Here is a 167,479-nt window from a genome sequence, read left to right as displayed (position 1 = left end):
CACAGAACATTCTGTGAGCCGGGGTATCAACATATCTGGCGTTGATTTTTGGCACGCTGTTGAGTTCTCAAGGAACGGACGCTTCCTTCGTACTCACCCTCTCGGGCTTTCCTCCGGGCAGTTTCCCTTCGGTTCTTGCTGTCTTACGTTTCCGACTCTATCAGACCGTTTCCCGATCCGATTTCCTCGGTGCTTTCCAGGTTTCCGCTTTCGCGTTTCCCTTTCCGGCGAGTCCGACTCTATCAGATCCTTTCGGGCCTGATTCCCAGTCAGTGGGGCTTGTCTTCCCGGCTGTTGGGCCGTTCCGACGAGTGAACTTTAGCGGATTCCCTGTCCCCGAGCTAATCGGGGTCACGTCCTTTCGAACGAGGAATCCTCATTTCGCAAATACGCATGCCAATGACATGCCACCGGCGCGACGACAGGTCGTCGACCGTTGCTGGGTACCTGCGGAATGGCTGTCCGGGGACCGACCGGAGTCGGCGCTCACGTCGGACAACTCGGAGAACACTACGTACGGCCCTGGGGTGTGTCAACTCGGCGGCGGAGGGCCCCAGGAGGCACTGCCGGAGGTCGCGGCTTCAGCTGTTGTTGCCCGAGGCCAGGGCTCGGCTGCGGTCGCGGGCGGCTTCGAGGGCGGCGATGAGGGCCGCTCGTACGCCGTGGTTCTCGAGTTCGCGGATGGCGCTGATCGTCGTGCCCGCGGGGGACGTGACGTTCTCGCGGAGCTTCACAGGGTGTTCCCCGCTGTCGCGGAGCATCACGGCTGCGCCGATCGCCGACTGGACGATCAGGTCGTGGGCCTTGTCGCGGGGCAGGCCGAGGAGGATGCCGGCGTCCGTCATGGCCTCGACGAGGTAGAAGAAGTACGCCGGGCCGGAGCCGGAGAGTGCGGTGCACGCGTCCTGCTGGGACTCGGGGACGCGGAGCGTCTTGCCGACGGCGCCGAAGATCTCCTCGGCGTGGGCGAGGTGCTCCGCGGTGGCGTGGCTGCCGGCGGAGATGACCGACATCGCCTCGTCGACGAGGGCCGGGGTGTTCGTCATGACGCGGACGACCGGGGTGCCGGTGCTGAGGCGGGCCTCGATGGAGGCGGTGGTGATGCCTGCGGCTCCGCTGACTACCAGGCGGTCGGCGGGGACGTGAGGGGCGAGTTCGTCGAGGAGGGTGCCCATGTCCTGTGGTTTGACCGTGAGGATCAGGGTGTCTGCGGTCTTCGCCGCCTCCGGGTTGGTGACCGGGGTCACTCCGTAGCGGGTGCGGAGTTCTTCGGCTCGTTCCGGGCGGCGGGCGGTGACCAGGAGGTCGGCGGGGGCCCAGCCGGCTCGGATCATTCCGCTGAGTAGGGCTTCGCCGATTTTGCCGGTGCCGAGGACTGCGACTTTCTGGGTCATGGTGCGGTGCCCTCCGGGGGGTGCGTTGTTCGGGGTCATCCTCGCATTTGGGGTGGGGGGTGGGGGCTGGTGTCCGGTGGGCGGGATTTTTTCGCCCCCGCCGCCCCTGCCCGTCCCATCCCGTTCTTGGTGGCTGTGCCCCCAGGCCCCCCTACGGCCCTGGACGGGCCTTGTCCTCAAACGCCGGACGGGCTGATGGTGCGGGCCGGGGCTGAACAGGTGCACTGGGTGGGCTGGAATGGGGCGGTGGTCGGGGTCATTGGGTTCGGCGGCGGAGGGTTGCTGCGCCCAGGGTCAGGACCAGTAGGGCACAGATGGCGACGATCAGGGTGTCCCGTACGAAGGTGGCTGTGATGTCCGTGTGGGTGAGGACCTCGTTCATACCGTCCACCGCGTAGGACATGGGGAGGACGTCGGAGATCGCCTCCAGGACCGGGTGCATGTTGGAGCGGGGGGTGAAGAGGCCGCACAGGAGCAGCTGGGGGAAGATCACCGCCGGCATGAACTGGACCGCCTGGAACTCCGACGACGCGAAGGCCGATACGAAGAGGCCGAGGGCGGTGCCCAGGAGTGCGTCGAGCAGGGCCACCAGGAGAAGGAGCCAGGGGGAGCCCGTCACGTCCAGGCCCAGGAGCCAGACCGCCAGTGCTGTGGCCAGGGCCGACTGGATGATCGCGAGGATTCCGAAGGCCAGGGCGTAGCCGGCGATCAGGTCTCCCTTGCCCAAGGGCATGGCCAGGAGGCGTTCCAGGGTGCCCGAGGTGCGTTCGCGGAGAGTGGCGATCGAGGTCACGAGGAACATCGTGATGAGAGGGAAGATCCCGAGGAGGGACGCCCCGATTCCGTCGAAGGTGCGTGCGCTGCCGTCGAAGACGTAGCGCAGGAGGAGCAGGAGCAGGCTCGGGAGCACGATCAGCATCGCGATGGTGCGGGGGTCGTGGCGGAGTTGGGCCAGGACTCGGATCGCGGTGGCTGTGGTTCGGGAGGCGTTCAGGGCGGTTGTGGGGGCCGAAGAAGTAGAAGAAGCGGTGGGTGTAGGGGCGGTTGTGGTCATTGGGTCTGCTCCTTCTTCTCCTTCTTGTCCTTCTTGTTCTTCAGTTCGTTCTCTTCCTTCTTTTTCTTGTTCTCCTCGTCCACCAGGTGGAGGAACGCCTCTTCGACTGTTTCCGTCGCCGTGCGGGTGCGGAGCGTCTCGGGGGTGTCGTCGGCGAGTAGTTCGCCGTCTCGCATGAGGAGGAGGCGGTGGCAGCGCTCGGCCTCGTCCATGACGTGGGAGGAGATCAGGAGCGTCGCTCCGCGGGTGGCCGCGATGGTGTGGAAGAGGGACCACAGGTCTCGGCGGAGGACGGGGTCGAGGCCCACCGTCGGTTCGTCCAGGACCAGGAGGTCGGGGGCGCCGAGGAGGGCCACCGCCAGGGAGACGCGGTTGCGCTGGCCGCCGGAGAGGTTGCCGGCGAGGGCGTCGGCGCGGGTGGTGAGGTCGACGTCGGCGATGGCGCGGGTGACGTTCTCGTGGCGGCGGTCTGCCGCTGCGCGGCCCGGGTCGAGGATCGCGGCGAAGTAGGCCAGGTTCTGGCGGACCGTCAGGTCGTCGTAGACCGAGGGTGCCTGGGTCACGTAGCCGATACGGGTGCGGAGCTCGGCGTGGCCGGCGGGGTGGCCGAGGACCTCCAGGGTGCCGGTGGCCTTGGCCTGGGTGCCGACGATCGCCCGCATGAGGGTCGACTTTCCGCAGCCCGAAGGGCCTAGCAGGCCGGTGATCTGGCCGCGCGGGACCGTGAAGTCGAGGCCGCGCAGGACCTTTCGGGTGCCTCGTACGACGGTGAGGGCTTCGGCTTGTACGGCCCTTCCGGAGGGAGGATCGCTGAAATTCATCACATGATGAATAGTGCTCGCGGTCCGGCCCGGCGTCAAGTGAGTTGGAGGGGGGCGATCGGCGGCGGGGGCGCAGGCGCGTGGTGGAGGCGTCGGAGGGGGACGGTCCGGTTCGAGTGACCCTCAGGGCTTCCTGTGACTCCGGATCGTGGTGGCGAGGGCGCGGAAGTGGGTGCCCTGCCTGCCCTCCTTGCCGACAATGGGTTTCATTCGCCGTGCACTGCTTCCTTCGTTGTCGGAGGTGCTTTCGTCATGCGGTTTGGCGTGCGCAAGGCCGATCTGCTGTCTTCTTTCTTCGTCTTTCTCGTGGCGTTGCCTCTGTGCGTGGGCATCGCCGTCGCCTCCGGTGTGCCCGCCGAGCTGGGGGTGGTCACGGCGGTCGTCGGCGGGCTCGTCGGCGGGGTGGTACCCGGGAGCAGCGTTCAGGTGAGCGGGCCTGCGGCGGGGCTCACCGTGTTCGTGTACGGGGCTGTGCAGGCGTACGGGGTCGCCGTGCTCGGGGTGCTCGTGTTCACGGCCGGGTTGGTGCAGCTCGGGCTCGGAGCGTTGCGGCTCGGGCGGTGGTTCCGGGCCGTGCCCGTGTCGGTCGTCCAGGGGATGCTCGCCGGGATCGGGATCGTGCTGGTCGCCGGGCAGTTGTACGCCCTGGGCGATGTGCGCGTGCCCGCGACTGCGCTCGGGGCGGTGGGCGGGCTGGGCTCGCTTCCCGGGGACGTCGATCCCGTGGCGTCGGGCGTCGGCGGCGCCACCATCGCCGTACTCCTGCTGTGGCGGTGTTGGGGACGGGCGGCACGGCTGGTGCCCGGGCCGCTGGTGGCGGTGGCGTTGGCCTCGGGGGCGACCTGGGTGTGTGACCTGGACGTGCGGCGGGTGGAGGTTCGGGGGCTGGTGGCCGCCGTACGGGCGCCGGAGTCGGCGGATTTCGGGCGGCTCGGGGAGGTGGGGGTGGTCGGGACGGTCGTCGGGCTTGCTCTGCTCGCGTCCGCGCAGTCGTTGTTCGGGGCGGTTGCTGTCGAGCGGTTGCCTCGGGGGCGCAAGGGGCAACGGGTTGATTTTGATCGGGAGTTGATGGCTCAGGGGGTTGGGAACGCTGTGTGCGGGGTGCTGGGGGCGTTGCCTTTGGCTGCGGGGGGCGTGGGTGAGCGTTCCGGGGGTGGGTCGGGCGGGGCGCGGGGGACGGTGGCGCGGGGGCTGTACGGGGGGTGGCTGCTCGCCTTCGTGGGGGTGTTGTTCGTGGTGCCTGAGGTGCTTGGGGTGGTTCCGGTGGCTGCGTTGGCCGGGCTGCTGGTGTGGGCCGGGTGCGGGCTTGTGCCGGTGCGGGAGGTGGGGGTGCTGTGGCGGGAGCATCGGGGGGAGGTGTGCGTGTTTGGGGTGACCGCCGGTGCCATCGTCGTGGCGGGGTTGTTCCAGGGGGTGGTGGTCGGGCTTGCGCTTTCCGTGGGGAAGACCGCCTGGGACGTCAGCCGGGTTCGGGTGGAGATCGGTGAGCGGGGTGACGGCGTGGTTGTCGTACGGGTCGTCGGGCATGCCACGTTTCTGCGGTTGCCCAAGTTGCTCGACGAGTTGGAGGCGCTCGAGTCGCTGGAGGCGCCGGGTGGGTTGAGGAATCTGCCCTCGGGGCGGGAAGTGCGGCTGGAGTTGGATGGGCTCCGGCACGTTGATCACGCTTGTGCGGCGGCCCTGGAGGGGTGGGCCGCCGCACGGGGTCAGGTGGTGGGTGTGGTGACGGGCTCTGCGGTGAGTGCGGTGGTCGCCACCAACAGGTCCACCTCGTAGGTCTCCTCGACCGTTTCCGACGGGAAGAGCTTGAGCAGGAGGTTGCGTTCCTCGGCCAGGAACGCCTCGGTCTCCGCCTTGTCGTGGACCAGGAACAGTGAGTGGCTGCCGATGTTCGCCAGGTGCGTGTCGATCGGGACGCGGCGGCTCCAGCGGAGTTGGCGGCTGGCGAAGTCGAGGCGGCCCGAGGGGTCCGCCGCGCGCTGGGAGGCGCCGTTGTTCTCCACGATCGGGTCGACGCCGAAGAAGTACCGGATGCGGTTGGCCTGAGCGGTGATCCAGGGGACGTCCAGGGCGTACGTGTTCCACCACAGGGCGAGTGCGCCGCCCGGGCGCAGGACGCGCAGGGCCTCCGGGATGGCCTGGTCCGGGTCTGTCCAGTGCCAGGACTGGGCGTAGGTGAGGAAGTCGACGGAGGCGTCGGCCAGGGGGAGGGCGTTGCCGTTGCCTCGGACGATCGGGACGTCGGGGAGGGTGCGGCGGAACTGGGCTGCCATGCCGTCGCCGGGTTCCACGGCGATCACGTGGGCGCCGCGGGCATGGAGGAGGGCGGTGGATATGCCGGTGCCGGCGCCGATGTCTGCGACGCGGGAGCCGGTGAGGGGGTGGGCGGCCAGGTGTTCTATGGCGTCGAGGAGGGTGGGTGGGTAGGAGGGGCGGTTTTTGGCGTATTGGGCTGCGGCTGCGTTGAAGGAGGTGGCTCGGGTGGGGGTGGGGGGTTCGGTGGGAGTGGGGGGCTGGGTTGAGGCCGTCATGTGGACATGGTGACCGGGGTGTTGGGGAGGGGGGTGGGGTTTGGGGAAGTGTTTTCTCGCCCCCGCCGCCCCTACCCGTCCCATCCCGTTCCTGGGGGCTGCGCCCCCAGACCCCCCTACGGCCCTGAACGGGCCTTGTCCTCAAACGCCGGACGGGCTGAAAAAATCAGGCCCGCCTTTGCCTCTTGGCCGGGTTGCCTGTTCTGCGGGTGGTTGTGCGGGTGTGTTGGGTTCGGGCCGCTTCGTATTCCTGGCGGTGCAGGGATTCGCCGGGGGCCTCTTTGAGGGAGCGGAGGAAGTAGGCGGTCAGGGCGCCTACGAAGCCGACCGCCAGGAGGCCCCGGAGTGAGGCCTGGCGGGCCGGGTCCGGGCGCGTTGTGAAGGCGCCCCAGGTGTGGCCGAACGTCAGGGCGCTGCACACCGCGAACATCACCACCATCAGCAGGGACACCAGGCCCCCTACCTCCGCGATCCGCAGGCCTTCGTAGGCGAAGCGCAGGATCAGGCAGGAGGCGATCGTCGCCGTCAGCGCGCCCGCGGCCACCCCTACCCGGCGGGCCGTGTAGCCGGCGTCGTGCTCCACCCAGGTCGTGCCGAAGAAGCGGAGGGGTTCGGGGCGGGGTTCCGGGCGGGTGCCGCCCATCTTGTCCGCTGCGTCCGTCTTGCCTTGTTCTGCGCTCTTGTCGCTCACCGTTTGATTATGGGCAGCCCGGGCACCGGCACCGGTGCCCGGGTGCGGTGTGCGGGTCAGGAGCAGTGCGCTGCCACGTAGCCGTCGCTGCCTGTCAGGACGTACGCGTCCGAGACGTACTCGCCGTTGTCGATGTTGTCCCAGATGTTCGACGTACCGTACGGACCGGCGATGGCCTCGCCGGGGCGCTGGCAGTAGATCGGGACCCTGGCGCCCTCGGACAGTACGCGGATGATCGTGTAGCTGGTGCCCGGGCCGCTGCGGACGTTGAGGCGGTAGCCGGGGGCGACCGCGTAGGTGCGGACGGACGTCGTCGTGATCTTCAGTTCCGTACGGCTTGTGGCGACCTCTCGCTCTGTCGCCTCGTCGGCCGTTCTTTCCCCGATGTGCTCTGTGGACATGGAAAACCCTCCCCCGTCGTACGCCCATGGCTGTCATGGGATCGGGGTGATACCCCTAAATCAGGCCATGAAACACATGTACGAAACTCGTACACCAACATCAGCAAGCCGCCTCTGTCCGCCACCCCTCATCGACTAGGCTCCGTGCGTCGCGCGCGCGGCCGAACAGCACGGGGGTGAGTCCATGACGCCACAGCGGAACTCCGGAACCGGCGCGGAAGCGGAATTTCCGGAGTACGCCGGTCAGTACCGTCTGGAGTCACGGCTGGGCTCCGGCGGCATGGGCGTGGTGCACCTGGCCCGGAGCACCTCCGGGATGAAGCTCGCGGTCAAGGTCGTGCACGGCGAGTTCGCCAAGGACCCCGAGTTCAGAGGGCGTTTCCGGCAGGAGATCGCGGCTGCCCGGCGCGTCAGCGGTGCCTTCACCGCGCCCGTCGTCGACGCCGATCCCGATGCCGAACGGCCCTGGATGGCCACCCTGTTCATTCCCGGGCCGACCCTCGCCGACGAGGTGAAGCGGAACGGGTCCATGAGTGCCGGCCAGTTGCGGCGGCTGATGGCCGGGCTCGCCGAGGCACTGCGGGACATCCACCGGGTCGGAGTCGTCCACCGGGACCTGAAACCCAGCAATGTGCTGCTCGCCGAGGACGGTCCGAAGGTCATCGACTTCGGCATTTCTCGGCCGAAGGACAGCGAACTGCGCACCGAGACAGGCAAGTTGATCGGCACGCCGCCGTTCATGGCGCCCGAGCAGTTCCGGCGGCCACGTGAGGTGGGATCCGCCGCCGACATCTTCGCCCTCGGGTCGGTGATGGTGCACGCGTCGACCGGGCGCGGGCCCTTCGACTCCGACAGCCCTTATGTCGTCGCCTACCAAGTCGTGCACGACGAGCCCGACTTGACCGGCGTACCGGCCAACCTCGCCCCGCTGGTGCTGCGTTGCCTCGCCAAGGAACCCGAGGACCGGCCGACTCCCGATGAACTGATGCGGGAGCTGCGGTCTGTTGCCGCCTCTTACGACACCCAGACGTTCGAGGCCGGGGAGCGACGCGGCAGTCGCTCCTCCCATTCGTCTGGCAGTGCTTCGCCTGCGGCTGTTTCTCCTGCGTCGCCTGCTTCCCCTGCGTCTGCTTCTGCCGACTCCCCTTCCTCCTCCGGGAGTTCGGGTCCTCGGCGGCTGCGCAAGCGCGTGTTTCTTGCGTCGGGGGCGCTCGCCCTCGCCGCCGGGTGTGTGTTCGCCTCGGTGCGGGTGTTCGGCGGTGATCCGGTCGCCCAGCCCAAGGGCCCTGCCGCCGGGGCCGGTTCGACGACAGCGGCGGCCGGTTTCCGGGCGTGGGCGGTGCGGCCGGACAACGATGGCAACGCCGACATGCCCCAATGCACGTACGGCACCGGCAAGTTGTTCTGCGCCCAGCAGGGTCTCGTCTCCGCCATCGACCCCGACGACGGCACCGTCCTGTGGCGGCACCCGATCGACGCCTCCATCATTCCGAGCCGCCCGCCCGTCCTGTCGGGCGGCCTCGTGCACCCCCCGCTGGACTCGGGACCCCGTATCGAGGCGCTCGACCCCGCTACGGGCGCCACCCGCTGGCAGGAGACCTTTGCGGGCCGCGTCGGCCTCCGGTACGCCGGCGGTACAGCCCTCCTGACCGGCCCCGACGGGAAGGTCACCGGCGTCGACAGCGCGTCCGGCGACAGCAAGTGGAAGCGGCGCATCGCCGGTCTGAGCGGCCCGGAGCTGTTCTCCTTCGCCGGTGACCGGCTCGCGTACGCCACCGCCAAGATCGCGGACGGGGCGGCCACCCGGGTCGTCGCGCTGGACCCGGGCACGGGTGACGTGCGCTGGCAGGACAGCTTGACCGGGCGGCTGAAGCCCATCGGCACCACCGACGCGGGCACCTCCGTCTTCTTCGCCGCCCTCGACACCGTGGCCGGGGGCACGGTCGCCGTCCTCGACTACGACCCGGCGACCGGCGCCTCCCGCAAGGTCGAGGTGGAGGTTGCGCTCCAGCGGGCCCAAGCCGTCGTACGGGGGAACACGGTCTATCTGCTGGCCGCCGGGGGCTCGATGTTCGCCCTGGACCTGAAGGGGGGGAAGCAGCTGTGGCGGCTGGAGACGTCCGTGACCCTCGGCTCCGCGCCGGCCGTGGACGGGCGGTATGTGTACTTCACCTCCGCCGACGGACGCCTCCTCGCGGTGAACGCCCGTACGGGGAAGCTCGCGGGGCAGACCTCGCCCCGCCTCGGCGCGGCCTCGGACACGATCGCCGCCTCGCTGCCCGCCCCCGTCGTCGCCGGCGGACGCGTCTACGCGAGCGCGCCGGACGGTTCCGTCTTCGCCGTGGACGCGGCGGACCCGGCCGCCTGGTGACGCGCGTACCGGAAGCGCATGGAAAAGGGCCGCTCCTCGGGGAGCGGCCCTTCTCATGCGGATGTGCGCGGATGTACGACCGGCCTCAGCCCAGCTTGGACACGTCCCGCACCGCGCCGCGGTCGGCGCTCGTCGCCATCGCCGCGTACGCGCGCAGGGCCGCGGAGACCTTGCGCTCGCGGGAGACGGGGGCGTAGACGCCGTTCAGGGCCTGCTCGCGGCGGGCCAGCTCGGTGTCGTCGACCAGCAGCTCGATCGTGCGGTTCGGGATGTCGATGCGGATGCGGTCGCCGTCCTTGACCAGGGCGATGGTGCCGCCGGAGGCCGCCTCGGGGGAGGCATGGCCGATGGAGAGGCCCGAGGTGCCGCCGGAGAAGCGGCCGTCCGTGATCAGGGCGCAGGTCTTGCCGAGGCCGCGGCCCTTGAGGAACGAGGTCGGGTAGAGCATCTCCTGCATACCGGGGCCGCCCTTGGGGCCCTCGTAGCGGATGACGACGACGTCGCCGTGCGTGATCTTCTTGTTGAGGATCTTCTCGACGGCCTCTTCCTGCGACTCGCAGACGACCGCGGGGCCCTCGAAGGTCCAGATCGACTCGTCGACGCCGGCCGTCTTCACGACGCAGCCGTCGACGGCGAGGTTGCCCTTGAGGACCGCCAGGCCGCCGTCCTTCGAGTACGCGTGCTCGGCGCTGCGGATGCAGCCGCCCTCGGCGTCGACGTCCAGGGCCTCCCAGCGCTCCGACTGGGAGAAGGCCTGGGCGGAGCGGACGCAGCCAGGCGCCGCGTGCCACAGCTCCACGGCCTCCGGCGACGGCGAGCCGCCGCGCACGTCCCACGTCTTCAGCCAGTCGGCGAGGGACGCGCTGTGAACCGAGTTCACGTCCTCGTTGAGGAGTCCGGCGCGGTGCAGCTCGCCGAGGAGGGCGGGGATACCGCCGGCGCGGTGCACGTCCTCCATGTAGTACGTGCGGTCCTTGGCGACGTTCGGCGCGACCTTCGCCAGGCACGGGACGCGGCGCGAGACCTCGTTGATGTCGTCCAGTCCGAACGGGACGCCCGCCTCCTGGGCGGCGGCCAGCAGGTGCAGGATCGTGTTGGTCGAGCCGCCCATCGCGATGTCGAGCGCCATGGCGTTCTGGAAGGCCGCGAAGGTGGCGATGCTGCGGGGCAGGACCGTCTCGTCGTCCTGCTCGTAGTAGCGGCGGGTGATGTCCATCACCGTGCGGGCCGCGTTCTCGTACAGGGCCTTGCGGGCCGTGTGCGTAGCCAGGACCGAGCCGTTGCCGGGGAGGGCGAGGCCGATGGCCTCCGCGAGGCAGTTCATCGAGTTGGCCGTGAACATGCCGGAACAGGATCCGCAGGTCGGACAGGCGTTCTCCTCGATACGGAGGATGTCCTCGTCCGAGATCTTCTCGTTCACGGCGTCGGAGATCGCGTCGACCAGGTCGAGCGTACGGACCGTGCCGTCGACGAGGGTCGCGCGGCCGGACTCCATCGGGCCGCCGGAGACGAAGACCGTGGGGATGTTGAGCCGCAGGGCGGCGTTCAGCATGCCCGGGGTGATCTTGTCGCAGTTGGAGATGCAGATCAGGGCGTCGGCGCAGTGGGCTTCCACCATGTACTCGACGCTGTCCGCGATGAGGTCGCGGGAGGGCAGGGAGTACAGCATGCCGCCGTGGCCCATCGCGATGCCGTCGTCGACGGCGATCGTGTTGAACTCGCGGGCGATGCCTCCGGCGGCGGTGATGGCCTCGCTGACGATGCGGCCGACCGGCTGGAGGTGGGTGTGGCCGGGCACGAACTCCGTGAAGCTGTTCGCGACCGCGATGATCGGCTTGCGCCCGATGTCGGCGCCCGGTACACCGGAGGCGCGCATAAGGGCGCGGGCGCCCGCCATGTTGCGGCCGTGGGTGACTGTGCGGGACCTCAGCTCGGGCATCTTCGCTCGCCTCGCTACTTCGAAGAGTGTGACTCCGTCGAGGGTACGCCGGTTATCCACGGGTTGGACGGTGAGTCCGTCATGCGGGATGGGTGTCTCGTTTTCGGGTGCGGGTCGGTGGGGGCTTGTCGCGCAGTTCCCCGCGCCTCTGAAAGGCCCCTCCTCGCGTCCCGCCGCTGAACTCAGGCGTTGGTCAGGTGGGACTGGATCACCGGGGCCACCCTGGCGATGATCTCGTCCGGGTTTGCCGAGGCCAGGGGTTCGACCTTGATGACGTAACGGAGCATCGCGATTCCGACGAGTTGGGCGGCGGCCAGTTCGGCTCGGAGTTCGGCGTCCGGGAGGTTCAGCTGGACGGCGACGCGGCGCAGGAGCTGGGCGGAGATCAGGCGGCGGAAGACTCCGGCGGCGGCCTCGTTGTTCATGGCGGAGCGGACAATCGCGAGCAGTGCCTTGCGGGTGGCCGGGTTCTCCCAGACGCCGAAGAAGAAGCGGGCCAGCCGCTCGCCGACGCCGTCGAGGGGGCCTTCGGCGATCGAGCCGGGTGCGCTCAGCAGGGGACCGACGGCGACCTCGATGGACGCCTCGAAGACCTGCTCCTTGGTGCCGAAGTAGTGGTGCACGAGCGCCGAGTCGACGCCCGCGGACTTGGCGATGCCGCGTACGGACGTCTTCTCGTAGCCGCGTTCGGCGAACTCCTCGCGGGCCGCCGCCAGGATGCGGTCGCGCGCCGCGGGTGCGTCGGCGGAGTCCGTACGGGAGGGGCGTCCCCGGCGGCGGGGGGCGGCGCTGGTCATGGGCGCGGGCCCCCGCCGGGGACGGCCCTGACGGCCGACGCCAGATGGAGGCGGGTGAAGGCGAGCGCCTCGGCGAGGTCGGCCTCGCGCTCGACGCCGGACATCGCGCGCCGGGTGTTCACCTCTATGACCACATGGCCGTCGAAACCGGTCAGCGCGAGCCGTTCGAGCAGCTCGGCGCAGGGTTGCGTGCCGCGGCCGGGGACCAGGTGCTCGTCCTTGTTGGAGCCGTTGCCGTCGGCGAGGTGGACGTGGCCGAGCCTGTCGCCCATGAGGTCGACCATCTCCAGGGCGTCGCTGCGGGCGGTCGCGGTGTGGCTCAGGTCGATCGTGAAGTGCCGGTAGTCGTCCTTCGTGACGTCCCAGTCGGGGGCGTACGCGAGCATCTCGCGGTCGCGGTAGCGCCAGGGGTACATGTTCTCGACGCCGAACCGGACGTCCGTCTCGTCGGCCATGCGCCAGATGCCGGTGACGAAGTCACGCGCGTACTGGCGCTGCCAGCGGAAGGGGGGGTGTACGACGACGGTCGACGCGCCGAGCTTCTCGGCGGCCGCCTGCGCGCGCTGGAGCTTGGTCCAGGGGTCCGTGGACCAGACGCGCTGGGTGATGAGGAGGCAGGGCGCGTGGATGGCGAGGATGGGGATCTGGTGGTAGTCGCTCAGTCTGCGCAGGGCTTCGATGTCCTGGCTGACGGGGTCCGTCCAGACCATGACCTCGACGCCGTCGTATCCGAGACGCGCGGCGATCTCGAAGGCCGTTGCCGTCGACTCCGGGTACACGGAGGCTGTGGACAGCGCGACCTTCGCATCTGGGATGCGTACGACTGGCTCCGCCATGGGGACAGGTTACGGGGTGTGTATGTGCGGGTGGGTCGGGGGCGCCCGGTCGCCGTAGAGGGATCGGTTGTCGGGCGGGTGCGGGTCGTGTGGCTTGTCGCGCAGTTCCTCGCGCCCCTGGGGGGTGCTTCTCAGGTCCGTCGAGAAGTACCGGGATTGGTTTACTCCGTGCCCATGTGGGTGCCCATGTGGTCCAGGCGACGGAGGATTACGCCCTCTCGTAGGGCCCAGGGGCAGACCTCCAGGGTTTTGACGGCGAAGAGGTCCATCGCCGCCTCGGCGACCAGGGCGCCCGCGAGGAGCTGGCCGGCCCGGCCTTCCGAGACTCCGGGGAGGGCTGCTCGTTCCGCTGTCGTCATGGAGGCGAGTTCGGGGACCAGGGTCGCCAGGGACTCGCTCTTCAGCTCGCGCTGGACGTACAGGCCCTCAGTGGAGCGGGCCGCGCCGGCCAGGCGGGCGAGCTGTTTGAACGTCTTCGACGTGGCGACGACGTGGTCCGGGGCGCCGAAACGGCTGAACTCGCCCACCGTACGGGCGATCTGGGCGCGTACATGCCGGCGCAGAGACCTGATGTCGTCGGGGTCGGGCGGGTCGCCGGGGAGCCAGCCCGCGGTCAGGCGGCCGGCACCGAGGGGGAGGGAGACGGCGGTGTCGGGCTCCTCGTCGATGCCGTAGGCGATCTCCAGGGAGCCGCCGCCGATGTCGAGGACGAGGAGCTTGCCCGCCGACCAGCCGAACCAGCGGCGGGCGGCGAGGAAGGTGAGGCGGGCCTCCTCGGAGCCGGTCAGGACCTGGAGCTCGACGCCTGTCTCGGCCTGCACGCGCGCGAGGACGTCGTCGGCGTTGCTGGCCTCGCGCACGGCGGAGGTGGCGAACGGCAGCAGGTCCTCGACGCCCTTGTCCTCGGCCGCCTGGAGCGCGTCCTGGATCACGGCGACGAGTTTGTCGACCCCTTTGGGGCCGATGGCTCCGGCGTCGTCGAGGAGTTGGGCGAGCCGCAGCTCGACCTTGTGCGAATGCGCGGGCAGGGGGCGTGCGCCGGGGTGCGCGTCCACCACCAGCAGATGCACCGTGTTCGATCCCACGTCGAGGACACCGAGTCTCATGGACGGAACGCTACTGCCAGCCGCGCCCGCGTCGGCCCCCGGAGCGGTGCCGGAAGGGGCCCCGAGCGACTTACCCTGGTCTCGTGCCCAAGACGAAAAAGACAAAGGCCGACAAGTCGGCGGTGGTGAGCGACGAGAAGGGGCTCGACTTCGCGCGCGCGTGGGTGGAGTTCCCTGATCCGGCGGACGAGGAGCAGGTCTTCCGCTGTGATCTGACCTGGCTGACCTCCCGCTGGAACTGCGTCTTCGGAAGCGGCTGCCAGGGCATCCAGGCCGGCCGCGCGGACGACGGCTGCTGCACGCTGGGTGCCCATTTCTCCGACGAGGACGACGAGAAGCGCGTCGCCGGATTTGTGGCGCGTCTCACGCCCGACATCTGGCAGCACCACGACGTCGGCACGGCGTCCGGCTGGACGTCGGAGGACGAGGAGGGCTCGCGACAGACCCGGCCGTACCAGGGGTCCTGCATCTTCCAGAACCGGCCCGGGTTCGCGGGCGGTGCCGGCTGCTCGCTGCACATCCTGGCGCTGCGGGAGGGCCGGGAGCCGCTGGAGACCAAGCCGGACGTGTGCTGGCAGCTTCCGGTGCGGCGGACGTACGACTGGATCGACCGGCCCGACGACACGCGCGTGCTCCAGGTGTCGATCGGTGAGTACGACCGGCGCGGCTGGGGGCCGGGCGGCCACGACCTGCACTGGTGGTGCACATCGGCGACCTCGGCGCACGGCGCGGGCGAACCGGTGTACGTGTCGTACCGGCCGGAGCTGGTCGAGCTGATGGGCAAGGCGGGGTACGACCGGCTGGTGGAGCTCTGTGAGGAGCGGCTGGCCTCGCAGCTGCCGCTGCTGGCTCCGCATCCCGCCGATCCCGTTCGCTGAGGCGGGGCGGGGCTCAGGACGCCATCGAGGGGCTCGGGCTGTCACTGTCGACGGGCGGTGAGGAGCCTCCGGGGTCGGCCGGGGTCGAGGTCACCGAGGCCGTCGGCGTGGGGGTCGGGGTGGGCTCCGGGTCGGGTGACGAGGACGGTGGCGGGTCGCTGGGGGGCGGGGTCGCGGGCGCCGAGGTCGTGGGGGCGGGGGTCGTGGGAGCCGGGAGCGTGGGGCGGGGCGGACCGGGGGCCGGTGGGTTCGCGGGCGTCGGTTCTGGCGGTGTGGGCGCGGTGCCGTACCCCTCGATGGAGACGACGGCGGACGCCGGTGCGATCGACACCCGCGCGCCCCAGTGACCGGCCGGCTCGCGCAGAGGGTCGACGTACACCTTGATCGTGAACGACTCGCCGGGCCGCAGCGTTCCCGCCGACCGGCTCGGGTACAGCCAGGACGCCCCGGTGTACGCCGTCCAGCGCACCGGCGTGTGCCCGGACGCGGTCAGGGTGATGAGCGTCGTGTCGCCGTCGCTCGAGGCCTCCACGGTGAGCACGCCCGGGCTCTCCTTGGCGCCGGGGACCGCGCTGATCACCTCCACGGAGACGTCCGGAGTGCCGTGGTCCTTCCTGACAAGGCCGTTGCCGGGGGCGGTGCCGGCGCTGCCCGCGTTCCCGGCGTTCTCGTAGCCGCCCGACTCGCCGTCGAGGGTGTCGGGGCGCTGCGCCTCGCTCGCGGTGGCCGACCGGTTCCCCGGGACGCCCTCTCCGGTCACCGGCGCCCCGCGGTAGGCCGCCCACAGGGCGAACACGGGGGCGGCGACCACGGTGGCGACGACCGTGGTCGTGACGGCACGCGCGCGGAGGCGGTCCCTTCGGGCGGCGCGGTCCTTGGGGTCCATCGGGAAGCCGCGCCGGTCGAAGCGCGGGGCGGCGGCGCCCCGCGCGCGCGGGAGGTGCGCCATCGCGACGTGGAGGGCCGCGCGGGGTGCCTCCAGGACGGGCAGTTCGGCGGGCGGCGCGACCTCGGCGCCGGGCCAGGTGGCCGGAGCGGCCCGCTCGGCGGTGCGGCGGCAGCGAGGGCAGTCGTCGACATGCCGGACCAGTTCGCGGCGCAATGCGCTGCTGAGCACCAGCTGCTGGTCGCCGGTGAGGCGGGAGACGCTCGGACAGGTGCCGGTCTCGACGACGGCGAGGGCCGCGCGGGTGCGTTCGACCTCGCAGGCGGCGGAGGCCAGCAGTTCGCGGGCCGCGGTGGCGTCGAGGCCCAGGACGGCGGCGACCTCGGGAGCGGCGAGCTTGTGGCGTACGGCGAGTTCGAGGGCCTCGCGCTGTTCGGGGGTGGTGCCGGCGGCCTCCGGCCAGGCTAGCTGGGCCAGTTCACGGCGGTGCGTCTCCTGGACCTCCTCGGAGACGGGAACGGCGGCGGAGTCGGGGGCGGCCTGGGACGTCGGGGCGGCGGGCGTCTGCCGCTTGCCGCGCCGGCCGGCCGCGTGCGTGCTCTGACGTTTCTGCTTGGCCTCGGCCAGCTTGCGCAGACAGGCCCAGCGGGCCAGGGCGTACAGCCAGGCCCTGCGGTCACCGGCGGACTCCGGACCGCGCGGGCCGCGGCGTTCGGCGACCGCGAGGACGTCACCGAGGGCGGCGGTGGCCGCGTCGTGGTCGCACAGGACGGACAGGCAGTAGGTGAACAGGCCGTCCAGATACGGCTCGTAGCGCGCGGGCGGGCGCTGGACCAGCGTGCGCCCCGCCGACCGGTCGCGCGCCTCACGGTGCGCCCGGTGTGCACCGGTGCTGCGGGTCGGGGTGTCCGGACTGCTGCTCGTCATCCGTGCGACCGTAGGCGTCTTACGCCGACCCCTTCGCCCGCCTTGAGCACTTTTAATCCGTACGGGTGAAACGATCCCTCAATAGGGGACAGGAACTCCGGATTCCGTGGCCTGTTCCTGACCTGACGTGGCCGGTTGCCGCCGGGAGCTCGGCTTTCGGCACCCGTCGGCGGCGGCGTTGTCAGTGGTCCCGGATACGGTTCGTCTCATGGCTGCCCGTACGAAGACCGCGAAGGACCGACCGTCCTACCGCTGCACCGAGTGCGGCTGGCAGACGGTCAAATGGCTCGGCCGCTGCGGCGAATGCCAGGCGTGGGGCACGGTGGAGGAGTACGGCGCGCCCGCGGTCCGTACGACGGCGCCGGGCCGCGTCACCACCTCCGCGGTCCCCATCGGCCAGGTCGACGGCCGGCAGGCCACCGCCCGCAGCACCGGCGTGCCCGAACTGGACCGCGTCCTCGGCGGTGGGCTCGTCCCGGGTGCCGTGGTCCTGGTGGCCGGGGAACCGGGCGTGGGCAAGTCGACGCTCCTCCTCGACGTGGCGGCGAAGTCGGCGAGCGACGAGCACCGCACGCTCTACATCACGGGTGAGGAGTCCGCGAGCCAGGTCCGGCTGCGCGCCGACCGCATCAAGGCGATCGACGACCACCTGTACCTGGCCGCGGAGACGGACCTGGCGGCGGTACTGGGCCACCTGGACGCGGTGAAGCCGTCCCTCCTGGTCCTCGACTCCGTCCAGACCGTGGCCTCGCCCGAGATCGACGGCGCCCCGGGCGGCATGGCCCAGGTCCGCGAGGTCGCCGGGGCACTGATCCGCGCGTCCAAGGAGCGCGGGATGTCGACGCTCCTTGTGGGCCATGTCACCAAGGACGGCGCCATCGCCGGGCCGCGCCTCCTGGAGCACCTGGTGGACGTGGTCCTGTCCTTCGAGGGCGACCGGCACGCGCGCCTGCGTCTCGTCCGGGGTGTCAAGAACCGCTACGGCACGACGGACGAGGTCGGCTGCTTCGAACTGCACGACGAGGGCATCACGGGCCTCGCCGATCCGAGCGGCCTGTTCCTGACCCGGCGGGCCGAGCCGGTGCCGGGCACCTGTCTGACCGTCACCCTGGAGGGGCGACGCCCGCTCGTCGCCGAGGTGCAGGCGCTCACCGTGGACTCGCAGATCCCCTCCCCCAGGCGTACGACGTCGGGGCTTGAGACGTCCCGGGTGTCGATGATGCTCGCGGTTCTCGAACAACGGGGCAGGATCAGCGCGCTCGGAAAGCGGGACATCTATTCGGCGACGGTCGGCGGGGTGAAGCTCTCCGAGCCGGCCGCGGACCTCGCGATCGCCCTCGCGCTGGCCTCCGCCGCGAGTGACACCCCGCTGCCCAAGAACCTGGTGGCGATCGGCGAAGTCGGCCTCGCGGGCGAGGTCAGACGGGTGACGGGGGTCCAACGCCGACTGGCCGAGGCCCACCGTCTGGGCTTCACCCACGCCCTCGTTCCGTCGGACCCCGGCAAGATCCCCGCCGGTATGAAAGTCCTCGAAGTCGCCGACATGGGGGACGCTCTGCGGGTGCTCCCGAGGTCGCGTAGGCGAGAGGCCCCACGGGACGAGGAGGACCGCCGGTAGACTTTGCGCAGGTCTCGCCCGTCCGTACGAACAACGTGTGCGGAACGGCAGCGCCTCAGAACCTGCGACCGGAGGAGTGCAGTGGCAGCCAACGACCGGGCAGCAGCTCCCGGAAAGTACGGTGGGAGCTCCGGTGCCGATGGCCTGATGCGCGCCTCACTGAGCGCCGTGGCACCCGGCACGGCTCTGCGCGACGGGCTTGAACGGATTCTCCGCGGCAACACCGGCGGACTCATCGTGCTGGGCTCCGACAAGACCGTCGAGGCGATGTGCACGGGCGGTTTCGTCCTGGACGTCGAGTTCTCGGCGACCCGGCTGCGCGAGCTGTGCAAGCTCGACGGCGGCATCGTGATCTCCTCGGACCTGTCCAAGATCCTGCGGGCCGGCGTCCAGCTGGTCCCCGACCCGACGATCCCCACCGAGGAGACCGGCACCCGGCACCGCACCGCCGACCGTGTGTCGAAGCAGGTGGGCTTCTCGGTCGTCTCGGTCTCCCAGTCGATGCGGCTCATCGCGCTGTACGTGGACGGCCAGCGCCGTGTCCTGGAGGACTCGGCCGCGATCCTCTCCCGCGCGAACCAGGCCCTGGCGACCCTGGAGCGTTACAAGCTCCGCCTCGACGAGGTCGCGGGCACGCTCTCCGCTCTGGAGATCGAGGACCTGGTGACGGTCCGGGACGTCTCCGCGGTGGTGCAGCGCCTGGAGATGGTCCGCCTCATCGCGACGGAGATCGCCGGGTACGTGCTCGAGTTGGGCACCGACGGACGGCTTCTGGCCCTCCAGCTCGAGGAGTTGATCGCGGGCGTGGAGCCGGAGCGCGAACTGGTGGTCCGGGACTACGTGCCCGAGCCGACCGCGAAGCGCTCCCGCACGGTCGACGAGGCGCTCGCCGAACTCGACGCGCTCAGCCACGCCGAACTGCTCGAACTCTCCACGGTGGCCAAGGCCCTGGGCTACACCGGCTCACCCGAGACGCTCGACTCGGCGGTCTCCCCCCGCGGCTTCCGCCTGCTGGCGAAGGTGCCGCGTCTGCCCGGCGCGATCATCGACCGCCTGGTGGAGCACTTCGGTGGCCTGCAGAAGCTGCTGGCGGCGAGCGTCGACGACCTCCAGACGGTGGACGGGGTCGGCGAGGCGAGGGCACGCAGCGTCCGGGAGGGCCTGTCGCGGCTGGCGGAGTCGTCGATCCTCGAGCGGTACGTGTAACTCGCGCCGGCTCCCGCTGACTCCTCCTGCTACCTACCGCTCAGTCCTTGTCCAGTACGAAGGACGTCTGGGCCTTCGGGAATCCCGGGGCCTGTGCCTCCACGAGGTAGGTGTCGGCAGTCGCCGGCCCCGCCTTCGGGGTGGCGCACTCGGGGGCGCTCGCCCTGCGGTCCCACTCGAAGGTGTATGTGATGCTGTCGCCGGCCGAGACCCGGAACAGCAGGCCGGCGGCGTCCTTGGGGCAGTCGTCCGAGGACCAGATGTCGTCGTCGCTGCTGGTCTGCGTGATCGTCACCACGGCCGACTTCGGGCCGAGGTCGATCTTGCAGTCGTTGGCGGAGGAGTTCTTGGCGACGAGCTGGAAGGTGGGCGTCTCGTCGGGTGCGTAGGCGTTCTGCACACTGCGCAGGCTCAACTGGACGACGCCTGCTGTGCAGTTGGGCAGGGTGGAACCGGCCGGAAGGGTGTCGCCGCTGCCGACGCTGCCGTTGACGCCGTCGTCCGTACCCGCGCCGCCGGCACCGGTCCCGGCGGAACCGCCGCCGGAGCCACCGCTGTCGGATCCGCCGGCACCGCCGGAGTCCCCGGGCCCGGCGGACCCCCCTGACCCGGAACCCGAGCCGGATCCCGATCCCCCGCTGTCCGAACCGCCCGAACCGCCCGAACCGCTCGACTCGTCGCGTCCGCCCGGGGCTTGGCTGATCGCGGGCCCCGAACCGGACGGTCCCGGGGTGATCGTCTGCACGGGAGCCTTGCCGTTGGCGCCGTCCGTGCGGTGGTCACCGCCTCCGCCACCGGAGGCGACGAGCCAGATGCCCAGCAACGTCAACAGGGCGAGCGCAGACAGCAGAACGGCCCTCCGACGCCAGTAGATGGAGGAGGGAAGCGGCCCGACCGGATTGCGCATAGATCCCACGGCGCAAACTGTACGAGAGATCAGCCACTCCACTCGCCCCACCCGCCGCCGGGACCTCAACTTTTCCGGATCATCATCCCGGCAAACTCCATCCGGAGGGGCGGCAGTTCGCCCCCACGTGTCTCGCCCCCGCCGCCCCTACCCGTCCCATCCCTGGGGGCTGCGCCCCCAGACCCCCCTTTCGCGCTGAACGCGCTCGTCCTCAAACGCCGGACGGGCTGAAAGATCAAGCCCCGGCCGGCACCATCCAGCCCCTGCGGCGTTTGAGGAGCGGGGTCTGGGGCGGAGCCCCAGAAGGATGGGACGGGTAGGGGCGGCGGGGGCGAAAACAACCACCCCACATGGCAGGATCGGAACCGCCATGACTGCGCCCACGAAGCCCCCGCACCGAATCGCCGACGGCACCCCCCTCCACTCCCCCGTCATCCACTGGTTCGACGACCACGCCCGCGACCTCCCCTGGCGCCACCCCGACGCCGGCCCCTGGGGCGTGATGGTCAGCGAGTTCATGCTCCAGCAGACCCCCGTCACCCGCGTACTCCCCGTCTACGAGCAGTGGCTCACCCGCTGGCCCCGCCCCGCCGACCTCGCCGCCGCCCCCTCCGGCGAAGCCGTCCGCGCCTGGGGCCGCCTCGGCTACCCGCGCCGCGCCCTGCGCCTGCACGGCGCCGCCGTCGCCATAACGGAACGCCACGGTGGCGACGTACCCACCGACCACGCGCAGCTCCTCGCCCTGCCCGGCATCGGCGAGTACACCGCCGCGGCCGTCGCCTCCTTCGCGTACGGCCAGCGGCACGCCGTACTGGACACGAACGTCCGCCGTGTCTTCGCCCGTGCCGTCACCGGCGTCCAGTACCCCCCGAACGCCACGACCGCCGCCGAACGCAGTCTCGCCCGCGCCCTGTTGCCCGACGACGAGCACACGGCCGCCCGCTGGGCAGCCGCCTCCATGGAACTCGGCGCGCTCGTCTGCACGGCCAGGAACGAGACCTGCCACCGCTGTCCGATCGCCGCCCAGTGCGCCTGGCTGCTCGCCGGGAAGCCCGAGCACGAGGGGCCGGCCCGACGCGGCCAGACGTACGCGGGCACGGATCGTCAGGTACGCGGCAAGCTGCTCGCCGTACTCCGCGACGCCCACACCCCCGTACCGCAGGCCGCGCTCGACAGTGTGTGGCACGAGCCGGTGCAGCGGGCCCGGGCTCTCGACGGCCTGGTCTCCGACGGTCTGGTCGAACCCCTGCCGGGCGGGTTGTATCGCCTGCCGCACAGCTGAACCACACGCTCGGGGTTCTGTAACGGCCCCCAAATCGCCCCATACAGCTACCAATTACCCTCCCCGCCTACCCCTTCCCTATTTCCGTTACACAACCGACGGACAGCCGCGCGCTCCCCGCAGGCTGGCTCGGACAACCCCGTGACAACCCCTCCGTAGCTTCATCCCTGTACGGACCACAAGGCAGAAAGCCGGCCGGCAGACGGGTCGGAAACGGGGAGCGGGAGGCGGTCGACATGGCGCAGCAGGGCGAGGTGCTCGAGTTCGAGGAGTACGTCCGCACACGGCAGGACGCGCTGTTGCGCAGCGCCCGTCGACTGGTCCCGGACCCCGTCGACGCACAGGACCTGCTGCAGACGGCGCTCGTACGTACGTACGGCCGCTGGGAGGGCATAGCGGACAAGCGGCTGGCGGACGCCTACCTCCGCCGGGTGATGATCAACACCCGGACCGAGTGGTGGCGGGCGCGGAAGCTGGAGGAGGTGCCCACCGAGCAGCTCCCGGACGCGTGTGTGGACGACTCCACCGAGCAGCACGCGGACCGTGCGCTTCTGATGGATGTCATGAAGGTGCTCGCACCCAAGCAACGGAGTGTCGTCGTGCTGCGACACTGGGAGCAGATGTCCACGGAGGAGACGGCCGCCGCCCTCGGCATGTCGGCCGGAACGGTCAAGAGCACGCTGCACCGGGCGCTCGCCCGGCTCCGGGAGGAGCTGGAGGCCCGCGATCTGGACGCACGCGCGCTGGAGCATGAGGAGCGGGAGCGTTGCGCGGCCTAGGCACAGGGGCGACCGATCCCGGGATCCCACGGACACGGACACGGACACGGACGGGACGGACGGGGACGGACGCGAACAACGAGGGCGCCGACGCGGGCTCGCGTGCGGGCACGGGCACCAGCTCGCTCCCGTCGGCGAGCCAGGGGCCACCCGGTGCTGGTATGCGTACGGACCCCGGTGCGAGTCCGGGTGCACGGGGATGGCCGGGGCACGCCCCGGGGCTGCCCATGGGGCCGGCCCTGTCCGCCCCTCTCCGGCGGGCTTTTCAAGCGGTGATCGCGGCGACGGCCGTGCTCGCCGCTTTCGCCCTGTTCCTCTCCGCCTGCGCCACCGGCGGCACGGGCGCCCGTGACGAGGGCCCGGCGGGCGCGGACGCCGTCACGGGCAAGCTGAACCCGACGCCGATGGCCTCGGCGTACGCCACTCCGGACGAGGTGAACGCGGTCAGACTGGTGCTGGCCGATCCGGGGGTCGCGCCCGCGGTCAAGCGCGCGCTGAAGCCGTGCGTCGGGAACGAGTACCCGGTCGACGTGTCGTACGGCAACCTGACCGGCGGAATCGCCGACGACGTCGTCGTCAATGTCATGACCTGCAGCGATGTCGTCGGCGTCGGTTCCTATGTGTACCGCCGGGACGATGACGGCGGTGATACGGACGACGGGTACCGCAACGTCTTCCGGGCCGAGGAGCCTCCGGTGTACGCGGAGATCGACCGGGGCGATCTGGTGGTCACCAAACAGGTGTACAAGAAGGACGACCCCGTGACGAGTCCGTCCGGTGAGAATGTGATCACCTATCGCTGGACGGCGGGCCGCTTCACACTGGAGTACCGCACCCACAACGAGTACAGCAGCGCGGTCGACGGCGACACACCGACGACGCCCCCGAACTGACGAGAACTGAGAGCACCCGGGATGGCAGACCAGACCCACGTCCTGTTCGTCGAGGACGACGACGTCATCCGCGAGGCCACCCAACTCGCCCTGGAGCGGGACGGCTTCGCGGTCACGGCCATGCCCGACGGGCTGTCCGGCCTGGAGGCGTTCCGCGCGGACCGGCCCGACATCGCCCTCCTGGACGTCATGGTCCCCGGTCTCGACGGGGTCAGCCTGTGCCGTCGTATCCGCGACGAGTCCACCGTGCCGGTGATCATGCTGTCGGCGCGCGCCGACTCCATCGACGTGGTCCTGGGCCTGGAGGCGGGCGCCGACGACTATGTGACGAAGCCCTTCGACGGCGCCGTCCTGGTCGCCCGGATCCGCGCGGTCCTGCGCCGCTTCGGGCACGCGAGCGGCCCGAACGCGGCGGCTTCGGAGGGCAGCGCGCCCGTGACCGGCGGGGTGCTGGTCTTCGGCGACCTGGAGATCGACACCGAGGGCATGGAGGTCCGCAAGGAAGGCCGGACGGTGGCCCTGACCCCCACCGAGATGCGGCTGCTGCTGGAGTTCTCGTCCGCGCCGGGCACGGTCCTCTCCCGCGACAAACTCCTCGAACGCGTGTGGGACTACGGCTGGGGCGGTGACACCCGCGTCGTCGACGTCCATGTGCAGCGACTGCGGACGAAGATCGGCCAGGACCGGATCGAGACGGTCCGCGGCTTCGGCTACAAGTTGAAGGCCTGAGCGGACCGCCCATGCACTCCAGGAACACGCAGCTCATGGACACACAGCTCAGGGACAGGCAGTCCAGGGCCAGGCGACTCAGCCGGTTGACTTCGTTCGCGGGCCTGCACACCGGGCTGAGGTGGAAGCTGAGCGCCGCCATCGCGCTGGTCGGCGCGCTGATCGCGGTCACGCTCAGCCTGGTCGTGCACAACGCCGCCCGGGTCTCGATGCTGGACGGCGCCCGCGATCTCGCCGACGAACGCGTCCTGATCGGGCAGAGCAACTACAACCTGTCGGGCCGGCCCAATTTCCCCGGCATCAAGGTCGACGACCCGAACCTGCCGGAGGAACTGCGGGAGAAGGCGGCGCAGGGCCGCCGGGCGACCTATGTGACCGACCGGCCGGACGGGGTGCCCGACATCTGGGCGGCTGTACCGCTCAAGGACGGGCACATCATGTCGCTGCACACCGGGTTCACCGACCGCAGTACGGACATCATGGCCGACCTCGACCAGGCGCTGATCATCGGCTCGATCGCCGTCGTCCTCGGGGGAAGCGCGCTCGGTGTGCTCATCGGCGCCCAGTTGTCGCGCCGGCTGCGCAAGGCGGCGGCCGCCGCGAACCGGGTCGCCAGGGGCGAGACGGACGTACGGGTGCGGGACGCCATCGGCGGTGTCGTACAGGACGAGACCGACGACCTCGCCCGGGCGGTGGACGCGATGGCGGACACCCTCCAGCAGCGGCTGGAGGCGGAACGGCGGGTCACGGCCGACATCGCGCACGAGTTGCGTACACCGGTGACGGGTCTGCTGACGGCCGCCGAACTCCTGCCGCCCGGGCGCCCGACCGAGCTGGTCCTGGACCGGGCGAAGGCCATGCGCACGCTGGTCGAGGACGTCCTGGAGGTGGCCCGTCTCGACGGCGCGTCGGAGCGGGCGGAGCTGCAGGACATCATGCTGGGCGAGTTCGTGGTCCGGCGAGTACTCGCGAAGGACCCGGAGATCGCCGTGCACGTGGTGCACGAGTCGGAGGTCACGACCGATCCCCGGCGGCTGGAGCGCGTGCTGTTCAACCTGCTGGCCAACGCGGCACGACACGGCAAGGCGCCCATAGAGGTCTCCGTAGAGGGCCGGGTCATCCGCGTACGCGACCACGGCACCGGTTTCCCCGAGGACCTCCTGGCGGACGGCCCCAGCCGCTTCCGTACGGGAAGCAGCGACCGTTCGGGCCACGGCCACGGCCTCGGCCTCACCATCGCAGCGGGCCAGGCCCGAGTCCTGGGCGCCCGCCTGACGTTCCGCAACATACGCCCACCCGGCGCCCCGGAAGACGTCCCCGCAGAGGGCGCGGTAGCGGTCCTGTGGCTCCCGGAACACGCCCCGACCAACACAGGCAGCTACCAGATGCTGCCCCGTGCGAGCAGGTGACCCGGTACCCCCCAGCCCGTCCGGCGTTTGAGGACGAGGCCCCTTCAGGGCCGAAAGGGGGGTCTGGGGGCACAGCCCCCAGGAAGGGATGGGACGGGTAGGGGCGGCGGGGGCGAACCCCAGACGGTCAGACCGCCTCAGCCGCAACCCCGCCCCCGGGGGCATCCTTCTCCGGCCCCGCCCCCTTCAACGGAACCTCCTTGACGAACACCGCAGCCACCAGCACAGCAACCGCCACCACAGCCCCCAGCAAGAACGCCGAGTGCGTCCCCGAAGACACCGCGTACTGATACGCCTCCCGCGCCGCCGCAGGCAACTTCGCCAGACTCGCCGCATCCAACTGCGCCGACTGCTCGGTCACCTTGGACCCCAGCGCCCCGGCCCGCTCATGCATCACGTCCTGCACCCGGCTGTTGAACAACGCCCCCATGATCGCGACCCCGAAAGAGGACCCGAGCGTACGGAACAGCGTGGTCGTGGAGGACGCGACACCCATGTCCTTCATCTCGACGCTGTTCTGCGCGACCAGCATGGTGATCTGCATCAGACAGCCCATGCCCGCCCCCGCCACGGCCATGTACAGACCGGACGTCAGCCGAGAGGTGTCCGTGTCCATCTGTGCGAGCAGATACAGCCCGACGCTCAGCAGCACACCGCCGGCCACCGGGAACACCTTGTACTTGCCGGTGCTCGTCGTCACCCGCCCCGCGATCATGGACACGACCATCATCGCCGCGAGCATCGGAAGCAGCAGCAGCCCGGAGTTGGTAGCGGACGCGCCCTGCACGGACTGCTGGTACAGCGGCAGGAACAGCACCGCGCCGAACATCACGAACCCGGTGACGAAGCCGATGAACGACATCAGCGTGAAGTTGCGGCTGCGGAAGATGTGCAGCGGAATGATCGGCTCGGCGGCCTTGGTCTGCCAGAACACGAACCCGACGAGGGAGGCGACGCCGATCCCGATGAGCTCCATGATCACGGCGGAGCCCCACGCGTACTCCGTACCGCCCCAGGTCGTGACGAGCACGATGGAAGTGATGCCGATGGTCAGCAGCGCGACGCCCGGATAGTCGATCCGCGTCTTCGAACGCTTCTTCGGCAGGTGCAGCACGGCGCTGATGGCGGCGAGCGCCACCACACCCAGCGGCAGGTTGATGTAGAACGACCAGCGCCAGCCCAGGTGGTCCGTGAGCGCTCCGCCGACCAGCGGTCCGCCGATCATGGCGAGCGCCATCACACCGGCCATCAGGCCCTGGTACTTGCCCCGCTCGCGCGGCGGTATCAGGTCACCGATGATCGCCATGACCCCGACCATCAGGCCGCCGGCACCGAGTCCCTGCACAGCGCGGAAGCCGATCAGCTGTCCCATGTCCTGGGCCATACCGCTGAGCGCCGACCCGATCAGGAAGAGCACGATCGAGCTCATGAAGACGCCCTTGCGCCCGTACATGTCGCCGAGCTTGCCCCAGATCGGTGTGGAGGCGGCGGTGGCGAGCGTATAGGCGGTCACGACCCAGGCCAGGTGTTCGAGCCCGCCCAGTTCACCGACGATCGTCGGCATCGCCGTACCGATGATCATGTTGTCCAGCATGGCGAGCATCATCGCGATCATGAGCGCGAGCAGCACCACCCGCACACTCCGCGGCTGCTTGCCCTGCTCATCCTGCTTGCCCTGCTCGCTCTGGCCGCCCTGCCCGCCCCGCTCGTCAAGCCCGGCCTTCTCGTCCTGCTCGTCCTCAACCGCTTGCGCGTCCGCCATCGTCTCCGCCCACTCCCCCACATACTCCTACTTACTTGCCGCCCGGCAAGTTGACTACACTGGGGAAGCTAGACCCCTAACTAGCCGGGCGTCAAGTAAGTTTTTTACCAAGGGCGCGCCCGCAGCAGAAGCCGGAGTACGAGCATGGACCGCACCAAGCAGCGCCGCCGTGGGGACACCCGCCAGCGCATCCAGGACGTGGCGCTCGAACTCTTCGCCGAACAGGGTTACGAGAAGACCTCGTTGCGGGAGATCGCCGAGCGCCTCGATGTCACGAAGGCGGCGCTCTACTACCACTTCAAGACCAAGGAAGAGATCATCGTCAGCCTGTTCGAGGACCTGACGAAACCGATCGAGGACCTCATCGAGTGGGGCCGGCAGCAGCCGCACACCCTCGCCATGAAGCAGGAGATCGTCCGCCGCTACGGCGAGGCGCTCACCCAGGCCGCCCCGCTCTTCCGCTTCATGCAGGAGAACCAGGCGACGGTCCGGGATCTGAGCATCGGCGACATGTTCAAGACGCGCATGCTCGGTATGCGGGAGATCATCATCGACCCGGACGCCCCACTGGTCGACCAGGTCCGCTGCATCAGCGCGATGTTCACCCTGCACGCCGGGATGTTCGTCCTCCAGGACCTCGCGGGTGACGAGGAGGAGAAGCGCAAGGCGGTCCTGGAGGTCGCGATCGGCCTGGTCACCCAGGCACACGAGGGCACGGCCCAGCCCTCGTAGCCGACCTCCGCCGATCGCCACCGATCGCCACCGATCGCCACCGGCTAGACGGTCACGCCCTTGGCCCGCAGAAACGCGACCGGATCGACCGCGGAGCCGTAGTTCGCGGTCGTACGGATCTCGAAGTGCAGGTGCGGCCCGCTGGAGTTGCCGGTGTTGCCGGACAGGGCGATGCGCTGCCCGGTCGCCACGACCTGGCCGATCCTCACGCCGATCCGCGAGAGGTGGGCGTACTGCGAGTACGTCCCGTTGCCGTGCCGGATGACGATGGCGTTGCCGTACGCCGGCCCGTCACCGGCGCCGTTGCCGCCGGCCTTGACGACGGTGCCGCCGTGCGCGGCGACGACCTTGGTACCGCTCGGGACGGCGAAGTCCTGGCCGGAGTGGGTGGACGACCACATGTTCCCGGCCTGGTTGAAGCTCGCGCTCAGCCGGTACTTCCGGACCGGGTCCACCCAGGTGGCGGCCTTCTTGGCGGCGGCCTGAACCTGTACGGCACCCGTCGCACCGGTCTCGGCGGCGGCCGCGACGCCGGCCACCCCCATCACGACCGATGCTCCGAGGCCGACGGCCAGAACGGAGACGCGGGAGACACGGGAAACGCGGGAGACACGGGACGGGCTGGTGGCGCGCTGGAACATCGGGACCTCATGGGGACGGGGACAGAAAAGCCACCCGGCACGAGCGTTCCCGCCGGATGGGCAAACCCTTGGTACCCCCACCCCCCACTTCGCCTCAAACTCCCCAACTACGACTCAAAATAGTACTGAGCCGCCAATTACCTGCACTTATTGACAAAACAACACCCTTCCACCCCACATCAGCCCCCCGCAAACCAGAATCCACCCACCCGACAACCCACTAATCACCCTAGTAACGGACATTTCACCTGTGCGTCATGTCACCGGCCCGCAAGATCCGAAAACCCATGACTGTGACGCGCCTAACGCGCGAATAAACCCCCTCCGGCTACTGGCACCTCGCCGCTACCCGTGAGTAATGTGCCCTTCCCATCAGCGCCACTCACTCCAGCAAGCATGCCCCTGACATCTCCATGCCCCGGCACCGCCCAGCCCTACGTGAGAGGACCCCATCCCGATGACAAGAGGCTCCTGGACGCCCTGGACGCGCCGCATCGGCCTGACCGCCGCCGCTGCGATCGCCGCGGTGACACTGACCGGCCCGGGCACCGCCCAGGCCGCGACCACCGCGTCCACCGCGTCCACCGCGTCCGTGTCGGCGGCCGCCGCCGAGGACGTCGACTACGCCACCTGGCAGCAGGACTGCCAGGCCGTGATGGACCAGGCGCTGCCCTATCTGAAGCAGCGCATAGCCGCCGCCTCCGCGGGTGAGAAGCCGGCGATCGTCTTCGACATCGACAACACCACCCTGGAGACCGACTTCGGCTTCAGCTACCCCTCGCCGGCCAACGCGCCCGTGCTGAAGGTCGCCCAGTACGCCCAGGACCACGGCGTCGCCCTCTTCTTCGTCACCGCGCGCCCGGACATCATCAAGCCGGCCACGCAGTACAACCTCACGAACGTCGGCTACAAGGTGACCGGCCTGTACGCCCGCAATCTGATCGACCTCTTCAAGAACGTGGCCGACTACAAGACCGCGCAGCGCGTCGACGTCGAGTCGAAGGGCTACACGATCATCGCCAACATCGGCAACAGCGCCACCGACCTGTCGGGCGGCCACGCGGAGAAGACGTACAAGCTGCCGGACTACGACGGTCAGCTGTCGTAAGCCGCAAGCCGCAGCCGCAGCCGCAGCCGTCAGGGCATGCGAGAGGGGCCGGTGCTGGAAAGCACCGGCCCCTCTCGTTCAGGCAAGACCCACAGGCGAACCCCGGAGGGTTACGCCTCCTTGCTCAGGTTCGGCCCGGCACCGCCGGCCGCCTGCTCGATCGGCGGGACGTCGGGCAGCGCCGACTTCTCCTCACCCCGGAAGGTGAAGGTCGCGTTCTCGCCCTCGCCCTCCGTGTCGACGACCACGATGTGACCGGGGCGCAGCTCGCCGAAGAGGATCTTCTCGGAGAGCGAGTCCTCGATCTCGCGCTGGATCGTGCGCCGCAGCGGGCGCGCGCCCAGAACGGGGTCGTAACCCTTCTTGGACAGCAGCTCCTTGGCGGCCTGGGAGAGCTCGATGCCCATGTCCCGGTCCTTGAGGCGCTCGTCCACCTTGCCGACCATCAGGTCGACGATCTGGAGGATGTCGTCCTGGGTGAGCTGCGGGAAGACGACGACGTCGTCGACGCGGTTGAGGAACTCGGGGCGGAAGTGCTGCTTGAGCTCGTCCGAGACCTTGTTCTTCATGCGCTCGTAGTTGGACTTCTTGTCACCGGAGGCCGCGAAGCCCAGGTTGAAGCCCTTCGAGATGTCCCGCGTGCCGAGGTTGGTCGTCATGATGATGACGGTGTTCTTGAAGTCCACGACCCGGCCCTGGGAGTCGGTCAGACGACCGTCCTCCAGGATCTGCAGCAGCGAGTTGAAGATGTCCGGGTGGGCCTTCTCGACCTCGTCGAACAGGACGACGGAGAACGGCTTGCGGCGGACCTTCTCGGTCAGCTGGCCGCCCTCTTCGTAACCCACGTATCCGGGCGGGGAACCGAAGAGACGCGACACCGTGTGCTTCTCGCTGAACTCCGACATGTCGAGGGAGATCAGCGCGTCCTCGTCACCGAAGAGGAACTCGGCCAGGGCCTTGCTCAGCTCGGTCTTACCGACACCGGACGGGCCCGCGAAGATGAACGAACCACCGGGACGCTTCGGGTCCTTCAGACCGGCACGCGTACGACGGATCGCCTTCGAGAGCGCCTTGACGGCGTCCTTCTGGCCGATGACCCGCTTGTGGAGCTCGTCCTCCATGCGCAGCAGGCGGCTCGACTCCTCCTCGGTCAGCTTGAAGACCGGGATGCCGGTGGCGGTCGCGAGGACCTCGGCGATCAGCTCGCCGTCGACCTCGGCGACGACGTCCATGTCGCCGGCCTTCCACTCCTTCTCCCGCTTGGCCTTCGCGGCGAGGAGCTGCTTCTCCTTGTCACGCAGGGAAGCGGCCTTCTCGAAGTCCTGCGAGTCGATCGCGGACTCCTTGTCGCGGCGCACGCCCGCGATCTTCTCGTCGAACTCGCGCAGGTCCGGCGGAGCGGTCATCCGGCGGATGCGCATCCGGGAACCGGCCTCGTCGATGAGGTCGATCGCCTTGTCGGGCAGGAACCGGTCCGAGATGTACCGGTCGGCGAGCGTCGCCGCCTGCACCAGGGCCTCGTCGGTGATCGAGACACGGTGGTGCGCCTCGTACCGGTCGCGCAGGCCCTTGAGGATCTCGATCGTGTGGGGGAGGGAAGGCTCCGCCACCTGGATCGGCTGGAAGCGGCGCTCGAGGGCCGCGTCCTTCTCGAGGTGCTTGCGGTACTCGTCGAGCGTGGTCGCACCGATGGTCTGGAGCTCACCACGGGCCAGCATCGGCTTGAGGATGGAGGCCGCGTCGATGGCGCCCTCGGCTGCACCCGCGCCGACGAGCGTGTGCAGCTCGTCGATGAACAGGATGATGTCGCCGCGGGTGCGGATCTCCTTGAGGACCTTCTTCAGGCGCTCCTCGAAGTCACCGCGGTAGCGGGAGCCGGCGACCAGCGCGCCGAGGTCCAGGGTGTAGAGGTGCTTGTCCTTGAGGGTCTCGGGCACCTCGCCCTTGACGATGGCCTGGGCGAGACCCTCGACGACGGCGGTCTTGCCGACGCCGGGCTCACCGATGAGGACCGGGTTGTTCTTCGTACGGCGGGACAGCACCTGCATGACCCGCTCGATCTCCTTCTCGCGCCCGATGACCGGGTCGAGCTTGGACTCACGAGCGGCCTGGGTGAGGTTCCGGCCGAACTGGTCGAGGACCAGGGACGTCGAGGGGGTGCCCTCGGCGGGGCCGCCACTGGCGCCGGCGGTCTCCTTGCCCTGGTAGCCGGAGAGCAGCTGGATGACCTGCTGCCGCACCCGGTTGAGATCTGCGCCCAGCTTGACGAGGACCTGGGCGGCGACGCCCTCGCCCTCGCGGATCAGGCCGAGCAGGATGTGTTCCGTGCCGATGTAGTTGTGGCCCAGCTGAAGGGCCTCGCGGAGCGACAGCTCCAGGACCTTCTTGGCACGGGGGGTGAAGGGGATGTGCCCGGACGGGGCCTGCTGCCCCTGCCCGATGATCTCCTCCACCTGCTGGCGGACCGCCTCGAGCGAAATCCCGAGGCTCTCCAGGGCCTTAGCGGCGACACCCTCACCCTCGTGGATCAGGCCCAGGAGGATGTGCTCGGTGCCGATGTAGTTGTGGTTGAGCATCCGGGCTTCTTCCTGAGCCAGGACGACAACCCGCCGCGCGCGGTCGGTGAACCTCTCGAACATCGTTAATCGCTCCTCAGAGCGGTCAGGCAGTAAGGGGACGCTCCCCTCCCTGTCCTTCCGCAGCTTAGTCCCGCAAGCGGGGACCGCTCATTCCAACTGCCGACACCGGACCGAGAACCAACACAGCCTCCTGACCCCGTACGCCGACATATGCTCCAACCCGATCGTGCGAGACGATGTTCCCGCAGGCCAGGCAGTTACCCTCACTATCAGTACGCCGATGGCGAACGTGAGACGGCCTTTTCTGCGTGTCGCCCCCTCCCACTAGGGATGTCTTACCCGTACGGACTGACACTCCATGCCGGATGCACGGGTTCCCTCCGCTACGGGCGAACAACCTTGCGCCGCCGACCGGCTTCGCACGCGGCCGAAATCGGCACTCTGCGCATCCGTCGGGACACCCAGCGTAACTCGCGGCCTCTCGAGGCGGTTGGCTTGGGCATGGTCTCCGCTGTCCCCCTTCCCTTTCCGCGTCGTCCTCTTGATACGGGTGACACCACGAGTGGTCTCACCGGTGCCGCCGGTGGCATTGTCCCGAGCGACGGCCCGAGTGGCATCCCTGGGGATGTCCGGCGTTGGTACGAGAACGAACTGGGGTGGGCGACAGTGCCCGGTTCGGGTGTCGGGGGACTTTCGCTGCGACTGATCACGGGCCTGCGCTTCGACGTACTGGACGTGCCCGCGGAAGCGGGCTTCGCGGCGCTGCGGCACCGGGGGCGGGCGCTGGAGCCGCGTTCTCCGGTGGCGCTGAGCGGGGACCGGATGCTGCTGATGGTGGCCGCGGGCAGCGCGGACGAGTTGCCGGGGCTGCTGGACTGGCTGGAGTGGGGGCGGCTCGCGGTGGACCTGAGGGCGATCGGCGCCGACGGTGACATCGAGGCGCCCCGGCCGCCCGGCGCGGCGGGCGGCCTTCGGGGGCGGACAAATCCGCAGGGGGCCGCTGTCTGGCTGCGGCCCCCTGATTCAGGGTGCGGGACGGAAATCCCGCTGCCGACGATGTCGGCCCTGGGGGGCGTCGGAGGCGCCCCCGATCTCGTACGGCTGGTGGACACGCTGGCGACGCAATGCCATCGCGTCCGACTGCGGCGCGCGTGCGCTCAGCCGTTGGCCTTCTCGTAAGCCTCGCGGATGGACGCGGGAACACGGCCACGGTCGTTGACCTCGTATCCGTTCTCCTTCGCCCAAGCACGGATCTGCGCGGTGTCCTGGCTGCCGCCGGAAGCCACACGCGCCTTTCCGCGACCACCCGAAGCACGGCCACCGGTACGTCGGCCGCTCTTGGCGTAGGGGTCGAGAAGACCGCGGAGCTTGTCAGCATTGGCGGTCGTGAGGTCGATCTCGTACGTCTTGCCGTCCAACGCGAACGTCACGGTCTCGTCGGCCTCGCCGCCGTCGAGGTCGTCGACAAGAAGGACCTGAACCTTCTGTGCCACCGGATTTCCTTTCATCGATAACTTGGGAGCCGAGGCCCGCGGCGTGCGCCGCTGTTTCGCGTCCCCTGTTATATGCAGTACTGCAGTACATCGGAAAGCAAACCGCTTTTGCCGGAAAAACACAAACCCCCGGGAGAGACCGACCTCCCTTCCCGCGACCGGAAACGTACGCGTTTCGGACATAGGGAACCTGGGCAGGGCGGCTGACAGAAATTGCTCATGCCCGATCACAGATGCAGAAGCATCCGGCTGTTGCCCAAGGTGTTCGGTTTCACTCGTTCGAGACCGAGGAACTCCGCTACGCCCTCGTCATAGGAACGCAGCAGCTCGGCGTAGACATCGGTGTCGACGGGTGTCTCGCCGATCTCCACGAAGCCGTGCTTGCCGAAGAAGTCCACTTCAAAGGTCAGACAGAAAACGCGACGAACACCCAGCCAGCGGGCGGTCTGCAGCAACTTCTCCAGCAACTGATGCCCCACACCGGAACCCCTGAGGTCCGGGTTCACGGCAAGAGTGCGGACTTCGGCAAGGTCCTCCCACATGACATGGAGTGCACCGCACCCCACGACCTCGCCGTTGTCGTCGCGTTCAGCGACCCAGAACTCCTGGATGTCCTCGTAAAGCGTCACCGTCGCTTTGTCGAGCAGGATACGGCCACGGACGAACGAGTCAAGGAGTCCGCGTACGGCCTGGACATCGCTGGTCCTGGCCCGCCGGACGGTGATGGCTTTCGCTGGGACTTCGGGACGCGTCGCTGACATGAGCGGACGCTATCGCCCGGTGGGGCCTTGGACCGAGGCGGGGTTCTGGTAGTGGGTTTGTTCCACGGGTTCCGCAGGTTGTGCGGCTTCCGCCTCTTCGGGGCCTTGGACGATGCGAACGGCATCCCTGAGGGCGAGCCGCTGTTCTTCGCTCATCATGCCGAAGAACGCGACGAGAGCGGCGGCGGGGTTGTCACTCTGCGACCACGCGTCGTTCATCAGCGCGGCCGCGTAGGCGGCCCGCGTGGAGACCGCCTCATATCGATAGGCCCGGCCTTCCGCCTCGCGACGGACCCAGCCCTTCTGATGGAGATTGTCCAAAACGGTCATCACCGTGGTGTACGCGATGGACCGTTCCTGCCGAAGGTCTTCCAGGACTTCTCGAACGGTGACCGGGCGGTTCCACTTCCACACCCGCGTCATCACCGCGTCTTCGAGTTCTCCCAATGGGCGAGGCACAACTCAGCACACTAGTGGGAGAAACGATGAATAGCGCGACGGACGTGCGTCTTCGCCGCCAAATACCTACGAAACGGTGCGATCCGGGCCGGCCTGCCGGGTCTGCTCGACCTGGGCGAGGGCCGCGTCGACGACGGCGTCCTCCTTGGCCTTGTTGGCACCGCCCTGACTCTTCACCATCGTCACGATCACAGCGATGAAGAGCACGGCCATCACTACGGGGGGCACGAGCGCGGAGACGTAGTCCATGGGGTCCAGAGTAGCCAGGACCGCAGAAAGGCCCGGGGCGGGGGCCCGGGCCTTCGTGGTTCCAGCTTCGCGCGAGCGGTCCGCTCAGCCCGCGGCGAGCTGCTGCGGGGGATTCGCCGGCGGGGTCGGCTTGCGGCGGGGGAAGACCTCGCCCGGAGTGGGGACGGGACGGCCGGGCTTGGGGGCGGCGGGCCGGGGCGCCGGGGTCGGCCGCTCCTGGGGCTGCTTCTCCGCGGGCTTTCCGCCGGGCCGCTCGCCGGGTCTCCTGGCGGGCTCCCCGGCGGCGAGACCGCCGGGGAGGGCCAGCAGACGGGTACGGGAGGCGGGCACCGTCGGCGCGACCGGCGTACGGCCGGCCACCCGGGCGCCCAGCCGGGTCCGTACGTCCCGCTCGGCGTGGCGCAGACAGCGCTCCAGGAGGAGGGCCGCGACCGGGTTCCCCCGCAGGGCCCGGAGGGCGGCGAGGTCGTCCGGGTGGGGACGGTATCCGGCGCCCAGGGCCTCCTCCAGGAGCGTGAGGAAGCCGGCGGCGGTTCCGGGCAGGGCGGCGCGGTAGCGGGCGAGGTCGGCCACGAGGAAGGCCCGCAGCCTGACCCCCTCACGCGCCGCCTCGTCGACGGACTCGGCGAGCCGGAGGCAGTCCTGAACGTCCTTGGCGGAGGCGGGGGCGGGGCCGGGGTGGAGGGCGAGGGCGAGAGCGCGACGGAGCACACGCAGCTCCTCCGCACCGAACGCCATGCCGCCGCGAGATCCGAATGGCGTGGGCATGCGGCGACGATACGCGCTAATCAGACAAATTCGACATAAAAGAGGGGCGTGGCGTGCGTTTTCAGCCCGTCCGGCGCTCGGGGACCCTCACATACGGGACACGTTCCGCTCGTACACCAGTCGCAGCCCGATCAGGGTCAGCCACGGCTCGTGCTCGTCGATCACCGACGCCTCGCCGAGCACCATCGGCGCCAGCCCGCCCGTGGCGATCACCGTCACGTCGTCCGGATCCTCCGCCAGCTCCTTGGCCATCCTGGTCACCACACCGTCGACCTGACCGGCGAAGCCGTAGATGATGCCCGCCTGCATCGCCTCGACCGTGTTCTTGCCGATCACCGCGCGGGGCCGCGCCACCTCGATCTTCCTGAGCTGCGCACCCCGCACCCCGAGCGCCTCGACGGAGATCTCGATGCCGGGCGCGATGACCCCGCCGACGTACTCCCCGCGCGCGGACACCGCGTCGAACGTGGTCGCCGTACCGAAGTCGACGACGATCGCGGGGCCGCCGTAGAGCTCGACGGCGGCGACCGCGTTGATGATGCGGTCCGCGCCGACCTCCTTCGGGTTGTCGGTGAGGATCGGCACGCCGGTCTTCACGCCTGGTTCGACCAGCACCGCCGGCACATCGCCGTAGTACCGCCGGGTCACCTCGCGCAGCTCGTGCAGCACCGACGGCACGGTGGCGCAGATGGCGATGCCGTCGATGCCGTCGCCCAGCTCGTCGCCGAGGAGGGGGTGCATGCCCATGAGGCCCTGGAGGAGGACCGCCAGTTCGTCGGCCGTGCGGCGCGCGTCCGTGGAGATGCGCCAGTGCTCGACGATCTCGTCGCCGTCGAAGAGGCCGAGGACGGTGTGCGTGTTTCCCACGTCGATGGTCAGCAGCATGGCCGTGTACCTACTCCGCCGCTCGCAGGTCGAGACCGATGTCGAGGATCGGCGCGGAGTGGGTGAGGGCGCCGACCGCCAGGAAGTCGACGCCGGTGTCGGCGTACTCCTTGGCGTTGTGCAGGACGAGCCGGCCCGAGACCTCGAGGAGGGCGCGGCCGTCGACGAGCGCCACGGCCTCGTCGCACTCCCCGGGGGTGAAGTTGTCCAGGAGGATCAGATCGGCGCCCGCGTCGAGCACTTCGCGCAGCTGGTGCAGGGTGTCGACCTCGACCTCGATCGGTACGTCCGGGAAGGCCTCCCGTACGGCCTCGAAGGCCTGGGCGACGCCGCCCGCGGCGACCACGTGGTTGTCCTTGACGAGTGCCGCGTCCGACAGGGACATGCGGTGGTTGACGCCGCCGCCGCAGCGGACCGCGTACTTCTCCAGGGAGCGCAGACCAGGAGTCGTCTTGCGGGTGTCGCGGACGCGGGCCTTGGTGCCCTCCAGGACGTCCGCCCACGCGCGCGTGGCGGTCGCGATGCCCGACAGGCGGCACAGGAGGTTGAGGGCGCTGCGTTCGGCCGTCAGAAGGTCACGGGTGCGGGTGGTGACGCTGAGCAGCTTCTGGCCGGCCTCGACGCGGTCGCCGTCCTCGACGTGCCGCTCGACCTCGAACTCGTCGGTGCAGACCACGGAGACGACCGCCTCGGCGATCCGCAGACCGGCGACGACACCTCCTTCGCGGGCGGTGAAGTCGGCGGTGGCGCGGGCGTCCTCGGAGATGGTCGCGACGGTCGTCACGTCCACCCCGTTGTCCAGGTCCTCCTGGATGGCGACGTTGGCGATGTCCTCGACCTCGAGAGGGTCGAGGCCGGCGTCGGCGAGGAGGGTGGCGAGCGCGGGGTCGAGGCCGCACTCCAGGTACACGTCGTCCGATTCGGCGCCGCAGGCGCAGCCGTCGCCGCAGCCGCCGCTCTGGGCGAGGGGAAGGTCGGGGGTGCTCACTTCTGTCACTGCTCCTGGGGACGGTGCTCCGGCTGATGATGCCGGGTCGGGGGGAAGTCTGCGGTGTCGGTGGTGTGTACGGCCAGCGTCCGGTCGGGATTCAGCCGTACGACGATGTGGCGGTGCCAGGTCGTGTCGTCGCGCTCGGCGTGGTCCTCGCGCCAGTGGCAGCCTCGGGTCTCCTCGCGCAGCCGGGCGGCGGCGACCAGGACGCGGGCCACGCACAAGAGGTTGGTGGCCTCCCAGGTGTCGACGCCGGGCTCGGCGGTCTTGCCGTTCTCGTCGAGGGCGTCGCGGGCGTCGGTGTGCAGTTTCTGGATGGCCGCGGCGGCGGTGTCCAGGGAGGCCGCCGAGCGAAGTACGCCGGCGCCCTCGGTCATGATCCGCTGGATCGCGAAGCGGGCCTCCGGCGCGAGGAGCGGGTGCGCGGGCTTCTCGGGGTGCGGTACGGGAGCCGGTACACGCGCGTGGAGGCCGTTTCCGGCGTGGGCCTCGGTGATGTCGGCGACGATGCGCTCGGCGTACACCAGGCCCTCGAGGAGGGAGTTGGAGGCGAGCCGGTTGGCGCCGTGGACGCCGGTGCAGGCGACCTCTCCGCACGCGTACAGGCCGGGGACGGTCGTACGGCCCCGGGAGTCGGTGCGAACGCCGCCGGAGGCGTAGTGGGCGGCCGGGGCGACCGGGACGGGCTCGGTGACCGGGTCGATGCCGTGGGCGCGGCAGGCGGCGAGGATCGTCGGGAAGCGGTGCTCCCACATGTGGGCGCCGAAGTGCCGGGCGTCCAGGAACATGTGTTCGGCGCCCTGTTCCTGCATGCGGCGCATGATGCCCTTGGCGACGATGTCCCGGGGCGCGAGCTCGCCGAGTTCGTGCTGGCCGGTCATGAAGCGCACGCCGTCGCCGTCGACGAGATGGGCGCCCTCACCGCGTACCGCCTCGGAGACGAGCGGCTGCTGGCCCTCCGCGTCGGCGCCCAGGAAGAGCACCGTGGGGTGGAACTGGACGAACTCGAGGTCGCTGACCTCGGCGCCCGCGCGCAGGGCGAGGGCGACGCCGTCGCCGGTCGACACGGACGGGTTGGTGGTCGCCGAGAAGACCTGGCCCATGCCGCCGGTGGCGAGGACCACGGCGGGGGCGTGGACGGCCCCCACGCCGTCGTGCTGGCCCTCTCCCATGACGTGCAGGGTCACACCCGCCGTACGGCCGTCGGCGTCCGTCAGGAGGTCCAGGACGAGCGCGTTCTCGACCGTGCGCAGACCCCGCGCGCGTACGGCCTCGACGAGCGCGCGGGAGATCTCCGCGCCGGTCGCGTCGCCGCCCGCGTGCGCTATCCGGCGGCGGTGGTGGCCGCCCTCGCGGGTCAGTTCGAGTCCGCCTTCGGAGGACTCGTCGAAGTGGGCGCCGGTCTCGATGAGCCGTCGTACGGCGTCCGGGCCCTCCGTGACGAGGATCCGTACGGCCTCCTCGTCGCACAGGCCCGCGCCGGCCACCAGGGTGTCGTCCAGGTGCTGTTCCGGGGTGTCGCCCTCGCCCAGGGCCGCCGCGATGCCGCCCTGGGCCCAGCGGGTGGAGCCGTCGTCGAGGCGGGCCTTGGTGACGACGACGGCCTTCAGGCCGGCCGCGTCGCAACGCAGGGCGGCGGTGAGGCCGGCGACCCCGGAGCCGACGACCACGACGTCCGCGGAGATGGCCCAGCCGGGGGCGGGGGCGTGCAGCCGTATACCGGTGGAGGTACCGGCGGTGGGGCCTGTGGTGCTCACGAGGCGGCTCCGGGGGTTCCGAAATGGAGAGGGATGTTGTCGATCAGCCGGGTCGTCCCGACCTTGGCTGCGACGGCGAGGACGGCTTCGCCCGTGAAGTCGTCCGGGATCTCGGTGAAGTCGGCGGGGTCGACCAGGGCGAGGTAGTCGAGGACCAGTGGGGGTCGCAGCCTGGCCGCCTCGTCCAGCAGGACGCGGGCGGCGGCCCGGACGGCGGTGGGACCGCCGCCGGGGACCTTCGCGACGGCGTGCGCGTCGGCGGCGGCCCGGGATTCGCCGATCGCGCTGAGCGCCTGGGCACGCGCGTGCGTGGCGGGCACTTCACGGGCCCGCGCGCGCAGCGCCTCCTGGGCGGCGTGCCGGTCGGCGCCGGCGAACAGGGCCTGGGAGAGCGCGAGCGCCGTACGCCGTTCCTCCGGGGACAGATAGCGGTTGCGGCTGGACAGGGCCAGGCCGTCGGCCTCGCGGACGGTCGGTACGCCGACGATCTCCACGCCGAAGTTCAGGTCGCGGACCATCCGGCGGATCATGGCGAGCTGCTGGGCGTCCTTCTGCCCGAAGAAGGCCACGTCGGGCCGGGTGAGGTGGAGCAGCTTGCCGACGACGGTGAGCACACCGTCGAAGTGCCCGGGGCGCGTGGCCCCTTCCAGGCGCTCCCCCATGGGGCCCGCGCTGATGCGGACCTGGGGTTCGCCGCCGGGGTAGACCTCCTCCACGGAGGGGGCGAACACGACGTCCGCACCGGCCTGTTCGGCGAGGGCCAGATCGGCGTCGAGGGTGCGCGGGTAGCGGTCGAGGTCCTCGCCCTTGCCGAACTGGAGGGGGTTCACGAAGACGGTGACGACGACTTCACCGTCGGGGCCGGCGATGTCGCGCGCGGTGCGGACGAGGGTGGCGTGACCCTCGTGCAGGGCACCCATGGTCATGACGACGGCACGCGTGCGTGCGTGCTGTGCGGCCTCATCCTTGTCGGGGATGCGCTCTGACGCGCGGAGATCGAGTTCGGCTGCCGTGTGCAGCAAGCGGGTCATCGGGCGCCTCCCTCGGTGCCGTGGCCGAGTACGCCGAGGAGGTCCTCGGCGAGCTCCGGCTTGAGCAGGCCGTGCGCGAGGGCGCGGTCGGCGGTCGCTCGGGCCATCGCCAGATAGGCCGGGACGCTCTGCGGGGAGTGCTTGCGCAGCTCCGCGACATGCGCGGCGACGGTACCCGCGTCCCCGCGCGCGACGGGCCCGGTGAGGGCCGCGTCCCCGGAGCGCAGCGCGTTGTCCAGGGCGGCGCCCAGAAGGGGGCCGAGCATCTTGTCGGGGGCGTCGACGCCGGCCGCGCGGAGCAGCTCCATGGACTCGGCGACGAGGGTGACCAGGTGGTTGGCGCCCAGGGCGAGGGCCGCGTGGTAGAGCGGGCGGCTCTCCTCCTCGATCCATTCGGGCTCGCCGCCCATCTCGATGACGAGGGCCTCGGCGGCCAGCCGCAGTTCGGGGCGGGCGGTGACCCCGAAGGAGCACCCGGCGAGCCGCTGGACGTCCACGGGAGTGCCGGTGAACGTCATGGCGGGGTGCAGGGCCAGGGGCAGCGCGCCGGCCCGCAGGGCGGGGTCCAGGACCTTCGCGCCGTACCGCCCCGAGGTGTGCACGAGCAGTTGGCCGGGCCGGACGGCGCCGGTCTCGGCGAGCCCCTCCACGAGGCCGGGCAGGGCGTCGTCCGGGACGGTCAGCAGGACCAGCTCGGCGCGCTCCATGACCTGGGCCGGCGATACGACGGGCACGTCCGGGAGCAGTTGGGCGGCCCGGCGGACGGAGGCGTCGGACACCGCGGACACGGCCACCGGACGATGTCCGGCGAGTTGCAGGGACGCGGCCAGGGCGGGGCCCACGCGTCCGGCGCCGACCACGCCGACGGTGAGTCGTGCGGGACGGTCCCTGGGATCTGGCTGTTGGAATGTACTCACTCGACGGCGGCCTTCCCGTTCCAGTCCGCTCGGGGTACCGGACGATGTACCGGACGATTTCTCGTCATGTTAACGCGATTGGTCCGAGGGACGTCCGGTTGTCCACAGGCTGTGGGCGAACGCACGCCCTCCGTGCACACGGTCGACGGAAATCCGGATGCCCGCCCGATCCCGCGCGCGGGATGATCCGGAACATGAGCGATACGGCGGACGAGGGCGAGAAGCACGTCAGGGACGAACAGCGGCTGCGGCGCCGAGCCGCGCTGCGGGGCGCCGAACGGGTCCTGGCGCGCCCGGGGTTCCTGGGGACGATCGGGCAGCGGCTGGCGGTGCTCGACGAGGCGAGGGAGTCGTACGACCTGGACGAACTGTCCGACACCTATGGCGGGGGGATCGTCGAGACCCTGGAGGAGCGGGTCGCCGGGCTGCTCGGCAAGGAGGCCGCCGCCTACTTCCCGACCGGCACGATGGCCCAGCAGGTCGCCCTGCGCTGCTGGGCGGGCCGCACCGGCAACCCCGCGGTGGCCCTGCACGCGCTCGCCCACCCCGAGGTGCACGAGCGGAACGCGTTCAGCACCGTCAGCGGACTGCGCCCGCTCCGGGTGACGAGCGAGCCCCGGCCGCCGACGGCCGACGAGGTGCGCGACTTCGGCGAGCCCTTCGGGACGCTGATGCTGGAACTGCCCCTGAGGGACGCCGGTTTCCTGCTGCCCACCTGGGAGGAGCTGTCCGAGGTGGTGGCCGCGGCGCGGGAACGCGACGCGGTGGTGCACTTCGACGGGGCCCGGCTGTGGGAGTCCACCACCCACTTCGGGCGCCCCCTGGACGAGATCGCGGGCCTCGCGGACAGCGTCTACGTGTCGCTCTACAAGTCCCTCGACGGTTACGGCGGCGCCGTCCTGGCGGGCCCGCGGACCCTCGTCGACGAGGCGAAGGCCTGGCGCCACCGGTACGGCGGCGACATCTTCCAGCAGTTCCCGACCGTCCTGTCCGCCCTCGTCGGCCTGGACCGGGAGCTGCCCCGCCTGCCCGAGTACGTGGCCCACGCGCGCGTGGTCGCCGCCGCGCTGCGCGAGGGCCTCGCGGCGGCCGGGGTGCCATGGGCGCGCGTCCATCCGGAGGTGCCGCACACGAACGAGTTCCAGGTCTGGCTGCCGTACGACCAGGAGGCCGCCGCGGAGGCCGCGGTCCGGCAGGGCGAGGAGACGAAGACCTTCCTGTTCTCCAACGGATGGGACCGGGGCGGCCCGGGCCTCGCGGTCACCGAGGTGTTCGTCCGTGCCGCCGGCCTGGAGTGGACGGCGGACGACGTGAAGGCGGCGGTGACGGAGTTCGTGGAGCGGCTGTAGGGGCCCGCCGCAGGGGCCCGCGCCCGCGTTCCCGGGGGCGTTGTCAGTGGTGGGGTGCACCATGGCGGGATGAGCGTGAGCATCGACCTGTGCGGCCTGGGGCGGGAGCGGATCACCGTCGTGCCCTCACCGCTGGCCGAGCTCGGCATGGCGCTGCACGCGCTGACCGAGCCGGGGCACCACCCCCGGCTGCAGGGCTGGGCGACGGGAGTGACCGCCGGGCTCGACCCGCATCTGGCCGACCGGTTGTGCGAGGCCGACTTCCTGTGGCGCTCCACGTTCCCGGACATCTTCCTGCCGTACGCGGGGCTGGGCGCGGGCACGCTCCCCGCCGGCACGCTCGAGGCGGAACTCGACCAGCTGGACCGGCTGACGGACGAACAGTTCGTGGACGCGTGCCTGGAGTTCACCTGCGGACTGCCCTACGACGAGCAGGGCGCCGGCGCGCTCACCGACCCCGGGGCGCGGCGACGGGCCCTGGATCTGGCCGTCTCGCGCGGTCCCCAACAGGTCCGGTTCACCCGGCGCCTGCTGGACGATCCGCCCCGGATCCGCACCTGGCTGCGACAGCTGTTCGCGGACTGCGAGGAGGCCTTCTTCGCCGAGACCTGGTCCCGGCTGCGGCCACAGCTCACGGCGGACGCCCGCCACAAGACGGACCTCCTGCGCCACAAGGGGCTGCCGGAGGCACTCGCGTCGGTGTCGTCCGCGGTCACGCTCGACGAGGAGGCGGGCCGGATCACCGTCGACAAGCTGGGCGACGGCCACACGACGGCGGCGGGCAGCCTCCTGTTCGTCCCGACGAGCCTGGGGTGGCCCCATCTGATGGTCCTGCACCGGTACGGCTGGCAGCCGGTCCTGCACTACCCGGCGGGCTCCCCCGAACTGGCCGCGCCGCCCTCGGTGGAGCAGCTCGGCCTGCGGCTGACCGCGCTGTCCCACCCGGTGCGGATGCGGCTCTGCCGCCAGCTGGCCCGCAGCTCGTTCACCACGACCGAGCTGGCGCGCACGCACAACATGACGGCCCCCGAGATATCCCGGCACCTCGCCGTCCTCAGAAAGGCCGGCCTGACCACCACCCGCCGCCGCGGCCGCTTCGTCCTGCATCAGCTGGACGTGACGATGGTGGCCCGGCTGGGCAGCGACTTCCTCGAGGGCATCCTCAGATAGCCGCCGGCGGACTCCCCGGGCGCGCGGGCCGGGGTCAGCCGGCCCCGCCCGCCCGCACGAGCCCCGTTTCGTACGCGAGGACGACCACCTGCACCCGGTCCCGCAGGCCCAGCTTGGTCAGGATGCGGCCCACGTGGGTCTTCACGGTCGCCTCCGACAGCACCAGCCGGGCCGCGATCTCGCCGTTCGACAGGCCCTGGGCGACGAGGATCATGACCTCGCGCTCACGGCTGGTGAGCCGTTCCAGCTCCTTGTGCTGGTGCTGCTCGCCGCTGCTCGGCAGCATGGGTGCGAAGCGGTCGAGGAGCCGCCGGGTCGTCGAGGGGGCCACGACCGCGTCGCCGCTGTGCACGGAGCGGATGGCGGTGAGCAGTTCACCGGGCGGCACGTCCTTCAGCATGAAGCCGGACGCGCCGGCCTTCAGCCCGGAGAAGGCGTACTCGTCGAGGTCGAACGTGGTCAGGATCAGCACCTTGGGCGGGTTCTCGCCCTGGCAGATGCGCCGGGTGGTCTCCACGCCGTCGAGCTTCGGCATGCGCACGTCCATCAGCACCACGTCGACCTCGGTCTCGCGCAGCACCTGGAGAGCCTCGACGCCGTCGCCCGCCTCCGCCACGACCTCCATGTCCGGCTGGGCGTCGAGCACCATCCGGAACCCGGTGCGCAGCAGCACCTGGTCGTCGACGAGCATCACACGGATGTGCATGGCGGGGTCCTCCGGTCGATACCTGTCGAACGCGGACGCGTCCGTCGAACGTGCACGTGTCAGTGGGCGGGTTTGAGCGGCAGCAGGGCGCTGATGCGGAATCCGCCGCCCGGGCGCGGGCCCGCGTCCAGGGTGCCGCCCACCATGCCGACGCGCTCGCGCATGCCGATCAGGCCGTGTCCCTGTCCGTCGACGCCGCCCTCCTCGTAGTGCTCGTGCGGGGCGCCCTTGCCGTCGTCCTCGACGAGCAGGCCGAGTCCGTCGTCGAAGTAGACCAGGCGCACGCTCGCTCCGGTGTTCGGACCGCCGTGCTTGCGGGTGTTGGTGAGCGCCTCCTGCACGATGCGGTACGCCGTCAGCTCGACCCCGCTGGGCAGCGGGCGCGGGTTGCCCTCGACCTTGTAGTCGACGGGCAGGCCCGATGTACGGCACTGCTCGATCAGGTCGTCGAGCTGCTCGACGTCGGGCTGCGGAACGTACTCGCCGCCCTCCTGGTGCTCGCCGGTGCGCAGCACGCCCAGCAGCCGGCGCATCTCGGCGAGGGCCTGGCGGCCGGTGCCCGAGATGGTCTCGAGGGCCTTCTTCGCCTGGTCGGGGGCGGTGTCGAGGACGTAGGCGGCGCCGTCGGCCTGGACCACCATCACGGAGACGTTGTGCGCGACGACGTCGTGCAGTTCGCGGGCGATCCGGGCGCGCTCGGCGGCGACCGCGACCTTGGCCTGTGCCTCGCGCTCCTTCTCCAGGCGGGCGGCGCGCTCCTCCAGCTGGGCGAAGTAGGCGCGGCGGGTGCGCAGCGAGTCGCCGAGCACCCAGGCGAGGGCGAAGGGCACCGCCAGGAAGACCACCAGGGCGAGGTTGCCCGCGGTGCTCGACTTCTCCTCCGGCCAGCGCAGCTGGGCCAGCGGGGCCGCGCACAGACCGCCGATCAGCGCGAACCGTGAGGCCCAGCGGGGCCCGCTGGCCGCCACGGTGTAGGCGATCACCAGCAGAGCGAAATCGGCGAGCAGCGGCTCGACGTCCAGGGCCAGTTGCGCCACCCCGACCACGGCGGCCAGCACGAGCATCCGCTCGGGCATCCGCCGGCGCAGGGCGATCACCAGGCACAGCAGGACCGTCACGACGGCGTACCACGCCATGGGCGCGGCGTGCGGAGAGTCCTTGACGGCTCCGCTCAGCACGGAGAGCCCGAGCAGGAAGACGGCCCAGAAGCCGTCGACCCAGGTCGGGTGTCTGCGGAGGAAGTCATAGACGCTTTGCACGTAACCCAGCGTAGGGAAGCGATGTGTGTGCATGGGTCAACCGGAGGGTCGATCCGCAAGGCCGCCGCGTACTCCGCAAGGTGGAGACCCCGTCCCCTGGGTGGCGGGGTCCGGAGGCCCTAGCCTGACGCCGTGGCAGGAGAGACGGCGGGCGAGTGGCGTGGCTGGCGGGCGGCGGCACAGGAGGCGCTCTACGGCGAACACGGGTTCTACCGCCGGCCCGAGGGACCCGCCGGGCACTTCCGTACGTCGGTCCACGCCTCGCCGCTCTTCGCCGGTGCCGTGGCACGGCTGCTGTGCCGGGTCGACGAGGCGCTGGGCCGCCCGGCCTCGCTCGGCTTCGTCGACATGGGCGCGGGCCGGGGCGAACTCGTCACCGGTGTCCTCGCGGCCCTGCCCGCGGAGGTGGCCGCCCGCGCGCGCGGGTACGCCGTCGAGCTGGCCGACCGCCCGGCCGGCCTCGATCACCGCGTGGAGTGGCTGGCCGAGCCGCCCGGCGGCGTCACCGGTCTGCTGTTCGCCAACGAGTGGCTGGACAACGTCCCCGTGGAGGTGGCGGAGGTCGACGCGGCGGGCACCGCGCGCGTGGTCCTCGTACGCCGGGACGGGACCGAGCGGCTCGGGGAGCCGGTCACCGGTGCGGACGCGCGGTGGCTGGAGCGGTGGTGGCCTCTGCCGCCGGAGCCGGGGCCGCGGGCCGAGATCGGGCTTCCCAGGGACACCGCCTGGGCCGCCGCCCGGGAAACGGTCGAGCGGGGGCTCGCCGTCGCCGTCGACTACGCGCACACCGCCGGCGCCCGGCCGCCCTTCGGGACGCTCACCGGCTTCCGGGGCGGACGCGAGAGCGCGCCCGTGCCGGACGGCTCGTGCGACCTGACCGCCCATGTGGCGCTGGACGCCTGCGCGGGCCCGGGAGCCCGCCTGCTGACCCAGCGGGAGGCACTGCACGCCCTCGGGGTGACCGGCGGGCGCCCCCCGCTGTCCCTGGCCTCCACGGACCCCGCCGCGTACGTACGGGCCCTGGCGGGCGCCGGAGAGGCCGCCGAGCTGACGGCGCCGGGCGGACTCGGGGACTTCGGGTGGCTGGTGGAGCCGCGAGGGATCCCCGACCCGCTCCTCTGAGTCTCTTACGTGGCGACGTCTCTTATGTGGCGATGTCTCTTATTTGTCGATGTCGCCGACCACGAAGAACAGCGACCCCAGGATCGCCACCATGTCCGCGACGAGCGTCCCGGGCAGCAGGACCGCCAGCGCCTGGATGTTGTTGTAGGAGGCCGACCGCAGCTTCAGCCGGTACGGGGTCTTCTCGCCCTTGCTGACGAGGTAGTAGCCGTTGATGCCGAGAGGATTCTCGGTCCACGCGTACGTGTGCCCCTCGGGCGCCTTCAGGACCTTCGGCAGGCGCTGGTTGATCGGGCCGGGCTCCAGTTCCGCGAGCCGGTCCAGGCAGGCGTCGGCCAGGTCGAGGGCGTTGTGCGTCTGCTCCAGGAGGCATTCGAAGCGGGCGAGACAGTCGCCTTCCTGCCGGGTCACCACCTTCAGGGTGTCCTGGAGCTCCCCGTACGCCAGATACGGCTCGTCGCGGCGCAGGTCGAAGTCCACGCCCGAGGCGCGCGCGATCGGCCCGCTCACCCCGTACGCGTGCACGGCCTGAGGCGAGAGCACGCCCACGCCGCGCGTGCGCGCCCGGAAGATCTCGTTGCCGAGCACCAGGTCGTCGAACCGGTCCATGCGGGAGCGCACGGACGAGACGACGGCACGCGCGCGTGTGGTCCAGCCCGCCGGGAGGTCCTCCTTGAGGCCTCCGACGCGGTTGAACATGTAGTGCATACGCCCGCCGGAGAGCTCCTCCATGACGTGCTGGAGTTCCTCGCGCTCCGTGAAGGCGTAGAAGATCGGCGTGATCCCGCCCAGTTCCAGTGGGTACGAGCCCAGGAACATCAGGTGGTTGAGCACCCGGTTGAGCTCCGCGAGCAGCGTGCGTGTCCACACCGCGCGCGTGGGCACCTCCATGCCGAGCATCCGCTCCACGGCGAGGACCACGCCCAGCTCGTTGGAGAACGCCGACAGCCAGTCGTGCCGATTGGCCAGCATGATGATCTGACGGTAGTCACGCGCCTCGAAGAGCTTCTCCGCCCCGCGGTGCATATAGCCGATCACCGGCTCCGCGTGCTGGATCCGCTCGCCGTCCAGCACGAGCCGCAGCCGCAGCACGCCGTGCGTGGACGGGTGCTGGGGCCCGATGTTGAGCACCATGTCGGTGCTCTCCGCGGCGCCGCCGATACCGACAATGCGCTCCGTGTACTCCGTCGAGGGACTCGTGACTCCTCCTCCTCGTGAACGAGGCGGCTTCTCCTTTGGTGTAGAAGCCCCGCAGGACGGCCAAGCCCTGACCGCTGCCGAAGCAGAGGTGCAGGGTACTACGTCGCTTCGCGGCACCGATACCAATGATGCGTTTCCCTCCCCGACTGAAGCCGTGGATATCCAGGCAAGGCCGGGGATGGACACAGTCCGTCGTACGTACGCTTGCGGCATGGAGACGGGGAGCCCGGAAACCACGGGCGAAACGCACGGCGAGGGGCACGGCGAGCCGCTGTGGACGGGGCTGCCGAGGGACCTGCTGCGGATGCGCCGACTGCTGCTGGCGGTCTGGCTGACGCCGCTGACCCTCGCGGCGGGGCTGCTGCCCGGCCTGCTAGCCGGGCCCGGCTGGGCGGCCTTCGCACTGCTGCCGCTCGGCCTGCTGCTGTGGGGCTGGGGGATGCTGGGCCGCAACTGGGCCTCCTGGCGGTACGCCGAGCGTGCCGACGACCTGCTGATCAGCAGGGGTGTGCTGTGGCGCGAGGAGACGATCGTGCCGTACGGGCGGATGCAGCTGGTCGAGGTGACCTCGGGGCCCGTCGCACGGCACTTCGGGCTGGCGAGCGTGCAGCTGCACACGGCGGCGGCCGCGAGCGACGCGCTGATCCCCGGCCTCGAACCGGCGGAGGCGGAACGGCTGCGGGACCGGCTCACCGAGCTCGGCCAGGCCCGATCGGCGGGGCTGTGACCACCCCCGGCACCGAGACGGACGTACCCATCGAGGGCGGGAAACAGCCGGTCGCCGAGCAGCGGCTGCACCCGGTCACCCCGCTCAGGCGGGCATGGGCGCCGGTCGCCGTGCTGATCGGGTGGGCCGCGCACGACCCCAACCAGGCCCAGCGGCAGCTGACCCGGCTGACGACCACGACCCTGCTGCTCGGCCTCGCCGCGTGCCTCATCGGGGGCGCCCTGTACGGCTTTCTGACCTGGTGGTTCACCCACTTCGCGGTGACCGACACCGAACTGCGCATCCGGACCGGCCTGTTGTTCCGGCGCACCGCGCACATCCGGCTGGAGCGCATCCAGGCCGTCGACATCACCCAGCCGCTGCTGGCCCGGGTCGCGGGCGTCGCCAAGCTCAAGCTGGACGTCGTGGGGACGGACAAGAAGGACGAGCTGGCCTATCTGGGCGAGGGGCACGCGCGTGCCCTGCGGGCCGAACTCCTGGCCCGCGCGGCCGGGTTCGCGCCCGAGACCGCGCACGAGGTGGGCGAGGCACCGGCCCGGCAACTGCTGCACATCCCCGGGCGCGTGCTCGCCGTCTCCCTGGTGCTGACCGGCGCGACCTGGATATCCCTGGCCGCCGCACTGGTCGTACCGCCGTTCCTCTGGTTCCTCACCCACAGCCTGTGGACAGTGCTCGCGACCGGCGTCCCGCTGCTCGGCGCGGCGGGCGCGAGCAGCGTGGGGCGGTTCATCAGCGAGTACGACTGGACCGTCGGGGAGTCCCCGGACGGACTGCGCATCGACCACGGCCTCCTCGACCGCACGCACGAGACGGTGCCGCCGGGGCGTGTGCAGACCGTACGGATCGTGGAGCCGCTGCTGTGGCGGCGGCGGGGCTGGGTCCGGGTGGAGCTGGACGTGGCGGGCTCGTCCAACTCGGTGCTGGTACCGGTCGCTCCGCGCGAGATCGCGGAGGCGGTCATAGGGCGGGTGCTGCCCGGCGTGACCGTGCCCGCCGCCCTGTCGCGTCCGCCGCGCCGGGCCGGCTGGTGCCTGCCGTTCTGGTGGCGCGGCTACGGCATCGCCGTCACCGACGGCGTCTTCGTCTCCCGGCACGGACTGCTGCGCCGCAGCCTCGCCCTGGTCCCGCACGCCAAGGTCCAGAGCGTACGGCTGCGACAGGGGCCCTGGGCGCGCTTCAAGGGCCTCGCGGACGTCCATGTGGACACGGGAGCCAACAAGACCGTCACAGCCGGTCTACGGGACGCACAGGAGGCCGCGGAGCTGCTCCGGGGCCAGGCGGAGCGCTCCCGGACGGGACGGCGGGACGCGCGACCCGACCGGTGGATGGCGGAACAGGCGTGACAGGTACGGCGAGCAGGGCCTGACCGACAGTCAGGAAACCCTGCTCCGCAGCCCCTGCAGGTCGATCTGCTCGGTCTCGTCGTGCGCCGTCAGGTCGATCACCTGGCCGATTCCGACGCCGCGCGACTCCTCGTCCGCCGGCTTGAACTGCGCCTCGGACTCCGCCTTGTGCAGCGCGAGCGCCTCCTGCCCGACGACGTCGGCGAGGTCCTCGTTCTGCACGGCGTCCAGCGCGGCCGACGCCGTCTCCTTCTGCGTACCGAAGAAGTCGAACCCGCCCTCGGCGGCGGGCCTGCGCACGGGCGCGGTCGCCGGTACGACGGCCACCGCGGTCGGCACGGTGTAGTGCCCGTCCCCGCGCGCGGGCTTGGCGGGCTTCGCCTCGGCGGGGGTGGAGGCGGCGCGCGTGTGCCCACGGGCCGCCTCGGGCTTCCCCTTCGCCTCGTCCTCCGGCGCGGCCTCCGTCTTGCCGACGGCGGGGCCGTCGAGGGCCTTGCGGGCCGCCGGGACGGCCGCGGCCATCTCCGGGGCCTCACCGTCGAGCCTGGCGAGCGCCGCCCGGGCCCGCAGGAAGAGCGAGGAACCCTCCGGGGAGAAGATCGCCGGCGCCACCGGGGTCTCCTCCGAGTCCACGGACGACGCGGCCTGCGCACCGTCTGCAACCTTGACCTCGTCCGAAGCCTTGTCGTCGTCCGAAGTCTTCGCGCCGACCGCGCCCAGCGCCGCCGACACGCCTGCCGCCGCCGCGTCCAGCGCCGCCGCGTCCGAGTCGGCCTCATCGGCCTCATCGGCCTTGCCTGCCTCGTCCGCCGCCCCGCCGGTCCCGGCGGGAAGCGCACGCGCCGAACCCTTGGCGGCAGCCGCCTTCACGCCGGCATCGGCGCCGGCACCCGCACCCGCGTCCTGAGCCGGTTCCGGTTCCGGTTCCGTCTCCGGTTCCAAAACCTCCAGTTCCAGCAGTCGCCGGCCCTCCAGCGCGCTGGCCCGCTCGGTCTCCGCCGTGGCGTACCGCCGCAGCAGCGCCGCGTGCTCGTTGCGCAGGCCCTGGAGCTCGGTCCGCTTCGCGCGCAGCTTCTGCTCCAGCTTGACGCGCAGTTCGCGGGACTCCTCGAGGTCGGTCTCCAGTTCCGCGACGCGCTCCTCGTGCCGCCAGTCGTCGCCCGCACGCGCGCGCGTGAGGTCGGCGACCTGCTTGCCCGCCTCGGCGTCCCAGCGACGCATCACGGCCGCGCCCACGACCGTGATCGCCGCGGCGAACGCGGCGAGCACCCGGAGGACGCCGGTATCCGTGAACACCCATGGCCCCAGGGAACAGACGAGCGAGACGCCCGCGATCGCCGCGGGAGGCAGCAACCTGTGCAGAGGGGGTGAATGGCGGTGACGTCCACGTGGCATGGCCAGAAACTTACCGCGAGTAGGCGAATCTTGGTGCCCCGCCCGGTAAAAACACAGCCGCCCCAAACCCTTCACAGGGCTTGGGGCGTCTACGTCGACGTCCTCACGGGGCGCTGCGGACGCCGGCGATCCGTCAGCGCTCCGTCAGCCGCTGACTCAGCCACTCCAGCGAGGCGGGGATCTCACGCCGCCAGGTGTTGAAGTTGTGGCCGCCGCTCTCCAGCACGATCGTCGAGATCCGGGTCGGCGCCCTCACCTTGACGAGGTCCACGAACCGCATCGTGGCCGCGTAGTTGGTCTCCCCGTGCCGGCTGGTGGTGACCAGCAGGGAGACGTCGGGCGCCGGCATGTTCTTGGCGTACCACTCCAGGTCCGCCTCGCGCTCGAGCCTCTTGTCGCCCTGGAAGAGGTCCCCGGTCGTGGCGTCGACCGGCGCCCTGTAGTACGGCGACAGGCCCACCGCGGCGGTGTACGCGCGCGGGTGGTGCATCGCGATCTTCAGCGCGCAGTAGCCGCCCGTCGAGTCACCGATGATGCCCCAGCCGCCGGGCCCCGGGCCCACCCGGTAGTGGGATGCGAGGGCCGCGGGCAGGTCCCGGGCGAAGAACGTCTCCGTCTGCGGCCCGCCCGGCACGTCCACGCACTCGGTGTCCCGGGGCGGCGCCACGGTCGGCCGCAGCATCACCAGGATCATCGGCTGTGCCCGGCCGTCCCTCGCCAACTTGTGCGCGGTGTCCGGGAAGTTGAGCTTGCTGACCAGGGCCTGGGCGGTGCCCGGATAGCCGGTGAGGACGACGACCACCGGGAAGTTGCGCTTCGCGTACTGCCGCTGGAAGTACTCCGGCGGCAGATAGACGTACGCCGGCGAGGTGATGCCCGTCTTCTTGCCGACGACACCGATCTTCTGGATCTGGCCGCCGACCCTGGGCAGGTGACCGCCCGGCACGTCCACCGACTGGGTGGACAGCACCTGGAAGCCGCGGTGGGCCCCCGTGCTCTGGTCGACGACCACGCCCTGGTCGGTCTCCTTGCCCAGGAGGTCGTCCCAGGACGCGTAGAAACCGAAACTCTGGTTGACGGCGAGCCCGACCGACACGAACACCGCGACCTGGGTGGCCAGCAACAGCGCCGTACGGCCGCCGACGGCCCGCCAGTTGGGGCGGGCCAGCCGTGGCCAGAACACGATCGTGCCCAGGAACAGCAGGGTGGCCGCCAGGATCGCCAGCGCCAGCACCGTCTTGCTCGTAAGACCCATGACTGCGGTTGCCCACTCTCTCCGCCGGCGGCGGCCGCTTCTTCCGGGTTCCTTCACTGCGGCTTGCCCCGGACTTTGGGTGTCCTTTGGTATGGCTTTCCGTGGGTGAGTGAACCTCGTCCCCCGAGACACCGTCCTAGAGGGCGCAATGTCACCGGAAGCCGGATCGGCTCCGGACTCCAGGTCTCTCGCAGAACCAGTGGGATGCGATGTCTGTCAGGATAGATGGGGAAATGTCGGGCCAGGTTCCGGAACGATCGCGTCGAGTGCCGCGCGTACTGCGTGGTCCGCGTCCCGAGGCCGTCCCCGCCTGGGTCGCCCGGGCCTGTGCGCTCGTGGGGCTGGTCGACATCGCAGCGGGCGTTTTCCCGCGCTTCAGGCACAGCCGGATGCACGCGCTCGTGGAGGTGCTGCCCGGCGCGCTCGGTCCGTTCGCCGCCGCGCTCTCGCTCAGCACCGGTGTGCTCCTGCTGCTCCTCGCGCACGGCCTAAGGCGCCGCAAGCGCCGGGCCTGGCGCGCTGCTGTGGCCCTGCTGCCGGCCGGCGCCGTGGCCCAGTTCGCCTACCGGCACTCGTTCGTCGGGCTCCTCATCTCCGTACTCCTGCTGGTCATGCTGCTGCGTCACCGTACCGAGTTCGAGGCGCTGCCCGACCCGCGCAGCCGCTGGCGCGCGCTCACCAACTTCGTGCTGATGAGCGCCGGTTCACTCGGGCTCGGGCTGGTCATCGTGAGCGCCCACAGCGACCGCATGTACGGCGACCCGAGCCTCGCCGAGCGCATCACCCACGTCCTGTACGGCCTGTTCGGCTTCGAGGGCCCCGTCGACTACGACGGGCCGACCTCCTGGACCGTCGGCTACTCGCTCGGCGCCCTGGGCCTGCTGACCGCCATCACCACGATCTACTTCGCGTTCCGGCCCGAGCACCCGGCCGCCCGTCTGACCCCGGAGGACGAGGACCGGCTGCGCGTCCTGCTCGACAAGCACGGCCGCCGCGACTCCCTGGGCCACTTCGCGCTGCGCCGCGACAAGGCGGTGGTCTTCTCCCCCAGCGGCAAGGCCGCCGTCACCTACCGCGTCGTCTCCGGCGTCATGCTCGCCAGCGGCGACCCCATCGGGGACGTCGAGGCCTGGCCCGGCGCCATCGAACGCTTCATGGACGAGGCCAAGGCCCACTCCTGGACCCCCGCCGTCATGGGCTGCTCCGAGACCGGCGGCGAGGTCTGGACCCGCGAGACCGGCCTCGACGCCCTCGAACTCGGCGACGAGGCGGTGGTGGACGTCGCGGATTTCTCCCTGGCCGGACGCGCGATGCGCAACGTGCGCCAAATGGTCAAGCGCATCGAACGCGCAGGCTACGAAACCCGGGTACGGCGCATCCGTGACCTCGGCGACAGCGAACTCGAACGCATCCGCCTCGCCGCCGAGCACTGGCGCGGCACCGACACCGAGCGCGGCTTCTCCATGGCCCTGGGCCGCATCGGCGACCCCGGCGACGGCGACTGCCTGATCGCCACCGCCCACAAGGCCGACGACCAGCCCGGGCCGTACGGCGACCTCAAGGCCATCCTCCACTTCGTCCCCTGGGGCCCGGACGGCGTCTCCCTCGACCTGATGCGCCGCGACCGCGCGGCCGACCCCGGCATGAACGAACTCCTCATCGTGGCCGCCCTGGAAGCCGCCCCCCGCCTGGGCGTCACCCGCGTCTCCCTCAACTTCGCCATGTTCCGCTCGGCCCTGGCCCGCGGCGAGAAGATCGGCGCCGGCCCGGTACTGCGGGCCTGGCGCGGCCTGCTGGTGTTCCTCTCCCGCTGGTTCCAGATCGAGTCCCTGTACAAGTTCAACGCGAAGTTCCGCCCCCGCTGGGAACCCCGCTTCGTCGTCTACCGCACCTCCGGCGACCTCCCCCGCATCGGCCTGGCCGCGATGCAGGCAGAGGGCTTCGTCACCCTGGCCCTCCCCAGCCTCCTGCGCCGCCGCACGACAACCCCGACTCCGTGCGCCCACGCGGTGGCGGACAGAGTGTTTGTCGACCGAACTGTTTGACGGAGCGAGACGGGTGGGCGGGTGGGAAACAAACCGCCCAACCGCCGGGGGCCTACGCTGAACGCATGAACAACCACAGCGGACGCGGCCACGTCGCCGGCCTCCCGGCCTGGGACCGCTGCGCGGTCATGGGCGTCGTGAACGTGACCCCGGACTCGTTCTCCGACGGGGGCCGCTGGTTCGACACGACCACCGCCGTCAAGCACGGCCTCAACCTGGTCACCGAGGGCGCCGACCTGGTGGACGTCGGCGGCGAGTCCACCCGCCCCGGCGCCACCCGTGTCGACGAGGACGAGGAACTCAGGCGCGTCGTCCCCGTGGTCCGCGGCCTCGCCGCCGAGGGCGTGGCCGTCTCCGTCGACACCATGCGTGCCTCGGTCGCCGAACAGGCGCTCGCGGCGGGCGCGGTCCTCGTCAACGACGTCAGCGGCGGCCTCGCGGACCCCGCGATGATTCCGGTCGTCGCGGCCACGGGAGCCCCCTTCGTCGTCATGCACTGGCGGGGCTTCCTGGAGGGCGGCAACGTCAAGGGCGTGTACGCGGACGTCGTCTCCGAGGTCCTCGACGAACTGCACGCGCGCGTGGACGCCGTACTGGCCGGCGGTGTCGCCCCCGACCGGATCGTCGTCGACCCGGGTCTCGGCTTCTCCAAGGGCGCCGATCACGACCTGGCCCTCCTTGCCCACCTCGACCGGCTGCACGGCCTGGGCCACCCCCTGCTGGTCGCCGCGTCCCGGAAACGGTTCCTGGGTCGCGTACTGGCCGGCCCCGAGGGCGCCCCGCCGCCCGCGCGGGAGCGGGACGCCGCCACCGCCGCCGTCTCCGCGCTCGCCGCCCACCAGGGCGCCTGGGCGGTCCGCGTCCACGAGGTCCGCGCCACCGCCGACGCCGTACGGGTCGCCCGCGCGGTCGAGGAGGCCCGCGGCGCGGAAGCGGTCCGCGGCGCCGAGGGAGCCCGGTGAGCGCGCCGCACATCGACGTCGAGCAGGTCGAACTCGCCAACACCGCCTTCTACGAGGCGCTGGAGCAGGGCGACTTCGACGAGTTGTCCTCGCTCTGGCTCGCCCCGGCCGATCTGGGCGTCGACGAGGAGTACCACGACCCGGCGGAGACCGGCGTGATCTCGTGCGTGCACCCGGGCTGGCCGGTACTGACCGGACGCGGCGAGGTGCTGCGCTCGTACGCGCTGATCATGGCCCACACCGAGTACATCCAGTTCTTCCTGACCGACGTGCATGTCTCCGTCACCGGCGACACCGCCCTGGTGACCTGCACCGAGAACATCCTCAGCGGTGGCGCGCCGCCCGAGGACGGCGCCGAGCTGGGGCCGCTGGTCGGCCAGCTGGTCGTCGCCACCAATCTGTTCCAGCGCACCCCCGACGGCTGGAAACTCTGGTCCCACCACGCCTCCCCGGTCCTCGCCGAGAACGACGAGGACGACGCCGAGCCCGACGACACCCCTTCCTGAGCCACACGTGAGCCGAACGCGAGCCGAAAGCCGTCGAACACCGCCGAACGTGGTTGGAATCACGAACACGGGGTAAGTGCGGCTACCAGCCCGTGAGCAGCCCTGTTCCCACGGGGAAACACCCGATGAACCTTCCTGGTCCTCCCGTGGACGGGCCCCGCGAGGGGAGGGCACTGTCAGTGCTCGCAGGTAGATTCGGACATGGCTGCCCGGCCGACCGCACCCGGTCCGAAGCGGCCGCCAACGACGATTGCAGGAGTGATTCGCGTGGATCGTGTCGCGCTGCGCGGCCTGAGGGCCCGTGGACACCACGGTGTGTTCCCGCACGAGCGGGAAGAGGGCCAGACCTTCGTCGTGGACCTCTCCCTCGGCCTGGACACCCGCCCGGCCGCAGCCGACGACGACCTGGCGAAGACCGTGCACTACGGCATCGTGGCGGAGGAGGTCGTGGCCGTCGTCGAGGGCGAGCCCGTCGACCTCATCGAGACGCTCGCCGAACGCATCGCGCAGGTCTGTCTGAAGCACGAGGGGGTCCAGGAGGTCCAGGTGTGCGTCCACAAACCGGGCGCGCCGATCACGGTCCCCTTCGACGACGTGACCATCACCATCACCCGGAGCCGAGTATGACCGCCTCGTTCACCGAGAGTCACAGCGACCCGACCGTCCAGCCGGTGCCCGCCTCCGTCGTGCAGCAGGTGGACGCCGCCGACACCACCCTGCACAACCCGAAACGCGCCGTCATCTCCCTCGGCTCGAACCTCGGCAACCGCCTGGAGACCCTCCAGGGGGCCATCGACGCCCTGGAGGACACCCCGGGCGTCCGCATCAAGGCCGTCTCCCCCGTGTACGAGACGGAGCCGTGGGGCGTCCCGGCGGGCAGCCAGCCGTCGTACTTCAACGCGGTGGTCGTCCTGAAGACGACGCTGCCCCCGTCCTCGCTCCTGGAGCGTGCCCACGCGGTCGAGGAGGCCTTCCACCGCGTCCGCGAGGAGCGCTGGGGCGCGCGCACGATCGACGTCGACATCGTCGCGTACGCCGACGAGGTGTCCGACGACCCTGTCCTCACCCTCCCCCACCCGCGCGCCCACGAACGGGCCTTCGTGCTCGTCCCCTGGCACGACGTGGACCCCGAGGCCCAGCTGCCCGGCCGCGGCCCGGTGGCGGCGCTCCTGGAGGGCGTCGCCCTGGAAGGTGTCGCGCCCCGCGCCGACCTGGAACTCCAGCTGCCGGAATAGCCGTTAAGGTCATGACGACCACAGCTCGGTGGTCCGGTCCAGGGAGCTGAAGGGGCACCGTGAGAGAGCTGCGCATCAAGATGCTGGCCGGCGTGTTCGTCGTGGCCGGAGTGCTCTCCTGGGCGGGTGCCCGGCTGTGGAACTCGGTGGGGACCCTCCCCAGCGTCCCGCTGGCCGCCCCCGTCGTCCTCGCCCTGATCGCCGTGGTCCTGCTGGCCACGGCCCTCTCCCTGCGCGCCCGCCTCAAGGCCCAGCGCGACCGCCGCCCCGGCGCCAAGGGCGTCGACCCCCTGATGGCCGCCCGCGCGGTCGTCTTCGGCCAGGCCAGCGCCCTGGTCGCCGCCCTGGTCGCCGGAATGTACGGCGGCACGGGCGTCTTCCTGCTGGAGTCCCTGGACATCCCGGCCCGCCGCGACCAGGCCATCTACGCCGGCTTCTCGGTCCTGGCGGGCATCGCCGTCATAGCGGCGGCCTTCTTCCTGGAACGGGTCTGCAAACTCCCGGAAGACGACGACAACAACGCGGGCACGGCGCCTGCGGCGTAGCGCCCCAAGGGGGCGCGGGGCTGTGCCATTCTGCGGCTCCGCCGCGCGGGCGCGACCAGCCACGACGCACCCGCGGACAAAAATTCAGCGCGCCATGATCAAACTCATCGCCTCATTGCGGGTGGCCGGGTCCCTCAACTGTCCCCGCACAGCCGAAGTGATCGTCTTCGCCCCGGGCTTCCGTACGCCCCGCATCGACATGCACATGTGCTCGCACTCGACGACGACGATGACCCCTCGCGGCTCCAGTATCTGCATCAGGGAGTCGGCGATCTGCGTAGTGAGTCGTTCCTGCACCTGCGGCCGGCGGGCATACACATCCACCAACCGGGCCAGCTTCGACAGCCCGGTGATCTTCCCGTCGACCGACGGGATGTAGCCGACGTGCGCGACCCCGACGAAGGGCACCAGATGATGCTCACAGGAGCTGAGCACCTCGATGTCCTTCACCAGCACCATCTCGTCGTGCCCGAGGTCGAACGTCGTCGTCAGCACGTCCTCCGGCTTCTGCCACAGCCCCGCGAATATCTCCCGGTAGGCCCGCGCCACCCGCGCCGGCGTCTCCCGCAGACCCTCGCGGTCGGGGTCCTCGCCGACCGCGATCAGCAGTTCACGTACGGCGTGCTCCGCCCGCTTCTCGTCGAACTCGCCGATGGTGCCCTCGCCGTCCAGCGTCACGGGGTCGGTCATCTGGTGCCTCGTTCCTGTCCCTGTCACGCGTATCGGCCACGCGTCCACGTGCGGACATACCGAAATGCCGCGCCCCCCAGGCTAGAACCTGGGGGGCGCGGCATCCATTCCGGGCCCGCTGGGCGGGACGGGGCAGGAGAGGCGGGATCAGCTCTCGCCGCGGTCCTCCGGTACCGGCTCCGTCGAGGGGACGGACTCGGTGGCCCCGGCCTTGGCGGTGATCGCCGGCGCCGAGCCGTTGGCCCCGTTCGTCAGCGACAGCTCCTTGGGGGAGAGCACCGGCGGGCGGGTGGACGGCGTACGCCGGGAGGAGCCGGTCCACGCGGGGCGGGCCGGGCGCTTCACGATGGGAGCGAAGATCTCGGCGATCTGCTCCTTGCTCAGCGTCTCCTTCTCCAGCAGCTGGAGCACCAGCGCGTCGAGGACGTCACGGTTCTCGACCAGGATCTCCCAGGCCTCGTTGTGCGCGTTCTCGATGAGCTTCTTGACCTCTTCGTCGACGAGCGCGGCGACCTCTTCCGAGTAGTCGCGCGGGTGCGACATCTCCCGGCCCAGGAAGGGCTCGGTGTTGTCGCCGCCGAACTTGATCGCGCCGAGGCGCTCGGTCATGCCGTACTGCGTGACCATCGCGCGGGCCGTCGCCGTGGCCTTCTCGATGTCGTTCGCGGCGCCCGTGGTCGGGTCGTGGAAGACCAGTTCCTCCGCCGCCCGGCCGCCCAGCATGTAGGCCAGCTGGTCGAGCATCTCGTTGCGAGTGGTGGAGTACTTGTCCTCGTCCGGGAGCACCATCGTGTAACCGAGGGCCCGGCCGCGGGACAGGATCGTGATCTTGTGGACCGGGTCGGAGTTCGGGGAGGCCGCCGCGACCAGGGCGTGGCCGCCCTCGTGGTACGCGGTGATCTTCTTTTCCTTGTCCGACATGATCCGGGTCCGCTTCTGCGGTCCCGCCACGACGCGGTCGATGGCCTCGTCGAGCGACGCGTTGTCGATCAGCTTCTTGTCGCTGCGGGCGGTGAGCAGCGCGGCCTCGTTGAGGACGTTGCTCAGGTCCGCGCCGGTGAAGCCCGGCGTACGACGGGCGACCGCCGACAGGTCGACGTCCGGAGCGACCGGCTTGCCCTTCTGGTGAACCTTGAGGATCTCCAGTCGGCCCAGCATGTCCGGGCGGTCGACCGCGATCTGGCGGTCGAAGCGGCCGGGGCGCAGCAGCGCCGGGTCGAGGATGTCGGGACGGTTCGTGGCAGCGATGAGAATCACACCGCCCTTGACGTCGAACCCGTCCATCTCGACGAGCAGCTGGTTGAGCGTCTGCTCGCGCTCGTCGTGACCGCCGCCGAGGCCGGCGCCGCGGTGGCGGCCGACCGCGTCGATCTCGTCGACGAAGACGATCGCCGGAGCGTTCGCCTTGGCCTGCTCGAAGAGGTCACGGACCCGGGAGGCACCGACACCGACGAACATCTCGACGAAGTCGGAACCCGAGATCGAGTAGAACGGAACGCCCGCCTCGCCCGCGACAGCGCGCGCGAGCAGCGTCTTGCCCGTACCGGGAGGCCCGTAGAGGAGCACACCCTTGGGGATCTTGGCGCCGACGGCCTGGAACTTGGCCGGCTCCTGGAGGAACTCCTTGATCTCGTGGAGCTCCTCGACGGCCTCGTCCGAACCCGCGACGTCCGCGAACGTCGTCTTCGGGGTGTCCTTGGTGATGAGCTTGGCCTTGGACTTCCCGAAGTTCATGACCCGGGAGCCGCCGCCCTGCATCTGGTTCATCAGGAACAGGAACACGACGACGATGAGGACGAAGGGGAGCAGCGACAGCAGAATGCCGACGAAAGCGTTCTGCTTGGTCGGAGAGACCGTGTAGCCGTCCGGAATCTGCTTGTTCTGGAATTTGTCCTGGAGAGTGTTCGCCAGGTTGACGCCCTGATCGCCGATGTAGCTCGCCTGGATCTTCGAGCTGCCCTCGACCTTCTGGCCGTCCTTGAGCTGGACCTTGATGACCTGCTCGTCACCGGTGGTGATCTTGGCCTGCTCGACCTTGTTGTCGTTGATCGCCTGGACGACCTGGCCTGTGTCCACCGTCTTGTAGCCGCCGGACGAGCCGACGACCTGCATCAACACGACCACGGCAAGGACGGCCAGCACGATCCACATGACCGGCCCACGGAAGTATCGCTTCACGTCCATCCATACGGAGCGGTGCCGCCCCGTCCCTCCTGCCATAGTGAGTTTGACAAAGACTGTTCTAAGTACTGCTCTTCGGACGGTACCCCAGCATTGTCACCCGAAGGCGCACGGGCGAGTTTCCAACACCGTCCACGCATGCTCCAACGGCGAGAGGGCCGCCCGGGTTCCCGGGCGTCCCACAGGACTCGCCCATTGGCTCAGCGGCCTCGGGACTCAGCCGCCGTAGACGTGGGGCGCGAGCGTACCGACGAAGGGGAGGTTGCGGTACTTCTCCGCGTAGTCGAGGCCGTAGCCGATCACGAACTCGTTCGGGATGTCGAAGCCGACCCACTCCACGTCGATGGCGACCTTCGCGGCCTCCGGCTTGCGCAGCAGGGTGCAGATCTTCAGCGACTCGGGCTCGCGGGAGCCGAGGTTGGAGATCAGCCAGGACAGGGTCAGTCCGGAGTCGATGATGTCCTCGACGATGAGGACGTGCTTGCCCTTGATGTCGGTGTCGAGGTCCTTGAGGATCCGCACCACACCGGAGGACTGGGTGCCCGCGCCGTACGACGACACGGCCATCCAGTCCATGGTGAGGGGGGTGGACAGCGCCCGGGCCAGGTCGGCCATGACCATCACCGCGCCCTTGAGGACGCCGACGATCAGCAGGTCCTTGCCCGCGTACTCCGCGTCGATCTTCGCCGCCAGCTCAACGAGCTTCGCGTCGATCTCTTCCTTGGTGATGAGTACCGACTTGAGGTCGGCACCCATGTCTTTCGCGTCCACCCGCATCACTTTCGGTCGTCGCCACTTATCTGGCTCGTTCGCCCGACCCCTCCCCGAAGGGGGTGAGATTCAGCCTTGCCGAATCACCAGTCTGCCACCCTGCCGCTGGGCGACGACCCGGCCGGGGAGATTGATGGCTTTCTGACCGCGCCAGCCGGTGATCAGCCGGTCGACTTCCTCGATGTGGCGGGCGAACAGCGAACCGGCCGGAGCGCCCGCCTCGATGGCGGCGCTGCGCAGGATGCGACGGCGTACGGCGGGCGGCAGGGCGTAGAGCTTGGCGCACTCCAGGAGGCCTGCGGCGTCCCGTACGGAGGCCTCGGCCTGGCGGGCCCAGGTGTCGAGGGCGTCGGCGTCGTCGCGGGACAGCTGGGCCGTGCGGGCGAGGGCCTCGACGACGCCCTTGCCGAGGGCCTTCTCCAGGGCGGGCAGGCCCTCGTGGCGCAGCCGGGACCGGGTGTACGCCGGGTCGGCGTTGTGAGGGTCGTCCCAGACCGGGAGGGACTGGACCATGCACGCCTTGCGGGCGGTCTGCCGGTCGAGCTGGAGGAAGGGCCTGCGGTAGCGGCCGGGGGCCCCGGGTCCGCCGGAGACGGCGGCCATCCCGGACAGCGAGCGGATGCCGGAGCCGCGGGCGAGGCCCAGCAGAACGGTCTCGGCCTGGTCGTCGCGGGTGTGGCCGAGGAGGACCGCGCTGGCGCCGTGGCGCTCGGCGGCGTCGTCCAGGGCGCCGTACCGGGCGTCACGCGCGGCGGCCTCGGGTCCGCCCTCGCGGCCGACTGTGACGGAGATCGCCTCGACGGGGGCGAGACCGAGCTCGGTCAGGCGCAAAACGACCTCGTCGGCGCGGAGGTCGGAGCCGGGCTGCAGACCGTGGTCGACGGTGACGCCGCCGGCGCGCAGCCCGAGTTTGGGCGCTTCGAACGCCAGGGCGGAGGCGAGCGCCATGGAGTCGGCACCGCCGGAGCACGCCACGAGGACCAGCGGGGAGGACTCGCCGGGGGTGGTGGAGGCCGAGGTGGTGGAAGCGAGGGTGGTGGAGGCGGGGGTGGGGGAGGCGGGGGTGGTGGAGGCGGGGAAGAGGCTGTGGGGCGAGGGGTGGGCTGTGAGGATGTCGTGGAGTGCGCGGCGGACCGCCAGGCGTATCGCCGCGACCGCAGGATGGGGACCCATGTCCGGTTCCCTTCATGAAGTTTTCGAGGGGGGGTGAGCCGAGTCCGGTCACTCAGAGTGTGTAGATGGTGACAGAAACGGGGCGTTCCCCGAGCATTGCACGCCTACCCATGCCTCACGGTCCCTCGGACGGGTGATTGGAGTGGCGTTCACCTGCCGTCGGCCGGATTCTTCACCACGTACCCCCCGGGCTCACGATTCCGCCTTGCGGTGCACCCGCGCGACCCAGTCCGCCGGTTTGGCGATCTCGGTCTTCGTGGGGAGGGTGTTCGGGGAGGTCCACACGCGGTTGAAGCCGTCCATGCCCACCTGGTCGACGACGGCCCGGACGAATCGTTCGCCGTCGCGGTACTGCTTGAGTTTGGCGTCCAGCCCGAGCAGCTTGCGCAGCGCGAGGTCGAGGCGGGAGGCGCCCTTGGCCCGGCGCTGCTGGAACTTCTCGCGGATCTCGGCCACGGAGGGCACCACCGCGGGGCCCACGCCGTCCATCACGAAGTCGGCGTGTCCCTCCAGGAGGGACATGACCGCGGTGAGCCGGCCGAGGATCTCCCGCTGGGCGGGCGTCTGCACCAGCTCCACGAGCGAACGGCCGCCGTCGTCCTCCTCGCCCTCCGGTCGGCCGCCCGCGAGGGACTGCGCGGCCTCCCTGATGCGCTCCAGGAAGGTCATGGGGTCGACGTCGGTCTCCCCCAGGAACGACTGGATCTCGCCCTCCAGGTGGTCGCGCAGCCAGGGCACGCCGGTGAACTGGGTGCGGTGCGTCTCCTCGTGCAGACACACCCAGAGCCTGAAGTCGTGGGGCTGTACGTCGAGTTCGCGCTCCACATGGACGATGTTCGGGGCGACGAGGAGCAGTCGGCCGCCGCCGTTCGCGCCGGCCGGCAGGTCGCGGGTGGCCGGGGCGAAGGTCTCGTACTGGCCGAGGACCCGCGACGACAGGAACGACAGCAGCATGCCCAGTTCGACGCCGGTCACCTTGCCGCCGACCGCGCCGAGCACGGCCCCGCCCGGTGAACTCCCGCGCCGCTCCTGCATCTTGTCCAGCAGCGGCCTCAGCACCTCGCGGAACCCGGCGACGTTGGCCCGTACCCAGCCGGGGCGGTCCACGACGAGTACGGGGGTGTCGTGGGCGGCGTCGGTTCCCATCCGGGTGAAGCCCCGGACGTGTTCCTCGGAGGCCTTCGCGTGCCGACGCAGCTCGGCGACGATGGTCCGGGCCTCGTCACGGCTCACCTCGGGCCCCGGCCGTACCAGCCGGGTCGCGGTCGCCACCGCGAGATTCCAGTCGACCATCCCAGCAGATGCGGCACCACCGATGCTCGTCATGCGTCAACCGTACGGGAGCGACTCCGCTGGGGGCAGGTTGCGAGGTTGGCGGGGGCCGAGGTCCATTGGGTGGGCACAGCGGTGCGGGCCGGAGGCGCGCCCCAAAGGGGCGCGGGGAACTGCGCGGCCGGCCCCCACCGGCCCGCGGACGAAGAACCGCGTATCCGGCGGAGCTACCCGCAGCCGCAGGACGCCAAGGCTGTTGCTGTGCGGTCCAGGGCTGTCTGGGCCTGGGTTGTGTTGGGGGTGTTCGCCGTCAGGAAGGCGAAGGCCAAGAGGCGGCCGTTGCGGTCGACGACCGTGCCCGCCAGGGCGTTCACGCCTGTCAGGGTGCCTGTCTTGGCGCGTACGAGGCCTGCCGCGCCGTTCGCGTAGCGGGTGCTCAGCGTGCCTGTGAAGCCTGCCACCGGAAGGCCCGTGAGGGCCGCGCGGAGGTCGGGGTGGGTCGGGTCGCCGGCCTTGGCCAGAAGGGCCGTGAGGAGGTTCGTGGTGAGGCGGTCGGCGCGGTTCAGGCCGCTGCCGTCCGCGAAACGGGCCCCGGACATGGGCAGCCCCAGTTTCGCCAGCTCGGTGCGGATGGCCCGGGCGCCGCCCGCGAAGTCGGGCCGGACGTGGGTGGCGAGCGCGGTCTGGCGGGCCAGGGCCTCCGCGAGGTCGTTGTCGCTGTTGGTCAGCATGCGCTCGACGAGGGCCGAGAGCGGCGGCGAGGTGACCTTCGCGAGGGTGGTCGCGCGGCCCGTGGCCTTGGACGGGCCGGGGGCCGTGGTCTTGATGCGGTGCCTCTCCAGCAGGCCCGCGAAGGCGCGGGCCGCATCCCCCGCCGGGTCGGTGGAACGCACCGCGGTGCCGCTGGTCGAGTCGTCGGTGCGGGCCTCGTCGACCATGAGGGCGCTGACCGGGGCGAGATTCTCGTTGACCCCGATCGGGTGGAGTTCACGGCCGGCGTAGAGCGTCGTGTCGTACGACAGAGTCACCTCGCGTACACCGCGCTTCTTCAGGGCGGCGGCCGTCGAGTCGGCCAGGGTGCGCAGGCTCGCCCAGCCCTCCGGGTCCTCGCGGGCCGTCAGGGTGGGGTCGCCGCCGCCTACCAGGACGAGCTCGTTGGTGTCGGGCTCCAGGGCGGCCCGGGTGGTGAGCCGGTGGTCGGCGCCCATCGCGGAGAGCGCGGCGACGGCCGTGGCGATCTTCGTCGTCGAGGCGGGGACGAGCGCCTCCCCCGCCTCCATGCCGTACAGCCGCTTTCCGGTGGTCACGTCGACGACGGCGGCCGACCGGCGGGTGCCGAGCGCCGGGTCCCCGAGAAGCGGCTTCAGAACGGCCGCGAGGGCCTTTGCCGTGGGTGCCGCCCGCAGGGTGCCGGGGGCGCTGTCGAGGCCGGCCAGCACGATGGGGGCGCTCGGCGCGGGCGCGGGCGCCCCGGCCGACGTACCGGAGATGGCGGACGTGTCCGACGTACCAGAATTACGACCGTGATCTGCACCACCGGAACGTTCCTGGGCGGCGGCCCAGTCCCGCTCGGCCGTACGCTGGCCGGTGGAGTCCCAGGGGCCGACGGCGGTCACCACGCCCGCGGTCAACGCCAGTCCGGCGGTGGCGGCGCCCGCGGTGTACTGCCAGGTCCGCAGGGTCTTCGGCATCGACCCCGGCAGTGTCCTCAGCGTCCGCAGGGCGTTCGGCAGCGCGTTCGAGGTGCCGAGACCGGCCGGCTTCGAGGCCATCGACCGTGTGATCCGCGCGACCCGCGGTTTCACGCCGGCCGTGGCCCGCTTGGCTCGTTCGAGTCGCGGTCTCACCGTCGCCGTCGCTCGTTCGAGTGGCGGTCCCACAGCTGCCTTCGCTCGGCCGACCCCCCTTCCGAGCTGCGGTTTCACCGCTTTCGTGGCCCGAGTGAGACGAGGTCGTACGGTTCGCGCGAGCCGCGCCACTTTCGGCCTCGCGGCCCGCCAAGGCCTCAGCTCTGGCACGACCACCAGCCCCTTTCGCGATCACACACCTGCGTGAGGGACACTTAACCACCAGAACTATGTGTTGATCATGGAGGAGCCACCGGTGGAGTTCGACGTCACGATCGAGATTCCGAAGGGTTCACGGAACAAGTACGAGGTGGACCACGAGACCGGTCGGATCCGCCTGGACCGTCGCCTCTTCACCTCGACCAGCTACCCGGCCGACTACGGCTTCGTCGAGAACACCCTCGGCGAGGACGGCGACCCGCTGGACGCGCTGGTCATCCTGGACGAGCCGACCTTCCCCGGCTGTCTCATCCAGTGCCGCGCGATCGGCATGTTCCGGATGACGGACGAGGCCGGCGGCGACGACAAGCTGCTGTGCGTGCCCGCGCACGACCCGCGCGTGGAGCACCTGCGCGACATCCACCACGTGTCGGAGTTCGACCGCCTGGAGATCCAGCACTTCTTCGAGGTCTACAAGGACCTGGAGCCCGGCAAGTCCGTCGAGGGCGCCAACTGGGTCGGCCGTGCCGACGCCGAGGCCGAGATCGAGCGGTCGTACAAGCGCCTCAAGGAGCAGGGCGGCCACTGAGGCTCCCCGACCCCGCTGTGACGAACGGGCCGCACACACACGCGTGCGGCCCGTTCGTGTGCCTGTGCGCATACTGAGGCGTACCGGAGGGGCGCGCGCAGGGAGCGATACGGAGTGACGGACGAGGCTCGCAAGCCGGCATCGGACGAGGCCAGGGGCGTCTACGCGATCCCCCTCGCCACAGGCGGAACTCCGGGTGGTGGGGACGGGGACTCGTCCACCACCTCCGAGTTCGCCCTGCCCGAGGGACTGACGCCGCCCAGATCGGTCACCGACGAGTCCGAGACGACCTCCGAGTTCGCCCTGCCGGACGGACTGGACGTTCCGCAGCCGCCCGGCGGCGACTTCGAGGGCTCGGCCTTCAGCACCCCGCTGACGTACCGCGCGCCCGCGTTCACGCCGCCCGCCGGCATCCCTGTGGTGAGGCTCACCAAGGACGTGCCGTGGCAGGACCGGATGCGCACGATGCTGCGGATGCCGGTGGCCGAGCGGCCCGCGCCGGAACGCCTGCACAAGGTGGCCGAGGAGGGCGGTCCCGCCGTCCCGCGCGTGCTCGACCTGACCCTGCGCATCGGCGAACTGCTGCTCGCGGGCGGCGAGGGCGCCGAGGACGTGGAGGCGGCCATGTTCGCCGTCTGCCGGTCCTACGCCCTCGACCGCTGCGAGCCGAACGTCACCTTCACCCTGCTGTCGATCTCGTACCAGCCCTCGCTCGTCGAGGACCCCGTGACGGCCTCACGGACGGTCCGGCGCCGGGGCACCGACTACACGCGCCTGGCGGCCGTCTACCGGCTTGTGGACGACCTGAGCGACGTGGACACCGCCACGTCGCTGGAAGAGGCCTACAGGCGCCTCGCTGAGATCCGGCGGAACCGGCACCCGTACCCCGGCTGGGGGCTCACCGTGTCCGCGGGGCTGCTCGCGGGCGCGGCCTCCGTGCTCGTCGGCGGTGACCTGGTGGTGTTCGTGGCGGCGGCGCTCGGCGCGATGCTCGGCGACCGGCTGGCGTGGCTGTGCGCGGGGCGCGGGCTGCCGGAGTTCTACCAGTTCACGGTGGCCGCGATGCCGCCGGCCGCGATCGGGGTCGCGCTGACGATCACGCACGTCGACGTGAAGGCGTCCGCCGTGATCACCGGCGGGCTGTTCGCGCTGCTGCCCGGGCGGGCGCTGGTGGCCGGGGTGCAGGACGGGCTGACCGGGTTCTACATCACCGCGTCCGCGCGTCTGCTGGAGGTCATGTACTTCTTCGTGGGCATCGTGGTCGGGGTGCTGCTGATCCTGTACTTCGGCGTGAAACTGGGCGCCGAGCTCAACCCGGACGCGGCGCTGGGGAGTACGCAGCGGCCGCTGTGGCAGATCAGCGCGTCCATGCTGCTGTCGCTGACCTTCGCGGTCATGCTCCAGCAGGAACGTTCCACTGTGCTCATCGTGACGCTCAACGGGGGTGTCGCGTGGAGCGTGTACGGCGCGATGCACGACACGGGCGAGTTCTCGCCGGTGGCGTCGACCGCCGTCGCGGCGGGGCTCGTCGGGCTGTTCGGACAGCTGCTGTCGCGCTACCGCTTCGCCTCGGCCCTGCCGTACACGACCGCGGCGATCGGGCCTCTGCTGCCGGGGTCGGCGACGTACTTCGGGCTGCTGTCGATCGCGCAGAACGACATGGACGCGGGGTTGGTGTATCTGTCCAAGGCGGCGGCGCTGGCGATGGCGATTGCCATCGGGGTGAATCTGGGGTCGGAGATCTCGCGGTTGTTCCTGCGTGGGCCCAGCGGGTCCGCCGGGGGGCGGCGGGCCGCCAAGCGGACGCGAGGGTTTTAGTTCCGGGGGCGGTGCGTCTGCGGGTGCGGGTGCGTTGTGGCTGATCGCGCAGTTCCCCGCGCCCCTCAGGAAGTCTCCTCGCCTCAGTTCTCAGTTCTGGGGATAGCCGTTGTTCTGGTTGCCGTACGGGTACTGCTGCTGGCCCTGCTGCTGGTACCCGTAGTCCTGGTTGTACGGGTACTGCTGCTGGGCGTACTGCTGGCCGTAGCCCTGGTCGTAGTTCTGGTTCTCGGGCTGTTGGGCCGGGGGGATGCGGCGGAGTTGGGTCGTCGCGTCGTCCATGGGGGCCTGGTACTGCTGCTGGGCCGGAGGTTCGGGCTGCTGGGGCGGGGTCTTCTTGGCCTTGCTGCGGGCCCGGGCGAACTCGATGATGATCGGGACGACCGAGATGAGGACGATCAGCAACAGGATCGGTTCGATGTTCTTCTTGACGAAGTCGATCCTCCCGAGCCAGGAGCCGAGCAGGGTGACGCCCGCGCCCCACAAGACGCCGCCGATGATGTTCCAGGTGACGAACGAGCGGTACTTCATGCCGCTGACGCCGGCGATGATCGGCGTGAACGTGCGCACGATGGGCACGAAGCGAGCCAGGACAAGCGACTTCGGACCGTACTTCTCGAAGAACTCGTGGGCCTTGGCGACGTTCTCCTGCTTGAAGAACCGGGAGTCCGGGCGCGTGAAGAGCGACGGGCCGACCTTCTTGCCGAACATGTAGCCCGCCTGGTCGCCGAGGATCCCGGCGACACAGATCAGGGCGATCGCGCCCCACAGCGGGAAGTCCAGCGTGCCCCCGGTGATCAGCAGACCCGCCGTGAACAGCAGCGCGTCGCCCGGCAGGAAGAAGCCGATGAGCAGGCCGGACTCGGCGAACACGATCAGGAGCAGACCGATGATGCCGAACTGGTCCAACAGGTAGTCCGGATCCAGCCAGCTCGGTCCGAGGGCAAGCGTCGTCACTTTTCCGGGCTCCTGATGACTGAGGCAGTTACGGCAACCAGATGTGGCCGCACAAACCTATCAACGCAATGGGTCCCCGCCAGGTTCCATCGGTCGCTACGGGGTGTGCCGGGCCGCGTTCGCCGTGATCGCCTCCCTGAGGTGTTCGGCGAGGCCCGGGCGCATGGAGTCGTAGAACTCCTTGAAGCGCTCGTCGGAGACGTACATCTCGGCGAGGCCCTGGTGGATTTCGTACGTGCATTCGTAGAACCACTTGGTGATGTGCAGCCGGTGTTCCTCGGCCATGGCCGTCGCGGCCTCACCGGCCGGGGGCTCGCCGGCGGCCATCAGGGCGTCGTAACGCTCGCCCCAGGAGGCCCCCTCGGCCTGCATGCGCTTCCAGTCGTCCTTCGTGTACGTGGCCGCGCGGCGCTGCGACTCCGCGTACATGTCCGTGCCGCCCCAGCGGCGCTCGGCCTCCTCGGCGTGCGCCTCCGGGTCCTTGTCGCCGAAGACCTCGAACTTCTCCTCGGGCGTGAGGTTGATGCCCATTCTGCGTGCCTCCATGGCGTGCTCCACGGCCGCCGCCATCTGCTGGAGCCGTTCGATCCGGGCGGTCAGCAGCTCGTGCTGGCGGCGCAACTGCGCGCGCGGGTCCGCCTTCGGGTCGTCCAGCAGGGTGGCGACCTCATCGAGGGGGAAGCCGAGCTCCCGGTAGAACAGGATCTGCTGCAGCCGGTCGAGGTCGGCGTCGTCGTAGCGCCGGTGGCCCGCAGGGCTGCGTCCGCCGGGCACGAGGAGGCCGATCTCGTCGTAGTGGTGCAGGGTGCGCACCGTGACGCCGGCGAAACCGGCGACCTGTCCTACGGAGTAACCCACTTCCGCTCCTTTCTCGGTACGCCCTCCACACTGCTTCCTCACCCGGCGTGAGGTGCAAGCCCCACGACCCGGGCCTACCGTCGAACACATGCCACTGCACCGCGGAGACAGCGAAGCATCTGACGACAAGGGCGCCGGGCGCAGGCTCGCCGTCAACCCCTTCTACGGGGCGGCCGATCCGCTCGGCGGGATGACCGAGGCCCCGCCCACCCATCGGCTGCCGGACGCTCCGCTGCCACCGGCGACGGCGTACCAGGTCGTGCACGACGAACTGATGCTCGACGGCAACTCGCGGCTCAACCTGGCCACCTTCGTCACCACCTGGATGGAGCCGCAGGCCGCCGTCCTGATGGGCGAGTGCCGGGACAAGAACATGATCGACAAGGACGAGTACCCGCGCACCGCCGAGCTGGAGCGGCGCTGTGTGGCGATGCTCGCCGACCTGTGGAACGCGCCGGACCCGGCCGCCGCCGTTGGCTGTTCGACCACGGGTTCGAGTGAGGCGTGCATGCTGGCCGGGATGGCGCTGAAGCGGCGGTGGGCGGCGCGCAACGCCGACCGGTATCCGGGTCGGGACGTCCGGCCGAACCTGGTCATGGGCGTCAATGTGCAGGTCTGCTGGGACAAGTTCTGCACCTTCTGGGAGGTGGAGGCGCGTCAGGTGCCCATGGAGGGCGACCGGTTCCATCTCGATCCGCAGGCGGCGGCCGAGCTGTGCGACGAGAACACCATCGGGGTCGTCGGGATCCTCGGGTCGACCTTCGACGGGTCGTACGAGCCCGTGGCGGAGCTGTGTGCCGCCCTGGACGCCTTGCAGGAGCGCACCGGGCTCGACATCCCGGTGCATGTCGACGGGGCCTCAGGGGCCATGGTGGCGCCCTTCCTGGACGAGGACCTGGTGTGGGACTTCCGGCTGCCGCGCGTCGCCTCGATCAACACCTCGGGGCACAAGTACGGGCTGGTCTACCCGGGCGTCGGCTGGGCGCTGTGGCGGGACAAGGAGGCCCTGCCCGAGGAGCTGGTGTTCAGCGTCAACTACCTGGGCGGCGACATGCCGACGTTCGCGCTCAACTTCTCGCGCCCCGGGGCCCAGGTGGTCGCGCAGTACTACACATTCCTGCGGCTGGGCCGCGACGGCTACCGGGCGGTGCAGCAGTCCACGCGGGACGTGGCGCGCTCCCTCGCCGGGCGGATCGAGGAGCTGGGCGACTTCCGCATGCTGACCCGGGGCGACGAGCTGCCGGTGTTCGCGTTCACGACGGGGGCGGACGTGTCCTCGTACGACGTGTTCGACGTCTCGCGGCGGCTGCGTGAGCGGGGCTGGCTGGTGCCCGCGTACACCTTCCCGGAGAACCGGCAGGACCTGTCCGTGCTGCGGGTGGTGTGCCGCAACGGGTTCTCCGCGGATCTCGCCGAGCTGTTCGTGGAGGACCTGGAGCGGCTGCTGCCCGAACTGCGCCGGCAGCCGCGCCCGTCGACGCACGACAGGGACGCGGCCACCGGGTTCCACCACTGAGCGCGGCCCCTGGGCACCGGCCTCAGCGCCCGATGCGGCCGGGCGCACGGCTGCGCCCCGGAAGGGGCGCGGGGAACTGCGCGACCAGCCACAGCGGACCCGCGGTTTCCGCACCAGCCGGCGGAGCCTCAGTTGCTGAGGCGGCCGAACCTGCGTACCGCCAGTGGGAAGAAGACCGCCAGCAGGGCCAGGGGCCAGGCGACGGCCGCCCAGAGGTGGCCCGGTTCGCCGCCCGGGTTGCCGAACAGGTCGCGGACGGCGGTGGCCGTCTGGGACATCGGGTTCCACTGGACGGCCGTGCCCAGCCAGTCGGGCATGGACTCGGGGGTGGCGAAGGCGTTGGACAGGAAGCCGACCGGCCAGACCAGGATCTGGACCGCCTGCACCAGCTCCGGTCTCCCGGCCACCATGGCCAGCTGAATGCCGATCCAGAGCATGGCGAACCGGAACAGCAGGAGCAGGCCCACGGCCCCCAGGAGGGCCGCCACGCCCCCGTGGGCGCGCCAGCCGATGGCGTAGCCCACCGCGAGCATCACGATGAGCCCCAGGGCCGACTGGAGCATGTCGGCGGCCGAACGGCCCACCAGGACCGCGCCGTTGGCCATGGGCATCGACCGGAAGCGGTCGATGACGCCCTTGTTGAGATCCTGGGTGACGGCGATCATCGTGCCCTCCAGGCCGAAGGCCATGGTGAGCACGAGCATGCCGGGGACCAGGAAGTCGACGTACTCGCCCGCGATGCCCCGGCCGCCACCGACCAGATAACCGAACATCAGCAGCAGCATCACCGGGAAGACCAGCCCGACCAGCACCTGCACCGGCTGGCGTGCCCAGTGGGCGAGTTCGCGGCGGGTCATGGTCCAGCAGTCGGTCCACCAGTCCGTCAACGCGCGCGTGCCCGCTGTCCCGGGTGCCGGAACACCACTCCTCATCCCGTACGTCGTCACGCGGCCTCCTTCGTCCGTTCGTCGTCGCCGGTGAGGTCCAGGAAGACCTCGTCCAGCGTCGGGCGTCGCAGCGCGATGTCCTCGGCCTCGATCCCGGCCGCCTCCAGGGCCCGTACGACCCCGGAGAGCGCCGCCATGCGGTCGGTGACCGGGGCGCTCAGCAGCCGCCGGTCGGGGTCCACGGAGACGCCCTCGGCGGGTATGGGCAACAGGGCGACGGCCGCGCCCAGTTGGCCGACGTCGCGCAGGACGACGTCGATGCGGTCGCCGCCGGTGGCTGCCTTCAGCTCGTCCGGGGTGCCGTCGGCGACGACCCGGCCCCGGTCGACGACCGAGACGCGGTCGGCGAGCTGGTCGGCCTCCTCCAGGTACTGGGTGGTCAGCAGGACCGTCGTACCGCCGCCGACGAGGGAGCGGACGGCGGTCCACACCTCCGTCCGGCCGCGCGGGTCGAGGCCGGTCGTCGGCTCGTCCAGGAACAGCACCTCCGGGTCGGTGATGAGGGAGGCGGCGAGGTCGAGGCGGCGGCGCATTCCGCCGCTGTAGTGCCTGACCGCCTTGCGGCCGGTGTCCTCGAGCCCGAAGCGGTCGAGGAGCTCGTCGGCACGCACGCGCGCGTGGCGGGCGCCCAGGTGGTAGAGGCGCCCGAACATCTCCAGGTTCTGCCGGCCGCTCAGTTCCTCGTCGAGCGCCGCGTGCTGGCCGAGCAGCCCGATGCGGAAGCGGACCTCCCGGGCCCCGGTCAGGACGTCGTGGCCGGCCACCTCGACCCGGCCCCGGTCGGGCCTGAGCAGGGTGGCCAGGACACGGACCAGGGTCGTCTTGCCCGCGCCGTTCGGCCCGAGCACGCCGTGCACGGTGCCGCGGGCGACCTGGAGGTCGAGCCCGGACAGTGCCTCCTTGTCGCCGTACTTCTTGTGTGCGCCTTCGACGGTGATTGCCGCGTCGGCCACAGAACCCTCCCAACTAGTCAAAGTTGATTACCCGGTCGAAGGTAACCCGCCCAGGAGCATTGGTCAAACTTGATTAGTGGCTACCGCCAGTCGCCGGGGTGCCGTTCCCCCGACGCGTACGGGTTCTCCTCGCCCTCGGCCAGGACGCCGACGAACGGTTCGCCCTCGCCCGCGAACGTGTACGCCCCGCCCTCGATCCGGGCGATCAGGCCGAGGGTCCACGCCGCCTCGGCGTCGGCCGTGTGGGTCCACAGGTTCATGATCTCGCCGATGTGCCCGAGTTGTTCGGGGCCGTCCTCGGGCACATAGTGCTCGGTTACCGAGGCCCGCCACGCCTCGATCCCGCTGATCCGCTCCTTCAGGAGCGCCACGGCCTCGGCGCGCGGCAGTTCGACGATGAAGCCGATCGCCGCCGACTTGAGGTCCATCTTCTGGTCGTACGAGGTCAGCGCCTCGCGCACCAGCCGGAAGCACTCCTCGGTGCCGGCCTCGGTGATCTCGTACTCCGTGCGGGGCGGGCCGCCGGCCGTGGAGGGGGCGATCTCGTGCGCGATCAGCAGGCCCTGCTTGGCCATCTGCTTCAGGGCGTGGTAGATCGAGCCGGGCTTGGCGTTGGACCACTCGTGGGCGCCCCAGTACTCCAGGTCGTTGCGCACCTGGTAGCCGTGGGCCCGCCCGTGCTGGCGGACCGCGCCGAGCACGAGGAGACGGATCGCTGACATGCGGTCCAGGTTAGGACCCGAGGCTCAGGCGGCCCGCTCCCGGGCCACCAGCTCGAAGGCGGTGGCGCCGTCGAGGGACTCGCGGATGACGTCGGCGTGGCCGGCGTGCCGGGCGGTCTCGCGGATCAGGTGCAACGCCACCCAGCGCATCGAGACCCGCCCCTCCGGCGGGAACCAGGGCTCCGCCGGCAGCGCGAACGTGTCGTCGAGGCTCGGTACGGAACGCAGGAACGCGTCGGTCTCGGCGGCGACCTTCTCCCAGTACGCGAGCTGCGAGGCGACGGTCTCGCCCTCGACGAGCACGAAACACTCGTGCCAGTTCGACTCGGTGCGCTTGACGGCCGGCGTCTCGCCCCTGGCCCGCGCGATCCAGCCCTGCTCGGTCTCGGCGACGTGCTTGAGCAGTCCGGAGAGGGACAGCTCACTGGCACTGGGCCTGCTCGCCGCCTGCTCGTCGGTCAGCCCCAGCAGGGCCCGCCGGATACCGCCGCGCTGCTCCTCGATGAACGCGAGCAGTGCTCCGCGCTCGTCGCCGGGGGCTTCGGAGGGGACGTGAGTGACCATGGTCGGCTGCCTTTCATCGGGTTTCGGGCGGGTCGTTCGGGCGTTTCCGCCTGACACCGATGAAGTTACGGGGGCTTGCGGTCAGGTTCTGTCCGCAAGCCCCCGGGGGTCGTCCAAGTGGTCCAGGAAGTTTCTAGAACGGGAAGAAGCTCCGCCCCCGCTGCACCGAGATCCACTTGCGGGTCGTGAACGCCTCCACCGTCGCCTCGCCGTTCAGGCGGCCGATGCCCGAGGACTTCTCGCCGCCGAAGGCGACCAGGGGCTCGTCGTGGACCGTGCCGTCGTTGACGTGGAACATGCCCGTGTCGATCCGCTTGGCGAAGGCGATACCGCGTTCCACGTCGGCCGTGTGGACGGCGCCACTGAGGCCGTACGGGGTGTCGTTGACGAGGCGGACCGCCTCCTCCTCGCCGTCGAAGGGGACGAGGAGGGCGACCGGGCCGAAGATCTCCTGGCGCAGGAGGGGCGAGTCGGCGGGGAGGTCGGTCAGGACCGAGGGCTCGACGAGGTTGTCCGTCGTCCTGCCGTGCAGCAGAGCCGTCGCGCCTCCCGCCAGTGCCCGCCGTACGACACCCGAGATCGCCTCCGCCTGCGATGAGTTGATCACCGGGCCGATGACCGTACCCGGGTCGCTCGGGTCGCCCACCTTCAGGGACCTCACCTTGGTCACGAACTTCTCGGTGAACTCGTCGGCGACCGAACGGTCCACCAGGACCCGGTTCGCGGCCATGCAGACCTGGCCCTGATGGACGTACCGGCTGAACACCGCCGCGTCGACCGCGTAGTCGATGTCCGCGTCGTCCAGGACCACCAGGGCGCTGTTGCCGCCCAGTTCGAGGACCACGTTCTTGAACAGGGGCGCGCAGACGGCGGCGACGTGACGGCCGACCTTGTCGGAGCCGGTGAAGGAGATGACCTTCGGAATGGGGTGCTCGATGAACGCGTCGCCGATCTCGGCGATATCGGTGATGACGACGTTCAGCAGGCCGGGCGGCAGGCCCGCGTCCTCGAAGATCTTCGCGACCAGGGAGCCGCCGACGACCGGGGTGTCCTGGTGCGGCTTGAGGACGACGCCGTTGCCGAGAGCGAGGGCCGGGGCGACCGACTTCAGGGAGAGCAGGAAGGGGAAGTTGAAGGGGCTGATCACCCCGACCACGCCCACCGGGACGCGGTAGACGCGGTTCTCCTTGCCGTCGACCGGCGAGGGGATGATCTGACCCTCGGGGGTCAGCGCGAGGCGGATCGACTCGCGCAGGAACTCCTTGGCAAGGTGCAGTTCGAAGCCGGCCTTGAGGTGCGTGCCGCCGAGTTCGGCGATGATCGCGCCGGCGATCTCCTGCTCCCGGTCCTCGATGATGCCGAGGGCCTTCTCGAACACCGCGCGGCGGACGTACGGGCTGGTCGCGGCCCATTCCTTCTGGGCCGCGGCGGCGGCGCGGTACGCCTCGTCGACCTCGTCGACCGTGGCGATCGTGATCGAGGCGAGCTTCTCGCCGTCGTAAGGGTTGAAGTCGATGATGTCCCAGGAGCCGGTGCCCGGGCGCCACTCACCGCCGATGTACTGCTGCGCGAGGTCGGTGAAGTAGTACGCAGGTGATGGCATGTGATCCCTCAACCCCTCAATCCCGTATCACGGCCTGATCGCACGTCATCGTACGTGCGTTCAAAGGGAGTTGGGGGGTTGAGTTGGGGGGATCGTCAGTGACCACCGTTACGAGAGTTGCAGCAGGCCCCTCAGCAGGTCCCGGCTCTCGTCGGTGCCGGGGCAGTCCTGCTGCAGTTCCTTCATCGCCTTCTCGTACTGGTTGACGTCCTCCGCCTTGTCCAGGTACAGCGCGCTGGTGAGCTGCTCCAGGAAGATGACGTCGGACAGGTCCGACTCCGGGAAGCTCAGGATCGTGAACGCGCCGCTCTCGCCGGAGTGACCGCCGAAGCCGAACGGCATGATCTGCAGCCGTACGTTGGGCCGCTCGGAGATCTCGATCAGGTGCTGGAGCTGGCCGCGCATCACCTCGCGGTCGCCGTACGGGCGACGCAGGGCCGCCTCGTCCAGGACCACGTGGAACTCAGGGGCGTTGGGAGCGAGAAGGTACTTCTGGCGCTCCAGGCGCAGTGCGACGCGGCGCTCGATGTCGGCGGGGCTCGCGCCCTTCATACCGCGTCCGACGACGGCGCTCGCATAGGCCTCGGTCTGCAGCAGACCGTGCACGAACTGCACCTCGTAGGCGCGGATCAGCGAGGCGGCGCCCTCCAGGCCCACATAGGTGGGGAACCAGTTGGGCAGGACGTCGGAGTAACTGTGCCACCAGCCCGCGACGTTGGCCTCCCTGGCGAGGGAGAGGAGCGCGTTGCGCTCGGTCTCGTCGCTGACGCCGTACAGCGTCAGCAGGTCCTCGACGTCCCGTGTCTTGAAGCTCACCCGGCCCAGCTCCATACGACTGATCTTCGACTCGGACGCGCGGATCGAATAACCCGCTGCCTCTCGCGTGATGCCTCGCGCCTCACGCAGTCGCCTCAGGTGTGATCCGAGCAACATGCGCCGCACCACCGATCCCGGCTCTCCCGCGCTCACGTTCGTCACCCTCCCCAACCTCTCCAGGGGCCGCAGTCTGCCACTAAATCACTCCGAGCAGTACTCGTCCGGTTACTCAAATGGGAAGACGTCAGAGCGTACGCACAGGCCGGGGCAAGGGGAAGACCGGCCAGAGGTGAAAAGTTGGCGGAAAAAATGACCAAGAAGCGGTACGGGAGGGTCCAATTCAGGCACGTGCACGTGCATCTGCCCTTGCATCCGCCGGAAGCATCCGAAACCATGGTCTCGCGCCACCGCTGCATCGCAATGACTGCATCGCAACGACCGCGATCTCCCGGGAGTGCCTCGCATGGGGACGAATGGATCGACCATGCTCGAGCCTTTAAGGCAGGGGCTTCCACCACTGGATCCCTCGACCGTGTCCAACGCGGCGTCGTGCGCACTGCCCGCCCGCTACGAAGCGGTGCGCGAGGCCCGGCAGTTCAGCCGTAGAACGCTCGCCCAGTGGGACATCGGCGACCGCTTCGACGACATCTGTCTGGTCGTCTCCGAGCTGGTCACCAACGCCCTGCGGCACGCGCTGCCCGCGGACCCCCCGCTCTCGTCGGCCCACGAGCCGCTCGTACGGCTGCACTTGATGCGCTGGACCGAGCGGCTGGTGTGCGCGGTGCGCGACCCGAGCCGGGAGAGCCCGGTGGCATACGACGCCGAGGAGTTCTCGGAGGACTTCTCGGCCGAGTCGGGGCGCGGCCTGTTCCTCGTCGACTCGTTCAGCGACAGCTGGGGCTGGCACCCGCTCTCGGGCGCGCTGGGCGGCAAGGTCGTCTGGGCGCTGTTCGGGCTACCCTCCGCCGAGTGAGACACCGCGGCACTTCCGCGCGCCGCGGTTCTACGCGCGTCACCTTGAGCGATACGACGACTACGCCCCGTTTCGTCCGGCCCGGAGGCCGGGATGGTCGCGGGGCGGTCAGGTCGCTGTCAGATGATCGAACTCGCCGTCCTTGATGCCCAGGAGCATCGCCTCGATCTCGGCGCGCGTGTAGACGAGCGCCGGACCGTCAGGGAAGCGCGAGTTGCGCACCGCCACCTCACCGCCGGGCAGCCGCGCGAACTCCACGCAGGAACCCTGCGAGTTGCTGTGCCGGCTCTTCTGCCAGGCGGCGACCCCGTCCAGCCGCGCGGCGGCCATGCCGTTGTACACGCCGGACTCATCGGCTGTGCCAACGCGGTACACGTCGTGGTCCACAGGTTGCTCCCTGGTGGTGCACTGGGCTGTTGAGGCCATTGGTGCGGTGGTCAACTGTGCCGGGATCATAGCTCTGTTCACGTGCAGACGCATGGACGAATGGGGGAGCATATGCATGCGCATCTGCACGAGCAGATGCACGTGCACGCGGGGTGTTCGGGCCGCTACTCACCTTGACGCACGCGGGGCCCCTTACGTTCCCTCGCACGCCGGCACCCCCGCCTCCTGGGTTCTGCGGAGACGGGGGTGCGGGTGGGGGTGGGGCGAGAGGTAAAGGGGGGGCAGGCCCCTACCGGGACACGTACGGCAGCAGGGCCATCTCCCGGGCGTTCTTGATCGCGCGGGCGAGCAGCCGCTGCTGCTGGGCCGAGACCCGGGTGACCCGGCGGCTGCGGATCTTGCCGCGGTCGGAGATGAACTTCCGCAGCAGGTCCGTGTCCTTGTAGTCGATGTACGTGATCTTGGCCGCGTCCAGCGGGTTGGGGCGGGCCTTGAGGGGCTTGCGTTCGAGCTTGCGGGCCATGGGGGGTCAGACCTCCAGGAGGGTGTCGAAGGCGGGCGGCAGGCGTTTCCAGGCGGTGCGTCCGCCGGCGTACTCGGCGTCGGTGAGCAGGCAGGACTCCAGGAGCTGTTCGAGTCCGTCACGGTCGAGGCCGGGCGAGGTGAACACCAGGTGCTGGCAGCAGTCGCCGTGCTCGGGGCGCCAGTCGAGGGCGGCGGCCGCCCGGCGTACGGGCTCGACCATGTCCCAGGCCGCGTCCGGGAGCGAGGCGAGCCAGGGGCCCGCGCTCTCCACGCACAGCGCGCCGCCCGCCGCGTCCCAGTGGAGCAGCGTGTCGGGGTGGTCGGCGAGCCAGAACCGGCCCCGGCTGCGCGCGGCGGCACAGGTCAGGTCCTCCAGCGCCTCGTACAGCCGCTCCGGGTGGAAGGGGCGGCGCCGGTGCCACACGAAGGTCGACACGCCGTGCGCGTCGGCCTCGGCCGGCAGCAGTGCGCACGCCGGGTGCTGGGCAGCGGCGGCAGCCTCGACGTCGAATCCGGCGAGGGCGGCGGAGGCGAGGGCCGAGAGCGGCGCAGGCTGCTCTCCGGGCCCGTCGGCCGCGCCCGCCAAGTCCCCCGGGTGGCCGCCCGTGACGGGGACTTGGCGGGCTGTCGGGTGGAGCTGCGCGAGCAGCTCGCGGTCCTCGTCGTCGGCATCCGGGGAGTCGACGAGGGCGAGGACGGTGGCGTACTCCAGCTGGCGGGCGAAGGTGTCCGCGACCGTGCGCTGGTCGGTGGCCGCTGCGGCGAGGCCGCGTTCGGCCAGGTCGTCGCCGTTGCCGAGGTAGGGCAGCAGCAGCGCCGGGTCCACGGCGGTGATGACGCCGGTGACCGTGAGGCCGCCGGCCGTCACCACCTCGGCCATCGCCTTGGGCTCGACGGAGTCCCACAGCTCGACGATCGCCAGCGGGGTCTGCCCGGCGTCCGCCAGCCGCTTCAGCTCGGGGACGAGGTCCTCGCGCAGGGCACAGCACGCGCAGTCGTTGACCAGGGGCGCCTCGCCCGCGGAGAGGATGCCGGTCGTGTCGCTGACCGTCCGCACGACCGTGCCGGCCACGGCCGTGGCGAGGTCGTGGTGGAGTACGACGCTGCCGGGCACGTCGGCGAGCAACCGCGCGACGGCCGCCTTGCGGGCGTCGGCGTGCAGTCCGCCGACGATCGCCACGGAGAGCTCATGCACCTGCACGTGTGTTTCCTCAGTCCCTGCTAGTCGTCTTGCCGTACCGGCGCTCGAAGCGCTCCACACGGCCGGCCGTGTCCAGGACGCGGGCCGTGCCGGTGTAGAAGGGGTGGCTGATGTTCGAGATCTCGACGTCGACGACGGGGTAGGTGTTGCCGTCCTCCCAGTCGATCGTCTTCTCGCTGGTCATCGTGGACTTGGTGAGGAAGGCGTGGTTCGCGGCCCGGTCGCGGAAGACGACGGGCCCGTACGCCGGGTGGATTCCTTCACGCATGGCGGCTGATCAGCGCTCCTCTCGGAAGTCGACGTGCCGGCCCACGACCGGGTCGTACTTGCGCAGGGTCATACGGTCCGGGTCGTTGCGGCGGTTCTTGCGGGTGACGTAGGTGAAGCCGGTCCCGGCCGTGGACCGGAGCTTGATGACCGGCCGGAGTTCGTTGCGAGCCATGCTGGTATCTTACTGAAAACGACTTCCATTTGCATAGCTTGACCGAGAGAGGTGCGTCACCTTGTCCGCCCACTGCATGCTGACCGGCGCTCAGCCGGGCTTCGGCAACAACATCAGTCACTCCCATCGGCGTACGTCACGTCGCTTCAACCCGAACATCCAGTCGAAGCGCTACTGGCTGCCGACCGAGGGCCGGCATGTGCGGCTGCGGCTGAGCACGAAGGGGATCAAGACCGTCGACACGATCGGGGTCGAGGCGGCGGTGGCCCGGATCCGGGCCCGTGGGGTCAAGGTCTGAGGAGGAGCGAACGCCATGGCAAAGAAGAGCAAGATCGCCAAGAACGAGAAGCGGCAGGAGATCGTCGCGCGGTACGCGCAGCGGCGGGCCGAGCTGAAGGAGATCATCCGGCGGCCGGACTCCACGGAGGCGGAACGGGCGGCGGCCCGGCGGGAGCTGGAACGGCAGCCGCGCGACGCGAGTGCCACGCGCGTGCGCAACCGCGACCAGGTGGACGGGCGGCCCCGCGGGTACTTCCGGGCGTTCGGACTGTCCCGGGTCGGCCTGCGGGAGCAGGCGCACGCGGGGTTCCTTCCAGGGGTGCGAAAGTCCTCCTGGTGACGCCCTCGCCTGCCCGGGGGCAGACGATTCCGGTCCGTACCGCCACAGCGGTACCACCACGGGTTCCTGTTTCACGGGCCACCGCCGACTGGTGAAAGTCGGTCTTACACGGCCTCCGCAGGCCTGACATCCCGCCCGTCCGGCGGTAGACCGGACAACTTGGTTGTCCGACAACGCGATACTAGGCGTGGCGCTGCGGCCCTTGGACCGCTACGGGCAAGGTATCCAGCAGCTCCACCCCGAGGAGTGGGGCCCCGGGCAAGCGTTCGATAGCTTGCCGCGTTCGTAACAGCTACTGGTTGGGAGCTTCGGTGACTTCGGTGACGTACGCGCGCGTGCTGGCGCGCAGGGCTGGTGCGGTCTCGGCGGCCGGAGTGGCGGCCGTGCTGCTGCTCGCCGGATGCAGTGGGGACGGGGGCTCCGACGAGGGGGCGAAAACTCCCGGCTCGGACGCCTCGTCGTCCTCCGCCGGCTCCTCCGACACCTCCGGGTCGACCGCGGACACCGGGGGCGGCAGCGGTACGACCACCGCTGACAGCACGTTGGCGGGCAGCTGGCTGACCACCAGCAAGGGTCATGCCGTGGCGCTGGTGATCACCGGGACCAAGGCCGGGGTGTTCGCCACGGGAGGGACCGTCTGCAGCGGTACGGCGGGTCAGGAGGCGGGGATGCAGATGATCCATCTGACCTGCTCGGACGGGAGCAAGGACCGGGCCGAGGGGATGGTCGACTCCCTCGACAAGACCTCGATGAAGATCACCTGGGAGAGCGCCCTCGGTACGGAGACGTACACGAAGGCGGAGGGCGGGCAGCTTCCGTCGGGGTTGCCGACGGCTGGGCTCGGGTCCTGAGGCCCTGATGCCGCGGTGCGGTCCGTACGTGTCAGGCGTCCGGGAGGCGGGGGCGGGTGTGCAGGGCCGCGCGGTCGGCCGCCGCTGTGCCCTCCGTCCAGCCCGCCTCGTCCGTGACGCCCCGTAGGCGGGTCGTCGTGGTCGTGGGGAACATCTGGTCCAGGTGGGCGGTGACCGCCAGGTCCCGGGTGGCAAGGACCGGGAGCAGGGCGGTCGTGGTTTCCGTCGCCGCCGCCTCCGCCGTTTCCGCTGCCGCCGCGGCGGCCAGGCGGGCGCCCGTCTTGTGCGCGTAGGCGGCCAGGAAGGACTGGCGGAAGGTTTTCGTCCGCTTGCGGCCCTTGGCCCGCTGGGCCGCCTCCGCCCTGGTCATCGCCGTCGTGGCCTGGACCAGCAGGGACGTGTAGAGGAGCTCCACCGTCTCCAGGTCGGGCTCGAAGCCCACCACCGTGGAAAAGCCGAGAGCCTCGTTCCACACCGCTCGGCAGCGGTTCGCCTCGGCCACCGCGTGCAGCAGGACCGCCTTCGCCTCCTCGTACGGGGCGTCCACGCCCAGGCGGCACGCGCGCGGGGCGTCGGGTGCCGGGGCGTCGGCCGCGAGCAGGGCCTCGTCGATGCTGTGCCGGGCCATCAGCTCCTGCGCCTTCGCGCTCAGCGCCTCCGCCTCCTCGGGAAACCCGGTCGCCTCCGCCTTCGCCAGCAGCGCGCGGATACGGGGCAGCATGCGGGACTCCGGGCGGGCCGCCTGCCGGGAACCCTCCCCCGGCCCGGCCGCCTGCTCGTCCAGGGACTCCAGCGTCGGCAGGGTCAGCAGCAGGCGGTACAGCTCGAGAACCGTCGTCGCGTGCGTGAAGCGGTCCGTGCGCGGTGGGGCGGGGGTGGCGGCGAGGTCGGTCAGCTGGTCCGTCCAGCGCGGGCCCCGGGGCCGGTCGTTCGGCGCCTGGGCCGTGATCAGCGCCGAGACGAGGCGTACGTGTGCGTCGTCCAGCTCGCGCCGCACGAGGCGTACGACGTCGGCCGGCTGCCAGCCCCTTCGCCAGGCCGAGGCGACGAACTCCTCGCCGCGCCGGGCGAGTTCGGCGTCGGCGGTCGGGTCGGCGGCGAGCAGGGACGCGCCCGTGTCGAGGGTGGTGTCCGTGTCGGCGTACAGGGCGGCCTTGAAGGCCTGTTCGACGGCGGTGCTGGGCGGGCTGCTGGTCACGTGTCGATCGTGCCATGACCGCCGACTCCACTGTCAACTTCGGGTTGACACTCCGCGGACTGCCAACCTAGGGTTGACACATGACGAGCGATCAGCCCGTAAGGGCCTCCGTACGCCTCGACGACCTCATCGAGGCCATCAAGAAAGTCCACACCGACGCTCTCGAACAGCTCCAGGACGCGGTGCTCGCCGCTGATCACCTCGGGGAGGTGGCGGACCATCTGATCGGCCACTTCGTGGACCAGGCACGGCGATCCGGTGCCTCCTGGACCGACATCGGCAAAAGCATGGGCGTCACCCGGCAGGCCGCGCAGAAGCGGTTCGTGCCGAAGGGCGAGTCGGACCTCGACCCCAGCCAGGGCTTCAACCGCTTCACGCCCCGGGCCAGGCAGGTGGTGGTGATCTCCCAGGAGGAGGCCAAGTCCGCCGGCAACGACCAGATCCGCACCGAGCACCTGGTCCTGGGCCTCGTCGCCGAGGCGGAGGGAATCGGGGCGAAGGCGATCACCGCGCAGGGCGTCTCCCTGGACACCGTGCGCGAGGCCGCGACCGCCGGGCTCCCGTCGCCCGCCGAGAGCGTCCCCGCCCTCATCCCCTTCGACACCGACGCGAAGAAGACCCTCGAACTCACCTTCCGCGAGGCCCTGCGCCTCGGCCACAACTACGTCGGCACCGAGCATGTCCTGCTCGCCCTGCTGGAGTTCGAGAACGGCGGGGGGCTCCTCTCCGGCCTCGGCCTCACCAAGCCGGCGTCCGAGGAATACGTCAGCGCTGCCCTCGCCAAGATCAAGGCGGCGTCCGAGGAGGGCTGAGAGAAACACCGAAAATGCTGGTCAGAGGCATTGTCAGACCCTCCTGCCACACTCGTGGACATGGCAGGCGTGGCGGAGACGGCCGAGCGATGGGCGCTCGCTCCGGCCGAGGACGGCGGCGTGGAGATCGCCCCCCTCGGTCCGGACGGGCTGCCCGCCGGGCCGGTGCGCCGGGAGGGGGATCTCGGCGCGGCGGTCCGGGGCCGGCCCGAGGTCACGCGGTGGGTGTGGCGGTCCACCCCCGAGGTCTATCCGCGACTGCTCGCCACGGGGGTGCGAGTCGAGCGGTGCTACGACATCGAGGACGCCGAGACGCTGCTGCTCGGGCACGAGGGGCGGCTCGGCGAGCCCCGGTCCGCGGCGGCGGCCCTCGCCCGGCTGCGCGGTGGTCCCGTACCGCCGGATCCGCCACAGCGGTCCGCCGAACCGGGCGCGCAGTCGCCGCTCTTCGAGCCGGGTCCGGTGCATGTGCCCCTGGCGGATCTGCTGGAGGTGTACGCCGACCAGCAGCGTCGGCACGACGCGACCGCGCATCCGGAGCGGATGCGGTTGCTGACGGCCGCCGAGTCGGCGGGGATGCTGGTGGCCGCCGAGATGAACGCGGCGGGACTGCCGTGGCGCGCGGACGTCCATCGTGAGGTGCTCCACGAACTGCTGGGCGAGCGGTACGCGGGCGGTGGTGAGCCCCGGCGGCTCGCCGAACTGGCGGACGAGGTGTCGGCGGCGTTCGGGCGCCGGGTGCGGCCCGATCTGCCCGCCGATGTCGTCAAGGCCTTCACGCAGGCCGGGATCAAGGTGCGGTCGACGCGGCGATGGGAGATCGAGAGCATCGACCATCCGGCCGTGAAGCCTCTGGTCGAGTACAAGAAGCTGTACCGGATCTGGGTCGCGCACGGCTGGTCCTGGCTCCAGGACTGGGTGCGGGACGGACGGTTCAGACCCGAGTTCCTCGCGGGCGGGACGGTCACCGGGCGCTGGGTCACCAACGGCGGGGGCGGGCTGCAGATCCCCAAGGTGATCCGGCGGGCCGTGGTCGCCGACCCCGGGTGGCGGCTCGTCGTCGCCGACGCCGACCAGATGGAGCCGCGGGTCCTCGCCGCCATCTCTCGCGACCCCGGGTTGATGGAGGTCGCGGGGCGGGAGAGCGACCTCTACCAGTCGGTCTCCGACCGCGCGTTCTCCGGCGACCGGGACCAGGCCAAGATCGCCGTGCTGGGCGCGGTGTACGGGCAGACGTCCGGCGACGGCCTCAAGAACCTGGCCGCGCTCAGACGCCGGTTCCCGAAGGCGGTGGCGTACGTCGACGAGGCCGCACGCGCGGGAGAGGAGGGTCGGCTCGTGCGGACCTGGCTGGGGCGTACATGTCCCCCGGCGGTGCGGGCCGGCGACGACTCGGCGGAGGAGGCCGGCATCCCGCTGTCGGAGGACGAGGGGGGCATCGATCCGGGCGGGGGCTCGGCAGGCGCGGGGGCGCAGGAGTGGGTGCCGGGGTACGCCTCCTCCAACTCCCGCGCCCGGGGCCGCTTCGCGCGCAACTTCGTGGTCCAGGGCAGCGCCGCCGACTGGACCCTGCTGCTGCTCGCCGCGCTGCGCCGGTCCTGTGCGGGGATGGCGGCCGAGCTGGTCTTCTTCCAGCACGACGAGGTGATCGTGCACTGTCCCGAGAAGGAGGCGGAGACGGTCGTGGCGGCGATCCGGGAAGCGGCGGAACTGGCAGGACGCCTGACGTTCGGCGAGACACCGGTGCGGTTTCCGTTCAGCACGGCGGTGGTGGAGTGCTATGCCGATGCGAAGTGAGGGGTGTTGGTGGGCGCGGGGGAGGTGACGGGGCCGGCGGGCGAACGGGGGGGGTGGCGAGGAGCGGGTGCCGTGCGAGGGTCCCCGCACGTCGGTGCCCGTCCAGGGGACGTCGTACGGGGAGGTCCGGGCGCGGATGCGGTGTGGGCGAGTGCTGCCGGGGCCTACGTGCGGGCGGCGCGGGATGGCGCAGGAACCGACATGCGGGCGACGCGAGGCGGTGCCGGGACCGACCCTGGGGGCGACACGAGGCGGTGCCGGGACCGACCTGGGGGCCGTCGCCGGGGATCGCGGGTAGGTCAGGGTTGGTGCGGGCCGCTCGGGATTGCCGTGGCCGTAGTTCGCGCGGCCGGGGCATGTTCGCGGCCGACGCCTGGCGCGCATGGTCAGCGCCTGGTGCGCGTGCCGGCGCCCGGTTCGCGCGGCCGGCGCATGGTTGCCGCGACCTGTGCCCGGTTCGTGTGGCCGGGTGTTGGAGCGAGGAGACAGGCCGGAGGCCGGGTTCACAGGATTGGGGGGCGGCCCAGGCGGGTCAGGTTCCATACTGTGCGCCAGCTCATCGGGCGGCGTTCGCCTGCCGGTTCTCGTAGGCCCTCTGCGAAGCCTGCGAACCAGGCCCGTAGTGCTCCTGCGGAGCGGGCGCGCAGGAAGGTGATCGCGATCCATACGCCCAGGTGCACCGGGATCAGCGGCAGGGGCAGCCTGCGGCGGACCAGCCAGACCCGGTTGCGGGCGGTGACCCGGTGGTAGATGGCGTGCCGCGCGGGCGAGGTGCTGGGGTGGCGGAGCAGAAGTCGCGGTTCGTAGAGGATCTTCCAGCCGGCGTCGACGGCCCGCCAGGCGAGGTCGGTCTCCTCGTGGGCGAAGAAGAAGGCGGCGGGCCAGTCGCCGGTCTCGTCGAGCATCGCCATGCGCAGGGCGTGGCCGCCGCCGAGGAACTGGGTGACATACCCGCCGAGCATCGGGTCGCCTGCGCCTGGCCGGGGGACGTGGCGCCGCTGGGTCACGCCGTTCTCGTCGGCGATGCGGAAGCCGACGATGCCGAGCCGGGGGTCGGCGGCGTACAAGTCCCGTACGCGGGTGAGTACATCGGGGTCGATGAGCAGGCCGTCGTCGTCGAGGTCGACCACCACGTCGATGTCGCCGAACTCCCGCAGCCGGGCCAGGGCCACATTGCGGCCGCCCGGACAGCCGAGGTTCTCGTCGACCTCGATGGTGGTGACTTCGCCGGAGAGACCCGGGAGTTCGGGCAGCGGACAGCCGTTGCCGACGAGCACGATGCGGTCGGGGGCGAGATCCTGCTTGGCGATCGACTCCAGCAGCGCGTTCAGCGCGACGGGCCGGTTTCCCATGGTCACCACGGCCACCGCGATGCGCGGCTCCACCGCCATGCCACCCACCAGCCCACCTCGTTCCGGCCGCCGACGTCAACCATCGCGGTCGGATGCTATCTGTTTACAGTAAGGATGTATTAAGTACGCATTAAGTACGTCTCTTCTGCATAACACCCTACGGCTTGCGCTCGGAGCCCGACTCCAGTCACGTCCGCAGCGCCCACCACCAGTGCACGCTACCCAGCGGCCCGGAAGTCATGCCAGTGAGCCGGGCTTGCCGAACATCTGTCCGCGCAAGACCCGTTCAGGCCACCGGGTCGCGCAGTACCAGGTCCGCCGCAAAAACGCGTTCGCCCTGTTGGGTGGCGAGGACGTGGACGCGCAGGTCCTGGGCCGGGCCCGCGCCGTAGGAGTCGGGGCGGGCGACCCGGGCCTCGATCCAGCAGGGGGCGTCGAGTTCGGCGTACCGGGCGAAGCTGCTGTCGAGGCCGAGGAGGAGCGCGTCGGGGCGACCGGTCGCCGCGCGGGCCGCCTGCCGGGCCGCCTCGATGAGGAGCATGCCGGGGACGTGGTCCACGGGGTGGTCGAAGAGGATGGGGTGCCCGGTGTCGACCCGGAGTTCCCATCTGTTCGCCCAACGGTTCCCCGCGCCGCGCTCCCCGGCCCTGGCGGGGGCGGCGAGCAGCACGTTGCCCGGGTCCGTGTGGCCGACCTCGGCCGGGTCGACCGGCGAGGGCAGGGCTCGGTCCACCGTGGTGGGCCGGCCCGCGCGCAACCGGCGGTGTACGGCGGGGCTGGTGACGCCGAAGCTCGCACCGCCGGTGGCCACCGGCACTCCGTCGCGCCGGACGGAGACGTCGTAGCGCATGCCCGAGATGGTGCGGCCCCGGCGGACGATGTCGTGGCAGACCGTGTGCAGTTCGACGTCGGTCGGGGTGACGCCCGTGGTGAGGGCGGCGGGGGTCGCGGCGAAGGACAGGCTCCACATCAGGAACTGGTGGCCGAACGGGACCCCGTACTCCGCGTGCGACAGCAGGGTGCCGGCCTGCCGGATCGACTCCAGCAGGAGCAGCGGGTCCTGGTGGCCGTGGGCGGGCGCGAAGAGCGCGTGGCCGCGCGGCCACTGGGCGCGGACCACGAAGGAGTCGGAGTCCGCAGGGTCGGGTTCCGTGGGGTCGGGTTCCGTGGGGTCCGATGCGGTGGGGGCGGCCGGTGCGGTCGGGGCGGCCTCCCAGCCGGTGAGGAACACCTCCGCCACGGCGGCACGGTGGACATAGCCGCGGGGCACCGTGGTGGTGAGCAGTGAACCGGTCGGCGTGACGCTGTCGGTCGAGGCGGTGTCGGTCCCGGGCACTCGGGTCGGACTCGGCATCCTCGGCACTCCTGTCTGTTTGTGGACAGGGGAAATGCCGGACCGCGCGTCAGGACCCCCCGTCCCTGATGAACGCGTACAGCCCCCAAGATACAGACAGGGCGGTCGGTTTCAACAGTAAAAGCTTGCTAAAGACATGCGGACGCGCTTGGTTTACGCGTGCGTTACGTTCACTTCTCATACTCGCCTCTGTACGGAAGTTGGGACTTCGCAGGGAGGGAACTGGCGAGTTGCTCATGTTTGGGCCTTTTGGGGTTCTTCGGGAAGGGCTCTCGCCGCGAGGGCAACGAATGTATGGGCCATCCATAATGCGTTGACAAACAGACCGACTTGCCTGTTACCGTCCTTGGCGGTACCCGCTCACCAGTTCGCCGTGGCGTGCCTCAGGAGGGCAACGATGAATCAGCAGGTCGTGGATTCGGACAGGCCGCGCCAGGAGCAGCAGGAGCGGCAGGACGCGTTGAGGGTGCTCGTCGTGGAGAGCGAGACGCAGGCCGCGGACGCACTGGTCCAGGAGCTGCGCCGGCACGGCCATCTCGCCCGGAGCGTGCCCACCGCGGCCCTCGCGCTCCAGGCCCACCCCAGTGTCGACCTGGTCCTGCTCGACCTGGACCTGCCCGACCTGGACGGTCTGGAGGTGTGCCGGCGGATCCGGGCGGTGGGCGACGTGCCGATCATCACCGTGACCACACGCGGAGCCGAACTGGACCGCGTACTCGGACTCCAGGCCGGCTCGGACGACTACGTCGTGAAGCCGTACGGGTTCCGGGAGTTGCTGGCCCGTATGGAGGCGGTGATGCGCCGGGCCCGGCCGCGCCCGGCGTCGACGCGCCAGCAGGTCATCACGTACGGGCCGCTGCGCATCGACACCCGTATCCGCGAACTCCTGCTGGAGGGAAGACGGGTGGACCTGACGCCCAAGGAGTTCGACCTGCTCCATCTGCTGGCCTCGCAGCCCGACACCACCCTGTCCCGGCGGCAGTTGATGAGTCAGGTCTGGGACGACGACTGGTCACACCGGGGACGCACGATCGACACCCACGTCAGCAGCCTTCGCGGCAAACTGGGCTCCAGCAACTGGATCGTCACGGTGCGCGGGGTCGGGTTCCGCCTCGGGCATCCCTGAGCTCGCCTTATGGACATCTGCATGGACATCCGCATGGACATCCGACGCCGCCGTGACCATGACTCGAAACGGAGTCTCACATTCCCCCCTGCAATCGGACCGCATACAATGCAGACCTGTCTGTATTTTTTCCAATCTTGGGATGCGAGGACCGGGGATGGCCCAGCAGGAGCGAGGCATCAGGTCGAAACGCTCGATCCTGGAGGCCGCCGCGGGCGTGTTCGGAGAGCGCGGGTACGACGCGGCCAGCACGAACGAGATCCTCGCGCGAGCGGGCCTCACCCGGGGCGCCCTCTATCACCACTTCCCCTCCAAGGAGGCCATCGCCACCGCGCTGCTGGAGGCGCAGGGCGAGGCCCTGGTGGTGCCGGACCAGCCGATGAAACTCCAGTGCGTCATCGACCTGACCCTGGGGTTCGCCCAACGGCTCCAGTACGACACCGTGCTGCGGGCGAGCGTACGGCTGGCGGTGGAGCAGTCGTCCTTCGCGCCGCCCGCCCAGACCCCGTACAACCAGGCCATCACGGTGATCGAGGATCTGCTCCACCAGGCCGACAAGCAGGGCGAGTTGCTGCCGGGCACGGACATTCCGGAGGTCGCGTCGACGGTCGTCGGCGCGTTCACCGGGCTCCAGGTGATGTCCCAGGCGTACAGCAACCGGCAGGACCTGCCCAGCCGGATATCAGCGCTGTGGCGACTGGTCCTGTCCGGGCTGGCGGCCCCGGGGATACTCCCCCGACTGCGCACGACGGTGCCGCCGGAGGCGGTCGGGGAAGCGGCCGAGCAGCTCTGAGGCTCGGCCTGCTCGGCCCACTCGGTCTAGGAGACGGTTTCCAGGAGGCCCAGGCCCTCCGCGTTTCCGACACCGCCGCGCAGTTCCTCGACGAGCCAGGCGATGCGCTCCTCGTCGCGCCGGTAGTGCGTCCACTTGCCGACGCGGGTGGAGCGGACCAGGCCGGCGCGCTCGAGCGTGGCCATGTAGGCGGAGACGGTGGACTGGGCGAGCCCGGTCTTGGCCTGGATGTGGCTGACGCAGACACCGACCCGGCGCGGGTCGGTGATCTCCGGCTGGACCGGGAAGTGGTCCTCCGGGTCGCGCAGCCACTGCAGCACCTGCAGGCGCACGGGGTTGGCGAGCGCCTTGAGGGGCTCCATCAGCGGGGCGAGATCGCCCGTCGTGGGCATGTCGTGAGTCGTCATGAGCCTTCCGAGACGGGCGTAGGACCGGTGCGGGGCAAGCGATTATTCATCGATGATAAGCGATACGTCACCCGATCGCCGGGTGGGCTCTGACCTGCGACGGGGCTCTCCCGGCGGCGGCGACACGCCTCCCACCAGCAACGGAGGCTCCCGGGGACGGGGTTGACAGTTCATATCGAGGTTCTGCGATACTTCGATGCGTTCGAGCTTCGCTTCATCGCAACGGAGGGTTTTTCTCATGCCTATCGGGCTTATCGCCCTGGCTCTGGGGGGCTTCGGTATCGGCCTCACGGAGTTCGGGATCGTAGGACTGCTGCCCGAGGTGGCAGACGACTTCGACGTCTCCGAGTCCGTGGCCGGCTACCTGGTCTCCGGCTACGCGCTGAGCGTCGCGATCGGCGCCCTCGGGCTCACCGCCGCGATCGCCCGCTTCGACCGCAAGAAGGTCCTCGTCGGCCTGATGACGCTGTTCATCGTCGGCAACCTGATCTCCGCCGTCGCCCCGACCTACTCGCTGCTCATGGTCGGCCGGGTCGTCGCCGCCCTCTGCCACGGCGCCTTCTTCAGCGTCGGCGCCGTCGTCGCGTCCGACATGGTCGCCGAGAACAAGAAGGGCAGCGCCATCGCCCTCATGTTCGGCGGACTGACGGCCGCCAATGTGCTCGGCGTGCCGCTCGGCACCTTCCTGGGCCAGCAGCTCGGCTGGCGCTCCACCTTCTGGGCGATCACAATCCTCGGCTTCGTCACCCTGGCCGGCATCCAGGCCCTGGTCCCGCAGAGCACCGCGTCCGCGCCGACCGACCTGCGCACCGAGCTGGCCGTCTTCCGGCGCGGTCAGGTCTGGGTCTCCATCGCGCTGAGCATCCTCGCCTTCGGCGGTGTCATCGGCGGCTACACCTACATCGCGTTCACGCTCACCGAGGTCAGCGGGTTCTCCGACAGTGCGGTGCCGTGGCTGCTCGTCCTGTTCGGCGTGGGCACGTTCATCGGCAACTTCTTCGGCGGCAAGGCGGCCGACAAGTCCCTGAACAAGGCCCTGATCGGCGCCATGGCCGGACTCGCCGTCGTCATGGCCCTGTTCGCCCTCACCGCCGAGAACAAGATCGCCACGATCGTCGCCCTGCTGCTGATGGGCGCCATCGGCCTCTCCGCGGCGCCCGGTCTCCAGGCGCGCGCCATGAAGTACGCCTCGGACGCGCCCACCATGGCCTCCGGCGCCAACATCGCCGCCTTCAACGTCGGCAACGCGCTCGGCGCCTGGATCGGCGGCCTCACCCTCGCCGCCGGGTACGGCTTCGTCTCCCCGCTGTGGGTCGGCGCGGCGCTCGCCCTCGCCGGGCTCGGGGTCGCGGTGGCGGGGTCGCTGGGCGGTTCGCCCTCGGTCTCACGGGCCACCGCTCCGGGTGTCGCACGTCGGGCGGAGAACGTGGAAGCCGGCGTTCAGTAGAAGAATTCCTTTCGGAAACATCCTTGAATTCAAATGCGAATGCGGCAGGGCCGGGAACCTCTATGGTTCCCGGCCCTGTTTCTTTTTCTTTTCCGAGGTGCAGATGCAGGCGCAGGTACAGTCACAGGGCTCTGACCAGCAGATATAACACTTCTCTGACGTTCTTCTGACATCACTTGAAAAGACATGTAGAAGCCTGAACCGGAAAGCATTGTGGGCGGTCCTGCAGGGGGTCAGAATTTCATTGGCAAGTCGAAATTCCGTTCACTTTTCGCGCCCAAAGGCGAGCGCGTGACGCCCGAAAAGAGAAGGCGAGATCCGTGTCCCGGTCCATGACCCGTACCGCCCCGAACCCGGCCATCACCGTGACCGCCCCCGTCGAAGACGTCCGTACCAGGGACCGCGTCCGCGTCGCCGGTTTCTTCCCCGGCCTCGGCAGCCGCGGCGCCTACCAGAACCTCGGCCGGAGCCTGCTCGACGCCGGCGTCCCCGAGATCACCGCTCTCTACGAGGAGGCCGCCCGCGCCCTGGGCGTGCCCGGCCGGCCCGAACGGCTGCTGCTGACCGCCGAGAACCTGCCCGGCGGCACGCTCGAGCGGCAGGGTTTCATCGGCGCGGCCCTGCTGGTGCACAGCCTGGCCCTGGACGCCTTCCTGCGGGACCGGATCGACGAGCGCGGCACGCCCGTCGGGCTCGTCGCCTACACCGGCGAGAGCTTCGGCATCCTGGCGGCGGCTGTGGCGAGCGGCTCCCTGTCGGTGTTCGACGGGGTCAAGATCGCCCAGGCGTTCACACCGCTGATGCTGCTGGCGGCCGGCGCCGTCCCCGCCGAACACGCCGCCCCGGCCGGTCCTGCGAACCCCGCGGACTCGACCGACACCCCGGACACCTCGTACGGCGGCGGGTCCTTCGCCCGGGCCATCGCCTGGTACCTCCCGGAGTCCGTGCGCCGTACGCCCCTCGTCCCCGAGCCGTCCCATGTGCTGGCGGTGCGCGCCGGGACCCCCGACGCGCTCGCCGCCGTGCTCGACGAGATCCGGGGCTCGTATCCGGCCCGGGACGTCGAGCTGCACAAGGCGTACTCGCCGACGCAGGCCAATCTGTACGTCCGTACCGGCGTCAAGGCGGGCTTCGACCGGTTCATGGCCGCGTATCCGCACATCGCCACCGAGGAGCTGAAGGACCCGACCGCCTTTCTGGCCCACTCCTCCCGGATGCGGCCCGCCCGGCACGCGCTGGAACGTTTCCTCGACGTCAACCACATCCGCTTCGAGGAGCCCCGCGTCCCCGTCGTCTCGAACCACGACGCGTCCCTCCTCACCACCGCGGCCGGCGTCCGGCGCGGGGTGCTGGCCATGACCGACCAGGTCATGGCGTCCCGGGACACCTGCGAGATCCTCGGCGGCCTCGACACGGACGTGGTCCTGGAACTGGGTCCGGGCGACAAGTCCGTACAGCTGCTGAAGGACAACGGCTTCGCCGCCCCGGTGATGGCGTACACGGGCGGCGAGGAGGACACGGAAACGTTCCTCCGGGCCGTGACCGTCGTGGACTCGCTCATGGCGTCGCTCGAGCGGCTCTACCCGGCGGGCGAGCAGGCGCACGAACAGTCGTACGAGCGACGGGAGCACCGGGCGTCCTCGTACGACGTTCTGCGCGAGCTCTTCCGGCTCGCCGAGCGGAGTGAGTTCTGCGACGACTACTTCTCGCGCACCCTCGGCCGGGTCATCACCGCGGAGATGCTGCGCCCCGCCCGGGAGGGGTCGGCGGCGTTCTACGCGCTGCTCGAAACCTTCCAGCACACGCGCGGCCACCGGGAGCACATCGCCGTCGGCCGGGGCGAACTCGTCGTCAAGGCGCGGCTGAAGAAGCGGATCACCCGAGCGGCGCACGAGGATCCCGCGCTGCTGGGCCGGGCCGCCGTCGAGCTGAAGGTGCTGGACCAGGCCGGGCGGACCAGTACGCGGACCGTGGACACCGACCGGCCCGAGGTGCTGGTCTTCCACTTCGACGGGCTGGCGGGCGTCGACGCCGACACCATGGCCCGACGCACCCGGCTGCTCCTCGACACCCAGCCGACGGCACTCCAGACGTACAACCAGCTGCTCGAAGGGCTGCGTCGTGACCGGCACCGCGACCGGATCAACCACACCGTCCCCCGGATCGGGCACCGGGTCGTCTACCAGTACCTGCTGTTCGACGCGTTGGTGCAGCACAGGCCCGGTCTGTTCGCCCAGAGCGACCACTATCTCGAGGGCGGCGACCCGCTCGGCTGGCTGATCGCGCTGGCCGTCGCCGGTTCGCTGACGCCCGCCGACGCGGTCGTCCTGTACGAGCTGTACGAGGCGCGTGCGCAGGGCGAGGAGATCGAGCGGGTGCTGGATCGGCTCACCGAGGCCGAGATCCCGCTCGTCTCGCCGGAGGGTGTGCCGGCGCAGTCCCGCAGGGACCTCCAGGACGCGACCCGGGCGGTGCTCCTGGCCGGCGCGCTGGACGGTGCCGTACGGCGGATCCACCTCAACGGCAACTGCCAGTTGCTGGCGCTCGGTTCGGACCTTGAGCCCGGTCTCGCGGGCCTGGACGCCGGACGGTTCGACGCCCACCTCGTCCGGATCACGGAGCCCGCCGAGTCGTGGCGCAAGCGGCTCAATCCGGCCTTGGACGACCTCGAGTCGGCCTGTGTCCTCGCGCTCACCGAGGAGAACGAGCGCGTCCTGCACAACGCCCGCAGCCGCCGCCTCCTCTCCAGCACCGTCTACGCCTACACCCACATCGACGAGGCGATCGTCAACTTCGGCAAGGGTGGCAGCGAGTCCATGACGATCTTCGTCAGGAAGGCGGGCGAGGAGCGGATCACGGTCCGCAAGATCCTCAGCGAGGCCCTGACGACCGCCCACTGGCACCCGGACGGCGACGGAGTGATGCTCCCGCCGTTCGCGAAGGCCGCCAAGCAGGCCGAGTTCCTCCAGTCCCTGCCCGCCCCGGTGAGCGACTACTTCCCCGAGGTGTACGACGTCCTGGAACGCGAGGTCCCCGTCGGTGGGCCGGGCGGTGGTTCGGCCGATGGTTCGGTCGGTGGTTCGGTCGGGCGTGAGGTCATCTACGAGATGAGCTATGTGGCCGGGGACGAGGTCAGCCGGTTCATCGAGAAGCACACTCCCCCACCTGCCGTGGTCGCCCGCCTCTACCAGCAGATCATCCGGGTGCTCCACGAGGACGTGCACAGCGTCGGACGGGTCGCCGCGCCCGGTGAGACGCTCGACATCTCGTACTTCCGGAAGATCGAGGACCGGCTCGCCCTGTGCCGCCGCACGGCACCGCGCACCTTCAACCCCGCGCTCCTGGACACCGAGCGGATCGTCGTCAACGGCGTCTCCTATCTCAACTCCGGTGCCCTGCTGGAACGTTTCCGGTCGGCGCCCGAGTTCCTGGAGGTTCTCGAGCCCGCCTTCCACTCGCTCGTCATGGGCGACACGAACACCGAGAACATCAAGATCACCAACAGTGAACCCCTGTTGCACGCCCAGCGGTTGATCGAGTCCGGGGCGGGCGAGGGGCAGGTGCGGGCGGCTCTCGACGCGATCACCGCCGAGGCGCTGGGCGTCAAGTTCCTCGACCCGCGCGCGATCGGCTTCAAGGGCGAGGGCCGGGACACGCGCGACGACGCGATGTACGACAACAAGCCCTGGCACAACTCCATCGGCCACTACGACGAGATCCACTTCGAGCAGTTCACGATGAACGTGGCGGTCGAAGAGGGCACGACTCCGCGCGTCGACATCGCCTTCCTGGAAGGAAATCCCTACCAACTCGCCTACCGGGTACGGGATGTGGTCGCGGGCGGCGGCACGGTCGACCCCGACTCGCCCAAGGGCATGGAGGACTGGTTCGCGCCCGTGATGACGGCGGCCCTCGGCCTCGACGAGCCGGGCTCGCCGTTCCTGCGGGACGACCCGTACTGGCTGATCCGGTTCGTCTTCATGATGGGCCAGCACTTCACCGCGATGCCGCCCTTCCACTTCCAGCAGGAGCTGGACGGCACCCTCCTGGACACCTACCAGACCCAGCGCCGCCCGGTCGCCATCTACTGCGAGGGCGTCAAGTGGCTGAACTGGGCGCTGGACATGCTGGAGGGGACACGGACCGAGTTCCTGGGACTCCGGGTGCCGCCGCTGCCGTACCGACCGGCACATCACTGATCATCGAACGGAGGACACGTCTCCCATGACCTCAACTTCCCTCCCCCTCTTCCCCGTTCCGGTGGACGGCCTGCGTCACCTGTCGAACGAGACCCGGGTGATGGCCACCCCGTGGTCGCGGATGGTGCGCGGGATCGGGCTCGGCCAGTACCCGATCCCGTACGACGCCCAGGGCGCCGCCCGGATCCGGCAGGCGTTCGGGCTGCTGGCCGCGAAGGGCGTCGAGCGCGGCGCGTACACCCGGTTCTCGCGGCTGCTCTCGGACTTCGTCCTCGACGTCGTCGATCCGGGCCGCCCGTTGCGCAGTGCCGACCTGGAGCGGCGGCTCGGGCCGGTTCTCGACGCCGTCCGGGCGGAGGAGAACCCCTACTTCCGGATCATGGCCGGGTGCGTTCTGATGGACGCGGTCGCCAAACTTGGCCTGGGCAAGGGCCTGTTGGTGAACTCGGCGACCGGCGTCGACTTCCCCGCCGAGATGCTGGCCGTCGTCGACACGATCGAGCCGGACCGGATCAAGGACGAGAACGCGGGCCGGCACGGTCACTACGAGAAGCTGTCCGCGTCCACCGCCGTGTTCCTCGCGATCGGCCAACTCGGACTCGGGGACCGGCTGGTGATCGGGCGGCGGAACCACGTCCGGGAGGCCCTGGAGCTGCTGGAGAAGATCCCGGCGCCCTTCTTCCGGGGGCGCGGCGGAGCGATGCTGCTGTCGGTGGTGGCACTGCTAGGGCACGCACGCGCGATCCACGGCGAGGGCCGGGACCACATCAAGGAAGTCCTCGACTACCTCGACCGGGCTGACGAGTTGAACCTTCCGCCCGCCTTTCCGCAGCCCATGTCGGAGAGCTTCACGGAGATCTATCCGCTCCTGACGATGCTCAACGCCATCGCCCTGAGCGGCCGGCCCGAGGAGTACCTGACGTACGGCCGGGACCGGCTGGCGCAGGCCAGGGAACTGCTGGCCCGGATCACCCCGGTCGAGCGCACCCACATGGGCCTCTACTACATCGTCGCCCTGCACAACCTCGGCCGGCTCGACGAGCAGGTACCGGACCTGGACGCGCTGGTCGAGGACATCGTGGGCCAGTGGCGGCACATCGATCCCGGGGCGAACTACTTCCTCAACGGCATCTCGTACGCGTACATCATCCAGACGGCGATGCTCACCGGCCGCATGGACCTGATCGGGGCGGACACCCTGGACCGGCTCGTGGACGGCTTCCCCGACCTCGACCGCACGGACGACGACCGGATCAACCGCCCGTACCCGTTCGCGTACACGCTGAACGTGCTGGGTGAGATCGGCGCCTCGCACCTCCTGTTCGAACCCCGGGAGGCGTACGGCGGTGCGGCTCCCCTGGCCTGGGTCGTCGACCGGCTGTCGGAGGGCGGCCAGGAGGAGCACCGGCTGTACATGCTGAACCACGCCCTGGTGAGCTACGCGTTGCGGATGCGCGGCACGGCCCGGGGTGAAACCCCCTTGTTCCAGGGCGCGTTCAGGTTGTTCGGAGGTAACCGCTAGGCCCGCAGGGGGTTCGTGCGGGTCGCCGCCAGCAGGTACCAGGCGGTCGCGCCCGTGTGGCGGTACGGGTAGTAGCCGAAGCCGAAGCCCGTGTCGAGGGGGCTGCTCGCCGAGACGACGCCGGCGCGTTCGGGCAGGGTCCGGGTGCCGACGGTCTGGCCGGTGCCGAGGAGTTCCTGGGCCCGCTCGATGGACGCGACCAGCCGGTGGGCGCGTGCCTCGTCGCCGTGTCCGGCGCGGTCCCGGAGGGCGAGGGCGAGGTGCGCGGTCCCCTCGAACCAGACGCCGTTGCGGTCCGGCCTGGGCTGGAACTCGGCGATGGGCGCGTCCTCGTTCGCCAGCAGGCTCGCGGAGCTGAAGGTGACTCCCTCGTACGACTGTCCTGCGGGCACCGTGCTGTTCGTACGGTCCGCCCGGTCCAGGACGGCCAGTTGGGTGGCGGCCCAGTCCAACGAGCCGGAGTATCGGCGGGAGTCGAGGGCGAGGTGGGTCCAGGTCTGGGTGTCCTCGGGGACGGGGGACTTGTTGACGGTCACGCCGTCGTTGGTGCCCGTGTAGAAGAAGCGGGCGGTGGGTTCCCACATCTTCTCGACGAACGCCCGTGCCTTCGCCCGGCGACCGCGCCACACCGGGTCTCCGGTGAGCCGGGCGAGCTGTCCGAAGAGGGCGACCAGGTCGGTGTTGTGCTCGGTCGAGCTGAACGGCAGTTTCGTGTTGGCGCCGTCGACGCCGAACTTGTAGCCGCCCAGGGGCTGGTCCGTGCCGCCGTTCACCTCGATCCAGGTGCCGATCCGTACGGCACCGTCGAGGAAACGGCGCTTGCCGGTCCGGCGGGCCAGGGTGGCGAGCGCGATGCCGGCCCAGGCCATGTCGCCCACGGCGGTGCCGGTGAACCCGAACTGGGTGCCGACGTTGGCGGTGCCGTCGGCCCGTACGAACCCGTCGGGCTGCGCGACGCCGTCGAAGAAGACGTACGGCCCGACGTTGTAAGCCTGCCTGAGCCTGCCGTCGTCGTACACCGGGTCGTGGTTCTGCGCGTACAGCAGGGCGTCCCCGAGGGCGACGGCCCGGCGGTGGCCCGCGTCGGTGCGGGCGGTGAGGTGGGCGAGGATCGCCAGGGCGTTGTCGTAGGTGAACGCCGTGCTGAACAGGTTCGCCTGGTCGGTGTAGCTCTGGGTGAGGCGGAGGTCGCCGTGGTCGAGGTAGCCGTCCATGGCGGCGGCGAGGAAGGCGTGGGCGCGGCTCTGGGCGGAGCGGCTGGAATCCCTGCCGGTGCTGGAGCCCGTACGGGAGCCGACGGCGACCGCTGTGCCCGAGGCCGCCGCCGTGAGGGCCGCCGCGCCGAGGCCGGCGGCGCCGAGGAGCGTACGGCGGCTGAGCGCGGGGCCCAACGGGCTGAGGCTGTCGAGCCCGTCGGTCCTGTCGGGTCTGTCCGTCCTGTCCGACCTGTCGGACTTTTCGGGCCCGCCGAGCCTTCCGGAGCTGCCGTTCATGGGTCTCCTCTGCCAGGTTTGAGAGCGCTCTCAAGAACGCGCGCTCATTCTGCTGGCACACCCGGTGCGGGTCAACGCCCCTGAGATGTACGTGGGTTGGACTGTACGGGGAACGAGGAAACCCCGGGCCAGGAGGGTGACCCAGGGTTTCGACTCAGGAGGCGTTCGGCCGGTCAGGGTGTGGACGAGGCGTTGCGCAGCCGCGCGAACGACGTGTCCAGCCCTCGCTTCATCAGCCGCGCCAGGGGCGCTTCCACGTACTTGTGCACCAGCCAGCTCAGCACCAGGAAGCCGGCGATCACGGACACGACCAGGAGCCGGGCGTCCATGGTGTCGCGGAGCCGGTTGATGATCGTCGTACCGACGAAGTAGTGCATCAGATAGAACGGGTAGGTCATCGCACCTGCCGTGACCAGCCACTTCCAGCGGATGCGGTCGGTGTAGCCGAGGGAGACGGCGACCATGAACAGCAGGAAGACGGTGAAGATCAGCACGCTTCCGCGCCAGCTGGAGACGTGTTCGATGTGGTCGATGCGATGGCCGATCTCCAGTTGGCCCATCATCCACGACAGGCCGAGGATGCCCCACAGCAGCAGGTCCTGGCCGAAGCGGTGCATGAGGTAGAGGGCGAGGCCCGCGATGAAGTACCAGGAGCCCTCGGGGTTGATGATCAGCGTCGCCGGCTGGAACCCGGCGGCCGGGGCGATCATCGAGGCGGCGCCCCAGAGGCAGCAGAACACCACGACCTTGCGGTACGTCAGCCCGGTGACCACGACGGCCATGAAGAGGAGGTAGAAGCGCAGCTCGGACCAGAGGGTCCAGTACACGCCGTCGACGTTGCCGACGCGGGAGCCGGACTGGAGCATCGTGAAGTTGATCAGCACCTCGCGCGCGCGGCCACGCTCCCACACACCGGGCATGGCTATCAGGGCGGCGGAGGTGAAGATTATGCCGAACCAGTACGCCGGGTAGAGGCGGATCACGCGGGAGGTGAAGAACTGGCGCGGGGTGCGGCCCCAGCAGGACATGCAGATCACGAAGCCGCTGATCACGAAGAAGATCTCGACGCCGATCCAGCCGTACGCGGAGAACCGGAACCAGTTCGGCATGATCTCGGAGACGGACCGGCCCCAGATCGCGTTGTCCGGCGCGTTGACCCGCGCGGTTCCGGCGTAGTGATGGAAGGCCACGAAGAGGGCGGCGAGCAGACGGAGTCCGTCGATGGCGTACAGCCGGCTGTTGCCGCGTCCCGGGATGGCGGCGTGCTTCGCGGAGGCCCGGGTGGGCTTCTGCGTCGTCCCGGCGGGCCCGGGCGACTGCTCGGTCGTCGCGGCGGGGAGAGGCTGCCGCGGGGAGGGGATCACCTTCTGCATCCCGCCCACGAGCCGCCCGCCGGTAGGCGGCCCACTGTCCGCGCCCTGCATCGACACCTGATTCCTCCATCGGAAAGCCCGCACACGTACCCCCGCCCATGCCCCCGGAAACGTCTGGGCAGCCGGTGGTGGAACGGCGGACGCTTGCCCAGCGGCGGCCACGGCAAACCCGCGAACACCGTAGAACCTCATGACCCACACACAGGGACTGATGACTCACATCAAGGGTTGTAACCCGGAACTGTCAAATTTTGACAGGATGTGGAACCTTCGAGTCCTCTTTTTTCCGGTGCTTGGGCTGGTGCGGGTTCCTGGGGCTCCACGGTTCGCCGGTGCGGGCGAATTGATCGTACATGTCATCGAAAAGTGGGCGGCCTCCCGAAGGAGGCCGCCAGGTGGTCGTGCGGGTGCCGTCAGGCCGTCGGCCCGGGGCCCCGGGTGGGGACCCGGAGGCTTGGATGTGCGTCTTACCAGGTCCAGCGCTGCTCGACGCCCGTCGAGCACGGCCACTGGATGACCTTGGTGCCGACGGCGGGGTTGTTGCCGGGGACAGCGAGACACTTGTCACTGTTCAGGTTCCGCAGCCGGCCGAGGCTGTCCTGGATCCAGATCTGCTCGGTTCCGGTGGAGCACGGCCACTGGATGGCCTGGGTGGCGTCCTCCGTGCTGGCGCCGGGCATGGCGAGGCACTTCTTGCTGTTGCTGTTCCGCACGATGTAGCGGTCGCCGTTCCCGCCCGCGACGGGCTCCAGGCGCCACTGCTGCTCGGCACCGGTGCTGCAGCCCCACTGGATCAGGGCGACGCCGTTGTCCGTGTTGGCGCCGGGGACGGCCAGGCACCGCTGGGTCCCGACGTTCTTGACGGGCCGGAAGCCGTTGACGAAGCCGGACACCCAGGAGGCGAGGTCGTCGACCCGGGTGGCGATGCCGCCGGTGCGGGTCTCGGCCGCGTCGATGCCGAGGCAGCCACCCTGGTAGGAGCGGCTGTTGAGGGCCGCCAGCTGGGGAACGCCGCCGACCGTGCGTACGACGGGGCCGCCGGTGTCGCCCTGACAGGCCGCCGCGCCGTTCTTGCCGGTGACGGTGAGCGTGGTCGCGGTCGAGGCGTCCACCGACAGCGTGCCCGTGCGCAGGGTGGACGGCGCCCACTCGGTCGCCGTACGCCCGTATCCGGCGAACTGCAGTTCCTCGCCCGCGGTGGGCGCGGTCGTGGCCAGGGCGATGGGGGTGACGTTGAGCACCGACTGGTTCAGCCGGGCCAGGACGACATCGCGACCGGCGCTGGGCACGATGTCGACGACCTCGCGCACGGCGCCCGCCGTACCGGTCAGGTCGGAGCGGCCGATGGTCGCGGTGGTCGTACGGGACGGCTTGCCCGCGGGGACCGAGATGCTGGTCGCCGGGTCCGCGGCGAAGCAGCTGGCCGCGGTGAGGAGCCACTGCCTGGCGACGAGGACGCCGGAGCAGCCCCGGTCGTGGTCGCCGACGATGATCTGCGCGGCGTAGGTGGCACCGGTGGCGGGGGCGGCCGTACCGGTGACGGCGGAGGCGGGGGTGGGCGCGGCGCCCAGTGCGACCGGGATCGCGAGCAGGGCCGCGGCCAGCGTGGACAGGCGCTTCGGCCTGGTGTTTCGCATGACGGGATTCCTTGGGTGGAGGTCCGCAGGGCCGGTCCGGCGCCCTGCGGAACGAACGGCGAGAGGTGCTGGACGGCCGGTTACTTGGAGCTCCTGATCTCCACGAGCATGTGCTCGCGGCCCTGCTCGTCGGCGCTCTCACCGACCGCGGTCCAGGTGTTCTTCTCCACGTCGAAGGACTTCTCCTCCGCACCCACCGTCATGTCGACCTCGGTCGCGTAGTCATTGCCCTTGACCGCGTAGACGGACGGAATCTCCATCGTCAGCCAGCCGGAGTTGCCCACGACCTTGAAGCAGATCCGGTCGGCCTTCTCGCGCGCCCAGACCTCCAACAGGCCCGTACCGCTCGCACAGTCGGCCAGCGTGATGTGCCCGTCCCCACGCTTCAGGACGATGTTCTGCTCGGCGAGGATCTTGTCCGCGTTCGGATAGTCGAACGTCTCGACCGCGTACGCGGGAGCCTCGTCGGCGACGGCCGTCACCGCGCCGGACGCGCGGTTCGCGGCGCCGTCCTGTGCGGGGGCACTGCCACTGCCCGCCACGGCGGTCCAAGCGAGGGCGCCGGCGGCGAGCGCCGCCAGGCCGGTCCCTATGAGTCTCCCGCGGTACGAACTCGTGGGCATGGGAAAACGTCCCTTCATCACAATCCTGACCTTGTCGCTCCGGATAAGGAGAAATAACAGGCCGGAAACGCATTTCGCGCACGGGTGTGAAGGAATACGAAATCGGTATACGCAGCCCCCACTCCCGGCAAGGAAATGGCCCCCTGATCAACTGCCGGAAACTGCTTGTGTGGCCAATACAACCCTGGGCGACCAAGGCCTGTCCACTTCAATAAATGTCCCAAATGGGGCGGGCGGCAGGGGGGTTGCTATGGGATCGGTCACACTCGCAAAAGGTTGTACGGATCCTCGTGAAGATGGAGAGAAGGCGAGATGGGGCCTGTCGGAAATAGCGGACAAGGGGATGCCTCGGGGGGAAGAATGGCCGCTGGAAGCCGGACGTGGAACGGAGCTCAGGTAGATGCCAGCAGTTGGACATGAAGCCCCCGGCGAGAGCCTGGAGGAGACCGTCTGCCGCGTCTGCGGCCAGGACGACGGGACGCTCCTGCGGGACGGATACGGGGTGCCTCTGTACGTGATCTGCGACTGCTGCGGCATCGAGTCGGGCCTCGGCGACGACCACTTGTCGAAGGTCCGGGAGACCCGCGGCTACTGGGTGGCCGACGGCGCCCGGTGGGACGTCCCGAGCAGGCGCCCGGAGAACTGGGATCTCTTGGAACAGCTGTCCCACATCCCGGCCGAGTGGCGCTGACCGACCACCAGGAAGACAGACGTCTACTGACGGAGTGCGCCGACCAGCGCGCGCGGATCGTCGGCATGGAAGCGGATGGTGTGGGCCTCTTCCGTTGCGCCGAGCGGACGGGTGAAGGGGAGCGGCCGGTTCAGCTCCAGGGTCACCGAGGTCTGGCTGCCCACGATCAGGTCGAGGACCCCGTCCTCGGAGAGGGTGATCAGACGGCCCTCGGGACAGCGCCGGTCGACCCGGACCGAGGCGACCGCGTCCGGCGGTACGGCGAGGTCGAAGAGGGCTCCGTAGCGGATCCGCAGAGAACCGTCGGGGCGCACGACATGCGGCCTGGTGACGCAGGCGGCGTGCAGGGCCAGTACGAGGACGACGCCGTACAGGTCGAGTACCAGGATCACCCGGTGGACCGCCGGCCAAGGGATGAGGAAGGCCAGGCCCACTGTCTCGATCACCGCCACGAAGAGCAGCCCGTACATCATCGCGGTCTGGGGCCCGGTGTACGCGGCAGCGAGGTCCCCGGGGCGCACCCCGTGCGTGCCGCGCCGGACCCACCGCCCCAGGGAGGCGAGGGCGCGCAGCTCGTGCAGGACCAGGCGGCGGACCGTCGCCGGCACCGCCTCCCGTACGGCAGCCCGCAGCGCTGCCCGGCGGTCCGCGCCGCGGGCGCGCGCGGCGACGTACAGAGAGCGCAGAACCCAGGCTTCCAGCAGCAGCACGACGAGCACCAGCACCTCGGCGCCCACCAGCGCCCACCCGGGCGGCCGAACCCCAGCCACCAGGCAGGCCGCCAGGGCCAGTTCCCCCGGCAGTACGACGGCTGCCGCGACCCGAGCCGCCCGTACGCCCGTTGCCCGGCCGCTCATCCCCGGCCCCTTTCCATGAAAGCCTCCATGAGCCGGCCCACGACCTCCGCCTGCGCCGGGGTGTACTCGGCGAGCAGCGCCTCCTTGAACCCGGTCACGATCACCCCGTCCTGGGGGATGGCGGCGAACAACTCCTCGGGGACGGCTGCCATCAGGTCAGCTGCCAGGAGTGCGATCCTCGGATCGTCGGTGGGGGCATCGGCGAGCGCGTCAAGGCGCTCATAAAGGTCGACAACCGCAGGATCGGCGACCATCGTCCCGAGCAGCGCGAAAATCTCTTGGTCACCGGTGCTGGTGGCGTCCAGCAGCGTGAGGTACTCGCGGTCCTTGGCCGCGCTCGGCGAGTCCGTTCGAGGGGCCTGTGCCAGCAGCGCGGCGAGGGCGGGTGAGACGGGCCCGGTCGCGCCGGGCGGCTCGGCGAGCAGGGCGCCGAGCCGACGGCGGCGCTCCCTGATGTCGGCTTCCTGGCGGGCCAGGTCGGCGTCGAGCTCTTCCAATATCTCGGTCAGTTCGCGCCCTGCATCGTCGGCGAGGGCGTCGCGCACTTCATCGAGGCTGAGGCCGAGTTCGGTGAGCCGGCGCACCCGGGCGAGCAGGACGGCGTCGCGGACGCCGTAGGCCCGGTAGCCGTTGGGCCGCCGCTCCGGTTCCGGAAGCAGCCCGACATGGTGGTAGTGCCGGATCGCCCGGGCGGTGACCCCCACGAGCGCGGCGATCTCTCCGATTCGCATGCGGCCAGTAGAAACCCTGACGTTGCGTCAAGGTCAAGCGGCGAAAGCATCGTCGAGCGCAAACGGTTCAGGCGCGTCTCCAGTCTCGACACGGGAGTTGATCCACATCGGTCAGCCGTATCGCCGCAGCAGTCCGTCCACGTACGCCTCCAGCCGTTCTCCCAGCACCTCGGACGTCAGATCGTCCCGCCCCAGTTCACGCCACGGCCCGGCCGGCTTCGCCGCGTCGGGGCAGTAATGCAGGGCGTCGAGCAGCCGCCAGTACAGGTGGTCGGGGTCGTCGGCGAGGCCGCGGCCTCCGTGTGCCTCGTACCGCTCGCGGAAGTCCAGCCCGTAGGCCGGCCCGTGCAGCAGCGCGAGCGTGGTCGAGCAGTGTGCCACGTCCAGGTCGGCGGGGCCCCACGAGGTCTCGACCCAGTCCACGACACCGGTGATCCGCAGTTTGGGCCCGGCTCCCGTGAAGAGCACGTTTCCAGGGTGGAAGTCACGGTGCAGGAAGCAGCCGTCATACGGCGGCGGGTCGCGGCGGATCACGTCGACGGCCCGCTCCCACAGGGGGCCGTCCGGGGTACGGACGCGCTCTGCGGACGTCCACGCCTGGTACGTGCGCGGTCTGTCGTCCGGTACGACGCTGTGGACGCTGACGAGCTGGGCCGCGAGCAGGTCCAGGCGCCGGTCGAGGTCGTCCTCGTCCAGGCGGAGGCGACCGGGCAGCGCGGACATCAACAGGGTCGGGTGGTCGCAGTGTTCGGCCGTGGCGTCCACGGCGACGAAATCGGGCGCCGGGATGCTCTCCTGCCCGGCGAGCAGCGCCAGGACGGATGCCTCGCGGGCCAGCAGTCCGGGCCCGTGGTGGCGGAAGAACGGCTTCACGAAGGTCCGTTGCACCAGGGCAGTGCCGTCGTCGAGCGTGAGTCGGCGCATCTGGGAGCTCCAACCACCGGACAGGAGGCGCAAGTTGGTGACCTTGCGGCCGTTGCCGAGCTGCTTGGCAACCCACGCATGTGTAGCTGACCAGCCATGGTCGTCGAGGCCGGTCAGCACCGCCTCGACGAACTCCCGCCGGTCGTCGCCGTGATCGCGGAACCACATCCCCAGCTGGTGCTGTGCGTCCGGAAGGTCGAACCGCGTGTACTGGGCGCGCATGGCCAGCGCGTCCTGTACGGCTTCGGTCACCGCGGCCGGGATCACCGCGTCCGCGCCCGGCACGGCGAGCACCGCCCGGCCCTCGTACGCCCGCAGCACCTGAAGCGCGGGCGCCTCCCGCCAGCTGTCCTGCTGCCGGATGGTCCCGCTGAACCGCCCGTTTCCTTCCTCGAAGGGCACATCCCAAGCCGCGGCGGTATACACGGCGGGCGCGCACAGCCCCAGCGCCGCCACCCGATCCCCGTAGTGGGCGACGAGATCCGCCACCGTCTGCCCGCTCATGCTGAAGCCCACCAGGACCAGCGGCCCCTCCGCCCCGCAATACGCGTCGATCACCGCGACGGCCTGCTCGAACCGTCGCCGCAGGCTCAACTCACTGAGTTTTCCGGTGCTTTCACCGTGTCCGGAGAAGTCGAAGGCGACCCCTCGGCAGCCGCAGGCCACGAACTCCTGTACCAGCGGGAGCAGTCGCTCCATGCTGCTGTTGCCCGCGCCGTGCATCACCACGGCGGTGACCCCGGATGGATCACCGCCGTACACACCACTGAGCCGTTCACCGTCGTGGTCGTGCGTGAAGTCGAAGAGCATGCCTCCCATTCACTCACGACGTGACCTCCGTCTTTCGGGAGTATCACTGCCGGGAATCGATGCCGGCCTGCGACAGGTCCCCGAACGAGGCCGGAGGCTTTGCGCCAAGTCGTAGATCTGGCACCGGTGCGGGCCCGCGTGATGACACGCGGGCCCGCTTCTGAAGAATGAACGCTTCGGCGCTGTTCAGATCGGCCGACGCCCGCCGGGGACGGCGTCGCCGTCGGCCGCGTGGCTCAGTACGTCAGGTTCTTCTGGTCCGGGATCACCCGGCCGGCGATGTACAGGTCTCCGTTGGAGTCGAGAATCCCGATGATTTTCTTCTGGGTGCCGTGGTGCGTCGTGAAGTAGATCTTGTCCGCCTCCTGGCTGGTGGAGAAGTTCGTGTTCACGGACAGCTCGATGCTCACCGGCGAACTGATGAGCACGTCCTTCTTCGGCGAGGTCGGGTAGACCTGGTTCTGCCGCAGCTTGACGCGCCCGCGGGTGTCGCCTTCGTCCCAGTCCGTCGCGAGTCCGAGATCGATGTCGGGCAAGAGCTTCCCCTTTTCCCCTATGGCGGGCCGCCTCCCATCCTCCGGACCCCGCAGCGCCATTCCGCACACGGAGTCCGCCAGGACACGCCCGCTCCCCCAGTGAATGACCTTGCCTGGCCGGGTGACATACCGGGCCACCACGACCAATCGAGAAACTACATACTTCCTTCACATGCGGGCATCAAATCTACAAATACAGTCCAGAAATGATCGATGTGACCATTTTTGGCCCTTGAAGCTCGTCGGCGGAATCGACGGCCGGGCAACCGGGAGACCGGACGGAAACCGTTGGCCGCCGGGTTCTCCACTTCAGTAGCGTCCGCGCATGACCAACCAGCAGGCAACGACGACCCTTTGGCGCCCCACCGGCCCCAAGGAGCTGGACCTCGTCCGCGATCTGCACTGGCGGGCGTGGCCCCCTCGGCTTCCCGAGCAGCCGATCTTCTACCCGGTCCTCGACGAGGAGTACGCGATCCAGATCGCCCGCGACTGGAACGTGAAGCACGACGGTGCCGGGTTCGTCACGCGATTCGAGGTCGACTCGGCGTTCCTGCGCCGCTATCCCGTGCAGCAGGCCGGTGGACGAACGATCCTCGAGCTCTGGGGTCCGGCCGAGGAACTGGACGACTTCAACGCCCACATCGTCGGCGAGATCCAGTTGACATCCTCCCCCTCTAAAAGACCCCGTTGGGGATCTCTCATCCCCAACGGGGTCTTTTAGAGGGGGATTCCAGCCCATTTGGGTTGAGGTTCACGGACGCTCGACCGCTGTGTGGGCGGTGTCGTCCCTCCGGCACCGGCTGTTCGCCGGGGGCGGGGAATCCCGCCCTGTCCTGCCGCGACGTTGATACTCGCGTTGGTGTCCGCGTTGCAGGTGAAGCCGCAGGAGGAGCAGACGAACTCGGCTTGGCTCTTGCGCGAGTTCTTGTCGATCCATCCGCAGGCGCTGCATCGCAGACTCGTGTAGGGAGCGGGTACGTCTTCGACCCGGCCGGGGGCCTTGTGTTCGGTGCGCTGCCGCAGCAGCCCCCAGCCCTGAGCGAGGATGCTCCGGTTCAGCCCGGCCTTGGCCGCGCGGCCGTTCTTGAGGTACTGGCCAGGCCGGTCGGGGTCCGAGGCCGGCTTCGCCTTGGCCTTGGCGGTCATCGTCTTGATGTTCAGCTTCTCGAACCGCACCAGGTCGTATGTCCGGGCGAGCATGGTTGAGGTCTTCTCGCACCAGTCCTTGCGCCGGTCGGCTTCGCGGGCCTTGAGCCGGGCGACCTTCGCATACTCGGCCGTCTTTCGGTCACTTCCCTTCGGGGCCCGTGCCGCCCGGCGCTGATGCTTGCGGATCTGTGCGCGCTCTTTGACCGTGAGCTGGGGGCAGTTGAGGGTGCGACCGTCCGACAGTGCGGCCGTGATCTTCACGCCTCGGTCGATGCCGATGACCTCACCCGTACCCGGCGCGTTGACCGGGTCGGGGATTACGGCGAACGCCACATACCACTGGCCGTTCCTGAGGGTGACACGGAACGTCTTTGCCGACGGGAGCTCGGTGCGGGTGAGGCGGAAGCGGACCCAGCCGCAGCCGGGCACCTTGACCTGCGCCCACCGCCGGTTGAGTTTCTGTACCACGACGGAGCGGCCCATGACCTGCTTGCCGGTCTTCGCGTTCAGCTTCGGCGTGCCGTCCGCTTCGAACTCCGGCACGCGGTCGGTCCCGATCACCCGGAAGCCCTCGTGCCGGTACTTCTTACGCCAGGTCGGCTCACCGAACCCGGCGGTGAACTTGGCATTCTTGGCTTTGGCGAAGTCCTTCAGTGCCTGCTGCTGAACGTCGGCGTTCCCGGCGGCCAGCCATGTGCTGTCGCGCCGAGCATCGGTGAGCTGGCGGCACTGCTCGGCGAAGCCGGGCGCGGACTTGCGGCCCTTGCGCCAGTGCGAGTGCTGCTCGACAGCCAGGTTCCAGACGAACCGGGCGTGCGCGCAGTGCGACAGCATCTGCTGCTCCTGCTCACGCGTCGGGTACATCCGGAAACGACTCATGCACCCATTGTGGGTGCACTTTGGGTTCATAGTCAAACCCGATTCGGTCTACTCTGGGTGCATGGTGAATTTCAATCTCCGACTCCCCGATGACCTCCACGCGGCCGTCAAGGCAGCGGCTCAGCGCGACGGGCGCTCCGCCCACGGGCAAATGCTGTGGTACCTGCGCCAAGCGGTCGAGTCCTCCGAGACGCCGGATCGCCCTGACGGCGATCCGGCTACCCCCGCCCCGCTACGCGGGAGCGGGCATTCACCCCGGCCCTGAAGGACCAGGCACCCTGCCTGAAGGCGCACGACCTCGTCGTACGGAACCCGGTACACAGGGCGGGGCGGAATCCGTTCGGGCGGCTGCCGCCCGCAGTCCTCGTCGGGCAGGAGCGGCAGGCCGCCGGCGTGCGGTGTATGCCGGTGGCGGTGCCAGCGGCGCCAACGGGCTTGGTGGGGGCTGGGCAGGGTCCAGACGTACGGGTCCGGGGTACGCGGTGGCCGGGTGAGTGCGGGCAGGGCCTGCGGGACCGGTCGGCGGGGGCGGAGTAGGGCCGCGAGCCTGGTGGCCAGTCGGGCCGTCAGCCTGAACATGCGGGGGCGACTTCCGGCAGCGGGAAGGTGGCCCAGGTGCACTTGGTGAACCGGCGCAGGTCGTATCCCCATTGGCCGGTCAGCGCCGCGATGACGGTCAACCCGCGCCCGTTCTCGTCCTGTTGACCGGCGGGGCGGGGTTTCGGGGTCTTCTCCTTGTCGGGGTCGCAGACCTCCAGCAGGAGCTGGTTGTCGTCCCGGAGAGTCAGCACCACCTCGATCAGAGCGAAGGTCACTTCGCAGTGCCGTACGGAGTTGGTGACGAAACTCCGTGGCCACGAGGGCCACGTCGTCGCCGAGTTCGGCGGGCAGACCCCAGTCGGCGAGCGCTTTTCGGACCTGGGCGCGGGCGTCGGGGACGTTTCTGGGGTGCTTGGGGATGCGGAAGGTCGTGGTGGTTGGGGTTGGGGTTGGGGTTTGGCGGGGCTCGGGCATGGCGGTGTACCCCCTGACGGGCAGTCACATTGCGCACAGTGGCGGCGCTTGACGAGGAGGCTGGCAGGCATTCACAACCAACGCAATGCAATCTATTGAATACATGCAGTCGTGTACCTCTATCGTGTGAATCAGAAGCGATGGGCTGCCCGATATGACACTGTGTCCGTCGATGGAGAGGGGGATTCATGCCCGCAGGAGGACGGCCGACCGTGCGCAGCAGGCGTCTGGGCGCCGCGCTCAAGAAGTACCGGCAGGCCTCGAAACTCGACCAGCCGCAGGCGGCCGAGGTGATTGCGACAAGTCAGGCCAGGATCAGCCGCATTGAGAGCGGCCACACGAGTGCGCGCGTCATCGACGTCAGGCTGTTGCTCGATGCCTACGGCGTGACCGACGAGGAAGTCCGCGACAGGCTCGAGGGGTTGGCCAAGCAGTCGCACCGGCGCGGCTGGTGGCTCGAACACGCCGACCATCTGCGGCCGGACTACCTCGACCACATCGCGCTGGAGGACGATGCGACACATATCCGGGAGTGGCAGCCGTCCCTGGTTCCCGGCCTCCTGCAAACCCCTGCCTACGCGGAAGCGATCATCTCGGCGAGCCCCAACTACATTGCTCCCGCGCGGGTTGCCCAGCTGGTGAAGGTGCGCGAAGAGCGGCAGGCGAAGATCGAGGAGGGCGGGTCGACGTACACCGCCATCCTCTGGGAGACGGTCATCGCGCACCCGTTGGTGAGTGCGGAGATCCACCAGCAGCAACTGGCCGCGGTCCTCGAGATCGGTAAGCGGAAGAACGTCACCGTGCAGGTGTTGCCGTTCAGCGCCGGCGTGCTGGCGACTTCGACCTCCGCCTTCTCCACCTTCAGCTTTGAGCCGGAGCCGACGGTTGAAGCGGTCACGTTGGACAACCTGCGGGGCGCGTCGGTCCTTGAAGGGGCGGAGGATCTCGCGGCTTACGCCAATGTGTACGACCTACTACGATCGTCAGCACTGGCACCGGACGCGAGTGCGAGGCTCATCCGGGGCGCACTGCGGAGCAGTTAGGAAGACACAGTGACCGAGGTTGTGGGCCCCTTCCGGAAGTCGTCGCACTCCGGCGCGGAGAACAACTGCGTCGAAGTCGCCCCCACCATCATCGGCGGCCAAGCCATACGCGACAGCAAGCACCGGGCCGGCGGCCCGATACTCACCTTCGCCCCCGGCGGCTGGCAGGCCTTCCTGGTCGGCGCCAAGTCCACGGCGTTCAGCCGGTCCACGCCCCGCCGGCCCTAATCGCGCGGGCTACGCGCCGTCGTTGTCGTCGCGCAGGGAGCGGATCATGCTCTTCATGATCCGGAACGCGCCCGCGCGCTCGGCCTCCGTCATGCCCGACAGCATTCTGACCTCGACCGACCGGACCGCCGCGCTCGCCTTCTCGAGGTTCTGTCGGCCACGAGGGGTGAGCTGTGTGGGAAGCACCTTCCCTACGGGTGCCTTCGCCGGCCTGGTCACATACCCCTCTCGCTCCAGGTTCTGGAGCAGCACGTTCATCGACTGCCGTGTCACGAACGCGCCCCGCGCGAGCTCGGAGTTCGACAAACCCGGTCGTTGAGCCAGCAGTTCGAGGCACGAGTAGTGCGTCACGGTCATCCCGAGGGGCCGCAGCACCTCCTCCATGGCCGCGCGAAGGGCGCTCGACGCCTCTTTCAGCAGGTAGCCCAGTGACGTCTCCAGGTCGATGCCCTCACCCTTTTGACTCATGTCAGCATTCTGACATAGCTTGGTGCGTGTCAGGAAGCTGACACGACCAGAGGAGCACCATGCCCGCCACCGGCCCCGACTTCATCTCGCTCCAAGCGCGCGACCTCGACGCTTCGCAGGCGTTCTACGAGCAGTACCTCGGCCTCGTCCGCTCACCGGCCGGGCCTCCGCACGCCGTCGTCTTCGAGACGAAGCCGATCGCGTTCGCACTCCGCGACATCGTCCCCGGCACCGACCTCGCGTCCGTCGAGCAGCCGGGCATCGGTGCCGCGATCTGGCTGCACGCCACAGACGTCCAGGCCATTCACGACGCTCTCGCAGCCGACGGTCACACCATCGTCTCCGCACCGACCGACGGCCCCTTCGGCCGCACCTTCACCTTCGCCGACCCCGACGGTTACCGGATCACTCTCCACGATCGCACCTGACCGGAATTCAGCCACCTGCAAGAAACTTCGAGGCGGGCCTCCGAGACCGTCGCCCGGAGGCCCGCCCTATGTGCCGTTCAGTCGCCCGTCAGTCCGGTCGTACCGGGGGCCCGATCGACGATGTGTGCCAATGCCTCCTGCGTGCTCTCGCCATACGGGGCCAGGAACGCGTCGTAGGCGCCGTACATGCGGCCTCCTTCGTCCACGAGGAGGACGAGGTGACGTTGCAGAAAGTGCCGTCGGTACTCAGCATGAAGGACTGGGTCGTCGCGTCCGACGTGCAGGTCTTCAGGGTGATCGCCGAGCCGCTCGCCGTACCGGCAGCGCTGACGCACTTGGCGAGGTCCGTCAGCTTGCCGAGCTCCGCCGATCGGACCGACCGAGGCCGTGCGGCCGTCCTACGCTGCTGACGTGACCGCTGCATTCGAACCTGACCGCTTGGGAGGCCGTGCCCGGGCCGCGCACCCCGAGGGCAAACCGGCTACGGCCCCGGGGTGAGGAGCTGGGCCCCGATCCCCCGACGGATTCGGTCACCACTGCTCGGTCAGTGGGTAGGAGCCACGCTGGGCTCAGCCCCAGGTCTGGCCGGCCGGTTCCTTGACGGTGCGGTTGATCCGGTTGAAGAAGTTGGTCAGCGCGATCTCCAGGTTGATCGCGCCGATCTGTTCCTCGGTGAAATGGGCGTTGACCTCTTCCCAGATCTCGTCGGTGACGCCCTCCGCACCGTCCTGCAGCCGGGTGGCGCCCTCGGTCAGCGCCAGTGCCGCGCGCTCCGCATCGGTGTAGAGCGGCGCTTCGCGCCACGCCGTCACGTTGTGCAGCCGCTCATCGGTCTCACCGGCCTTCTTCCCTCCGGTGACACTGGCGTAGACGCACGCCGAGCAGCCGTTGATCTGGCTCGCCCGCAGGTGGACCAGCGTCAGCAGCTTCGGGTCGACGCCTCCGGCGGCGATCGCCTTGTGGAGGTGACTGATCGCAGTCCACAGGTCGGGGTTGTTCGTTTTCTTGTTCTTGAGCCGGTTCTCCATGTGAAAGTGCTCCTTGATCCGGGTTACGTTCCGGGGCTTGTGCCCGTCACCCCTATGACGGAGCAGCTTCGAGAGAGGTAACAACATGTCCGGCACCCATCCCACGGATCCGATCGTCGGCGCCTTCGAGGCCCATCGCGACCGGCTCCGAGGCGTCGCCTACCGCGTGCTCGGATCACACGCCGACGCGGAAGACGTGGTCCAGGAGGCATGGCTGCGTCTCTCCCGCCAGGACACCGGCACCATCGACAACCTCGGCGGCTGGCTGACCACCGTGGTCGGCCGCATCAGCCTTGATGTCCTCCGGTCGGGCCGGACCCGCCCGGAGATCTCCTTGGACGACCAGCTGTCCGAAGTCACCGTGACACTGGCTGATGCGCCCGCTCCGGAAGAGCTCGTGGCGCTGGGGGATTCCGTGGGCCTCGCGCTCCTGACGGTCCTCGACTCGCTGCGTCCGGACGAGCGGCTGGCGTTCGTACTGCACGACGTGTTCGCCGTGCCTCACGGGGAGATAGGCACGATTCTCGGCAAGTCCACCGACGCGACCAAGATGCTCACCAGCCGCGCCCGCCGGAAGGTGCGGAACGCCCAGCAGCCGACGAGCACCGGACGGCAGCGGCGCGAGGTGGTCCAAGCCTTCCTGGCCGCGGCCGGCGCCGGGCAGTTCGAGCAGCTGCTGGAGGTTCTTCACCCCGAGGTGAAGTTCACCGTCCACACGCCGAACGGCACGTTCGTCACGCTCGGAGCCACCGAAGTCGCCACCCGCGCAAGAGTGGCCGCCGGGGCGGCACGGGGGCATGCGGCGACCGTCAACGGTCTCCCCGGCGTCATCTCCTGGAGTGAGGACGGCACCCCGCTCTCCCTCCTCGCCTTCACTGTCGCCGCCGGTCGTATTACCGAGATCACCGCCGTGACCGACCCGGCCGAACTCGCGCTCATGGACCTGCCGGACCCGGTGTGACTCCCTGCCGGCGACGGCCGCTCGGTCCGTGCCGGATGCTTCGGAGAGCTCGCGGCGGTCGAAGACCTGCCACTCGTCATGGTCTTCGATCCGGGTGAGGGCGCGTGGCTCGTTCATCTGTGCTGGTCGTGGTGGTGCACGAGGACAGTGAGGAGTCGGGCCAACTGCTCGCGCTCCGGCGGCGTGAGTGGCGCGAGCACCTCGCTCTCCGCCTGGGCCAGCAGTTTGTCGAGCTTCAGCAGTTGCCGGTGGCCCTGCCGGGCGAGGGTAATGACGTTCTGTCGGCGGTCGGCGGGGTTGGGCACGCGTTCCACCTGTTCGCGGTCGACCAACTCGTTGATGACGGCGACCATGTCACTGCGGTAGATCCCGGTGCGGGAGACCAGCTCTGCCTGGCTTGCGGGTCCGAACTCGTCCAGCGTGGCGAGTACCGCGTAATGCCACTTGCGGGCGTCCGCCCACACCAGCTTCTCGTTCACCAAACGGTCCGACTGGATCGCGGCCAGCGACAGGAGCCGGGTCCGCAGATTCCGCAACCGTGCCGCAGTTGCCTGCCTGTCGGCCGAGCGAGCTGTGTCGGGCACGTAGTTGCTCATACCCGCATCCCTTGCGTTAGTCACACTAACAAAATACTGTACCCGGCGATGGAATGTTAGTGGGACGAACCAATTGGAGGCCGTCATGCCGGTGGCGCACGTGCTGGACTCGACGATGTTCTACGAGGAGGCCGGCAGCGGCACCCCCTTCGTCTTTCTGCACGGCAACCCCAGCTCATCCCACCTGTGGCGCAAGGTGCTGCCCGAAATCGACCTGCCCGCCCGGCTGCTCGCCCCGGACCTGATCGGCATGGGCCGCTCCGGCAAACCCGACGTGCCGTACCGGTTCGCCGACCACGCACGCTACGTGGACGACTGGTTCGACCGGCTGGGCCTGGACGGGGTGGTGCTCGTCGGCCACGACTGGGGCGGCGCACTCGCCTTCGACTGGGCGACTCGCCACCCTGACCGGATCCGCGGTATGGCCTTCTTCGAAACCATCGTTCGGCCGATGTCCTGGAGCGAGCTGGGCGACGGACCGCGCTCGCGCGCCCAGGCCATGCGCGGCCCCAAGGGCGAAACGCTAGTACTGGATCACAACGCCTTCCTGGAGTCGGCCTTCACCGGCGGTGTGCTGAACCCGGTCGGCGAGGCGGACATGCAGGTCTACCGGGCGCCTTACACCACTCGGGAAAGCCGTCGCCCGGTGCTGGAGTGGGCACGCTCACTACCGCTGGACGGGCAGCCGACCGATGTCACCGAACGGGTTGAGCAGTACGTCACATGGCTGGCCGGCAGCGGCAGGGTCCCCAAATTGCTCCTCACCTTCGACTCCTCGCCCACCTTGCTGGTCGGCAAAGAGATGGCCGAATGGTGCGCGGAGAACATTGCCGCGCTGGAAATCCGGCACTGCGGACCGGCCGGCCACCACGCACCCGAGGACCAACCCCAGGCAATCGCCGACGCGATCGGCGCATGGGCCCGGCGGCACACTCTGACTGGCGACCGACGGCGCTGATCACACGGATCTGTCGATGGAGGTGACTCGATTGTCAGGCAAGCCACCGGGGTCCGCAACCCGGACCCGGTCGAGCGCGGCATCGCACGCCTCACGTCCTGACGCGTCGGCCGCCGCTCCAGGGAGGCAAGGCGATCACCCTGGGGAGGGGGGACTGAGCGTTTTCAGCGTTGCCGCTCCAACGGCGTCCCCGACATCTGGGCCCACATGAGCGACGGCAGCGTCCGGCTCTATGCCGGGGCCCCTCGGGGCTCGGCGGGTACACGACCGTGATCGGCAACTGGCGGGGGAAGCTCGCGTTCGGGTGAGCCCGAAGACGCCGGGTCAGCAGGAGATGAGACAGGAGAAATAACAAATCTTTTGTTAAAGTGACGTCATGGGTACACCCCCCTCCGAATCCCCCGCCCCCGGCGAAGGCCCCGTCCGCCCGGTCTCCGTCTCCCTTCACGAGGGCACGATCGCCGCCCTCAAGGAGCGGACCGGCAAACGAGGCATGTCCGCCTACGTCGAAGCCCTCATCCAGCGCCAGCTGGAACGGGACCGGCTGCGTGAGCTGATCGAGGACGCCGAGGCCGGACACGGGCCCGTTGACCAGGCCGCCGTCGATGCCAAGCGGGCGCTGCTGCGCGGAGACACGGCCGGCTCGGTGGACGCCGCGTGAGCGGCACGCTCGTCCTGGACTGCGAGGGCCTGTCCAAGCTCGTACGACGCACGCCCGAACTCACCGAGTGGCTCGCCGCAGCCGAGGCCGAGGACATCCGCGTCGTCACCAGCTCCGTCACCCTCGTCGAGGCCCGCGACCCCAGGACCAACCAGGCCCGCTTCGACTACGCCGTCTCCCGCGTCAACATCGTCCCGCCCACCGAAGCCATCGCCCGTCACGCGAGCAGACTCCTCGCCGCGGCGGGACTGCACGGCCACAAGTACGCCCTCGACGCCCTCGTCGCCGCCACCGCCCTCGCCTCACCTGCCCCGGTGACCGTCCTGACCTCGGACCCCGAGGACCTCCTCATGCTCTGCGGCACGGGTGCCCGCGTGATCAAGATTTGACGGCGTCCGCTCCTGGCGTCAACTGCCGTAAAGCGTGGGCAGGTCGACCAGGAGGACATCGTCACGGCGTTCGGCTAGGTCGACCAGGTCCGGGTAGAAGCCGAGCAGGGAGTACAGGGCCAGGGCGGTCGTGGCGGTGTCGTACCCCTGGCCTGCGAGCAGGGCACGGATGTGTTCCAGACGCTCCAGATCGCCGGGCCCCCGGCGGGCGGCGGTCGTCTTGGCCTCTCCCAGCAGGGCGATCCTCGCGCGGGGAGCCTGCGGGCGTTCGCCGGCGGCCAGGGCGATGACGTCGACCTCGTGCTTCGTGCGGGCGGTCCGGTCGGCGACCTCGGTGGTGCCGACCGGACCGGGTAGTCCGGCCGGCAGCAGGGCGTGACCGTAGCGGCGGGTGAAGCCGCGGGCCAGGTCCTCGAAGTGGGGGCCGAGGATCTTGGAGTTGAAGGTCGGGGCGGCCTGCTGCCACACCTGCCCGGCGAAACCCTGCTCCACGGCGGCGGCCTGCGGGAGGGTGACGAGCTGGTTGAAGCGGATGACCGGGTCGGCCAGAGTGATGACGGGGTGACGGGAGCGGAGGATGTCCTGTTCCCGGCGGATGTAGCCGGTCGATTCCAGCACTCCGAGAGGGTGTGCGACGGCGTTGCGCGGGCGCTCCAGGGCGGCGCCGATCTTGCGGACACATCGACTACGACGGAATGCGTCTAACTCTACTTCGACTGTTTTCGTCCCACTGGAGTTGGACATTATTGAGCGCGAGGCGTCTGCGTCCTGGGCCCGCGCCGCTCGGAAATCGTGGGCACCCGGGAGGATGCCTCCACGCCTCCACATGCGCTCACAGCCCAGCCATGGTCGGATGCTGGAGTGGACCGGCAGCGGGCCGGCGACGAGGGCGCGGGCAAGGGTGAGAGCGACGCCACCGGCGTGGCGCCGCCGGAAGGTGATCCCGCGTTCTGGCTCGCCTGGTCCACGCGGGTCCACGAGCTGCTGAGCCAGGTTCTCGACGGGACCCCGGCGGCCATCGCCGTCCTCGACACCGAGCTGCGCTTCCGGTACGTCAACGACACCCTGGCCCGGATGAACGGCGTACCGGCCGACGAGCACCTCGGCCGGACCGTCGCCGAGGTCGTCCCCGGCGTCGAGGCGGGCGAGGACGTACTGCGTGCCGTCCTCGCCGACGGCGTCGCCCGCGAGACGATCTCCAGCGGTCACACCCAGGCCGACTCCTCGCTGGAGCGCCGCTACTGGCACGGCGCCTACCACCGGCTGAGGCAGGACGGCCGCACCCTGGGGATCGTCGGCATCGTGCTGGAGATCACGGCCGCCCGCCAGGAGCAGCGGGAGCTGGAGCGGGCCCGCGAGCGGCTCACTCTGCTCGACGAGGCCGCCACCCGCGTCGGTACCACCCTGGACATGGACACCACCTGCCAGGAGCTGGCCGAGTTCCTGGTGGCGAAGCTCGCCGACGCCGCCACCGTGAAGGTCCTGCCCGAGCACGGCACCAGCCGGGCGCCCCGCGACGGATCGCTGCGGCTGCGCCGGGTCGCGCTGGCGGCGACGCCCGAGCTGGAGCCCGCCATACGGTCCCTGGGCCGGCCCGGCGAGTACGTCGACCACCAGCCCGGCTCGTCCCTCGCCCGCTGTCTCGCGGACGGACGTCCGGTGATCGACGACCTGACGGACGAGCGGCACGTCGACTGCGCCGAGTCCCACACCGGCGACGTCTCCGCCTACATGGCCGCCGGTATCCACTCCGCCCTGATAGTGCCGCTGACCGCGCGCGGCCACGACGTGGGCACCGTCACCATGATGCGAGCGGGCGCCTCGCCCCTGTTCGACGAGACCGACGCCGTGATCGCCCAGGACCTGGCCGGCCGGGCCGCCATCAGTCTCGACAACGCCCGCCGCTACACCACCGAGCACAACGCCGTCGTCCAGCTCCAGCGCGCCCTGCTGGCCGAGCCGGGGCGCCCGCACCCGGACGTCGATGTCGCCTACCGCTACCGGCCCGCCGGGCGGGGTGTGCTCGTCGGCGGTGACTGGTTCGAGACCGTCGCCCTCGACGACGGACGTACGCTGCTGGCCCTCGGCGACGTGATGGGGCACGGGCTGGAGGCCGCCGTCGCGATGAGCCGCTACCAGGCGATGCTGCGCGTCGTCGCCGCCCGGGAACCCGGCCCCGACCGCATCCTGCTCGAACTCGACCACCTCCTCCACACCACCGCCGCCGACCGTCCCGCCACCTGCGTGATCGCCATCGCCGACCCGCGCCGGGGCATCTGCACCTACGCCAGCGCCGGACATCTGCCCCCGGTCCTCTTCCGCCCCGACGGCCGGGCCACCCTCCTGCCCGTACCGCCAGGACCGCCCCTGGGCACCGGCCACAGCCGCTACGACGCCCTCACGACCCCCTGCGAGCCGGGCCACACCCTGCTCCTCTACACCGACGGCCTGATCGAACGCCGCCACGAGGACATCGACGCCTCCCTGCGCCGCCTCACCCGCGTCCGCGGCTGCCCGGCCCCCGAGGACCTCCTCGACCAGGTCCTCGACCAGGTCGCCCCCGCCGACCCGGAGGACGACATCGCGCTGGTCGCCGCCAGGTACGACCGGACCGGCGACTAGGATTCCGCGCGGTCAGGAGAGGCGACGAGAGGGAGCGGGAAGTCACATGGGAGCGGATGAAGTGGGCCAGGCGCAGCAGACGGACAAGGCGGGTCAGGCTGAGTCGGCGGATCAGGTGCGGCAGGCCGAACGGCTCGAGGCGAGCCGTGTCATAGCCGCGTCGCCGGCCCGGATATTCGCCCTGCTCTGCGATCCCGCCGGGCATGTGGCGATCGACAGCTCGGGCATGCTCCAGAGCGCCGACGGCGACCCCGTGTGCGCGGCCGGGGACTCGTTCGTCGTCCACATGGACCGCGAGGCGCTGGGCGACCGGCCGCTGGGCCGCTACGACGTCACCGTGGAAATCACCCGGTTCGAACAGGACATCCTCATCGAGTGGACCCCGACGTCTCCCCGCCTCCAGCCCTCCGTCAACCACCACTACGGCTACCGCCTGAGCCCCCTCGCCGACGGCACGGGCACCGAGGTGACCTCGTACTACGACTGGAGCCGCATCCACGAGCGGTACCGGGCCGCCGGCATCTTCCCCCTCCTCCAGGAATCGGCGCTGCGGGCCACGCTGGGGATCCTCGCGCGGACCGTCGAACGCCAGGTTTGACCAGTACCTGACCTGGGGGCGTGGGGCTGGGCGTGGGGCTGCTGTTAGTTTTGGGGCACTTGTGTGGGGGACAGCCGGAGGGCTGGACCAACTTCTCGTCCAGGAGCCTCAGTTGGCCCGTCGTGCCGCTGCCCGTGGTGTCATAGCCGCCTTCGCCGTTCTCACCGTGACCGCCGGCCCGGGTCCGCTCTCCGTGCCTGCCGGCGCGGAGAGCGCCGTCGCGGCGCCGGACACGGTCTTCCAGTCGAACCGGTACGTCCCGCGCGCGGACCAGCTGTACTCCGCCGGCCCGAGCGGCTACCTCCACGCGCAGGAGGGCAGCTCGGGGTACCTCTGGACGTCGTACGCCACCGGTGCGACCACCGAGTTGGGCGATCTCGCCCGGCTCGACCTCCCGGCGTACCTCGGCTCGTCCTCCGACACCGTGGCCGACGTCGTCTCGCCCACCGAGAAGGTCGTCCTGCGGGACATGGCCGCCGGTACCGCCACGGACGTCGCCATCACCCACGGCCGGTACCTTGCCACGTTTGGCACTCATGTGCTGACGCAGGCTCAGGATGCCGACGGCAGCCGGGTGTTGTGGCTGTACGGCGGTGACGGGGAGCCCGCCGAGGGGACTGTCGTCGACGGCTGGCCCACCGGAATCACCGCCAACTTCGGCGTCCTGGGCGGCGACAGCGGCACCGCCGTCATCGGCTACGCCCTCGGAGGCAAGCGGCACCTGGCGCTGGTGGACCTGGCCGCAGCGAAGGTCACCGGCGATGTCGTCGTGTCCGCCGCTCCGACGGCCGTCGTCCTGAGCGCCGACCGGCTGGTCTGGTACGCGTCCGGCACGACCGCCCATGTCCTGGCCCGCGCCGACCTGTCCGCCGCCGAGACGACGGTGACGCTGCCGGGCACGGTGGGCACCCCCTACCTGGGCATCGCGGGCCGCTGGCTGGTGATCGCCCGTTCCCCGTCGTCGGCCGGCGACATGGCCGACCTGTCCGGCCAGCGACTCATGGCCGTCCCCTTCGCGGGCGGCGCCCCGCTCACTCTGCTGCGGCACGCGGCCACCTCGCTCACCCCGACACCCGACGGCGGCCTGCTGGTCGCGGGCGGCGCCGACTCGGGGCACTGGGCGGTACGGAGGATCGCCGACACGGGGGCGAGCGCGCCGGCGCTGACGCAGGTGACCGCCGTTCCGCCGGTGGCCGCGAGGATCGACCGGCTGTCGCTGCAGAACGGCAACCTCGCCACCGACGAGGCCGACGGCAGCTTCATGGGCGCCTTCTTCTCCCGGCGGGTCTCGACCTCCGGGACGTCGTACACGCCGAGCGCGCCGACCTGGCGGTACTGGGACGACATCGGGACCGGCCCGTACTCCACCGGCGACGGCCGTGCGGTGACGTTCACCGCCGACTCCGATCCCGTCGGGTCGTCCGTCCGATCCATCGACAACACCGACGACGCGGGGTTCTTCTATCTGACCTCGGCCGCCGGGAAGATCCTGGACGTCACTGGCCGTTACGCCGTCGTCAACGGCTCCTCCCCCGCCAAGCAGTACGTCGGGGATCTCGGCGTTCACACCGACCTCAAGCCGATCCTCACCCGTTCCGTCTCCGCCGCCTCCGTGTGGGGGACCCGGCTGTGGACCCCGGGAACGACCAAGGGCGTCGTCACCGCCCGGGACCTGAAGACCGGCAGGACCACCGACACGGTCAGCACCAATGCCCCCTGCGTTCCCAAGGAACTGCAGACGGTCGGCCGCTGGGTCTACTGGTCGTGCGGCCCGACCGCCTCGGCCGGTGTCTGGGACCGTACGGCGAAGAAGAACATCCCCGTCCCGTCCGGCGAGGCCCTGCTCGGCGACGGCTACCTCGTACGCCACGACACCTCGGCCGGGGCTCTCCTCCTCACCGACTTCGCCGACGGCAGCCCGGCCACGCGGAGGATCGGTGACCTGGCGGCCGGCAACTCCAGCCTGCGCGGGGTGACTTGGACCGTCGACAAGTTCGGCGGACCCGCGGCCTACGTCGACGCGGAGCACCGGATCCATCTGGTGCCCAGCGGGGTCGCCACCCAGCCGCTCGGCGTCATCGAGTCCGAGGTGAGCGACAACGCCTCGGAGAGCGGCGCGAGCACCAACCCGTGGTGGCAGTGGCGCGGACTGCTCTCCAAGCCCGCGGCCTCCTGGACAGCCACGTTCACCAGCAGGGCGACGGGTGCCGTGGTGCGTACGCTCACCGGCGGCGAGGTCGACGGCAACCTGACCGCGCGGTGGAACCTCCGCACCACGGCGGGCGCGCTCGTGCCCAACGGGGCGTACACGCTCAAGGTGACGGCACGGCCGGCCGACAGGTCCGGCGCCCCGCTGGCGGTGTCCCAGACGGTGAACGTCTCCGTCGGGGCTGCCGTACGCCACGACTTCAGCAACAACGGCACCTGGGCGCCGGACGGGATCGGCGACCTCCTCACCCTCTCGTCGTCCGGTGTCGTCAGCTACCGGCCCGGCACCGGCAAGGGCACGTTCGGCTCCGCCATGTCGGCCGGGGGCTGGCCCTCGTCGGTGACACTGGTCCCGTTCGGCGACCTGAACGGCGACCGTCGCAACGACATCCTCGTACGGTTCGGCAACGGCGAGCTGCGGGCGTACCGGACGATGCGCGGGCAGGCCTTCACCACCGGAACCCCGCACATCTCCCTGGGCACCGGCTGGAACCAGTACAACCTGCTGACCTCCCCGGGTGACATCACCGGCGACGGCCGCCCGGACCTGATCGCCCGCAAGGCGTCGACGGGCGAGCTGTTCCTCTACAAGGGCACGAGCGCGGGCAAGCTGTCGGCGCGTGTGCGTATCGCGGCGAACTGGTCCGGCTACAAGAAGATCGTGGGCGTCGGCGACTTCAACGGCGACGGCCGCGGCGACCTGCTGGCCCAGGACAGGTCCAACATCCTGTGGCGGTACGACGGCAACGGCACCGGCGGCTTCAGGGCCCGGGTGAAGGTCGCCGTCAACTGGGGCTCGAGCTACAACACCGTCATCGGCGTCGGCGACATCACCGGCGACGCGAAGGCGGACGTCGTCTCCCGCGACACGGCGGGCAACCTGTGGCGCAACTCCGGCAACGGCAAGGGGGCGCTCGGGCCGCGTACGAGGATCGCGACGGGCTGGCAGGCGTACAAGGGCGTGTACTGACCTGACCTGGCCTGACCTGACCTGACTTGGCCTGACCTGACCTGACCTGCTTCTCAGGTCACTTGGACGCCGGGCGGTCGAGGCGCGGGCGTATCCGAGCGGACGTGCCCGACCGGTTCGGCGCCGGCGCGCACGGGCCGGGGCAGCTCGGTCCAGACCGACCCCGGCTTGCGTACGGCAGGGGTCGGCACACTGAGCGCCTTGGCGAGTTGGGGCACGAGGCGGAAGCGGGCGGTGTGGTATTGGATGGCCACTTTGCCCTTGCCGGTCCGGCACGGGGAGCCCGCGGGGGCGGCGCAGGTGGACATCGGGCAGTCGTGCGATTCCACGTGCTTGAAGTCGTCGCTCACGACCCCGGACTGTTTCATGAGGTTTTCAGGTGTCCAGTTGTTGGCAACAACTCATGAAACATGATCGCCGCAGGTGGACCGCCGGGCGGGCGGGTGTTTCACGAGCGAACACCTGTGAAACGCAGGCGCATTACCACTGGGCGATGAGCGACGTGTCCGATTCGTGCTGTCGCCAGGCTTCGGTGAGGCGGGTGAGGCGGGTGGGGGCGGCGATGCCGCGCACGGTGGCGATCTTGCCGCCTGTGATGTCGAAGGTCACGGAGCCGACGACCTGGTCGCCGACCACGAAGAGGAGGGCGGGGGCGCCGTTGACGAGCGCGTAGTGGGCGGTCATAGTGCCGCCGACGAAGCGCCGTTTCGCGGTTGTGGGTTTGAAGCCGGCCCGTGCGATGGCGGCGATGCGCTGCGGGGTGTCGAACTGCAGCAGCGTCTCGGTCAGGCCGGCGCCGTCGGAGATCGCGGTCGCGTCGTCGGTGAGCAGCGCCACCAGCCGTTCGGTGCGGCCCGAGGCGGCGGCGGCGAGGAACTCCTCGACGATCCGGCGCGCGGATGCCGGGTCGACCTCCCCGCCGCGACGGCGCGCGGCGGTGACGCGGTGCCGGGCCCGGTGGAGGTGCTGCTGGCTCGCAGACCCGGTGATGTCGAGGATCCCGGCGATCTCGGCGTGGCCGTAGGAGAACGCTTCGCGAAGGACGTAGACCGCCCGCTCGAGCGGTGTCAGGCGCTCCATGAGCGTCAGCACGGCCAGGGAGACCGATTCGCGCTGCTCAAACGTGTCGGCGGGGCCGAGCATCGGGTCGCCATCGAGGAGCGGTTCGGGCAGCCAGGCTCCGACGGTGCGTTCGCGGCGGGCTTGTGCCGAGCGGAGCCGGTCCAGGCACAGGTTGGTGACGACCTTGGTCAGCCATGCCTCCGGCGCTTTGATCCGCTGCCGGTCGGCGGCCTGCCAGTGCAGGAACGCGTCCTGCACGGCGTCTTCTGCGTCGGCGGCCGAGCCGAGGAGACGGTAGGCCAGCGAGGCCAGCCGGGTGCGGCTGGCCTCGAACCGACTGGTGTCGAAGGAATCGGTGGAGGTGCTGTCCACGCGGATGACCCTAGTAGGCGGCTACGCGACCGACGTATCCGGCGCGGCGGTCAGGCGGCTCTCGTCGGACGTGCCCGCCGCGGCGGCCACGCGGTGCTTGCGCTTGGGCATGCCGAAGGTCGGGTGCGAGACGCCCCACAGTCCGCCCCTGACGATGCCCGCCTTGATCCGCGCTACCTTCCGGCCGCCCATATACTTCGGCTTTGCCTGCGCTTCGTCGTCGACCATCTGCAGGATCCCGTCCCGCCGCCCGAGACTGATGGTGTTGTACGTATAGACCAGCTTGGTGTTCGCGATCTTGCGGCCGGTCAGGCGTCCGACGATCGCCTCGATCACCTGCCTGCCGGTGTAGCCGGCTGAACCGCAGGACATCGGTAGCGGCCGGCCGTTGTCGCCGACGGCGTGAACGGCGTCGCCGATGGCGTAGACGTCCGGGTGCGAGACCGACCGCATGGTGCGGTCGACGACGATCTGACCGTTCTCGGTGACCTCCAGCCCGGCGGCGGCGGCGATGGGGTGGACCGAGAACCCGGCCGCCCACACGGTCGCGTCGGACGCCAGCACGGTGCCGTCGGCGCACAGTACCCGCGCCGCCTCGACGACTTCGACGCTGGTGTGCTCCACGACGGTAATGCCCAGCCGCTCACACGCCCGGCGCAGGTGCTCGCGGGCTCCCGCGGAGAGCCGGGCGCCCAGCTCGCCGCGGGCGACCAGCGCCACCGACAGGCCGGGCCGGGATTCGGCGATCTCGGTGGCGGCCTCGATGCCGGTCAACCCGTCGCCGACGATCAGCACGCTCCCGCCGTCGCCCCGCCTGCCCAGACTGTCCCGGCTGTCCAGACTTTCCAGGCGCTTGCGCAGGCGCAGCGCCGAGGGCCGGCTCGCGACGTCGAACGCGTGCTCGGCCACGCCGGGAACGCCGTGGTCGGCGGCGCGGCTGCCGAGCGCGTAGAGAAGTGTGTCGTAGCCGAGGTCGGCGCCGCCGTCGGCATCGGCCACGGCGACGACCCGGCGCTCGGGGTCGACGGCGGTGACACGGGCCACGCGCAGCCGTATCCCCGTGCCCGCGAAGACGTCGGCGAGCTTCGGAGCCTCGATCTCCTGGCCGGCCGCGACCTGGTGCAGCCGCATCCGCTGGACGAAGTCCGGTACGGCGTTGACCACGGTGATCTCGGTGTCCGCCGGGGACAGTCGGCGCGCCAGGGTCCCGGCCACGTAGGCCCCGGCGTAGCCGGCGCCGAGGACGACGATGCTGTGCTTCATGTCTCGCTCCTGTCGGTTCGCTTCCTCTCGGTGACTTGAGCGGGACAGCGCCCCGATTGCTGACAGAAACTGCCTGTGACATGGGTCACAGGGCGACAGGATCATTGCGAGGCCCACTCGGGGGCCGGGCGCTCGGTCGATGAAGCCCGGAAGTCCCTCACCGTGTCTGCGTACCGGATCGGTCGGCGGCGCCGGCAGATGTGCGGGGGCGGGGCATGGCGGCAACCAGCCCCAGGTCGAGGCGCTTGTCCATGTCCAGGCGGAAGGTGCCGTATGGGTTGACGTTGGACCAGAACAGTGCGGTCAGACCGCGCCGGTCCTCGTCGCTCAGTTTCTTCGCCCAGGCGGGCTCGGCCAGGACCTGCTGGAGCAGCAGGGTGTTGACGTGGACGAGGCTGGATCGGAGCAGGTGGAGGGCGAGCATCGAGGTCTCGGCGTGCTCCTTGTCCGGGCCGGTCAGCGCGCCGTCCTTGCCGTAGTGCAGCACGGTGTTCGCGCTGTTCCAGTTCTCCACGACCTGGAGCCCGCCGTGGATCTCGCGGCGCAGGCCGGGGCAGGCCAGGTAGTCGCAGGCGACGACCGTTCGGACCGCGCGGCCGAGTTCTTCGAGGGCCTGATAGGTGGGATGCTTGGGGCCGCCGCGGGTGAAGCGCCGCAGAACCTGCTCGGCCTCGGCCTCGGCCGTGCCGAGCCGGAGGGCGGTGGCGTACTTGACCATCTGGTCGCACTGCTGCTCGATCAGCTCCCAGCGGATCGGCCGCGTCAGCGTGGCACCGAGCGCGGGCCATCCGGCGGGGCATCGTCCGGGCGGTACAGGCGGATGCTGCCGATGTTCTTCAGCCTCGGCAGGAGGCGGAAGTTGAGCAGTTCGGTGAACGCGAACCCGACCACGCTCGCGCCGTGCGTGTCGACATGGTTCGACTCGATCTCGGCGTCCGTGCAGTGCCGTAGCAGACCCTCGATCATCGCCACGACCTCGGACGACGAACAGCTCTTGAGCTGGGAGTAGATGCAGACGCTCTTCCGCTCGACGTGCCAGTAGATCATCACGCCGTTGCCGCCGTAGCGGGCGTGGTACTCGGTCATGAAGTTCGAGGACCAGGACCCGAACTTCTTCGAGTCCGACGCGCACGCGGTGCCGCGGCCCCACCAGGCGGTGTCACGGGCGGCGAAGGTGGCGTTCACCAGCCTGGTGACGGCGACCCGCAGGTTGTCGACGGTGATGAAGTGCCGGCGGACGTGCCGCAGCGCTGCCTCGCTCTCGCCATGTTCACCCGTCGCCACGATCGCCCGGATGCCCATGTTCGTGCCCAGCGCGAAGAGGGCCGGCAGCAGGCGGCGCTGGAGGACGTCACGCTCGATGCGCTCGTAGGCGGCCACCGAGGAGAACTCCTCGGTGAAGCCGGTGAGGAAGTCGGCGTTCTTCAGCACGTCCAGGAGGTCCAGGACGCCCGAGGAACCCTCGGAGCAGTTCTCGACTCTCGCCCGGAGCCTGCCCTTCTCCCGGTCGGGCGAATGGACCTGGAGGGACGAACAGCGCGCCGTGTTCGCTCCCGGGCCAACACACCTAGGGACTCCCCGGAAGGTCCTGCTCGGCCCAGATGATCTTTCCGGCCTGGGTGTAGCGCGTGCCCCAGCGGCGGGTCAGTTGGGCCACCAGGAACAGGCCGCGGCCGCCCTCGTCGGTGGTGCGTGCGTGGCCCATCCGGGGTGACGTGTTGCTGGCGTCGGACACCTCGCAGATCAGCTTGTCGTGCCGGATCATGCGCAGTCTGACGGGTGCGGTGCCGTGCCGGATGGCGTTGGTGACCAGCTCGCTGACGACCAGTTCCGTGGTCATCACCAGGTCGTCGAGGCCCCAGCCGAGGAGCTGACGAACGGCCAGTTCCCTGGCACTCGCGACGATCGCCGGGTCCGTCGGCAGGTCCCAGGAGGCGACCTGGTCGGCGCCCAGCGCGTGCGGCCGGGCCAGCAGCAGGGCGACGTCGTCGGTCTGCTCGCCGGTCAGCAGGTTGTTGACGACCGCCGTGCACAGGTCCTCGGGCGGCAGTCCGGACTGCGCGAGCACATCGCTGAGCCGGGACAGCCCGACGTCGATGTCCTGGTCGTTGGTCTCGATGAGACCGTCGGTGTAGAGGGCGATCAGGCTCCCCTCGGGGAGGGAGATCTCGGCGGACTCGAAGGGCAGCGACCCGAGGCCGAGCGGCGGGCCCGAGGGCAGGTCGGGGAAGGTGACCTTGCCGCCGGGGGTGACCACGGCGGGCGGCGGATGCCCGGCCCTGGCCATCGTGCACAGCTGGGTCACCGGGTCGTAGACGGCGTAGAGGCAGGTGGCGCCCAGTACCGCCGTGGCGATGGGCTCGTCGTCGCCACCCTTCTCCTCCGTCAGCCGGATCACCAGGTCGTCGAGGTGGGCCAGCAGTTCGTCGGGCGGCAGGTCCATGTCGGCGAGCGTCTGTACGGCCGTACGCAGTCTGCCCATGGTCGCCGCCGCGTTGAGGCCGTGCCCGACGACGTCACCGACGACCAGGGCGACCCGCGCCCCGGACAGCTGGATCACGTCGAACCAGTCACCGCCCACCCCTTCCCGCGCGTCGGTCGGCAGATAGCGCGAGGCCACCTCCATGGCGGTGCCGCCGTTCAGCCCCTGCGGGAGCAGACTGCGCTGGAGGGCCAGTGCGGCGGCGTGCTCACGGGTGTAGCGGCGGGCGTTCTCCACCCACACCGCGGCCCGGCCGACCAGCTCCTCGGCGAGCAGCAGATCGTCCTCCTCGAACGGCTGCGGATGCTCCATACGGATGAAGGACGCCACCCCCAGCACGGTTCCGCGCGCGGACAGCGGCACCCACATCACGGTGTGCATCCCGTACTCCGCGATGCTCCTGGCCCGGGCCGGGTCCTCCGCGACCCACGCGGTGGTGGCCGGGTCCAGGGACGGTTCCAGGATCGCGGTCCCGCTGGCCATGCACGCGAAGTACGGCGACGACCTGGGCGCGTCGATCGAGTCGCCGGTGGCGATCACCGACTCCGGGCAGCCCTCGTGGATGGACTGCTGCCCGGCCCGCCTCAGCAGGTACTCGCTGCCCGCCGGCCCCGAACCGGGTTCGTCGCCGTGCAGCACCGCCTCCAGCAGATCGACGGTCACGAAGTCGGCGAGCCTCGGCACCGCGAAGTCGGCCAGCTCCTGCGCGGTCCGCATCACGTTCAGCGTGCCCCCGATACGGGCGCTGGCCTCACTGAGCAGGGCGAGCCGCTCGCGGGCCCGCCATCTGTCGGTGACGTCCATGCCCATGTAGCAGACGCCCAGCGGCTTGCCGTCGGGGTCGTCGAGCCGAAAGAAGGAGGTGGAGTACGCGTGCTCCTGATGCGGATCCGCCCAGGTCCAGCCCCGGTACTCGTAGTCGATGACCGGTACGCCCGTCTCCAGCACCCACCGCATCTGCGCTTCGAGGGCGTCGGTGTTCAGGCCCGGCAACGAGTCCGACATCCGGCGCCCGAGCCGCTCCTCGCGCGGGACACCGCCGTAGCGTTCCAGGGTGTCGTTCATCCACACGTAGCGAAGATCCGGGCTGAGTACGGCCATGCCGAGCGGTGAGCGGGTGAGGAAACCCTCGAGCACATCACCGCTGACCGCCCAGGTCGGGGCCTTCGACACGTCGATCGCCGAGACGAGCCAGGCCTTGCGGCCGTCGCTGTCGGACATCGCGGTCACCCGCAGCCCGACCTCGACCCGGTGGCCGTCACGGTGCCGGACGCCCACCAGACCGCCCCAGCTCTCCCGGGTCGCGCACTCCTCGGCGACCTCGGCGGCGCGGGACGCGTCCTCGGGCTGGGCCAGCAGGGCGGCGGCCGAGCGGTCGAGGGCCTCTGCGGCGCCGTACCCCAGCAGCCGCTCGGCGGCCCCCGTCCAGCCGATGACCGTACCCTTCGCGTCGATCACCGCAGCAGCCACATTCGCCACCTCGAACGGTCCATGCGTTCCGTCCGGCGATACCTCCTTGGGATACATCATGAGCCGTCCCATCTGGCGGATGGCATATGGGTAATTCTATGACGTATCGCCTGGCGTTGCGCCTCTCGGACCGCGCCCCTCGGACCACCTCTTCGGACCGCGCCCGTACCCGGGCCGGGGCCTATTCCTGGCCCTCGCCGGTCGTGAGCCGGGCGATCATCAGCGCCAGCAGGATGATCGCGCCGTAGATCGCCTGGATCCAGAAGGACGACACCTGCGCCAGGGTGAGCAGGTTCTCCAGCATGCCCAGCAGCAGGACCCCGAGCAGTGCGCCCGCCAGGGACCCCTTGCCGCCGTTCAGGCTGATGCCGCCGATGACGGCGGCCGCGAACACGGTGAAGATCAGGCCCTGTCCCTGGTTGGCGTTGATCGCCCCGACCCGTCCGGCGATCACCAGACCGGCCAGCGCGGCCAGCGTCCCGCCGATGACCAGGACCCCCCAGGCCACCCGGTCGACCCGGATGCCCGCGGCCCGCGCGGCGGGGGCGTTGCCGCCGACCGCGTACACCGCGCGCCCCAGCCGGTGGTAGCGCAGCGCCCACCCGGCGACGGCGAAACAGGCGCCGGTCACCCACACGGAGAGGGGGATGCCGAGCCAGTTGTCGGACCCGAGGGCGAAGAACGCGGGGGGTGCGTCGAAGAGGGTCTTGCCGGACACCATGCCGACCAGGACTCCGCGCAGCACGATGTTCATCGCCAGGGTCACGATGAAGCCGTTGAGCTGGAGTCCGACGATCAGCAGCCCGTTCACGGCCCCGATCAGCGCGCCGGTGAGCGGGATGACCAGCAGGCCGATCCAGGTGGGCAGCTCGGTGCCGAAGCCCGCCGAGGCGGCCGGGAGCACGACCATGAAGCCGAGGGCCGGCGCGAGCCCCGCGATCGACTCCAGCGAGAGGTCCATCTTGCCGCTGACCAGGATCATCGCCTCGGCGAGCACCAGCAGCCCGAGCGCCGAGGAGGCGCTGAGCACGTTCAGCAGGTTGTCCCGCTCGAGGAAGCTGTCGTTGCTGGCCGCGCCGATGATCAGCAGCAGCACCACCGCGGGCAGCAGGGCGAGGTCGCGGATCCGGCCGAGGGCGAGCACGCGGACAGGCCGCCGACCGGTCGCGGCCCGCCGACCGGTCGCGGCCCGTCGGCCCGTCGCGGCCGGCCCGCCACTGGTCGCCGGCGGACGACCAGCGGGTGTCGACGGCCCACCACCGGACGCCGCCGCACCACCACCGGGTGTCAACGGACGGCCGCCGGGCGTCGGCGGACGGCCACCGGACTCGGGCGGCCCACCACCAGACGCCGGCGGCCCACCACCGGACGCCGCCGGACGGCCACCGGGCGCCGGCGGACGGCCACCAGACTCGGGCGAACCACCACCAGACGCCGGCGGCCCACCACCGGACGCCGCCGGACGGCCACCGGGCGTCGGCGGACGGCCACCGGGCGTCGGCGGACGGCCACCGGACTCGGGGCTGTTCGGCCCGGACGCGGGGCTGTTCGGCCCGGACGCGGGGCTGTTCGGCCCGGACGCGGGGCTGTTCGGCTCGGTGTCATTCATGGCGGGCGCCGACCCCTTCGATCGAGGCCACCAGTTCCCCGTCGGTCCAGCCGACGGTGTACTCGGCGGCGAGCGAGCCGTTGAACATCACCAGGACGCGGTCGCAGGTACGCAGGTCGGCCAGTTCGTCCGAGACGACGAGCGCCGCCCGTCCCGCCGCTCTGGCCCGGTCGACGACCGACAGCAGCGCCCGCTTGGACTTCACGTCGACACCCGCCGTCGGGTTGATGAGCACCAGGACAGCCGGGTCGGTGGCCAGCGCCCGGCCCATGACGACCTTCTGCTGGTTGCCGCCGGACAGGTCCTTGACCGGCTGGTCCGGGCCGTCCGTCCTGATGTCGAGGTCGGTGATCGTCCGCCGGGCGAAGGCGTTGCGGGCCCGGCGCGAGATCACGCCGAAGCGGCCCAGCCGGTCCGTGACGGTCATGGAGGCGTTCTCGGCCACCGACAGCTCCGGCACCAGCCCTTCGTGGTGTCGGTCGCGCGGCACACAGCCCACGCCCGCCGCGAGCGCCGAGGCGACGCTGCCCGGCCGCGTCGTACGGCCGAGCACCTCGATCCGCCCGCTGTCGGGCCGGTACAGCCCCGCCACCGCCTCGGCGACCTGGTGGCTCCCGGAGCCCGCGAGCCCGGTCAGCCCCACCGTCTCGCCGGACCGGACGGCGAAGCTGACGTCCGTGAAGTGCGCGCCGCTCAGCCGGTCCACCCGTACGGCCACGGGCGCGTCCGCCGACGGCGCCCGGTTCGCCCCGAAGCCGGGAACCGCGTCCGCGCCCCGCTCTCCCGTCATCGCCCGGACGAGTTCGGTCCTGCCCAGCTCGCCGACGGGCGCCGTGGTGATCCAGCGGGCGTCCCGGAAGACGGTGACGACCTGGCAGACGGCGTACACCTCCTCCAGGTGGTGGGAGATGTAGAGAAAGGTGATCCCGGCGCGCTGCAACCGCCGGACATGGGTGAACAGGCGGTCGATGGCCCGGCTGTCCAGCTGGGCGGTCGGCTCGTCCAGGATGATGAACCGGGTTCCGCGCGAGATCGACCTCGCGATCTCCACCATCTTGGCGTCCTCGACGGTGAGCCGACCGGCCGGCACGTTCTCGTCGACCTCCACACCCCATGCGTCCAGCAGTTCGCGGGCCGCCGAGCGCATCCGCCGCCAGCTGATCACCTGGCCGCGAACCGTGTGCTGCCGGTTGACGTACAGGTTCTCGGCGACGGTGAGGCCGGGGATGATCGTCGACTGCTGGTAGACACAGGCGACCCGCCGCTGCCACGCCTCACGGTCCGCCGGGGCGGGCGCGGGTTCCCCGTCGAACAGGACGACACCGCTGTCCGGCCGCTGCAGCCCGGTCAGGATGCCGACCAGGGTCGACTTTCCGGCTCCGTTGCGGCCGACCAGGGCGTGCGACTCACCGGCCCGGACGGCGATCCGTACGTCGTCGAGGGCCACGGTGGGCCCGTAGCGCTTGTGGATCCCGTGGGCCTCGGCCACCGCACGCCGGCCGGCACCGTCGGCACGGGCTTCGGGCGTTGGCGTGTGGTCGTTCATCGCGGTCTCTCGTCTCGCTTCCTGGATGCTCGGTGCCCGGAGGGACGGTGTCGCGGGTGTCAGGAGCTCTTGCCGATCTGGTTGCCCCACAGCGACGCGTCGTCGACGTTGGCCTTGGTCACCAGGGGTGCCGAGAGCCGGTCCTCCAGGATTCCGCTGGGCAGCCGGACGATGGTGCTGTCGTGGTCGGTCGGCCCCGGGTGGAAGGTCTCGCCCGCCATCGCCCGCTTGATGTAGTAGATGCCGTACTTGGCGTACTGGTCGGCGGGCTGGGAGACGGTCGCGTCGATCTGGCCCTTGCGGATCGCGTCCAGCTCCTGCGGGATGCCGTCGTTGGAGACGATCACGATGTGCTGGGGATCACCGGCCGCCACCAGCGCGTCGTGGCGGCGCAGCGTGCTCAGCGTGGGGGCCAGATACACGCCGCCGGCCTGCATGTAGATGCCCTTGATGTCGGGGTGGGCGGTGTACAGCGCCTCCAGACCGGCCGCCGCCCTTTCCGCCTTCCAGACGGCGGGAATGTTCAGCACCCTGATGCCCGGGTAGTTCTTCCTGACGCACGCGCTGAACGCCTCCGACCGGTCCCGCCCGTTGATGGACGCCAGATCGCCCTGGATCTGTACGACCTTGCCCGTCTTCACCGCGGCGCCGATCTGCCGGCACGCCTTCTCCCCGTAGGCGCGGTTGTCCGCCCGGACCACCATCGCGACCTTGCCCTTGTCCGGCGCCACGTCGACGGCGACCACCGGCACGTCCTTGCGCTGCGCGGCGTTCAGCCCGGCGACGATCGCCGCGGAGTCCAGCGGCGAGACGACCAGGCCCTTCACGTCCTGGGAGAGCAGGTTCTGGATGTCGGTGATCTGCTTGCTCGGATCCGAGTCGGAGTTCACCGTCTGCAGCACCCGGACATCCTGGTCGGCGGCCTGCTTGGGGATGTAGGAGTCGTACGACTCCCAGAACGGCGAGGTGAGCAGTGGCAGCACCACCCCGATCCGGCCCGAACCGGAACCGGCGTTGCTGTCCGAGTCCCCGCCGCAGGCGGTCAGGGCCGGTGCGCAGCCGAGTGCGAGGGCTGTTCCGACAGCGGCGATACGTCGCTTCATCATGCTCGGCTCCGAGATCAGTTGTCGTGGTCAGTGGTCAGTGGAAGGAGCTCGGGGGTCTGCGGATGCCGGTCAGCCCTCCGTCGACGGCGAGTGCGGTCCCGGTGGTGGATCCGGCCAGTGGTCCGGCGAGGTACGCGATGGCGTCGGCGACCTGCTGGGCGGTGACCAGGCGGCCGGTGGGCTGGCGGGCGACGAGAGCGGCCCGTTCGGCCTCCGGGTCGTCGGTGTGTTCGAGCAGCCGACGCACCCAGGGGGTGTCCACGGTGCCCGGGCTGACGCAGTTGACCCGGATGCCCTCGCCGAGGTGGTCGGCGGCCATCGCGAGGGTCAGCGCGTGCACCGCGCCCTTGCTGGCCGCGTACAGCGCCCGCTGCGGCAGCCCGGCCAGCGCCACGACCGAGCAGGTGTTGACGATGGCCGCGCTGGAGGACCGGCGCAGATACGGCAGTGCCGCCCTGCTGGTGCGGACGATGCCGAGCACGTTGACGTCCAGTACGTGGTGCCACTCGTCGTCGGTGTTGTCCTCCACGGTGCCCCGCGCGCCGATGCCGGCGTTGTTGACCAGGATGTCGAGGCCTCCGAACAGGTCGGCCACCCGGCGCACGGCGTCGGACACCGACTCGGCGTCCCCGACGTCGGCCTCCACCGGGTGCAGCCGTGCGGGCGTGGACCCGGGAACCAGGTCGAGCACCGCGACCCGGCACCCCTTCGCGGCCAGGGTCTCGGCGGTGGCCAGCCCGATCCCGGACGCCCCGCCGGTGACGATGGCGGCCAGCCCCTGGAACTCCTCCCCGGCACTCATACCCGGGAGCCCTCTGCCGAGGACCCGCCGTACGGGACCTGCCATGCCGCGCCGCCGGGAAACGCGTACGCGGCGAGCGACTCGGGCCGCATCTGTGAGCTGAAGCCGGGGGCGGTCGGCGCCGCGTACCGTCCCCGGACGATCACCACCGGGTCGACGAAATGCTCGTGCAGATGATCGACGTACTCGAGGACCCGGTCCTGGAGGGTGCCGGAGACCGCCAGACAGTCGAACATCGCCAGATGCTGTACGAGCTCGCACAGGCCCACCCCGCCCGCGTGCGGGCACACCGGGATCCCGAACTTGGCCGCGAGCAGGAGGATCGCCAGGTTCTCGTTGACTCCCCCGACCCGGCAGGCGTCCAACTGCACGAAGTCGAGCGCCTCCGCCTGGAGGAGCTGCTTGAACATCACCCGGTTGTGCACGTGTTCGCCGGTCGCCACCCGCACCGGCGCCACCTCCCGGCGGATCGCCGCGAGCCCGAGCACGTCGTCCGGGCTGGTCGGCTCCTCGATCCAGTACGGGTCGAACTCCGCCAGCCGCCGAACCCACCCGACCGCCTCGCCGACGCCCCACCGCTGGTTGGCGTCCAACGCCATCCGCACGCCGGGGCCGATCACCTCCCGCGCGGTACGACACCGCCGCACGTCGTCGTCGAGATCGGCGCCGACCTTGAGCTTGATCTGCCGGAACCCACTGTCCACGGCCTCCCGGGCCAGCCCGGCGACCTTGCTGTCCGGGTAGCCGAGCCAGCCGGGGGAGGTGGCGTACGCCGGATACCCGTCGGCGAGCAGCCGCGCCTCCCGCTCCGCGATCCCGTTCCGGGCCTGCCGCAGGATCCCGAGCGCCTCGTCGGGCGTGAGCGCGTCCTCCAGGTACTGGAAGTCGATCAACGCGACGACCTGCTCGGGAGCGAGGTCGGCGAGCAGCTTCCACAGCGGCTTCCTCTCCCGCTTCGCGTAGAGATCCCACATGGCGTTGACCACGGCCCCGATGGCCATATGCATGACGCCCTTCTCGGGCCCGAGCCACCGCAGCTGACTGTCACCGACGAGCGAGCGGCAGAACCCCCCGAGGTCGGCCAGCACCTCGCCCAACGACAGCCCCACCACATGCGGCCGCAAGGCGTTGATCGCCGCGACCTCGACCTCGTTCCCCCGGCCGATGGTGAAACAGAACCCGTGCCCTTCCAGCCCGTCCCCGGCGTCGGTGCGGATGATCACATAGGAGGCGGAGTAATCCGGATCGGGATGCATCGCGTCCGACCCCTCGAGCCACCGAGAGGTGGGAAACCGGATGTCGTGGGCGTCCAGCGCGGTGATCGACGTCATCGGGGACTCCAGGGAAATCAGACCTCACGGCGGGCTTGGACACCCCAAATGAGTCTATATGTCCAGAAAGCTCCGGTCGCGTGCGCCCGCGTGTCCCCGCGTCGGCGTCGTCATGTCGCGAGCAGTCCACGCCCCAGCCAGTCCGAGGAGTCGCGGACACCGGGCAGCGCGAAGAAGTAGCCGCCGCCGGTCGGGGAGATGTAGTCGACGAGGGGTTCGTCGATCAGGCGGGTCTGCGTGGCCTCGAACTGACGCCGCACGTCCTGCTGGTAACAGCAGAAGACCAGCCCCATGTCGAGGTTGCCGACACTGTCGACGCCCCGGTCGTAGTTGTAGCCGCGGCGCAGTATGCGGGAGGTGTCGGTGGCGGACGTGCGGGGGTTGGCGAGGCGGATGTGGGCGTCGAGCGGGATCGCCGTACCGTGCGGGTCCCTGCCGTAGTCGGGGACGTCGGTCTCCTGGGCGCCGTCCAGCGGGGCGCCGGTGTCCTTGCGGCGGCCGAACATCTTCTCCTGCTCGGTGAGCGAGACCCGGTCCCAGAACTCGACGAGCGTGCGGATGATCCGGACGACCTGATAACTGCCGCCGGTTGCCCAGGCCGGCTCGCCCAGGCCCTCGCCGACCCAGATCAGACGGTTGGTCTCGCGGGTCGAGGTGACGTCGGGGTTGGCGATGCCGTCCTTGAAACCGAGGAGGTTGCGCTGGGCTCCGGTGGGGCGAGGGGTGTTCTGGAAGCCGTCGATGCGCCACTTGATCTGCATGGCGCCCCGGGTGTGCCGGGCGATGTCGCGCAGGGCGTGCAGGACGACGTCCTGGCGGGCCGCGCAGATCTGCAGGGAGAGGTCGCCGTGGCACTCGGCCGCGTTCAGGTTGTCGTTGGGGAAGGTCCGCATGGGGGTGAGGTGGCGGGGCGCGGCCTTGGCGAGGCCGTAGCGGTCGTCGAAGAGGGAGGCGCCCACGCCGACGGTGACGGTGAGCGCGTCGGCGGGAACCTCGGGGCCGAGGATGCCGCTGTCGGAGGGCGGGGCGCCGACACCCAGGTCGTCGGGGGTGCCGCCGGCGGTGAGGAAGCGGGCGCGGGCGGTGATGGTCCGCAGCAGGTCGGCGAGAGCGGCACGGTCGTCGGCGATGACGTCGAAGGAGACGAAGGTGGCGGCGGCGGGCGCGGGGGTGACGATGCCCGCCTGGTGCGTGCCGTGGAAGGGCACCGGCGCCGCGCTGCCCGGCTGGGCGGCCTGCGCCTCGGTCGTACCGCTCTGGCTCAGCGCGAACCCGCCGCCGGCCAGTGCGGCGCCCGCGGCCCCGGCCCCCAGGGCCGTCCTCACGAAGGAGCGGCGGCCGGGGCCGACGGGGCAGCTGCCCTGCGGGACGGGCGTTTCGGCGGACGGCATGGCGGGGTTCCCTCTCTCATGTGCTTCGCCGGCGGGCATCAGGCGGACTTCCGGATCTCCAGCAGGTCCGGCACCGGCGCCAGGTCCTCCAGCAGTTGCCCGGTGACGCCGTTGAGGCGGGCGCGGGTGATCGCATCGAGCTTGTCGACGGGCGTCCAGACGGCACCGTGGTGCTCCGCGTCCAGGAGTTTCTGGAGGCGCGCGATGTCGGCGTCGACGGTGGTGAGCAGGTGCGGCGCCCGGGTGGTCAGCAACGGCCGTAGTACGGACAGGAGTTCGCGGGTGCCGGTGAGGTTGGCGTCGGTGACGGCGAGTTCGGTGCCGCTGCCCTGGTCGGCGTCGCCGGTCAGCTCGAACTGGAGAGTGTTCTCCAGGATCTCGTGGGCGCGCAGAGGCAGATCGCCGGGGTCGAAGTCCTGGGTGGGGAAGGCTTTGCGCAACTCGACCGTGTCCGCCGCGAGTTGCCTCGCGGGGGCCTTCAGCTCGCTCGCGTTGCGGCCGTGCCACAGCCCGTACTCGATCCTGCCGAAGCCGGTGAAGTCCTTGTCGTGCACCCCTGCGGGCAGCCCGTCGGGCCTGCCGTTGATCTTCTGGTCGAAGTCCTCGAAGGTGCCGTAGGCGGCGCCGAGGGAGGCGTAGGTGCGGTGGGCGGTCAGCCAGTCCGTGCGGGCCCTGTCGAGACGGTCGCCGTCGATGTCGTCGCTGAGGCGGCGGGTCTGGCCGACGAGTGCGGCCAGACCCCGGTCCACGTACGTCTTGTAGGACCTGAGCGACGTGGCCAGATCCTTCTCGGAGACGGGTATGACCGCGTGGGCCCCGCCGGCGCCGCCGGTGACCCGGACGGCCTGCGAGGTGACGGGCTTTCCGCCGGTGGGTACGCAGCGCCAGGCGTACGATCCGTCGGCGACGGTGGCGACAAGGTCACGGGTGGTGCCGGGCGCCAGACCCTCGATCTCGCCGTAGACCGCGTTGGTCGCCGGGTCGACGAGGTAGACCTCGGAGGTCTGGTGGCCGGTGTTGTGCATCTGGAAGGTCTGCCGGCCCGCTCTGGGCGCGGTGAAGCCCTTGCCGCACTGCGTCTCGGAGACGGCCACCGTCTGGGCGGCGCGCTTGGAGTCGCCGAAGGCGACCACGAGTCCGGCGAGGACCGCGGGTACGGCGACCACCGCGACGGGCACCACCCACGCGGGACGGTGCCTGGTCGACGCCCCGGCCCGGGTGGGCTGGGTGGGCTCCGGTGATGCAGCTCTCGCCACCGGAGCGCGAACGCCTCGCAGGAACAGGCTCATCACCACGGCGAGATAGCCGACGTACGTCACCATCTGAAGCCACGTCATCGTCGGCGTCAGGTTGAACACACCCTGGACCAGGGTGCCGTACCAGGAGCCGGCGTCGACGCTGCCGCTCAGGTCCACGGCGTACGACGTCTTCCCGGGCAGCACCCCGCCTTCCTGCAGGTCGCGCAGGCCGTAGCCGAGGACGCCGGCCGCGATGACGATGAGTACGACGCCGGTGGCGGTGAAGAACCTCGTCAGATCGATCCTCAGGACCCGGCGGTAGAGGCCCCAGGCCAGGCCCGCCGCGAGGACGAGGCCGATGCCCGCGCCGGCCAGTGGGCCGGTGGACTCGTCGGCCGCGCGGGCCGTGGTCCACAGGAACAGCGCGGTCTCCAGGCCCTCACGGCCCACAGCCAGGAACGAGGTGACGATCAGCATGCCGGCGCCCATCGTCAGCGCGTCGGTGACCTTGTCCTTGATCTCGCCGGAGAGGCTGCGCGCCGAGCGGCGCATCCAGAACACCATCGCGGTGACGAAGGCGACGGCCACCACACTGAGTGCGCCGCCGAACGCTTCCTGGGCGGTCGCCGAGAGCGAGGCCGCGGTGAAGGTGAGGACCGCGCCGAAGCTCATCGCCAGCGCGATCGCGGCCAGGACGCCTGTCCAGACCTGCGGCAGCCGGGACTTCGCACCGGCCCGTACCAGGGTGGCGACCAGGATGGAGACGATGAGCCCGGCTTCGAGTCCCTCCCTCAGTCCGATCAGGAAACTCGGAAACGCGTCGTCCCACATGTGCTGCGGCCCTTTCCTGGCACGACCCCCGGCCCTGGACGGCACGACTTAGCGAAGGCATGCCTTACTTCCGGCAACCATCATGACCACATACGTGTAGTCGTTCGATCATGCAGAGGCCATGGCGAAGCAAAAACGCACACGGTTCCGCAACCCCCGCCGGCGCCCAAGACTCATCCGCTCCCGCCGTACGGATTCAAATGCGCTCAAGTAAATCCCTCATTGACTAAATTGCATTTGATGCATGCGCCGGCTTCTCGTAGTGTCGAGACAGGCCTCTGACGGCAATTGAACGTCACACGAAGGAGTCAAGAAGTTGCCCAAGAAATTCACAGTGATCGCAGGCGGCGGCCTGGTAGGACTCACGGCCGCGGCCTCCCTCAAAAGCATCGGGCACGATGTCGTCGTACTGGAACAGGCGCCGCAGATTCGAGCCGTCGGCGCCGGTATCGGGCTGTGGGCCAATGCGTTGCGCGAATTCGAGCATCTCGGGATCGGCTCGGAAATTCGCGGCGCGGGCGTTGAACAGAACACCTGGTTCTTCAATCCCGCCGGCGATCCGGTCCGCGCCCCCGGTTACACCGACAGCGATCACCGGTTCCTTCTTGTGCCACGTGCCGAGTTGAACGATCTCCTGGCCGACACCATCGGTCGCGACCGGATTCGTCTCGGCGCGCAGGTGACCGGATATACCGAGACCGACGCGGACGTCCTCGTGCACCTCGCCGACGGCGAGACGCTTCGCGCGGATCTGCTCATCGGCGCGGACGGCGTCCACTCCCGCGTGCGCGGGCAGCTGGTCCCGGGAAGCGACGCCGTACGGCACCCCGGTCACTACGCCTGGCGTGCGATCGTGCCGACCGGAGACCAGGACCCGGCAGCCACCGTGCTGACCGTCGGGCACCGCCGGACCCGCGGCGGATACGCGCGGATCGCTCATGGCCGGACCATGTGGATGGTCAACCAGTTCGACGCCGGACCGCTCACCGGAAGCAGACGCGAACGGGCACTCGAACGCGCGCGGAATCTGGCCGAGGCGGGATGGAACGACGAGCTCCTCGCCCTGATCGCCGAAACGCCCGAGGAGTCCATCCTGGAGAACCAGGTCACCCTGGTCCCGGAACTGCCGCGCTGGACCAGCGCCCGCGTCGCCCTGATCGGTGACGCCGCGCACGGGCTGTCCCCGCACATCGCCTCCGGCGGCACCCTCGGCATCGAGGACGTCGGCGTCCTGCGCGGCAGCCTCACAGCCGAGGCCGACCTCGAAAAGGCCCTCGCCATCTACGAACGGGCCCGCGCCGCCCGCTTCGACGCGGTGCGCGAGCACTCCGCCGCCGTCGAACACGCCTGTGACGCAGCCGAGTTCGCGCAGCGGTACGCCGCGTTCAGCCACTGGATGCTCACCACGGCACCCGTCACCTGACACCCGATACAGCAGAGGCGGACAGCAGATGCCGGACTGGATAGACCTCGCGGAGTCGTTGACAACGTCTCCCGCACTTTATGCCGTACTCATCGCGGTGTCCTTACTCGACTCCTTCCTCCCGTTGATCCCGAGTGAACCTGTCGTGATCCTCGCAGGCATCGCCGGTGCAACCGGGCAGACGAACATATTTCTCGTCATCGCCGCTACGACGGTCGGCGCCTTTCTCGGCGACCTTGTTCCTTACACCATCGGCCGGTTGATGGGGAACCGTGTATTACAACGCCTACCTGTAGGCACCAAGCGCCGGACGGCGTATGACTGGTTCGAGCGCGAACTCGAATCACGCGGCGGTTTTGTGCTCGTCTCCACGCGGTTCATTCCGATCGGACGCTATCTCGCCACAGGAACGGCAGGGGTGGTGGGATATCCGCTGCGCAAGTTCATGACGTACGTCGCGATTTCCACCGCCACGTGGAGCGCGTACACCGCACTGTCGGGTTATCTCGGCGGCGTCTTCTTCCAGGAGAACACGCTCCTTGCTGTCGCCGTCGGCATCGGGCTCGCGTTCGCGGTGACCGGCGCGGTGGAGTTGTCGCGATTCATTCGGCGCCGTAGCCACAGGGAGACACATACAGATACTTAATTGCGTCCAGGTAAATCATCGGTTCAGTTACTTGCACTTGATGTTAAGTGAGTAGTTCCCTAGCGTCTCGGCATGAACCTCACCGTCCTCGCGGCCTCCGGCCAGACCGGAATCGCCCTCACCCGACAGGCGCTGCGACGTGGTCACACCGTGACCGCCATCGCGCGTGATCCCCAGCGGATCGCCCTCCCCGACTCTCCGAACCTGCGCAAAGTGGCCGGAGACGTGAACGACGCGGCGGGCATCGCCGCCGTCGTGGACGGCGATTCCGTGGTCCTCTCAGCGCTCGGTACCGACCGGGCCGGGATTCTCCTGACCGGCGCCCGAGCCGTCGTCGCGGCCGGCCCGCGGCGCGTCATCTGGCTCGGCGCCTACGGCACGGGCAGGTCGGCCGAAGCGGCAGGTGACGGCGCGCGAGTGCTCCACCAGGTCCTGGGCGACCGGCTCCCGGACAAGGTCGAGGCCGACAACACCGTTCTCGCGGCCGGGGGCACCGTCTTCCACGCCGGGATGCTCACCGACGGGCCGGAAAGCCCCCGTAGGCGCACGGTCGGCCTGGACTCCGCGCCGCCCTTCGACCTCGGCGCGAAGGTCAGCCGGGAAACGGTCGCCGCCGCGATGCTCGACGAGGCCGAGGCGCCAGGCTTTACCGGAGTCGTGGCCCTGCCGTTGGCGGAGTAGGCCGAGAGTCAGTCGGCGGTGATCTCCTCGAAGGACGCCCGGACCTGCTCGCGGAGCCAGGCGTGGGCGGGGTCGGAGTCGTACCGCTGGTGCCAGTTGCAGTTGATCGCCGCCGCCGGGAACTCGATCGGCAACGGCCGGGCGAGCAGCCCGAACGCCTCGATGAGCGGGCGGCCGAAGATCGCCGTACAGGTGACCAGCGCGTCACCCCGGGCGGCGATCTGGAGGGCGCTGGACACCGTCGCCACCGACGCCACCACCCGGCGCCGCAGACCCTCGGCGGCCAGCACGTCGTCGATCGGCGCGGTGAGGCGGCCACGCCGGGAGATCACCACATGCGGCTGCGCCGCGTAGGAAGCCAGGTCGAGTCCGGCGGCACAGGGGTGGTCCGCGCGCATCGCCACGACCAGCCGGTCGTCGCCGAGCGGCTCGGACCGGAACTCCGGCAGACCGGGCCTGCCGCCGCCGAGTTCCAGATCGACGCGGCCGTGTCGCAGGTCGTCGGTGTCGACGGTGTTCTCCGCCAGCACCACCAACTGCGCCCCGGGAGCGAGCCGCTGGATCCTCCCGACCAGTACGGGCAGCAGCGACGCGGCCACCGCGTCGTGGCACTGGATCGTGAACGTGCGGTCCAACTCGGCCAGGTCCAGCTCACGGACCGGCGAGAGCACCTCACGCGCCTGCCTGACCAGCCGGTGCACGTCCTCCCGCACCGACACCGCGTACGGGGTGGGAGTCATCGAGTGGCCCGTGCGCACCAGGATGTCGTCCCCCGTGACGGCGCGAAGCCGGCCGAGAGTGCGGCTGACCGCCGGCGAGGACAGGTGCAGCCGCTCGGCCGCGCCCATCACACTGCCCTCTTCGAGGAGGGCGTCGAGCACGGTCAGCAGATTCAAGTCCAATTGCATACAGGTAAATCCTCACGCGACACAGATTCACTTCGATCAACTTCAAGGAGCATCCCATGAGTGCTGTGACCCAGGAACTGCTTGCCGCCACCGTCGCCGCCGTCCGTCACGCCGGCGACCGGATGATGACCCGCTACTCCCCCACCCCGCCCCGTCACTCCGGGCTCCCCGAGCTGCTCGCGAGCCTCCAGGCCAATGACGCGGCCGTCGTCGGCACATTGCGCCCGGCGCTGACCGAGGCACTCCCGAGCGCGGGCTGGCTCAACGACGAGCACGGATCGGGGCCGCTGGCCGCCGGCGAGTGGTGGCTCGTCGACCCGGTCGGCGGCAACGTCAACGCCGTGCACGGCATGCCCGACTGGAACATCGGCGTGAGCCTCGTCCGCGACGGCCGCCCGGTGCTGTCGGTGGTCTACTTCCCGGTCCTCGACGAGATGTTCACCGCGACCGAGGACGGCGGGGCGTTCCTCAACGGGGTACGGCTGCGGGTTTCGGACAAGACGTCGCTGAACGGTGCTCTGGCCGGTACGGGCCAGGCCCAGCCGGGTCACGACCGCGCCCTCGCGACACGCATGGGCTCCGCCTTCGCCGCGATGTCGTACGCCGCGCTCTACGTACGGGTCTCCGTACCGGTGACCCACCAGCTCGCCCAGGTCGCCGCGGGCCGGATGGACCTGCACTGGCAGTTCGACAACGTCCGGTCCCACGCGGCGGGTGTGCTGCTGGTCCAGGAGGCCGGCGGCGTCGTGACCGACCTCGAGGGCAAGCCGTGGGACCTGACCAGCGAGAGCTACATCGCCGCAGCGCCGGGCGTGCACGCCGCCGCGCTGGACGTCCTTGGCGCCTGAGGGGCGTGCGGATCAATCCGAGCTGTGGTCCCCCGTCGGCCCTGATGCCGTAGCGGTCAGTGCATGTGGCCGTCGGGGCGGCGCAGGCCGAAGCCGAATGCCCGGTCCAGGGCGATGTGGGCGAACCAGCCGAGGCCGCCGACCACCAGCGGCTGGGAGAGGGTCGCCAGGCCGAGAGCCAGTACGGAGGCGGGGGCCACGGGGTTGTGCAGCCCGTTGTGGAGACTCACGGCCGAGCGCGGCAGGGCGCTTTGGCCGGCCCGCTCCTCGCCGAGCCCTTGCAGGAACGCCACGTCCGGCCCGACCAGGCCGGCCCAGAAGGTCCAGGTCCGCCCCCATCGTCCTGCCCCGGCGTTCCCTCACCTCACTGGGCTGACCGGAGTTGGACCGGATGCAGGAAGCCGGCAACGGCGACAGGCCCGCACCCGACACCACGACCGAGTCTCCGGCCACAGCCGTCCCCGAGCGACAAGCCCGAACCGGATGATCAAAGCCGCCGAAGGTCTCGCGCGTTCCCGGCCGTCAAACGGGAACGACACAAGGCGATCATAGATTTCCAGGACCTGCTTCCCTTGAAGGGAAGCTCGAAGATCCGGGCGAAAAGCCATGCCCCGACCACCGAAACCGGCAGGGCCACAAGAAGCGTGAACCCGAATGTGGGCAGCCCGGGCGATACGAAATGCGGGGCCACCCGGCGAATAACAGCCAGCACGATCGGCAGATGGATCAGATAAAGACTGTAGGAGAAACTCCCGAGACTCCGAACGGGCCGCGCGGTCAGCAGCCGCACGAGGGCGGCGGGTCTGCCGGTGGCGACCGCGGCGATCAGCATCGTCATGGCGGGAGCGACGGCGAGATCCACCCAGAAGTAATGGGTCACCGTCCACACAGACCCTCGAACGACACCGAGAGCCAGCACCGGCAAGGCGGCCACGACGGCGAACCATCCCCAGGGCAGGCGCCGCACCCGGTCCGACGCCACGACGATCCCCGCACCCGCCACACCGGCCACGAACACCGGAGCGAGATGGGGAGCGAGCTGGTTGGCGCCCTCCACAGGAGACCCGCCAACCGCCGTCATCGCAAGAGCGACCACCGGAAGACTCGCGAACGCGACCATGACGACCGCGCCCCACCGCCGTCGCACGAAAAGCAGCAGGGGAAAGAGGACATAGAGCTCGGCCTCCACCCCGATCGACCAGAACGCACCGTTCGGTGTCGGTGCGGTGACCATGTCCTGAGCGAGAAGGCCGTACACCAGAACTGACTCGCCCGTAGGCGGTCCGAAACGCGAAGCGGGCACCACGAACCAGGAAATGAGCAGGCTCATGACCAGCGCCGCCCAATACGGAGGAAGAATCCGCCAGGCCCGACGGCGCAGAAACTGCCCGACGCCCCCCGACTTCCACCCGTGACGCGCCGGAGAGATCGCCAGGGAGAACCCGGACAACACCAGAAAGAAGACGACGGCCAGACGCCCGAACATCAGCCCGTCCAGCCAGGGAGGCGCCGAACTGTCGGGATACCCCGGGAACGTGTACAACCAGCAGTGGAACAGCACCACATACAGCGCCGCCAGACCACGAAGACCATCCAGCCCCAGCACCTGCCGACGTACGTCTCCCCCACTCACCCCCTCCGCCGGCCCCGCTGGGACGACCACGTCGAGAGTGCCACTGAACGAACGGCTCGAATCCACAGAAATGGCTCAGCCCTTTTCCCCCGGGCACCGCGTTCACAACCCCCCGCCGACACCCGACGATCGCTGCGCGATGCAACCCACGACAGACCCACGCCCGTCGACCCACCGAGACTGATACGTGGCGTCCGGCCGAGTAGTTCATCGGGCAAGGGGGCAGCAGCATCCGCCCCCCTCGGAAGTCACCGAAGCCCGGCCCCACCGCCGAACGCGTGCCGCACCAGTTCCCCGTCCTTCTTCGGCACCGCGAGGTCGTACGTCCCCGCACCCGTGACGAGTTCGTACCGCTCGAACTTCGGCGCCGACCGCACCTTCCCGCTTGCCGGCCTCAGCCTGAACGGCGCCTGGAGAGTCGCGCTCCGGCCGCCCCGCGCGTCTTTCCACACCGGCGGCTCACCCGCGGCGAGCCGCAGGTAGCCCTGCCTGAGCCGCGCGATCTGCTTGCCCTTGCCGACCGAGACGTTGACCGTGCCGCCGATGCTCTGCGTGAACCCGACGACCCGCAGCGGCTGCCCGCCGTCGAAGTCGGCGATGTCCCGCGCGGCCGTACGACGCCGGATCCACGCCCAGCGCAGCAGCACATCCAGCATCGTCTCGGTACCGGCGGAACGGCGTTCCGCGGATATGACATGCCCCATCCGCCCGCACCCTCTCCTTTTCCCCGTCTTCCTCGTAACGCTTCTCTTCGCTCGCTACACGCGTTCGAACCGTTGCGGCAGTTCGCCGGAATCCCACAGACGATCGAGTTTCCGGAAGAAGAGATCGCTGTCGGATTCCATGTCGATCCTGTCCGCACGGGACAGCGCGGCCAGGGGATCCGTGAACCGCAGCCCTGTCGGCCTCGGGCCCGTGTTCCCGGTGAAGTGCCCGCAGGAGGCGCACCACGTGTAGCTGATCACGGTCTCCCGGCCGGGCCCGCGGTCGGAGGCGTACATATAGGTGCGCACCGCGATGTTTCCGCAGACGGGGCACTCCCGTTCCCTCGGTTCGTCAATGAACCGAGGACCGGCGCCCAGCGCCTGGACATGCCTCCAGTCGTACGATTTCACGGGTCGCCTCTCACCGGTCTCGGGTCGCTTCACCGGCCTGATCTCCTGTTGAAGAGATCAAGCATTCTCAGTCCGTATGCCTCTGCGGCAGACTCCTTGCCACCGAAGTCGGCCAGACCCATCGTCGCAAAGCTCTGGTGATGGTAGGCCTCGTGGAAGATCGTGGTGACCGCCGTGTCCATGTCGGCGAGACCCATGTCCGAGATCTGGATCGCCGGCCGCCCGCGGGGACCCAGTTCCGGCAGACCTCCCGGGTGCGGGCTGTAGCCGTAGGCGAGCAGGCCGTCCGCCGTCGTGATCTCCGGGACGTGCACGATGTCGAAGTGGTCCACGCTCATGCCGGCCCGGCCCAGCGCCATCTTGACGTGCCTGACGCTCACGCCCGCCCCCTTCTGGCCTCCGGGCGCCTTCTGGGAACTCCCCCGGTACGCGCCCGCCGAGCGGACACCGCTGCCGGCCGTCGACGCCGCTTCCGAACCGGCGGCAGCCGCACCGGACGATGCCGCCGCCTCGGACTTGGCCGCCGTCTTGGCCCCCTTTGCCACAGCCGCGGCACCCAGCCCGGCGACGCCCGCGGCTCCCGCGACCACCGCCCCGCCTTCGCCGATCACCCCGGCGGCCGCTCCTGTGACAGCGGCCCCCAGGCCACCGATCTCGGCCCCCGCCGTGAAGCCCTCGGCACCCGCCACCAGGACGGCGCCGCACGCGCCCGCCGTCGCCGCCACACAGGCGACCGCGCCGACCACCACCGCCGTGGCTACCACGGCCGCGATCACGGGGTGTCGCTCAACCGCGTGGTAGGCCTTCTTGGCATAGCAGGAGAAGGACCAGCCGCAACTGTGGTGCGAGCTTCCGCCCCCGCCCCCGCCGCTGTGGTGGGTCGTCGAGCTGCTGCTGCTGTTGAGCGCGCCGGTGTCGACCAGTGCGGACGAACCCTGGGGTTCGCAGTCGATGGCACAGACGTTGATGGTCGGGTCGCTGGCCCAGTTGTCCAGGCCCGTCGGGTCGCTGCCCGTGATCGGGTTGTCCGCCGCGTACGTGTACCCGTCGATCTGCTGGGCGTCCGCCAGCTCCAGGACCGGGTCGTCCGAGACGAACCGGCCGGTCGTCGAGTCGTACTCCCTCGCCCCCAGGTGCGTCAGCCCCGTCACCGTGTCCTGCACACCGCTGACGAAGCCCTTGTCTCCCAGCCACGACCCTGAACTCGGCTGCGTACCACGCGTGTTGCCGAACGGGTCGAGCCGACGCCGCGCGATCGTCTGCGTCGCCGCGTCCACGGCCGTCTCCGCGGTGTCGTGCGCGTCCGTCACCTGCCACTGCAGGCTGCCCGTACTCGTGCGCACCGCGACCGTCTGGCCCGCCCACGTGTAGTAGCGCGTGCCCGTGGTCGTCGTCGCGCCCTTGGCGAGGTGCACCTCGGTGTCGCCCAGGTACAGCGTCGTCCCGGAGTCGTCACGCGAGAGCAGCCGGTCGCCGTCGGCGTCGTAGAGGTAGGAGGCCGACGTCCCGTCCGCGTTGGTCACCTTGGCCAGGTGGCCCTCGGAGTCCCAGTCCAGCGTCTGGGTCGTGCCGCCCAGGGTGCGGGTGCGGGTGTTGCCCGAGTGGTCGTACGTGTAGGAGTTCGTGGTCGTGGCGGAGCCCACGACCGTGCTCGACGACGTCAGCGTGTGCGCCTGGGCCGTGCCCTGGGGCGGATAGACGAACGACGTCGTCGCGTCCGAACCGCCTGTCGTGGTGGCGTGGTTGGTCTGCGTCCTGCGGTTGCCCAGGTCGTCGTAGGAGAAGCTCTGCCAGTACGGCGCCGGGCCGCCGAGGACCGCCACGGATGCGGCGGCGGCGCAGCCGTCCGTCGCCGTCCAGGCCTCGGTGAGCCGGTCGTGGCCGTCGTAGCGGTAGCACTGGACGTCGTCGGTGCCGTCGGCGTGCGTGGCGACCTTCGTCGGGTTGCCCGCGTCGTCGTAGCTGTAGGACGTGTCCTGCACGGGCGCCGACTGCGCGTCGTCGGTGACCAGTTCACGCTGGAGACGACGGGTGCCGTCCTCGTAGGTGTTCGTGATCTGGAGCCACTTGGCGGTGTCCGAGGAGGAAACCCCCAGCGTGAGCTGAGTGATGTCGCCCTGCTTCGAGTAGTTCGTGTTCTGGACATAGCCGGTGGTGCCACTCAGCGTCGTCGGCATGCCCAGGTCGTTGTAGCCGTACTCCAGCGACTCCGAAGCAAGACCGCCGGCTGCCGGGTCGGAGGAGACCTGGACGGTGCCGTCGAGGTTGTAGCCGGTCGTCGACGAGTACGTGCCCGCCAGCGCTTCCTCACCCGTGACCGACGGGACGACCATCCGGGTCACCGTCGGCCGGTACAGGGAGTCGTAGGCGCCGACCTGGCTGATGTACGCCTGGCCGGACGAGCCGCCGACGTACCGGATCGCCGACGTCGGCTGCCCCTTGGCCACCGAGTCGAAGGTCCACTTGGCCAGTTCGTGCGCCGCGTCCTTGGTGCTGCCGTCGTAGAGGTCGGTCCTGCGGCCGAGGATGTCGTACGAGTAGCTGAGCGTCTTCGCATCGGACGTGCCGACCGCGCTCGTCGTCGAGGCGATCTGGTCCAGCTCGTTGTACTCCGTGCTCGTCGTGCCCGTGTCCGGGTCCGTCGACGTCGTCCTACGGCCCATCAGGTCGTAGCCGTACGACCACGTGTTGCCGTCGTCGTCGACGACCTCCTTCAGCTGGCCCTTCGGGTTGTAGGTGTACTTGATCGACGTGTAGGAACCGCTCGGTGTGCCGTTGTCGTACTGCCGGGTCTCGACCGTGCGGCCGAGCGTGTCGGTCAGGGTCGTGGTCGCGATGCCGCCCTTGGGCGGGGTGACGGTGGTGCGGTCGCCGCCGTACGCGGTGGAGGTCGTCCAGCGCTTGGTGCCGAGCGCGTAGAAGTCCTCCGCCGTGGCGCGGCCCGCGCCGTCGTAGGTGGTCAGGGTCTGGGACGGCACCGCCGAGGTGATGTTCGCCAGGGTCCCGGACGGGGAGGTGTTGTCGGTGTAGTCGGCGTCGGCCTCCACGGCGAGCCCGCGGCTGTCGTACTTGGTCTCGGCGATGACCCGGCCGCCGCCCGGCGCCGGGGTCTGCGTCTGGCGGGGCCGCAGCAGAGCGTCGTACAGGGCGTACGTCGTGTCGTAGGTCGTGCCGTCGTTGTTGAGTTTGCCCGTGGAGACCACGGAGGCCGCCGAGTTGGAGATGGCGTAGGTGTAGACGAGGCTCGCGGTCTGGCCCGAGGACTTGCTGCGGTTGGCCAGCCAGAGTTTGGTCAGCCGGCCCAGGCCGTCGTACGCGTAGTCCGTGCGCTTGCTGTTGGGGTCGACGACCGAGGTGGCCAGGCCGCGCGCCGGGTCGAAGTTCGTGGTCGTCGAGTAGCTCTTGGCGTCCGTGGTGACCGTGCTGGTGACAGGGCCGCCCGTGGCCGGGGTGTAGGTGGTCTTGCTGACCACGGTCTGGTCGGCGTCCTTGACGGAGTCGACGCGGCCCTGGGTGTCGTAGTGGCTGGTGGAGACCGTCTGGTAGACGGGGCTGCCGCTGCTGTACGACGACATGCGCTGGGTCGACGTCTCGTCGCCGAGGGTGGGGGCGGTGCCGTAGGACTGGCTGTCGTAGAGGGTGCGGACGTCGGAGACCACGTCGTCGGGGCGGGTCGGCGTCGCGCCGCAGGCCGTGTCGACCGTTTCGACGCGCACCGGGAAGGCCATCAGCCAGTCGGTGGTGTTGTTCGCGATCGTGGTGCGGGTGCACTGCTCGTCGCCCGTGACGGCGGTGTCGCCCGCGTCGTCAACGGTCAGCGCCACACCGGTCGTCGGGTCGTACGTCGTCGAGACCAGAGTGTCGCGGGTGCCGCCGGCGGACAGGTCGGTACGGGTGTGCACGGCCGCCGGGCGGGTGAAGTACGCGTTGCGGGTGCCGTCCGTGGCCGTCTGGTGGATCCACTGGTCGGTGATGATGCCGGACACCTCGGCGGAGCCGTTGTAGGTGACCGACTCCCGGACGTTACCGGCCAACGGGTCCGAGTCGGTGACAGAAGCCCCGGTGGAGTCGTCGACCTTGACGCTGCGCGTGGTCCCGTCGGACTGCTTGTCGCCGTCCATGCCGCGGAAGTACGTGGCGACCGTCTTCGTCCGGGTCGACTGCGCGTCGCCCGTGGTCGTGGTCACGCTGCCGTAACCGCGCCACTGCGACCAGGTCTTGCGCTTGGCGGGCGCGGTCACGTTGTCGGTGTCGTAGTGCCAGGCCGGGGAGCCGTTGTAGGTGTAGTCGGTCTCCTTCAGCGGGGCTCCGCCCGTCGGGTCCGCCTCGGTGACCTGGGTGACGACGTACTTGTGGAACCAGTCCAGTTGGGGATCCGGCGTGTACGGCGGCTGCCAGTACGTCGGGAAACAGCGCAGGGTGTCGGAGTCCGGCGCGCTCGGCATGGTCGTACCGGCGACGCACTGCGGGTCGGAGTAGTTGACGGTGAGGACCGAACCCGTCTCCGAAGTGATCGTCCGCACACGCCACTTGACCAGCGCCGCGATGTCGTCGTGGGTCGTGTCCACCCGGTTGTACAGCTGGATGCCCGCGAACGTGACCGGCGGCATGGCGGTCGTCGAACCGTCCTTGCCCGTACGGGTGATGGACTTCAGCCACAGCCCGGCCGAGGTGCCGTCACCCGGGTCGGGGAAGGAATGGGCCAACGCCCAGGAGTCGACGTCACGGTAGGCGGGGGTGGCGAGGCTCGCGTCCCACACACTCGTGGTGATGCCGGTGAGCCGCTTACGGGAGAAGAAGGTCGGCCCGGTGGCGCTGCAGACCTTGCCGGAGGCGCAGATCTGGTCGAAGGGCACGTCCGGCCAGTCCGAGGACGTGGACGAGGTCAGTGACGAGCAGTCCTCCGTGCTCGTGACCAGACAGCGCTCGGCGGTGGTGAAGGAGACCTTCTCCGGGGCGGTGCCGAAGACGGTGGAGGAGGTGACGCCGTAGTCGATGCGGCTGAGGTAGCCGCCACGGTCGTACACCGTGCCGTTGGCGGTCGTCGTGCCGCTCTTGGCGTAGTAGTTGGTCTCCTTGGTGTACCAGTACGACATCGCGTTGCCGTGCGGGTCCACGACGTAGTCCAGGTTCCAGCGCCAGGCCTGGGTGAGCGCACGGCCGGCGAGCGACGTGCCCTGGTCGTATCCCGGTTCACCCGAGTCGTCGCCGAACACCGGAGCGGTCCAGGTGGAGTTGGTGGCGGCGGCGCCGGTGGTCCAGCCTGGCAGGTGGTTCTTGCCGAAGACGTACTGGGTGCCGTCCTGGGTGGTGACCGTCCAGTACTCGCCGTCGTTGTCGCCGTTCGTGGCGCCCGTGGAGTGGGTGACGCGCTCACCGTCGTCGGTCTTGGGGTGCCACGCACCGGTCGTCGAATCCTTGATCAGCGGACTGGACTTGCCGCCGAGGACGAGGGTGGCGTTGTCGTTCGCCCAGCACTCGTCGTTCTTGCCGGACTGCCCGTCGTCGTCACAGGAGTCGTACGACCGCTCGATGTACCCGGTGGTGAGGTCGAAGCCCTCACCGACCCACGAGGGCTGGTTGTTGGTCGAGGGCAGCCGGCCGTCGACGCTCTGCGCGTCGTAGGTGAGCGAGAGGCTGGGCGACGGGCCCCCGTTGGACGGCGGCACCGACAGCGGGTAGGACCAGGTGAAGTCACCGCTGGAGCCGCCCGCGTTCCATGCCGCCGACGGGTTGAGCGGGGTCGCCGCGTAGGAACCGGCACCGGACTTGGTGTCGGCGGTCACGGCGAGGGCCATCGCGGAGAAGGTGACCGGGGTGGTGGCGGTGAGGGTGTCGGCCGACGTGTCGTTGGTGGTGGGCAGCGGAGTCGTCGTACGGCACTTCTTGAGCTTCGGGGTGGTCAACGCACAGGCGGGCAGGCTGACCAGGGACAGCCGGGAGGCGTAGTCACCGCCGTAGGCGTGGGCGAAGCGCGAATAGTCCAGTGTGAGGCGGGCCTTCGCGGTGGTCTTCTGGCCGTCGGCGCGGGCGAGGGAGAGTACCGCGCCATGGATGCCGAGAGCGGCGGCCGTCTGCTGCGAGGCCGTTCTGACGGTGACCTTCGTGGGGGCCGCGCCCTTTGCGGGCGCCGTCACCTTCACGGGAAGACTGCCGACCGGAGTGGACTTGGCGGCCTTCGCCACCACCTGGAGCGTCCTGGCGGAGGCGGTGGGCCAGCTCACCTGCCGGGACAGGATCTCGGCGGTACGGGCGGCGGCGGCCTTCGCCGGGTCGTTCCTCGCGGCTGTCCTGGCCTTGAAGGCGACCGCCGTACCGTTCTTGGCCGCCTGCGCCGCCACGGTGTGGTGCCCGTGACGCTGGGTCGCCCACACCGCGGGGGCGGTGCCGAGTCCGGCGGCCACCACGGCGCTCGCCGTGGCCCCGACGACCCACAGCCGTATCCGCCGCAACGGTTCCCGCCGTCTGCGCCCTTGCCCGCCCATGAGTGAACTCCCCGCGTTTCGAAGGTTTTTGAAGGCCGTGTCAGCGCTGTCGTCTACAGCGGTTGGGGCAGCTCGTTGACGTACATCTGGTCGATGTCGGTGTCCGACACCACACCCGTCCACACCCGTACGTCGTCCACGAGCCCGTCGGCGAAGTCGCTGTAGGCGCCCGTGCTGATCCGGCCCCGCCCGATGTTGAAGGTGCCGGTGGCCTGCCAGGGCGAGGTGAACACGACGCCGTCGCCGGTGTCGTCGTCCGTGTCCGTGTCGCCCTGCGCGCCCTGGCGGACTCCGTTGACGTACAGGAAGAGCTGGTGGTGGGCGCCGTCGTAGACACCGGTGAGCAGGGTCCACTCGCCGGGGTCGACCAGCTGGGCCGAGGCGATGCTCGCGGGCGCGGTGACGACCGTCGCGCTGGTGGAGTCGGCGGTGGTGCGGCCGAACACCCACATGCCCTGGGCCGAGCCGGCCGCCTGGTCGTACCACAGGCCCCAGGAGTCGCGGACGCCGCCGGACTGGGTGGCGATCCGCATGTGGTGGGCCACCGTGGTGTCGGACAGCGAGGCCGCGTCGAGTCTGGCCCAGGCCGCCACCGTGAAGTCGCCCTGTGAGTCCACGATCGGCCCTGTCGCGGTGGCGTTCGCGGTCGATGTGCCGTTCAGGGAAAGGACGTTGCCCTTGCCGCCGTCGGTGTCGGCAGCCCAGGTGCCGCCGCCGGCGACCGTGGCCGTGTGACCGTATCCGGAGGAGTCGGCGGCACTGGTGCCCGAGGTCTCCTCCAGCTGCCAGTCGGCGGAGAGCGACGGCTGGGCCTGCCCGGTGGACGCGTCGGTCATCGCCTGGAGGTCGGCGATCTCCTCCTCGGACAGGATCCGGTTCCAGGCGGTCACCTCGTCGACCTGGCCGGGGAAGTAGTCGCTGAACGCGCTGCCGTACTGGCCCCGGGCGATCTGCAGACCGCCGGTGCCCTGCCAGGGCGTGGTGAAGGCGACCGGGTCACCCTGCGGTACGCCGTTGACGTACAGCTGGATGGTCTGTTCCTGCGCGTCGTACACGCCCATCAGGTGCGACCAGACGCCGACTTCGGGCGTGGTGGTACCGATCGAACGGACGATGGTCGGCGCGGCCACGTCCGTGGTGTACCGGTTGAAGATCCACGCGTTGTACGAGGTCGAGTAGTAGATCGCGAACGTCGATCCGTTGACGCCGGCCTGGGCGACGGCGACCGAGTTGTGGGAGTTGCCGGTCAGCCGGGCCCACGCCGAGATCGTGAAACTCTTCGTGGTGTCCAGCACGGACGAACTCGTCGCCGCGTACGACGAAGTCCCGTTGGCCTGGAGGGACTTGCCGAGCCGGGCGAGTGAGGACCAGCCGGCCGAACCGGCCAGGGTCGCCGTCCGGCCACTCACCGAGTCGGTGGCCGTGGTGCCGGTGCCCTCCTCGAGGGACCAGTGGGCCACCGGGCCCGCGCCGGGCGCGACCTTGAAGGTGTACGTGTAGCTGAGCGAGCCGTTGCCCGCCGCGTCCCAGGTCTGGACGGTCAGGGTGTTGACCCCGCGCACGTCCGGCGCCAGGGACACCGTGTAGCTGGTGGTGGCCGTGGTGAAGGTCTTGGTCCGCACCGGGTTGTCGTTGAGCTGGTAGGTGTACTTGACCACGTCCGAGGCCCCGTTGGCCTTGAGAGTGAACGTCGCGGGGGCGCCCACGCCGCCGTAGGCCGTGCAGTCGTCCGGGCTGTCCGGGCTCGCGCACTCCTGGTACGTCGTCGAGTCGACGTCCGGCTGCACCGGCCTCGAGGAGTCGATCCGGAACCAACAGCCGCTGGTCCAGGCCGAGTACATGGAGCCGGTCGTGCCGTTGAAGGAGTACTTGTACTCGCTGCGGGCGCGGAACCAGTACGTCTGCCCGTTCGTCAGCGTCGGCGTCGTCCACGTACCGGTCGTCCCCGAGGTCGTGTACGCCGAAGGGCTGCCCGACCCTGCCAGCGGGTCGGTGACGGCGGCGTCGTACTTGTACACCTGGAAATTCGGCCGCAGCGTCGACTGCGAACCGTCCGCCGACTTCGGCGCCGCGCCCAGCGTGGGTGTGGTGTCCCGGATCACGACGGCAGTGGCGCGAGTCGTCGCGCAGGCCAGGTTCGGGTTGGAGAGCTTCACCCCGGTCGGCGTGGACGGCTTGGACACGAACGTCACCGACAGGGTCGGCTTGGTGTCCGACGGCGAGGCGAACTGCTTCCAGGCGATCTCGTCACTCTCGTCGGCGGCCCGCAGCCCGAGCGTGGTGGTCGACGCGGACTGCCCGGCGGTGTAACTCACGGCGCCGGTCGCGTCGAAGGAAACGTTTCCGCCGGGGCAGGAGGACGAGTAGCCCTTGGCGGTGGAAACCGAGTCGACCTGCGCGGACCAGGACGGCTGCGCGTTCCACGTGGTGCCCGAGGAGATGGACCCCGTACGCCACAACTGCACGCTCTTCGCTGTGCAGTTGGCCGACCACACCTCGAGCGCGTTGAAGGTCGCGGAGAGGATCTTCTTGCCGCCGAGGGTGTGGGTGTCGAACTGGTAGAGCGAGCGGGCCTTCTTGTTGTCCACCCACGCGTCGTAGCCGACACCCAGCGCGTGCGACGTCTTCCAGAACGACGTCGACGGCGAACTCGTCCACACCGTCGTCCACCCCGACAGCGACGCGCTGGTCGTCTGCGGGTCGAGCACCACCGGGTAGGTGGTGTCCGGATCGTCGAGGAACGCCTTGTCCGGCTTCAACGTCAGCGCACTGTCGGAGGCGGTCACGTCCATGGCCCTCGCCCGGGCTCCCGGGGCGGGCCCGTCGAGCGCGCCCTGGTCGGCGACGGCCGTCCGGACGGCGGCGGTTGTGACGTCGAAGGAGACCTGGGAGACGGTGTGGGCCGTCGCGGCCGGGGCGGCGGCCGGCGAGGAGTCGTACATCATCGCGGTGCCGGTGGTGAACACCGGACGCCCCTGGGCGTCGACGAACGCCGCGCCACCGGAGTGGGTGTCGTACGCGGAGACACCGTCGACCGAGACGGGAAAGCGCACACTCGCCAGAGCTGGACTGTCGGCCGCCGTACGGGACTTGACCACCAGGTTCTCGCTGAAGCCGTCCGGGGTCGCCTGCACCACCAGGTCGGTTCCGGGCAGGACGTCCGCGTACGTCGCCGTCGAGCCGTCGATGGTCGGCGTCGGCAGAGTCCAGGGCGAACCGACGCTGTAGGTCCTGCCGTCCTTCGTGATCCGCGCCAGCGGGTCGTGCGCACCGCCCCCGGAGAAGGCGACGTCCACGGCGGCGGCCTTCGGGGCGAGTTGCCCCCCGGCGGTGGCCGCGAGGCCGGTGTCGACGGGCACCCAGCCCGAGGCGCGGCGCACCCGCACCGGCTCGGGATCGAACTCGACGGTGAACGTGCCGTCCGGCTGCGCGGTGACCAGCTGGGTGGGCGTCGTCTCCGCGTCCACCGAGACGGACGAACCCGACCGGGCGGCCTTCAGCGACGCGGCCGCCTCGGGCGACAGGTCACCGGGGTCCTCCGTGGCCGAGGAGGCCCGCACGGGCGCGTCGGAAACGGCGTGGGCGCCCGCCGCGCCCACCAGTTGCACCAACAACGCAGATGCCGCCAGCCATCTCAGCCGTCTTCCGGCACGCCACATAGCCCGACCCCCGCACTCACAGATCCTTCAACTGCCATTCACAGCCGGGCGATCAAAACCTGAGGACTTCTTTAAGTCAATCAATCCCCCCACAAGCGATCGCCGACAAGCAAAGGAACAACCACATTTCCCTGATCAAGAGACCGGCGTAGCGCAAAGCGGGCCACAAAAAGGATGCGGTTGCCCCAATGGGAGTCCACCTTTTCCAGGCAAGCGGCAAGGAAAGACAAAACCTCCACCACATAAGGAACTTGCAAGAAAGTCGACGCCCTACTCATCCGGCCACCCCCGGACCCGGAATCACTGGCGAAGACGTGACGCCGTCCGTACAGGCCAGTTGGACCTCTCCAGAACGAGGTCCAGGAGCTGTTTGCCGGACGAGGCGGTCGTGCGCGCCAAGGCGCGTCGGCTGGAGCGCGGGCCGACTCCGGCCGCTGGGACAGGGTCTGCCAGACCTTGGCGATGACCGATCGAGCAGCGCGGCCTCATCGCGGACACGGCCACCACCGGACTCAAGTGACACGCTCAATTCGCCAGGCCGTCGCGGACACCCTCGGCCGGCCACAGGCCTGGGTGTTGCCTCGCCCGCGACGCCCCGGCCGGCGCGGGACTCGCCCGCCGCTCACTGACGCCAACTCCCTGGGACACACCAACCAGTACAAGTACAACGAGGCATACCGCGTCGTCCGGCACACCGACCCGCTCGGCGCGAGCACCCGGCAGGAGTGGGACCGCGACCACCAACTGACGGCCGTCATCAACCCGCTCGGGCACGCCACGCGTTACCGCTACGACGACGGCCGGGTCGTCGCGGTCGTCCGCCCGGACGGTCAGGAGCTCGCCTCCGAGTACGACGCACTCGGTCTGCCCACGACCATCACGGGGCCTGACGGCGCGGTCTGGCGCCAGGAGTACGACGAGCACGGCGACCGCACCGCTGTGACCGACCCGGCGGGAGCCACCACCCGATTCACCTACAACAGGACGGGACACCTGACGTCCGCCACCGACGCGCTGGGCAACACCACACGCGTCCGCTGCGACCGGGCCGGACTCCCCGTCGAGATCACCGACCCGCTCGGAGCGGCCACCCGCTACACCCGCGACAATTTCGGCCGTCCCGGAACGATCACCGACGCCCTCGGGAACGTGACCTGTCTGGAGTGGTCGACGGAAGGCAAGCCCACCCGTCGCATCGCGGCCGACGGCACCAGTGAGTCATGGGAGTACGACGCCGAGGGCAACTGCGTCACGCACTTCGACGCCCTGGGCGCTGTCACCCGCTTCGAGTACACCCACTTCGACCTGCTCACGGCTCGCATCGGCCCGGACGGCGTGCGCCACGCCTTCACGTACGACACCGAACTCCGCATCACGTACGAATACGACCTGCTGGGGCGCCGCACGCAGCGCACCACCCCCACCGGCGCGACCAGCCGCTGGAGTTACGACGCGGCGGACCGCCGCACGCTGCTGAACAGCGGCGGCCACCGAATCAACTTCGTGTACGACTCGGTCGGCCGAGAACTGAGCCGCCTCATCGACACGACCGCCACCCTGGCCCACACGTTCGACGATCGGGGCCGCCTCACGTCCCAGTACGTACGTGACGCGACCGGCGCAGACATCCAGCGGCGGGACTACACCTACCGAGGTGACAACAGCCTCGTCCGGCTGGACGACCGGCTGAACGGCACTCGGCACTTCGACCTCGACGCCGCAGGCCGTGTCACCGCGGTCCACGCCACGGACTGGACCGAGCGCTACGTCTACGACGAGGCCGGCAACCAGACCGACGCCTCCTGGCCCGCCGCCCACCCCGGCCAAGAAGCCACCGGCCCCCGTGCCTACGCCGGCACACGCCTCACCCGTGCCGGGAGCATCCGTTACGAACACGACGCGGCGGGTCGCATCATGCTGCGTCAGAAGACCCGCCTGTCCCGGAAATCCGACACCTGGAACTACACCTGGAACTCGGAGGACCGTCTCACCTCCGTCGTCACCCCGGACGGCACGCAGTGGCGTTACCTCTACGACCCACTCGGGCGCCGCATCGCGAAACAGCGCCTGGCGGCGGACGGCGTAACGGTGGTCGAACAGACCCACTTCACCTGGGACGGCGCCACCCTCTGCGAACAGACCACCACAGCAGCCGAGTTGCCCCGGCCCGTCACCCTCACCTGGGACCACCAGGGCCTGCGCCCCATCGCGCAGACCGAGCGCGTGGGCGCCCTCGACGCGCCGCAGGACGAGATCGACTCCCGCTTCTTCGCGATCGTCACCGACCTCGTCGGCACCCCCACCGAGCTCCTCGACGAATCCGGCACCATCGTCTGGCACACGCGCACCACGCTCTGGGGCGCGACATCCTGGACGGCCGACAGCACCACGTACACCCCGCTGCGGTTCCCCGGCCAGTACTTCGACCCGGAAACGGGCCTCCACTACAACTACCACCGGCACTACGACCCGGAGACCGCGCGCTACCTCACCCCCGATCCTCTCGGTCTCGCCCCGGCTCCCAACCCCTCCACGTACATCCACAACCCGCACATCTGGACCGACCCGCTCGGTCTCGCCCCACGCTGCGACGACGACCTCATCAACGCCTACCGCAAGCAGACCGATCACCCGCTGAGCAAGCGCATCCACATCGGCGAGGACGGCTCGGTGACCATCACCGGCCAGGGAGCGCTGTACGTCAACCTGAGCGGGGACATCGGCCACACGGTTCGGTTCCGTGGCGAGGGCGGACAGATCGTGGAGTTCCAGATTTCGGCCGATTTCAGGGAAAAGATCAGAAGAACCGCCATACCCCAGGAGCAGCCGGACGGGCTCGGATTCACCAAGGAGGAGTGGAGGAAACCCAAGAAGATCTGTCCAGAGATCTCGGACCCGACCATGGGAGACGACCTCTACGGGATCCCGAGCGGCATGCTCAACGAGTTCAGGGAAGAAGTGGCAAAGTACCCGGGCAGGGTAGTCAAGGAAGGCTGATGGGGCACCACTGACATGTTTCACGAAATCGAGGACATCGAGCAGGAGAGACACCGGCTGTCACGCCGACCGTCAGCGGAGGAGGCACCTCCCGTCCTGTGCACCTTCGACGTACGGACGAGCGGTTCGGTCGCGGTGTTCGAAGAAAGACTGCGATCCGTTCTCACCCCCGCTCTCCAACTGGCGGTCTCTCACCCGTTCGACGAAGGCGATCTCCCGGTCGACACGCTTCCCGACTGGTTCGTCGCCGCCGCCCGAGGAGACTCGGCGCCGGTCCCCGATTTCGTGACTCGGGGGACGGAGCGCTATGCCGCCACGCTCGGTCGAAGGCCGTGGGATCTGCAGGAATGGCTTTACCAGTTCGATCCCGAGTCCGAATTTCGCGGCTGGGCCTGGTGGGACCTGACGCAGTCCGGCAGCGACACAGCACGCGTCTGGGTGGACACCTGGGGCGAATCCTTCTTCGCGTGCGACGAACTCCGCTGGGCGGCCTATGCTTCCGGGGCCGACGAGGTCACCGGGCCGATCCTCCTGAGAGCTGCCGATTGGGTGTCCGCGCTGCCTGACCGACAGACGGGTTCGTAAACCGCTTTCCTCATCACGGTCACAGAAAACTGAAAAAGCCACCCCTCACCGACGGCAGCCACCCTTCTGAGCGCCAGCGGTGCCCGCCAAGGACCGGCCGACGGCCATGCGCCGCAGCTCAGGTCGCTGCTGGCGCTGACGATGCAGATCATGCAGCAGCGGTCCCACGCAGGCCGACGATCACCTGCCGAGCCCACTTGACCGGGTTGGCCATTGCCTGGCTGTCGGGAGCCGACAAGGCATCGGTCAGCGCCGAGCCCAGGAATGGGACCTCTGACGACCGTCCCAACGTTGCGGCTGCACTCCTGTCCGCACTTTGGCCACACCTGATCCTTGACGGCGCATCAGCTAACGTCACCTCCGTTTGACCCGAATTCCAAGGTCAACGAAAAGAAGAAACCCCAGGTCAGAGGCCTGGCCTGGGGTTCGCCATGGAGCCGCCTTCGGGATTCGAACCCGAGACCTACGCATTACGAGACCACGGGGGTTCGTGTTGCGTGGTGCTTCGCCGTGCTGTCCGGTGACGTCCTGCCTGATCAGAGCAGATGGGGCAGGTTGACCCGTGCCGCCCCGTGACTCTCGGTCCGAAGGCGTCTGTCCACCGGCTGTCCACCGGCGGGGCTCTCACCATCCCACCAGCGAGATGGCAGCGAGTTGCCAGCGATGCTGTCGACCGGTCAGAGCGGCGAGCGGAGGTCACTGTGAGACCTCTACAAGTCATCCGCCAGTGGAGTTCGTTCACGGAGCCCTCCCCGGTAGAACCTCAACCCAGGCGCTACCTGCCGGGGCACCTGCACGGCCGCCTGGGCGACGGACCCGGAGCCGGAGCAGGTGGCGGGGGCACTGAGGGGAGGCGGCGTCCTGACCTCGCCCCGTGGCGGTGGTCGGCGATCAGGTGGCCCTCGTCGGCGACCTCTGCCGCCTCGCCCCGTCGGAAAACCACGGGCGCAGCCCGGGAGCGCGCGGGATCACGAGGCATGCGCTCGGACGCCCTCGCCCCGGGCACTGTCGGATCGGCCATGGCCGCGCCCGCGTAGGGTCAGCTCGCTCTACGGCACCAGGGTCACGTGGTGGGGCCCGGCCAGATCGCCGAGGCGTCGTCGCGGTGGGGGACCGGCAAGCGCACGGGACGCACCGGCACGGATCGGACAATCCCCGCCACGGTCGCTGTCCAGGCCACGGGCCGGCCCGAGTAACACAGTGTGGTCAGGATGAAGACGCCGTCCGCGTACACCTCGACGTACTCACCGACGGTCAGAACGCGCAGTCGCCGGACGGGCTGGGTGAGTGCCGCCTCCTGGAGGAGGGATCCGCCGGTTCCGGTCACCCGTACGTGTGTGGCGTCGCAGTGGACCGCGAGCGCCGGGCTGCCGTTGTCCGTGCGCAGGACCACCTCGGCCGGGCCGGTGATGTCGACGTCCCCGACCGCGTGCAGGACCGGGCTGTCCGTGGGCTGCTCCAGCCAGGCGTCCAGGCCGTTCCACCACTCCAGTCGGGCCGTGGTGCCGGCGGCCCCACCGGGTGTGACCGTCAGCGCCTTGGGCTGGGCCAGCATGCCCCGGCAGAATTCGCCGGAGTCCCGCAGACCGACCCGGCGGGGCGTCGTGTGCAGCACCACCCGGGCGCCGTCGGGTGCCTCGATCACGCGGGGTGCGTAGGCGCCCGGGGGGCCGGCCGGGCCCAGGTGCTCCCACGGCCCCCGCAGCCGTGGTGCCGACCAGGCGTCGAAACGGTTGGCGGAGCCCACACACCCGAGCAGCAGCCAGCCGTCCCCCGTCCGCTCCAGGACCGGGCATTCCAACTGGTCGATGTCGCCGGGTGAGATCAGCGGCGGGTGGACCTGCCAGTGCGTCAGGTCGGGCGACGTGGCGAAGCCGACACAGCCGCCGGCCTCCACGGGCAGGGACACGTCGCTGGCGCAGATGGCCATGGCCCACCCGGTTCCCTCGTCGTCACGGACGACGAACGGGTCGCGCCAGCCCATGGACTCGCCGGTTCGGTACCAGCGGGGGTCGGCGCAGACCACCGGACCGATGCCCCGGCGCCGCCAGGCGGTCCCGTCCCGTCGGTCGGAGAGGGCCATCCCCACCGCCTGCAGCGGCCAGCCGCCGGCCGTCAGTGCCTGGACCCCCGTGTAGAACATCGCCAGCCCCTCCCCGTACGGGACCGGATGCATCGTCCACACGGCCTGCTGGTCGAACCTGCCCGGCAGTCCGACGCCGAAGGCGGTCCCCTGGGGCTCCCAGGACACCAGATCGGTGGAGACGGCTCTGCCGTACGAGGTCTCCATGTGCAGATGGTCGAAGCGGTCGGTCCAGGGACCCTGCAGGTGGAGCAACGTATAGACCCCGTCGTTCGACATCAGGGCGAAGTCGTTCACACAGAGGCCGGGCGGGGCGTAGCGCATGAACGGCTCCTCTCATCGTGACAGCGACCAGTGCTGCCGACGCGCGTGTCTGCAGCTGATGCCGGAGACTCACACACGCATAGCATGACATTTATGGATATCTGACGGGAGGCTCATCGTGATCGGTCGGAGTCGGCATCGGGTCGCCTGGCTGTGTGTGGCGCTGGTTCTGCCGGTCGCGGCTCTCGCCGGGTGCGGCGGGGACGGAGGCGACTCGTCACAGGGCGAAGGCGGCAGCGGCAAGGGCGACATCACCATCTGGGCGCATCAGGGCCAGGCGAGTGAGGACAAGGTCCTCCAGAACACCGTCGCGTCGTTCAACAACGCGCAGAGCGACGTCAAGGCGACCCTGAAGCTCATCCCGGCGAACGACTACACCAAAACCGTCACGGCCACCGAGGCGTCGAAACTGCCGGACGTCCTGGAGTTCGACGGTCCGACCATGGCGAACTTCGTCTACAACCGAAAGCTCACCCCCATCTCCTCGTACGTCTCGTCCAAGACCGTCGACAACGCCACCGACGCCATCAAGGACCAGGGCACGGCGGACGGGAAGCTCTACGGTCTCGGCATGTTCGACTCGGCCCTCGGGCTGTACGGCAACAAGAACCTGCTGGACTCCGCCGGTGTGGACTACCCGAAGAGCCTGTCCGAGGCCTGGACCGCCACCGAGTTCGACGACGCCCTGAAGAAACTCGCCGCCAAGGACTCCGACGGCAAGGTCCTGGACATCCAGGAAGCCGACGGCCTCGGCACCGAATGGGGGACATACGGCTTCTCCCCCATCCTCTGGTCGGCCGGAGGCAAGCTCATCCAGGACAACAAGGCAACCGGCGTGATGGACACTCCCCAAGCGGTCGAGGCGTTCAAGAGGTTCCAGTCCTGGAAGCCGTACGTCGATCCGAACACCGATGCCAACGCGATGACGAGCAGGCGGGTCGCGCTCAGTTGGGTCGGCCACTGGCTCTACCCCGCGTACAGCAAGGCGCTCGGCTCCGACCTCGTCATCATGCCGCTGCCGGACTTCGGTCTCGGGCCCAAGACCGGGCAGGGGTCGTGGGCCTGGGGCATGGGCGCGGAGACCAAGAACGGCAAGGCGGCCGGCACGTTCCTGGACTACCTGATGCGTGACGAGCAGGTGAAGGCCATGACCGACGCCAACGGCGCGCCGCCCGGAACCAGGTCCGTGCTCGCCACGAGCCCGCTCTACAAGGCCGGCGGCCCGCTCCACCTGTTCGCCGAACAGCTCGACAAGTCCTGCGGCGACGCAGACATCAACAAGTCCTGTGTGGCCGTCACCCGGCCGGTCACCGCCGGGTACCCGGTCATCACCAGCGAGTTCAGCACCGCGCTGAACTCCATCTACGGAGGAGCGGACCCGAAGTCCGCGCTGTCCAGGGCGGCCCGCGCCATCGACCGGGACTACGCCGACAACGACGACTACAAACTGAACTGAGAGGGTGGGGGCGGGCTGTGACGGCGCAGCGAGGCACCGCCCGGCCCCGCGGCCGGAACCGGGCGCGCGACGGCCGGAGTCGGCGGCGCTGCGGCGCCGACCGGGTGCCCGGCCTCGTGATGTCGGCGCCCGCGCTGCTCGGTCTGATCGCCTTCGTCGGTGTGCCCTTCGGTTACGCGGTGGTGCTGTCCTTCTACAACGTGCGGCTCGGCTCCCCACGCCCCCCGGAGTTCTTCGGGCTGGAGCAGTACCGGCGGTTGTTCACCGACCCCGACCTGTCGGACCGGTTCCTGCGGTCGCTGCGGAACAACCTGGTGTTCGCCGCTGCCGTCGTCCCGCTGCAGACCGGCATCGCCCTCGTGCTGGCCGTACTGCTCAATCGCCGGCTGAAGGGGATCGGCGTCTTCCGGTCCTTGTTCTTTCTGCCGGTCGTCTTCCCCATGGCGCTGGTCGCCGTCATCTGGCGGCTGATCCTCTCCCGCGCCGACCAGGGCATGCTCAACACGGTGCTGTCGTACGTCACCTTCGGCCACTGGACCGCGTACGACTGGCTGGGCTCGTCGGGCACCGCGATGGCGTCCGTCGTGGTGCTGTCGGTGTGGCAGGGCGTGGGCTTCCAGATGGTCATCCTGCTGGCGGGGCTGCAGCAGATCCCGGAGGAGCTGTACGAGGCGGCGAGGATCGACCGGGCCGGCCGTTGGCAGCAGTTCCTCCATGTGACGCTGCCGGGGATCCGCGGCACCCTGGTCTTCGTCGCGCTGCTGACGTCGGTACTGGCGTTCCGTGTCTTCGACCAGATCTACATCCTGATCAGGGGCGGCGGAGGGCTGGACGAGAACGCCACCCGTACCGTCATGTACGAAGCCGTCACGGTCGCCTTCGACCAGGGCAACATCGGGATGGCCTCCGCGATCACGGTGGTCTTCTTCGTCATCGTCGTCACCCTGACGCTCCTGCAACGCCGTTTCGTGCGCGCCGAGAGCGAGGACCGGTGAGCCCCCTGCGCCGGTACGGCAGACCGCGCCGCACCAGCGAGTACCTCACGCTGGGCGTTCTCGCCCTCCTCTACGTCCTGCCCGTGCTGTACCTGGTCATCGGCAGTTTCAAGCCCTCGGACGAGGTGCTGAACGGGCTGTCGGGCTTCGTACCCACCCACTTGACACTGCGCAACTACGAAGGGGTGTTCGAGAGCCTTTCCTCCCCGAGCACCGGCTACTTCTGGCAGTTCATGGCCGTGTCGCTCACCGTGGCGGCGACGGTGGTCGTGGGCGGGCTGCTGGTCAACTCGATGGCCGGGTACGCGCTGTCCCGGCTGCGCTGGCGGGGACGCGACGGCGCGTTCCTCCTCGTGCTGCTGCTGATGCTGGTGCCGTTCGAGTCGGTGGCGGTGCCGCTTTTCTATCTGTTCAA

General features: G+C 70.0%; 145 protein-coding genes and 3 pseudogenes (1 of these 148 only partly in view). 60 read left to right on the top strand and 88 right to left on the bottom strand.

Annotation, left to right across the window (positions count from 1 at the left end; translation table 11 throughout):
- Positions 1–581: 581 nt before the first annotated feature.
- The 3 genes from proC to PV396_RS31065 all read right to left on the bottom strand — a co-directional run bounded on the left by proC (position 582) and on the right by PV396_RS31065 (position 3,269).
- Complete coding sequence (gene proC / locus PV396_RS31075; protein ID WP_319210325.1) at positions 582–1,394, bottom strand: pyrroline-5-carboxylate reductase; 813 nt, start codon at positions 1,392–1,394, stop codon at positions 582–584.
- Between the two features lie 256 nt (positions 1,395–1,650).
- Positions 1,651–2,448 carry an ABC transporter permease gene (locus tag PV396_RS31070; protein WP_319210324.1) on the bottom strand — a complete coding sequence of 266 codons (798 nt, stop codon included), beginning with the start codon at positions 2,446–2,448 and terminating at the stop codon, positions 1,651–1,653.
- A complete protein-coding gene (locus PV396_RS31065; RefSeq protein ID WP_319210323.1) occupies positions 2,445–3,269 on the bottom strand; it encodes an ABC transporter ATP-binding protein in 825 nt (274 codons plus the stop codon). Before PV396_RS31065 ends, PV396_RS31070 begins: the two co-directional genes overlap by 4 nt.
- 252 nt (positions 3,270–3,521) lie before the next feature.
- Here PV396_RS31065 and PV396_RS31060 point away from each other — a divergent pair, with 252 nt between their 5' ends.
- Complete coding sequence (locus tag PV396_RS31060) at positions 3,522–5,045, top strand: SulP family inorganic anion transporter (protein WP_319210322.1); 1,524 nt, start codon at positions 3,522–3,524, stop codon at positions 5,043–5,045.
- On the opposite strand, the gene PV396_RS31055 is transcribed toward PV396_RS31060, so the two are convergent.
- The 3 genes from PV396_RS31055 to PV396_RS31045 all read right to left on the bottom strand — a co-directional run bounded on the left by PV396_RS31055 (position 4,976) and on the right by PV396_RS31045 (position 6,892).
- On the bottom strand, positions 4,976–5,800 hold the full coding sequence (locus PV396_RS31055; RefSeq protein ID WP_319210321.1) for a class I SAM-dependent methyltransferase: 825 nt from the start codon (positions 5,798–5,800) through the stop codon (positions 4,976–4,978). The genes PV396_RS31060 and PV396_RS31055 overlap by 70 nt on opposite strands.
- 166 nt (positions 5,801–5,966) lie before the next feature.
- Positions 5,967–6,443 (bottom strand): EamA/RhaT family transporter, encoded by a 477-nt coding sequence (locus PV396_RS31050; RefSeq protein WP_319210339.1) that lies wholly within the window; start codon positions 6,441–6,443, stop codon positions 5,967–5,969.
- A gap of 104 nt (positions 6,444–6,547) precedes the next feature.
- The gene (locus PV396_RS31045) at positions 6,548–6,892 is read right to left on the bottom strand and encodes an SH3 domain-containing protein (protein WP_319210320.1); all 345 of its coding nucleotides are present in this window, start codon (positions 6,890–6,892) and stop codon (positions 6,548–6,550) included.
- A gap of 184 nt (positions 6,893–7,076) precedes the next feature.
- Here PV396_RS31045 and PV396_RS31040 point away from each other — a divergent pair, with 184 nt between their 5' ends.
- Positions 7,077–9,263, top strand: coding sequence for a serine/threonine-protein kinase (locus PV396_RS31040; RefSeq protein ID WP_319210319.1), 2,187 nt, complete (start codon positions 7,077–7,079; stop codon positions 9,261–9,263).
- A gap of 85 nt (positions 9,264–9,348) precedes the next feature.
- On the opposite strand, the gene ilvD is transcribed toward PV396_RS31040, so the two are convergent.
- The 4 genes from ilvD to PV396_RS31020 form a co-directional block, all read right to left on the bottom strand.
- Complete coding sequence (ilvD, locus tag PV396_RS31035) at positions 9,349–11,202, bottom strand: dihydroxy-acid dehydratase (protein WP_319210318.1); 1,854 nt, start codon at positions 11,200–11,202, stop codon at positions 9,349–9,351.
- A 182-nt stretch (positions 11,203–11,384) separates the two neighbouring features.
- Complete coding sequence (locus PV396_RS31030; RefSeq protein WP_319210317.1) at positions 11,385–11,999, bottom strand: TetR/AcrR family transcriptional regulator; 615 nt, start codon at positions 11,997–11,999, stop codon at positions 11,385–11,387.
- Positions 11,996–12,835: a sugar phosphate isomerase/epimerase gene (locus tag PV396_RS31025; RefSeq protein WP_319210315.1), complete on the bottom strand. Its 840-nt coding sequence runs from the start codon at positions 12,833–12,835 to the stop codon at positions 11,996–11,998. Before PV396_RS31025 ends, PV396_RS31030 begins: the two co-directional genes overlap by 4 nt.
- Positions 12,836–12,996: 161 nt before the next feature.
- A complete protein-coding gene (locus PV396_RS31020; RefSeq protein WP_319210313.1) occupies positions 12,997–13,941 on the bottom strand; it encodes a Ppx/GppA phosphatase family protein in 945 nt (314 codons plus the stop codon).
- An 83-nt stretch (positions 13,942–14,024) separates the two neighbouring features.
- On the opposite strand from PV396_RS31020, the gene PV396_RS31015 reads away from it, so the two are divergent.
- Positions 14,025–14,819: a hypothetical protein gene (locus PV396_RS31015; RefSeq protein WP_319210312.1), complete on the top strand. Its 795-nt coding sequence runs from the start codon at positions 14,025–14,027 to the stop codon at positions 14,817–14,819.
- Between the two features lie 13 nt (positions 14,820–14,832).
- On the opposite strand, the gene PV396_RS31010 is transcribed toward PV396_RS31015, so the two are convergent.
- Positions 14,833–16,632: a hypothetical protein gene (locus tag PV396_RS31010; protein WP_319210311.1), complete on the bottom strand. Its 1,800-nt coding sequence runs from the start codon at positions 16,630–16,632 to the stop codon at positions 14,833–14,835.
- Positions 16,633–16,840: 208 nt separating this feature from the next.
- Between PV396_RS31010 and radA the strand changes: the two genes are divergently transcribed.
- Together radA and disA are read left to right on the top strand one after the other, a co-directional pair.
- Positions 16,841–18,250, top strand: a complete 1,410-nt coding sequence (gene radA / locus PV396_RS31005) for a DNA repair protein RadA (RefSeq protein WP_319210310.1) — start codon at positions 16,841–16,843, stop codon at positions 18,248–18,250.
- A gap of 81 nt (positions 18,251–18,331) precedes the next feature.
- A complete protein-coding gene (gene disA / locus PV396_RS31000) occupies positions 18,332–19,456 on the top strand; it encodes a DNA integrity scanning diadenylate cyclase DisA (RefSeq protein ID WP_319210309.1) in 1,125 nt (374 codons plus the stop codon).
- 40 nt (positions 19,457–19,496) lie between these two features.
- Here the strand turns inward: disA and PV396_RS30995 are convergent, their stop codons facing one another.
- The gene (locus tag PV396_RS30995; protein WP_319210308.1) at positions 19,497–20,372 is read right to left on the bottom strand and encodes a hypothetical protein; all 876 of its coding nucleotides are present in this window, start codon (positions 20,370–20,372) and stop codon (positions 19,497–19,499) included.
- A 361-nt stretch (positions 20,373–20,733) separates the two neighbouring features.
- Between PV396_RS30995 and PV396_RS30990 the strand changes: the two genes are divergently transcribed.
- The 5 genes from PV396_RS30990 to cseC all read left to right on the top strand — a co-directional run bounded on the left by PV396_RS30990 (position 20,734) and on the right by cseC (position 25,455).
- On the top strand, positions 20,734–21,645 hold the full coding sequence (locus tag PV396_RS30990; protein ID WP_319210307.1) for an A/G-specific adenine glycosylase: 912 nt from the start codon (positions 20,734–20,736) through the stop codon (positions 21,643–21,645).
- Positions 21,646–21,881: 236 nt separating this feature from the next.
- On the top strand, positions 21,882–22,424 hold the full coding sequence (locus PV396_RS30985) for a SigE family RNA polymerase sigma factor (RefSeq protein WP_319210306.1): 543 nt from the start codon (positions 21,882–21,884) through the stop codon (positions 22,422–22,424).
- A 227-nt stretch (positions 22,425–22,651) separates the two neighbouring features.
- A complete protein-coding gene (locus PV396_RS30980; RefSeq protein WP_319210305.1) occupies positions 22,652–23,317 on the top strand; it encodes a hypothetical protein in 666 nt (221 codons plus the stop codon).
- A 21-nt stretch (positions 23,318–23,338) separates the two neighbouring features.
- Positions 23,339–24,046 (top strand): two-component system response regulator CseB, encoded by a 708-nt coding sequence (gene cseB, locus PV396_RS30975; protein ID WP_319210304.1) that lies wholly within the window; start codon positions 23,339–23,341, stop codon positions 24,044–24,046.
- Positions 24,047–24,081: 35 nt separating this feature from the next.
- Positions 24,082–25,455: a two-component system sensor histidine kinase CseC gene (gene cseC, locus PV396_RS30970; RefSeq protein ID WP_319210303.1), complete on the top strand. Its 1,374-nt coding sequence runs from the start codon at positions 24,082–24,084 to the stop codon at positions 25,453–25,455.
- A gap of 127 nt (positions 25,456–25,582) precedes the next feature.
- On the opposite strand, the gene PV396_RS30965 is transcribed toward cseC, so the two are convergent.
- Positions 25,583–27,217 carry an MDR family MFS transporter gene (locus PV396_RS30965; protein ID WP_319210301.1) on the bottom strand — a complete coding sequence of 545 codons (1,635 nt, stop codon included), beginning with the start codon at positions 27,215–27,217 and terminating at the stop codon, positions 25,583–25,585.
- A 144-nt stretch (positions 27,218–27,361) separates the two neighbouring features.
- Between PV396_RS30965 and PV396_RS30960 the strand changes: the two genes are divergently transcribed.
- Positions 27,362–27,949, top strand: coding sequence for a helix-turn-helix domain-containing protein (locus PV396_RS30960; RefSeq protein WP_319210300.1), 588 nt, complete (start codon positions 27,362–27,364; stop codon positions 27,947–27,949).
- A gap of 44 nt (positions 27,950–27,993) precedes the next feature.
- Here PV396_RS30960 and PV396_RS30955 read toward each other — a convergent pair whose 3' ends face one another.
- Entirely contained in the window at positions 27,994–28,590 is a 597-nt protein-coding gene (locus tag PV396_RS30955; RefSeq protein ID WP_319210299.1) for a M23 family metallopeptidase, read from the bottom strand.
- 457 nt (positions 28,591–29,047) lie between these two features.
- Between PV396_RS30955 and PV396_RS30950 the strand changes: the two genes are divergently transcribed.
- Positions 29,048–29,698: an HAD family acid phosphatase gene (locus PV396_RS30950; RefSeq protein WP_319210298.1), complete on the top strand. Its 651-nt coding sequence runs from the start codon at positions 29,048–29,050 to the stop codon at positions 29,696–29,698.
- 110 nt (positions 29,699–29,808) lie between these two features.
- Here PV396_RS30950 and PV396_RS30945 read toward each other — a convergent pair whose 3' ends face one another.
- A complete protein-coding gene (locus PV396_RS30945; protein WP_319210296.1) occupies positions 29,809–32,337 on the bottom strand; it encodes an ATP-dependent Clp protease ATP-binding subunit in 2,529 nt (842 codons plus the stop codon).
- A gap of 441 nt (positions 32,338–32,778) precedes the next feature.
- Between PV396_RS30945 and PV396_RS30940 the strand changes: the two genes are divergently transcribed.
- Positions 32,779–33,456, top strand: a complete 678-nt coding sequence (locus PV396_RS30940) for an SCO3374 family protein (protein ID WP_319210294.1) — start codon at positions 32,779–32,781, stop codon at positions 33,454–33,456.
- Here the strand turns inward: PV396_RS30940 and PV396_RS30935 are convergent.
- The 10 genes from PV396_RS30935 to PV396_RS30890 form a co-directional block, all read right to left on the bottom strand.
- Entirely contained in the window at positions 33,435–33,770 is a 336-nt protein-coding gene (locus PV396_RS30935; protein WP_053742239.1) for a histone-like nucleoid-structuring protein Lsr2, read from the bottom strand. The genes PV396_RS30940 and PV396_RS30935 overlap by 22 nt on opposite strands.
- Before the next feature lie 227 nt (positions 33,771–33,997).
- Entirely contained in the window at positions 33,998–34,531 is a 534-nt protein-coding gene (locus tag PV396_RS30930; protein ID WP_053742238.1) for an amino-acid N-acetyltransferase, read from the bottom strand.
- A 9-nt stretch (positions 34,532–34,540) separates the two neighbouring features.
- Entirely contained in the window at positions 34,541–34,954 is a 414-nt protein-coding gene (locus PV396_RS30925; RefSeq protein ID WP_416071507.1) for a BlaI/MecI/CopY family transcriptional regulator, read from the bottom strand.
- A gap of 102 nt (positions 34,955–35,056) precedes the next feature.
- Complete coding sequence (locus tag PV396_RS30920) at positions 35,057–35,239, bottom strand: hypothetical protein (RefSeq protein WP_319210289.1); 183 nt, start codon at positions 35,237–35,239, stop codon at positions 35,057–35,059.
- An 84-nt stretch (positions 35,240–35,323) separates the two neighbouring features.
- Positions 35,324–35,977: a hypothetical protein gene (locus PV396_RS30915; protein ID WP_319210338.1), complete on the bottom strand. Its 654-nt coding sequence runs from the start codon at positions 35,975–35,977 to the stop codon at positions 35,324–35,326.
- A 117-nt stretch (positions 35,978–36,094) separates the two neighbouring features.
- Positions 36,095–36,892, bottom strand: a complete 798-nt coding sequence (locus tag PV396_RS30910; protein WP_006383273.1) for a type III pantothenate kinase — start codon at positions 36,890–36,892, stop codon at positions 36,095–36,097.
- A gap of 10 nt (positions 36,893–36,902) precedes the next feature.
- Positions 36,903–37,880, bottom strand: coding sequence for a carboxylating nicotinate-nucleotide diphosphorylase (gene nadC / locus PV396_RS30905; protein ID WP_319210285.1), 978 nt, complete (start codon positions 37,878–37,880; stop codon positions 36,903–36,905).
- A 5-nt stretch (positions 37,881–37,885) separates the two neighbouring features.
- Positions 37,886–39,640: an L-aspartate oxidase gene (locus PV396_RS30900; RefSeq protein ID WP_319210283.1), complete on the bottom strand. Its 1,755-nt coding sequence runs from the start codon at positions 39,638–39,640 to the stop codon at positions 37,886–37,888.
- Positions 39,637–40,671, bottom strand: a complete 1,035-nt coding sequence (gene panC / locus PV396_RS30895; protein ID WP_319210281.1) for a pantoate--beta-alanine ligase — start codon at positions 40,669–40,671, stop codon at positions 39,637–39,639. The genes PV396_RS30900 and panC overlap by 4 nt, the downstream gene beginning before the upstream one ends.
- Positions 40,668–41,588 carry a Rossmann-like and DUF2520 domain-containing protein gene (locus PV396_RS30890; protein WP_319210280.1) on the bottom strand — a complete coding sequence of 307 codons (921 nt, stop codon included), beginning with the start codon at positions 41,586–41,588 and terminating at the stop codon, positions 40,668–40,670. The genes panC and PV396_RS30890 overlap by 4 nt, the downstream gene beginning before the upstream one ends.
- Positions 41,589–41,782: 194 nt before the next feature.
- Here PV396_RS30890 and PV396_RS30885 point away from each other — a divergent pair, with 194 nt between their 5' ends.
- Positions 41,783–42,937 (top strand): threonine aldolase family protein, encoded by a 1,155-nt coding sequence (locus PV396_RS30885; protein WP_416071506.1) that lies wholly within the window; start codon positions 41,783–41,785, stop codon positions 42,935–42,937.
- Positions 42,938–43,006: 69 nt separating this feature from the next.
- Entirely contained in the window at positions 43,007–44,107 is a 1,101-nt protein-coding gene (locus PV396_RS30880) for a DUF5937 family protein (RefSeq protein WP_319210277.1), read from the top strand.
- 34 nt (positions 44,108–44,141) lie between these two features.
- Here PV396_RS30880 and PV396_RS30875 read toward each other — a convergent pair whose 3' ends face one another.
- Positions 44,142–44,813: a response regulator transcription factor gene (locus PV396_RS30875; RefSeq protein ID WP_319210274.1), complete on the bottom strand. Its 672-nt coding sequence runs from the start codon at positions 44,811–44,813 to the stop codon at positions 44,142–44,144.
- Positions 44,814–44,872: 59 nt separating this feature from the next.
- Positions 44,873–46,072 (bottom strand): sensor histidine kinase, encoded by a 1,200-nt coding sequence (locus PV396_RS30870; protein WP_319210272.1) that lies wholly within the window; start codon positions 46,070–46,072, stop codon positions 44,873–44,875.
- Between the two features lie 132 nt (positions 46,073–46,204).
- Here PV396_RS30870 and PV396_RS30865 point away from each other — a divergent pair, with 132 nt between their 5' ends.
- Positions 46,205–47,194: an SAM-dependent methyltransferase gene (locus PV396_RS30865; protein ID WP_319210270.1), complete on the top strand. Its 990-nt coding sequence runs from the start codon at positions 46,205–46,207 to the stop codon at positions 47,192–47,194.
- A 39-nt stretch (positions 47,195–47,233) separates the two neighbouring features.
- Here the strand turns inward: PV396_RS30865 and PV396_RS30860 are convergent, their stop codons facing one another.
- Complete coding sequence (locus PV396_RS30860) at positions 47,234–48,328, bottom strand: NADH-quinone oxidoreductase subunit D (RefSeq protein WP_319210269.1); 1,095 nt, start codon at positions 48,326–48,328, stop codon at positions 47,234–47,236.
- Between the two features lie 277 nt (positions 48,329–48,605).
- Here PV396_RS30860 and PV396_RS30855 point away from each other — a divergent pair, with 277 nt between their 5' ends.
- The gene (locus tag PV396_RS30855) at positions 48,606–49,121 is read left to right on the top strand and encodes a PH domain-containing protein (protein ID WP_319210268.1); all 516 of its coding nucleotides are present in this window, start codon (positions 48,606–48,608) and stop codon (positions 49,119–49,121) included.
- Entirely contained in the window at positions 49,118–50,464 is a 1,347-nt protein-coding gene (locus tag PV396_RS30850) for a PH domain-containing protein (RefSeq protein WP_319210266.1), read from the top strand. Before PV396_RS30855 ends, PV396_RS30850 begins: the two co-directional genes overlap by 4 nt.
- Positions 50,465–50,494: 30 nt before the next feature.
- Here the strand turns inward: PV396_RS30850 and PV396_RS30845 are convergent, their stop codons facing one another.
- Positions 50,495–51,859 carry a hypothetical protein gene (locus tag PV396_RS30845; protein WP_319210264.1) on the bottom strand — a complete coding sequence of 455 codons (1,365 nt, stop codon included), beginning with the start codon at positions 51,857–51,859 and terminating at the stop codon, positions 50,495–50,497.
- Between the two features lie 133 nt (positions 51,860–51,992).
- On the bottom strand, positions 51,993–53,114 hold the full coding sequence (locus PV396_RS30840) for an alpha/beta hydrolase (protein WP_319210262.1): 1,122 nt from the start codon (positions 53,112–53,114) through the stop codon (positions 51,993–51,995).
- A 233-nt stretch (positions 53,115–53,347) separates the two neighbouring features.
- On the opposite strand from PV396_RS30840, the gene PV396_RS30835 reads away from it, so the two are divergent.
- The 6 genes from PV396_RS30835 (at position 53,348) to PV396_RS30810 (ending at position 58,407) form a co-directional block, all read left to right on the top strand.
- The gene (locus PV396_RS30835) at positions 53,348–55,159 is read left to right on the top strand and encodes a phosphatidylglycerol lysyltransferase domain-containing protein (protein WP_319210260.1); all 1,812 of its coding nucleotides are present in this window, start codon (positions 53,348–53,350) and stop codon (positions 55,157–55,159) included.
- A 65-nt stretch (positions 55,160–55,224) separates the two neighbouring features.
- Positions 55,225–56,121, top strand: a complete 897-nt coding sequence (gene folP / locus PV396_RS30830; protein ID WP_319210258.1) for a dihydropteroate synthase — start codon at positions 55,225–55,227, stop codon at positions 56,119–56,121.
- Positions 56,118–56,627, top strand: a complete 510-nt coding sequence (locus PV396_RS30825; RefSeq protein WP_319210256.1) for a nuclear transport factor 2 family protein — start codon at positions 56,118–56,120, stop codon at positions 56,625–56,627. Before folP ends, PV396_RS30825 begins: the two co-directional genes overlap by 4 nt.
- A gap of 267 nt (positions 56,628–56,894) precedes the next feature.
- Positions 56,895–57,254 (top strand): dihydroneopterin aldolase, encoded by a 360-nt coding sequence (folB, locus tag PV396_RS30820; protein WP_319210254.1) that lies wholly within the window; start codon positions 56,895–56,897, stop codon positions 57,252–57,254.
- The gene (folK, locus tag PV396_RS30815; RefSeq protein ID WP_319210252.1) at positions 57,251–57,862 is read left to right on the top strand and encodes a 2-amino-4-hydroxy-6-hydroxymethyldihydropteridine diphosphokinase; all 612 of its coding nucleotides are present in this window, start codon (positions 57,251–57,253) and stop codon (positions 57,860–57,862) included. The genes folB and folK overlap by 4 nt, the downstream gene beginning before the upstream one ends.
- A 59-nt stretch (positions 57,863–57,921) precedes the next feature.
- Entirely contained in the window at positions 57,922–58,407 is a 486-nt protein-coding gene (locus PV396_RS30810; protein ID WP_319210250.1) for a DUF3180 domain-containing protein, read from the top strand.
- Between the two features lie 84 nt (positions 58,408–58,491).
- Here PV396_RS30810 and folE read toward each other — a convergent pair whose 3' ends face one another.
- The 6 genes from folE to dacB form a co-directional block, all read right to left on the bottom strand.
- On the bottom strand, positions 58,492–59,097 hold the full coding sequence (folE, locus tag PV396_RS30805) for a GTP cyclohydrolase I FolE (protein ID WP_319210248.1): 606 nt from the start codon (positions 59,095–59,097) through the stop codon (positions 58,492–58,494).
- Between the two features lie 147 nt (positions 59,098–59,244).
- The gene (gene ftsH, locus PV396_RS30800; RefSeq protein WP_319210246.1) at positions 59,245–61,281 is read right to left on the bottom strand and encodes an ATP-dependent zinc metalloprotease FtsH; all 2,037 of its coding nucleotides are present in this window, start codon (positions 61,279–61,281) and stop codon (positions 59,245–59,247) included.
- Between the two features lie 213 nt (positions 61,282–61,494).
- Positions 61,495–62,055 carry a hypoxanthine phosphoribosyltransferase gene (gene hpt, locus PV396_RS30795; protein WP_044471976.1) on the bottom strand — a complete coding sequence of 187 codons (561 nt, stop codon included), beginning with the start codon at positions 62,053–62,055 and terminating at the stop codon, positions 61,495–61,497.
- Between the two features lie 63 nt (positions 62,056–62,118).
- The gene (tilS, locus tag PV396_RS30790; RefSeq protein ID WP_319210244.1) at positions 62,119–63,222 is read right to left on the bottom strand and encodes a tRNA lysidine(34) synthetase TilS; all 1,104 of its coding nucleotides are present in this window, start codon (positions 63,220–63,222) and stop codon (positions 62,119–62,121) included.
- A gap of 192 nt (positions 63,223–63,414) precedes the next feature.
- Positions 63,415–64,548 carry a zinc-dependent metalloprotease gene (locus tag PV396_RS30785; protein ID WP_319210242.1) on the bottom strand — a complete coding sequence of 378 codons (1,134 nt, stop codon included), beginning with the start codon at positions 64,546–64,548 and terminating at the stop codon, positions 63,415–63,417.
- A gap of 173 nt (positions 64,549–64,721) precedes the next feature.
- Complete coding sequence (gene dacB, locus PV396_RS30780; RefSeq protein WP_319210240.1) at positions 64,722–66,266, bottom strand: D-alanyl-D-alanine carboxypeptidase/D-alanyl-D-alanine-endopeptidase; 1,545 nt, start codon at positions 66,264–66,266, stop codon at positions 64,722–64,724.
- A gap of 331 nt (positions 66,267–66,597) precedes the next feature.
- Here dacB and PV396_RS30775 point away from each other — a divergent pair, with 331 nt between their 5' ends.
- Together PV396_RS30775 and PV396_RS30770 are read left to right on the top strand one after the other, a co-directional pair.
- Positions 66,598–67,089 carry an inorganic diphosphatase gene (locus tag PV396_RS30775; RefSeq protein ID WP_053746895.1) on the top strand — a complete coding sequence of 164 codons (492 nt, stop codon included), beginning with the start codon at positions 66,598–66,600 and terminating at the stop codon, positions 67,087–67,089.
- A gap of 114 nt (positions 67,090–67,203) precedes the next feature.
- Positions 67,204–68,907 (top strand): threonine/serine ThrE exporter family protein, encoded by a 1,704-nt coding sequence (locus PV396_RS30770; protein ID WP_319210238.1) that lies wholly within the window; start codon positions 67,204–67,206, stop codon positions 68,905–68,907.
- A 90-nt stretch (positions 68,908–68,997) separates the two neighbouring features.
- On the opposite strand, the gene PV396_RS30765 is transcribed toward PV396_RS30770, so the two are convergent.
- Positions 68,998–69,864, bottom strand: a complete 867-nt coding sequence (locus PV396_RS30765; RefSeq protein WP_319210236.1) for a DedA family protein — start codon at positions 69,862–69,864, stop codon at positions 68,998–69,000.
- Between the two features lie 96 nt (positions 69,865–69,960).
- The gene (locus tag PV396_RS30760) at positions 69,961–70,722 is read right to left on the bottom strand and encodes a MerR family transcriptional regulator (protein ID WP_319210234.1); all 762 of its coding nucleotides are present in this window, start codon (positions 70,720–70,722) and stop codon (positions 69,961–69,963) included.
- An 88-nt stretch (positions 70,723–70,810) separates the two neighbouring features.
- On the opposite strand from PV396_RS30760, the gene PV396_RS30755 reads away from it, so the two are divergent.
- Positions 70,811–72,238 (top strand): glutamate decarboxylase, encoded by a 1,428-nt coding sequence (locus PV396_RS30755; RefSeq protein WP_319210232.1) that lies wholly within the window; start codon positions 70,811–70,813, stop codon positions 72,236–72,238.
- A gap of 128 nt (positions 72,239–72,366) precedes the next feature.
- Here the strand turns inward: PV396_RS30755 and PV396_RS30750 are convergent, their stop codons facing one another.
- The 6 genes from PV396_RS30750 to PV396_RS30725 form a co-directional block, all read right to left on the bottom strand.
- A complete protein-coding gene (locus PV396_RS30750) occupies positions 72,367–73,170 on the bottom strand; it encodes an ABC transporter permease (RefSeq protein WP_416071509.1) in 804 nt (267 codons plus the stop codon).
- Between the two features lie 11 nt (positions 73,171–73,181).
- Positions 73,182–74,138, bottom strand: a complete 957-nt coding sequence (locus tag PV396_RS30745) for an ATP-binding cassette domain-containing protein (RefSeq protein ID WP_319210230.1) — start codon at positions 74,136–74,138, stop codon at positions 73,182–73,184.
- 80 nt (positions 74,139–74,218) lie between these two features.
- A complete protein-coding gene (locus tag PV396_RS30740; protein ID WP_319210228.1) occupies positions 74,219–74,860 on the bottom strand; it encodes a PadR family transcriptional regulator in 642 nt (213 codons plus the stop codon).
- Positions 74,861–74,884: 24 nt separating this feature from the next.
- Positions 74,885–75,424, bottom strand: a complete 540-nt coding sequence (locus PV396_RS30735) for a DinB family protein (RefSeq protein WP_319210226.1) — start codon at positions 75,422–75,424, stop codon at positions 74,885–74,887.
- 133 nt (positions 75,425–75,557) lie between these two features.
- The gene (locus PV396_RS30730) at positions 75,558–77,027 is read right to left on the bottom strand and encodes an aldehyde dehydrogenase family protein (RefSeq protein WP_319210224.1); all 1,470 of its coding nucleotides are present in this window, start codon (positions 77,025–77,027) and stop codon (positions 75,558–75,560) included.
- A 108-nt stretch (positions 77,028–77,135) separates the two neighbouring features.
- A complete protein-coding gene (locus PV396_RS30725; RefSeq protein ID WP_319210222.1) occupies positions 77,136–77,960 on the bottom strand; it encodes a helix-turn-helix domain-containing protein in 825 nt (274 codons plus the stop codon).
- 346 nt (positions 77,961–78,306) lie between these two features.
- Between PV396_RS30725 and PV396_RS30720 the strand changes: the two genes are divergently transcribed.
- Positions 78,307–78,816 (top strand): ATP-binding protein, encoded by a 510-nt coding sequence (locus tag PV396_RS30720; RefSeq protein WP_319210221.1) that lies wholly within the window; start codon positions 78,307–78,309, stop codon positions 78,814–78,816.
- Positions 78,817–78,924: 108 nt separating this feature from the next.
- On the opposite strand, the gene PV396_RS30715 is transcribed toward PV396_RS30720, so the two are convergent.
- The 5 genes from PV396_RS30715 to rpmG all read right to left on the bottom strand — a co-directional run bounded on the left by PV396_RS30715 (position 78,925) and on the right by rpmG (position 81,371).
- Positions 78,925–79,203 carry a DUF397 domain-containing protein gene (locus tag PV396_RS30715; protein ID WP_319210220.1) on the bottom strand — a complete coding sequence of 93 codons (279 nt, stop codon included), beginning with the start codon at positions 79,201–79,203 and terminating at the stop codon, positions 78,925–78,927.
- Between the two features lie 289 nt (positions 79,204–79,492).
- Positions 79,493–79,726 carry a 30S ribosomal protein S18 gene (gene rpsR / locus PV396_RS30710; protein WP_319210218.1) on the bottom strand — a complete coding sequence of 78 codons (234 nt, stop codon included), beginning with the start codon at positions 79,724–79,726 and terminating at the stop codon, positions 79,493–79,495.
- Positions 79,727–79,732: 6 nt separating this feature from the next.
- Entirely contained in the window at positions 79,733–80,923 is a 1,191-nt protein-coding gene (locus PV396_RS30705; RefSeq protein WP_319210336.1) for a CobW family GTP-binding protein, read from the bottom strand.
- A gap of 16 nt (positions 80,924–80,939) precedes the next feature.
- Positions 80,940–81,197: a type B 50S ribosomal protein L31 gene (locus PV396_RS30700; RefSeq protein WP_319210216.1), complete on the bottom strand. Its 258-nt coding sequence runs from the start codon at positions 81,195–81,197 to the stop codon at positions 80,940–80,942.
- A gap of 9 nt (positions 81,198–81,206) precedes the next feature.
- Complete coding sequence (gene rpmG / locus PV396_RS30695) at positions 81,207–81,371, bottom strand: 50S ribosomal protein L33 (RefSeq protein WP_019753828.1); 165 nt, start codon at positions 81,369–81,371, stop codon at positions 81,207–81,209.
- Between the two features lie 61 nt (positions 81,372–81,432).
- On the opposite strand from rpmG, the gene rpmB reads away from it, so the two are divergent.
- The 3 genes from rpmB (at position 81,433) to PV396_RS30680 (ending at position 82,841) form a co-directional block, all read left to right on the top strand.
- The gene (rpmB, locus tag PV396_RS30690; RefSeq protein WP_307627021.1) at positions 81,433–81,669 is read left to right on the top strand and encodes a 50S ribosomal protein L28; all 237 of its coding nucleotides are present in this window, start codon (positions 81,433–81,435) and stop codon (positions 81,667–81,669) included.
- A 15-nt stretch (positions 81,670–81,684) separates the two neighbouring features.
- Positions 81,685–81,990 (top strand): 30S ribosomal protein S14, encoded by a 306-nt coding sequence (rpsN, locus tag PV396_RS30685; protein WP_319210212.1) that lies wholly within the window; start codon positions 81,685–81,687, stop codon positions 81,988–81,990.
- Positions 81,991–82,301: 311 nt separating this feature from the next.
- On the top strand, positions 82,302–82,841 hold the full coding sequence (locus PV396_RS30680; RefSeq protein ID WP_319210210.1) for a hypothetical protein: 540 nt from the start codon (positions 82,302–82,304) through the stop codon (positions 82,839–82,841).
- A gap of 31 nt (positions 82,842–82,872) precedes the next feature.
- Here PV396_RS30680 and PV396_RS30675 read toward each other — a convergent pair whose 3' ends face one another.
- The gene (locus PV396_RS30675; RefSeq protein ID WP_319210208.1) at positions 82,873–84,039 is read right to left on the bottom strand and encodes a DUF2786 domain-containing protein; all 1,167 of its coding nucleotides are present in this window, start codon (positions 84,037–84,039) and stop codon (positions 82,873–82,875) included.
- Between the two features lie 80 nt (positions 84,040–84,119).
- On the opposite strand from PV396_RS30675, the gene PV396_RS30670 reads away from it, so the two are divergent.
- Positions 84,120–84,851 (top strand): Clp protease N-terminal domain-containing protein, encoded by a 732-nt coding sequence (locus tag PV396_RS30670; protein ID WP_319210207.1) that lies wholly within the window; start codon positions 84,120–84,122, stop codon positions 84,849–84,851.
- A gap of 60 nt (positions 84,852–84,911) precedes the next feature.
- On the top strand, positions 84,912–86,648 hold the full coding sequence (locus PV396_RS30665) for a bifunctional 3'-5' exonuclease/DNA polymerase (RefSeq protein ID WP_319210205.1): 1,737 nt from the start codon (positions 84,912–84,914) through the stop codon (positions 86,646–86,648).
- A gap of 503 nt (positions 86,649–87,151) precedes the next feature.
- On the opposite strand, the gene PV396_RS30660 is transcribed toward PV396_RS30665, so the two are convergent.
- Together PV396_RS30660 and PV396_RS30655 are read right to left on the bottom strand one after the other, a co-directional pair.
- Positions 87,152–88,039, bottom strand: a complete 888-nt coding sequence (locus tag PV396_RS30660; protein WP_319210203.1) for a glycosyltransferase family 2 protein — start codon at positions 88,037–88,039, stop codon at positions 87,152–87,154.
- 247 nt (positions 88,040–88,286) lie between these two features.
- The gene (locus PV396_RS30655; RefSeq protein WP_319210201.1) at positions 88,287–89,354 is read right to left on the bottom strand and encodes a ScbA/BarX family gamma-butyrolactone biosynthesis protein; all 1,068 of its coding nucleotides are present in this window, start codon (positions 89,352–89,354) and stop codon (positions 88,287–88,289) included.
- A gap of 397 nt (positions 89,355–89,751) precedes the next feature.
- On the opposite strand from PV396_RS30655, the gene PV396_RS30650 reads away from it, so the two are divergent.
- Positions 89,752–90,480 (top strand): response regulator transcription factor, encoded by a 729-nt coding sequence (locus PV396_RS30650; RefSeq protein WP_319210200.1) that lies wholly within the window; start codon positions 89,752–89,754, stop codon positions 90,478–90,480.
- Between the two features lie 157 nt (positions 90,481–90,637).
- Entirely contained in the window at positions 90,638–91,273 is a 636-nt protein-coding gene (locus PV396_RS30645) for a ScbR family autoregulator-binding transcription factor (protein WP_319210198.1), read from the top strand.
- A 26-nt stretch (positions 91,274–91,299) separates the two neighbouring features.
- Here the strand turns inward: PV396_RS30645 and PV396_RS30640 are convergent, their stop codons facing one another.
- Positions 91,300–91,680: a metalloregulator ArsR/SmtB family transcription factor gene (locus PV396_RS30640; protein WP_319210196.1), complete on the bottom strand. Its 381-nt coding sequence runs from the start codon at positions 91,678–91,680 to the stop codon at positions 91,300–91,302.
- A gap of 238 nt (positions 91,681–91,918) precedes the next feature.
- Between PV396_RS30640 and PV396_RS30635 the strand changes: the two genes are divergently transcribed.
- The 3 genes from PV396_RS30635 (at position 91,919) to PV396_RS30625 (ending at position 98,848) form a co-directional block, all read left to right on the top strand.
- Positions 91,919–93,127: an MFS transporter gene (locus PV396_RS30635; RefSeq protein ID WP_319210194.1), complete on the top strand. Its 1,209-nt coding sequence runs from the start codon at positions 91,919–91,921 to the stop codon at positions 93,125–93,127.
- Positions 93,128–93,447: 320 nt separating this feature from the next.
- The gene (locus tag PV396_RS30630; protein ID WP_319210192.1) at positions 93,448–97,326 is read left to right on the top strand and encodes an ACP S-malonyltransferase; all 3,879 of its coding nucleotides are present in this window, start codon (positions 93,448–93,450) and stop codon (positions 97,324–97,326) included.
- A 25-nt stretch (positions 97,327–97,351) separates the two neighbouring features.
- Positions 97,352–98,848, top strand: a complete 1,497-nt coding sequence (locus PV396_RS30625; RefSeq protein WP_319210190.1) for a hypothetical protein — start codon at positions 97,352–97,354, stop codon at positions 98,846–98,848.
- Here the strand turns inward: PV396_RS30625 and PV396_RS30620 are convergent.
- The 4 genes from PV396_RS30620 to PV396_RS30600 all read right to left on the bottom strand — a co-directional run bounded on the left by PV396_RS30620 (position 98,845) and on the right by PV396_RS30600 (position 103,974).
- A complete protein-coding gene (locus tag PV396_RS30620) occupies positions 98,845–100,341 on the bottom strand; it encodes a Tat pathway signal sequence domain protein (protein WP_319210189.1) in 1,497 nt (498 codons plus the stop codon). The genes PV396_RS30625 and PV396_RS30620 overlap by 4 nt on opposite strands.
- Positions 100,342–100,514: 173 nt before the next feature.
- The gene (locus tag PV396_RS30615) at positions 100,515–101,771 is read right to left on the bottom strand and encodes an acyltransferase (protein WP_319210187.1); all 1,257 of its coding nucleotides are present in this window, start codon (positions 101,769–101,771) and stop codon (positions 100,515–100,517) included.
- A gap of 410 nt (positions 101,772–102,181) precedes the next feature.
- A complete protein-coding gene (locus PV396_RS45225; protein ID WP_416071505.1) occupies positions 102,182–103,351 on the bottom strand; it encodes an RICIN domain-containing protein in 1,170 nt (389 codons plus the stop codon).
- A gap of 80 nt (positions 103,352–103,431) precedes the next feature.
- Positions 103,432–103,974 (bottom strand): hypothetical protein, encoded by a 543-nt coding sequence (locus PV396_RS30600; protein WP_319210186.1) that lies wholly within the window; start codon positions 103,972–103,974, stop codon positions 103,432–103,434.
- Positions 103,975–104,374: 400 nt separating this feature from the next.
- On the opposite strand from PV396_RS30600, the gene PV396_RS30595 reads away from it, so the two are divergent.
- Positions 104,375–104,665, top strand: coding sequence for a hypothetical protein (locus PV396_RS30595; protein WP_319210184.1), 291 nt, complete (start codon positions 104,375–104,377; stop codon positions 104,663–104,665).
- 23 nt (positions 104,666–104,688) lie between these two features.
- Here the strand turns inward: PV396_RS30595 and PV396_RS30590 are convergent, their stop codons facing one another.
- The 4 genes from PV396_RS30590 to PV396_RS30575 all read right to left on the bottom strand — a co-directional run bounded on the left by PV396_RS30590 (position 104,689) and on the right by PV396_RS30575 (position 108,523).
- Positions 104,689–105,522, bottom strand: a complete 834-nt coding sequence (locus PV396_RS30590) for a hypothetical protein (protein ID WP_319210182.1) — start codon at positions 105,520–105,522, stop codon at positions 104,689–104,691.
- The gene (locus PV396_RS30585) at positions 105,519–106,253 is read right to left on the bottom strand and encodes a MerR family transcriptional regulator (RefSeq protein ID WP_319210180.1); all 735 of its coding nucleotides are present in this window, start codon (positions 106,251–106,253) and stop codon (positions 105,519–105,521) included. The genes PV396_RS30590 and PV396_RS30585 overlap by 4 nt, the downstream gene beginning before the upstream one ends.
- 111 nt (positions 106,254–106,364) lie before the next feature.
- Positions 106,365–107,987, bottom strand: coding sequence for an alpha/beta fold hydrolase (locus PV396_RS30580; protein ID WP_319210178.1), 1,623 nt, complete (start codon positions 107,985–107,987; stop codon positions 106,365–106,367).
- A 236-nt stretch (positions 107,988–108,223) separates the two neighbouring features.
- Complete coding sequence (locus tag PV396_RS30575) at positions 108,224–108,523, bottom strand: DUF6342 family protein (RefSeq protein ID WP_319210176.1); 300 nt, start codon at positions 108,521–108,523, stop codon at positions 108,224–108,226.
- 325 nt (positions 108,524–108,848) lie between these two features.
- On the opposite strand from PV396_RS30575, the gene PV396_RS30570 reads away from it, so the two are divergent.
- On the top strand, positions 108,849–109,244 hold the full coding sequence (locus PV396_RS30570) for a hypothetical protein (RefSeq protein ID WP_319210174.1): 396 nt from the start codon (positions 108,849–108,851) through the stop codon (positions 109,242–109,244).
- On the opposite strand, the gene PV396_RS30565 is transcribed toward PV396_RS30570, so the two are convergent.
- Complete coding sequence (locus tag PV396_RS30565; RefSeq protein ID WP_319210172.1) at positions 109,241–110,551, bottom strand: transposase; 1,311 nt, start codon at positions 110,549–110,551, stop codon at positions 109,241–109,243. The two genes, PV396_RS30570 and PV396_RS30565, sit on opposite strands and share 4 nt — an antisense overlap.
- Before the next feature lie 566 nt (positions 110,552–111,117).
- Positions 111,118–111,366, bottom strand: a complete 249-nt coding sequence (locus PV396_RS30560) for an ATP-binding protein (protein ID WP_319210170.1) — start codon at positions 111,364–111,366, stop codon at positions 111,118–111,120.
- Between the two features lie 387 nt (positions 111,367–111,753).
- Here PV396_RS30560 and PV396_RS30555 point away from each other — a divergent pair, with 387 nt between their 5' ends.
- Both PV396_RS30555 and PV396_RS30550 read left to right on the top strand, forming a co-directional pair.
- Positions 111,754–112,608 (top strand): helix-turn-helix transcriptional regulator, encoded by an 855-nt coding sequence (locus PV396_RS30555; RefSeq protein ID WP_319210168.1) that lies wholly within the window; start codon positions 111,754–111,756, stop codon positions 112,606–112,608.
- 9 nt (positions 112,609–112,617) lie between these two features.
- Positions 112,618–112,836, top strand: coding sequence for a DUF397 domain-containing protein (locus PV396_RS30550; protein WP_319210166.1), 219 nt, complete (start codon positions 112,618–112,620; stop codon positions 112,834–112,836).
- Between the two features lie 9 nt (positions 112,837–112,845).
- Here the strand turns inward: PV396_RS30550 and PV396_RS30545 are convergent, their stop codons facing one another.
- Entirely contained in the window at positions 112,846–113,304 is a 459-nt protein-coding gene (locus PV396_RS30545) for a MarR family winged helix-turn-helix transcriptional regulator (RefSeq protein WP_319210164.1), read from the bottom strand.
- Positions 113,305–113,363: 59 nt separating this feature from the next.
- Between PV396_RS30545 and PV396_RS30540 the strand changes: the two genes are divergently transcribed.
- Together PV396_RS30540 and PV396_RS30535 are read left to right on the top strand one after the other, a co-directional pair.
- The gene (locus PV396_RS30540) at positions 113,364–113,732 is read left to right on the top strand and encodes a VOC family protein (protein ID WP_319210162.1); all 369 of its coding nucleotides are present in this window, start codon (positions 113,364–113,366) and stop codon (positions 113,730–113,732) included.
- 218 nt (positions 113,733–113,950) lie between these two features.
- Complete coding sequence (locus tag PV396_RS30535) at positions 113,951–114,142, top strand: hypothetical protein (protein WP_319210160.1); 192 nt, start codon at positions 113,951–113,953, stop codon at positions 114,140–114,142.
- Between the two features lie 159 nt (positions 114,143–114,301).
- Here the strand turns inward: PV396_RS30535 and PV396_RS30530 are convergent, their stop codons facing one another.
- Positions 114,302–114,760 (bottom strand): carboxymuconolactone decarboxylase family protein, encoded by a 459-nt coding sequence (locus PV396_RS30530; protein ID WP_319210158.1) that lies wholly within the window; start codon positions 114,758–114,760, stop codon positions 114,302–114,304.
- A gap of 85 nt (positions 114,761–114,845) precedes the next feature.
- Between PV396_RS30530 and PV396_RS30525 the strand changes: the two genes are divergently transcribed.
- Entirely contained in the window at positions 114,846–115,721 is an 876-nt protein-coding gene (locus tag PV396_RS30525; protein WP_319210156.1) for a sigma-70 family RNA polymerase sigma factor, read from the top strand.
- Positions 115,722–115,834: 113 nt separating this feature from the next.
- Here the strand turns inward: PV396_RS30525 and PV396_RS30520 are convergent, their stop codons facing one another.
- On the bottom strand, positions 115,835–116,317 hold the full coding sequence (locus PV396_RS30520) for a MarR family winged helix-turn-helix transcriptional regulator (RefSeq protein ID WP_319210154.1): 483 nt from the start codon (positions 116,315–116,317) through the stop codon (positions 115,835–115,837).
- An 85-nt stretch (positions 116,318–116,402) separates the two neighbouring features.
- On the opposite strand from PV396_RS30520, the gene PV396_RS30515 reads away from it, so the two are divergent.
- The 3 genes from PV396_RS30515 (at position 116,403) to PV396_RS30505 (ending at position 118,325) form a co-directional block, all read left to right on the top strand.
- Positions 116,403–117,275 (top strand): haloalkane dehalogenase, encoded by an 873-nt coding sequence (locus tag PV396_RS30515; RefSeq protein ID WP_319210152.1) that lies wholly within the window; start codon positions 116,403–116,405, stop codon positions 117,273–117,275.
- Positions 117,276–117,651: 376 nt separating this feature from the next.
- Positions 117,652–117,936, top strand: coding sequence for a hypothetical protein (locus PV396_RS30510; RefSeq protein WP_319210150.1), 285 nt, complete (start codon positions 117,652–117,654; stop codon positions 117,934–117,936).
- On the top strand, positions 117,933–118,325 hold the full coding sequence (locus PV396_RS30505) for a type II toxin-antitoxin system VapC family toxin (protein ID WP_319210148.1): 393 nt from the start codon (positions 117,933–117,935) through the stop codon (positions 118,323–118,325). Before PV396_RS30510 ends, PV396_RS30505 begins: the two co-directional genes overlap by 4 nt.
- 18 nt (positions 118,326–118,343) lie before the next feature.
- Here the strand turns inward: PV396_RS30505 and PV396_RS30500 are convergent.
- Positions 118,344–118,997: pseudogene (locus tag PV396_RS30500) on the bottom strand (ATP-binding protein); the annotation flags it as partial.
- 189 nt (positions 118,998–119,186) lie between these two features.
- On the opposite strand from PV396_RS30500, the gene PV396_RS30495 reads away from it, so the two are divergent.
- The 3 genes from PV396_RS30495 (at position 119,187) to PV396_RS30485 (ending at position 124,723) form a co-directional block, all read left to right on the top strand.
- Entirely contained in the window at positions 119,187–120,947 is a 1,761-nt protein-coding gene (locus tag PV396_RS30495; RefSeq protein WP_319210147.1) for a SpoIIE family protein phosphatase, read from the top strand.
- Between the two features lie 46 nt (positions 120,948–120,993).
- Positions 120,994–121,545: an SRPBCC family protein gene (locus PV396_RS30490; RefSeq protein WP_319210146.1), complete on the top strand. Its 552-nt coding sequence runs from the start codon at positions 120,994–120,996 to the stop codon at positions 121,543–121,545.
- A gap of 112 nt (positions 121,546–121,657) precedes the next feature.
- Positions 121,658–124,723 carry an FG-GAP-like repeat-containing protein gene (locus PV396_RS30485; protein WP_319210144.1) on the top strand — a complete coding sequence of 1,022 codons (3,066 nt, stop codon included), beginning with the start codon at positions 121,658–121,660 and terminating at the stop codon, positions 124,721–124,723.
- A 53-nt stretch (positions 124,724–124,776) separates the two neighbouring features.
- Here PV396_RS30485 and PV396_RS30480 read toward each other — a convergent pair whose 3' ends face one another.
- The 13 genes from PV396_RS30480 to efeU all read right to left on the bottom strand — a co-directional run bounded on the left by PV396_RS30480 (position 124,777) and on the right by efeU (position 141,226).
- Complete coding sequence (locus PV396_RS30480) at positions 124,777–125,073, bottom strand: hypothetical protein (RefSeq protein WP_319210142.1); 297 nt, start codon at positions 125,071–125,073, stop codon at positions 124,777–124,779.
- Between the two features lie 130 nt (positions 125,074–125,203).
- A complete protein-coding gene (locus tag PV396_RS30475) occupies positions 125,204–126,157 on the bottom strand; it encodes a sigma-70 family RNA polymerase sigma factor (protein ID WP_319210141.1) in 954 nt (317 codons plus the stop codon).
- A gap of 21 nt (positions 126,158–126,178) precedes the next feature.
- Positions 126,179–127,420 carry an NAD(P)/FAD-dependent oxidoreductase gene (locus PV396_RS30470; RefSeq protein WP_319210139.1) on the bottom strand — a complete coding sequence of 414 codons (1,242 nt, stop codon included), beginning with the start codon at positions 127,418–127,420 and terminating at the stop codon, positions 126,179–126,181.
- 157 nt (positions 127,421–127,577) lie between these two features.
- Positions 127,578–128,159, bottom strand: a complete 582-nt coding sequence (locus PV396_RS30465; protein WP_319210334.1) for a Tn3 family transposase — start codon at positions 128,157–128,159, stop codon at positions 127,578–127,580.
- A 23-nt stretch (positions 128,160–128,182) separates the two neighbouring features.
- A complete protein-coding gene (locus tag PV396_RS30460) occupies positions 128,183–128,851 on the bottom strand; it encodes a Tn3 family transposase (RefSeq protein WP_319210138.1) in 669 nt (222 codons plus the stop codon).
- Between the two features lie 136 nt (positions 128,852–128,987).
- Positions 128,988–131,432 carry a SpoIIE family protein phosphatase gene (locus PV396_RS30455; RefSeq protein WP_319210136.1) on the bottom strand — a complete coding sequence of 815 codons (2,445 nt, stop codon included), beginning with the start codon at positions 131,430–131,432 and terminating at the stop codon, positions 128,988–128,990.
- A gap of 121 nt (positions 131,433–131,553) precedes the next feature.
- Positions 131,554–132,516: an ABC transporter permease gene (locus tag PV396_RS30450; RefSeq protein WP_319210134.1), complete on the bottom strand. Its 963-nt coding sequence runs from the start codon at positions 132,514–132,516 to the stop codon at positions 131,554–131,556.
- Positions 132,517–132,973: 457 nt separating this feature from the next.
- A complete protein-coding gene (locus PV396_RS30445) occupies positions 132,974–134,527 on the bottom strand; it encodes a sugar ABC transporter ATP-binding protein (RefSeq protein ID WP_319210132.1) in 1,554 nt (517 codons plus the stop codon).
- A gap of 59 nt (positions 134,528–134,586) precedes the next feature.
- A complete protein-coding gene (locus tag PV396_RS30440; RefSeq protein WP_319210333.1) occupies positions 134,587–135,630 on the bottom strand; it encodes a sugar ABC transporter substrate-binding protein in 1,044 nt (347 codons plus the stop codon).
- A 37-nt stretch (positions 135,631–135,667) separates the two neighbouring features.
- Positions 135,668–136,435: an SDR family oxidoreductase gene (locus PV396_RS30435; RefSeq protein ID WP_319210130.1), complete on the bottom strand. Its 768-nt coding sequence runs from the start codon at positions 136,433–136,435 to the stop codon at positions 135,668–135,670.
- Positions 136,432–137,766: an L-fuconate dehydratase gene (locus tag PV396_RS30430; RefSeq protein WP_319210129.1), complete on the bottom strand. Its 1,335-nt coding sequence runs from the start codon at positions 137,764–137,766 to the stop codon at positions 136,432–136,434. Before PV396_RS30430 ends, PV396_RS30435 begins: the two co-directional genes overlap by 4 nt.
- Positions 137,767–137,876: 110 nt before the next feature.
- The gene (gene efeB / locus PV396_RS30425; RefSeq protein ID WP_319210127.1) at positions 137,877–139,157 is read right to left on the bottom strand and encodes an iron uptake transporter deferrochelatase/peroxidase subunit; all 1,281 of its coding nucleotides are present in this window, start codon (positions 139,155–139,157) and stop codon (positions 137,877–137,879) included.
- 38 nt (positions 139,158–139,195) lie between these two features.
- Positions 139,196–141,226, bottom strand: a complete 2,031-nt coding sequence (gene efeU, locus PV396_RS30420) for an iron uptake transporter permease EfeU (RefSeq protein ID WP_319210125.1) — start codon at positions 141,224–141,226, stop codon at positions 139,196–139,198.
- A gap of 334 nt (positions 141,227–141,560) precedes the next feature.
- On the opposite strand from efeU, the gene PV396_RS30415 reads away from it, so the two are divergent.
- From PV396_RS30415 to PV396_RS30405, 3 genes are all read left to right on the top strand, one after another.
- The gene (locus PV396_RS30415) at positions 141,561–142,649 is read left to right on the top strand and encodes an FAD-dependent oxidoreductase (RefSeq protein WP_319210332.1); all 1,089 of its coding nucleotides are present in this window, start codon (positions 141,561–141,563) and stop codon (positions 142,647–142,649) included.
- A gap of 28 nt (positions 142,650–142,677) precedes the next feature.
- Positions 142,678–143,295, top strand: coding sequence for a DedA family protein (locus PV396_RS30410; RefSeq protein WP_319210123.1), 618 nt, complete (start codon positions 142,678–142,680; stop codon positions 143,293–143,295).
- A gap of 72 nt (positions 143,296–143,367) precedes the next feature.
- A complete protein-coding gene (locus PV396_RS30405; RefSeq protein ID WP_319210121.1) occupies positions 143,368–143,976 on the top strand; it encodes an NAD(P)-binding oxidoreductase in 609 nt (202 codons plus the stop codon).
- Positions 143,977–143,984: 8 nt separating this feature from the next.
- Here the strand turns inward: PV396_RS30405 and PV396_RS30400 are convergent, their stop codons facing one another.
- A complete protein-coding gene (locus PV396_RS30400; protein ID WP_319210119.1) occupies positions 143,985–144,884 on the bottom strand; it encodes a LysR family transcriptional regulator in 900 nt (299 codons plus the stop codon).
- A gap of 65 nt (positions 144,885–144,949) precedes the next feature.
- Here PV396_RS30400 and PV396_RS30395 point away from each other — a divergent pair, with 65 nt between their 5' ends.
- Positions 144,950–145,732 carry an inositol monophosphatase gene (locus tag PV396_RS30395; protein ID WP_319210331.1) on the top strand — a complete coding sequence of 261 codons (783 nt, stop codon included), beginning with the start codon at positions 144,950–144,952 and terminating at the stop codon, positions 145,730–145,732.
- Positions 145,733–145,788: 56 nt separating this feature from the next.
- Here PV396_RS30395 and PV396_RS30390 read toward each other — a convergent pair.
- The 6 genes and pseudogenes from PV396_RS30390 to PV396_RS30365 all read right to left on the bottom strand — a co-directional run.
- Positions 145,789–146,049 (bottom strand): annotated as a pseudogene (locus PV396_RS30390) (DUF4260 family protein); the annotation flags it as partial.
- A gap of 170 nt (positions 146,050–146,219) precedes the next feature.
- Positions 146,220–147,338 carry an acyltransferase gene (locus PV396_RS30385; RefSeq protein ID WP_319210117.1) on the bottom strand — a complete coding sequence of 373 codons (1,119 nt, stop codon included), beginning with the start codon at positions 147,336–147,338 and terminating at the stop codon, positions 146,220–146,222.
- 275 nt (positions 147,339–147,613) lie between these two features.
- Positions 147,614–148,069, bottom strand: a complete 456-nt coding sequence (locus PV396_RS30380; RefSeq protein ID WP_319210115.1) for a hypothetical protein — start codon at positions 148,067–148,069, stop codon at positions 147,614–147,616.
- A 54-nt stretch (positions 148,070–148,123) separates the two neighbouring features.
- A complete protein-coding gene (locus tag PV396_RS30375; RefSeq protein ID WP_319210113.1) occupies positions 148,124–148,480 on the bottom strand; it encodes a hypothetical protein in 357 nt (118 codons plus the stop codon).
- A gap of 29 nt (positions 148,481–148,509) precedes the next feature.
- Complete coding sequence (locus PV396_RS30370; protein ID WP_319210111.1) at positions 148,510–154,965, bottom strand: RHS repeat-associated core domain-containing protein; 6,456 nt, start codon at positions 154,963–154,965, stop codon at positions 148,510–148,512.
- 53 nt (positions 154,966–155,018) lie between these two features.
- A complete protein-coding gene (locus PV396_RS30365; RefSeq protein WP_319210330.1) occupies positions 155,019–158,573 on the bottom strand; it encodes a LamG-like jellyroll fold domain-containing protein in 3,555 nt (1,184 codons plus the stop codon).
- A 954-nt stretch (positions 158,574–159,527) separates the two neighbouring features.
- Between PV396_RS30365 and PV396_RS30360 the strand changes: the two are divergent.
- Together PV396_RS30360 and PV396_RS30355 are read left to right on the top strand one after the other, a co-directional pair.
- Positions 159,528–161,621, top strand: a pseudogene (locus PV396_RS30360) (RHS repeat-associated core domain-containing protein); the annotation flags it as partial.
- A gap of 135 nt (positions 161,622–161,756) precedes the next feature.
- Positions 161,757–162,206 (top strand): hypothetical protein, encoded by a 450-nt coding sequence (locus PV396_RS30355; protein ID WP_319210109.1) that lies wholly within the window; start codon positions 161,757–161,759, stop codon positions 162,204–162,206.
- A 1,063-nt stretch (positions 162,207–163,269) separates the two neighbouring features.
- Here the strand turns inward: PV396_RS30355 and PV396_RS30350 are convergent.
- Complete coding sequence (locus tag PV396_RS30350; RefSeq protein ID WP_319210107.1) at positions 163,270–164,613, bottom strand: mucin-1; 1,344 nt, start codon at positions 164,611–164,613, stop codon at positions 163,270–163,272.
- 118 nt (positions 164,614–164,731) lie between these two features.
- Between PV396_RS30350 and PV396_RS30345 the strand changes: the two genes are divergently transcribed.
- The 3 genes in view from PV396_RS30345 to PV396_RS30335 are tightly spaced (at most 17 nt apart) and all read left to right on the top strand, a layout consistent with a single transcriptional unit that may run on beyond the window.
- Complete coding sequence (locus PV396_RS30345; RefSeq protein ID WP_319210105.1) at positions 164,732–166,069, top strand: sugar ABC transporter substrate-binding protein; 1,338 nt, start codon at positions 164,732–164,734, stop codon at positions 166,067–166,069.
- Between the two features lie 17 nt (positions 166,070–166,086).
- Entirely contained in the window at positions 166,087–167,064 is a 978-nt protein-coding gene (locus PV396_RS30340; RefSeq protein ID WP_319210103.1) for a sugar ABC transporter permease, read from the top strand.
- Positions 167,061–167,479: the beginning of a carbohydrate ABC transporter permease gene (locus tag PV396_RS30335; RefSeq protein ID WP_319210101.1), read on the top strand. Its footprint extends 427 nt past the window's final position; only the first 419 of its 846 coding nucleotides appear in the window; the start codon lies at positions 167,061–167,063; its stop codon lies off the right edge, out of view. The genes PV396_RS30340 and PV396_RS30335 overlap by 4 nt, the downstream gene beginning before the upstream one ends.

It is taken from the genome of Streptomyces sp. ME02-8801-2C (assembly GCF_033793965.1).
GTDB lineage: Bacteria > Actinomycetota > Actinomycetes > Streptomycetales > Streptomycetaceae > Streptomyces.
The sequence above is the reverse complement of the archived record's forward strand: the minus strand, read 5'-3'. Positions and strand labels throughout refer to the sequence as shown.

Bases quoted from the DNA above. Each gene is read 5' to 3' on its own strand.
- proC (WP_319210325.1), bottom strand. From the start codon at position 1,394: ATGACCCAGAAAGTCGCAGTCCTCGGCACCGGCAAAATCGGCGAAGCC.
- PV396_RS31070 (WP_319210324.1), bottom strand. From the start codon at position 2,448: ATGACCACAACCGCCCCTACACCCACCGCTTCTTCTACTTCTTCGGCC.
- PV396_RS31065 (WP_319210323.1), bottom strand. From the start codon at position 3,269: ATGAATTTCAGCGATCCTCCCTCCGGAAGGGCCGTACAAGCCGAAGCC.
- PV396_RS31060 (WP_319210322.1), top strand. From the start codon at position 3,522: ATGCGGTTTGGCGTGCGCAAGGCCGATCTGCTGTCTTCTTTCTTCGTC.
- PV396_RS31055 (WP_319210321.1), bottom strand. From the start codon at position 5,800: ATGACGGCCTCAACCCAGCCCCCCACTCCCACCGAACCCCCCACCCCC.
- PV396_RS31050 (WP_319210339.1), bottom strand. From the start codon at position 6,443: ATGGGCGGCACCCGCCCGGAACCCCGCCCCGAACCCCTCCGCTTCTTC.
- PV396_RS31045 (WP_319210320.1), bottom strand. From the start codon at position 6,892: ATGTCCACAGAGCACATCGGGGAAAGAACGGCCGACGAGGCGACAGAG.
- PV396_RS31040 (WP_319210319.1), top strand. From the start codon at position 7,077: ATGACGCCACAGCGGAACTCCGGAACCGGCGCGGAAGCGGAATTTCCG.
- ilvD (WP_319210318.1), bottom strand. From the start codon at position 11,202: ATGCCCGAGCTGAGGTCCCGCACAGTCACCCACGGCCGCAACATGGCG.
- PV396_RS31030 (WP_319210317.1), bottom strand. From the start codon at position 11,999: ATGACCAGCGCCGCCCCCCGCCGCCGGGGACGCCCCTCCCGTACGGAC.
- PV396_RS31025 (WP_319210315.1), bottom strand. From the start codon at position 12,835: ATGGCGGAGCCAGTCGTACGCATCCCAGATGCGAAGGTCGCGCTGTCC.
- PV396_RS31020 (WP_319210313.1), bottom strand. From the start codon at position 13,941: ATGAGACTCGGTGTCCTCGACGTGGGATCGAACACGGTGCATCTGCTG.
- PV396_RS31010 (WP_319210311.1), bottom strand. From the start codon at position 16,632: ATGACGAGCAGCAGTCCGGACACCCCGACCCGCAGCACCGGTGCACAC.
- radA (WP_319210310.1), top strand. From the start codon at position 16,841: ATGGCTGCCCGTACGAAGACCGCGAAGGACCGACCGTCCTACCGCTGC.
- PV396_RS30990 (WP_319210307.1), top strand. From the start codon at position 20,734: ATGACTGCGCCCACGAAGCCCCCGCACCGAATCGCCGACGGCACCCCC.
- PV396_RS30985 (WP_319210306.1), top strand. From the start codon at position 21,882: ATGGCGCAGCAGGGCGAGGTGCTCGAGTTCGAGGAGTACGTCCGCACA.
- PV396_RS30980 (WP_319210305.1), top strand. From the start codon at position 22,652: ATGGGGCCGGCCCTGTCCGCCCCTCTCCGGCGGGCTTTTCAAGCGGTG.
- cseB (WP_319210304.1), top strand. From the start codon at position 23,339: ATGGCAGACCAGACCCACGTCCTGTTCGTCGAGGACGACGACGTCATC.
- cseC (WP_319210303.1), top strand. From the start codon at position 24,082: ATGGACACACAGCTCAGGGACAGGCAGTCCAGGGCCAGGCGACTCAGC.
- PV396_RS30965 (WP_319210301.1), bottom strand. From the start codon at position 27,217: ATGGCGGACGCGCAAGCGGTTGAGGACGAGCAGGACGAGAAGGCCGGG.
- PV396_RS30960 (WP_319210300.1), top strand. From the start codon at position 27,362: ATGGACCGCACCAAGCAGCGCCGCCGTGGGGACACCCGCCAGCGCATC.
- PV396_RS30955 (WP_319210299.1), bottom strand. From the start codon at position 28,590: ATGTTCCAGCGCGCCACCAGCCCGTCCCGTGTCTCCCGCGTTTCCCGT.
- PV396_RS30950 (WP_319210298.1), top strand. From the start codon at position 29,048: ATGACAAGAGGCTCCTGGACGCCCTGGACGCGCCGCATCGGCCTGACC.
- PV396_RS30945 (WP_319210296.1), bottom strand. From the start codon at position 32,337: ATGTTCGAGAGGTTCACCGACCGCGCGCGGCGGGTTGTCGTCCTGGCT.
- PV396_RS30940 (WP_319210294.1), top strand. From the start codon at position 32,779: ATGGTCTCCGCTGTCCCCCTTCCCTTTCCGCGTCGTCCTCTTGATACG.
- PV396_RS30930 (WP_053742238.1), bottom strand. From the start codon at position 34,531: ATGTCAGCGACGCGTCCCGAAGTCCCAGCGAAAGCCATCACCGTCCGG.
- PV396_RS30925 (WP_416071507.1), bottom strand. From the start codon at position 34,954: ATGACGCGGGTGTGGAAGTGGAACCGCCCGGTCACCGTTCGAGAAGTC.
- PV396_RS30920 (WP_319210289.1), bottom strand. From the start codon at position 35,239: ATGGACTACGTCTCCGCGCTCGTGCCCCCCGTAGTGATGGCCGTGCTC.
- PV396_RS30915 (WP_319210338.1), bottom strand. From the start codon at position 35,977: ATGGCGTTCGGTGCGGAGGAGCTGCGTGTGCTCCGTCGCGCTCTCGCC.
- PV396_RS30910 (WP_006383273.1), bottom strand. From the start codon at position 36,892: ATGCTGCTGACCATCGACGTGGGAAACACGCACACCGTCCTCGGCCTC.
- panC (WP_319210281.1), bottom strand. From the start codon at position 40,671: ATGACCCGCTTGCTGCACACGGCAGCCGAACTCGATCTCCGCGCGTCA.
- PV396_RS30885 (WP_416071506.1), top strand. From the start codon at position 41,783: ATGAGCGATACGGCGGACGAGGGCGAGAAGCACGTCAGGGACGAACAG.
- PV396_RS30880 (WP_319210277.1), top strand. From the start codon at position 43,007: ATGAGCGTGAGCATCGACCTGTGCGGCCTGGGGCGGGAGCGGATCACC.
- PV396_RS30875 (WP_319210274.1), bottom strand. From the start codon at position 44,813: ATGCACATCCGTGTGATGCTCGTCGACGACCAGGTGCTGCTGCGCACC.
- PV396_RS30860 (WP_319210269.1), bottom strand. From the start codon at position 48,328: ATGGTGCTCAACATCGGGCCCCAGCACCCGTCCACGCACGGCGTGCTG.
- PV396_RS30855 (WP_319210268.1), top strand. From the start codon at position 48,606: ATGGAGACGGGGAGCCCGGAAACCACGGGCGAAACGCACGGCGAGGGG.
- PV396_RS30845 (WP_319210264.1), bottom strand. From the start codon at position 51,859: ATGCCACGTGGACGTCACCGCCATTCACCCCCTCTGCACAGGTTGCTG.
- PV396_RS30840 (WP_319210262.1), bottom strand. From the start codon at position 53,114: ATGGGTCTTACGAGCAAGACGGTGCTGGCGCTGGCGATCCTGGCGGCC.
- PV396_RS30835 (WP_319210260.1), top strand. From the start codon at position 53,348: ATGTCGGGCCAGGTTCCGGAACGATCGCGTCGAGTGCCGCGCGTACTG.
- folP (WP_319210258.1), top strand. From the start codon at position 55,225: ATGAACAACCACAGCGGACGCGGCCACGTCGCCGGCCTCCCGGCCTGG.
- folK (WP_319210252.1), top strand. From the start codon at position 57,251: ATGACCGCCTCGTTCACCGAGAGTCACAGCGACCCGACCGTCCAGCCG.
- folE (WP_319210248.1), bottom strand. From the start codon at position 59,097: ATGACCGACCCCGTGACGCTGGACGGCGAGGGCACCATCGGCGAGTTC.
- ftsH (WP_319210246.1), bottom strand. From the start codon at position 61,281: ATGGACGTGAAGCGATACTTCCGTGGGCCGGTCATGTGGATCGTGCTG.
- hpt (WP_044471976.1), bottom strand. From the start codon at position 62,055: ATGCGGGTGGACGCGAAAGACATGGGTGCCGACCTCAAGTCGGTACTC.
- tilS (WP_319210244.1), bottom strand. From the start codon at position 63,222: ATGGGTCCCCATCCTGCGGTCGCGGCGATACGCCTGGCGGTCCGCCGC.
- PV396_RS30785 (WP_319210242.1), bottom strand. From the start codon at position 64,548: ATGACGAGCATCGGTGGTGCCGCATCTGCTGGGATGGTCGACTGGAAT.
- dacB (WP_319210240.1), bottom strand. From the start codon at position 66,266: ATGGCCTCGAAGCCGGCCGGTCTCGGCACCTCGAACGCGCTGCCGAAC.
- PV396_RS30755 (WP_319210232.1), top strand. From the start codon at position 70,811: ATGCCACTGCACCGCGGAGACAGCGAAGCATCTGACGACAAGGGCGCC.
- PV396_RS30750 (WP_416071509.1), bottom strand. From the start codon at position 73,170: ATGAGGAGTGGTGTTCCGGCACCCGGGACAGCGGGCACGCGCGCGTTG.
- PV396_RS30740 (WP_319210228.1), bottom strand. From the start codon at position 74,860: ATGTCAGCGATCCGTCTCCTCGTGCTCGGCGCGGTCCGCCAGCACGGG.
- PV396_RS30735 (WP_319210226.1), bottom strand. From the start codon at position 75,424: ATGGTCACTCACGTCCCCTCCGAAGCCCCCGGCGACGAGCGCGGAGCA.
- PV396_RS30730 (WP_319210224.1), bottom strand. From the start codon at position 77,027: ATGCCATCACCTGCGTACTACTTCACCGACCTCGCGCAGCAGTACATC.
- PV396_RS30725 (WP_319210222.1), bottom strand. From the start codon at position 77,960: ATGTTGCTCGGATCACACCTGAGGCGACTGCGTGAGGCGCGAGGCATC.
- PV396_RS30720 (WP_319210221.1), top strand. From the start codon at position 78,307: ATGGGGACGAATGGATCGACCATGCTCGAGCCTTTAAGGCAGGGGCTT.
- rpsR (WP_319210218.1), bottom strand. From the start codon at position 79,726: ATGGCCCGCAAGCTCGAACGCAAGCCCCTCAAGGCCCGCCCCAACCCG.
- PV396_RS30700 (WP_319210216.1), bottom strand. From the start codon at position 81,197: ATGCGTGAAGGAATCCACCCGGCGTACGGGCCCGTCGTCTTCCGCGAC.
- rpmG (WP_019753828.1), bottom strand. From the start codon at position 81,371: ATGGCTCGCAACGAACTCCGGCCGGTCATCAAGCTCCGGTCCACGGCC.
- rpsN (WP_319210212.1), top strand. From the start codon at position 81,685: ATGGCAAAGAAGAGCAAGATCGCCAAGAACGAGAAGCGGCAGGAGATC.
- PV396_RS30670 (WP_319210207.1), top strand. From the start codon at position 84,120: ATGACGAGCGATCAGCCCGTAAGGGCCTCCGTACGCCTCGACGACCTC.
- PV396_RS30665 (WP_319210205.1), top strand. From the start codon at position 84,912: ATGGCAGGCGTGGCGGAGACGGCCGAGCGATGGGCGCTCGCTCCGGCC.
- PV396_RS30660 (WP_319210203.1), bottom strand. From the start codon at position 88,039: ATGGCGGTGGAGCCGCGCATCGCGGTGGCCGTGGTGACCATGGGAAAC.
- PV396_RS30655 (WP_319210201.1), bottom strand. From the start codon at position 89,354: ATGCCGAGTCCGACCCGAGTGCCCGGGACCGACACCGCCTCGACCGAC.
- PV396_RS30650 (WP_319210200.1), top strand. From the start codon at position 89,752: ATGAATCAGCAGGTCGTGGATTCGGACAGGCCGCGCCAGGAGCAGCAG.
- PV396_RS30645 (WP_319210198.1), top strand. From the start codon at position 90,638: ATGGCCCAGCAGGAGCGAGGCATCAGGTCGAAACGCTCGATCCTGGAG.
- PV396_RS30640 (WP_319210196.1), bottom strand. From the start codon at position 91,680: ATGACGACTCACGACATGCCCACGACGGGCGATCTCGCCCCGCTGATG.
- PV396_RS30635 (WP_319210194.1), top strand. From the start codon at position 91,919: ATGCCTATCGGGCTTATCGCCCTGGCTCTGGGGGGCTTCGGTATCGGC.
- PV396_RS30625 (WP_319210190.1), top strand. From the start codon at position 97,352: ATGACCTCAACTTCCCTCCCCCTCTTCCCCGTTCCGGTGGACGGCCTG.
- PV396_RS30620 (WP_319210189.1), bottom strand. From the start codon at position 100,341: ATGAACGGCAGCTCCGGAAGGCTCGGCGGGCCCGAAAAGTCCGACAGG.
- PV396_RS45225 (WP_416071505.1), bottom strand. From the start codon at position 103,351: ATGCGAAACACCAGGCCGAAGCGCCTGTCCACGCTGGCCGCGGCCCTG.
- PV396_RS30600 (WP_319210186.1), bottom strand. From the start codon at position 103,974: ATGCCCACGAGTTCGTACCGCGGGAGACTCATAGGGACCGGCCTGGCG.
- PV396_RS30595 (WP_319210184.1), top strand. From the start codon at position 104,375: ATGCCAGCAGTTGGACATGAAGCCCCCGGCGAGAGCCTGGAGGAGACC.
- PV396_RS30590 (WP_319210182.1), bottom strand. From the start codon at position 105,522: ATGAGCGGCCGGGCAACGGGCGTACGGGCGGCTCGGGTCGCGGCAGCC.
- PV396_RS30585 (WP_319210180.1), bottom strand. From the start codon at position 106,253: ATGCGAATCGGAGAGATCGCCGCGCTCGTGGGGGTCACCGCCCGGGCG.
- PV396_RS30580 (WP_319210178.1), bottom strand. From the start codon at position 107,987: ATGCTCTTCGACTTCACGCACGACCACGACGGTGAACGGCTCAGTGGT.
- PV396_RS30570 (WP_319210174.1), top strand. From the start codon at position 108,849: ATGACCAACCAGCAGGCAACGACGACCCTTTGGCGCCCCACCGGCCCC.
- PV396_RS30565 (WP_319210172.1), bottom strand. From the start codon at position 110,551: ATGAGTCGTTTCCGGATGTACCCGACGCGTGAGCAGGAGCAGCAGATG.
- PV396_RS30555 (WP_319210168.1), top strand. From the start codon at position 111,754: ATGCCCGCAGGAGGACGGCCGACCGTGCGCAGCAGGCGTCTGGGCGCC.
- PV396_RS30545 (WP_319210164.1), bottom strand. From the start codon at position 113,304: ATGAGTCAAAAGGGTGAGGGCATCGACCTGGAGACGTCACTGGGCTAC.
- PV396_RS30540 (WP_319210162.1), top strand. From the start codon at position 113,364: ATGCCCGCCACCGGCCCCGACTTCATCTCGCTCCAAGCGCGCGACCTC.
- PV396_RS30530 (WP_319210158.1), bottom strand. From the start codon at position 114,760: ATGGAGAACCGGCTCAAGAACAAGAAAACGAACAACCCCGACCTGTGG.
- PV396_RS30525 (WP_319210156.1), top strand. From the start codon at position 114,846: ATGTCCGGCACCCATCCCACGGATCCGATCGTCGGCGCCTTCGAGGCC.
- PV396_RS30520 (WP_319210154.1), bottom strand. From the start codon at position 116,317: ATGAGCAACTACGTGCCCGACACAGCTCGCTCGGCCGACAGGCAGGCA.
- PV396_RS30515 (WP_319210152.1), top strand. From the start codon at position 116,403: ATGCCGGTGGCGCACGTGCTGGACTCGACGATGTTCTACGAGGAGGCC.
- PV396_RS30510 (WP_319210150.1), top strand. From the start codon at position 117,652: ATGGGTACACCCCCCTCCGAATCCCCCGCCCCCGGCGAAGGCCCCGTC.
- PV396_RS30490 (WP_319210146.1), top strand. From the start codon at position 120,994: ATGGGAGCGGATGAAGTGGGCCAGGCGCAGCAGACGGACAAGGCGGGT.
- PV396_RS30470 (WP_319210139.1), bottom strand. From the start codon at position 127,420: ATGAAGCACAGCATCGTCGTCCTCGGCGCCGGCTACGCCGGGGCCTAC.
- PV396_RS30455 (WP_319210136.1), bottom strand. From the start codon at position 131,432: ATGATGTATCCCAAGGAGGTATCGCCGGACGGAACGCATGGACCGTTC.
- PV396_RS30445 (WP_319210132.1), bottom strand. From the start codon at position 134,527: ATGAACGACCACACGCCAACGCCCGAAGCCCGTGCCGACGGTGCCGGC.
- PV396_RS30440 (WP_319210333.1), bottom strand. From the start codon at position 135,630: ATGAAGCGACGTATCGCCGCTGTCGGAACAGCCCTCGCACTCGGCTGC.
- PV396_RS30435 (WP_319210130.1), bottom strand. From the start codon at position 136,435: ATGAGTGCCGGGGAGGAGTTCCAGGGGCTGGCCGCCATCGTCACCGGC.
- PV396_RS30430 (WP_319210129.1), bottom strand. From the start codon at position 137,766: ATGACGTCGATCACCGCGCTGGACGCCCACGACATCCGGTTTCCCACC.
- efeB (WP_319210127.1), bottom strand. From the start codon at position 139,157: ATGCCGTCCGCCGAAACGCCCGTCCCGCAGGGCAGCTGCCCCGTCGGC.
- efeU (WP_319210125.1), bottom strand. From the start codon at position 141,226: ATGTGGGACGACGCGTTTCCGAGTTTCCTGATCGGACTGAGGGAGGGA.
- PV396_RS30410 (WP_319210123.1), top strand. From the start codon at position 142,678: ATGCCGGACTGGATAGACCTCGCGGAGTCGTTGACAACGTCTCCCGCA.
- PV396_RS30405 (WP_319210121.1), top strand. From the start codon at position 143,368: ATGAACCTCACCGTCCTCGCGGCCTCCGGCCAGACCGGAATCGCCCTC.
- PV396_RS30400 (WP_319210119.1), bottom strand. From the start codon at position 144,884: ATGCAATTGGACTTGAATCTGCTGACCGTGCTCGACGCCCTCCTCGAA.
- PV396_RS30380 (WP_319210115.1), bottom strand. From the start codon at position 148,069: ATGGGGCATGTCATATCCGCGGAACGCCGTTCCGCCGGTACCGAGACG.
- PV396_RS30370 (WP_319210111.1), bottom strand. From the start codon at position 154,965: ATGGGCGGGCAAGGGCGCAGACGGCGGGAACCGTTGCGGCGGATACGG.
- PV396_RS30350 (WP_319210107.1), bottom strand. From the start codon at position 164,613: ATGCGCTACGCCCCGCCCGGCCTCTGTGTGAACGACTTCGCCCTGATG.